Source organism: Paeniglutamicibacter gangotriensis Lz1y (assembly GCF_000348945.1).
Classification (GTDB): Bacteria; Actinomycetota; Actinomycetes; order Actinomycetales; family Micrococcaceae; genus Paeniglutamicibacter; species Paeniglutamicibacter gangotriensis.
Genome location: NZ_AOCK01000004.1, coordinates 1 through 224,242, shown reverse-complemented (window position 1 = coordinate 224,242; position 224,242 = coordinate 1). Strand labels below are relative to the sequence as shown.

The following is a 224,242-nucleotide window of genomic DNA, read 5'->3' as shown; positions in this document are numbered from 1 at the left end:
CGGGCGGCGGGCGCCAAGGGGGTTCCGGCGCTCTGGCGCGGACGGCGCTTGCGGGCCTTGGCCGAGAGTCCCTCGGGGGTCCCATAGCCGATCAGCACGTTGCCCGAGCCTTCGCTGGCCGGTTCCTGAGTACCTGCGCGCTCTTCCTCGCGGTAGCTTTGCGCCACTTCCCGTTCCGGCGCGGCCGGCTGGGGTTCCGCGGCCGGGGCGGCGGAACCTTCCTCGAGCACCGAGAACAGCGGGGTGTCCACCAGCACCATTTCTCCGACAGTGCCGTGCAGCTCGTGCACGGTTCCGGCGTAGGGGCTAGGTACCTCCACCATGGACTTGGCGGTCTCCACCTCGGCGATGGGCTGATCGATGACCACGGTGTCCCCGACTGCGACCAACCACTTGACCAGTTCGGCCTCGGTTAATCCTTCACCGAGGTCCGGCAGCAAAAAGGTTTTCATGCTCATGCCCCTTCCTCCCACTGCAACGCATCGACGGCATCCAGGATGCGGTCAACGGATGGCAAGTAGTACTTCTCGAGTTTCGGTGCCGGGAACGGGGTATCGAACCCTGTCACGCGCAGCACCGGTGCGGCCAGGGAGTGGAAGCACCGCTCCTGGATGCGGGCGACGATCTCGCTGGAGACCGAGGCGAAGCCCGGGGCTTCGGCGATGACCACGGCACGGCCGGTCTTGCGCACCGATTCGCAGATGGTCGCATCATCCAACGGCACGATGGTGCGCACGTCAATGACTTCGAGGCTGCGCCCTTCTAGGGCTGCGGCTTCTGCTGCGGCCATGGCGGTGGAAACCGAGGGGCCGTAGGCAATCAGCGTGGCGTCGGTGCCGGGGCGGGCAATGGCGGCCCGGCCTTCGGTCGGCGGGACCGCTGAGGTCTCGTGTGAAACACGCAGCGCTTCCAGATCGACCTGATCCTTGGACCAGTAGAGCTTCTTGGGTTCCATGAAGACGACCGGGTCAGGGGAGTCGATGGCCTCACGCAGCATCAGGTACGCGTCTCTCACCGTGGCCGGGGTGAAGACCTTCAGGCCCGGGGTGTGCGCGTAGTAGCTTTCGGAGGAGTCGCAGTGGTGCTCCACTCCCCCGACGCCACCGGCGTAAGGAATGCGGATGACCATCGGCAGGGGCATCCTGCCCTTGGTGCGGTTGTGCATCTTGGCCACGTGCGAGGCGATCTGTTCGAACGCGGGGTAAGCAAAGGCATCGAACTGCATCTCGATGACCGGACGCATGTCGTTCATCGCCATGCCGATGGCCATGCCCACGATGCCTGACTCCGCCAGCGGCGTATCAAAGCAGCGGTCGTTGCCAAAGCGCTTGGTCAGACCGTCGGTGATGCGGAAGACGCCGCCCAGGACGCCAACGTCTTCGCCGAAGACCAGTACCGACTCATCCAGGGCCATGGCATCTGCCATCGCGGTGTTCAGTGCCTTAGCGAAGGTCACCGGCTTCAATCCGGTGTCAGCGGTGCGTGCCGCGGCAGCGGCGGTGGCCGCGCTGACGTTGCCGTTGGCCGCCGAGGAAGTGATTACCGTGGTGCTCATTTTGTGTCCTCCTCGCGGGCGAGTTCGTCGGCGAGCAGTGCCGCCTGCTCGGTCATCTGGGTGGTGGGGCTCGAATAGACGTAGGCGAAGATGTCGGCCGGGTCCGGGACCTGTTCCGAGTTCATGCCATCGCGTAGCGTCTTGGCCACTGCCTCGGCGCTGGCGGTGATCCGCTCCACGGTTGCCTCGGGCAGCAAGCCGGCTTCGTCGAGGTAGGTCCGCATGCGCGTGACCGGGTCTTTCGCGATCCAGCTCTGTACTTCGGCGTCTTCACGGTAGCGGGTGGAATCGTCGGCGTTGGTGTGCGCCTGCATGCGATAGGTGTGTGCCTCGATGAGCAGCGGGCCATTGCCTTCACGGGCCAGGCGCACGGCGCGGCCCAACACGGCCAACAGTGCCACTAGGTCGTTTCCGTCCACACGTTCGCCGGCCATGCCGTAACCCACGGCCTTGTGGGCCAGCGACGGCGCCACAGACTGCTGGGAGAGTGGAACGGAGATCGCGTACTGGTTGTTCTGCACGAAGAAGATCACCGGCAGGTTGAATACCGCAGCAAAGTTCAGCGCTTCGTGGAAGTCCCCCTCGGAGGTGGCTCCGTCGCCGCACATGGCGATCACCACAGTATCCTCGCCGCGCAGCTTCGCGGCGTGGGCGACGCCCACGGCGTGCAGCAACTGGGTGGTCAAGGGAGTTGCCTGGGCCGACACCTTGTACTGCTTCGGGTCGTAGCCGCAGTGCCAGTCACCTTGGAATCCGGCCATGACCTCCATCGGTGCGACACCCTTGGCCATCACGGCCACCGAGTCGCGGTACGTGGGGAACATCCAGTCGCCCTCGTCCAGGCACAGTGCTGCAGCAACCTGGCAGGCTTCCTGCCCGTGGCTGGAAGGGTAGACGGCCATGCGCCCCTGGCGCACGAGCGCCGAGTTCTGGTCGTTAACGCGCCGTCCGATGACTAGCTGCTCGTAAGCGTCCACCAGTGCCTTGGGATTCGGCAGCGGGTACTCGTGTCCGGGCTCGACACCCTGCTGACCCGAAGGGTGCAGCTTGCCATTGACGTCGAGCATGTGGATTTCGCTGCGTGCCGGGAGCATGTAGTCCTCGGGAGTGATCCCGAATTTGCTGCTCACATGCTCCATCGCGTCGCGTGCTTCGGTGTTTGTCACGGTTCACGCCTTTCTTGTGGTGCGGGACGTCGATACCGGGCCTCACCCGGCAAACGTCAGTTCTTGTCTTAATTATGTGTATTAGTGATGAAATGTATCCAGTATGTGGAAAAACTCTGGAATAGTGCGCACAAGATCGGTATTATCGAAGACGAAACGATAGTGTGACCGTCGCAACATGACGGTTTTTGGACAAAGCGGAAAGAGGCACCCGATGGAGACTCCCCCGGTACGGCTTGACGACGTGGATCAGCGGATCCTGGAGGAACTCACCCGGGACGGGCGCCAGTCGGTCACCACCGTCGCACAGAAGGTCCATGTTTCGCGCGCCCATGCCTATTCACGGATCAATCGACTCCAGGATGAGGGGGTCATTACGCGCTACACCGCGGTCATCGACCCGCTGCGCGCGGGACTGCGTGCCAGCGCCTACGTGACGCTCAAACTGCGCCAGCATTCCTGGCGCGAGTTGCGTGAGCGACTCACAGCGATTCCCGAGGTTCACCACATCGGCTTGGTCGGGGGAAACTTCGATGTGATCTTGCTGGTGCGGGCACGGGACAACGTTGATCTGCGTCGCGTCGTCTTTGACCAGCTGCAGTCCATGCCCGGGGTGCTGGACACCCAAACGTTCCTGATCTTCGAGGATGTTGACACCCGTTAGTCACCCCACATCCCATAGACTCTTCCCAATGGCTTGAGGCGAGGCAGTCGATCGGGGAAATCATGGACAAGGATGCTGCGGAGGATTCCGAGCTAGCGCCAGCTTCGCCGAAACTGCGTCTGCGCGACCGCCCGGGATTCCCGGCGCTGCTGTTTTCCATTGCGTTTGGTGCCCTGTCGACGGGCATCCTGAATGTCGCCAACGATTTGGTCGCCATCTATGCCCTCGGCGCCAGCGCGACCCAGATCGGAATCCTCAATGCCTCCGAATCGGTGGCGTTCTTGTTCCTGGCGATCCCCGCGGGAATCATGCTCGACCGCGTCAACCGGATCAAGACCATGATGTGGGCGCAGCTGGCGGCGGGTCTGGCCATTTTCTCGGTGCCACTGGCTTGGTCGGTCGGGGCCCTGAGCTACCTGCAGCTGGTGTTAGTTTCGTTCCTGGTGGGAGTGGCAGGAATGTTGTGGAGCATGGGTGGCGGATCTGCGCTGCCGTCGATCGTGGGACGGGATCTGGTTTCCACTGCTTACGCACGCAAAGAAACCGTCGAAACCTCGGTCGGGATCGCCTCCCCGGGGTTGGCCGGCGTCCTGGTCGCCGTCATGTCGGCGCCCTTCACCTTGCTCGTCGCCGGAACCGCCAACCTACTAGCCGCCGCCACGCTGCTGGGGGGATTTCGTAAGAAACCGCTACAAGCGGTGCCATCTGCTGAATCGGCACCGCGAATCGGCTTCCGGGAATCCTTCGGCGAGGGGCTTCGCTTCACGCTCAAGAACCCCGTCATCCGCGCCCTCGTGTCCTCATCGGCGATCACCAACATGGGATTGGCCTTCGGTTCGGCCCTGGAGACGCTGTACTTCGTCAAGGTCCTTGGTTTTACACCTCAGGCCATTGGTTTGGTCATTTCCACCATCGCCGTCGGTGGGCTTCTTGGCTCGCTGGTCGTCCCGTCCCTCGTGAGCAAATGGGGCGAATACCGGATTCTTGCCATATCCATCTTTCTCCTGCCGCTGGCAGTGGCAATGGTCCCCTTGGCCGCTTTCGCCGGCACCGGAGCCGTGTGGGTAATCATCGGGCATTCGGTGCTTTACAACGCGCTGATGGTTTCCTACAACGCCACTGCCTACGGGCTGCTGGCCGGTTCCACCCCGGACGAGATGATGGGGCGCCAACAGGGTTTCCGGTTGGTGTTCACCATGGGGCCGGTCCCGGTCCTGGGGATCGTCGGCGGTCTGGCTGGGGACGCGCTGGGTCTGCAGCACGCCATGTGGATCTGGGTGGGCCTGACAGCCTTCGCGGCCCTGCCTCTGTTGGCTCTGCTTCGTAGCGACGCTCGCAAGGAAGCTTAGTCTCCGTCGCTCAACGCCGCCCCGATTTCGTACCTGAAGACCTCGGTGATCGGGCGGTTCAGTGCGTGGGCGATCCGGAATGCCGATTCTAGCGACGGTGAGTATTTCCCTTGTTCGATGGCAATGATGGTCTGGCGCGTCACCCCGACCAGGGCGCCAAGTTCGGCCTAGGTCATGCCACCTGCGGTAGCCCTCAGCTCACGGATCGAGTTGCCGAGCCGGGCGCGGCTTACCTTGCGGGGACGCCGCGCCGATATCCGGCGGCTCGTAAAAGTATGATTCCCACGTGTCTTGGCGGGGTGCCATTAGCGGCTGGTAACGACCACGCGTCGACGGGCTGCCGCGTGTGCCCGACGACGATACTCAGCCGAGTCGATTGCACCTTGTGCGCGGTCCGTCAGATTCTCCACGTCTTCACGGTTGGGAAGCCACCCCTCGTGCCAAGCAGATGCAAGCGACTGCCAAACGGCATTGCGCTGAATAACACTCAGTTTGGTGAACAGCTCTGGCCATCGCTGCTCAACTTCAAGCTTGTCGGCCATGATGAGCCTTTCCGTTGATCCGCTGTCTATCCAGACTAGCTCGTTCCTGGCCACTGATACTTGGTGGTCCGGTCAGTCAGCTTCTACGGCTTCAGCGCGGCATCCGGCCGTCAGCGCCACACCGAGTCCGGACTCGTTGCCATGAACACGACGATCGACATGGTGCATCAAGTTGTCGTCCACTTGACTGCATCACTGACGGCAGCGGCCGCACGCGACTTTCTCAGCCCTTGAAAACCGGTTTCCGCTTTTGCTGGAAGGCAGCGAATCCCTCGGCGTAGTCCTCGGTGTCGCAGAGGTCGGCCTGGGCCTGATTCTCGTTGGCCATCGACTCCCACAGCCCCAATCGCTGATCGCGGATCTGGGCCACGAGTTCCTTCGACGCGCGGAAGGCTTCGGTGGCACCGACGGCAACTTTGGCCACGATCTCTCGGGTATTTTCCAACAGTTCATCGGCCGGCATGGCCCGTGAGAACAATCCCGAAGCCACGGCGTCGGCTCCGCTGATCAGTTCGGCGGTGTAGATCATGTCCAGGGTTCGGTGCGTACCGAGGCGCTCGGTGAACAACCAGTGTCCTCCGGAATCGAGGGTCGCACCGAGGTTGGCGAAGGGCGAACCGATCTTGGCGTTCTGGGCCACGTAGACGACATCGGTAGCGATGGCCAGGCCCAGTCCAACGCCCAGGCACGCGCCCTGCACAGCAGCGAACGTGGGTGCGGGGAAGGAGGACATCTTGGCCAGCAACGGCTGGACCTTGCCACCGAGGTATCCCATGACATCGTCATCGGCCGGAACGACCCCGGAGATGTCTCGTCCGGCGCAGAAGCCGCGACCCTCGCCGCGCAGCAGCACGGCCCGCACCTCGCCGGTTTCAACGCCCTCGGCGGCCCGATCAAAGGCGGCCTCGAGTTCGGCCAGCGCCGCTTCGTCCAGCGAGTTCATCTTTTCCGGGGCGTTGAGCACAATCTCGGCCACACCGTCGGCAATGTTCAGTTCAATCATGGTGGTCCGCATCCCTTGGGGTATTAGATCCTATGACAGGGATCCACCCGCATACGCGGATGGATCCCTGTCTGGGTTATTTGGTGCTTAGGCGTCGTAGTCGACCAGGACGCGAGCGGTGGTGGGCCGCGACTGACAGGTCAGCACGTAGCCCTTCTCGATCTCGTCCGGTTCCAGGGCGTAGTTCTCGTCCATGTCCACGGTGCCTTCAACAACCTTGGCGCGGCAGGTGCCGCACACCCCGCCAGCGCAGGCGAACGGGACGTCCGGGCGCACGCGCAGGGCGGCGTTCAGGACTGTCTCACGAGCATTGACCGGGCTCTTGACCTCGCCCTGGAGACCGTCGAGCTTGAACTCGATCTGGTAGGTCTCATCTGACTCATCGATCACGACCGGACGGCCGATGTTGCCCTCCGGACGGGTCGGCTCACCGGTGGTGAACAGCTCGTAGCGGACCTTCTCGGGGGCCACTCCCTGAGCGGAGAGGTTGTCACGGACCAGCTGGACCAGTTCGAAGGGACCACAGAGGAACCATTCGTCAACCTGGTCGGTGCGGATGACCGAACCCAGCAGCTTGTTCAGCTTTTCGGCGTCGATGCGGCCCGAGAGCAGCGGGGAGATCCGTTGTTCACGGCTGAGCACATGGTGCAGGGCAAAGCGCGCCGGGTAGCGGTCCTTGAGGTCCGCAAGTTCCTCCAGGAACATCACGTCCATGGCGGCCTTGTTCGCGTAGATCAGATCGAAGTGGACGTTTTTGTTGGCGGCCAGCACCGTGCGGGCGATGGCCATCACCGGGGTGATTCCCGAGCCTGCGGCAACGGCAACAAAGGTGTCTTCGTTTTCGACGTCGATGTCCTCGGGGTCGTTCATCCCGTTCATCTTGTGCTTGGAGATGAAGCCGCCGGTGGGGCTCATGACATCCATGGAGTCCCCGACCACCAGGGACTCGTTGGCCCAGGTGGAGAAGATGCCTCCGATGTCGCGCTTGATGGCCACGTGGATGGCCCCGGCTGTAGGTTCGGCGCAAATCGAGTAGCTGCGGCGCAGCTCGACGAGGTTACCCTCGGCATCCTCCAGCTCCTTGCGCAGGGCCACGTACTGGCCCGGAAGGTAGTCGTATTGTCCGGCCAAGTCGGAGGGCACCGCGAAAGTTACTTCGATGGCGTCGGCGGTGAGCCGGCGGACCTCGGAGACCTCCAGGGTGTGGAAGGTGGTCCGGCGGCGTCCCGGGACCTCGGTGTCAACGGCATCGTTGGCGGGCATGGCGGGCATGGCGGGCGTCGTGTCTGTCATGAGAGCACCTTGAAGTAGTCGAAGGGTTCCAAGCAGTCCTTGCATTGATACATGGACTTGCAGGCGGTGGAACCAAAGCGGGAAAGTTCCTTGGTATTAAGCGAGTGGCATTGCGGGCATTTCACACCCATGCCCAGGGTCACCGGCCCGCGGTGGCCGGTGCCGGTGGGCGGCGCGATCCCGTAGGCCTGGAGCTTGCTCTTACCGGATTCGCTCATCCAGTCGGTGCTCCAGGCCGGGGAAAGCACCAAGTTGACCCGGACATGCTCATATCCGGATTCCTTGAAGACAATGCCGAGGTCCTCGGTGATTGCGTCCATCGCCGGGCAGCCAGAGTACGTGGGGGTGATGGTGACGACGACGGTGTCGCCTTCCAGTTCCACGTCACGCAAGATCCCCAGGTCCGCGATGGTGAGCACCGGGATCTCAGGGTCGGTGACGCGCGAGGCAATCTCGTGAAGCTCGGAGATGGTGGCAATCATGTTTTTATCCTTTACTTACCAGGTGGCGCCGGGGTGCTTGCGCGCCAACACCTGCATTTCGGCGAGAATGAAGCCGAGATATTCCGAGTGTTCGCCACGACGGCCGCGGGCCATCGCGAAGGGAACGGTGGGAACTTCGAGTTCGGCGTCGTGCAGCACGGCGGCGAACTCCTCGTCCCAGGCCGCGCGCAGCGTCGAGGGAGCCACGGCAACATCGCCCAGGGCGCTGTGCAGTTCCTCGTCCTCGAACATCTCGCCAACATAGGGCCAGAGCACCTCCAGCGCGTGGCGCATGCGGGCGGCCGATTCCTCGGTGCCGCTACCCAGGCGCAGGGTCCAGGAGATGGCGTGGTCGCGGTGGTAGTCCACTTCCTTGACCGCCTTGGCGCAGATCGCGGCGATCGTGGGATCGCTGGATTCCAGCAGTTCGGTGTACAGCAGGTGCTGGTAGATGGAGATCATCAGCTGGCGCATGATGGTCACGCCGAAGTCTCCGTTGGGCTGCTCGACGAGGTGCAGCGAGCGGAAGTCTTCCTCTTCGCGCCAGTAGGCCAGGTCGTCCTCGTCCTTGTCCCAGGCCTTGGCGGCGTAGGACAGGAAGGAGCGCGCGTGGCCCAGCTGGTCCAAGGCAATATTGCCCAGCGCGATGTCTTCCTCGATTTCCGGTCCGCGGGAGATCCAGTGCGAAAGCCTCTGGGCCAGGATCAGGGCGTCGTCGCCAAGGCGCAGCGCGTATTCTGCTACCGGCTCGCTGGGCTTGGCCTGTGCGATGGCGATGTCTTCGGGGCGCAGGGCGTTGCCCGGGGTGACGCGGGTGGCCGAAGCGCTCGAATCGCCGAAGCTGTCCAGGGAGTGGTCGGTCTCGTGGGTGCTCACAGGTGCTTCACGCCCTCGGACTTGGTGTAGTACGTGGCGTGGCGGTAGTCCTTGCCCTGCGGCGATTCGAAGTACATGCCCTTGGCATCCGGATCGGAGGCAATGATGTCGGTGCTGGCCACAACCCACAGGGAAATGCCTTCATTGCGGCGGGTGTACAGATCCCGGGCGTTCTTCAGTGCCATCGCGGAATCCGGTGCGTGCAGGGATCCGGCGTGGACGTGTGAAAGCCCGCGGGAAGAACGGACGAATACTTCCCAGAGCGGCCAGGTGCCTTGTGTTTCGGTCATGAGCTATGCAACCTCGGTCTTTCGAGCCATCTTTGCCGCGTAGGCCGCGGCAGCTTCGCGCACCCAGGCGCCTTCGTTGTGTGCATCGCGACGACGCTGCAAGCGCTGGGCGTTGCAGGGTCCGTTACCGGCGATGACGGCCTTAAACTCCACCCAGTCCAGATCCATGTGGACCCAGGTGCCGGTTTCTTCATCGAAACGAAGATCTGGGTCAGGCAGGGTCAGACCCAAGACCTTGACCTGCTCGACGATCATGCCGACAAAGCGCTGGCGCAGTTCGTCGTTGGAGAAACGCTTGATCTTCCACGCCGTGGACTGGCCCGAGTTCGGGGAGTCCGAATCCGGCGGGCCAAACATCATCAGCGAGGGTGCGTAGAAGCGGTTGATGGCATCCTGCGCCATCTTCTTCTGCGCCTCGGTGCCGTTGGCAAGTTCCAGCAGGATCTCAAAACCCTGACGCTGGTGGAAGGACTCTTCCTTACAGATGCGCACCATGGCCCGGCCGTAGGGGCCGTAGGAGGCGCGGCACAACGGGACCTGGTTGGCGATGGCTGCGCCGTCGACCAGCCAGCCGATGGCGCCCATGTCTGCCCAGGACCGTGCCGGGTAGTTGAAGATCGAGGAGTACTTGGCCTTGCCCGTCATCAACTGATCGTTGAGCACATCGCGGGGCGTGCCCAGCGTCTCGGTGCCCGAGTACAAGTAGAGCCCGTGTCCGGCCTCGTCCTGCACCTTGGCCATCAGGATGGCCTTACGCTTCAGCGATGGAGCGCGGGTAATCCAGTTGGCTTCGGGCTGCATTCCGATGATCTCGGAGTGCGCGTGCTGCGACATCTGCCGCGTCAGGGTCTTGCGGTATGCCTCGGGCATCCAATCGCGCGGTTCGATGCGTGAATCGTCGGCAATGATCTGATCAAACCGATCTTGCCCTGCTTGCTCCTCAGGAGAAAGTACCGCGGATAGCGTTCCGCCGCCTTTTTGCTGTGCAGCCATAGTGCTCACCTCACTGTGACAAAGAATTATTTACTGACCGTTCGTTCAGGATATGCGGAGGCGTGCTGTTACGTCAATCGACACGCCACCTTATGACCCTCACGATATGCCGTTCTTGACTGCGAGACTAGCTCGACAGACAATCTAGTTATGCAGGCAAAACAGAAATCCGAGGCAGGAGTTCCCCGCCAAGAGGAACGCGCCGACTGGCCCAGCGACTGGATGCGGGCAACCCTTGGCATGTGCGCGTTGCAGGCCTTGGAATCCGGGCCTTCCTACGGGTACGCGATCATCGCCGAATTGGCCGAGGCGGGGATGGGAACGGTCAGGGGCGGGACGCTTTATCCGCTGCTGACACGATTCGAGGCCGCGGGCTGGGTGGAAACCCAGTGGCGTGCCGGAGACGGCGGACCTGGGCGTAAGTACTTCTCGCTCACTGCCGCCGGACGGGCCTCCCTGGAGGAACAGCGCTTTGCCTGGCTGAGCTTCGCCCGCACCACCAGCGCATACCTCAAGCCGCAAAAGACCGAAACCACGTGAGGACCAAGATGAAAACGATGAACGAGAAAAAGTGGCTCGACACATTCACTCTCGAGCTCAGGTTGCGCGAGGTGCGCGGAGAGGCAATCGGCGACGCCGTTGCTTCAGTGAAGGAACTGCTTGCCGACTCCGGACAGGACCCGCTCATCGCTTTCGGGCCACCACGGGAATACGCCGAGGGTCTCGAGCTGCCACTGGTCAAAGATGCAGGACGCACCTCGATCGGTGCCATTCTTCCGCCTGTTATTTCGCTCCTGGCGCTGCTGGCCATGGTTCCGGCGGTGTGGGCGTATTTCTCCGGCACGGGACTCGGCTACTCACTACCCCAGGTCCTGCTGATGCTGATCCCGATCCTGGCGGTTGCGACGCTTCCCGTGTACATCAACCATGTGGCCCGCCGCCCAGTGATGCTTTTTCTGGTGTGGGGTGTCGTCACGGCAGCGGCGGTGCTGGCATCCTTCCTGGCCCCCGGTGCTGGGACAGAACCATGGATTCGCGCCGACCCGTTGCTGGTCGGCAACGTCTCCCTCGCGGTCTTGATCCTGGCCACCGCTTGGGGTCTCGCCGAGGCCCTTCGCACACCGGATGACCCGATCATCGACCCGTTGAACGAACCGCAACGTCGCTCAAGAATGCCGCACCGCATCGCGGCGGTGGTGCCGTCGTTGCTGACGCCATTCGCAGCAGCAACGACCATCGCAACCGCCTGGCTCACCGCCTGAAAGTCCCCTTCGGTGGCGGTGGCAGCGGTGTTGCCACCGGACGGGTGACTAATACATATCGTGGTTCATCGACCCCTGAGCTCATTTTACGGCTGCCTTGATCCAGGCCAAGGCACCCGGGAAGGAAAAACGATGTACTGCTGGAACCATCAGCCATCGGATATGAAAGCGTGAACCCGCCATGGCGACAGTTAAGATCGAAACCGAACCGTTCGCATGCCCCTCCTGCATCAAGAAGACCGAGGGTGTTGTCGGCAAGCTGCCGGGGGTGGAGAGCACCCAGGGGATGTTCAATTCCAACAAGATCAAGGTCAGCTACGACGATGAATTGGTGAAAGCCGAAGACATTGACAAGACCATTTCCGACCTGGGCTACCCGGTGCTGTCCCCCAAGGTTTCATGATCTTCCACCAGAGCGGACAACCGGGAACGTGACTTTCCGCGCTCCACGCCGCGAGGACGCCGGGCATCGGACTTTCGCCGGTACCCGGCGTCACCAAGCCCCCTGGACACCGGTTTTGCTGGTTAGATAAGTGCCATGCAGCAACTTCCAAACCATCCCCGGGGTGAAAACGCGCTGGCGCAACTCGTGGCGCGCGTCCCGCTCTTCGCCCAGCTCTCGGAATCCGAGCTGAGCGAAGTTGCTCGGAGGGTCACCCACCGCAGCCACCCGCGCAACATCCAGCTCTACGGGGCAGGCGAACACAATGCCAGCCTGATGATCATCCATTCCGGACTGGTGAAGATCTACCGAATCACCGCGGCGGGCCACGAACAAGTCATCCGTATCCTTGGTCCGGGCGACTTCCTGGGCGAATCGACGTTCGTCGACCGCACCGCCGCCGACCACTTTGCGGTGACACTGGAGCCGGCGGATATCTGCGCACTGCACCACGACGACCTACAGTCCTACCTGTTGTCCTTCCCCGGCGTGGCAATGAAGATGTTTGAAACCCTGACTCGGCGATTGGCCGAAACCGAACACCAGCTCAGTTCCGTAGCCGGGGACGACGCAGACCACCGGGTCGCTGCCTACCTGCTGCAGGTTGCTCCCGCGGCCGGAACTGGCATGTTCAGACTCCCGATCTCCAAGAAGGACATCGCTTCCCTGCTCGGTCTGACACCCGAGACGTTCAGCCGAAAACTCGCATACTTTGAGGGGTCGGGGTGGATCCTCCTGCATCCGGGACGGGATCTTGAAATCCGGGACAGGACCGCGCTCTCACACTTGTAGACCACCCTGCCCCGAGGCACCGGCCGGACTTTGCCGGTGTAATGATCCGTACGGAGGGTTGGCTACAAGGCCGATCCAGATCCGGCCCGAGGCCGCTGTTGCCATTGCGGCCCTACGAACCCGCGGAATCAAGGAGATCATGATGCTCACCGGCGATAACCGGCACACCGTCGCTCTGGTGGGCAAGCAACCAGGACTCGACGCGGTGCACGCCGAACTCATGCCGGTGGACAAGGTGAGAATCGTTCAGGAACCCAAGGACGCCGGGCACCGAGTTGCCATGATCGGGGACGGAATCAACGACGCCCCCGCCATTGCCACAGAGGATGTCGGCATGGCCATGGGTGCGGGAACGGACGTGTCGATCCAGACCGCGGATGAGATGAGCAATCGCTTCGACCAGCTAGTGCACTCGCTCGCGCTGGCCAAGGCCACGGTACGAAACATGAAGCAAAACACTGTGATTGCAGTCGGAACCGTGGTCATGCTGCTGACCGGTGTGCTGTTCCAGAAGGTGTTTATGTCAACGGGGATGCTGATTCATGAGATCAGCGTGCTGGTGGTCATTCTCAACGCGGTCCCTCTGGTGAGGTACAGGGACAAGACCGCCTAGGCCATCGGCACCCACCCGCTATTGGCGGTACCCGCGCATCCATCCAGCGATCACGGCCACCAACTGCTGAATTCCAGGAAGTAGCTTTCGGCACTGAATACATATGTACCCGCGGGCACCGGATTCTTCCGGTGGCCGCGGATAGACATCACTTTTGCCCCTCAGTGCTACGCGGCGATGCGGCCCGGGATGAACCGGTCCATGGAGATGCGCCCCGATCCCAGCAGGGCGATGGCTGCGGCTCCTGCACCAAGTGCCAACCCCAGTTCAAAGCCCCCGACCTCAATGAAGACACCGGCCGCGGCGTGGATCATAAACAATGCTCCGAGCATGTTCACTGTCAGTAGGACGGCAAAAATGCGGGTCAGGACACCGAGGACCAGTGCGATGCCGCCCGCAATCTCTAGCGTGGCCACCACCGGGGCAACAATTCCGGCCGCGGGGACACCCATCTGACCGAAGGCCGCGGTGGTGCCGTCCAGTGTCAACTGGAAGTACTTCTGCCATCCGTGGGCGGCGAAAAGGAAGCCAATCACCACGCGCAGCATCGTTTGGGCGGCGGTGGTCAGGGCTGGGCTCTTTGTTACGGTTTCCATCATGTAATCTTTGGGTCGTGTCGGTGTGCCCACTGACGCTTGTGCCATTGGGGTGCGGGGCCGATCCACTCGTCCTCCGCCAAGGAACCACGATTCCACATATTTGGTTGTAGCTTCATGTTCAGCGATACCTCTTTCATATTCTTCCCCGCTCGGTTGGTTCGTACAGGTCTCGTTTCGCTCACATCGTGAGCGAAACGCACCCCACATCAAGGAACTTCGCAGGTTCGCCCGGGAGCATGGTCACCATGTCTTCCCGCTCCGTCGCATGTCGTTTACTCGCTGCCCTGACACTTACCGCCACCCTCGCCAGCTGCGGCGCCCCACTGAGCGAAAAATGGACCGGGTATGCCGGGGGTCCGATAGCAGGCAGCCAAGCACCTTCGAATCCGGAGGCCTCCCCCGTCGAGAAGGCCGAGCCGAAACGGCCCAACTGTGCCAAGGTCAAATGCGTCGCACTGACCTTCGACGACGGCCCCGGAAGCTACACGGAGTCGCTGCTTGACGTGCTCGATGAACACGACGCTAGGGCAACGTTCTTCCTCATTGGCAAGAACGTCTCCAAGAACCCCGGGAGCGCGCGTGACGAATTGGCCCGCGGGCACGAAATCGGCAACCACACCTACTCACACCAGGACCTGACCAAGCTGTCCGTGGCTGCGGGTGAACGCGAGCTGCGCAAAACCGATGAAGCCATCAAGAAAGCCACCGGCGAGTCCTCGACGTTGGTCCGCCCGCCCTACGGCGCCATGCCCAAGAACCTGAAGAAGTCATTGAAGGTTCCGGTGGCACTGTGGAGCGTGGACACGTTGGACTGGCAGACCCGCGACACCAAGAAGACCATCAGGGCCGCCGAAGACATCAAGCCCGGATCCATCGTGTTGATGCATGACATCCATGCCTCCACCATCGAGGCCGTGCCGAAGATCCTTGAAGATCTCGCCGCCAAAGATTACCACTTCGTCACCGTCACCGAGCTGATCGGCAACCCGAAGCCGGGGATCGGATACGGCACCGGTCAGGCCCCCAAAGCCAAGGGCTAGGAGGGCACAAGCAACAGTGCCGCACATGGCTCAAAAGCGATGATTCAGCCGAACTCCGTGGCCACACGGCGATGCTAGAGGGCCAGGATCTTGGTCTTCTCGCCCTGGAATTCCTCTTCGGTCAGGACGCCGGCAACCCGCAGCTCACCGAGCTGCTTGAGCTGGACCAGTTTGTGGTCCGTGGCGTCCATTGAGGAAGGCTGGGATGGTCCGGCCAAGGGTGTCGCCGCGACCACGGGCGGGGCAGCCGCCAACGCATCTTCCGCGGCGAATCGTTGCTGTTGTCTGCGCTGGACGCGGCCTACCACCGAACCAGCCACTGCTGCCCGTCCTGCAGTCCTGAAAAGCCCCAAGTTACTCGCCTCTTTCACACCATGCCCGACGGTTGTTTCCAACAATACTGCTCATTTCGCCGGAAGGCACCGGAGAAAAAGCATTGATTCTAAGCATTGCTCCCAGACCCGGCCCAAAAGCAACGGCGGCACCGTTCCGAGGCTTGCTGCCACGGGACGGTGCCGCCATGATGGAGATGCCGAGTACTAGAGCACCTTGGAGAGGAATTCCTTGGTGCGTTCCTGCTGCGGGTTGCCAAAGAGCTCGGCCGGCGGGCCTGATTCACAGACCACGCCTGCATCCATGAAGATCACGCGGTCCCCGATTTCCTTGGCGAATCCCATCTCGTGGGTCACCAGGACCATGGTCATACCCTCGTCCGCCAAATCGCGGATGACCTGAAGCACCTCGCCGACCATTTCCGGGTCAAGTGCGCTGGTGGCCTCATCGAAGAGCATGATCCCCGGGTTCATGGCCAACGCACGGGCGATGGCCACACGCTGCTTCTGACCTCCAGATAGGGCCGCCGGGCGGGCGTCGGCCTTCTCCTTCAGACCCACCCGCTCCAACAGCTTCAGCGCCTGCTGGCGGGCCTCGGCCTTGGAGGCCTTCTTTAGCTCCACCGGGGCGAGCATGATGTTCTCCACCACCGACATGTGCGGGAAGAGGTTGAAGTGCTGGAACACCATGCCCACGTGACGGCGGACCTCGTTGATGTCGACCTTCGGATCGGTGACATCGAAGCCGTCAACGATGACGTGGCCGGCGGAGATTTCCTCGAGTTTGTTCAAGCAGCGCAGCAGCGTGGACTTGCCCGAGCCCGAGGGCCCGATTACGCAGACGACCTCGCCCTCGGCAACTTCGGCGTCGATGCCCTTGAGCACCTCATTGGTGCCGAAGGACTTGCGCAGTCCCTTGACCGAGATCTTGGCGGGTTTCTGTGTTTCAACTGGTGAGGCACTCACTTGTTGAACCTCCTATCGGCGTAGTTGGCCAGCTTGGTCAGGGCCATGATGGCAATGAAGTAGATGAAGCCGACGATGACCAGGGTCTCGGTGACCCGGAAGTTCGCCGCGTAAATCTGCTGACCCTGGTAGAGCAATTCACCAAAGCCGATGGCCAGCAGCAATGAGGAGTCCTTGAGCATGATGATCAGCTGGTTGATCAACGAAGGAGTCATCATCTTGAAGGCCTGTGGAACCACGACCTTCTGCATCGACTTGCCGTAGCCCAGACCCAGGGAGCGCGATGCCTCGAGTTGGCCCGGGTCCACGGACTGGATGGCCCCGCGCACGATCTCGGCCACATAGGCTGCGGAGTTCAGCGACAGTGTCAGCACGCCGGCAACCCAGATGCTCACGTCCCATCCGGTGAGCTGAGGCAAACCGAAGTAGAACATGAAGGCCCACAGCAGCAGCGGGGTACCGCGGAAGATGTTCACGAAGGTCGTGGAAATGCCCCGCACCACGATGTTCCTCGAGAGTTTCATGAACCCGGCCAACAGGCCCAGTGCCATGGCTACGGCAAAGGAGATGGCCGTAACCAGCAGCGTGTTTTTCAGGCCGCTCATCAGCGCGGGGAACGACTTGGCCAAGAGGTCCACAAAAGTGGTCGGGACCGCTGCTGTCGGATCGGCCAGGTACGAATCCAGGATTTTGTCGTAGCCGCCGTCGGCCTTCAGCGTGGCCAGCCCGTCGTTGAACGCGGCGAGCAGGGCGGTGTTCTTGCCCTTGTTCACGGCAAACCCATAGGAGCCACCGGGCACCTTGTCGGACACGGTCTTCAGCCCGTTGTTCTGGGCCACGCCGTAAGCCAGCACCGGGTAGTCGTCAAAGACCGCCACCGCGGACCCGGCCTTCACCGATTCATACATGGTCGCCGACTGGTCAAGCGCCTTGACGGAGAAACCATATTCCTCGGCGATGGACTTGGCGTAGGTTTCGCCCTCGGAACCGGTCTTGGCGACCACGGTCTTGCCGGCAAGGTCTTCGTAGCCCTTGATGTCGTCGTCGTCCTTGGCGACGGCCATCTGGATCCCGGATTCGAAGTAGGGCTCGGAGAAGTCGTAGACCGCTTTGCGCTCATCGGTGATCGACATGCCGGCAATCACGCCGTCGACCTGGTTAGAGGTCAGTGCCTGCAAGGCGGCGTTGAATCCCAGGGACCGGATTTCGACGTTGAAGCCCTGGTCCTCGGCAATGGCACGGACCAGGTCCATGTCGATGCCGGTCAGCTCCCCGTCCTTACGAAACTCGAAGGGAGCGAAGGTAGTGTCGGTGCCGATGACAAAGGTCTTGCCCTCCACACCGTTGTCGGCCGGCTGCGCCATCGCCGCGCCGGCACCGCCGAAGAGAAGGAACATACCCAAAATGGCGGCAATCACCGCCCGGGGCCAGGTCCGCAGACCTCGAGTCATTCTGGACGTCTGCAAAAGTCGTTCATCTCCTTGGGTACAGGTTCCGCCGTCATGGTGTGAGGACGCTAACACGGCTTATATCTTAGATGCTGGCAGTGGCCCGAAGCACCATCCACGCGGGGAATTCACCGCTTTGGTGCGGCATTGTGATACGTGGCAGGTGATCAGGGGCCGATTGCCTCGTTCATTCGGCGAGCGCGGACCGCCGGGCAGGAAATAACCATCCGTCCAACTTCCCGTTTCCTCGATGCTGTGATCTGGTCCCATGGAACATTCCTCGCCGCTGCCCGACCGTCGTTCACTGCTCAAGGGAGCCGCAGCGTTCTCCGCGCTGGGTTTCACCACGCTGGCCGGGCCAGCCGCCACCGCAGCACCGCGTCCATTCGCGGTACCGCTGGCCGCCAGCCGGTTGACCTTGCCCTCGGGCATCTCCACCGGGGATGTCTCCAGCAACTCCGCGGTCCTGTGGTCCAGGGCCTCCGGGCCGGGCCGCCTGCATGCGATCCTGCGTGCCGCCGACGAGCACGGGACCAAGCTCACCGGCCGATTCGCTCGGACGGTGCGGCTGGCCGGGTCCCGAGCGCACTCCGGCACCGATTTCACCGCGAAGATCAACGCCCGCGGGTTGCCCGCGGGCACGCGTTGTGAGTAGGAGCTGTTCTTCGAGGACGAGTCGGGGCGGCGCAGCCAAAGCGGGGAGGGCTCCTTCAGCACCGCCCCGGCCCGGGGCAAGGGGCGCCACCAGCACGGCGCGGGCCAAAGCTTCCTCTGGACCGCCGATACCGCGGGCCAAGGCTATGGCATCAACCAGGACATCGGTGGGATGCGCGGCTATGCGGCCATGGCGGCAACCACACCGGATTTCTTCCTGCACTCCGGGGACACCATCTACGCCGACGGGCCGATCGAGGCGAGGCTGGCCGAGCCCGATGGCACCAGCTGGCGCAACCTGGTCACCGAGGAGGTCTCCAAGGTCGCCGAGACCCTTAAGGAGTACCGCGGGCGTCACCGCTACAACATGATGGATCAGAACGTGCGTGCCATGTATGCCCACGTCCCGGTGATCGCACCATGGGACGACCATGAGACAGTCAACAACGGGTATCCCGGGGAGGTCCTGGACGATCCGCGCTACACGGTGCGCGATGTGCACACCCTGGCCGTCCGTGGCCGTCGGGCCTGGCAGGAATACATGCCGCCTCTCCGCGCTCGGGCGAACACCAGTACTTCGGCCATGTGGATCTCGCAGGCGACGGCTCGGAGTTCACCCTCAGGCTCATCAACGCCAACGGAGCGGTGCAATAGACCCGGGCGCTGAGCCCGCAGCGCTGATCCGGCGCCTGAGGCACCAAGGTTTTGTCCGCGTTGGGCGAAGCCATGGGTCCATTGGGCCGCTAGTCGGATTGAATGGAACCATGAGCCACGCCGAGCACGCCCCCATTGCACCGCAGACCCCCAAGATCCCCACCGTTCGCTCCTTCCACGGAGATGACTTCGTGGATAACTACGAATGGTTGCGGGCCAAGGACAACCCCGAGGTACGCTCCCACCTGGAGGCGGAGAACGCCTACGCCGATGTCGTGACGGCCGACCAGGGCCCGCTGCGCGAGACGATCTTCAACGAGATCAAGGCACGCACCGTGGAAACCGACCTTTCGGTCCCGGCCCGCAAGCGCGGCTGGTGGTACTTCACGCGCACCGCCGAGGGTTCGCAGTACGCCATCCACTCCCGCGTCGCTGCCACCGACACCGCGGATTTGGCCGCGGACTGGACCCCGCCGGCCATCGAGGCCGGTGTCGCGATCGACGGCGAGCAGATCCTGCTGGACGGCAACCAGGAGGCCGAAGGCAAACCCTTCTTCTCCCTGGGCGGCATGGCCGTGAGCGAAGACGGCAACCTGCTGGCCTATGCCCAGGACAACGCCGGCGATGAACGCTTCACCCTGCGCATCAAGGACCTCAGAACCGGGGAGCTGCTGCCCGACGAAATCGAAAACGTGTTCTACGGGCTGGTGTTTTCCCCCGACGGAACCCGCGTCTTCTACACCGTCGTTGATGACTCCTGGCGCCCCCACCAGATCAAGGCGCACACCCTGGGCACCGACCCGGCCACCGATACGGTGATTTTCCAGGAGGACGATGCCGGCATGTGGCTGGGCTTCGACCTCTCGGCGGACCGCACCGAACTGCTGATCTCCATCGGCAACTCCGAATACTCCGAGACCCTGTCCCTGGACTTGCTCGACGCACAGGGAATCCCCCGCATGCTGGTGGCCCGCGAACACCGCATCCTGCACTCCGTGGACCCCGTCATCCTCGACTCCGGGCGTGCTTACGTCATTACGCACGATCGCGAGGCGCTAAACAACATGGTCTCGCTGCTGCGCGCCGACCAGATCGACCTGCCCTACGCGCAACAGCGCTGGGAGACGGTCATTGAGCACCGCGACACCGTCAAGATCGAGGGCACCGCAGCCACCGCCACCCACCTTCTCATCGCGGTACGCAAGGACACCACCGAACGCATCCAAATCCTCCCGCTGGCAGGGCTGGGCACCGCAGCACAGCAGGAAGCCGTGGAACCGGCCTTCGACGAGGAGCTCTACACCGCCTCGCTGGCCAACGCCGAGCTCGAAGCGCCCATGATCCGGCTGACCTACACCTCGGACTTCACCCCGGCGCGGGTCTATGACTACACGCTGGCCGATGGCACCCTCACGCTGCGCAAGCAGACACCGGTGAACAACTACGACCCGGAGAAGTACCGTGCCACCCGTGAGTGGGCCACCGCCGAAGATGGCACCAAGATCCCGTTGACCATCCTGCGCCGTGCCGATGTCAGCAACGATGCCCCCAACCCCGTGCTGGTCTACGGGTACGGCAGCTACGAGGCCTCCATGGACCCGGGCTTCGGCATCCCGCGGCTCTCGCTGCTGGATCGCGGCGTCGTCTTTGTCATCGCCCACGTGCGCGGCGGCGGTGAAATGGGCCGGGCGTGGTACCTGGATGGGAAAAAGCTGACCAAGAAGAACACCTTCACCGACTTCGTGGACGCCACCAAACACCTGATCGACACCGGTTGGGCCGATCCTGCACGCATCGTGGCGCTGGGCGGGTCCGCCGGCGGACTGCTCATGGGTGCGGTGGCGAACCTCGCCCCGCAGCTCTATGCCGGAATCATCGCCCAGGTCCCCTTTGTCGACGCGCTGACCTCCATCCTGGATCCGGAGCTGCCGCTTTCGGCGCTGGAATGGGAGGAATGGGGCAACCCGATCGAGGATGCTCAGGTGTACGACTACATGAAGTCCTACAGTCCCTATGAGAACGTCGCGGCCCTGCCCTACCCGAAGATCGCCGCGGTCACCTCGCTCAACGACACCCGGGTGCTCTATGTGGAGCCGGCCAAATGGGTCGCGAAGTTGCGTGAGGAAACCACCGGCAGCGCACCGATCGTGATGAAAATCGAGATGGATGGCGGACACGGCGGGGCCTCGGGCCGCTACGAGGGTTGGAAGACCCGCGCCTGGGACTACGCCTTCGCCCTTGACACCCTGGGATTGAACCCGGCGGACGGATGAACACTCCGGTCATCGCCCGGGCACAGGTCCGGAAGCTCGGGGATGACCCGAGCTTCCGGGCCCTGCTCACCGCGGCCTCCGATGCCACCTCAGCGGCGCTCGAAACCCTGATTGCCGGCATCACCGGCATGGGGCTGCTGGTGGTCCATGATGCCGCAGGGAAGACCGGTGCCCTGGCCGTGTACCGGCGCCTTGATGCTTTCGCGGTGGAAATCGAGTACGTGGCCGTCGCCTCGGCGCTGCGACACCAGGGGGTGGCCACCGCGCTGGTGCAGCGCATCCAGGCCGACGAGTCAGCCATGGTCATCGCGCGTACCGACGACGACGCCATCGGGTTCTACGCCGCCGCCGGCTTCCACATCAGCGACTCCCCGCACGATTCCCGCTGGCCCGGACGCGACCGCTACCTGTGCGTGCTTGACCATCTTCCGCTGCTGCGCTCCCCCTTGACCGATGACGGGGAGGTCGAATGGATCCATGGCATCCCGGAACCCGCACCGCTGCGTATTGTCCCCGCTTCTCCACGCTGGGGCAGGGATTTTGAGGTGCTCGCCGGAACCTTGCGTGGCGCGCTCGGGGGCGGCGCGCTTGCCATCGAGCATCTGGGGTCAACCTCCGTGCCGGGATTGAGCGCCAAGGACGTCATCGATGTGGTGCTCACGCTCGAGGACCCAGGCGCCGAGCAGGACTACGTTCCTCAGCTCGAGGCCGCGGGATTCGAATTCAGATTGCGCGAACACCAGTGGTACGGCCACCGTTTGTTTGTGGCCGCACCCGGTTCGGGGCTGCCGGTGGCCAACATCCATGTTTTTGCCCCGGGCTGCCCGGAGACCTCCCGCATGATGAGGTTCCGCGATTGGCTGCGCAGCCACCGGGCGGATCGCGACGCCTATGCGCGCATCAAACGTGCCTCCGCCGCAAGGACCAACGAGCGTGGCAACGGGGCCGGGAGAGTTATAGACTACAACCGAGACAAGGAGCCGTTTATCGCGGAGCTCTACGCCCGGATCCTGCGGGAACCGCGGCTCGAATCACCAGGTGCAGGGTCTACGGTGCAATCCTCAACAGCCTGAAGCCGTCCAGGGATCAACCCGGGCGGTGTGTTCAACCGGGCAACGGGATATTTAGTTCCCGGTGGTTTCGGTCGCGGGACCAGAAGCTGGATCTTGCCCGCGCGGAGCCTGTCTGAACCTTTCCCAGGCCGATTGCCGGGTCATCGCCAGCGCTTCGCCCACCCGGGCCCAGCTAGCACCCTTGTCGCGGGCGATCTCGACCCAAGAGGTCAGCCGCTGCTCGACCTGCGCGGCCACCGCGGAAATGCGCGGGAGGAGTTCTAAGACCTGTTCCTGGGTCATCTCGACCCAGGGCTCTGAAGCGACCCCTCCGGCATGCAGGCAGACGCAGTTTTCGGTGCAGTCGGCGCAGATGGCGACGCCGGGCCCGTAGGCCAGCTTGCCGCAGGCTTCCCTGGATCGCCCGCAAAAGCTGCATTCGCCGGTTTCTGCCATCTTCTCGGCCGGGTTCATCGTCGTCCTCTTTCGCTCACGCCACCACACTACGTGATGCGCATGGTTGTGATGTCAGGCGTAACCTGACATCATGTCAGGAATTACCTGACACACCGAGAGGCGCCACCAGTGAACCCCGCAGAAGCACCAGCCCTGCCCATCCCCCGGAAGACGCCAGCGGCCTTCCGGCGGTTCTTGGCCTCTAACGCCTTTGAATCGATCGCCGACAACTCCGTGCGGACCCTGCTGCCGGTGATCGCCGTTTCAGCCTTGGGCGCGGGAACGGCGGAGATCGGGGTCCTGAACGCTTTGGGGCTCGGCGCCTTCCTCGTGTTCGGGTTACCGATCGGTGGGCTGGTGGACAGGCTGCCGAAGCTGGGAGTGATGCGAGCGGCGGACCTTGTCAGGGCGGTGGCAGTCCTGGCGGTGCCCGGCCTCTTCCTGTTGGATGCCCTGGCCCTGTGGCAGGTGTTGCTGGCAGCGGCATTGCTCGGCATCGCCGATGTCTTTTTCACCTCCGCCACCGGGGCCTGGCTGCCCACAGTGGTGGGCACCGAGGAACTGGGGATCGCCTATGCCAGGCTCCAACGTGTCTCCACCTTGGCCTCGGTCGGCAGCCCCGCGGTCGCGACCACCCTGCTGAAGGTCCTCGCCGCCCCACTGGTCCTGGCCCTAGCCGGGATCGGTTATCTGTTTTCCGCACTGCTGCTGCCGCGCTTCGCTGGAGACGACCCGGCCCCGGATTCGGATCCGAGGCCCCGCTTCTGGTCTTCGATCGCTCAGGGCATATCCCTGGCCGTGCACCATCCGGCGCTGCGTGCGCTATTGCTCTCCAATATACTGCTCAATGCCGCGGTGATGCTCGGCAACTCGGTACTCGCTGTCTACGTGATCTCCTCCTTGGGCTATTCCGTCGCAGCATTCACCATGATCGGAACGCTGTCGGCCCTCGGGGGTCTGCTGGCTTCGATCATCGCGCCTCGCTTGCTGGGTCGCTGGGGCATCGGGCGGCTGAAGATCGCAGCATCGCTGGGCTGCGTTCCCGCCGTAGGGGTCCTCGCCTTGGCCCAGCATCTGCCGGGCCCCGTCCTGGGCTGGGTGGCCGCGCAGTCGTTGATATGGTCCTGCATGTTGGTACTGGCTACCGTGGCCGGTGCCGGGGTGGTTCCGCAGCTCTGCGCCCCGTCGAAGCTGGCCACGGTGATGGCCGCACACCGCTTCTTCACCCTCGGGGTCATGCCCGTAGCCAGCTTGGCGGGAGGATTGGCCGCGGTGCACCTCGGAATCACCCCGATCCTCTGGACCTGGGCAGCGCTGGCTGGGCTTTCGGCCTTGCCCATCCTTTTATCCCCGCTGCGCAGCTGGCATCTTGGTCCCGAGCCTCATGGAACCAACACTTAGGGCCCCAGCCTCCACAGACGCCTGCTGGCGACTGCGGATGACAGGAGGTCAGAATCGGTCACCCTTCCTGGTGATGCAACCGTTCCGAAACATCAATGCTGGGCTTCATAGCCAGGAATGTGGCCACCAAGGCGATGCCCCCACCGATCCATGCGGTCAGGCCCGGCACGTTGGCTCCGGCAAAATAGTCCAGCCACGGCAAAATGATCGCCAAGATGGAAGCCAAGACCTGCCCCACCTCGATCCCGTAGAGGTTGGGCCCCGCCAGATTGACCACGCCGGCCAGAAACAAGAGCGCCCCGGAGGTGATCAACAGCGGCTCCGAACTGCCGATGCTTTCCGACCATAGGGGCGTCAAGGCCATGACCAGCCCGACGATGACCACCGCCCAATCTTCCCAACGCCTGAATCTACGCATTTGCCACTCAACTCCCATGGGTTTTTCCGCTTGTTCCACCTTCAAGTCTTGCCCCACCCACTCCCTGCGGGTAGGGCTTTCGTCCCGTGGACTGGTGACACGCGGCTGCTGCGGCGGCGAACGTCGTTGGACACTCCGCCCGCCGGCGCCGATCATGACTCAATGTCGCCCGAAATCCGGGAACTCCACCCTCTCGTCTTGACTTATCTCACATTTCAGGATTACCTAATGATCGTTCGGTAAATAACTGAGAGGTACTCCATGAGCGAGATTGACGTCGATGCACCGCTGATGCATCCCATCTTGGAAAACGACTTTGCGGCCAAGTGGTTGGGCATCGAGGTGCTGAAGGTCGCCGACGGCCACGCCACAATCTCGATGGAACTGCGCCAAGAAATGCTCAACGGCTTCGGCATCGCCCATGGCGGGATGGTCTTCGCCCTGGCCGACACCGCGTTCGCTATGTCCTGCAACCCGCACACGGGCTCGGCGGACACCATCACCGTGGCAGCCGGAGTCGACATCAACTTCCTCAAGCCAGGCATCCCCGGCCGCACCCTGACCGCGGTGGCCAACCGCCGGCAGCAAACCGGACGCAGCGGCATCTACGACATCCAGGTCCTCCAGTCGGTCCCCGACGCCGAGGACGAGGTGCTGGCCGAGTTCCGTGGCCGCTCACGCACCATCCCCAAACGGCCCTGATCCACCACCACGTTTTCTCCCCAAACCCACTCACGCACGTTAGGCCACCTGATGACGCAGACATCCACCCGGATCGAACTTCCCAACCCGTTGGATCCCGAAGAAACCATGAGCCGCGACGAGATCGAATCGCTCCAGCTCACCCGCTTGCAGGACACGCTGGCCTACGCGTATGACCGGGTTCCCCTGTACAAGGAAAAGTACGACGCGGCCGGAGTGCACCCCAGTGACATGGTCGAGCTGGCAGATCTGGCCAAGTTCCCGTTCACGGAAAAAGAAGACCTGCGCAAGACCTACCCGTTTGGCATGTTTGCCGTCCCGCAGCACGAGGTTGCCCGCATCCACGCTTCATCGGGCACCACCGGACGGGCCACCGTGGTCGGCTACACCCAACAGGACCTGGATGATTGGGCCAAGATGGGCGCGCGTTGCCTGCGCCTGGCGGGAGTCAAGCCCGGTTGGAAGGTCCACAACGCCTACGGCTACGGTCTGTTCACCGGCGGGCTCGGCGCCCACGCCGCTGCCGAACGACTCGGCACCACCGTAATCCCGATGTCCGGAGGCCAGACCGAGAAGCAGATCACCATGATCCAGGACTTCGAGCCAGATGCGATCCTGTGCACCCCCACCTACCTGTTGACCATTGGCGACGCCATGCAGCGGGCAGGCATTGACCCGCGCAAGACCTCGCTGAAGACCGCGGTGCTCGGTGCCGAGCCGTGGACCGAGGAAATGCGCCACGAACTCGAAGTGATGTTCAACATCGATGCGTGCGACATCTACGGCCTGTCGGAAGTCATGGGACCTGGCGTCGCCGGCGAGTCCAACGAGACCAAGGACGGCAGCCACATCTGGGAGGATCACTTCCGCCCGGAGATCATTGATGCCTTCGACGAGACCAAGGTGCTCGGCGACGGGCAACACGGCGAACTGGTGTTCACCTCGCTGACCAAGCAGGCGCTGCCGATCATCCGCTACCGCACCCACGACCTCACCCGTCTGCTGCCGGGCACCGCACGCCCCGGACACCGCCGCATGGGCCGGATCACCGGACGCAGCGACGATATGATCATCCTGCGCGGAGTGAACCTCTTCCCGTCGCAGATCGAGGAAATCGCACTTCGCATCGCCGGGCTCTCCCCGCACTTCCAACTGGAAATCACCCGCCCCGGGCGCATGGACCAGCTGGCGGTGCGCATCGAGCGCCGCGAGGACTGCACCTCGGATCGTGCCGAGGCCGCCGGCAAGGAACTCGCCGCGCAGATCAAGATCCATGTCGGATCCTCCTGCGCCATTGATGTGGTCGACCCCGGCTCACTAGCCCGCTCCTCGGGCAAGCTGCGCCGCATCTACGACATGCGCAACAAAGAGTAGTCCGCGATTGCACAAGCCCGGGGCGGGATTGGCCATCAAGCCGTCCTGCCCCGAGGCAGCATCCGGCCCCGCCGGAAATACGAACCGAACGTTCATGGGAGAATGAGTAACTATGACTGCCAGTGTTACGACCTCTCCGCCGACCAAGCGCGGGCGCCCCGGGTACGACCAGGAATCGGTGCTCTCGATCGCCGTGGAAGTGTTCAACAAGCACGGCTATGACGCCACCTCGATGGGTAAGCTCGCCGAGAATCTCGGCATCAGCAAATCGGCGATCTACCACCACGTCCCCTCCAAGGGAGATCTGCTGCGCTTGGCCCTCGACGAGGCCCTAGTGCCGTTGGAGGCCATCGCCAAGGACGAACAAGCCGCCGTGGGCACCGCCGAGGAACGCCTGAAGTTCTTTCTCCGCTCCACCATTCGCGTGCTGGTCAAGCGCCAGCAATACGTGACGCTGCTGCTGCGGTTGCGTGGCAACACCGAGATCGAACGCGACGCGCTCGAGCGCCGCCGCGCCGTTGACCGAAAAGTCTCCGACCTCGTCATCGAAGCCCAGCAGGAGGGATCGCTGCGCAGCGACATCGACCCGCGTACGACCACCCGACTGCTTTTCGGCACCATCAACTCCTTGGTCGAGTGGTTCCGCGAAGATGGCAATGTCACCGCCGAACAGGTCGAAGACCACGCCATCACGATGATGTTCGATGGCTTACACAAGAGCGACCGATAGCGGGCCTAACCGGATCACCGGCTACGATCGATAGCTGAGGCATCGCACCGCCCCGACCGTTTTCTTTGTGAATAGGCAGCATTTTTCGTGGACGAACTCTTCTTCAATCTCTTCAACCAGGCACCGGGAACTGATTCCGGAACGCAGGTTGCCCTCTTCGCCGTCTCTGCACTGCTCAGCGTCATCGCGATGCTGCTGCTCGCCCGGCGAAACGACCTGGGCTGGTGGGCGCAGATCCTGGCGGTCTTCGCCGGCCCGCTGGTCATCGCCCTGCAGTTCGAAGCATCCCTGCTCTTTTACGCGGTCCCGGCATTGTTGGCCGCGGTATTCGGTCTGTGGCGCTTCTCCCGCTTCACCCTTTCCGGGAAATTTAGCCGACAGGTCACCCAGCGTGGATTCAGCATCAAGTCCTTGCTCCTAGGCCTGCTGCTGGTGCTGGTCCTCACCGCCCTGCGCATGGGACGGATGCTGACCACAGGTTTCATCTTCACCGACGGCACTGCCTCGCTGTGGATCTCCTTCGCCGCGGAGGCCGCGCTGATCGTATCGCTCATCGGCGTTGCCTGCGGCTACCGCTGGGCATGGTTGGCTGGCACTGTCTCGGCCATCGTCTACGTCGGACTGCTCTTCGATACGAACCCGGCCTTGGCGCTTCTGGGCGTCACGGTGTTCCAGGCCCTCGCCGGGATCTACGGCTGGTTCGCCTGGCGCAACCTGCCCACGGAAGCTTCGCTTGAGGCCGCAAACCACACGGACTCGAAGTACCCGCCAAGCCCCTATACCGCATAGGCACCACGGCACTGGCACCGATGGCCCGGAATCCTTGATTCCGGGCCATCGGTCTCCCACACGGCAGATCGTTACGCGAAGGGCTACTCGCAGATCGGCAGCGGGACCGCTGGCGCCGGGCCGTCGCTGCCCAGCCGGGCACAGGTTTCAACATCGAAGCGCACGGGTTTCCCCGCTTCGTTCAGGTAGCGCAATTTCGCACGTTCCACGCCTTCCACCTGGAACCCGGCATTCCGGGCGACGGAGGCCGAGGACGGGTTGTTCACCCGGTAGGCCAGTTCAAGACGGAACAGGCCCAAGGGCCCCAGACAATGATCCGCCAGCGCAGCGGTGGCCCGCGAGGCCAGCCCGGTACCGCGTGCGGCGGATGAGACCCAGTAGGAAACCCACGCGGTGTCATGTCGCCGATCGATGGCACTGGCCATCACATGCCCCACCGCCAGGCCGTCGACGTCGATGGCGAAGGCCACCGCCGTCTCGTTTATCGGATCAAGCCACGGCTCCAGCCAACGCCGGGCCGCAGCGACGGAGTTGATCGGCTCCGCGCACTGCCCGGCCATGTCATCGGCTTCGAATGCCGTCAGGATCGAATCGATGTCTGCTTCGGTGTCCTTCCAGGGACGCAAACAGGCCGGGGGCAGAGCGTGAGCGGGGAGATTCATACACCCACCCTAGGCACTGCCGAGCGCACCGGGGAGCATCGGTCCGTCAGGATGCACCGCTGAAATCCTTGTTTGATGATGGACTTCCCACGAAAAACAAGACATTGTGATCAACAACCCAATGTGACAGAAGCATTTCGTTCCGTACTGCCGGCAAGTGGCGCGCATCATGTACATTTGCTGAAACTTCAGATTTCGTTCGACACGGCTCGGCACAATGTAGTGCCCCGCTGTGCAACTCATGTCCCGTTTGCCACGGAGACAGCAAGGAGCACCTGCCCATGAGCACCCAAGCACTTCAAACACCCCTCAAGATCCAGACCCCGACCAAGAAATCGGCCGGGCACATCATCGTGGACACGCTCGTCGCCCACGGAGTGGAACGCACCTATGTGATCCCCGGGGAAAGCTACCTCGATGTCTTGGACGGTCTGCACCACTCCCCCATCGAAACCGTCGTCTGCCGCCATGAGGGCGGTGCCGCATACATGGCCGAGGCCGATGGCAAGATGCACCAGCGTCCGGGCATCGCCATGGTGACCCGCGGCCCGGGTGCGGCAAACGCGCACGTTGGACTGCACACCGCCTGGCAGGATTCGACCCCGATGGTCTTGTTCGTGGGCTTGATTCCTTTCGCCCACCGCGACCGCGAGGCCTTCCAGGAATTCGACATCAAGGCATGGTTCGACACCGGTGCCAAGCGCGTCATGGTCCTGGACCACGCCGAGCGCGCCTCTGAGATCGTTGCCGAGGCCATGTTCGCCGCCATGAGCGGACGCCCCGGCCCCGTGGTGGTCGGTCTGCCCGAAGACGTCATCCGTGAAATGGTCGACCCGGCCCTGCACCCGGTGATCCCTGTGGCCAGCGGTGGCATGACGGTGACCGACTGGAAAGAACTCAAGAACGCCCTGAAGGAATCCACCAAGCCGCTGTTCGTCCTGGGCGGCAACGACTGGACCCAGGAGGGCACCGATGCACTGGCCGGATGGCTGGAGCAGCACCACTTGGCCGCGGCCGTGGAATGGCGCTGCGAAGGCAACGTCCCCTTCAGCTCCCCCTCCTACGTGGGTCCGATCGGTTACGGCCGGCCGAAGCCCACCTACGACCTGCTCGAGGAAACCGACCTGTTGATCTTCGTCGGCACCGTCCCGGGCGACGTCATCACCGATGGTTTCCTGGTGCGCCAGGATTGGACCAAGAAGAACTTCCTGGTCACCATCGACCCGTCGTTGCGCGGCCGCTCGGGACCGGTCTCGCACCAGATCGTTTCCAAGCCCGATGTCTTCGTGCGCGACCTGGCCATCATGGACCTCGAGGCCAAGCCGGAGTGGAAGTCCTTCACCGAGCGCATGCGCTCCGAACAGGAAAAGTTTGCTGCACTGCCCCCAGCGACCCCGTCCCAGGGTCCCGCCCGTATGGATACCCTGATGGCCAACCTGGTGCCGGGCCTCCCGCACGACGCGATGATCACTCTGGGCGCCGGCGAGCACACCAACTGGGCGCACCGCTACTTCCCCACCGAGCTCTACGCCTCGATGATCTCGGCCCGCAATGGCTCCATGGGCTACTCGGTTCCCTCGGCGATCGCCGCATCACTGAACTTCCCGGGCCGCCGGGTGGTGACCATCGCCGGCGACGGAGAGTTCCTGATGAACGGCCAGGAGCTGGCCACCGCCGCCCAGTACGGTGCCACCCCGCTGGTCATCGTGATGGACAACCAGGAGTACGGCACCATCCGCACCCACCAGGAGCGTCACTACCCCGACCGTGTCTCCGGCACCCAGCTGAAGAACCCCGACTTCGCGTTGATGGCCCAGGCCTTCGGCGGCTTCGGCATCCGCGTCGAAAACGATGCCGACATCCCGGCTGCACTCGAGGCAGCCCTGCAGGCCATCGATGAGAAGGGCCAGTTCGCGCTGGTGCACCTGATCGTCGCACAGCGCGTCAGGGCCTACTAAACCGTTTCCCCGCCCCACCGCATCGGATGCCTGCCCTTCTCCTCACCTCGGGGGAAACGGCGGGCATCTGCCTTGTGGGGGTAGCCTTGCCGATCACCCGGTGCCGTCGCGGTGCTGCTGCAAGGCGTTGAGCAGGAACCCCGCCCAGTGTCCGTAGCCGGCCACCGAGGGATGGAAGCGGTCGGCAGCGAAGAAGGCCTCATCCAACGGCGGTGCCTGGGCAAAGGACACGAAGACCACGCCCAGTTCCGCGCACACTGCCGCCGTCGCCTCGTCCAGGAGGCCCGCCCGTCGATCGAGAAATTCATTCAGCGGTGCCCGAAGCGCCGGGAAATACCTGAACGGTGGGACACCTGCCACCAAGATCTCCCGTCCCCGGCTTTGGTCGACAAAAACGGCCAGCACGGCCCGCAGGTCGTGCTCCCAACGGGTGAGGCTTCGTCCGGCCATGGCGTCGTTGGCACCTGCCACCAGGATGACCATGTCTGGGTCGTGTTCCTGGACTAGCCCCAGTTCCTCGGTCCTGATGTGTTCCATGGTCGCTCCCCTGGCGCCCACCGCCTCCCAGGCCACCGGGACATGCCGATGTGCGGAGATGTCCACGGCGAGCTGGCCGGTGAGCGCCACCTCATGGGTAGGAGCCCCGGTCCCGGCCACGTTCGAATCCCCAAGGACCAACAGCCGGAACACGGCACGGCCGTTCCGATCGACGTCTACCAGTCCCCGGTTCGGTCCACCGGCTTCCTGCAGCCAAGGCATGTGCTTGGCAATCCGGCGCCCTTGGACAAATGCGGGACCAACTTGGACGGCGTTGAGGAAGCCCCCTCGCATGCGTTCGTTTCCGACGAAGGGTTTCATCGCTCTGCATGCTTCCCACCATTGCACATCGGTTGCCGGCCCATCCATGGGCGCGGGACAATCCCGCGCCTTCCCAGTCCTCAGCGTCACTCCTCACCCGCCCGGTGTCAATGGTTGTTGGCTTCGATGGCACAGCCCCAGATTCCCCACTGGCTCCAACAACACCCGTTGCCCGCATGGCGGAGGGCAATCGATGCCGACATGGGACTCTCTCATATGGATCTCATCTGCCTCGGACATAATAGGGGCATGGGCATGGGAAAAATGGGCAGGATCATGGTCGCGGCCGTGGTGCTTTTGCTGCTTGGGGCAGGCGCCTATGTGGTGGCCCTTCAACTCGCGACGTCCCCGGCGGTGGATCTGGGCCCGGCGATCAAGATCGAAGACGGGGTCGCACCTGCAACACCAACGCCGAGCCCAACGCCGAAAAAAACGCCCTCAAGTTCTCCCAAACCCACCGAACCCACCAAATCGTCAACCCGACCCTCACCCAAGAAGTCCGACGTGCTGCCCAGCAAGTCCGCCCCGGTCAAACCCCTGCCGCCGTCCAATGCCGATGATGACGACGATGACGATGATGACGATGATGACTGGGATGATGATGACGACTGGGATGATGATCGGGACGACGATGACTAAGGCCGCAGGGATCGCCCCGCAGCTTGCGCCGGAAGGCACACGCCTGGCCCATCGCGGGTTCTCCGTGCGCACCCGCGTCCTGGCCGGAATGCTCGGCTTGATGACACTCGCCTTCGCCGTCACCGGAACCGTGGTCTACCTCCTCCAGGTTGAGACCATGGATGCGCGCATCGACGACTCGCTCAAGCGCAGTGTCCAGGAGTTCCAGGTACTGTCCACCCGAAGTGCCGACGCGGCAACCGCCGCGGAACCGCTCACGGCCGAGATCCTGCTGTACACGGCCATGCAGCAAACCCTGCCAGCCCCGCACGAGGGGATGCTGAGCCTGATGAACAACGAGGTGCGCTGGACGGCACCCAGTATCGTGGATACCAGGTTGGAAGCCGATCCCGAGTTCGTCGCGTGGGCCGCGCACGAAGCCTCGACCGAGCAGATCAAGCTGCAGACGGTGCACACCAGTCTCTCTACCTACCGTGCGGTGAGCATCCCGTTATCCCTGTCGGCACCACATGCCCCTGCCCAGCTGGTCCTTGCCTACGACTACACCGCCGAAAAGCAGGCGCTGAACCGGGGCTTCGTGATGTACGTTGTGGTCGGATTCGTTGTCCTGTTGGCGTCCGGTACCGTCGGCTGGCTGCTGGTGGGCAGGTTCCTGCGCCCGGTCGCGATGCTGCGCGACACCGCCAAAAACATTTCCGAGTCCGATCTGTCCCAGCGCATCGAGGTGGTCGGGCGCGACGACCTAGCCGAGCTGACGATCACCGTCAACGCCATGCTGGACCGCGTCGAGAACGCCATAGTCTCCCAGCGGCAATTGCTGGACGACGTGGGCCATGAAATGCGCACGCCGGTGACCATCATCCAGGGGCACCTGGAACTCATGGACGGCACCGACCCGGCCGATGTGGACCAGGCCCGGGAAATTGCCCTGTCCGAGCTCGACCGCATGTCGGTGCTGATCAATGACCTGGTCACCCTGGCCACCTCCAACAGCGAGGACTTCGTGAATCCTGTCCCCACCAACGTCGGTGCGTTGCTCGATGACCTGTTGGACACCGCAGGCCCGCTTGGGGACCGCGTCTGGCGGATCGGACATCGTGCCGAGGCCACCACGGACCTCGATCCGCAACGCATCACCCAGGCGATGCTGCAATTGTGCTCCAATGCCGTGAAGTTCTCCGCCGCCGGCTCAACCATCACCCTGGGGACCAACATCGCCACCGACGCCGCCAACGCCACGCTGCTGCGGCTGTGGGTGCGTGACGACGGGGTAGGCATCTCGCCCGAGGACCAGTCCCGGATCTTCGAACGCTTCGGCCGGGGTCGGAATTCGAAGCGCACCGAGGGCTCCGGACTGGGTCTGAACATCGTCTCGGCCATCGCCGAGGCACACCATGGGTCCGTCGGAGTCAGCTCGGATGTGGGCATAGGGTCCACGTTTGTTATCGAGATCCCCACCGTCCTGGAACCAGAAGGAGAAGCCGTTGAGCCAGATACTGATCATTGAGGACGAGGAGCGCATCAGCTCCTTCGTGGCCAAGGGGCTCAAGGCCTCCGGGTTCCAGCCCACCGTCGCCGATACCGGCAAGGAGGGTGCTTATCTGGCCCAGACCGGGGACTTCGAATTGGTCATCTTGGACTTGGGCTTGCCCGACGAGGACGGTTTCTCGGTGCTGGCCAGCATCCGCTCTACCAACCAAGGCACCCCGGTGATCATCCTGACGGCCCGGTCAGGCATCGACGACACCGTCGCCGGGCTCGAGGGTGGGGCCGACGACTACATGTCCAAGCCCTTCAGGTTCGAGGAATTGCTGGCCAGGGTGCGCCTGCGACTGCGTCCCCAGGCGGCCGTTGCCGAGGACCAGGTGATCCGTGTCGGAGAGCTCGAGCTGGATTCCGGCAGCCGCCGCACCCGCCTGCGCGGGCGGGAAATCGACCTCTCGGCCAGGGAATTCGGTTTGGCGGAGGCATTCATGCGCAACCCCGGGCAAGTGTTGAGCCGCGAGCAGCTGCTCTCCCGGGTGTGGGGCTACGACTTCGACCCTGGCTCCAACGTGGTGGACGTGTATGTGCGCTACCTGCGCAACAAACTCGGCGCAGAGTGGTTCACCACGGTCCGCGGCATGGGCTACCGCTTCGAGGAGCCTTCCTAGCCCCGGCGTTCCGTCCGACCGGAGGGGGTGCCGCGTCCGGGCTGCGGCGGCAGTTCCGGGAGAGGAAACGGCCAAGCCAACTCGAAGCGTTCGAAGACGATCGTGTCGGATTCGTTCCAGGTGCGGCTGCGCGCGGCCTCGGTGCGTCGCCAGTACTTGCGGTGTTCGTGCCTCCAGCTCTCTAGGGAGAGGTCGTCCTCGCCCTCGTCACGGGCAAAATCCGCATCAGCGTCTGCGAACGTCCCGAGCCGCAGCTCGATGCTGCGCAGGATCGCCCGGGGCGCGCCCGCCGAGTCGCACGCTATCCAATGCGATCCAACCCGCGGCAGTTCCACCCCCTCGTCAAGGAATTCCCGCGCCAGGGTCGAGGTGGCCCGCTTGGTGCCGTGCAGCACCTCGTGCAACAGGGCGTCGGCGAGGGCGGGCGAGTCCCCGAAGCATTCGACAGTGTAGACGGGGCAAAGTCCGACCGCCTCGGGCCGGGCGGCGGCGTACTGGGCCCACATCGCGGCGGCGGCCAGCAGGTCTAGTTCCCCGAGGTTCGGGACTTGGGCGTTCATGCCACCAGTATGCCACCACCATTTCCCCGGTGGGCCGCCATCACTTGGGATGATGTGGCTTGCGGGCACCGGAAACACGACGGGCCCCGGTCCCTAGTGGGGAACCGGGGCCCGTCGACCAACCGATCGGGGGATTCGATCAGTCAGCGCTGTTCGCCGACGGAGCCGACTTCGGGGACTGCGGTGACATCGGGGAGACAGCCGACTTAGCGGACACCGGGGAAACCGCGGACTTCGCCGACACCGGCGAGACAGCCGACTTAGCCGACACCGGGGACACCGCGGACTTCGCCGACACCGGCGAGACAGCCGACTTCGCCGATACTGCGGAGACCGCGGACTGAGCCGATAGTTCCGTGCTTGCGGTGGCATCGGCGGCAACGCGTTCGACCGAGGACAGGGACTGCTGCGAGCTACTGGGCTGCACCTGCACCGTCTCGGTGAGGGGTACGGCTGGCTGGGCCACCGCGACACCGGCGCCGATCGCTACAACACCCAGTGCGCCAGTGATTGACCAAAACATCGATGACTTTTTCATGGTTTTCAAACCCTCTCGTTCGTTGGTTCTGCTGCTGAACTACTACAAGCATGACCAATGAACGTGAGGCGAAAAGGAGAACCGGATGAGAATGTTCTCATCTTCGATTCCCGGTGCATGTCACGGAGAACACCGGTGGGCGTTATCTTTCCGCGCGGGCCAACAACTCCCCCACCAGCCTCAGCCGGGTCTCGGCGATGGCGCGCCAGCCGGGGTTGGACTCGTCGCGCGCCCCTGCCACCAGCGAGAGCACCACGGCGGCGGTCCTGGCATACAGCCCATCCGCCCCGATGCCCCGGGCGGTAAGCTCCTCGGTGAAGGCCGCGGCGTAGGTTTCGAAGTGCTCGGTGACCTTTGCGTAGCGCGGGTCAAGATCCGGTAGCACGGCCAGATGCCCCAGGAAGCAGGCCAGATCGTCGACCAGATATCCGGGACCTGCCGAGTCGATGTCCAGTACCCCGGTGATTTCCCCCTGCGAGACAAAGAGGTTCGCCTCGTAGAAATCCCCGTGGCTGGGCGCCAGCGGCCCCCGGTGGGCGTTCTCCAAGAGCCGGGCCAGGCACCCGAGCATCGTGCCGATGTCTTCGGCCCGCTCGGGCAGAGCCGTCTGGGCCGCGTGTCCGTACCAGCCCAGGCGGTCGGACCAGGCAGGGCGTGCCGGGACCTGCATCAGGGAGCGGGGCAGCGCATCGAGCAGCCCGATAATCTTCGCCGGCTCCAGTGGCAGGCCCGGTGAATGCATGAGGTCTTCGGCCAGCGGCTGACCGGTGGCACGGCGGAACGCCAGCACTTGGTCCACCGGCTCCCCGGCGGGTACCGGTGCGGGGATCCCTGCGCCCAGCAGCTCCAGGTGTTTGTGGTGCAGCAGGGCGGCGTCTTTGCGCAGCACCTTGAGGAACAGTTCGCTCCCGTCATCGAAGCGTGCCAGCATCACCGCGCGGCGCAGCGGACGGTAGGCCAGGGTGCGCAATTCATCCAGCACCCGGCCGACGCCCCAGGCCTGCTCAACCAGTTCGGGGGTGGTGGCCAATCGGAGCCCGGGCAACAGTGGGTCGGCAGGGTGCAGCCAGATAGTGATGGTCCCTCGAGGGTTCTCCAGGCGCACGCATCCCTCGGGTACCGTCTCCAGCTTCTCCGCAGTGGCGCCCAGGTAGAGCGATGCGGTGCCGTTGCTTGCGGCATAAACACCCGAGACCCCAGCCCCGGGCCGGTGGTGCAGTTCCGCGAGTGTGACGGTAGCCTCGGCCAGGCCCATGGGGGCCACGATGCCGACCAGCAGCTCGGTGAATTCGCTGGAGTCGAAGTATTCCAGCTGCTCGCGCTCGGTCCAGATACCGGTGTTCCGGTGGGTAGGTGTATCCATCGAAGCCTCGTTCCTCTTCTGTGCGCACGGGGAGCCTACGGGCACCCCATGATCGCTACCCTCTCACATTTGCACTTATCCCGGTGCCAAAGCACAGGGCCGGACGCTCGCGTTGCCCCATGCCAGGGGAAGTGCGATCGTCCGGCCCTTGATCCGGAGGCGGAAGGTGCTGCGCGGCCGGGTCTATTTGCCCCAGTTAGCGTAGGTGGTGTTTTCCTTCTCCACGAGGGTCAACACATCGTAGGTGGCCACAATCTCGCCTGCCTGATTGTTGATGACCGCATCCCAGGCGACCTCGCCGTATTCGTCGGTGACGCGCGGGGTGATCTTCTTCGCCGTGAGGGTCACGCGGATCGAGTCGCCGTCGGGTACCGGGGTGATGAAGCGCAGGTTCTCCAGACCGTAGTTGGCCAGCACCGGGCCCGGTGCCGCCTGGACGAAGAGCCCTGCAGCCCAGGACACCAGCAGGTAGCCGTGGGCCACGATGCCGGGGAAGAACGGGTTGGCCGCAGCCGCCGCCGCATCGGTGTGCGCGTAGAAGGTGTCACCGGTTTCGTTGGCGAACGCGGTGATTTCCTCCAGGGTGACTTCGCGCAGCGGAGAAGCAAAGGCATCGCCGATCTTCAGCTCGGACAGCGACTTGCGGAACGGGTGGATTGCTTCTGCGACGCCGCCGAATTCTGCGTCCCCGGCAATCACACGGTCGGCACCGGTGTGCCAGATTCCGGTGACGGCGGTGAGCATGTTGGGTGAACCTTGGATGGCGGTGCGCTGCATGTGGTGCTTGACCGAGCGGATGCCGCCGAGTTCTTCGCCGCCACCGGCGCGGCCCGGGCCGCCGTGGACCAGGTGCGGAACCGGGGAACCGTGACCGGTGGAGGAACGTGCGGTCTCGCGGTTGAGCATGTGCACGCGTCCGTGGTGCGAGGCGATGCCGGTGGTCAGGATGCGTGCGGTGTCCGCGTCGTTGGTGCAGACCGTGGCCACCAGGGAGCCGGAGCCCTTGGCCGCCAGACGGATGGCATCATCCAGGTCGGTATAGCCAATCACCGAGGAGACCGGACCGAAAGCCTCGCGGCTGTGCACCGCGTCGTTCTCCACGTCGTCCCAAGTGAGCAGCAGCGGAGACATGAAGGCCCCGGCGTCGACAGTTGTGTCTTCGCCCGAGGTGGTGCGCACCACCGGTGCGTCCAGGGTGCCGTAGGCGATCTCGCCACCGGCAGCAATCATCTCTTCGACGGCGGCACGCACGTCGCGCAGCTGTTCCAGGGATGCCAGCGCGCCCATGGTGACGCCCTCGGCGCGCGGGTCGCCGATGACCACACGCTGATCGATCCGTGCACCCACGGCCTTGACCACGTCGTCCACGAGTGCAGCGGGGACGATGTTGCGGCGGATCGCGGTGCACTTCTGTCCGGCCTTGGAGGTCATCTCCGTGGTGACGGCCTTGACGAAGGCGTCGAATTCCGGGGTGCCGACTACTGCGTCGGGACCCAGAATAGCGGCATTGAGCGAGTCGGTCTCGGCGGTGAAGCGCACTCCCCCGTCGATCACGTTCTGGTGGGACTTCAGGGCCGAGGCGGTGGAAGCAGACCCCGTGAAGGAAAGCATGTCGCGGTAATCCAGCACATCGAGCAGCGTGCGGGCGGAGCCGGAGATCAGCTGGAGCGAGCCCTCGGGCAGGATCCCGGACTCGACGATCAGGCGCACGGCGGCTTCGGAAACATAGCCGGTGGGTGTGGCTGGCTTCGCGATGGTCGGCACCCCGGCGATGAAGGCGGGAGCAAATTTCTCCAACATGCCCCAGACCGGGAAGTTGAAGGCGTTGATCTGCGCGGCAACACCGGGGATCCGGGTGAAGATGTGTTCGCCGGCGAAGGACCCGTCACGGGAGAGCACTTCCATGGGTCCGTCGAGGATGACGTTGGAGTTGGGAAGTTCGCGCCGTCCCTTGGAGGAAAAGGTGAACAGCACCCCGATGCCGCCGTCGATGTCCACCATTGAGTCGATCTTGGTGGCACCGGTGCGGTAGGAGAACTCGTAGAGTTCCTCCCGGCGCTCGTTGAGGAACTGTGCAAGCTCCTTGAGCTTGAGCGCGCGTTCGTGCAGGGACAGCTTGCCCAACTCGCGCTGGCCCACGGTGCGGCCGTATTCAACGACCTGCGCCAGATCCATCCCGTTGTTGTTAACCGTGGCCAGGGGCTCACCGGTGTTTGCATCCAGCACGGAGGTTCCGCCGGCCGGATCGGACGGGGTCCACCAGGAGTTTTGAATGAAGCTCGGAACAAGGGGAGCCATGGGAATTGTCGTCATCAACGAAAACCTTCCTGAACGATCGGTCAGTATTAGCAACCACAGTACAGTATGAGTAAGAACACCACGAGCCCGAGACCCCACACGGCCGAGAGAATCCAGGAGAACCACCCATCATGAGCGCAGCGCGCCCCACCGCCCCCACCGCGGAAAATTCCATCGACGGCGTCTGGCAGATTGCCTTGGGCGAGCTCGATCTGAAGATGGGCATCAAGATCATCGAGGAATCGGTCGACAAGGTCGTGGCGACCATGCCGGTGGAGGGGAACCGTCAGTCGTTCGGGCTGCTTCACGGAGGCGCCTCCCTGGCCGTGGGAGAAGCCGTCGGTTCCTGGGCCGCGGTGAAACATGCTTCGACCATGGGCAAGTCTGCGGTGGGCGTGGACGTCTCGGCCACTCACCACAAGGGCGCCCGCGAGGGGACCATCACGATCACCGCGACGCCCATCAGTCTGGGCCGGCGCATGGCCAGCCACCAAGTTCTCATCGAGAACGAGGCCGGCGAGCGCCTATGCACCCTGCGGATCACCAACCTGATCATCGATATCAGAAAGTAGTGCCGCTATCCCGGGGCTCGAACGGAGCCTGTCGATGAGCTAGCTGACCGGGGCGTTGCTGAGTAGTTCACCGACTTCACAATCCAGGGCCACACAGATCGCCGACCGGCTGGGCCGCTACTGGGAGCAACTCGTCGAGGCGATGAAGATCTTCGCACGGCTGGGGTTTGCCCACGGCCACCTCTCCGCCTACAACGTGCTTGCCGCCGGGGACCGTCTGGTGATCATCGATTTACCGCAATTTGTCGACCTCGGGGGGGAACGAACGCGCTATCGAGCTGTTGCAACGCGACTGCCAAAACATCTGTGCCTGGTTCCGATCGCGCGGACTCGACATCGACGATGAGGAACTGTTGGCCAAGCTCATCGCCGAGGCTTGGTAGACATCCAGTTTTTCAGCTTCTCCTCTGCACCCTCCCTCGATGAATTGGGGCATCGACTGTGCTGGTAATCGGGCCCGTGTCGGGGCTATCCTGAGCCATCAAAATCACTTGGGTCGCGCATACGATACAAACACATTCACACCTTAGGCATGAGAATGCGGCCACGTGGCCACAGCTGGCCATCATTTTCGGTACCTTGAGCAATTCCTAGAAAGGACATTCAAGTTGCGTACCGCATACAAGGTTGTTGCTCACATCATCGCTGCCGCTGTCGTGATTCAGGCGGCCCTGATCGCTTGGTCGATGTTCGGGTTGATCCCCGGTTTGGAAAACGGAACGGTCCCTGGCGAGCCTCCGATGACCGCCATGTTGCACGGCATGATCGGGATGTACGTCGTTCCGGTCCTCGTGCTGGTGCTGGTGGTCATCGCTTTGCTGGCCCACGCCGGCTTGAAGTGGGCCTTGTGGCTCCTTCTGGCCGTGGCAGTGCAGATCGCGTTCGCCTTCCTCGCCTTCGACGCCGCCTGGGTCGGGGCACTTCACGGGATTAATGCCTTCACCATCATCGCGCTGGCCGAGGTCGGTGCCCGGGCGGTTGCCCATGCTCCGGAGCATGTCGCACATGCCAAGAGCGTCATGCGTCCGGCGATGTAACCCTCCGCTGCATATCCCAGACACGATCCGTGGCCAGCGCGGCGAGGAATTCCTCGTCGTGACTGGCCACCACCATGGCACCGCCAAACGACTCCAGTGCGGAGAGCAACTGCTCAACTGTGGCCATGTCCAGGTTGTTCGTCGGTTCGTCCAGCAGCAGGAGCTGAGGTGCGGGGTCGGCCAACAGGATCATCGCCAAGGCAACCCTGAACCGTTCCCCGCCCGATAACTGTGACACCGGTTCATCAACCCGGCCCCCACGGAAGTGGAACGCTGCCAACTTCTCCCGCAAGTTCCCCGGTTCCAGGCCCGGCGCCGCGAGGCGAAGGTTCTCCAACATACTCATTCCGTCGTGGAGACCCGCCCAGCCTTCCGAGCCCTCGTCATCAAGACGCTGGCGCAGAAATCCCGTCGGCACCTTGGCACCGTCCTCGAGCTGGCCCAACAACGTCGATTTTCCAACCCCGTTGGCCCCGGCCAGCCCAATGCGTTCGGGCCCCCGGATTTCAAGCAGTGCGTCCGCATCCATCGGTTGAGCATCTTCGAACACCACCCCACGGAAGATCTCGGCGACCGGGATCTCCACGATGCTGCGCCCGGCCGGCACCCGGGTGTCCGGCAAGTTGATCGCGATGCGCAGGTCCACCGGCACCGCATCACGCGCGGCAGCCAGTTCCGCGGCGGCATCGTCTTCATGCGATTTCATGATGCCGCGGTTCTTGGCAGCTGACACTTCGGCCTTGTTGCGCAGCGCGTTGGCCAAGATCTTGGGCATCGATTCGGCTGCCTTCTTGCCCTGCTTGGAGCGCCTGGCGATCTTGGTCTCCGCCTCGCGTCGCTGGCGGTTTTCGATGGCCAGTTTGCTCCGGGCATCGCTGAGTCGACGGGCGGCACTCTCGCTCTCGTGTCCCAGGGCCTCGGCCCGGGAATCCCAGTCTCCGAAACGCACCAGGTCAAACTTCTCGGCCTTCAGCGCCCGCACATTCACCGGGCGCAGCTCCGCCAGCGAGTCGAGCAGCCGCAGCAGCGTCTTGTCGTGGGTGGATACCACCATGGTTCCGGCATACCGCTGGACCATGTCGTACAGCCGGTGACGAGCGGATCGGTCCAGGTTGTTCGTCGGCTCGTCCAGCAGCATGATGCCTGCCCTGCGGAGTTCTATGCCGGCCAGGCCCACGGCCATGGTTTCGCCGCCCGAAAGCGTAGCCACGGTGCGAGCCAGGAATTCCGGGGTGACCTGCCCCTGCAGGTATCCGTTCAGCAGTGCAGCAGAACGTTCCTCCAGATCCCAGTCGTCCCCGATGGTTTCCATGTCCCGCTCGAGATCCTCGGTGGTGTTGCCCAAGACGCGGTGTAGCGCCGCCATCGTGGCGGAAATACCCATGAGCTCGGCCACGCTGCGGTGGGTATCACGGACGAGGTCTTGTGCCAGGTAGGCCGGTGGTGAGTCCACGTGGATGGCACCCCGAACAGGTGCCAGCTCGCCGGCGATCAATCGCAAGAGTGTGGATTTGCCCGAGCCATTGGGCCCAATCAGCCCGGTGGTTCCGCGCGTGAACGTGGCGGAGAGACCCTCAAAGACGGTGCCGCCATTGGGCCAAGAAAAGCCAAGGCCGTCAACGATGATGGGATTGAGGTGCTGCATGTTTGTACTCGTTTCGACGGTGGATGCGCCGAAACTTCACCATGGCCTCGTTCTACCCCCGGTCACAGGGGTCAGGGCATGGGGGTTTCCTTGGCGCGGTTAGGCGAAGGCGAGAACTACAAGCACGTCTGGTCCGTTCCTAGACAATGGGACGTTCCAATCCTGCGGCCCGCGTATGCCGCCTGTCAAACACCGACACCAAGGCTCATCCGGCTGGGGCTGGCTCCTCAGCCACCGAGGATCCTTCGTTCTTCCGCCGCGGTGAGTCCGGAACGCAGCGAATCCACCTCGAGGCCCTCCCCGGCACTGACGATGTCTTCAAACATCTGCCGCAGGCTCCGCCGGTGCAACCCCAGAGACAGGGCACGGGCATCCGCACGCCGGGCAAACCCTGCAAATCCGTCCTCCTGCGGCAGCAACAGCGGCAACGAGGTGGGACCTGTCCACGGATTCACCGAGTCCGCCGCCATCCGAGAAACTTCATAGTCAACCATCCGTTGCTCGAGGACTGGATATCCGTCGGAGGCTGCCACAGCCGCGGCCGCTTCCCGGGCCAACTTGAGCACGAGCCCGAAGGCATGCACCTCATCCACGGCATTGACGTAACCGTGCTCCCCGGCAAGTCCCGCCTCGAGAATAAAAGCGGAAAGATCGCGCACATCGATGATTTGCACACGGGCTTCCCCCTCGGACACCTTCGGGACGAGAACCGGATCCCGGTGTTCGGCGAAGCGCAACGGCCAGTAGGTGCTGCGTCCGCTCGGGTCCCCGGGACCACCGATCAGCCCCGGGCGCACCACCAGCACCCTCCCGTTGCGGTACCGCATGCTCTCTTCCTCGCACGCGGACTTCGCCCGGTGAGCAGCAGGAGCTTGGCATCGACGTTGGTACCGGTCCCGCGCACCGAGGCCCGATTCCAGGTCGAGCCGATCTCCACCCTGGGCAGCTCTGCGTCGATATCCATATAGGTGGTCATGCCCAACACCACCGAATCGGCCGTGCGCCGGGTGACAAAGGGCAGCATCGATCCGGATGCCTGCAACCCCAGCCGGCGGTCGATCTCCGCGCCCATCTGATCCGGCGACGGCACCGCCGTATATCAAAGTTTCCAGAGGTCCCCATCGCGCACCGCGGCAACCAGTTCATCGTGGTGGGATTTTTCCAGCGGTTCGAGCGTGACCAGCGAACCGGTCAGCGTCACGGGGAGAATCTGTGTCATGTTTTCAGACTACGATGCACCGACTCTCAGGCCCGGGACATGTTCAGGAGAGCCGGTCTTTGATCTGACCCAGCTCCGCGTCGCTGAGCCCGTGCTCCCGCAGGAAGTCATCGACACGTAGCGTTCGAACAAATTCGCCCAGCGCCTCCAACCGCTCACGCAGCGGACCGAGGAGGTCTTGTTCCTCGATGTAGGACTCATGTGGGTGCTTATAGCTGCTGATCCGGTGCCAGTCGTTGATCCCGCGCAGCGCCGCCTCATAGTGGGGTTCAAGCAAATCCTCGCGGTCCACCAATTCGAGCAGCATCGAGACAATCAGCCCGGTGCGGTCACGTCCCGCCGAGCAATGCAGCACGATTTTTCCTTCGGCCGCGGCGATCCGATGGAACACCTCGGCGATGCGTTCGGGGAAAAACGCGAGGTTCTCCGGGTACATCCGCGGGTGGTTCATATACGGCACGGCCAGTGCCTCGAACTCGGGGTGGCCAGGTTCCTCGGTGGGCGAATTGATGATGCTGATCCCGGCCTTGGCCGCCTCATCAACGCTCGGGTCGGTGTGCCGACGCACCCGTTCGTCGGGATTGCGCAGGTCGATGACCGTGCGCACACCATCGGCGTAGGCCTGCTGCCACCCGGTGGTGGTCAACCATTCGCTGCGGCCCATGCGGTAGATCTTCCCCAGCACCTGGCGCGCATTGACAGCGCCTTCCCAGTTCGGCTGGTGCATCGAATCGTTCACGCGGACCACGCTCCACTCTGCTCCCACAAGCCTGCGGAAAACACCGCGGCAAATTCCTCGGCCGTGCCGAAGGCGGCGCAGTCCGCCTCGGAGGCGAACTCCAGCACCACGGTGTGCCGGGCGTCCTGGCCCTGCGGGTATTCCAGTTCCGCCGAGGCAAGCCCGGGAACATCGGGGAAGATGTTGCACAGGTGCTCGATGAAACGGCCCTCGAAGTCCTGTGCCTGTTCGGCCGGCACCTCCATGCTGCTGGTGAAAACATACATCAGTGGCTCTGTTCTCCCCTCGATGGCAAGACCCGTAACGCGGTCTGCGGGCTTGGCCCCACGCTACCGAAGATCACCGACGGTTTCTTGCAACACCGCCGGCAGCAAACAGCACAGCCGGTGCCCTGGGTCGTGGATCGCACACCACGGGGGCACCGGCTGCAGCCAAACGACGGGCTACTTGGAATCGTTCCAGTCGTAGAAGCCCTTGCCGGTCTTGCGGCCCAAGTGGCCATCGGCCACCAGCTCACGCAGGATCTGCGGCGGGGCAAAACGATCGCCGAGGGTCTCGTGCAGGTACTCGGCAATGCCCAGACGCACATCAAGGCCCACGATGTCAGTGGTCTTCAACGGCCCGGTCGGGTGCTTGTAACCCAGCACCATCGCGTTGTCGATGTCCTCGGCGGAGGCGACGCCTTCCTCGACCATCCGCATGGCTTCCAGCGCGATGGCCACACCCAGACGGGAGGAGGCGAAGCCCGGGGCGTCGTTGACGACCACCGCGGTCTTGCCCAGCGCCTTGACCCAGCCGCGGGCCGCCTCGATGACGGAATCGGAGCTTTGCTTGGCGATGACCACCTCGATGAGCGTGGAGGCCGGCACCGGGTTGAAGAAGTGCAGGCCCAGGAAGTTTTCCGGGCGCTGCAGTTCGGCGGCCAGCCCGCTCATCGACAGTGAGGAAGTGTTCGAGGCCAGGATCGCGCCGGAGGCAAGGTGCTCTTCGACGCTCTTGAGCGAGGAGACCTTCAGGTCCCAGATTTCCGGGACGGCCTCGACGACGAGCTCGCGGTCGGCGAAGGCCGCGTAGTTGACCGAAACATCGAATCTGGTGAGCATCTCACCCAGGTTCCCGTCGACCGAGCCACGCTCGATCGACTTGGCGGCTGCGGACTCGACACGTTCGCGGGCGCCCTGTGCGGAAGCCTCGTCGCGCTCGACGACAACCACGTCGCAGCCATTGATCAAGAAGGCGTGGGCGATGCCGGCGCCCATGCGTCCGCCGCCGAGTACGCCGACCTTGGCCGGGAGCGTGTTGGGAAGTGTAGTCATTGTTATTTCTTCCGATCCAAGAAGGCAGCCATGCGGTCAAACTTGGCTTGGGACTCAAACAACATGCCCTGGGCCAGGGTGTCGATGACGGGGTGTGCTTCGCGCGGGGCGTGGAACACGGACTTGGTGATGCGCACGGCCAGCACGTCCTGCTTGCCGATACGGTCAGCCAGCGCGGAGGCGGCTTCCAGCAGATCCCTGCCCTCGACGAGCTCGGTGATGAGCCCGACACGCAGGCAATCATCGCCCTTGAGCACTTTGCCGGCCAGCAGGATTTCCTTAGCGACAGGTTCGCCCACAAGTTCCTTCAGGCGCCAGGTGGCACCTGCGGCGGCCATGATGCCCAGGCCGGTTTCAGGGTTGCCCATGCGCAGTTCGGGGGTGCCGATGCGGAAGTCCGCCGCGTACGCCAGTTCGGCCCCGCCGCCCAACGCGAACCCGTCAAGGGCAGCGATGACGGGCATCGGCAGCTTGGCGATCCGATCGAAGATGCCCGAGTTGATTCCGGCCAGTGCATCGTCGCGGCGGCGCATCCGCAGCTGGGCGATATCGGCACCGGAGGCGAAGATGCCCTTCGTGCCGGTTTCCGGATCCGCGGGGGTGCCGGAGAGCACCATGACCTTCGGTGTGCGTTCCAGGTAGGCACACACCGCGTGTAGTTCGTCGACCATCAATTGGTCGATGGCGTTCCTGACCTCCGGGCGGTCAAGTTGGACATAGAGCCGGTCATCGAACTCGGTGAGCTTCAGGGTCGTGAAACCGGAAGGCTCCAAGCGCTCCGCCATGCCTAGACTCCCTCGATGAGCAGTGCGGCACCTTGGCCGACGCCCACGCACATGGTGGCCAAACCGAGCTTGGACCCGCCGTCCTTGGCCTCGCGTTCCAGACGGCCCAGCAGGGTGATCACGATGCGCGAGCCGGAGGAGCCCAGCGGGTGGCCCAGCGCGATGGCGCCGCCGTCGCGGTTCACGATTTCCGGGTCCAGTCCGAGCTCGCGCATGGAGGCCAGGGACTGCGAGGAGAAGGCCTCGTTCAGTTCCACCGCCGCCAGGTCCTCAATTTTGCGGCCGGAGCGTTCCATGATCTTGCGGGTTGCCGGAACCGGACCCACTCCCATGATTTCCGGTGCTACGCCGGCGGAGGCACCGTCAATGATGCGCGCGCGGGCGGTGAGTCCGTACTTCTTGATGGCTGCCGCGGAGGCCACGATGATGGCAGAGGCGCCGTCGTTGAGCGTGGAAGCGTTGCCGGCGGTGACCACGGAGCCACCGGCCACCACGGGGCGCAACTTGGCCAACACTTCGGCGGTGGTGCCGGGGCGCGGGCCCTCGTCGGTATCAACGATGGTTTCACCCTTGCGGGTTTTCACCGTCACCGGAACGATTTCGTCCTTAAAGTGCCCTGCCTCGATGGCGGCAATGGCTCGTTCGTGCGAGCGCACGGCGAAGGCGTCGCAGTCCTCACGGCTGGTGCCGTAGACGCGGGCGACTTCTTCGGCTGTCTCCGGCATGGAGAAGGTGGCCTTGCCATCGCGGGAGAACTCACCGGAGAGGAACTCGGGGTTCGGGAAGCGCCAGCCGATGGAGGTGTCGTAGCTGGCACCTGGCTTAGCGAAGGCCTTATCGGGCTTTTCCATGACCCAGGGGGCGCGCGACATGGACTCGACGCCGCCAGCAACCACGATATCGGCGGCTCCCGCCTTGATCATGTGGCTGGCCATCGTGATCGCGCTCATGCCCGAGGCGCATAGACGGTTGACGGTGATGCCCGGGACCGTGTCCTCGAAGCCGGCCAGCAGCCAGGCCATGCGGGCGACGTTGCGGTTTTCCTCGCCCGCGCCGTTGGCGTTGCCGAAGATGACTTCGTCGACGTCGGAGGGGTCGATTCCCGCTCGTTCCACCGCCGCGCGGATCGTCAACGCGGCCAGATCGTCGGGGCGCACGCTGCTCAGCGCGCCGCCGTAGCGTCCTACCGGGGTGCGGGCTCCGCCCACCAAGAAAGCCTCAGTCATTACAACTCCTTTGTCATTCGGCGCAGTGGTCCCGCCGGGAAATTCTCCGTGGCAAGAGCCCCTGGTGCGCCGTGTTTTGGCCACGGTTGACGCTCCCGAATGGGATGCAACATAATTACCGACCAATCGTTCACCTACAGAATCGCACCTCGTTGCAAGCGCGGTCAACCTCAAGCGACACACGGGGCTAGATCTTTGACGCAAGGCCAGCTCCGGAGTAGTGTCTTCCACTTGACCAACTCCGGGCCGCCGCCCGGATCGTGGATCGTTACCGCCCAAAGCAGTCATCATGGGCCAGGGCGGACATTCGGTCGACGCAAAGCTGAATGGCAATCGGAGCAGTAATGCAACCGGATAACAGCCAACCCTCCCCCTCAGATGTAACCTCGCCTGTCGATTTCGGCGAAGACATAGGTCCCGACATGTCCACCACAGCGGGACGCAGCGAGATCCGCAAGGCCACGGCGGCCTCGGCCATGGGAAACCTCACAGAGTGGTTCGACTATGGCGTCTATGCCGTGGCCTTGACCTACATCACCGTCCACTTCTTCCCCACCGAGGGTGGGACGCTGATGGCCTTGGCCACCTTCGCGCTCTCGTTCTTGGTCCGCCCCTTGGGCGGACTGGTGTGGGGTCCGCTGGGCGACAAACTCGGCCGCAAGCACATCCTCGCCCTCACCATCTTGATGATGTCGGCCGCAACCTTCCTGATCGGCGTCTTGCCCACCTTTGACCAGGTAGGCGTGCTGGCTCCGATCCTGCTGGTGTTCCTGCGCATGGTGCAGGGCTTCTCCACCGGCGGTGAATACGGCGGTGCGGCGACCTTCATGGCCGAATACGCGCCGGACAAGCGCCGTGGATTCTTTGGTTCGTTCTTGGAATTCGGCACCTTGGGCGGTTTCGCCCTGGGTACCGGAGTCATGCTTGGCTTCCAGCTGGCCTTGAGCGATGACGCGATGATGTCGTGGGGCTGGCGCGTGCCGTTCATGCTCGCGCTGCCCATGGGCCTGATCGGCCTCTACATGCGAAACAAGCTTGAGGACACCCCAGTGTTCCAGGAACTTGAAGAGCGCGGCGAGGTCCAGGAGAAGAGCTCGTTGCGCGAGCTCATTCGCTCCTACTGGCGCCCCATGCTGGTCATGGGTGGCCTGGTAGTGGCCCTGAATATCGTGAACTACACGTTGCTCAGCTACATGCCGACCTACCTCGAGCAACAGCTCGGGCTCGATTCGAAGGCCTCCTTGGTAGTGATCCTCGTCGGCGAGGTTGCCATGATGGCGGTGATCCCGTTTACAGGTTCGCTCTCGGACAGGGTGGGCCGTAAACCCCTGTGGTACGCCTCGCTGGTGGGCTTGTTCGTGCTGGCCCTGCCGATGTTCTGGCTCATGGGCAAGAGTTTCCCGCTGGCCATCTTGGGCTTCGCGGTCTTGGGCCTGTTGTATATCCCGCAGCTGGCCACCATCACCGCGACGTTCCCGGCGATGTTTCCCTCGCACGTACGGTTCGCCGGCTTCGCCATCACCTACAACGTGGCCACCGCGATCTTTGGCGGCACCGCCGCCATCGTCAACCAAGCAGTGATCGAGAAGACCGATTTCTTGCTCTTCCCCGCGGTCTACATGATGCTCGCTTGCATCATCGGTTTCATTGCCACACGGCATATGCCGGAAACCGCCGGCGCTTCGTTGCGTGGAACGGCAGTGCCCGACGCGCATGAAACCGGCATCCTGGTCGATTCCGTCGAGCAGCACTAACAGTCCTGCGTCGTTCCACTGACAGGTTCCGAGAAGTACCGGTAGGCAGTGGGGGCGTCCTGAGACAACAAACGGCGAGTGGGGGTGACCACGGGAACTTCCCGTAGTCACCCCACCCGCCGTTTTTCTTCCCCCTGCGTGTTTAGGCCGGCTGGCTAGGCGTACAGCTCCGAATTCGGCTTGTTGTGGCGGACCTTGCGCCAGCCAATCCACAAGCCAACAGCAATCACCGGGATACAGGCGATGGTATACAAGCCCAGGTGGAAGACCTCGCCATCCTGGCCGGTCATGGTGTCAAAACCAATCAGCACCGTGATGATGGCAAGAGCCGCCAAACCCGCCCAGCTGGTGTACGGAGAACCAGCCATGGGAAGCGCGGAGATCTTGCCCTTCTTCCTGCGCAACATGATCTGGCAGCCAAAGATTGCCGCCCACGTGAAGAGCACACCAATGGATGCGGTGTTCAGGGCAAGGTCAAACGCGTAGGTTCCACCCAACCAGATGTTCAACATGACACCAACAACGTAGACGGCGGCAATGGCCCAAATGGCAGCGTAGGGAACATGGCGCTTGTTCATCTTGGTCAGCCACGCCGGCGCGTGACCGTTGTTGGCCATGGCGCGGAAAATGCGGCCGATGGAGTACAGACCAGAGTTGCAGGAGCTCAGCGCGGCAGTGATGACCACGAAGTTCATCACCCCGCCGATCCAACCCCACCCCAGCTGGTCAAAGACCGTCACAAACGGGCTTTCCCCGGCCTTGAACTGATTCCACGGAAGGAGCATCGCCAGCAGGGTTACCGAACCCACGTAGAAGACCACGATGCGCACCACCACGGCGCGGATGGCTGCGGGAACTTCCTTGACTGGATCTTCCATTTCACCGGCGGTGATGCCAACAAGCTCAATGCCGTTGTAGGCAAAGATCACCGCGTTCAGCACCAAGATGGAGATCAGGACGCCTCGGGGGAACATGCCACCTTCGCTGGCGAACAAATTACCCACCGCCGCGTGACCGTCACCGACCTGGGCGTTGGTTGCCACCAGGTAAATGCCGATCAGCAAGAAGAGCACGATTGCCGCGACTTTGAGGAAGGAAGCCCAGAACTCAAACTCCGCAAAGGCCTTAGCGCTGAAGAGGTTGACAGCCACCAACAAGCCCAGGGCGCAGAGCGCAGCGGCTTCCACCGGAACACCGGGGAAAAAGTAAGTGAAGTACAGGCCGATGGCGATCAGCTCGGCAATCCCGGTCATAACCCAATTCAGCACGTACATCCAACCAGAGACGTAAGCTCCCTTGGATCCAAAAAGTTCCCCCGCGTAGGAAACGAAGGAACCCGAGGAATGGCGGTACATGATCAGCTCGCCCAGCGCCCGCATCAGGAAGTAGGCAATCACCCCGGCGAGTGCGTAGGAGAAGATCAACGCCGGTCCGGTCGAGGCCAGGCGACCACCTGCGCCCATGAACAGGCCCACGCCGATGGCTCCGCCCATGGCGATCATCTGGACGTGGCGCCGGGTCAGGGTCTTTTTGTAGCCTTCGGCGGTCAGCGTTGCGTCCTGGGCGGGCGCATGTTGCTGGTGATCGGTGACGTTGTGGGGTTCCAACGTGTAACTCCTTTGGTGATACTTTCAACCCCGCATGGGTCAACGCGGGGGAAGACACCCGGCCAGACCCGCTTCAGGATGCCCGGGCACATATCCGGTGGGGTGCAAACGGTAAACGTACCGCACTTTTACTCGCTTCATGAAGTCGGAAGTGGCAGAAATCGCCGGATCAAACCGTGATACACGCCACCACAAGAAACACAAGTGTGCTGGTCGGAATCCACTTTGAGGCAGATCACACTCGTCACCAAAAAGCCAGTATGAATTGTTCAACAGTTTGGGACGTGCCGGGGGCCGAGGATCGGCACCGGATGCCGCACGGCCGCCGTGCCCTGGCGACGGAGACGACGCGCGGAGGGTATTTGGCCCGCGGGGCTCGGCAACCGATAGCATTCATGACTGTGAGCACCGTAGATTCCACTTCCCAGTTGCCAGACAAAGTTTCCGACATCTTCGACCCCATGCGTTGGCGCATGGTCGAGGGCTTCGACCTTGAAGACATGACCTACCACCGGCAGGTCGAACGCGATGACAGCGGGCGAATCCTGCGGGACCTGCCGTGCGTGCGCGTTGCCTTCAACCGCCCCGAGGTCCGCAACGCGTTCCGCCCCGGCACGGTGGACGAGCTCTACCGGGTGTTGGACCACGCCCGCATGAGCTCGGATGTGGCCACGGTGCTGCTCACCGGCAACGGCCCCTCCCCCAAGGACGGCGGACATTCCTTCTGTTCCGGAGGCGACCAGCGCATCCGCGGCCGCGACGGTTACCGGTACGCCGAGGGCGAGACCGCCGATTCCATCGACCCGGCCCGCGCCGGGCGCCTGCACATCCTCGAGGTCCAGCGCCTGATGCGCACCATGCCCAAGGTCGTCATTGCCGTGGTCAACGGCTGGGCAGCCGGCGGTGGGCACTCGCTGCACGTGGTCTCGGATTTGAGCATCGCTTCAAAGCAGCACGGCAAGTTCAAGCAGACCGATGCTACCGTCGGTTCCTTCGACGCCGGCTACGGTTCGGCACTGCTGGCCCGCCAGGTTGGACAAAAAAACGCTCGCTCGATTTTCTTCCTGGCCCGCGAGCACTCGGCCGAGGACATGGTGGCCATGGGCGCAGTCAACGAGGCAGTGGACCACGAGCGACTCGAAGACGTCGCACTGGAGTATGCAGCGGATATTGCCAAGCAATCCCCGCAGGCCATTCGCATGCTCAAGTTCGCTTTCAACATGGCCGACGACGGGTTGGCCGGGCAGCAGGTATTCGCCGGTGAAGCTACCCGCATGGGCTACATGACCGATGAGGCCGTCGAAGGCCGGGATGCCTTCTTGGAAAAGCGCGACCCCGACTGGTCCGCCCACCCGTACTACTTCTAAGACCAAGGACCTCAGCCACCTATGAATCCAGACGCCGCCCTCACGGCCCTGTCCGCAGCCCTCAACCAGGACGGGCCCGCGGCGGAATTTCTTCCCGGAGCCACCGCCAACGACTACCGGCTGAACTCCGTGGATCAGGCGGAGCTGGAGGGTCTGGAAGAGATCGCGGCGGTGGTGCGCACCTCGGGGTCCACCGGCACCCCGAAGCGCACCGCTCTGTCGGTCGAGGCCTTGGCCTCCTCCTCCATGGCCACCGCCGAATACCTGGGTTTTGAGGGCCAGTGGCTGTTGGCCCTGCCCCTGCACTACGTCGCGGGGTTGGCGGTGCTGACGCGCAGCCTGTACGCGGGGACCCGCCCCTGGGCCATGGACCTGGAGGCGGGTTTCGACGCGGCAGGCTTTAATGCAGCGGCCTCGGCCCTGACCGATCGCCGCCGCATCGTCTCGCTGGTGCCTACCCAGCTGCAGCGGCTGCTCACCGATCCGAGCGCGGAGACGCTGGCGAGCCTGAAGCGTTTCGACGCGATCCTGCTCGGCGGGGCACGCGCCTCGCATGCGGTACGTGATCAGGCCGCCGCCCATGACCTAAATCTGCATCTGACCTATGGTTCCAGCGAGACCAGTGGCGGGTGCGTCTACGACGCCCGTGCGCTGCCCGGAGTCCACATCAAAACCGTCGAGGGACGCATCTGGCTCGGCGGGAGCACCATCGCCTCCGGCTACCTGGGAAACCCGGAACTGACCGCCCAGCACTTCAGCACCGACGACGCCGGGGTGCGCTGGTACGCGACCGACGATTTAGGCAGCTACGAAGATTCAGTGCTCTCGGTGAGAGGCCGCGCGGACGATGTGATCAACACCGGAGGGGTGAAGGTCTCGGCAGCCGAGGTCCAGCAGGTGTTGGAATCGGTGCCGGGCGTGAGCGCGGCGGCAGTGGTCCCGGTCCCCGATGCGCAATGGGGCCAGCAGGTCGGCGCCGCCTACGTCGGAACCGTCTCCCCCGAGGCCCTCGCCGCGGCGGTGCGCCAGGCGCTCGGTGCCCCGGCGGTCCCGCGCCGTCTGCGCAACCTGCCGGCACTGCCGATGCTGCCCAACGGGAAGACCGATCGTTTGTCGCTGACCGCGCTGCTTGGCGGCGCCGAAGGCTGATCCACCGGTCTCGGTGCCAACACGTGCCCTGTGCCCGGCCCCGGGCGTTCCCGGTAGGTGCTCACCGATTGACGTAATGTGGTCCGGGTCATGGGGCGGCCAGGTTCATCGGCCGAGAACCCTGCCAGATCTGCACAAAGAGGTGTTGTTCATGAGCAAAACCGCCCCGCCACACGGTGGAACAGCAATTTCCCGGGCCATGCGGCCCATCAACAACCTGGTTGAGCGGTTCATCCCCTCGGCCCTGGTCTTCGCCATCGTCCTGACCTTCATTGTGGCCATCTTGGCACTGCTGGTCACCGGGTCCGGCCCGCTGCTGATCGTGCAAAGCTGGGGCGACGGGCTCTCGGGCCTGTTGGCCTTCATCACCCAAATGGCGTTGGTGCTGATGCTCGGATTCATCCTGGCCAACACCCGCCCGGTGCGCAAACTCCTGCGCTTCCTCGGGCGGATCCCCAAGGCCCCGCTCCAGGGCTACGTGTTTGTGTTCCTGGTGGCGGCCGTGGCCTCGCTGATCACCTGGGGCCTGGGCCTGGTGGTGGGCGGACTCTTGGCCCGAGAGGTCGCGGCCCAGGGACGCGAACGTGGCATCCGCTTCCACTTCCCGATGCTCGTCGCCGCGGGCTTCGCCGGGTTCGTGGTCTGGCACATGGGCTATTCGGGCTCGGGTCCGCTCACGGCGGCCACCCCCGACTCGTTCATCGCCAAGCAGCTCGGTGGGCCGCTGTCGATCTCCGAGACCACCTTCTCCTCGTGGAACATGATTGCCACCGTGGCCACCATCCTCTTGGTCGCGTTGGCACTCTATCTGGTGGCGCCGCGCGGGGACGACAAGATCGTGGAGTTGGCCACCGACTCACGCGAAGACCTCGTGGCCATCGACGATACGGTCACCACACCCGCTGACCGGTTGGATGCCAGTCGACTGCCGACCTTGTTGCTCGGGGCCATGTTGGTGGCCTACCTGGTCATCCATTTCTCCACCGGGGGCACGCTGACCCTGGACATCGTGAACTGGTCTTTCCTGGCCCTGATCCTGCTGGTGGTGCGCAGCCCCTTCGAGCTGATGGCGCTGACCAAGCACGCCGCCTCGAATGTCGGGGAGATCCTGCTGCAATTCCCGCTCTACGCCGGGATCCTGGGCATCATGACCGGGACCGGGCTGATTCAGATCCTCTCCGACGTGTTCGTTTCCATTTCCACGCCGCAGACCTTCGGCATGCTGGCATTCCTCTCGGCCGGGTTGGTGAACTTCTTTGTTCCCTCCGGCGGCGGTCAATTTGCTGTGCAGGCTCCGATCATGCTCACCGCGGCCGCGGAATTGGGTGTGGATCCGGCGATCCCGATCATGGCGGTGGCCTACGGCGACCAGTGGACCAACATGATCCAACCGTTCTGGGCCCTGCCGCTGTTGGCCATCGCCGGGTTGAAGATGCGTGACATCCTCGGGTACACCACCATCGTCTTGATCGCCTCGGGCGTGGTTTTCGCCGCAACCCTGTTCATCGTCTCGCTCTAGGGAAGACTCCGGCTCCCGCACAATTTCTCCCCCGCCCGCGCGCGGGGGAGAATAAGGGCTGCATGTTTTTTCCCAGCAGCGAGAGGACTGATGGTGGCTACAATTGCCCAATGGGTTGCGGGGGCACGCCTGCGTACCCTGCCCATCGTGATTGCACCGGTGGTGATCGGCACCGCTGCCGCCGTGGACATCACCGGGAAGCTGGCCTGGTTCGAGGCCGTCCTGGCCCTGGCCGTCGGCCTGTTGCTGCAGGTCGGGGTGAACTACTCCAATGATTACTCGGACGGCATCCGGGGCACCGACGACGTGCGCGTGGGCCCGCTGCGGCTCACCGGCTCCGGACTGGCTAAACCCACAACCGTTCGCAACGCGGCCTTCGTCTGCTACGGGCTGGCCGGTATCGTCGGGGCCTTCCTGGTGGTGTACACCGCGTCCTGGCCGTTGTTGCTGGTGGGCGTCGCCGCAATCTTGGCTGCGTGGGGCTACACCGGTGGCAAGAACCCCTACGGCTACCGGGGGCTCGGTGAGGTCTTCGTCTTCATCTTCTTCGGCCTCGTGGCGACCCTGGGGACCACTTACACCCAGGCCCAGCAGCTCACGCTGCCCGCCTACCTCGGTGCCGTGGGCACCGGGCTCATGGCCACTGCCCTGCTCATGGCCAACAATATCCGCGATATCCCCACCGACAGTGAGGTCGGCAAGTTGACGCTGGCCGTGCGGCTGGGTGACCCGGTGGCACGGGTTAGCTACGTGATGATGCTGGCGGTGGCCATCTTGCTGCCGTTGGTGCTGGTCTCCACCCACCCGTGGATGTGGCTGATTCTGCTCACCGCGCTGTTGTGCCTGGCCCCGTGCTGGATCGTGTTGCGCAAGCACGATCCCGGAGCCCTGATCCCGGTGCTCAAGCAGACCGGCATCATCAACCTTGTCTACGCCGCATTGTTCACCGTGGCCATCGTGATGGACAAGGCGCTGGCCTAGGTACCGAGGTACCTCGAACGTTCCACCAGCTCAACGATCGATGACCGATACTGGGCCGCGGCGCACGTCGGCGGGAAGCGAGCGGTACTGTTTCCATCCGGCGAGCATCTCTTCCCTGCTGCCGCCCGGATTCTGTTCATGCCAGTCGCGGGTGAAGCGGTTCAACTCGAATTGCTGATCAATGAGCCGCGGTTCGGCACCCCTGGTCGCCGACCAGTGTGCGAGCGCATCGGCACGTGTCGTGGTTCCGTTCGCTACGGCAAAGAACTCCCGCATGGGCGCATCGAAGTGGAACCCGGGACCCAGTTGTTCGGTGAGCCATAGCCTGAGGACCTGGCTGCAGCGCTGTCCCGGCGGCACCACCGTGTGTCATGACAGTGGGGGTGCCAGTTGCTTCCCTGCCCGCTTGCGCACCACGGGGGCAGGGATGGGGGTTCCGTCCAGGAACGCCATGAGCCGTCCGGCGAGTTCGGCTTTGCCCCCGCCAGTGCGAATCCCCTGCTGCCGGGCAAAGGCCACCAGCTCGTTCTTCGTCCAGTACCACCTGGCGAATTCGGTGCCGTCGAGAGCCGGGCTCAGCCACGGACGCTCCGGAATATCAGTGGCGTTCATGGCATGAGGCTATCAACGGATCATTAGGCCCGCGCTTCCTGCGTCAGTGGCCGAAAAGCGTGTCCCACCACGGACGCAGGAAGCGGACAACAGCAGGAGCCCACCGCCGGGCCGCAGCCCACCATCCTAGGGCCGGGTGCTGCGCTCCAGCAGTTCCAGCACGTGCTCATAGGGTTGCCCGGTGGCCCGGGTCATGCCCAGTTCACAGGTCCTGTTGCATGAGGCGTGGGTGGCGGCTGCGAAGTCCCGGACCTCGGCTGCCTGCTCTTCGGTGGCCGAGGCGGTGAGCTCGGGGTGCAGCATCCCGCGGTCCCCGGCAAAACCGCAGCAGCCCCAGTTTTCGGGGATCTCCACACTTTGTGCCACGGCCTCGGCCACCTGGGCCAGCGCGGGGTTCAGGCCCATGCGGGTGGAGGAGCAGGTCGGGTGCAACGCCAGGGACGTGACCTTCTGCCCCTCGGGTAGCAGCGGCAGGATGTGTTCGGCGGTGTAGTCCACCACGTCGATGATGCGCAGGGCCCTGCCGCCGGGGGGAACTGTTTCATTCTCGAGGCAGTGGCGCAAGCCCTCGGTGCAGGAGGAGGCGTCACAGAGGATCGGAAGCTCACCGTTGCCGCTGGCCGTGCGCAGGGCTGCGACGGTGCGCTCGGCCATGGAGGCGCCTCCGGCTTCCATCCCCTTTGAGGACCATGGGGTGCCGCAGCACAACGAGTCGATGCCCTCGGGCACCAGCAGTTCCACGCCCACCCGGCGGGCCAGGGCGCTGAAGCTTTCTTGGATTCCTCCCTGCGCCGGATCCGCCGGGCCGAACATGGTGTTCACGCAGGCCGGGAAGTAGACGGCGGCCGGTTCACCTTCCGGGGCCTCACGTGCGCGAGTGGAGCCTCCGGCGGGCAGTTCGGCGGAGTACAACGGCAGGGTATCGGCACCCAGCACCGCCCGCCCGAGCTGGTTGGCGCCACGCAGCAGCGGCTCCGGGAGCTTCTCGGCAATTCCCAGCATTGTTCCCGCACCGCGGGTCACCGCCGACCAGTGTTTGGCGGCGGCGTCCCACACCGCGCCTTCGAGCTTGTTTGCCTCCTTGGCACGCAGTTTCTTCACCAGGGTTCCGGTATTGATGTCCACAGGGCAGGCGGTCTGGCACATGCCATCGACCGCGCAGGTGTCCACCGATTCGTAGGAGTAGTCCTTTTCCAGGGCCGCGACCAACGCGCTGTCCCCGGCCAGACGCGCGGTTTCGATGGCGCGCAGCGTGACAATGCGTTGGCGCGGGGTCAGCGTCAGGTTCCGCGAGGGGCAGACCGGCTCGCAGTAGCCGCAGGCCACGCAGCGGTCCACCTCGGAGTCCACGGCTGGAGTGAGCTTGATGTGCTTCAGGTGGGCCTGTGGATCCTCATCTAGGATCACCCCGGGGTTCAGCAGGCCGGCCGGGTCCAAGAGCGTCTTGATCTCGCGCATGACCGAGTACAGCTCGTCACCGTACTGGCGTCGAACATAGGGCGCCATGACCCGTCCGGTACCGTGTTCGGCCTTGAGCGACCCACCCTCCCCCAGGATCAGGTCGACCATGTCCTCGGTGAAGGCCGAATATCGATCGATCTGGTCCTTGCTGTGAAAGCCGTCGGTGAGCATGAAGTGGACGTTGCCGTCCTTGGCGTGCCCGAAGATCACCGAATTTTCGTATCCGTAGCGGTCAAAGAGCACCGAGAGTTCTGCGCAGGTACTCGCGAGGGCGGGGACCGGCACCACCACGTCCTCCAGCAAGGCCGTAGTTCCCTGGGCGCGGGCTCCGGCCACCGAGGCGTAGAGTCCCTTGCGAAGTTTCCACAGCTGGGTGCGGGTGGCGAGGTCCGGGCTGAACGTGGCCGGAGCGCTGAGCTTGAGCGAGTTCGCCAACGTCTCGCCCTGAGCTTGGCGTTGGGCAAGGCCTTCGGCATCGGTTGCCGTGTACTCCACCAGCAACGCTGCATGAGATTCCACGTTGAGTCCAGCCACGATGCCAGGGGTCCCGGGCAGGTTCTGGCCCACCTTCAGCGAGAGCGAATCCATCAGTTCGACCGTTGCCGCACCGGATCCCACCAGCGCTTCGAGAGATTCGTTGGCCGTGAACAGGTCCTCGAACACCAACAAGGAGGTGGTGACGTGTTTGTACGACGGGACGGTCCTGAAGGTCGCCTCCGCGACGAAGCCGAGCGTTCCCTCGGAACCCACGATCAGGTGGGCCAGGACCTGGGCCGGGTCCTGATGGTCGAGGAAGGAGTTCAGCCCGTAGCCCATGGTGTTTTTCATGGAGAACTGGTGCTTGATGATGGCCACCGATTCGGCATTGGACCGCACCCGGCGACTCAGTGCCTCTAACCCGTCAAAAAGCGCAGGTTCCAGGGTGCGGAGCTTCTCGTTGGCGTCGGCCGCACCGGTGTCGATGACGGTTCCGCTGGTGAGCACGATGACCAAGGATTCAAGAGTTCGGTAGACGTTATCCACCGTCCCGCAGTGCATTCCCGAGGAATTATTGGCCACCACGCCGCCAATGGTGCAGGCGATCTCGGAGGCCGGATCCGGTCCGAACTTACGCCCATAACGTGCCAACCGTGCATTCAGCGCGCGCACCGTGACCCCCGGCTGGACACGGACTCGTAGTCCCCCGTCCAGGACTTCGATGTCCTTGAAGTTTTTTCGCACATCGACCAGCAACGCGTCGGTGACTCCCTGGCCGGAAAGCGATGTTCCGCCGGAGCGGAAGGTCAACGGCAGCTTGAGCTCGGCGCTGGCCTTGAGCAGTGCCCCGACTTCTCCGGCGTTGCCGGGGATGGCGACTGCCTGTGGGGTGAGCAGGAAGTGCGAGGCATCGTTGGCGTAGGCGTGCAGGTCGATGGCGCGCTCGGTAAGCTGGTCGTCGCTCGACAAGGCGCGTCGCAATGTGGGAATCAAGGCGTGGTGCTTCCGTTCCATCTAGTGACAATACGTCGGATATGCATCCGGGGCTTGAACCCAGACAACCTCCGACCCTAGTATTGTCTAACAAGTGCACTTGTCTATCAAGCTCGCGTTTCGACCAGCTGCCACGTTGCCTTCCCGTTGACTGCCAGCCCAAGGATCCGTAACTATATGAGTCGCCGCGTCATCCCGCTATCCATCATTGATGCCATCGTGGCCGATCTGCGGTTGCGGATTTACGAGGGCGTCCTCGCCCAGGGAACGGCGCTGACCGAGGCCGAGGTAGCAGGCAACTATGACGTAGCCAGGCCCACGGCCAAGGCAGCTATCGAAAGGTTGGTGGCGGACGCCCTGTTGGAGCGCGGCGCGCACAAGACGGCCCGTGTCAAGATGCTGGGCGCCGAAGCGGTTCGCGATATCTACGTCGCTCGGTCCATCGTGGAATCGGAAGTGGTGCGCCGGCTGGCAGCCACAGCTACCGTTCCACCAGCGGCAGTCCTTGCGAACACCGAGATCGTCGCCCGCATCCCCCAACCGGCCACCGCGCTCATCGCCCCGGACATGGAATTCCACACTGCTCTGGTCGACGCAATGGGCAATACTCGCACCAGCGCCATGTACCGCTCACTACTGGGCGAGGTGCGACTGTGCATGACTCGCGTGCAGTCCATGGAACTGCTGGATAACAAGCGTATCGCCGACGAGCATGCGGCAATCCTGGACAGGATCCGGGCCGGGGATCCGGACGGCGCGGCACGGGCACTCGATACGCATCTGGCACATGCCCGTGAGCTCTTAGCGGCGGATCTGCAACATTCTCCGGGGCCTGGATTCTAACTAACCGCAAGAACGTTCAACGTCAGCGGGGCCGGGACCCGGACACCGTAGTGTGCGACTCCCAGCCCTGCTGGCGCGTTACAGCAAAAAACTACTTGTCGTCATCGAGGAACCGGTCTTCGGCTGCCTCGTCTTCCAGGTCATGTTTGGACTTTTTGGGGCCCCGCGAGTCAAACATTTTCTGTACATCGGCGTTTGCCGCCAGACGCATTTTGTTCAGGAAAAGGTAGCTCAGGGCGAAGGCGATCACCAAGGCAATCAAGCCTGCCGTGTAAAGCGGCCATTGGAGCAAAAAGACCAGTGGAAGGAAAATGACGAAGAAAATGGCTAACCGGATCACGGTGTACTTGAAGAACTGCACCCCTCCAGTCTAGACGCAGCCAGTACACAGTTAAATTCATTAGACTGTACCCATGGTTAGGAATTTTATTTTTTTGGCGTTGGTTGCACTCGCAGTAACCATCTACGCCTTGATCGAATGCGTGCGAGCGCGTCCGAGCGACGTTCGTTCGCTGCCTAAGTCTGCTTGGGTGGCTGCGATCATCCTGCTGCCCTTGGTGGGCGCCGGATTGTGGTTCTGGCTCGGCCGTCCGGCCGCCAGCACCTATAATCAGCCGAACCAGGCCCGCAGGCCCACCACCGGTGCGCCCGACGATGACAAGGACTTCCTCCGCAACCTCGAAACCCAGGCCCGTCACAAGGCACGGGAGGACGCGCTGCGCCGCAAGGAGGCCGAGCTCGAGGCCCGCGAACGCAAGGTCAGCGACGAAAGCGACCCCCGCGACGAGGGCGGCAACCCGACCGAAGACACACCCCGGCACACACCGTAGTCATTCGCTAACGTGTCAAAGGCCGAGCAGCCCAGGAAAAATCCCTGGACTGCCCGGCTCCTTTGTTTAATCTCCCTTGACGTTGATGATCTGGCGCAGCTTGTGCCTCACCGCCACCAGCTCGGAGGCATCTTCCATGACCTGGTCAATGGGCTTGTAGGCCCCCGGAATCTCGTCGATGAAGGCCTCGGAGTCGCGGTATTCGATCCCCTTCATCGCTTCACGCAGCTGCTCGACGCTGAAGGTCTTGCGGGCGGCTGAACGGGAGTATTCCCGTCCGGCACCATGCGGTGATGAATCCATCGCCACGGCATTGCCCTTGCCGACCACCACATAGGACGCGGTGCCCATGGAACCCGGGATCAGGCCCGGGTCCCCTTCCCGGGCCCGGATGGCGCCCTTGCGCGAAATCCAGACAAATTTCCCGAAGTGGGTCTCCTTCTCGGTGAAGTTGTGGTGGCAGTTGATCCGTTCGAGCTCCCGCACCTCGCCGCCGACCCATTCGCTGAACTGCCGGATGACTCGGTCCATCATTTCTTCGCGGTTCAGCAGGGCGAACTGCTGTGCCCAGCGCAATTCCCGGATGTAGGTGTCGAATTCTTCGGTACCCTCGACCAAGTAGGCAAGGTCCGGGTCCGGCAGCTCGATCCAGTACTTTTTCGCTACCTGCTGCGCAACCTTGATGTGTTTGGTCGCGATCCGGTTTCCTACTCCCCGGGACCCGGAATGCAGGAACAGCCAGACGTTCTCGTCCTCGTCCAGTGTCACCTCAATGAAGTGGTTCCCCGAACCCAGCGAACCGAGCTGCAGCTCCCAGTTTCCCGCGTAGTCGGCCGGGTCGAAGCCGGCCTTGCGGGCCGTTTCCACCAGTTCTGCGATACGAGGAGCTGCTGTGGCAACGACCTTGCGGTTGTATTTGCCAGCCGAAAGCGGGATCGCCCGTTCGATGTCCTCACGCAATGGTTTACGGTTCTTGGGCAGCTGACGTGAGGTGTACTGGGTCTTGACAGCAATCATGCCGCATCCGATATCGACTCCGACGGCGGCGGGGATGATAGCCCCCAGCGTCGGAATCACGGATCCTACGGTTGCGCCCTTGCCGAGGTGCGCGTCCGGCATCAAAGCTAGATGGGGGAAGATGAATGGCATCCTCGAGGCGGTGATGGCCTGCTCGCGGGTCTTCTCATCCAAGATGGATGCCCAGTTTTTGAGCCGGCTGTTGATGGTCTCCACGGTTTCGCTTTCTGATGTGAGGATCCATGCCCTGTGGATTCAGAGCATGTGAGAAAGGTCCGGGGAATCGATCGGATCCATAAAAGAAGCCCCGAACCATGGTGGTTGCGAGGCTTGTCTTGCTGCTGGCGTGCAGAAGTCTATGAGCTGTGCAACCGGTGGTCTTGTTCTTGCTGAAGCTGGCGCTTATTGGCGCGCTGGAAGTATTCACGTGGCTGGGTCATTTGCAGATTCAGCATGGTGCACTTCCCTTCAGTTCAGAACAGTCCCCTGATACGGGGGGCGATTGCGTCGGCGATGATCATTGGCCGATAACTGCTGAGCCTAGCATCAGGGTCAGAATTCCGGCAAGCAACACCGATCGAATCGGTGGCTTCGTGACCGCGTCCAAACTCCCAGATACTCCGTCGACGTACACGAGTCAGGGTTCAAGGGGACGAACGATGAATGCCCCTGAGGACCGGTCCGGGGCCGAACCCAGTCACGAACGCCATGTTCCCCGTGCCGAGAAGACCCTCGTGGGAACAGGTTCGGTGCGAGCAAGGTTTCTTGCTCCAGGACAGCACCGGGAGATCATATTGATCCCCTCCCCACACCTGACGGAGGACATCCCGATCGTCCATGAGAAAGGGCCCAGGCCCCTGAACCCGGGAAATGCAAGAAGCTCTTGTTCCAAGATCTGGAACAAGAGCTTCTTCTTTGTGGCGGGGGCAAGATTTGAACTTGCGACCTCCGGGTTATGAGCCCGGCGAGCTACCGAACTGCTCCACCCCGCGTCGGTAGATACAACAGTAACAGCGGAATGTCCGGTCGCCTAATCGAGGGCCCTCTTGAGTGATTTTTGCCGAAATTGCCGCAGATCCGGCTAAATCGGGGACCAGTTGCGGCATTTCCGAGTACATCTCGACCAGATATCCAAATTTCCAACAGTGACGTCAATCACGCATACTGTCTTGCGGCGGGCGCCGTTCCTCGTGTCGGGCGAATGCCAACACGCTCTCCTGCGCCACCGATGCGCTCTCGCGGGGGAACCTGCGGGAGGTCCGCCGCAAGAAAACGTTTTGGGCGTAGGGGCACGACAGGAACTCTCCCCCCGCGGACCGCCAGGAGGCCCCAACGCCCCGGGTTAACACCAAAGTGCCCCCGTCTCCGTTCAGCAGGAGGCGGGGGCACTAGATATCGAACCGAGGTCTTAGAGCCCCGCGTACGAGTGAAGGCCGTTGAAATAAATATTCACGATGGTGAAGTTGAAAACGATACAGAGGTATCCGATGATGCTCAGCCATGCCGAGCGAGCACCGGTCCAGCCGCCCGTTGCGCGGGCGTGCAGGTAGCCCGCGTAGACAACCCAGATGACGAAGCTCCAGACTTCCTTGGTGTCCCAGCCCCAGTAGCGACCCCAGGCGGCTTCGGCCCAAATGGCGCCGGCCATGACCGTGAAGGTCCACATCACGAAGGCCACCGCATTGATGCGGTAGGCGAAGTTCTCCAGCGGAGCAGCGCCCGGTACAAGGCGCATGAATGGAAATTTGTCGGGTTTTCCGGCAGCCAGCGAATCCATGCGTGCATGCTGGAGCAGCTGGAGGACGTTCATCGCGAAGGTGATGGTGAACAGGGACGCTGCCAGCACCGCGATGGACACATGGATGATCAGCCAGTAGCTCTGCAGGGCGGGAACCAAGTGTGCAACCGGTGTCGGGAAGCCCATGGTGGCGCCGCACAGCATCACTGTGACAAGGCCAAGGACGAAGGTACCCATGAAGCGCAGGTCCTTCTTCAGCAACACAAGCGAGAACACCAGGGCCACCAGGAAGGAACCTGTAGACAGGAACTCGTACATGTTGCCCCATGGGACACGGGCGGCAGCAACACCGCGGGCGACCACGGCAAATCCCTGCAGCAGCACGCCGAGCCAAGTCAGAGAGACCGCGATCTTGGCGGCCATGCGCTTGGCCGATGCCACGGTGTAATCCATCGAATCGTTAACCAACGCGTTCTCAGTGCTGGCAGCTGGAGGGGCATCGGCGGCGCCCGCCGCCACGAGAACCTTCTTTTCGGTGGCAATCGTCGCAGCGTCAATTTCCTGGATGAGCTTGCTTGATTTCGCCAGGTCCCATGCGAAGGCCACGAAGGCCGACGCATAGACGATTGCGGCAAGCAACATGAACAAGTCGCTGTACTGTCCCAAGGCCACGTTGATCGTGGGAATGTTGTTTTCCATTCGGTCTCCTAGACTCCGGCTCGCTCAACGGCGGGCCACTGCTGCTCAAGAAGCTTACGCAGCTCCTTGGCTTCGGATTCAAGTCCATGGTCTTCACCACGGGCCAACAATCCATATTCAATTATCCGCTCTTCATGGCCAGATCCGTCAACCGACGTTTTGACCTTCACCCAGGCACGGCGGCGTGCGGTGAAGAGCGAGATGGCCAGACCCAGCAGGGCCAGGGCGGCAAAGATCCCGACAGGACGCTTGCTCGGGTCATAAGCGATATCGACACCGATAAAGCGTTTGAGCCCGTCAAAGGAAATACTTCCCTTACCATCGGGTAGTTCGTAGGTCTGTCCGGCGCCCAAGACGATGCCTCCTGCATCGAGGCTGCGGTTATTCAGTTCCTTGAGCTCGTCGGTCTCAAGGACGTACACGTTCTGCGGCTGTCCATCGTCCAGTCCCAGATTTCCGTAGTACGAGTTCAGCTGAAGCTGCGGGTTGATGGCGTTCGGGTCCCCAGAAACGGCGAACCCGGTTTCATCGGTGACTGCCGTGGGAAGGAGGAAACCCTGGAAGCCCAACTGGTCTGGTTTTGCATCCGGGGCCTTGATCACCATGAGCGATGTGTACATTCCATCTTGTGGCACTGCGGTAACCGGTCCGCTGAAGGCTACGTTTCCGTCGCCGTCCTTCACCGTGACCACGGGAGCGTATCCGTTGCCGACCAAGTACATGTCGGCGCCATCGATGCGCAGGGGGTGGTTGACCCGAATGGTTTCCTTTTGCGGCTCTGCATCCGGACTGCGACGGGTTTCGACCTCGGCGGTGAAATCGATGGGCTGGCCGAAGTGTGTGGTGGATTCGCGGTCAAAGGTGATGTTGAACTTGTCCAGCTTCACCGAGTACGGGTCCAGGGAATCTTCCTTGAACATGGTCCCGGGTTTGAAGGAGTCGTAGGACACGAGGGAATTCACGAAGGTCTCCCCCTCAACCAGGACACGCTGGCCGTTGTAGCCGAAAGCCCCGCCGATTCCCACCGAGGCCAAGAGCCCCACCAATGAAATATGGAACAAGAGGTTGCCGATTTCCCTTACGTAGCCGCGCTCGGCACCCACCGACGGGCTGGTGCCCTCGAGGCGGGCTTCGGAGCGGTATCCACGCTTCTTGAGCAGCTTGGCGGCCTGCTCGACGATCTGCCCATCGCTGAGACCCGATTCGGAAGCCGACTGGATCTGGATGGTTCCGTTTTGCGGCAGGCGGTTCAGCCGTGAAGGGGTGCGCGGCGGAGGGGTGCGCAGCGCCTTGGCATGCTTCTTCACCCGCGGAAGGATGCAACCAATCAGCGAGATGAACAGCAGCAGGTAGATGGCGGAGAACCAGACGGAAGAATACACGTCGAAGAGCTGAAAGCGGTCTAGCCATTCACCGGCAGTCGGTTTGTTGGTCAGGTAGGTGGTCACCTGCTCAGGATTGACCGAGCGCTGGGGAAAGAGCGAACCGGGCACCGCTGCCACTGCCAGGAGCAGTAGCAGGAACAGCGCGGTACGCATGCTGGTGAGTTGGGTCCAAGCCCAACGCACCATGCCCAGGAACCCGAGCGCCGGAACAGCAACGTCTTTTTTCATATCTGGCTTTCCCATTAGATAGGCAACTGCACTTCACTAGCGAACCAGTTTTGTAATTGCGAGACCCAGGTACCCCAGAGGCCCGTGGCCATTAGGACGCCCAGGAGGATGAGCAGACCACCGCCAAGCCGCATGACGGCCAGCTGGTGGCGGCGGAAGAACTTCAAGGCACCCATACCGCGGCGAAGTCCGAGGGCAATGAATACAAACGGTAGCCCCAGACCCATGCAGTAAAAGAAGGTCAGTAGTCCGCCCTTGGCCGCGCTCGCGTCTGGTCCCGTGCTCATGGCAAGTACTGCGGCCAACGTGGGTCCTATACACGGGGCCCATCCAAGACCAAAAGTCACGCCCAGGACGGGGGCGCCCCATAGACCTGCCGGGGGCTTGCGGTGGATCTTGGCATCACGCTGCATGAAGGAGAAGCCTCCCATGAACACAATGCCCATGAGGATCACGACGACACCGAGCAGCTGGGTGACCCAGGATCCCTTGTACTGCATCCAGTACGCAACCTGTGAAAATATGCTTCCGGCCAAGACGAACACGGCGGTGAATCCAAGGATGAACAGGCTGATGCCCGTTAACATGCGCCCGCGTTTCTGCTCAGCAAGGTCCGCCCCGGACAACCCGGTAACGTATCCCAGATAACCTGGAACCAACGGCAGGACGCACGGCGAAAGGAAGGAAACGAGCCCGGCGAGAATGGCAACGGGAACGGCGAGCAGCAAGGATCCGTCCATGACGATCTCCGCGAAGGGGTTGCCCTGTGCTACGGCCACTGCGGCGTTTAGCGCGGGGTGGATCACAACGTTTCTGCCAGTGCCGTAGTGATCAAGGCCTTGAGCGTTGCCTTCTCGGCAACACCCAGGATCCGTGCCGAGACCCTTCCTTGTTTGTCGATGACGAGCGTGGTGGGCACCGCCTTGAGCGGTACGTACTTGGTCATGGCAAGCTGGATCGTCCCCTGGGTGTCTTGCACGGAGGGGTACTTGATGCCAAAGGTACGCTCGAATGCCTCGGCGGCTTCCTTTTCGTCGCGCACGTTGATGCCAAGGAACTCAGCTTTGCCGTCGAACTCCTTGCTGAGTTCGACCAGGTGCGGTGCCTCGATGCGGCATGGTGCACAGGCTGCGTACCAGAAGTTCAGGACCGTGACTTGTCCGATCCAGTCTGCTGAATCAATTTTTTGTCCGTCGTAGGCCACTGCCTCGATCTCCACCGGCTCAGTACGAGATTCCGGACCGTATTCCTGCACCGATCCATCCCCGGCGATGTAATTCTTGTTGTTGCCCTCACGTGCCTGCTTGGCCAGAGGGTCTTCTTCGCCCACGCATGCGGCAAGCGGCAGCACTGCAGCTCCAAGCATGGCGGCACGCAAAAAAGTACGTCGTCCCAAGCGCTGGGCTTGGGACGAGATGGGATCGGTCATGATCTCAAGCTCCAGGGATGTTCGCAGCGTTGGCCAGGAGGTCCACGCTAGGTTCTGCATAACGGACTGCGACCAGACTTTCACCTTCAAAGTCCAGGCTAGTCACGGACGTGAGAGTGCACTCGCGTTTCCGCGGGTCGTGCCACAGGGCTTTGCCTTCGGCTGAGCGGCGCGTGACCCAGATTGGCAGCTGGTGGCTGACCAAAATGGCTTCCGCCCCGCGGCCGCCAAGTTCCACCGCACGATCGCGATGTTCCACAATGGCGGTCATCATTCGTTCAACCTGGCCCCGATAGGGCTCCCCCCAGGATGGACGAAATGGGTTGACGACGTAGGACCAGTATTTAGGTTCCTTCAGTCGGTTCTTGATTCTGGAGAGTCCCTCGAAACGGTTCGCCGCTTCGATGATCCGATCATCGGTCACGATGTCCAGACCCAGGGCCTTGCCCGTGGGCTCCGCGGTCTCCTGCGCCCGCACCAGCGGAGAGGAGACCAGATGGGTGATATTCGCCCCAGCGTTTCGCTGCGCGGTAAAAAACTCGGCAGCCCGATCAGCCATTTGATGGCCAAGATCAGACAGGTGGAATTCGGGTAGACGACCGTAGAGCACCCTGTCAGGGTTATACACTTCGCCATGACGAAGAAGGTGAACAGTAGCAGTCGACATGGGTTAAGTGTCTCAAAATTTTGTGCCGTTACCTAAACCAGAATCCTGATTCCGCCCTTGTGCCAGCAGGAATAGGCCACCCCGGCCAAAGTTTTCTACAGCTTGTACAAGAGTCGTTCCTTGTCGCACGGTAACTACTGGCCAATTTGGCTCGTTCGTGGGCAAACTACCCTCGTGAGAAGAAAAGCCATCCTTTTGGAGGGCTTCAAGAGAAACCTGACCCTATATCGTGAAGGGTAAGAAGTATCTTTCAACCTAAGGAGCAGGATATGTCCACCCCTGGCAACGATCCGCAGAACCCCCAGACGCCAAACGGCGAACCGAACGCACCCCAGTACGGGCAGCGCGCACCGCAGGATCCAAATGCAGCCGGACAGCCTCCTTATGGGCAGCCGCCACAGTACGGTTCCCAGGAACCCAACCCTTACGGTCAGCCGCCGCAGGCACCGTCGCCCTATGGCCAGCCGCCTCAGGCACCGTCGCCCTATGGCCAGCCGCCTCAGGCACCGTCCCCTTACGGCCAGCAGCCGCAGGCTGGTGGGTTCCAGGTCCCGCTGCAGGGAAATTTTGCAGCTCCCCAGATGCCCACACATCGTCCAAAAGAACTAGACACCTCCTTCTGGGCCATCTTGGCGGCCGGCGTTGTTGCAGCGGTGGCCATGATCACCTCGATCTTCGGTCTGAACGCCGCATCGCTGCGCGCCGAACTGGCTTCGATGGAGGGGATGGAAGAGCAGCTTGCAAATTCGGGGATGAACCTGGATGACGTCATGGGAATGCTCCCCACCATCCAAACGGTCGTTGTTGTTATCGCCGTGATCTCGTTGGCAATCTACGCATTGATCGCATTCATGATCCGTAAGGGCAGCAACGTGGCCCGGATCTTTGCGACGATCTTTGCGGCACTTTCACTGCTGAGCCTCGGAACCGGATTGCTGATGCTGGTCGCGATCATCCTGGGCGTCGTTGGCGTGGTCTTCGCTTGGCTGCGTCCCTCCAGCCAGTTCATCGCTGCCCGCCGCGCTGCCCGCGCAGCCGGTTACCGCTAGAAAGTGACGAAAAACGGTCCGTGGGACCCAACCGTTCGCGGTCGGGTCGCACGGACCGTTTTTGTTTGCCTGAAAATAGCGCCTGGACAAACCTGGAACCGCTAGGTATCCAGGTTTTGGGCGTGGTAAGCAAGGATTTGCAGTTCGGTCGCCAGATCGACCTTCCTGAGGTTGACTCCGGTAGGAACCTGGAGAACCACCGGCGCAAAGCTCAGGATGCTTCGTACGCCGCGCTCAACCAACTTGTTGCATAGGTCCTGTGCTGCCCCTCCCGGTACCGACAGGACAGCAATGTTCACCTCGGCACTGGCCAGTATCTCGTCCATATCCGCGATGTCTTGGACCTGCAGGTCCCCCACAACCGTGCCAACGACCTCGGGGGCCGAGTCCAGCAATGCCACAATCTCAAAGCCCCGGCTCCTGAATCCGCCATAGCCGGAAAGAGCGCGACCCAGGTTTCCTGCCCCGATGATTGCGACGCGCCACTGACGCAGCAGGCCCATGGCCTTGGAGATATGTTCTGTCAATTCCATGACCACATACCCCACGCCGCGGGTTCCATAGGAGCCCAGGAGCGAGAGGTCCTTGCGCAGGATGGCCGGGTTGACGCCGGCTTCCGCGGCCAAGACTCCTGATGAAGTCTGCTCGTCCCCCCGAGCCTGCATGGCGTTCAACGCTCTCAGGTACTGGGTCAGACGGGCCAGAGTAGCCTCCGGAAGGATACGCCCAAGCGATCCCGTCACTGGCTGTCCCTCGATCATGTCGAGGCCCAGTTCCGGAACGGCTTGGTCAGCGTCTGCTGGATGGTGCTCTGTGGGCATTCTGTTCTGGCTCGATTCCTTGGACATCTTCGTAAAATACCGCCCGCGATGGCTTCGCCGCCCGCAGATCCATGACTCACGGGCTGCATCAGGCGGGGCCCTTTGCGTTAGCTGGTCAGCAGGGTTTCGAGGCGTTCCGGGTCGATGACCCAGAAGTCACGGACCTTTCCGTCGACCAGAAGCACCGGCACCTCGTCCGAGTGCTGGGCCAACAGACCCGGATCATGGTCAATGTCCACGCTCTCCCAAGTAAGTCCCAGCCGATTGGTCACTTCGTCGACCGTTTTCTTCGCCGCGGAGCACAAGTGGCATCCGGGACGAACCAACAACGTGATCTCTTTTGGGCTCTGCACACGGCTCATGCTCCAACGCTACCGCTCCGGTGAAACAAGTGTGCAATACACTGGTCGGATGCCCTCCAACCCTTATGACGCCTCCCGCAACGGGCAAGTGCCGGTGAGCTCCGGCACCACAGCCGCATTTTTTGATGTCGACAACACCATGATGCGTGGGGCCTCTTTGTTCGCCGTTGCCCGAAAAATGTACCAACGCCGGGCTTTTACCCTGCGCGAAGTGGCGTGGTTCGCCGTCCACCAGTTGCGGTTTGTCACCCGCGGGGAAAGCATGGGAGACATCCACGCCATCCGTGACCGGGCCCTTCTGCTAGCTTCCGGGTTCTCCGTGGCCGACATGGTTGCGCTCGGGGATGAAATTTATGACGAATTCATTGAGTCGAAAATCTGGCCGGGGACCCTCGCCATCGCCGACCAACATATGCTCGCCGGTCGCCAGGTCTGGCTGGTCACCGCCACCCCGCTGGAAGTTGCTTCGGTGATGGCCCGGCGATTGGGGCTCAGCGGTGCCCTTGGTACGAATGTGGAGCATGTCGAGGGCGTCTACACCGGCAAGTTAGTTGGCGAAATCCTCCATGGCCAAGCCAAGGCCTCCGCGATCCGCGATCTTGCCACCGAACAAGGCTTGGAGTTGGCCCAATGCTGGGGATACAGCGACTCACACAACGACATCCCCTTGCTCGAACTAGTGGGCCATCCCGTAGCAATCAATCCGGATGGCAAGCTGCGCCGCCATGCAAGCGATCGGAATTGGCCCATCTACGATTTCCGCACCGGTCGCAAGGCCGCAACCTTCGGTTTGAAGGCAGCTGGAATCTCCGGTGCACTTTGGGGACTGTGGCGCAGCATTGGGGCCTTGCGCCGACGTCCGTGACCTCAACGGCTTCTTCGGCCATCCAGCACCTGCCTAGATATAGGAAAAGGTGCGTTTCCCCTTCAAGGGAAACGCACCTTTTCACATGCTAGGTTCCGGGCATGCCCGGAGCCGGCATCTACTTCTTATTACGACGCTGGTGACGGGTCTTACGAAGCTGCTTACGGTGCTTCTTCTTAGACATACGCTTGCGGCGCTTCTTTACAACAGAGCCCATACTGGTTCCTCACAAACTGATTCGATTGCCGACTACTATTTCTTCGGCACCATAGCACCAGAATAGCCAACTGGACGTTAAACGTTCCTTAACAGATTACCTGCTTCCGGAGCAGATTTTGACCACTCCGAAAAAATACGGGGGCGTTAGCCGGTACTGGAGTCCCGTCCGTACCCGGCTGCACGCAGGTATTCCTGCACCGCGGTTTCTGGCACGCGGTAAGAACGACCGAACTGCACTGCGGGTAAATCGCCTGAATGAACGAGGCGGTAAACGGTCATCTTCGACACGCGCATTACCTCAGCAACTTCCGCCACCGTCATGAAACGCGCGCTGGCAAAGTTTTGCGATTCGACCATTCCCAGATTCTCCTGACAAATTTTCACATAGAAGCCACACATCGGCGCCAAACAACGATTGTTCCTTGCCCACACCAACACCCCAAGATACCCTATGCGGTTGGTTCACAGTTTAGGGGCTTACGGGGCCAATGTGAACCATGTGAAGGTTATACCAAGGGGTGGGTGCTTCATCGCCGGAAGCTGGTCAGCGTGCGGCACGCACCGCGCCGGCCAAGATTTCCAGCAGCTCGGCGCTTTTGTCCCAGCCCATGCAGGCATCGGTGACGGACTGCCCGTAGGTCAAGTGCGAAAGTACATCGGATCCTGCTGCCACGAGATCCGGGTCGTGCTTCTGGGCACCTGCAACCAGGAAGCTCTCGGCCATGATGCCGGCGATGGTGTGATCGCCTGCGGCAATACGCTCGGCCAGCGCCTCGATGACTTCGCCCTGGCGCACGTGGGATTTGCCCGAGTTCGCGTGCGACGCATCGACTATCACCCGCGGGTTCATACCAGCACTTTCCATGGCGGCCGACGCCTGTGCCACAGGTTCCTCAGCGAAATTCGGGCCGTCGGCGCCGCCGCGCAGGATCAAGTGGGCATCCTGGTTCCCGGCGGTTTCTACGATCGAGGTGCGTCCTTCCTCGCTGATCCCCATGAACGACTGCGGGGCGCTGGCGGCTTGGCACGCGTCGATCGCCACCTGCACGGACCCGTCGGTGCCGTTTTTGAATCCGACCGGCATCGAGAGGCCGGAGACCAGCTGGCGGTGCGTCTGGCTTTCGGTGGTGCGTGCGCCGATGGCACCCCAGCTGATGACGTCGGAGAGGTATTGGGCGCTGATCGGTTCAAGGAATTCGGTGGCCAGCGGGAGGCCCAAGTCGCTGGCGGCGAGCATGAATTCGCGTGCCGTGCGTAGGCCTGAAGCCATATCGTGGCTGCCATCCAGATGAGGGTCGTTGACCAAGCCTTTCCAGCCAACGGTGGTGCGCGGCTTTTCGAAGTAGCTGCGCATCACCACCAGCAGCTCGCCTTCGTGTTCCTTGGCCGCTGCGGCAAGACTGACGGCGTATTCAAGCCCCGCTGCCGGGTCGTGGATCGAACAGGGGCCAATGATGACCAGTAGGCGCTCATCGAGCCCCGAGAGTACGGCCCGGACTTCCTGACGGGCCCGCATGATCCGGTACCCCTGAGCATCCCCGACGGGAAGCTCGGCCAACAGCTCGGCCGGAGTGGGAAGTTCGGTGATGCCCAGCACGCGTTCATTGGTGTTGATGCGCTGCTCTGTGGCGGTGACGATGCTCATGGTCGGGCCTTTCAATCTCAGCCCTGCACGTGTGTGCCGGGGCCGCTCGGTTTGGGTGCGGCCCTGCTGACACGTCTCCGTATTCCTTCAGGGCCGCTATTTTGAAAATAGCGAAGGGCCAGCAAGCAATAGCTTGCGGCCCTTGTCGGCTCTGAAGGTGGGTATGCGAAATTATCGCGTCTTAGGCCCCTCCAGAGCCGACACAAAATACGCATACCAACGATTAGTCATAGGTGAAAATGTACGCCCACCGCTTCCGAAAGCACAAACACACGGATCGGACTCGACGACACATGGCGACTTATGCCAACAGAAAAGGGCCGAGGGTGGCCATCGGAACGTCGTAGTTCCGATGGCCACCCTCGGCCCTTCACACGCGGCTCTAGGGGTGGACAGGCAGGATTAGATCAGGCCCTGGGCCAGCATCGCGTCGGCGACCTTGACGAAGCCGGCGATGTTGGCACCTGCCACGTAGTTGCCCGGAACGCCGTACTCATCAGCGGTCGAGGCGCAACGATCGTGGATGCCGATCATGATCTCGGTCAGGCGTTCCTCGGTGTGCGCGAAGCTCCACGAGTCACGGCTGGCATTCTGCTGCATTTCCAGCGCCGAGGTGGCCACGCCGCCGGCGTTTGCTGCCTTGCCGGGAGCAAAGAGGACCCCGGAATCCTGGAAGAGCGAGGTCGCCGCGGCCGTGCAGGGCATGTTTGCACCCTCGGACACCGCGACCACGCCCGAAGCGATCAGGCGTTTGGCGTGCTTGGCATCCAGCTCGTTCTGTGTGGCACAGGGAAGCGCTACCGATGAGTCGACATCCCAGACGGTTCCGCCTTCGACGTAGTGCACACGCTTGGATTTGGCACGCTCGGCGTATTCGCTGATGCGCCCGCGCTCCACTTCCTTGATCTGGCGAAGCAGGTCGATGTCGATGCCGCGCTCGTCGACGATGTAGCCGGAGGAATCCGAAGCCGTCAGGACTCGTGCACCGAGCGTCTGAGCCTTCGCGATGGCGTTCAGCGCCACGTTGCCCGAACCTGATACAACAACGCGCTGGCCATCGAAGGACATGCCGCGGGTCTTGAGCATTTCCTGCGTGAAGAGCACCGTACCGAAGCCCGTGGCTTCCGGCCGGACCAAAGATCCACCCCAGCTGATGCCCTTGCCGGTCAGCACCCCAGACTCGTAGCGGTTGGTGATGCGCTTGTACTGTCCGAAGAGGTAGCCGATCTCACGGCCACCGACCCCGACGTCACCGGCGGGTACATCCGTGTACTCTCCGATGTGCCGGTAGAGCTCGGTCATGAACGACTGGCAGAAACGCATCACTTCGGCGTCGGTCTTGCCACGCGGGTCGAAGTCGGACCCGCCCTTGCCGCCGCCAATCGGCATACCGGTCAACGAGTTCTTGAAGATCTGTTCAAAGCCCAGGAACTTCACGATTCCCAGGTACACCGAGGGGTGGAAGCGCAGGCCACCCTTGTACGGGCCCAACGCAGAGTTGAACTCCACCCGGAAGCCGCGGTTGATCTGCACACGGCCTTCAGAATCGGTCCAGGGGACACGGAAAATGATCTGTCGTTCCGGCTCGCACATACGCTGCAGGATGGCTGCTTCGGCATACTCGGGGCGTTTGCGTGATACCGCTTCGAGGCTTTCAAAGACCTCGGTCACTGCCTGGTGGAACTCCGCTTCACCGGGGTTGCGACGGAACACTTCGTCGCGAATGGTCGCAAGTTGCTGGTCCAAGTCTTATCTCCTCATCACTTGGGGCAGGCACGAGGGCACGCTACCGCCATGACTGGCGACGCTGCCCCGCCCTAGAGAATGCCACGGCAGTGCCCGGCGGCACAATCCGGGCCTACTTATGCGGAGCTGACCACGTAACGTTTTTGTCGACCCAGATCCCCCACTTACGCCTGATTATTCGGCGTTGACTAGCGCTTTCGTCCAAATTTCGGTTTTGGAAACCGCTCCAAGAAGTCTTGGGCACGCCCGGTGACCTGTTCGAGTCCACGGCCCACGGTGCGACCCAACTGTGCCGCCGCAACGGTGGCCTGGCTGGAAGTTTCGTGGGGGGTCGCCGGATCTTGGTAGACATCTGGCACCAGGGCCAGAGCGGGCGCCGGGGGAAGATAGCGGTGCAGCCAGAACTGCAGCTCCATGAACGTTTCCAGTTCCAGCGCATAGTAGCGGCGCTGCCCATCGGCGCGCATCGAAACCAAGCCGGCTTCGCGCAACACCTTGAGGTGTTTTGACGCCGTCGGTTGGGAGACGCCCAAGGATTCAACCAGGGAACCGACCGAGCACGAATCCTCGCGCAGGGCCTCGATCAGCCGACGCCGAGTAGGGTCTGCCAGTGCGGAAAAAATATCTTCATGAGCCACCCCATAACCCTATCCGCATATACGGCACTTGGCATCTTGGGGCGGATCAGTCGAACCAGGGATCCAACCCGAAGAACGGGAAGATTTCCTTGCGGGTGGCCATGATGGTGCGGTCCACCGGGTCAGCCGGGTCGTAACCGACCTCCCAGGAGCGCCACCACAATTCCGCGTCATCCCCCATGGTTTCCGGTGGCCAGATCCCGTAGCGCTCATGCACATAGGCACGCCAGGGAGCAGGGACCGGGGTCGCCAGGGGCACCGGTTTGCCCGAGGCCACGGCCACCAGGTGACTCCAGGCCCGCGGCACCACCGAGTGGGTGTTGTAGCCGCCCCCGCCGGTGGAGATCCAACGCCCGTCGCAGTGTGTGCGGGCGAGCTCGGCGATGTCCAGTGCACTCTGCCGCTGCGCATCAACGCTCAGGCGCAGATTGGACAGGTCGTCGTCGCGGTGCCCGTCGCAGCCGTGCTGGGAGACGATCACCTCCGGGGCGAAGGCCGCGGTGAGTTGCGGGACCACCGCGTGGAAGGCGCGCAGCCACGCGGCGTCACTGGTGCGTGGGGGCACAGCGATGTTCACCGCGGTGCCCTCGGCGCCGGGCCCGCCGATCTCGTTGGCAAACCCGGTGCCGGGAAACAACGACATGCCCGTTTCATGGATGGAGATGGTCATGACCCGCGGGTCATTCCAGAAGATTGATTCGGTCCCGTCCCCGTGGTGGGCGTCGACGTCGATGTACAGGACCCGTTTCACGCCGCCGTCCAGTAACCGCTGGATGGCCAGTGCGGCATCGTTGTAGATGCAAAAGCCGCTGGCCTTGCCGGCGGCCGCGTGGTGCATGCCGCCACCGAAGTTCACCACGTGCAGCGACCGTTCCTCCAAGATGGCCTCGGCCGCCACCAGCGAGCCTCCGGCCAGCCGGGCGCTGGCCTCGTGGATCCCGGCATATGCGGGGTTGTCCTCGGTGCCCAGGCCACGGGATTCGTTGGGAATCTCCGGAGTGGCGCTGACCTCGTGAACGGCGGCGATGTAGTCAGGATCATGCACCGCGGCAAGTTGCTCATCGGTGGCCACCGGCGGGGCGACCAGGGTGAGGTTGGCGCGCTCGAAGAGGCCCAGATCGGCACAGAGCCTCGCGGTGAGCTCCAGCCGCAGCGGGTGCATGGGGTGGGTCTCGCTGAAGCGATAGGCCATCATCGCTTCGCTCCAGATCACCTGGGTCGGGGGCACTGGCTCTTTTGCGGCAAACACCTTCTCAGGTTACGCGATCGACACCCGGGCTGTGCGCTAAGACACTCGTGTGACGTGCGTATCCATCCAGGCGCCGCGCCTTGAACGCCCCGGGGCCCGGCGCTGCCGCGAGTCGCCGCCATTGCCCGCGCGCCGGCCCGCGGCATGGTTTATTGTGGGAGCTTGCGGGGCAGCGGCTTCCGCCGAAGTTATCCACGTCCTGGAGTCGAGCCAAACACCATGGGATTCCCTCCCTTTTTTGAACCAGCACGACGGTCCGGCGCCGGTTCAGGCGCATCGGGCAAATGGCGCGCGCGCGTGGCGCAGTGGCGCACGCTGATCGCCGACTTCACGGTCCGCTCCCCCGCACGGCTAGCGCTTTTCGCTTTCACCTTGGTGATCGCGCTCTTTGCCTCGGTACTCTCGCTGCCTGTCGCCTCGGTCACCAACGAGCCAACACCCTTCGTTGATGCGCTGTTCACCGCCGTCTCTGCCGTCTGCGTCACCGGCCTGACAGTGGTCTCCACGGCCACCCATTGGTCCTTCTTCGGGCAGCTGGTGATGATCATCGCGGTGTTTGTTGGTGGCTTGGGAATCCTGACCCTGGCCTCGGTGCTCTCCTTGGCTGTTTCCAAGCGCCTGGGCGTGCGCGGGAAACTGATGGCACAGAACTCCATGAACACCTCCGCGGCCTCCACCCTGGGCGAGGTGGGTTCGCTGCTGCGCATCGTGATTACCACCTCGGTGGCCATCGAGTCGGTGCTCGCCCTGATGCTGATCCCGCGCTTCTTGATCCTGGGTGAACCGCTGTCCGAGGCGATCTGGCACGGGGTGTTCTATTCGATTTCTTCGTTCAACAATGCCGGCTTCACCCCGCACTCCGACGGGCTGGTGCCCTACGAGACCGACTTGTGGATCCTGGTGCCGCTAATGCTCGGGGTCTTTTTGGGTTCCTTGGGCTTCCCGGTGCTGATGGTGTTGCTGGCGCACCGGTACAACGCCAGGAAATGGTCGCTGCACGCGAAGCTCACGCTGCTGGTTACCTCCATCTTGTTGGTGGGCGGTTCGCTGTTCTGGGCCGTGGCGGAGTGGTCCAACCCCGACACCATCGGATCCATGAACCCCGGCGATAAGATCATCCATTCCGTGTTCGCCTCGGTGATGACTCGTTCGGGCGGATTCAACCTGGTGGACCAGTCGCAGATCAACGAGGTGACGATGCTGCTGTCCAACGCGTTGATGTTTGCCGGCGGCGGTTCGGCCTCCACGGCCGGCGGCATCAAGGTCACCACCATTGCGGTGATGTTCTTAGCGATCTTCGCCGAGGCCCGCGGCGACACCGATGTGCGGGCCTTCGGCCGGCGCATCCCCGAGGGCACCATGCGGGTGGCTATTTCCGTCATCGTGCTCGGTGCCACGCTGGTGATGCTGGCCACCGCCGCACTGCTGGCCATCAGCGGAACCTCGCTTTCCCGGGCACTGTTCGAGTCGATCTCGGCCTTCGCCACGGTGGGGTTGAGCACCAACTTGTCGGCCGAACTTCCGCCTGCGGGCAAATACGTGCTCTCCGCGCTGATGTTTGCCGGCCGAATCGGTACGATTACCCTTGCATCAGCGCTGACCTTGCGCCAGCGCAACCAGCTGTACCACTTCCCCGAAGAGAGGCCGATCATTGGCTGAGAAGAAACCCGAGCACAACGCCCCGGTGCTGGTCATCGGGCTGGGTCGCTTCGGCGCCTCGGTGGCCGAGCAACTGGTCAAGCAGGGCCGCGAGGTCCTGGCCATCGAACGGAACCAGGAACTGGTGCAGAAGTGGGCCTCGGTGCTCACCCACGTGGTGGAGGCCGACGCGACCAACATCGATGCGCTGCGCCAGCTCGGCGCCCAGGAATTCACCTCCGCCGTGGTGGGGGTGGGCACCTCCATCGAGTCCTCCGTGCTGATCACCGTGAACCTGGTGGATCTGGGCATCGAGCACCTCTGGGTCAAGGCCATCACGCCCTCGCACGGCAAGATCCTCACCCGCATCGGCGCCAATCACGTGATCTATCCGGAGGCCGATGCCGGAGTGCGCGCCGCGCACCTGGTGGGCGGTCGGATGCTGGACTTCATTGAGTTCGACGACGGCTTTGCGATCGTGAAGATGTACCCGCCGAAGGAAACTCAGGGGTTCACGCTGGCCGAGTCCCAGGTCCGCTCCAAGTACGGGATCACCGTGGTGGGTGTGAAATCCCCCGGCGAAGACTTCACCTATGCCCAGCCGGATACCAAGGTCACCCGGCGCGACATCTTGATTGTCTCCGGGCACGTGGATCTGCTCGAACGCTTCGCCTCACGGCCCTAGGCCCACCGGCCCCCGGGCCAGGCTCAACGTCACAGAAGGGTTCCCCCGCCGCACCTTCATTTCTGGAGGTGCAGCGGGGGAACCCTTTTCTGCTGGCTGCTAGGTAAGTTCTTCGGTGATCTGTGCCGCGCGTGCCGCAGCGGCAGCAGCCCCACGGGCGATGATCCCGCTCATGTCCTCGGCATCAAAGGTGGCCAGGGCCGCCACGGTGGTGCCGTTGGGGCTGGAGACGCCCAGACGCAGCGCCGAGGGGTCGGCCTGCGGGTCGGAGAGCATCTTGCCCGCCCCGGCAACGGTGGCCCGGGCCAGATCCGTGGCCAGAGCCGCGTCCAGTCCCAGCTTGATTCCTGCCGCGGCCATGGCCTCGGCCAGGTAAAACGCGTAGGCCGGCCCCGAGCCGCTGACGGCCGAGACCGCGTCCTGCTGGGATTCGGGAACCACGTGCACCACGCCGGAACCGCTGAGCAGCTTGACGATCTGGGCCAGGGCATCGGCTGTGACGGTTTCGCCCGCGGACAGGGCCACCGCGCCGGCGCCGACCTTCAACGGGGTGTTGGGCATCGACCGGACCACCGGCTGACCCGGGGCCAGATGTCCGGCCATCATCTCGATGGTGATGGCAGCGGCAACGGAGACCACCACGGCGTCGGGCTTGAGCACATCCTTGATCTCGTCACACAGTGTGGTGATGCCCACGGGCTTGACGCCCAAGAACACGATGTCTGCCTCCCGCGCCGCGTGGGAGTTGGCATCGGGCTCATCGGCACCGATCAACACCGTGACACCTGTTTCGCTGCGCAACGCCTCGGCCCGGGTGTCGCTGCGCAGGGTCGCGGTGATGTCCGCGGGGTCGTAACCGGAGGCGATGATGCCGCGCAGCACCGCACCGTTCATGGATCCGGTGCCTAGGAAGGCGAGTTTGGTCCGGGCTGGGGCTGAAGTCGAAGGCACTGAAGTCATGTCCCCCATTCTTCCATGTCCGCTCCCCGGGGGCCCGCCGTCGTGCCAGGTCCTAGATGGAGTGGCTACCGGATTCGGCGCCCGTGCTGACCGGGGCCAGGTGCCGCCGGGCGAACTGAAGGGTTTCGCCCAGCCAGGCCTCGCGCTCACCGGCGCCCTTGGCCTTGCGTGTGGAGACTTCCACGGCGACTACTCCATCCCACGCCGAGTCGCGCAGGTATTCGATGGCTTCGATGACCGGCTGGGTGCCGCGACCCGGGACCAGGTGCTCGTCCTTGCCGTTGTTCAGCCCGTCGCACAGGTGCACGTGGGTCAGTCGCGTCCCCAAATCGCGCATGGCCACCGCCGAGTCCATGTCCGCGATCGCGGAGTGTGAGAAGTCCCAGGTGACAAACTCGTAGGGTTCCGGGACGGGGTTCCAATGCGGCAGGTACATCTTGGCTTCGCGTCCCCGAGCCCGCCACGGGTACATGTTTTCCACCGCGATCTTGATCCCGTATTCCTCCATGATGCGGCGGATGCCGGTGGCGAACTCGGTCGCGTAGGTGCCCTGCCAGCGGAACGGCGGGTGAGCGACCACCACGTCGCAACCGACCTGCACCGCCATGGAGGCAGCGGACTCAATCTTGTTCCAGGCGGTCCCCCAGACCTGCTGGGTCAGCAACAGCGTGGGGGCGTGAATGGCCATCACGGGTTGTTCGTAGCGTTCGGCCAACCGATTCAGTGCCAGGGCGTCCTGCGAGACCTGGTTTCCGGTCACCAGCACCTCAACCCCGTCATAGCCCAGGTCGTGGGACACCGCGAAGGCGTCGTGGACGTTCAGCGGGTAGACCGAAGCGCTGGAGAGCGCCACCGGGATCGGTGCGTTGCCGCCCTTGGATGACTCGACCATGGAACCTGCCCCTTGTCTGTTGCTACAGTATGTTGCTGCCCGGGGCCGCCGACATTACCGAGGACCGGCCCAGGGCGACCTCTCCGACTCCCACGCTACTACTGAGCGGCACGGTGGAGTCAAAAAGGACGTGGTCGAAGCGGCGCAGCATCAATCCCTCGCGCAAGGCCCACGGGCAGATGCGCAGGGATTTAACCTTCAGCGCGTCCATCGCCTCCAGGGCGACGATGGCGCCGGCGAGCAACTGCGGGGCGCGGATGGCCGAGACCCCGGGCAGCTCCGCGCGTTCGGACCAGTTCATCGCGGTGAGCCGGTTGGTCCAGACCTTCAATGATTCGGCGCGCAGCACCCGCTTGACGTAGGGACCCTCCGCGGAGGGGGCGGCCCCGGTGATCCGGGCCAGCGACCTGAAGGTCTTTGAGGTCCCGGTGACCAGCGTCGGCTTGCCGAATTGGCGCATTTCGGCCACCGGATCGGCCAGCACCTCGCGCACGTGGTGGCGCAACGCCTTGACGTCCTTGATGGAGGGCGGGTCCGCTTCCAGCCAGCGCCGGGTCAGCCGCCCGGCCCCCAGCGGCACCGAGTGCGCCACGGTGGGGAATTCGTCCCGGCCCAGGGCCAGTTCGAAGGAACCGCCGCCCATGTCCAGATTCAGCAGCGAATCCGAGCTCCAGCCGAACCAGCGCCGCACCGCGTAGTACGTCATTCCGGCCTCTTGCTCGCCGGTGAGTTCGGTCAACTTCACCCCGGTCTCGGCCATGATGCGGGCCAGGACCTCTTCGCCGTTGGCCGATTCGCGGATCGCCGAGGTGCAGAAGGCCAACAGGTCTTCGGCCTGGTGGTTGATCGCAAATTGCGCCGCCTCGTGCACGAAGTCCAGCAGTTCTCTCTGGCCCTCGGGAGTGATGGCCCCGTGTTCATCCAGGTAGGCCACCAACGACAGCGGACGCTTGTGCGAGGCGAAGGGCACCGGGCGGGCGCCCGGATACGCGTCGACCAGCAACAAATGGACCGTGTTCGATCCGATATCCAGTACGCCCAGCCTCATGCGCTTATCCTCATGTGTGGTCCCTGACCGCGGGTTGCTAGTTGCCGGTCTTCTTGGCGGCCGGCTTTTTAGCCGGTGCCTTCTTCGCGGCAGGCTTCTTGGCAGGAGCCTTCTTCACCGGTGCCTTCTTGGCTGCACTACTCCGCTTGACCGGTCCGCGGGCACGCTTGTCCGCCAGCAGCTCGATGGCCCGCTCGCGGGTCAGCTCCTCCAAGGTGGTGTCACGCGGGATCGTGATGTTGGTGACCCCGTCGGTGATGTATGCACCGAAGCGGCCCTCCTTGACCACGATGTTCTTCTCCGAGACCGGGTCCACACCGAACTCGGCCAGCGGCGGCACCGCGGCTCGAGCACCGCGGACCTTGGGCGTCGAATAGATTTCCAACGCCTCTTCGAGGGTGATGGTGAAGATCTCCTCCTCGGTACCAATGGAACGCGAGTCGGTGCCCTTCTTCAGGTAGGGCCCGAACCGGCCGTTCTGCACCGTGATTTCCACGCCCTCGGCGTCGACGCCGAGCACACGCGGCAGCGAGATCAGCCGCAGCGCCTCCTCGAGCGTGACGGTCTCCACACTCATCGTCTTGAACAGTGACCCGGTGCGCGGCTTGGCCTTGACCGGCTTCTTCGGCGGCTTGGGCTTGCCGTTCTTGTAGTACTCCACGGGCAGCGCGGCCAGTTCCTCGGCGGTGGGCTCCACAATGACCTCGGTGACGTAGGCGCCGTAGCGTCCCTCCTTGGCCACGATGGTGCGCCCGGTCTGATCATCGATACCCAATACGATTTCGCCCGGGCCCTGGTTTTCCATGAGCTCGATGGCCTTCTCGGCGGTGAGCTCATCGGGGGCCAGGTCCTCGGGCACGTTGGCGCGCTCCGGGGTGGTGTCCTCGGGGGCGCCGGCCGGCAGCGGCTTCTCCAGGTACGGGCCGAACTTGCCCACGCGCAGCACGATGCCCGGGGCGATGTCGATGGAGTTGATGGCGCGGGCGTCGATGTCGCCCAGGTTGTTGACCACCGATTCCAGGCCGGCTTCGCCACTTTCGGCGGAGCCGAAGTAGAAGTCCTTCAGCCAGGCCGAACGGCCCTTCTGACCGTGGGCGATCTCGTCCAGGTCATCTTCCAGCCGTGCGGTGAAGTCGTAGTCGACGTACTTGCCGAAGTGCTCCTCCAGCAGGCGCACCACGGAGAACGCGACCCAGCTGGGCACCAGGGCGCCACCGCGCTTGGTCACGTAGCCGCGGTCCATGATGGTGGAGATGGTCGGGGCGAAGGTCGAGGGCCGGCCGATCTCCCGGGCTTCAAGCTCCGCGACGATCGAGGCCTCGGTGTAGCGTGCCGGCGGGGAGGTGGTGTGGCCACTGGCGTCGATGCCGGTGCCTGCCAGCGCATCGGAGACCTTCAGCTGCGGCAGGCGCGCGTCCTCGGCTGCCACTGCGGCCTCGGCCTCGCGGGCGGCGTCGCGGCCCTCCTCGTAGGCGGACATGAAGCCGCGGAAGGTGATCACGGTGCCGGAAGCCGAGAACTCGGCGACCTGCCCGGTGGTGGATTCCCCGGCCAGCTTGATGGTGGCGGTGAAACCCTTGGCATCGGCCATCTGCGAGGCGACGGTGCGCTTCCAGATCAGCTCGTAGAGCTTGAACTCGTCGCCCGAGAGCTGCGCGCGGACCGTTGCCGGTCGGCGGAAGGAGTCACCGGCGGGGCGGATGGCCTCGTGGGCTTCCTGCGCCGCACCTGACTTGGCCTTGTAAAGCCGTGGGGAAGCGGGCACCGATTCGGATCCGTAGAGCTCGGCGGCCTGCTTGCGCGCGGCGTTGACTGCCTCGTTGGACAGGAACACCGAGTCGGTACGCATGTAGGTGATGTAACCGTTTTCATACAGGCGCTGAGCGACCTGCATGGTGGACTTCGAGCTCCAGCGCAGCTTGCGGCTGGCTTCCTGCTGCAGCGTCGAGGTGGTGAAAGGTGCGGCAGGCCGGCGGGTGTAGGGCTTCTCGTCGACCGAGGTGACAGCGAAGTCGGCCTCTTCCAGTCCCTGCGCCAGGGCGGTGGCCTTGGCCTCGTCCAAATGTGCGATGGAACCGGACTTCGGGGTCTTCAATTCGCCACGGTCGGTGAAATCGCGGCCGGTGGCCACCCGGGCCCCGTCGACGGAGGAGAGCTTGGCGCCGAAGGATTCGCCGTTGGACGTGGCGAAGGTGCCGGCCAGGTCCCAGTAGGAGGCGTTGCGGAAGGCCATGCGTTCGCGTTCGCGCTCGACAACCAGCCGGGTCGCTACGGACTGCACGCGTCCGGCGGATAGGCCGCGGGCCACCTTGCGCCAGAGCACCGGGGAAATCTCGTAGCCGTACAGGCGGTCAAGGACGCGGCGGGTTTCCTGGGCGTTGACCAGGTCGGTGTCCAGCTCGCGGATGTTCTCCATCGCACGGTTGATGCCCTCTTGGGTGATCTCCGTGAAGGCCATGCGGTACACCGGAACCTTGGGCTTGAGCACCTCGAGCAGGTGCCACGCGATGGCTTCGCCTTCGCGGTCCGCATCGGTTGCGAGATAGAGCGCGTCGGCACCCTTGAGCTTGGCCTTGAGTTCGGCCACCCGCTTCTTCTTCTCCGGGTACACGACGTAGTAGGGATCGAAGTCGTTGTGGACGTCCACGGCAAACTTTCCGTAGGGGCCCTTCTTCATCTCCGCCGGAAGATCGGCGGGTTGCGCCAAATCGCGGATGTGCCCTACCGAGGCATCGACTTCGAAGCCGTCGCCCAAATACTTGGCGATCGACTTACTTTTCGCCGGGGACTCCACGATCACGAGCTTCATTCCGGTCTTTTCCTTGGCCTTGGCGGGCACAACACTCCTAGTAGCAACCAGTGGTGCGCCAAAGTGGGCGCACGACACATTCCCTGCTCTAGGTTAGCCGCATTCTTGCGGCCGAAAGCAAGCTGGCGCCCCACGGCACATTTTTCGCCCCGCCGCACAGGCCCGCCTAGAGCCCCTTGGTCTCCCGTATTTCCGGGAGGAAGGAGAGCATGTAATAGAGCCGTTCACCGTCTACTCCGCGGGCCTCTGGTTCGGCCAGCTCCTCGTATTCGTAGAGCAGGTCATAGACCCGGGTGATGAACTCCTTGCGTTGGGGCTCGGAGAGGAAGACCACACCGGTGGTCAACACCGGGGCACGGTCGGCCGGCGGTTCCTTGCCGTCTTTGCGTTCCTTGTCGCGTCGGGCGATTTCCGCCGAGAGCCTGTCGCGGAAGGCATTAAGCTGCACATTCAGGTAGGCGTTCTTCGCGCTGGTCGAATCCGTCAATGATCCAAGCACCAGCGAACTGCCTGCTGCCTTCCACCGACGCTCACGCCCATCACCCTCGCTGGCCGCCCTGACGACGTAACCATATTTTTCCAGCGCTCGCAGGTGATAGCTCATGGCACTGGGTGTTAAGGCGCAGCGGGTGGCCAGTTCGGTGGCGGTGCGTGTGGCCTGCGAAGCGAAGAGTTCTTCGAGCACCGTCAGTCGCGCCTCGTGGGCCAAAGCCCGAATAGCCTGGGGGTCGCTAATGGACACCGGTTGGGGTGGCGCCGGCGCCATTCCGGGGCCGTCGGCGACCGGCCTCGGCGAAGTGTTCTGGGTCATACAAAAAAACTTTAGCGGTTGTTTCGCATCTCCAACAGGAAGCCACGCTTAATAAGCCGAACAACCCCTTCACGCAGCCGCGAGGAAAACTCCGGATCTTCTCCCCCGACCAGCGACTCCAACGCTCCGACTAGGGATGACACGTCAAGATCGCCGTCGCAGGCCGAAACAAAACCGGCGAGTGCGGTATCCATGATTTCGGTCCGCCGCAAACCGGCCCCCTGCCGTAACAAGATGACCCCGGGGTGCTCGGCGCCCGGACGCTGGTGACGCTCCTCGGTGACATCCTCGGCCACCACCAAGTGCATCTCATCGATCCGGCCGGCCTCCAACTCGTCGGCCACGGCAATGTCTCGGGCCAAATATGCGCCGATCGGCTGCTCGATGGGGTGGCCGATGGTTTCGAAAAGTTGGCCCATGCCGCGGGCACCCACCAACGGCCGGCGCAACCACACCATGCCGAAGCCGATGGAATCCACGTTGCGCGAGGCGAAGTCATCGAGGTAGGCGCCGTATTGCACCGCGAACTCCCCCGCATCCCGTCCCTGCGAGGCATCGCGCAGCCAGGTCTCGGCATATTGCGTGGGCCCGACGGCCTCGCGCTGAATGAACCAGGCCTCGGTGTCGGACTCGATCCAGGAGCGCGGCCCGACGTCCCATGCCGGCTCCTGCTCCGGGGTTGCCGCCGCGGTGATCTCCCAGTTGGCCAGCATCTGCGCGCTGCCTCCCGGGTTCAGGATCCCGGGGATCGTCCGTACCAGGGTGGCCACCAGGCTGTCTCCGGGCATCCCGCCGTCGCGGTATGTGAAACGCTCCGCCGATTCCCGATCGGCGATGCGCGGGGTGATGACAAACGGCGGGTTGGAGACCACCAGGTCGAAGTGCTCGCCCTCGACCGGCTCCAGCAACGAACCCAAGCGCAGCTCGATGCGATCGCCCAGGTCCTGCGGGTCAAGGCCCAGACCCTCATGGTTGAGCAGCAGGTTGAATCGGGTGAAGCCCAGCGCCCGGGCCGAGATATCGGTGGCGATCACCCGGCGGGCGTGGGAGAGCAGGTGGAACGCCTGGATCCCGCAGCCGGTCCCCAAGTCCAGTGCCGTATCCACCGTCGGGCGGATGGTCGTCTGGGCCAGCGTCAACGAGGCCTGTCCGATACCCAGCACGTGGTCGTGGCGCAGCACGCCCGGGCGTTGGTGTGCGCCGAGGTCGCTGGCCACCCAGATCTCCGCGTCGCTGTCCGAAGCGTGCGGACGAATGTCCACCAAGGAGCGCCACATGCCGCCGCTCTCCTTTGCCTGCTCCAGGATGCCTAGCCGAAGCAGGCCCTGGGTGCCGGTTGCCGGAAAGGCAGCTGCCACGTCTTCTCCGCTGGCTTCGGCGCCGAGCATGAATAGTCCCAGCATCGTTCCCAGGGCGGTGGGGACCTGTTGGGCAGCAATGAGTCGTAGCGCCGGGATCAGCGCGTCGCGCATCAACGCCTCGTGGGCGGAGAAGCCCAGGAACGCGGTGATGGCTTCATGGCCGTAGCCAGCGGCCCGCAGATCCGCGGCGAACCCGTCGATCAAGTGGATGTCGTCACTGCGCGGGGCGTCGGGAACCTGGGCAAAGTCATCGGTGGAAGTCACGCTTAACAGTCTATCGGCGTGGCCAAACGCGGGCACTTTCTTCCCTATGCTAGAACCCATGATCGAGGTCACCACTACACATCTGCAGATGCTCTCGCGCGACGGGCTGAATCCCTCCGAGCGGGGGCTGCCGGCCGGGGCACGCATCGAACGGGTCCAGGCAATCACCCCGGAGTTCAGCAAGTTCCTCTACCGCGGTGTGGGCAGTTCATGGAATTGGACCGACAGGCTTGAGTTGCCGCGTTCACAATGGGACGCGCTGTTGCGCACCCCGGGCACCGAAACCCACGTGCTCTACCTCGAGGGGGCGCCCGGCGGCTACGTCGAATTGGTCGGTCGCCCCGGGGAGGCAGGCACCGAGGTGGAGATCATGTATTTCGGGCTGTTCCCGCACGCCATCGGCCGCGGGCTGGGCGGGGCGCTGCTGACCGAGGCCATCGCCCGGGCTTGGGACTTGGATCATCGTTTCGAGGGGTTCTCGCCGGTGACTCGCGTCTGGGTGCACACCTGTTCACTCGATGGGCCCGCTGCCACCGCCAACTATCAGGCCCGCGGCCTGCACATCTTCCATACCGAGTCGGAGATGCTTTCCCCCGGCGACGGGAGAGTTGGCATGTGGCCGGCGGAGGAACCCACCTCATAAGCAACAAATTATTAGAGTTCTTCCTATACTCGGCCCATCACTAGACAGGCCTTGCTGTCACGCGTCCGGTCCCAATCGTTGCATCAGCGATCATCGACATCGTTGGTTCGCGCACGCTGGCGGACCAAGCGGACATCGAGCGCTCCTCAGGAGATCTCCAACGACGGAGCCATTGGGTCCAAGACGGAATGTCTTATGGGCGGCAGGCTCTTCAGCTGGGACTTAGCCACGTTCGGAATCTCCCTGACAGTCCTTCTCAGATACGCCCGGGTGATGCTGTTCTGTTCGGTTCTGCGGCGCCGGGCAAGCACCCTCCGGCGGCCTGCTGACCCCGGAAATAGTTATCCACAGATTTGGGTTAGTGCCCCCACCGCCACCCCGGACAGCGCATGCTGGAACACATGGACACCACCGAGTTCATCAATCTCACCGCCGGGCCAACCCGCGGCACCCCGGGACACCATCTGTCAACGGACGATGAACTCCGCGCCCTGATCGAAGCCCAAAACCTGGCCCGCGACCTCGCCCGCCGAGTCGCCGCACACACCAACTCACCAGTGCAGGCAGCCCTCTTCGCCCACGCCGCCGAGGACGCGCACCGCACCGCAGCCCACGCCCGGCTCCTGGCCGCAGGCACCGCCCGACGCACCCTGGCCCACGAACTCCCCGAAACCACCTTCGACGCCCTCGCCGCCATCCACCAGAACCCCAGCGACTACCTCACCGGTGTTTCATCCCTGCCCCATGACCCGGCCACCGTCCCCACCGGCCGCCTCGTCTTCAAAGACACCACCGAATTCCTCGCCGGATTCCTACACATCGGCTTCTACGAGGCCCGCGAACGCGTCCGCGCCATCGACCGCCTCCTGCCCGGCACCGACATCCACGGCATCCACACCCCCGCACGGTTCCCCGTCCTGGCCAAAGACCTCGCCGACGGCACCGCGGACCCCGCCGAAATCGGAACAGCAGCCCGCAAACTCGACAAACTCACACCACAGATCAATCAGCACCCCAACCCCACGCTGCTGGCCGGGAAACTCGAAGACCAAGTCGCCGAATCCGTGCGCCGCGAAGACCCCCGCACCACCGCCAAACTCCTCACCGGCATCCAAACCACCCTCGAAGACGGTGCCAAAGACATTCCCGAAGAAATCCTGCGCACCAAGACCGGGATGTTCTACCGCGGCACCACTGGCGGCCTGGGCGAATTCCTGCTCCGCACCCTGCCCCGAGACACCGAAGCCCTGCTGGCCATGTGTGCCAGCACCGACAACCCTCGAACCAAAGCAGGCGACCGCGACGGACTGCTCGCCCAAGCCCGCACCACCACGAACACGGACGGCAACGGTTCCAACGGTTCCAACGGTTCCAACGACCAGTCGACCTCCAGCGAGACCGCGGCACCGAGCACCAGCTTCCCCGACTTCCTCGTGGACCCGGCCACCGGAACCCCGCTCACCGACCCGGAAACCATCAGGAACCTCTCCCTAGACCCCGAGGACCCCGATACCCGGCTCAACAGCAACGGCAACGGCTTGGTCCCGCTCGCCAAGATCGCCACCCCGGACACCATGAACACCACCACCTACGGACCCGACGGACTCACTCCACCGCAGCGTCACCTCCAAGGATTGCTCAACCTCCTCAAAACAGCAGGCCAAGCACGCACCGGCAAGAAGACCATCGGACTGCCCTCCCCCACCACCGTGGTCATCGCAACCCTGAATGAACTACGCGGTCTGGCCGAAACCCACGGCATCACCGGCCGCGGCCAAAAACTGACGCCCGCCGAACTCCGGCAAACCCTATGTAATGGCGGAGCCCTGCCCATCACTCTGAACGGCAAATCCCAGATCCTGGACCTCGGTCGAGAAGAACGCTTCTTTCCCGACTACATGCGCGAAGCGATCTTGGGCATCTACGGCGGCTGTCTTTTCCCCGGATGTACCGTCCCACCGGAACACTGCGAGATCGACCACGACGAGCAATGGGCCACCGGCGGCACCACAAACATCAACCAAGGCCGACCGCTATGCACATCCCACCACCACGCCAGACACACCGGATTACTCACCGTGACTAGAGACCTCGACGGGCTCTTCAGCGTCATCCTGCCCAAGTTTATGGACCCTGAACAACAACCCCGACGCAACGCTTACTGGCGCACACCCACCCAGAACCCACCTTTGTTCTAGGAACCCTTTGCCACGACACCACTGTTCACCCCTGCAGCACGCCATGGGCCAATCGAGATCACTTGGACACAAAAATGGGCGGCCCGTTTCCAGCAAAGTGCTGGAAACGGGCCGCCCATGTGGCGTTGCCTAGAAAAGTACCGACATTCGGCGGTCGCGGAACAGTCTGGTGGTCGGGCTAGGCTTCGAGAGCAGCTTTGGTCTCTGCAACGCAGTCGGGGCACCGGCGCAGCTCATCCTGCGCGGCGCAATCGGTGCAGAATAGTCGGAGGTTGCGACAGGAGAGATTCGAACAATTCTCGAACTTGTTCGTCGGAGCCTCGCAGCCCACGCATGTGCCGATGGTGACCGCATCGTCGCTGAATTCCATGTGCATGCGCTTATCAAAGACATATAGTGACCCTTCCCACAGGCCTTTGTCTCCGTAAGTTTCCCCATAGCGCACAATGCCACCCTGCATTTGGTACACGTCGGTGAAGCCGCGCTTGACCATCAGAGCCGAAAGCACTTCGCAGCGAATACCTCCGGTGCAATAGGTGACGATCGGTTGGTCCTTCATCGCGTCGTATTTTCCCGACTCGATCTCAGTGATGAAATCGTGGGTGGTCTCGACATCCGGCACAATCGCATTCTTGAACTTGCCGATCTGCGCTTCGAAGGCGTTGCGGCCATCGAAGAACAGCACTTCCTTGCCGTCGGCCTTCTTGGTTTCGACCAGCTCATGCAACGCTTCAGGTTTAAGGTGCGTGCCCCCACCGACCACACCGTTTTCGTCGACTTCCAGCTCACCGGGGGCCCCAAAGGAGACCACTTCGTCACGAACCTTAACAGAGATGCGAGGGAAATCGTCGGCCGAACCCTCGGACCATTTGATGTCCATTTTTTTGAAGGGCGGGTACTCCCGAGTGGCTTTGACGTACTTTTTGACGTCCTTGATTCCACCCCCGACGGTTCCGTTGATGCCGTCCTTGGAAATGATGATGCGGCCACGCAGGCCCCAGCGTTCCAGGAGGGCTCGCTGCCAGAGGCGGATGGCGGCTGGATCGGCTAGCGGGACAAAGGCGTAGTACAAGACAATTCGGTTCTGCGACACGCTATTAAGGGTAGAGCCTAAAACCGGAGCGGTGTACGTCATGTGCCAACCATCACCAGGTTAACGCAGTGTTTCAAGGTTGCAACAGTTCCCCTATATGCACCACTTGTAGGCAGTTCACGGGGTAGGGTCTCAACATGGGATCTTCTGCAAGCGATGAACTAATTGGTACCTGGGTATCCGGCTGGGCCGGTGCTCGAGGCTACGAGAGCAGGCACGAGGGCCGCGTCCATGCCGCCCTGCGCCACGACACCTCAGGCGACTGGGAATATGTAATCTATGAGCCATCCAACGAAGAGTTGGTGGCCGTCGCCGAGACATTGCACAAGCACCCCAAGCGTCGTCTGACAGCCTTCGCCAACGAAACATCCTCGCTGATCGAAGCTGCCCAGACCGCCGGGCTCAAGGTGCTCAATTCCGACGAAGTGCTCATGGTTACCGAGATGAGCGGCCACGATGTGGAGGAACCGCGTCCGGCCGACGGATTCGCCTTCCAGATAGAACGCGACCAGTCGCACGCCTATATTTCCGTCCACCCCGTGGACGAGCCAGAGGTCGTGGCCGCGAGCGGCCACGTCTCCGCAGTGAACGGTTATGCCATCTTCGACCGCATCATCACCGCACCCGAATTTCGTCGCCGCGGATTGGGCAGCCTGACCATGCGTGCGCTGGTCTCCCTGGCTTTGGAACATGACGTCGAGGAGGGCCTGCTAATCGCCAGCATCGACGGGCAGCAGCTTTACCAGTCCCTTGGTTGGACCGACTTGGGCAACGTCGTACTTTTTGAAGGAACTCACGAATCCTGATCCTCCGCATCTAAGTGGTGGGTTTCGCATCGACGAAACCCACCACTTTTTTATGCGCCGATGCTCCCGTGGCGTCGGCCTCGGCCCGGTGATGCCACAATGAAGCGGTGAACGTTTACTCGGAACAGATCGCTCTGCTGGGTCACGGGCCCACGCCCCAGGCGCTGCTCCATTCCAGGATCATCGAAGCCCGCGACGCAGTGCCCGGCCCCTGGCCCGACTGGGTGCACCCCGAGGTCCGCAGCGCTTTCGAGCGCACCGGCGTGCAGACCCCATGGCTCCATCAGATCCAGGCCGCCAACCTCGCACACGAAGGCAAACACACCATCGTGGCCACCGGAACTGCCTCGGGCAAGTCACTGGCCTACCAACTGCCTGCCTTGAATGCGATCCACACTTCAGCCGAGGGGCAGAAGGCCAGCTTGATTCCCAACGACGCCACGGTGCTCTATCTTGCGCCGACCAAGGCACTGGCCGCCGACCAGCTCAAGGCCATCGAAGGCTACCGATTGCCAAGTGTGCGGGCCGCCGGCTATGACGGAGACACCGAGGTGTCGGCACGGCGCTGGATCCGTGACCACTCGAACTTCATCCTCTCCAATCCGGACATGCTGCACTATGGCATCTTGCCCAACCACACGTGGTGGGCCCGGGTGCTGCGCCGACTGAAGTTCGTGGTCGTCGACGAGGCCCACTCATACCGCGGGGTCTTTGGCTCCAATATCGCCAACCTGTTGCGCCGTCTGCGTCGAATCTGCGCACACTACGGTGCCGATCCGGTGTTTATTGGTGCCTCGGCCACCAGTGCCGACCCTGCCGCTTCCTTCTCCCGGCTCATCGGAGCCCCGGCCGAAGAAGTCACCAACGATTTCTCCCCCAAGGGCTCGGTGACCATCGGACTGTGGGAACCTCCGCTGACCGAACTGCACGGAGAGAACGGCGCACCCACACGTCGCACTGTCATCGCCGAAACCTCGAACCTGCTGGCGAACCTGGTGTGTTCCCAGGTGCGGACCCTGGCGTTCATCAAATCCCGGCGCGGAGCCGAGACCATCGCCGCGATCACCCGGTCGATGGTTGATTCGGTCCACCCGTCACTGCCCGAGAGGGTGGCCGCCTACCGTTCGGGGTATCTGCCTGCCGAACGCCGCGAACTGGAAAACGCGCTGCGCGACGGACGGCTCCTGGGCGTCGCTTCCACCTCCGCACTGGAGCTGGGCATCGACGTGGCCGGTCTCGACGCGGTGCTGGTGGCCGGCTGGCCCGGGACCCGAGCCTCATTTTTCCAACAGATCGGGCGTGCCGGACGTGCAGGACAGGATTCGCTGGCGGTGCTAGTGGCCAGCGACGACCCGCTGGACACCTACTTGGTCAACCACCCTGAGGCGATCTTCGAGGCCGGGGTGGAGGCCACCGTTTTTGACCCGGAAAACCCCTATGTGCTCTCCGGACACCTGTGTGCAGCAGCCGAGGAACTGCCGTTGCGCACCGAGGACTTGGCCGCATTCGGGCCCAGCGCCCAAGGGCTGCTCGAGTCGTTGGTGAAGCGCGGGTTCCTGCGCCGCCGTCCGGCCGGATGGTTTTGGACCCACCCGGAACATGCAGCATCGATGGTGAACCTGCGCGCCGACGGCGGCGGACCGGTGAGCATTATCGAGTCCGACACCGGGGCACTGCTGGGCACCATGGATTCTCCGCAGACCCATTATCAGGCGCACGACGGTGCCATCTATGTGCACCAGGGTGCCACCTACGTGGTTGATGAGCTGAACGAAACCGACCACTGCGTCATGGTCACCCGAGCCAACCCGGACTTCTACACGCAGGCACGGGACATCACCACGGTCGAGGTTGTCACCGACGACCGCTCGCTGGTGTGGGGGCCGGTCACCGCACACTTCGGGGAAGTCGTCGTGACCACCCAGGTGGTCTCCTTCCAGCGCAAGTCTGTGAGCAGCAACGAGATCCTGTCCGAGGAGCCGCTGGAGTTGGAGGCCAGGGACCTGCACACCAAGTCCGTGTGGTTCACCATCCCCGAAACCCGGATGCAGGCCGCCGGGATCACCGCCGAAGAATTCCCCGGGGCGCTGCATGCGGCCGAGCACGCGGCCATCGGGCTGTTGCCGTTGGTGGCCTCCAGCGACAGGTGGGACATCGGCGGGGTCTCCACCGCGCTGCACATGGACACCGGGATGCCGACGATCTTCGTCTACGACGGGCACCCCGGCGGGGCAGGATTTGCCGAGCGTGGATTCGAAGCGGCTCGTGCCTGGCTCGGGGCAACCCGAGATGCGATCGTGGCTTGCGAATGCGCCGTCGGATGCCCCTCTTGCGTGCAATCGCCCAAATGCGGGAACAAGAATAACCCGTTGGACAAGGCCGGGGCCGTGCGCCTGCTGTCCGCCATCTTGTCCGAAGCGCAGCGGGCCTCCGCAGGGTTGCCTTTGGTGTAGTAGGTCCGGCCGCGGGGATTACTCGCCGCGCCAGGGCTGTGGCGGCGGGCCGGCACGTGCCACCGCATGCGCTTGGAGAAACTCCGGCATCCAGCCCACCGGCGAGACGTGCACTACGACGTGCACCCTGACGATCTCCCCGCCGCGGCCTTCCCGGCGGCAGCCTTGAACTGTTGCCTGGTTGGCCGCCGCCGTGGTGGCCGCGACGGCGCACGGGTCCCCCGGCAACAGCAGTCGGGCAGCGTCCGCGGCAGCCAGGGCCGCAAGATCCGCCGCAGTCGCGGCCTTGGCCCCGGCCTGCGAGGCCGCAGTGAACATCAGCACCGCCACTAGCCCCAAAACCGCCATGCACACCACGGCCAGCATCAGCACCGTTCCGCTGCCGCGTTCGGGGCCGGCACTCTGGGCCAGGCCAGATCCTGGGGCGGCCCGACGGAAGGTTCCCGGGGCAGCGGTCCGGATCATGGTTGCTGCTCCATCCTGGCGTTGGCTTCCGCGTGTAACTCGATGGGGCCCAGCAACGGCAGATCCACTGCCGAGACCACCCGCACATGGCCGTAACCACCCGACGCGGTGGCACTGATGCTGATTTGTTCCCCGGCGAGGCGGTGCGCGGTGCCGATGGCCTCGGCGGCGGAGGTGCCGCGTGCCAGTTCCCTGGCCGCGGCACTGGCCGCCTGTTGAATGCGGACCTGTTGGCCTCCTACGACGCCGGCGCCGGCCACCACGGCCAGCAAGATCGCCACGGCAGGCAGCAGTACGGCCACCTCGGCGGTGCTTGAACCCGTTTGTGATTCCCTGGCCATGGTGTGCCTCCTACGGCGTTCTCAGAACGACAGGGCCTGGCGGATCAGACTCATCAGCATTCCGCGTACGTCTCCGCTGGAGAGGATGCTGACCAGCAGTCCGGCGAAAGCCACGGCGGCCAGGGTGACGATGGCGAATTCGGCGGTGGTGCTGCCTGCTTCGTCGGCCAAGATCCCGGTCGAGGGCACTGCGGGCTCCCCCTCTGGCTGGTCGTCGTCGAGGTGCAGGTCAAGGTGGCCGGGAGTTGAATCGGAGAGATGGTTGTCCATGGTTCTGTCCTTCGTGTTGTTGGGTGGCGGTTGCTCCTGGATCGGCGGAAACGGGTGCCTTCCGCAGCGTCTGCGGGGTGCTGCTTCCAGAATCGAGTCTGCGCGCTGCCGTCCCGCCGTGGGCGGGACCGGAGGCGGGGTGGGGATAAGTGCCGCGGTGCTCAGATGTTCAGAATTGTGGAAGCAGGGAAATCACCACGGGCACCACGCCCAGGGCGATGAATGCCGGCAGGGCGCACAGCCCCAGCGGGATCACCAGTTTGATGCCGAATTCGGCGCCGCGTGCCTCGGCCCGGCGGATCTCGCGTTTGCGGGCAGCCACCGCGCTCGAGCGCAACAGGCCCGCGGCCGGTGCACCGGAAAGCCGTGTCAAGCGCAGGGCTTGTTCGAGCTCGCGGGCCCTGGTGGTGCCTTGGCTCCAGGCCCGATCCCATCCAACATGCAGGTCAAGTGCGCGCGAGATCAGCAGCAGCGACTCGTATCCTGGGACGTTGGTGCCGATGATGCGCAGTACCGAACGGATCGGCAGCCCGGATTCCAGTAGCGTCGCGCACATTTCCAGCACCAGCGGCACGGGTTCCGGAGCGCCGGTGGTATGGCCGGGGGTGTGACTGGCCGGTTGACAGGTGGTGTCGCCGGGGCGCTGACGCATCCCCGGTTTGGTCCATGACCGGAGCCTTGGCCGAGCCCTGAGAGGGACCTTGAGTGCGGATCCTGCGCACATCAGCCACGCCGATGCGCCACCGAGCAAAAGCGCGAGCAGCGCCGGCAGCAGGGATCCCCACGCGTCGGGGCTCATACCGGAACCTTGTTGCCCACGGCCCGCAGCAGTCGCGCGCACCACAGCCGGTTGCCCAACCACAGGCAGATCCCCACGACCAGGGAGATGCGGCCCGCGGGATGCCCGGTGAGCACCAGCACCGGATTGATGCCCAGCAGCTGGCCCAGGCCCAATCCGATGGCCGGCAGGTAGGTCAGCAGCCGGCTGGTGGCGCGCGGTCCGGCGAGCGCGGCCTGCAACGCCCGGTGCATGTCCGCGGAGGTTTCCGCATCCTCGGCCAAGGTGTCAAGCAGATCGGCGAGCGCCGCACCAGATTCTTCGCAGATCGCCAGACACCAGGCCAGCCGCGTCCACAGCCGCTGGTTGCCCCCATCCCTTGTGGAGTCCTCGGCGTGAGCGTAGAAACCCTGCTGCAGGGTGCCGCCGGTATGCAATTGTGTCAGTGCCCGGGTGGTTCCGGCATGCACGTCCGCGGCGACCGGGCCGGTGCCGGTGGCCCAGATCCCGGCCAGCAACCCGAAGGCTGCGCCCGGGCCGGTACCGGCGCGCAGCAGGGCGGCGAGCTGGCGGATGAAGCCGGCGTATTCCTCGGCATCACCGGCCCGATCCGGGTGTCGGCGACGGTGGCCCGAGTCCGTCGCCCGGCCAGCTGTGGCCTGCGGGCTCCCGGGGTTGCGGTGTCGCAGGCCCGCTGCCGTGCGTGAGCTCCGGTGGTAACCGGGCTCCGGGGGCCCGAGCCACCACCAGGTTCCTATCCCCGCCAGCAAGACCGCCAGCAGTGCGCTCACCACGGGCTCACCTGGCCCGCTGCCGCCAGGCGCGAACGGAACCAGGCCAACGCGTCCGGATCCGAACCGCCGGTTCCGGGCTCATCGTTACCGTGAGCACCCTCGAGCCGATGATCGGAGCCCGCGGTGGGGTCCAGATGGATCGTCTGCACACCCAGGGTGCCGGTTGGACCCAGTACGACCTTGCCCAGGGCAACAGGTCTTCTGGCACCGGTGGCGGGGTCGCGTCGCATGTGGATGAGCACATCCAGGGCACTGGCGGCCTGCAGAGCGGTGGCCGGGGCATCCATGGCAGCCAGCGCGCCCATCGCCGTGAGCCTCGCCGGCACCGCCAGGATGCTGTTGGCATGGAGCGTGCCTGCCGCTCCCTCGTGCCCGGTGTTCATCGCGGCAAGGAATTCGCGCACCTCGGCACCCCGGCATTCGCCCACCACCAGCCGGTCGGGGCGCATCCGCAGGGCCTGACGCACCAGCACGTCCATGCCGATCTGCCCGGCACCTTCCACGTTGCCGCCGCGGGCCTGCAGCCCGATCAGGTGCGGGTGGGCGGGGGCAAGCTCGGCGGAGTCCTCCACCACGATGATCCGCTGGTTCCCCGGGACACAGGCCAACATCGCGGCCAACAACGTCGTCTTGCCCGCCCCGGTACCGCCGGAGACCAAGAAGTTCAGCTTCGCCGCAATGATGGCTTCCAACGCTGCGAGCCAGGCAGGGTCAGGGACCAGGGTGTGTAGCGCTTGGCTGCGTGAGGAGATGATGCGGATGGAAAGCAGCGGTCCGCCGGTGGAGATCGGTGGCAGCACCGCGTGGATCCGGTAGTTTCCCAGGCAGACATCGACAAACGGTGCCGCGTCGTCCAACCGCCGGCCCCCTGCCGCGGCCAGACGTACGGCCAGCGCGCGGATCTGCGACGGGTCCCCGAAGGCCAGATCGGAGGTGTGCAGCCCGGTGCTGCCATCGACCCAGACCCGCCCGGCGGCATCCACCAGGATGTCGGTGGTGCCCGGGACCTGGGCGAGACGTTCGAGCACGCCGAGCCCGTGGATGTCGTCATTGAGGCTGCGCAGCATCGCGGTGCTGGAGGCTGCACCCATCACCCGGCCGGAGGCCTGCACGGCCTGGGCCAGATCCAGATCGTTGAGCCCGCCGCTCTGCTCCAGTGCCCGGCGGCGGATCTCCTCCAACACCTGCTCCTCGGCGGCGGCGTTCCCTTCCCCGGGCGCCGGCGCTCCCGGACCCCAGCGACGCCGTCCGCGGGCCGATGGGGCTCGGGGAGACTGCCGAATCGGGTCCCCGGGCAGCTGCGGGCTCATGCCGCTTGCCCCGCGGCACGCTGCGCACCGGAGCCCAGAACGGTGATAGCGGCGCGCAGCCGGCGGCGGGCCAGCACATTCATCAGTGCCCCGTCGGCCGCGGCACGTCCGATGCGACGCGACGGCGCGAAGTAGCCGCCGGGTTCGATCCCTGCACGCCGGGCCAGCTCGCGGGTATCCGTCCCGGAGGCGAGCCTCCCGGAGAGGATCAGCCGCCAGTGCGCGGCCTGCTCCCCCAGCCGTCGCCCGGCCCCGGCGGCGGCCGGACCGCTCGCCGGGAGAACCAGCAACCTGGTGTTGGCCAGCGCCGTCATCGGTCCCGGGATGCCGGCCAGATGCCCGGCGTCGATGACGATATGTTCGTAGATGCGCCGCGAGGCAGCAAGGACCTCGGTGACCAAGGCTTCCGAGGGGACGAAGCAGCCCGGGTCCCGCACCCAGGAGAGCACTGCGGTGCCCGCCGCCAGTGGCAGGATCTCCGCCAATTGGCCCGGGGACAGCTGCCCGCGGGAATTGCGCAAGTCCTCCCAGCCCAGTCCGTCTGGTTCTCTGGCCCGCAACAACGGCCAGATACCCGAAGAATGCGGGTCCGCGTCCAGCAGCAGCGTCCGGTGCCCATCCAATGTCAGGGTCGCGGCCAACAACGCGGCGAAGGTGGTGGTTCCGGTGCCTCCTGCACCGCCGGCAACGATGGCCGTGTGCGCGCGGCCGGCATGCAGGCCCAGCTCGCCGAGGTATTCGCCGAGCCAGGGGGCTGCTTGTGGGAGCACCGCGACGCGCGCCCCGGGGCAGGAGGCCGCGGCACGCCACAGCACGTCCTGGTTTTCTTCCCGCCCGGTGAACACCAGGGCGGCGGTGGCCAGCCGGGCATCGACTTCCGCCACGGCGTCGACCCCCACCAGGATCACCTCCTCGCGGTGCTCGGCCGCCTCGGCGGCGTCCCGGCAGAGCAGCAGTTGCACCCCGGCCCCCACCGCTACTTCTGCCAGCACCTGAGCCAGTTCCATGTCACGGCTGAACAGGATCGCGCGAGCCAGCTCCGCGGGCCTGGCCTGGCTCTGGGCACCTGCACCGGGGTCCGCGGCGGCAACAGCCCGCGGCTGTGTCGGCAGCTGCGGTACCGGAGGCAGCTGAGGCTCCGGAGACTGCGGAGGCATCCCGGTGGACGTCTTGACCTCCGTTCGCGGCGCAGCTCCGCCGCCGGAGCCCACCACCACCGGTTCCATCCGGGCGCGGGCCACCCTCAATGCCGGTAGGTGCAGGTTGCGCCGGTCCGCCGACGTCGGCCGGGCTACAAATCGACTCTGATCTTCCATCCCCTCAGCGTGGTCCCGGCACCGGGTGCGCGTGAAGGCCCCCTGGGCCCAGACACGTAGAACCTTTCTGAGGGCGCTCGATCGTGTGCGGGGAAGGCACTGCCGGCGCGGATTCGTGCTGCCCGGCCGCGCCCGCGAGCCGGCAGCGGGCCACCGTGTGGCCGAATACTGCAAGAATGGAGCGTGCAGCAATTTGCGGTAGTGGCCACCCACTCCATGACCCAGTCAGAAACCGAAGCAGCATCGGCCACCGCCGTCATCTCGCTGATCGATGCCACCGGTGACCCGATTCTTCCGGCGGTGCAGGTCCACGGCGACACTCTGCCCGCGGTCGTCGCGGAGCTTCAGGCCGCGCGGAAGCCGCGCTGGGTCTTCGACTCGGTGCAGCGCTGGTACCCGAAGCTGCTGGCCTCGGGGGTGCGCGTCGAACGGGTCCACGATGTGTCCCTGGTCCGCGCGATCCTGCGCAACGCCCCCTATGCGTCGGAGGGGGACTACCTCGAGAAGATCCGCGCCGCATCCGGGGCAGGATCCGAAACAGCCGCTCCGGTGCACCTCTTGCCTCCGGCACGGGTCGCGGAGAACCAGGGCGAACTGTTTTCTGCACCCAAGGACCACTCCGGCGCGCTGGAGAACGTCACCGCCGAGTTCCTGGCCCAGCGTGCCGCGGTGCCGGACACCGAGCGCGGACGTCGCCTGGGCTTGTTGCTGGCCGCCGAATCGGTCGGGGCGCTCATCGGCGCGGAAATGACCCATGCCGGGGTGCCGTGGGATGTGGGCGAGCACCACCGGTTGCTCCATGAAGCCCTGGGCCCGCCGGTGGCCCCCGGGGTGCGCCCGCCGGCCATGGAGGCGCTGGCCATCGAACTGCGTCAGTTGCTCGATGCCCCGGGGTTGAACCCTGATTCACCGGCCGAGCTGCTCAAGGCCATGAACCGAGCCGGCATCGCGGTGACCAACACCCGCGCCTGGGAGCTGGGCGAGATCAAGCACCCGGTCATCGAACCCTTGCTGGCCTACAAGAAGATCGCCCGGCTGGCCACCGCCAACGGCTATGCGTGGGTGGACCGGTGGGTGAAGGACGGGCGCTTCCGCCCCGAGTACATCGTCGGCGGGGTGATCACCGGGCGTTGGGCCTCCCACGGCGGCGGGGCTCTGCAGATCCCGCACCAGGTGCGTTCGGCGGTGCGCGCCGACGCGGGCAAGGTGCTCATCGTCGCCGATGCCGCGCAGCTGGAACCGCGGGTCCTTGCCGCGCTCTCCCGCGATGACGCGCTGGCTTCGGCGGCCCGAGGCCAAGACCTCTACCAGGGCATTGCCGATGACGGGTTCGGCGGGGACCGGGCGCACGCCAAGATCGCGATGCTTGGGGCCATGTATGGGGCCACCAGCGGGGAATCGGGCCGGCTGATGCCCAAGCTCAAGGCCACCTACCCCCAGGCGGTGTCCCTGGTGGAGTGGGCGGCGGGCCAGGGCGCGGGTGGCAAAGCCGTGGCAACATTCCTGGGCCGGGGCTCCGGTCCCGCGCCCGAGGCCTGGCTCAAGGCCAGGAGCCGGGTCTCCTCGGAGGACGAAGCACGTGCGGTGGAGGCCGAGGGGCGTTCGCGCGGGCGTTTCACCCGCAACTTCATCGTCCAGGGCACCGCCGCCGAATGGGCGCTGTGTTGGATGGGTGAAACACGCAGGCGGCTCGATGCGCTGCGCGCCACCGGCAGCGAGCCGGGGGAATTGGTGTTTTTCCTGCACGACGAAATCATGCTGCACGTCCCGGCCGAGCAGGCCCAGGAGGTGGTGGCCCTGGTCCACGACGCGGCGCGAGCCGCCGCCGAGCTGATCTTCGGGCGGATCCCGGTGGATTTCCCGGTCACCGCGGTGATCGTCGATTCCTACGAGAAGGCGTAGGGGGCTTTCGGAGCCGTCAGCGGGTGCGTCGCCCGCCGAGGTTGATCGACACCTCATTGCCTTGGTCCCAGGGCACCGTCCAGCCCAGGTCGTTGAAGATCCGGTCCATGAGGATCCCGGTGAAGCCCCAGATGAAGCCGCCATCCACGTCAAAGGCCGGTGCGCAGAAGCGCTGCCCGTCGCGTTCGATGACCGAGGAGACCCGGTTGGCCGGATCCAGCAGGTCGGCCACCGGTGCACGGAAGACCGTGGAGGATTCGGCGGTATCCACCACAAACACCTCCGAGGGTGCGTGCCACCAGCCGATCACCGGGGTGACGATGAAGTTGGTGATGGGTAGCTCCGCGTCGGGCAGCACACCCAGAATTTCTACCCCGTCGGGGTCCAACCCGGTTTCCTCGCGGGCCTCGCGCAGCGCCGCGGCAATCGAGTCGACGTCCTCCGCATCAACTTTGCCCCCGGGGAAGGCGACCTGGCCTGCATGTTTGCGCAGCGTGTCCGCGCGGGTCACGAAGAGCACGTCCAAATCCTCGTGCACCGATTTCAGTGTGCTGGCCGCCGGCACGTCATCGAGCCGCCCGAAGAGGATCAGCACCGCGGCGTGCCTGGCCGTGGCCGGATCCAGCGGGTTAAACACCCAGTTCTCGGGCATCTTCGTCGCCTGTTCGACGCCCCGGCCCAAAAGATGCGACTTGGCCGCGATCATGTCCAATAGTTCCGTGCGTACGTTCATGCTTGCAGCCCATATCCTTCGGTGCGCAGCTCGGCCCGGGTGGCCCCGGCGCGCATCTTCTTCAACAATTCCTCGCGCCCCGGCGCCAGCTCGTATTTGAGCAGCTTCGCGGCCTTGGCCGCGTCGGTCTCGCCCTCCCCGTAGGCGGGGCAGAGCGTGGTCAGTGGGCAGGCGCCGCAGGCAGGTTTACGGGCCAGACAGATGCGTCGGCCGTGAAATACCACCCGGTGGCTGAGCATGGTCCAGTCCGACGGTTCAAAGAGTTCCCCCACGGCATGCTCGATCTTCACCGGGTCCGTTTCGTTTGTCCAACCAAAGCGCCTGGCCAGGCGGATGAAATGGGTGTCCACGGTGATTCCCGGGACCCCGAAGGCGTTGCCGAGCACCACGTTGGCGGTCTTGCGTCCCACCCCGGCCAGCGTCACCAGGTCCTCCAGGCGTCCGGGAACTACTCCGTCGTACTCATCGACGATGCGGGTGGATAAGGCCAGCAGCGAGTTCGCCTTGGCACGGAAGAACCCGGTGGAGCGGATCAGTTCCTGCAGGGCCTCGGGCGCGGCCTGGCTCATCGCCAGCGGATCAGGGTAAGCGGCAAACAGCGCGGGCGTGATCGCGTTGACCCGCACATCGGTGGTCTGCGCCGAGAGCACCGTGGCCACCAGCAGCTCGAAGGGGTTTCTGAAGTCCAGCTCTGCCACCGCGTACGGGTAGGTCTCGGCCAGCACCCGGTTGATTTTCCGGGCCCGGCGTTTGCGCCCCAGCGGGGTTTCCTCGGTGCGCACGCCTAGTTTTCCGGGAACTGCAGGTCGTCGAGGTTGCGCAGCACTGCCGGGCGACCGTCGGCCATGTTGATGAGGTACTCGTTGCCGCGGTCCTCCAGGCACAGGATCCAGGCTCCCGGTTGCAGGGAGGCGAGCATGGTGCCGTTGGCCGGGTGGTAGACCGGGCGGGAGTGGTTCAACGCAAACCAGAAGCTGGTCGGAACCGGCTGCGCTGCGGCTTGCTCGGAGCGGGCCCCGAACGATGATTCGGCTTCGGCGTCGGCCTTGGCCTTGGCTTCGGCCTTGGTGCGTTCGGCCGCGGCACGGTGCTCATCGAGCTCCACCCGGGAGAGCGCTGCGGTGGCCTTGATATCTCCGGTGACCCGCGGAACCGCGGAGGTTGCCTGGTTCGCAGGGGTGGAGGAGTTCTCGGGGGCAGCTGCCGCCGGTGCCAGGGAGACTGCTTCCGGGCCCTTGGCCGACGCGGTCTCGGAGCCCGGCTTGGTCTCGGAGCCCGACTTGGTCTCGGCGGCCTTCGGCGCGGATTCTGGGTCAAGGGAACCGGATCCGGGCTTCATGGAGGACACCGAGGAAGCTGCATCGTCCGTGTTTCCGGCGGCCGCAGGCGTCTTTTCCTCCGCGGAAGGCGTGGCATCGGACGTGGCGTCGGCGGTCTCGGGCTTCGGTGTTTGTCCCTGTGCGGCCTGGGCTGCCTCCGACTTGGCGTCTTGGTCCACCGATGCGGACTTCGCACCGCTCACAGGCCGAGCTGCTGGGTTCTTCTTGGCATGGTCACTGGTTGCTCCAGTGGTGTGCGTGCTGGCGCCTTCCGGGGACGAATCCTTGGTTTCGGAAGTTGCCTTGGCCGCTGGGTGCTCCCCTGCATCGGTGGCCGTGGTCGAGGAAGCAGACTTATCCTGAGTGGTTCTATCGCCCGTGGCATCCGCAGCGCTCTTGGTCGCGGAGGCTGAAGCGGGGACGGCAGTGTCCTTCACACCAGGTGTCGGGACTACAGCAGATCCAGCAGCGGCACCGGATGCCGCTGCTGCGGACTTCGCTGGCACGTGCGTCGAGGCCTTGGAGGCTGCGGATGCGTGCGCGACGGAATCCGATGTGGAAGACGCGGAAGTCACCGAGGACTCCGAAGGACCCGAAGAGGAAACATCGTCCGTGGTAGCCACCGGTGCTACGTTTTTGCCGCTGAGCGGGACACCGGGGCGATTGGCAGTGCGACCGGCACCCGGCGATGCGCTGCTGGCACCGAAGCCTTCGTCGTCGGAAGAATCGGTGGGGCCATCGGTGGGCACCGCGGCGTCCTTCGCCTCGGAGGTCTTCCGCTGCGCGCTGGCCGGCAAGGGCGCCACATCCGAGCCCAGCACCGATTCGCCGCCCGCAACAAAGTCGCTGCGGAAGGCACCGAGGTACGAGGTGAGCGTGGTGCCAACAACCATGGCCAGCGCACCGATGAACCCGATCAGGTAGGCCGGGGACATGGAGGCCACATAGGAGTTGAAGAAGTAGGCGGCGGCGAACAACGAGATAACCGAACCGGCCTGATCAAGGCTGAGCGACCCCACCCGTACCCGGGTGCGTCCGGTGAGCCGGCGCCAGGCAAACCCGCCTGCCACCAACAGTGGAAGCAACAGCGCGACGAAGAAGTGGAAGGGCAAGCCGGGGAAGATCCACATGTTGACCGAGACTCTTTCGGTCCACGGGATCGGGACCAACGAACCAACGATGACCGCTACGCCGCCGAGGACCACGATCACATCGCGCAACGTCAGCGGACCTACGAGTGCCTTGGGCACTCCCCCGGGCGTAGATTCCTTTGTCTTGCTGTGAACCTTGTCCATGTGAAGACCCCGCTTCTTATCCGTGTCGATTCCGTGCACCGCATCTCCGCGCGTGGTTCCGTTCCCCCTGGGGTGTGATTGTTGTTCCACGGGGACCGATGCTCAGCGGCGGGACTACCTCCAACCCTATCCGCGCAACGGGCCTTCGGAGGCTATTTGGTGCACGATGAAGGCCACCGCGTTGACCCCGGCACGGTCCTCGAGGCAAACAGCGATCCATCGCTACCGCCGGCCGCGGCCCGCGCGCTGGATAGGGAGCCGCGGCACCCCTCCCGGAGCCCAAACCATTGAACGCGTGAATCCGCCGCTCAACGCACAAACACCACCCTCCACTGTCATACTTGTGACGGGCCACACCCTGCTGCGGCCGAGGGCTGTAACCTGAATCACAAGAACCCTATTTTGCTGTTGGAAGGACCATTATCGTGTCGGACATCCACACTCCTACGCTGGACAACCTCTCGCATGAGACCCGCTCTTTCGCCCCGAGCATCGAATTCGTGGCCAACGCCATCGGTAAGCCCGAACAGTATGAGGCGGCTCAGGCCGATCGCCTGGGCTACTGGGCGGACACGGCCCGCAAGGTCTTGACCTGGGATACCGACTTCACCGAGGTCCTTGACTGGTCCGAGGCACCGGTTGCCAAGTGGTTTGCCGACGGCAAGGTCAACGCCGCATACAACGCGTTGGACCGCCACGTCGAAAACGGGCTCGGCGACCGCGTCGCGATCCACTTCGAGGGCGAACCGGGTGACACCCGTTCCTATACTTATTCCCAGCTCACGACGGCCGTGAAGCAGGCGGCCAACGCGTTTGAGTCGCTCGGCGTCGCCAAGGGCGACCGCGTGGCGGTCTACCTGCCAATGATCCCGGAGGCCGTGATCACCATGCTGGCCTGCGCCCGTATCGGCGCGATCCACTCGGTGGTCTTCGGCGGCTACTCGGCCGACGCCTTGCGCTCCCGCGTCGATGACGCGCAGGCCAAGCTCGTGGTCACCGCCGATGGCACCTGGCGCCGCGCCAAGCCCTCGGCACTGAAGCCAGCCGTCGACGAGGCCCTGGCCGCCCCCGGCCACAGCGTGCAGAACGTTCTCGTGGTCAAGCGCAACGGCCAGGACGTGCAATGGAATGATTCGCTGGATCACTGGTGGTCCGACGTGGTGGATACCGCTTCGACGGAGCACACCGCGGTGGGTCACGAAGCCGAGCACCCGCTCTTCGTGCTCTACACCTCCGGCACCACCGGCAAGCCCAAGGGCATCATCCACACCACCGGCGGCTACCTGACCCAGGCCGCGGCCACACACCGCGACACCTTCGACCTGCACCCCGAATCCGATGTGTTCTGGTGCACCGCCGACATCGGCTGGGTCACCGGCCACACCTACGTCACCTACGCCCCGCTGATCAATGGCGCCACCCAGGTCATGTACGAAGGCACCCCGGACTCCCCGCATCAGGGCCGTTGGTGGGAGATCGTGGCCAAGTACGGGGTGACGATCCTGTACACCGCCCCGACAGCCATCCGCACCTTCATGAAGTGGGGCCGGCAGATCCCTGACTCCTACGATCTGTCCTCGCTGCGCCTGCTCGGCTCGGTGGGCGAACCCATCAACCCCGAGGCGTGGATGTGGTACCGCAATGTCATCGGCTCCAACAACGGGCCGAACGGTGAAAAGAAGGAGCACCCGACCCCGATCGTAGACACCTGGTGGCAGACCGAGACCGGGGCGCACATGATCGCCCCGATGCCCGGAGTCACCTCCACCAAGCCCGGCTCCGCGCAAACACCGGTCCCGGGCATCACCGTGGACGTGGTTGATGAGATGGGCGAGTCCGTGGGCAACGGCGAGGGCGGCTTCCTGGTCATCCGCGATCCATGGCCGGGGATGCTGCGCGGCATCTGGGGCGACATGGACCGGTACAAGGAGACCTACTGGTCCCGCTTCGAGAACATGTACTTCGCCGGGGACGGTGCCAAGAAGGACGAAGACGGGGACATCTGGCTGTTGGGCCGCGTGGATGATGTCATGAACGTCTCCGGGCACCGGCTGTCCACCACCGAGATCGAATCCTCGCTGGTCGCCCACCCGTACGTGGCCGAGGCCGCAGTGGTCGGGGCGAAGGACGAGACCACCGGCGAGGCAGTGGTAGCGTTCGTGATCCTGCAGATCGAGCCGGAGGCCGGCGAGGATGTGGTCGCCACGCTGCGCAACCACGTCGCCAAGGACATCGGCCCGATCGCCAAGCCGCGCCACATCCTGGTGGTCCCGGAACTGCCCAAGACCCGTTCGGGCAAGATCATGCGCCGCCTGCTCAAGGACGTCGCCGAGGGCCGTGAGGTCGGGGACGCCACCACGCTGGCAGATAACACCGTGATGACGCAGATCGCGGACTCCATGCGCAAGTAATTGCTGCGCCAGCGGGTGGGGAAAGGCCAACGGGCCCTTCCCCACCCGCTGTCATTTAACGCGAAACCGGCGCACCGCCGCACCGCAGCACCGCCACGACTGCCTAAGCTGGGAGCATGAGTGAAAACACCCCCGCGCGCATCCTGGTCCTGAACGGACCCAACCTGAACCTCCTGGGCACCCGGGAACCGGAAATCTACGGCCACCAGACCTTAGAAGATGTTGAGGCGCTATGCCGGGCCACCGGTGCGCAGGCAGGCTACGAGGTCGAATTCCTGCAGTCCAACCACGAGGGTGTGCTCATCGACGCGATCCACGCCGCGCGCGGGCAGGTCACCGGCATCGTGATCAACCCGGGGGCCTTCACCCACACCTCGGTCGCGATCGCCGACGCCATTTCCGGGGTGGCGCTGCCGGTTATCGAGGTGCACATCTCCAACGTGCACACCCGCGAAGCCTTCCGCCACCATTCCTACATCTCCCCCGTGGCCGCCGCCATCATTGTGGGAGCTGGCACCAACGGCTATGTTTTGGGCATGCAGCAACTCATCCACCTCGCCGGGAAGTAAACCCACCGACCCCGGCACAGTTCACCCTCGAGGAGGGACGCGGGCATGGGAACCGAAGCCACACCGGATATCGAAATTGCCGCGCTATACCGCCAGTATGCGCAGCGCTGGTTCGCCGGGCACAGCGAGTTGTACCGGCAGTGGGCCGACGGCGTGGCCTCCAGCCGCAGCCTGCTGGCTCTGCTTCAGGGTTTGCCCGAAGCCAAGCGCCAACCCAACCTGATTTTTGCTGCGGCACGCTTCCACGGGTGCCCGGATGTTCCGTTCCGGTCCCTGGAGGAGTACCTGCTGGAGCACTGGACCCAAATCCGCACGATCATCCTGAGCCATGCCACCCAGACCAACGAGGCGGCACGCTGCGCCACACTGCTGCCGGCCTTGGGACTGATCGCCGCCCAGGAGCAGCGCCCGCTGGCGTTGATCGAAGTGGGGTGCTCCGCGGGCCTGTGTCTGCTGCCGGATCTGTACTCGTATTCGTACGACGGCGCCGCTCCGCTGGGCACCGGCTCCCCGCTGCTGGAGTGCGCCACCACCGGGTCCCCGCCGTTGCCGGCGGCACTGCCGCAGATCAGCTGGCGTGCCGGGGTGGACCTGTTTCCGTTGGACGGCACCGACCCCGATACCGTGGCGTGGCTGCGGGCGCTGATCTGGCCGGGGCAAGAGGCCCGGGCCCGGCGCCTGGATCAGGCGTTGGACACCCTGGCAGCGTTGGCGGCAGGGAAGCTGTCCGGCCATGCGGGTCCGCCGCAGGTGCTGGCCGGTGATTTGAATGAAAAGGTCGCCGAGCTAGTTGCCGCAGCCCCGCCGCAGGCCGTCCCGGTGGTCATGCACTCGGCGGTGCTGGCCTATCTGGACCCGGCAGACCGCACCCGCTCTGCCCACACCATCGCCTCGCTTGACTGCCGCTGGCTCTCCAACGAGGCGTTCTTCATGGACTCGGCCAACCTCACGGCCGGGGTATCAGACAGGCAATATTTCACGCTCGCGCTGGACCGGGTTCCGTTGGCCCACACCGGGCAGCATGGCGACCAGCTGCACTGGCTCTGAGTCCGACGAGACGCCCTAATGCGGGGAGCAGGCGCCGGTGGGAACCGCTTCACGGATGCTCTTGGAGTCGGCGATGGCCTGGTTGACCTCATCGAGGGCCAGCGCGTAGCCCACCTCAGCGCCGCCCTTGGCCTTGGCGAAGACCACCCCGACGACCTTGCCGCTGGCGTCGAGCAGCGGCCCACCCGAGTTGCCCTGTTGAACTTCGCCCGCCAGCTGGTAGATGCGCAGCGGACTGGGCTCGGCCCCGTAAATGTTTTGAATAGCGACGGTGCTCAGAGATTCGACAACGGCACCCATTGCTTCGAAGGATCCACCGCCCGGGTAACCCAGGAACGCCGCAGTGTCCCCGCGTTGCAGGTCCTCGCCGCGTTCCAGCGGTTCCAATCCCAGCTCCGGGACTTGGAGAACCGCTAGGTCGGTCACCGAATCGAAGTACACGACGCTGGCCGGGAGCACCCGTCCGTCCTGCGTGGTCACCGAGGGCTCGTTGATTCCTGCCACCACATGGGCATTGGTCATGACTCGGTCCGGCGCGAAGACGAAGCCGGAGCCCGATTGGTTCACGCCGCATGCGTAGGCGGTGCCGATGATCTTCACCACCGAGTCAGCAGCCGCCTCGACACCCGAGCCCAGAGATTCGACCTCGGGAACCTCGGCTTCGATCTGGGGTGCAAAGGGTTCGAAGAGCTCGGGAATGGTTTGACCCATGACCTGGGCGCGGGCCTCGGTCACGAATTTCGTGATGGGCTTCGGGGTCCAGGTCTGGATGGTGGACAGCACCCGTGAATCGGCAATCTGCTGGGACACCCAGGGCACGCCCATCGTGGCCGCGGAAAGCGCGATTGCTGAGATGACAAGGGCAGCCATCACGGTGTTCGCGATGCCGCCCAGTAACCTGTCGAAGGACTTAAGTACCGGGAAGTTCAGCCATAAGCGGATTCTGGCGCCGATAGCCATGCCGATCCCCTGGCCGATGAGGATGAACATCAATCCTGAAGCCACAATCCAGAAAATCCGCCACCCGGGGTTGGTCACCCAGGTGGAAACCAACGGGATTCCGTAAAACGCGGCGATACCCCCCGCGAGGAATCCAATGATGGCCCCGAGCGTGACGAAGAAGCCTTTGCGCAGGCCAGAGGCCAAAAAGCTGATTAAAGAGATGAGGAGGATCCAGTCCAACCACGTCAATCCCAGCATTGAGTTTTGACTCCCGATCCTCTTGCCGCGCCAGCGGGCCTCACACTAAGCCCCGCGCACTGTCCGCTGCACCGAGTCTAGTCGGGACGGAGATACATTTCCCGCGATTCTAACCACATTTGGCCCTATATGGCGTGTGGAAGCTGTCACATGGGCCAACCGTACGGCACAATTAGGTGAGCGCTAACGACAGTTGACAGGAGATTTTATGGACATCGAGGTATTGCGCCGAGCACCACTCTTCGCTTCATTGAGCGACGAGGTGTTCTCTGCATTGACTGAAGAACTAACCGAAGTGGATCTTTCCCGTGGTGCCTCCGTGTTCCGCGAGGGTGACCAGGGCGATCAGCTCTACTTCATCATTTCGGGCAAGATCAAGCTGGGGCGCACCTCCACCGACGGCCGTGAAAACCTCATCGCCGTGCTGGGCCCGGGCGAATTGTTCGGCGAAATGGCACTGTTCGACCCCAGCCCGCGTAACGCCACCGCAACTGCGGTATCCGAAACGCGTCTGGCCGGCCTGCGCCACGAAAACCTGCGCAAGGTCATCTTGACCAGCCCGGAGGTTTCGGTCCAGCTGTTGCAGGCATTGGCTTCGCGCCTGCGCCGTACCAACGAGTCGCTCGCCGACTTGGTCTTCTCGGATGTTCCGGGGCGCGTTGCCAAGGCATTGCTGGATCTTGCCGATCGTTTCGGCCGTCCGGCCACCGACGGCATCCTGGTCGCACACGAGCTGACTCAGGAAGAACTGGCCCAGTTGGTCGGCGCCTCGCGCGAAACCGTGAACAAGGCCCTGGCCGAGTTCGTGCAGCGCGGATGGTTGCGTCTTGAAGCACGCGCCGTCGTGATCCTGGACATCCAGCGTCTGCGCCAGCGTTCACGCTAGAAACGCACCGGTGCACTAACGAGTGTGGCGGGGTCCCCCTTTACGAAGGGGAACCCCGCCACACTTGTTTAAGCCTTCATCCCTCGGCTCGGACGCGAGCAGCTGGATTCCTCGTGGCTCTGGTCCTTAGCGCCCGCGGCCTTTCCCGCCGCCTTCGGCAGCGGTGGTGGTCGTGACATCCAGATAGAACTTTCCACCGACCTGAACGAGCTCGGGGTGGTAACTCTTCAATTCCCGTCGCACCGAGAGGTAAGCCACGGTCCCGCGAGCCGAGGCGATCTTCTCCAAAATGACCTCCACGGCCGGGGTCGTTTCCATACTCAGCGGCAGACCGCGGGTATCCGGTTCATTCACCTCGTCGCCCAGCGCGGTGGTGGCACGCTGTTCGATGACCTCGGAAGCCACCTTCCATCCTGCCCACACACCTTTGCCCCGCAGGAGCGAGGGCTCTTGGCGGACCGGAAGCGCCGCGGCAAAGTATCGGGTATCAAAGCGACGCAACGCAAAATTTGGGGAGATCCAATGCGACAGCGGCCGCAGGAGATCTGTGCGCAGGCGCAGCCCACGCTTGATGAGCACGTCACTGAGTGTCTTGTCTTGTCCGGCCACGGCCTCGCGCACCGCCATCCAGTCCTCGCTGTCGCAGTTTTCCACCACGGAGAGCTCATCGGTGCCGGCCAGCAGCACCCCGCTCTCTTCGAAGAGCTCACGGATCGCGCAGACGATATGTGCCCGGACCAGACGCTGATCGAGGATTCCCAGACGCTTTGACCATTCGGACAGGCTCGGCCCGTACCAAGGGATTTCGGCCTCGTCGTCGTTTTCCAGGCTTCCGCCGGGAAATGCGACACTCCCGAGCGGGGAACCACCCGGACGATATCCAAGGTAGGTTTCGACACCGTTGGGGGTGTCCCGAATCAACACCACGGACGAGGCCCGACGGGCAGCCCGGGGTGTGCGGCTCCCGAAGGAAACCCAGTTTTCCGCAGCATCGTTTTGCCCCGGGGGAAGATCGAAAAGACGGCGCAGCAGCCCCGTGGACGGATTGCGTGGTTTCGTCACGGGCCTCACATCCTCGGGGCCGCCATCATCGTTCTGGTTACGCAAACTCAACGATCAGTTCGACCTCAACTGGCACGTCCAGTGGCAGCGCCGCAACGCCGACGGCGGAGCGTGCGTGCAGGCCCTTGTCACCAAGAACCTCTCCGAGGAATTCGGATGCACCGTTGACGACTGCCGGCTGGCCCGTAAAGGACGGATCGGAAGCGACGAAGCCAACGACCTTGACCACGCGGACAATGCGATCCAGGTCCCCGATGACGCTTTTAACTGCCGCCAGCGCGTTCAGCGCGCAGACCTGGGCCTGGCCCGCTGCGACCTCCGCCGTAACCTCGGCTCCGACTTTTCCCTTCACTGTGAGTTCCCCGTTAATAAATGGCAGCTGGCCGGAGGTGTAAACCAGGTTGCCTGTGATGGTCGCCGGCACGTAGGCGGCCACCGGTACGGCCACCACCGGAAGGGTGTGACCAAGTTCACTGAGGCGTGTTTCGATGGCTGAAGAAGTCTCTTGTTGCATGTGTATATCTCGTTTCTTTACTTAGGCCTTGGGCCGCTTGAGGTAAGCGACAGGAGCATTTCCATTGGGGCCGGGGACGACGGTAACAAGCTCCCAACCGTCCTCTCCCCACTGGTCCAGGATCTGCTTCGTGGCGTGAATAATGAGTGGCAATGTGGCGTACTCCCATGTGGTCATAACCGATACGTTAGCGCGTCCTTGTAAACTAGTGGGCATGGCAGCTAAAAAGTCCCCTTTTTTTGACACGGCTACCACCCTTGGCAAGATCGTTGCCTTCTTTGGGGTGAGCGCACTGTGTGGAGTCCTTGCGGCAGGACTCATGGTCCCCGTCGCATCATTGGCCGGCAGTGGTGCCACGGCCGGAGCAGAGGTGTTCAACGCACTGCCCGCTAGTTTCAAGGGCGAACCGATCGGCCAGCCCTCCAAAATTCAGGCCTCCGATGGCACGACCATCGCCACGTTCTATTCGGAGAACCGCCAGCCGGTCAAGCTGGATGAGATTTCTCCGATCATGCGCAAGGCCATCGTCGCTATCGAAGACGAACGCTTCTACGAGCACAACGGCGTCGATATCCGGGGCATTGCCCGCGCCGCCGTGCACAACTTCACCTCGTCGTCTCAGCAGGGCGCTTCCACGCTCACCCAGCAGTACGTCAACAACCTGCTGATCAATGCCGACTCCGTCAATGGTGTGGATCGTTCCCAGATGACGATTTCGGGTTCCAAGGACATTGCGGACAAGGCCCGCGAGGCCAAGCTGGCGATCTCAATCGAGAAGGAAATGACCAAGGACGAGATCCTCGAGGGTTACCTGAACCTCGTGCTCTTCTCCGGCCGCAACTACGGCATCCAGGCCGCGGCGCAGCGTTTCTACTCGATTGACGCCAAGGACCTGAACCTGCAGCAGTCCGCGATGCTCGCGGGAATGGTGCAGCTTCCCAACGCCTACAACCCGGAGACCAGCCCGGAACGAAGCCTGAAGCGTCGAAACACCGTGTTGGCTGCCATGCTGCGCACCGGTGCCATCGACAAGAAGGCCTACGACAAGGCCGTGAAGTCCAAGCTGGACCCCAAGCCGCACCATGTTAAGTCAGGTTGCATCGCTGCCGATGACGCCGCCTACTTCTGCGACTACGTCACCCAGCTGATTACCACCAACGCGGCGTACGGCAAGACCAAGAAGGACCGCGAAAACCTGCTGTACCGTGGCGGGCTGACCATCAAGACCACCTTGGACACCAAGCTGAACAAGAAGGCAGCCAAGGACGCCCGCAAGGCCATCGACCCGAAGGCCAACGAAGACGTCTTCGCCTCGCTTGTCTCCGTCGAGCCCAAGAACGGCAACATCGTTACGATGGCGCAGAACACCACCTACGCTCCCAAGGCCGAGGGCAAAAACGGCAACACCATGTACAACTTTGCCGTGGAACGTTCGCTGGGCGGTGCCGGCGGTTTCCAGGGCGGTTCCACCATGAAGCCGTACACCACCATGGCGTGGCTGGAGTCCGGGCACCACATGTACGACAAAGTCAATGCCGCCACCGACAAATATCCAGAGTCGTTCAAATGGAAGGCCAGCTGCCTTCCCCGGGGATATGCGGTCGCAACCGGCGGCTGGCCAGTCAACAACGCCTCGGCTGGCTTCAAGCGGACAATGACCGCGGACATCGGCCTGTACTGGTCCATCAACACGGCCACCGTCAAGGAAGCCTCCATGTTGGACCTCTGCGACATCTCGCAGGCCGCATCCCGCTTGGGTGTCGTAGACCAGGACAACTACAAGGATCTGAAGACCGGCGAAAAGACTACGGTCGCGCAGCCCATCAGCCCGAGTGACCCGTCGTTCATCCTGGGTTCTGCCAATATCACCCCGCTGGCCCAGGCCTCGGCGTTCTCCACCTGGGCCAACAGGGGCGAACGTTGCGAGCCACGTGCTCTGACCTCCGTTACCGATGCCACGGGCAACAAATACAAGGTCCCACCTGTCAGTTGCGAGCAAGTCATGAGTTCACAGGTCGCCGCGGACATGAATGGCACGATGAAGAAGATCGCGACCAACCGTGTATCCAAGGGCCGCGTTTCCGGACCGATCGCCGGAAAGACCGGTACCAACAACTACGCTTCTTCGACCTGGTTCGTGGGTTACAGCACCGGCATCTCTACCGCTGCCTGGGTCGGACGACTCGAGGGCAAGGCCGGCGAAAAGAAGAACGAAATGCACGGTGCCACGATTAACGGCAAAAGGGCCCCCTGGATGGTCGACTCCTCCACGTACGCCGCCCCGTTGTGGGTGGACTTCATGGAAGAAGCCGTCACCGAGTTCGAACGCAATTCCTTCGGCCAGGCCAAGTCGGCTCCCAAGCCGCCTCCGAAGCCCAAGTCCGAGTCGAAGGACGACGACAAGGATTCCGAGTCTTCCAAACCGTCGAAGTCCAGCGATTCGAAGTCGAACGATTCGAAGTCGAACGATTCCAAGTCGAACGATTCCAAGAGCGATAAGTCCAAGGACAGCTCGAAGGACAAGTCCAAGGGCAAGTCGGAGAACAACTCCTCCAAGCCGTCGAAGCCGAAGAAGGACGACTAGTTCCATGGTGATGACTCCTTCACTGGCCAAGGTGGCCTCACGCACTGCCCGTGGGGCCGCTTTGGCGGTTGGTGCCGGTGTAGCTTCGGCCGGAGTGCTCTTCGGGTACGGGCTAGGCCAAACCACCAAGTTCATACTCCGGAAAGAAACTCTGGCACTCCTGCCCGAGGGGTCGACTCCGATCCGCATCCTGCATCTGTCCGACATCCACATGGCCCCCCAGCAGGAACTCAAGCGGCGTTGGCTGCACTCCCTGGCGGACCTGCAACCCGATCTGGTCGTTAACACGGGCGACAATTTGGGGCACCAGAACGGACTTGATGCGCTGGTCACCGCGTTGGGGCCACTCATGGCGTTTCCCGGAGCCTTCGTTCCCGGGTCGAATTGCTACTTCGCCCCGCGGCCCAAGAACCCGTTGCGCTACCTGGCCAAGTCTTCGCACGTTCCACGCAACTCCCCCAAGCACCAGTTGCCATGGCGCCAAATGCACAGCGCCTTCGGTGCAGCTGGCTGGGTGAATCTGACCAACAAGAACCACTCCATGGTCGTGAACGGGACCCGACTGGAATTCACCGGCGTCGATGACCCGCATCTGGGGCTAGAGCGTTTTGCCGGGTGGCCCTCGGGTTCTGTCTCCTCCAGCGCCGCACCGCACCTGCGGATCGCGCTCTCGCACGCTCCGTACCAGCGGGTGCTGGACACCTTCACGGATGCCGGAACCGACTTGATCTTGGCCGGGCATACGCACGGCGGACAGGTCTGCATCCCGGGATACGGCGCAGTGGTGACCAATTGTGATTTGCCGACATGGCGCGCCAGCGGCCTGACCTATTGGGAGCATGCAGGAAAGAGCACGCCGCTGAACGTGTCGGCAGGCATCGGCACCTCACGGTTCGCACCGGTGCGCATTGCCTGCCCGCCGGAAGCTATTTTGCTCACCTTGACCGATGGTTCCTGACCCGCCGGCGTCCGATTGAATAATCCCAACCCCACGCTGTAAGGTAATTCTTGTAGCGAATTGGCGCTCTGGGATTGAGGTCGGACACTGGTGGCAGTACAACAAGGACACTCCCCCGCAGCGGGCACGCCGTCTCTGGGTGCAACGTTCGCCCGACTGCTTCCCCTGGTCAAACCCATCCTGCCTCGGTTGTTCTTCGGGTTCCTCTGCGCGCTCGCGGCAGGCATCGTGGCATTGACCATTCCGCAGGTGCTCGCATGGCTGGTGAACAACGTCCTGAACCCCGAGGGGCAGGGCTCCGAAGTCTGGTCGGCGGTGGCCTTGGTCGGCGGGCTCGGCGCGCTTGAAGCCTTGCTGGTGTTCCTGCGCCGACAATTTGTGATCACCCCTGCGGCACGCCTGGAAACCCAGATGCGCGTTCGCTTCTTCGGCCACCTGCAGCAGCTCCCCGTGGCCTTCCACGAGCGCTGGGGCTCGGGCCAGCTGCTCTCCAGGTCCATGTCGGACTTGAGCCTGCTGCGCCGCTGGCTGGCCTTCGGCGCCATGATGTTGGTGGTCTCCACCGTCACGGTGCTCACCGGCTTGACCCTGATGTTCATTTCCAGCCCGGTGCTGGGCGCCATCTACCTGGCCGGGGCCATCCCCATCACCATCAAGGCCTTCCATTTCCGCAACAACTACCGCGCCGCCAGCCGGCTGAGCCAAGACCAGGCCGGCGACCTGGCCACAGCGGTGGAGGAATCGGTCCATGGCATTCGCGTCATCAAGGCCTTTGGCCGCGGACGGCACATGTACGACGGCTTCAACTTCCGGGCCAAGGCGCTGCGCGACACCGAGGTCTCCAAGGCCAAGACCCTGGCCGGCTTCATCCTCTTTGTGGTCGCGATCCCCGAGACCACCTTGGGCCTGGGCTTGGCCGCCGGGCTCTGGCTCGCGGCACAGGACCAGCTGAGCGTCGGCGCGCTGGTCGCCTACTTCGCCACCGCCACGGTGCTGGCCGGCCCGGTGGAGAACATGGGCATGCTCATGGGCATGACCCTGACCACCAAGACGGCGCTGGATCGCCACTTCGAGGTCATGGACACCGAAAACACCATCACCACACCCGAGGAACCGGCATCCCCGTCCACCCAACGCGGTGACCTCGAACTGCGCAACGTCGTCTTCCGCTTCCCCGACACCCCCGGCAGTGCGGCACCCACGCTGCGCGGCATCAACCTGCACGTGCGGCCCGGGGAAACCATGGCGCTGGTCGGGATGACCGGTACCGGCAAGTCCACGCTGCTCCAATTGGTCCCCCGGCTCTACGAGGCCACCGAAGGCCAGGTGCTCATCGACGGAGTCGACGTGCGCGACCGGGATCTTCTGGAACTGCGCCGCGATGTCGCCGTGGCCTTCGAGGACACCATCTTGTTTTCCGCCTCGATCCGGGACAACGTGCTGCTCGGGGCACCGGCGCTGGAGCCCGGCGAGTTGGAGACGCTGCTCGATTCGGCCATCGAAACCGCGCAGGCCGGCTTCGCCCGGCAGCTGCCCCACGGCCTGGACACCGTCATCGGCGAAGAAGGGCTCTCGCTCTCCGGCGGGCAGCGCCAGCGCATCGCCCTGGCCCGCGCCATCGCCGCCAAGCCGCGCGTGCTGGTGCTTGACGACCCGCTCTCCGCCCTGGATGTGCGCACCGAGGAAACGGTGACCGAGCGGTTGCGCGCCACCCTGGCCGGCACCACCACGTTGATCGTGGCGCACCGCCCCTCCACGGTGGCCCTGGCCGACCGGGTCGCGCTGCTGCAGGACGGGTTGATCCACGATGTGGGCACGCACTCGGAACTGCTGGGTCGCAACGCCCACTACCGTTACGTCATCGCCAGTCTCGAGGACGAGGAAACCAACTCCATCCCCCGGCCAGGAGGAATGCAGCCATGAGCCAGTACGCCGGCGTCGCCAACGAGGACTCCATCAACCTGTCCAGGTCCGAACGCAAGCGAGTGCGCACCCGTTCGTGGAAGCTGCTGGCCGCCCTGGCCGGCACCCAAAAGCCGATGTTGGCCCTGACCCTCGTGCTGGTGGTGGTGTCCAACCTCGCCCGCGTCGCCTTCCCGCTGCTCATCGCCTGGGCCATCGACTGGGGCCTGCCACAGGTGCGCAACGGCAACTGGGCTGCCCTGGGCATCACCGGAGGCGCCTACGTGCTGGCGGCCATCACCGCCGGGTCCCTGTTGGGCTGGTACATCCTGTGCACCGCCAGAATCTCCCAGGCGATGCTGCTGGATCTGCGGCTGGACGTCTTTAGGCACACCCAGCGCCTGAGCCTGGAGTTCCACGAGAACTACACCTCGGGCCGGATCATCTCCCGGCAGACCTCGGATTTGGAGACACTGCGCGAACTGCTGGACCAGGGGATCTCCGAACTGGTCTCCGCCGGGGTCTTTGTGGTGTTCACCTTGATCTCCATCTTCGTACTCGACTGGCGCTCCGGGCTGGTGGTGCTGGTGACCGCCCTGCCCATCTGGCTGCTCTTTGGCTGGTACCAGAAGCGCTCCGAGCTGGTCTTCCGTGAATCCCGGGTGGTCTCGGCCCGCGTCATCGGTTCCTTTGTGGAGACCATGACCGGGATCCGCGCGGTGAAGGCCTTCCGCAAGGAAAAGTCCAACGATGCTGCCTACTCGCAGATCGCCGGCGAATACCGGGACAACTCGATCCGCTCCATCAACCTCTTCGGCGTGCTTCAGCCCTCGCTGGTGCTCATCGGCAACCTCGCGGTGGCAGCGGTGCTGGCCTGGGGTGGTTTCCGCATCCTCGACGGAGAACTGGGCGTCGGGGTGCTGGTGGCCCTGCTGCTGGCCACCAATCGGGTGTTCCAACCGGTGGAGAACATTGCCATGTTCTACCAATCGCTGCAGTCGGCAACCGCCGCACTGGAAAAAGTCTCCGGGCTGCTCGAAGAAGCACCCACCGTGGTGGAACCGGCCAAACCGCAGCCGTTGGAACACGCCGCCGGGGCCCTGGAATTCACCGACGCCGTCTTCGGCTACGGGGACGGCCCGGTGATCATGGAGAAGTTCGACCTGGCCATCCCGGCGGGCCAGACCATCGCCGTGGTCGGACAGACGGGTGCCGGCAAGTCCACCCTGGCCAAGCTGATCGCCCGCTTCTACGACCTGCGCTCCGGCACGCTGTCCATCGACGGGGTCCCGATCGAGCAAATCGCCAACAACGACCTGCGTCGGCATGTGGTCATGGTGACCCAGGAGGCGTTCCTGTTCTCCGGGACGGTCGCCGAGAACATTGCGTTGGGCAAGCCCGGTGCCACCATCGAGGAGATCATTCTGGCCGCCCGCGCCGTCGGCGCCCACGAATTCATCACCGCGTTGCCCGAAGGCTACGACACCGATGTGAACAAGCGTGGTGGGCGGGTGTCCTCCGGGCAGCGCCAGCTGATCTCCTTCGCCCGGGCCTTCCTGGCCGACCCTGCGGTGCTGATCCTCGATGAGGCCACCAGCTCGCTGGATATCCCCTCGGAACGTGCCGTGCAGCGTGGACTGCAGACGCTGCTGGGCAACCGGACCGCGCTGATTATCGCGCACCGGCTCTCCACCGTGCAGATCGCCGACCGGGTGCTGGTGGTCCACGACGGCAAGATCGTCGAGGACGGCTCCCCGGCCGAGCTCATCGGTTCCGAGGGGCGCTTCGCCGCCCTGCACAGGGCCTGGCGCGAGTCGCTGGTCTAGGAGTGGGTAACCAGCACGGGCTGCCAGACTTTGTCCGTGCACCCAACCAGGGCCTGGATCCGGAACTCTACGAGATCGAAAACCTGGCGCTGGATCTGGGGGAACCTGGTCTGGGATGCGTTGGATGCTTTGGCTCCGTGGGCCGCCAAGAGCATCGTGGATTTGGGCTGCGGGACCGGGTTCTGGCTCCCCCGCTACGCCAAGAGCGCCCACACGGTCATCGGGGTGGAAACCGGTACCAGCTTGCTGGCCGCGGCCCGGGCACGGACCGGCGCGGCCGTGGTGCTCCATTGTTCGGCCGAACACCTGCCGCTGGCCGTGTTGATGTCATCCACGCCAGGTTCGCGTATTTCTTTCCGTCGGCTACCAACCACTGCACTGCCGGACTGGCCGAGGCCCTGCGGGTGCTTCGGCCCGGCGGGTCACTCATCGTGATCGACAACGACCACCGCCACGGGGAGTTCGCGGCCCTGCTGGCGTGCAGCTCCCGGGCGGGGTCCCAGGGCCACGACGAGTACATCCGGCGGTGGTCGGCCCAGGCCGGCGCCCAACGCCACGAGGTGATGAGCAGCTGGAGCTTTCAGAGTCCCGGGGATCTGGGCCGGGTTTTGCGCATGGAGTTTCCGCCCGAGGCCGTGGAACCATGGCTGCAGCAAAACCCGGGGCGCACCGAATTGTCCTACGGGTACGTGCTGTATCACCTGCGCCGGGGCGCCTAGCCACCGCTGGCCACGAGCCAGAGACCCCACCGAATGAGAAATGCCTCGGGGGGCCCGGTTCATGATGAACTGGGCCCCCCGAGGCGTTGTACAGTCTTGCGAGTTTAGGCGCTGAAGCTGAGCCCCGTCAGGCGCTCATAGGCGTCGATGTAGCGTTCGCGGGTGCGCTCGATGATCTGTGCCGGCAACGCCGGAGGTTCCGCACCCGAGTTCTTATCCCAACCCGAGGCCGCCGAGGTGAGGTAATCCCGGACAAATTGCTTGTCGAAGGAGGACTGTGCCTGCCCCGGCGCGTAGGTGGTGGCGTCCCAGAAGCGCGAGGAATCCGGGGTCAGCACCTCGTCACCCAGGGTGATCTGGCCGTTGGCCGGATCGATGCCGAATTCGACCTTGGTATCGGCCAGGATGATGCCGCGGGTGCGGGCGATAGCCTCGGCTCGCGTGTACAAGGCCAAGGTGGCATCGCGCAGGTCGGCTGCTTGTTGGCCGCCGATGCGGGCAGCGGTTTGCTCAAAGGTGATGTTCTCGTCGTGTTCGCCGACCTCGGCCTTGGCCGAAGGGGTGAAGATCGCCGGTTCCAGCTTCGAACCATCAACCAGGCCCGCCGGCAGCGGCAGCGCACACACGGTCCGACGTTCCTTGTACTCGAGTAGGCCCGACCCGGTCAGGTAGCCGCGGGCGATGCACTCGATCGGGAACATGTCCAGTTTCTTGCACACCATCGCACGCCCGGCCACGGCGTCGGGGACCTCGGTGGAGATCACGTGGTTGGGGATCTCTGCCAGCTGTTCGAACCACCACAGGCTCAGCTGGGTCAAGACCTTGCCCTTGTCGGGGATCTCGGATTCCAGCACGAAGTCGAACGCGCTGATCCTATCGCTGGCAACCACCAGCACCCGATCGGTTTCCGCGAAGGAGGAACCGGCAGGAATGTAGAGGTCCCGGACCTTGCCGGAATAGTGGTGCGTCCAGCCCTCGAGATCCAGGGTTTCGGTTTGCAGGCCTGACATCAGTGGGTTCCTTCCGCGATGTTGATCTGGCCGTTGGCGGCCTTCAACGCGATGTCGGTCCGGTGCTGGGCACCGTCCCAAGAGATGGCTGCGACTCCCGCGTAAGCCTTCGCGCGCGCCGAGTGCAGGTCGGCGCCGAGGCCCACGACCGCCAGCACCCGGCCGCCGTCGACGATGATTTCGCCTTCGGCATTGGTGGTGGTTCCGGCGTGCAGCACCGAGACGTCCTCGAGTGCCGCTGCAGCATCTAGGCCGGTGATGGGCGCACCCTTGATCGGGGATTCGGGGTAGTTTTCGGCGGCCATGACCACGCCGACGGCGGTCTCGGGGCGCCAATGGAGCTGCTCGTCGTCGTCCAGCTCGCCCTTGGCCGCAGCCATGAGCAGTCCGCCGAGCGGGGTCTTGAGCCGTGCGAGCACGGCCTGGGTTTCGGGGTCACCGAAGCGTGCGTTGAATTCGATGACGCGGATGCCGCGGGAGGTGATGGCCAGGCCGCAGTACAGCACCCCGGTAAAGGGTGTGCCACGGGATTCCATATCGCGCAGGGTCGGGTAGGCAACGCGATCCATGACCTCATCCACGAAGCCGGCCGGGAGCCAGGGCAGTGGCGAGTAGGCGCCCATGCCGCCGGTGTTGGGGCCTTCGTCATTATCGAAGATGCGCTTGAAGTCCTGGGCGGGGGCCAGCGGGACGGCGTGGGTGCCATCGCAGATCACGAAGACGGAGACCTCAGGGCCGTCGAGGAATTCCTCGATGACCACCGTGCCGCCTGCTTCGAAGCAGGTCTGCGCGTGAGCCAGAGCCTCGGCGCGGTCGGAGGTGACCACAACGCCCTTGCCCGCGGCCAGTCCGTCGTCCTTCACCACGTAGGGGGCGCCAAAGGAGTCCAATGCCTCGGCAGCTTCCTGCGTGTTGGTGGCGACCATGGCCATCGCGGTGGGAACCCCGGCCTCGGCCATGACGTTCTTGGCGAAGGCCTTGGAGGCCTCCAGCTGGGCTGCAGCCTGGGTGGGTCCGAAAACGGGGATCTGAGCTGCGAGCAGCGCGTCGGCGACACCTGCCGCCAACGGTGCCTCGGGACCAACGATCACCAGTTCCGAGCCCAGTTTCCGAGCCAGTGCCACCACTGCTTCGGTGTCCTGCGCGTCGATTTGGTGGGTGGTGACATCACGCGAGATTCCGGCATTGCCAGGAGCGCAATGCAGATCGGTGACGTAGGGATCCGCAGCCAAAGCGCGGATCAGTGCATGTTCGCGGCCTCCGGGGCCAATAACCAGTACCTTCACGAGGCTTAAGCCTACCGGGTTTGGCCGGGGCCGGCGCCGCGCGAGGTCACGGTCCCGACGCATTGGCATCAGCATGGCTCCGGCAGTGACCCGGGCCGTGCGCCTATGCTCGAAACCATGGAATTCGAAACATTGTGGCAGCGGCAGGCCCGCTTGGATCCGGCACAGGCAAAGAACTACATCGACCGCTTTGCGCAACTACGTACCTCGGGCTCCGATCTGGACGGCGAGGCCCGCTTTGTCGATGCCGTGGCACCGCGCGGGGCCAAGGTATTGGATGCTGGATGCGGCACCGGCCGGGTGGGAGGGGCACTGGCTGCGCGCGGACACCAGGTCACCGGTGTTGACCTGGATGCCGAATTACTTGCCGCCGCCCAAACGGACTTTCCCGGTTCGCGCTGGCTGGTCGGGGACTTGGCCGCGCTAGAGCTCCGCGACGAGGCCGGGGAACACGAAGTATTTGAGGTGATTGTGTCCCCGGGCAATGTCTTGGCCTTCGTGGCTCCTGGCAGCACGGGCGCGGTACTGAAGTCCTTGGCCGCACATTTGTCCCCGACCGGCCGGCTCGTGGTGGGATTCTCCCTACTCAAGGGCTACGCGCTGGAAACCTTTGAGCGGGATGCGGCAGCCGCCGGGCTCAGGTTCGCCGCACGCTTTTCCACCTGGGACATGCGTCCGCTGGAACCCGGCTCAGATTTCATCGTTGCACTGCTCGAAGCCCGGCGGACAGTAAACTAGATCACATGGCCAAAACCTTGATTGCTTCCGATACCGTCGATCTCGTCGTGCTGGAACGCAACGGCTTCATTGAATCCCGCCACCGCGGAACGGCCGTCGTCATCGATGGAACCGGCGAGGTGCTCACGGCGCTGGGAAACCCGGATCTGCGCATCTACCCGCGTTCGGCGCTCAAACCGTTCCAGGCCCTGGCATCCATGCAGTGCGGTGTGCCGTTGCGCGGCGCCCAGGTCGCGATGGCCTGCGCCAGCCACGTGGGCAGCACCGAACACACCGAGGTCGTTGAATCGATGCTGGCCAAGGCCGGTTTGAGTGTGGAAGACCTGTTGTGTCCAGAGGCCTGGCCCGGCGACGAATCGACCCGCGACGAAAAGATTCGCGCCGGAGCCGAGAAATCCCCGCTCTTTTTCAACTGCTCGGGCAAGCATGCAGCATTTCTGTGGGCGTGCACCGAAAACAACTGGGACACCAAGACCTATCTCTCCCCTGAGCACCCGCTGCAGCAGCGCGTCATCGAGGTCATCGAGGAATATGCCGGCGAGTCCGTCTCCCATGTAGGCGTGGACGGATGTGGTGCTCCGGTTCCGGTGATCTCACTGGCCGGACTGGCCCGGGCCACCTCCAAGCTGGCCTTGGCCCCGGGCAACAAACACGCCGATGCGCGGGCCGCGACCATTGCCACGGCCATGCTCGACTACCCATGGGCGGTCCAGGGCCACGGGCTGCCCAACTCCGTGATCATGGAGGACCTGGGCGTCATTGCCAAGCTGGGCGCCGAGGGCGTGCTGGTGCTGGCCGCTCCCTGTGGAACCGCGGTAGCGGTGAAGATGGCCGATGGGTCGGGGCGCGGAAGCGACCTGCTGGGCCTGACCTTGCTGGCCAATGCCGGGGCCATTCCGACGCGTGCGCTGACCGCGATTCTGGCGAAGCTGACCCGTCCGGTGCTTGGTGGCGGGGTCCCGGTGGGATCGGTGCGTCTGGCCTCCGGCGTACTCGATGCGTTGGAAGCCTGATCCCCCATGGCCGTGAAACGACGCATTGACCCGGCCGAGGGTGCGGCTGCTTTCCGCCGCTGGATCCAGAACGACGTGGAAGGGGCTGCCGAGCTGCCCCGTCCGCTCATCGCCATGGCGGTGCGCTACACCCTGGAGGAACTGGCCACCCGGGCCGAGGGCAACTCGGTCGAGGTGCGGGTTCCGCCATTCGGGGTGACCCAGTGCATCCCCGGACCTCGGCATACTCGCGGCACTCCGCCTAATGTCATCGAGCTGCCCGCGCCCCTCTGGTTGGCACTGGCCTCCGGAAGGGTCGGCTGGGCGGCGGCCCTGGCCTCGGGGAAAGTGAACGCTTCCGGGCTGCGTGCGGACCTGTCGGCCGAGCTGCCGCTGGTTTAGTACCCTAGAGGTATGGAATCCAGCCAGCACCCCAACACTCCCGCCCCTGTCCAGAAGGACCCACGGAACGTCGAGGTCTCGGTTTACGCTGCACCCAAGTTCTGGCCGTTCGTGGGCATCGGCGCACTGGTGGGTGTGGTGATCGCCTTTATTTCCGCCTACACCGGCCAGGAATCGGCCGACTTCACCCGTTCCGCGGTGGCCGGATTCCTCTCCGTCGGCTTCGCCTTCATCGGCGTGTTGCTCGCCGGCGTAGTATTTCTGGTTGTGGATCGCATCACACGAAAAAAGGCACGTCGAGCGCTTGCCGTGCCGATGGGTGAGCCCGAGCACCGCTAGAAGCAGCCCCGTGCGGGATCTCACGCCCGTACCTACTCCCGGCTCATGAGAGAATAATTGATATGGCGCGTGGCGACGGAAACCTCAATCATGATCTTTTGCCCAACGAGAAGGGACCGCAGGACGAATGCGGTGTCTTCGGTGTTTGGGCCCCCGGCGAAGAAGTAGCGAAGCTGACCTATTACGGTCTGTATGCGCTGCAGCATCGCGGGCAGGAATCGGCCGGACTGGCCACCAGCGATGGAGAGCGGATCAATGTCTACAAAGACATGGGTCTGGTCTCCCAGGTGTTCGATGAGAACACCCTGAACTCGATGCGTGGGCACCTAGCCATTGGACACTGCCGGTATTCCACCACCGGAGCGAGCCACTGGGCCAATGCTCAGCCGACGCTCGGCCCCACCGCGGCCGGCACCGTGGCCCTGGCTCACAACGGGAACCTGACTAACTCGGCGGAACTGCTTCAGATGGTCAACGCCATCCAGGAGGAATCCGGGGAAAAGGTTCGCGGCGAAATCGCCCAGGGCAACACCACCGACACCGCCTTGGTGACGGCCCTGCTCAACGGTGTCGAGGGCGAAACCCTCGAAGAGGCGGCCATGGCGCTGCTGCCCAAGCTGCGCGGTGCCTTCTGCTTCACCTTCATGGACGAACACACCCTGTACGCGGCACGCGACACCTACGGTGTGCGCCCGCTGGTACTGGGACGTCTGGAGCGCGGCTGGGTCGTGGCCTCCGAACAGGCTGCCCTGGCCACCGTCGGTGCCAGCTTCATCCGTGAGATCGAACCGGGCGAATTCATCGCCATCGACGAAGAAGGTGTCCGCTCCCGACGCTTCGGCGCCGCGACCCCGGCCGCCTGCGTCTTCGAGTACGTGTACTTGGCGCGCCCCGATGCCGCCATCAATGGCCGTTCGGTGTACGAGTCGCGCGTGGAAATGGGCCGCCAGCTGGCCCGCGAGAATGCCGCCGACGCCGACATCGTCATCCCGGTCCCGGAATCCGGGACCCCGGCAGCCATCGGCTACGCCGAGCAGTCAGGCATCCCCTTCGCCCACGGCTTCGTGAAGAACGCCTATGTGGGCCGCACCTTCATCCAGCCGTCGCAAACACTGCGCCAGCTGGGCATCAAGCTCAAACTCAACGCCCTGGAACCGGTGATCAAGGGAAAGCGCGTGGTCGTGGTCGATGATTCGATCGTGCGCGGCAACACCCAACGTGCCGTGGTGCGGATGCTGCGCGAGGCAGGTGCCGCGGAGATCCACGTGAAGATCTCTTCCCCGCCGATCAAATGGCCGTGTTTCTACGGCATCGACTTCGCCACCCGTGCGGAGCTGATCGCCAACGGTGCGGCAGTCGAGGAAATCGGCAAGTCCATCGGCGCCGATTCGCTGGCCTATATTTCCGAAGGCGGCATGATCGGCGCCACCAAGCAGCCGCGCGAGCGACTGTGCACCGCCTGCTTCTCCGGGGAATACCCGATCGCCTTGCCCGATGCCGAACTGCGGGGCAAGAACTTGCTTGAACGTAGCAACCAGGCTGGATGTGAGCCGGGCCCGGATGCGGAATTTGAATCGGCTCTCACCGCCGAAGACAAAACACCGCGCAACTAAGTAAAGGACAGTTTCAGAGATGACAAGCGCCACCCCTGAGAATTCCGGAATCACCTATGCTTCGGCCGGTGTCGATGTTGAGGCCGGTGACCGCGCCGTTGAGTTGATGAAGGGTGCCATCAAGGCCACGCACAACTCGAACGTATTGGGCGGAGTCGGCGGATTCGCCGGTCTCTACGACGCCTCGAAGTTCCTGTCCTACAAGAAGCCGCTGCTGGCCACCTCCACCGACGGTGTGGGTACCAAGGTGGCGATCGCCCAGGCCATGGACATCCACCACACCATCGGCCAGGACCTGGTCGGCATGGTCGTGGATGACATCGTTGTGGTCGGTGCCGAGCCGCTGTTCATGACCGACTACATCGCCTGCGGCAAGGTCGTCCCGGAGCGCATCGCGGACATCGTTCGCGGCATCGCCGAGGGCTGCACCATCGCCGGAACCGCACTGGTTGGCGGGGAAACCGCCGAACACCCGGGACTGCTGGGCGAGCACGAATACGATGTCGCCGGCGCAGCCACCGGCATCGTCGAGGCCGATGGCCTGCTGGGTCCGGAGCGGGTGAAGGACGGCGACGTCGTCATCGGCATGGCCGCCTCCGGTATCCACTCCAACGGTTACTCGCTGGTCCGCAGCGTCGTGGCCCACGCCGGCTGGGCCCTGGACCGCCACGTGCCCGAGTTCGGCCGCACCCTAGGCGAAGAGCTGCTCGAGCCGACCCGTATCTACACCATGGACTGCTTGGATCTGATCCGCGCGTTCAACGTCGACGGCGCCATCAACATTCACGGCTTCAGCCACGTCACCGGCGGCGGCCTGGCAGCCAACCTGGCCCGCGTGCTGCCGCAGGGTCTGATGGCCACCGTGGAGCGCAACAGCTGGGAACTGCCGGCCGTATTCAAGGTCATGGCCGAGCTCGGTTCCGTGCCGCAGCCTGACCTGGAGCGCACACTGAACCTCGGGGTGGGCATGGTTGCCATCGTTGACGCTTCGGTCGCCGACGCGGCGCTGGCCCGCCTCAACGCCCGCGGCATGACCTCATGGGTCATGGGCAAGGTCGGAACCATCACCGATGAGGCCACGACCGCTGGTCTGGATTACGTCCAGGGTGCCAAGGGCGTGGACGGCGGTGCTGTGCTGATGCGCGGCAACTTCGCCGGCTAGCACTGCTCTCACCCGATCACGCGGGGCCCGTACCTCAAGGTACGGGCCCCGTTTGTCGTTATGGTGCCGTCTAGGTGCCAGCAGCGCCATAGTGGCTGCCGTGCTACATCGGGCGGGCTCTGGCTTCTGCTGCCGGGTCCGGGGTCGGTACCGCGTCCAGGCGTTCAAGCGCCTCGGCGATGTTGCTGCGCCACCGGTAGTCGGATTTGGCGTCGCCTCTGGTCGGCCCGCCATTGATCAGCCCGACGGGTTTGCCGGCGGCGCGGGCATCGAGCAGCAGCTTGTAGCCGCTCATCACCGCCAGCGAGGACCCGATCACCAGCAACGAGGCGGAGCGGGCCTGAAGTTCCTTGAGCCGTGCCTTGCGTTCGGCCGGCACGTTCTCGCCGAAGTACACCACATTGGGTTTCAGCGCCGGGGACCCACAGACCAGACAGCCGACCATGTGGAACTCGGCCACGTGGGCTTCATCGAGCGACACGTCGCCGTCCGGGTTCACCAGCGAGGGATCAAGGTCAATGCGTTCGAGGTAGCCGGGGTTAGCCTCGTGCAACCTGGCGTCGAGTTGCACCCTGCCCTCGAGCGCACCGCAGTTCAGGCAGCTGATCTGTTCCAGATCCCCGTGCAGGGCAATGACGTTCATCGAGCCCGCTGCCACATGCAGCCCATCGACGTTTTGCGTCACGATGCCGCTGAGCTTCCCTGTCGCTTCCCAGGTGGCCAAACGCCGGTGGCTGGAGTTGGGCGAGGCCAGGGCCATATGTCGCCAGCCCACGAAGCTACGCGCCCAATACCGGTGTCTGGCGTGGGGATCGTGCAGGAACTCCTGGTAGGTCATGGGTCGGTGGCGCAGCAGCGAACCGTTAGGTCCCCGGTAGTCCGGGATCCCGGAGTCGGTAGAAACCCCGGCACCGGTGAGCACCAGTACCGAACCGGCTTCCAGCATCCTGCGGATCCCGTTGCAGGCCACCTGAGGGTACTGCAAGGGGGCACTCTCCCCCACCACGCGTTCGATGGAACGAATGGCGGCCCGATGGGCCATGCGGATGCCCAGGTCACTCTCGCGACTCATGGTCCGGACCCTGTTCTGTTGCCGACGACAAAGACCGCGGTCACCAACGCATGTTTTGCGTGGTGGCCACGGTTGCCGTTCTTGTGTTCCGGAGAACCCACGACTCCGGATTTCTCCGGGGTCACTTCAGGGAGTCGGCGCATCAGCTGATGCGCCGTTGGTCGTCCTCGTCGTCTTCGTCGGCGTACTTATCTTCGTAGTCCGAATAATCGGGTTCCAAAGGTACATCGACTGGGCTTGAATTCGAGGTGCTGTGACCACGATTCTTTCCAAGCTCGCGTTCCAAGGCGGACAGGTCAGTTGCCGGGGAGTAATACTTCATATCCCGGGCCTGTCGTGTCGCTTTTGCCTTCTGACGGCCGCGCCCCATGGCGTGACCCCCTTTTTTCAGTAGATCTGGAGGTGGTCCAGCCTTAATGGCTGGAGGCCCCAGAATATGTGACTAATTCTTCCGTATTTCAAGGTTAACATGATTCGGCGGCGAGTGCCCGCACGGAACCACCGTTCTGCCGGTAGAGTATTATTTTGTCCACCAAGTCGACTGCCACCTGCAGGGGAGCTTGCTTGCCTGATTTGCCAGAGCCGGAGCCCAAGGCCGCGCTTCCAGCCTTGAGCGCTATGTCAGAAAGGCGCTCGGGGTGGCGCGCCCCTGCCTTGTGGGTGCTGGTTGGAGCCCTGGGCGTCATGCTGATTCTCATCTACGGGGCCAACACGTTCTTCGGTGGACAAGATGCCCAAGCTCCCGCCGCCGAGGTGACAAGAAACGCATCCCCTGGCATCGACGGGGTGATCGCTATCGACGTCCCGGCCGAGCAGTTACAGTCCGGAGATTGTTTGCAGGGCTTTACCGGACCCCTGGAAAATTCCACGGTGGTGACCTGCCCGACAGCACACAACGCCCAGCTGATCGAAACCTTCACCCTCGATGACGGCGAATTCCCCGGGGCCGAAAAAATCCTGAACGAGTCCGAACAGCTGTGCAAGTCCGTGGCCCTGGATCCAGCAAGCCCCCTAGACACCGGGTGGTCCTATCACTTCTCCCGGCCATCGGAAGCAACTTGGCAGGACGGGGACCGGATGGTCGCCTGTTTCTTGGCCCTAAACGAGGGAAGCGTACGGGTCTCGATGCTGAAGGAAGACACCGAAGCCGCCCTGAACACCTAAGTCGGATGCACCGGTGCGGTGCCAGCCGCGTCTGGAGCGACGCGTCCGACACCGCACCGGGCCGTACAGTGCGGCGGCTAGGCGCCACTGCGCGAGGTCAACGCCAGGCCGTCGCCGTCTTGATTGACGGCCACCAGCACGGCGTCGCCGTCCACGATGCGCCCGGAGAGCAATTCACGCGCCAGCCTGTCACCGATCTCACGCTGCACCAGCCGGCGCAGCGGCCTAGCCCCGAAGGCCGGATCGAACCCGGTGAACGCCAGCCAGTCACGCGCGGCCGCGTCAACCTCGAGTGCCAGCCGTCGGCCGGCCAGTCGTCGAGCCAGCTCGTCAACCTGCAGCGAGACGATCGAACCGAGCTCCTCCAGGGATAGCGCGTCGAACATGACCACGTCGTCAAGACGGTTCAGGAACTCTGGTTTGAAGGAGGCATTGACCATGTTCATCACGGACTCGCGCTTGATGTCCTCGTCCAAGGTCTGGTCAACCATGAACTGCGACCCCAGGTTCGAGGTCATGATCAGGATGACATTGCGGAAGTCCACGGTGCGCCCTTGGCCATCGGTCAGACGACCGTCGTCGAGCACCTGCAGCAGGATGTCAAAGACTTCCGGGTGGGCCTTTTCCACCTCGTCCAGGAGCACCACCGAGTACGGCCTGCGACGTACCGCCTCGGTGAGCTGCCCGCCTTCTTCGTAGCCGACGTAGCCCGGAGGGGCACCGACCAGCCGGGAGACGGCATGCTTCTCTGAGTACTCGGACATGTCAATGCGGACCATGGCGCGCTCGTCGTCGAAGAGGAAGTCGGCCAGGGCCTTGGCAAGTTCGGTCTTGCCGACGCCGGTGGGGCCCAGAAAGAGGAAGGATCCGGTGGGGCGATTGGGATCCGAAATCCCGGCCCGGGCCCGGCGCACCGCGTCGGAGACCGTGGCCACGGCCTTCTGTTGGCCGATCAACCGGTGGCCCAGGAAGCCTTCCATGTCCAGCAGCTTCTGGCTTTCGCCCTGCAGCATGCGGCCTGCGGGGATACCGGTCCAGGCGGAGATGACCTCGGCGATATCGTCAGCGGTGACCTCCTCGGCCACCATGAGCTCCTCGGCGTCGCGGCCGGCCTCGTCCTGGGCGGCGTCCGCCAGTTCCTTTTCCAAGGCCGGGATGTCCCCGTAGAGCAGCTTTGAGGCGCTCTCCAGGTTTCCTTCGCGCTGAAGCTTCTCGGCTCTCGAGCGCAGCTCGTCCAGCCGGACCTTCAGATCACCGACCCGGTTCAGGCCCGCCTTTTCCGATTCCCAGCGCGCGTTCAGACCATCAAGCTCTTCCTTCTTGTCGGCCATGTCGGCACGCAGTACTTCGAGTCGCTCGCGTGAGCCCGGGTCGGTTTCACCGGTCAGGGCCAGCTCTTCCATGGTCAGCCGGTCCACCGAGCGGCGCAGTGCATCGATTTCCTCGGGGGCCGAGTCGATCTCCATGCGCAGCCGGCTTGCGGCTTCGTCGACCAGGTCGATCGCCTTGTCCGGAAGCCGACGCCCGGAGATGTAGCGGTCGGAAAGTCCGGCCGCGGCCACCAGGGCAGAGTCGGCGATGGTGACCTTGTGGTGGGCTTCGTAGCGTTGCTTGAGCCCGCGCAGGATCGCAATGGTGTCATCGACGGACGGTTCGCCCACGTAGACCTGAGCGAAACGGCGCTCGAGGGCAGGGTCCTTCTCGATGTTTTTGCGGTATTCCTCTAGCGTCGTGGCACCGATCAGGCGCAGCTCGCCGCGGGCCAACATGGGCTTAAGCATGTTGCCGGCGTCCATCGCTCCTTCGGAAGCACCCGCACCGACCACGGTGTGGATCTCGTCGATGAACGTGACAATTTGTCCATCGGAGCCCTTGATCTCTTCCAACACCGCTTTGAGTCGCTCCTCGAACTCCCCGCGGTATTTCGCCCCGGCTATCATCGATCCCAGATCCAGGGCGATCAGTGTCTTGCCACGCAGGGATTCGGGGACGTCCCCGGCGACCATGCGCTGGGCCAAGCCCTCGACCACTGCGGTCTTACCGACGCCCGGCTCGCCGATGAGCACGGGATTGTTCTTGGTACGGCGGGAGAGCACCTGGACCAATCGGCGAATCTCTGCGTCGCGTCCAATTACCGGGTCAAGCTTGCCCGAACGGGCAATGGCCGTCATATCGGTGCCAAACTTTTCCAGTGCCTGGAAGGTGTTCTCGGGGTCGGGGTTGTTGACTTTGCGATCTCCCCGGATTCCTGGCAATGCGCTGTCCAGTGCCTTCCGAGTGGCACCCGAGTCGCGCAGTGCCCGGCCCGCGGGCCCGGTGTCCTCACTCAATCCGAGCAGGAGGTGTTCGGTGGAGACGTAGGTATCAGCCATGGCTGCGGCCGCCTGCTGGGCGGCACTGATTGTTTGGATGATCCCGCGCGAATACTGGGCTTGGGCCACGCTGTTTCCGGAGGAGGCCGGAAGCGACTTAATCGCGGAGCTGGCTTGTACGGAGACTTGGTCCGGGTCGATTCCAGCTGCCTTGAGCAAGGCCACGGCCACCGATTCACGCTGGTCCATCAGGGCTTTGAGCAGGTGAACGGGCTCCACCTGGGGGTTTCCCGCGGTGGAGGCATTCATTCCCGACGCGGAAAGCGCCTCTTGGCTTTTGGTTGTCAGCTTGGTGTCCATATTCATCCTTTCGTCGTGGGGGATTACTCAAACTTGAGTCTACCTCACTCAACTATGCTTGAAGGAGGAATATTCCCACGAGAAAGTCGAAACGATTGCGTCCCGGTGCGGGTCGCTGTCGCTTCGGCTTGATCTTCAGGCACCGCGCCTGTGTCCAGATATACGAATGGTGGATCCGCCGCCCATGACCGCGCAGATCCCGGAGTTGACGGCCTCTCCCCCTCGAGGCGGTGTCATGACAGTCAACCTGGCCGATGCGTTCGACGCCAGATAGCAGCTTCTGGGCAGGATTACTTTCGCTCCCTGGATTCCCCGGAGGCTGAGAATCTGGCGGAGGGAGTCCCTGACTGCGAATTTACCGTTGGCAGAGGGGAGGAATACCTCGACTTAGCCATCCTGTGTGGAGCGGTCTGTCATCCCCGCACTTATTCACCCTCGGGCGGCAGCCTCCAGGACGCCAATATCCAGCTTCTTCATGGTCATGAAGGCTTCGGTCACCCGACGTGCAATCTCCGGGTCCGGATCGCTGAGCAGCTCAACCATGCGAGTGGGAACCACTTGCCATGAAACCCCGAAGCGGTCCTTAAGCCATCCGCACTGGCTCTCCTGACCCCCTGCGGTGAGCTCACCCCAGTAGTAGTCGACCTCGGCCTGGTTCTCACACATGATCTGAAAGGAAATGGACTCATTGAAGGTGAAGAGCGGTCCCCCATTCAAGGCGACAAAGGGGCGTCCCTTGAGATGGAACTCCACCGTCAGGGGCTCGCTCGCCGGGTGCCCAAGGCTATCCAGATCAAGCTGTGTTGTGATGGCTGAATTCGGAAAAATACCGGTGTAGTACCGGGCCGCTTCAAGTCCTTGGTTATCGAACCACAGACAGTTGATGAGATCTTTCATGGGCTCTTCCCGTCGACTCGGCGTTTGGCTCTCAATCCACCTTCACAGGCTAGAAAGTGCGCACCGAAGTTACAAGAGAAAAAGGCCTCCGGGCCACTGATTTTTTCGTCGCGCAGGAGCGAGTGTCCGGTCAGGGCCTACCGTGCCACAACCTCATGACGCGCGTACGGGAAACCGCCGTTAACGGGTCCCCGGGAAGTAGTGGGTACTGGGCACGATTTCCTTGCCGAGCGGCATGAGCGAAATCGGGATCATTTTCAGGTTCGCGATGCCCAGCGGGATGCCGATAATGCTCACAAACATGGGGATCGCGGTCAATACATGGCCGATGGCGATCCAAATACCGGCAACTAGTACCCAGATGACATTTCCAATAGTCGAGAAAGCACCTACCCTGCCACGGTCTACTACCGTGCGACCGAATGGCCACAGCGCGTATATGGCAATACGGAAGGAGGCAATGCCAAAGGGGATGGTGACAATGAGCAGGCAGCAGATGACACCGGCCAAGAGGTACCCAGCAGCCAGCCAGATCCCACCAAAGACAAGCCAAATGACGTTCAGGAGCACTGAAAGAGTGTTTCGCATGATTCAAGCATCGCGCATGTTCCTGTGCCGCACCATGGGGTATCACCCTGAGCGATCCCCCATTTGTTTGATAACGCTTTCTAACGATTCCGCGGAACGGTTCTGTGAGTTCGATATGCCTCAGAAAAACGGGGAAGATTATCGGATGCCGTTTGCGATTGGTCGAAAATGCTCCCTGTTTGCCATCTGGATTATCATCATGGGTTTGGTCACGGGTTGCGCGCCGCTACCCGGTTCTCCGAAGGGTCCACAAACGCCGACCAACCAGGTATCCAGGTACCCATCCGATGCAGGGCACCAGAAAACCGATGCCTTGTCCCTGCTCCTGGTTCCCGATCTGGAGGCGGTAACCCAGAGCGATGAACACCGCCACATCTTCATTCGGCATTTCGCCGTCACCTCGCTGCCCGAGATCTCCCGGGCGCAATCAGAGTTCGTTACGGCTGCGACCGCCGCGTTCACCGCGGAGAACAAACAGGCTCCGGGACAGGAGGCGATCCCCGGGGTGGAACTGAACATCCGCAGCCATTTGACCGCCGTATCCAGCAAGGTTGTGGGAATTCGGATCAACACTTTTTCGTCGTCGCTTTCCGACAGCGGCACGCAATACAGGACTCAATGGTTCGGCCCACGGGATTCTGCTGTCCGCGGCTCAGAAGATCTGTTCGGGACCGATGATGATTGGACCGAGTTCAAGGAATTTGTCATCCAAGCTGCATCCGCCGATTCGCGCGTGGCGATCGGCAACATCCTTGACCTCGACGATGAGTGGCTCGACTCGGTGAATTTCGACTTCGAGGGAAACGCCCTGATCGAGTTCGATGACAATGTCCTCGGCCCCGGGTCAACAGGGCCCCTGGTCGTCACCGTCAACGCAGCGCGCGTTGCTCCGTTGCTCTCGACGTTCGGTGTCTTGGCCCGCGAAGCCTCAACGACGCCAAGTCCTCGGGTGCAGCTGGACACCTCGCAACAGGCCGACCCGCAGCAGGAGGACGGCGTTCCAACCCCGGATGCCGGGGAAGGATCTCCAGAGCCGCCCGAAGAGCAGAGCTCACCGCCGCGCAACATCAACTGCGCCAAAACCAAGTGTGTGGCGCTGACCTTCGATGACGGACCCGGGCCGGGCACCGGGAAACTACTGGACATGCTGAAAGCAGCACAGGCACCATCAACATTCTTCGTCACCGGTCCCAACGCCAAGCTGCGGCCAAAGTTCCTCAAACGCATGGCTGCAGAAGGCCATGAAATCGGGAACCACACCTGGAGCCATCGCTCCCTGACGGCGCTGCCGGCGCCGACGATCCAACGTGAGATTGACCGCACCAACGCCGTGATCGCCCAGGCCGTGGACCATCCGGCGACGCTCCTGCGCCCACCGTATGGGGCGCGCAACTCGATCACCGACCGTCTGGCCCGGACCCCGGTGATCCTATGGGACGTCGATACCCTGGACTGGAAGCACCGCAACACCGCCAAAGTCATTGATTCCGCGGTTAACCAGAGCAGCCCGGGATCGATCGTGCTGATGCACGACATCCATTCCAGCACCATCGCGGCGGTGCCCAAGGTCTTGGAGGGCCTGCGCGCCAAAGGGTACACCTTTGTCACAGTGAGCGAGCTGCTGGGACCTGTGGGGCTCAAGGCAGGGGAAAGCTACACCCGGGCATTGCGACCCACCACGAGTCCCGGCAACAAGGTAGCTAAGACCCTCCGATGAAGTTCGCTACCCTTAAGCCCATGAGCATTCCCCCCGAACGAAAGTTGCCGGTCACCGGCCGCGCCGTCGAAGACCCCAGCTTCTACCAAAATGAACCCGTGTCGTTTGTCCGACGCGGTAACCGCCTGCAGGGCCGTCGTGCCGACGCCTGGGAACGAACCGCACACAAATACATCATCGAGCCGCCCCGCAAGCGGACGAACACCTCGGTGGCCGATGGCTACGAGTTCGACCAGGCGGCCGTCTACGGCCGCAAGGCACCGTTGATCGTGGAGATCGGCTCGGGCCTAGGCGAGGCCATGTCCCACGCCGCCAGCGGAAACCGGGACACTGATTTCTTGGCGGTGGAGGTCTACCGTCCCGGGCTTGCAGCCCTGATGGTCCGGGTGGAAAACAACGAACTGACCAATGTGCGTGCCGTCCAAGCTAACGCCCCCGAAGTCCTTGACCTGATGCTTCCCGAGGCTTCAGCCGAAGAGATCTGGATCTTTTTCTCCGACCCGTGGCACAAGATCCGCCACCACAAGCGCCGCCTGATCAAGGACACATTTGTCCCGAAGCTCGAGCGCGTCCTGGTTCCCGGAGGCGTGGTCCGACTGGCCACCGACTGGTCCAACTACGCCGAGCAGATGCGTGAGGTTTTCGATGCTTCCGAGGCGTTCACGAACCTTCATCCCGGGGAACGTGCAGGGGAAGCCAGCAATCTCACCAAGGTCCGGCGCTTCGGTCTGGAAAAGGACGAGAAGGACCCGGAGTTCATCGATGAGCGCGGCGGCTGGGCCCCCCGCTTCGAGGGCCGCACGCTGACCGGATTCGAGGGCAAGGCGTTGAGGGCAGGCCGATTGATCTTCGACCTTGCCTACCGCAAGACCGCGTAGCAAACAGAACGATGCGGCGGTGTGGGCCCGTGGGGGCGCACACCGCCGCCGGCGTTTAAGCCAGTGGCGGTGATCCGGTGGTAATCAAGGCAATATTCCGCAGGGACAAGGTCTCAGGATCGCGGTAGCCGCGGGGCGAGTAGGGGTCCCCTGCGAGGAACTGCGAGGTGTTGTGCCCGGAGACGGCATGCAGGCCGAGTCCGGGGTTGGCGCCCACGCTGAATTCCTGGCTCGGAAGCAACCGACGGCCCGAGAGCATCCTGCCCCACCGGGCTAGGTGGTCGCCCGGGGCGATGGCCGCGTAGAGGTGTTGGTGCGGGACGTTGATTCGTCCCGGGGCACCGGCCAGGTGTCGGGGAATGCCGGCTGATCCGATCATGGCCAATGCGTCGGCGCTCACCGAGCACGCGGAATCCGTCGCCAGCGCCTGCGCGGCAAGTGTTGCGGCGTAGGAGTGGGCTTCGATGGCCAGGTGCGGACCATCGGGCCGCACCTGGAGAAAGGTTCCCAAGTCTTCACGCAAGCGCTCCAGACCGCGCCGAGCCGCGTTGTTCAGCAGGGCACTGACGAGGTTTGGGGCCGGATATCCCAGCCACGCGACCACAGCGGGGGCAGCGATGCCGACCCTGCGTTGTTCCAGGTAGAGTTGGCCGGCCTCGCGCACCGAGCCCCACAACGCATTGCGCGCCCGGATGCCGGTCCCGGAGAGCTGGAACGTCACGTGCGTGGCGGTGTCCAGATCCCCGACGGCTATAGCTGCCAACGGCTCGCGCCGGGACAGGTCCAGGTACAGCAGGTGTCGGGCGGGGATGGCCGGGTCCATGGAGCCGGGGCGCAGGGCATGCGCGGTTCCGTCCAGGGCCTGGCGGTGGGTGGAACGCAGGCGTCCGCGGATCGCGCACAGCGCTTCGAAGCGGCGGTGGGCCGCGGCGGAAATCTCGGCATAGCTAGGTGGTGGTGGCATCTGGTGTGAGATCTCCCGGAAGATTCTCGCCGTTACTTGCTGCGTGGTTTCCACACCACGACGGCTTGGCTGCGGCCGCGCGGGCGTTGTCCGCGGGCCAGGGACACCACGTCCCCGGTGGACCCGGCGGCAAAGACTCGGCCGAGCCCGGCCGCCTGATGGGCGCTGCGCAGGGCGAACACCTCTTTACTCAATTCGCCTACGCGTGAGCGCAACCCGGCGACCTGGTTTTCCAGGACCATGATGCGTCTGATGCCTTCAAGCGACACCCCGTCCTTGGACAGCTGTTGGATCTCGCGGAGCAGATCCACGTCGCGTTCGGAGTAGCGGCGCTGTTTGCCGCCCTGCCGGGAGGGGGAAACCAGACCCAGTCGGTCGTATTGGCGCAGCGTTTGGGGGTGCATGTCGGCCAATTCGGCTGCCATCGAAATGACGAAGATCGGCCGTAGTCGGTCATTGTTCATGATCCTTGCCTTTCATCCGGTTCCTTCCACCCCTGCTGGTTAACAGGTGGAGCAAAGCGCCCCGCGCCACCGGTGGCGGCGCGGGGCGTCGAGTTCTCTACAGTGTTGCCCGGGAGGCCAGGGCCTCGCGCGGGTTTTCGTCCTTGGTGGCTTCGGCAAAGGCCTGCACCGCGGCCTTGGCTTCCTTGGAGAGGTTCTGCGGGACCACCACGTCCAGTGTCACCAGCAGGTCGCCGGTGGCCTTGGAGGTCTTGACACCGCGGCCCTTCAGCCGCAGGGTGCGGCCGTTGGCGGAGCCTGCCGGCACCTTCATCTTCACAGATTCGCCGGTCAGGGTCGGGACCTCGATCTGGCCGCCCAGGACGGCCTCGGCGAAGGTGACCGGGACGTGGATGCGGATGTTATTGTCCTCGCGGATGAACACCGCGTGCGGCTTGACGCTGACCTTCACGATCAGGTCACCGGCGCCTGCTCCGCCCGGGGCTCCCTTGCCACGCACGCGCACCGATTGGCCGTCCTTGATGCCCGCGGGAATCCGTACATCGATGACTTCGCCATTGGCCTCACGCAATCCGATGGTGGTGCCCTTCATGGACCCGCCAAAGGAGATCGTGGTGCTGGCCGTTCGATCCGCGCCCTTGCGCGGAGCCTGCTGGCCAAATCCTCCGAAGCCTCCGCCTCCGCCAAAGAGGTCGGCGAATTCCGGCGGAACTTGCCCGCCTCCCCGACGGCTTCCTCCCCCGCCCCCGAAGAGGTTGGAGAAGACGTCCTCGAAGCCGTCGTTGCCCCCTGCCCCGCCGTGACCGCCTGTGCCTCCGGCACTGAAGCGAGCCCCGCCACCCATGGCCCGGATGGCATCGTACTGCTGGCGGTCCTCGGGGTCCGAGAGCACAGAGTTGGCCTCGGTGATGTCCTTGAACTTGCGCTCCGACTCGGCGGTGCCGGAGTTGGTGTCCGGGTGGTACTTGCGCGCCATCTTCCGGTACGCCTTCTTGATGTCTGCGTCGCTGGCGTCCTTGGAGACGCCAAGAATGGCGTAAAAGTCCTTTTCGGCCCAGTCTTGGCTTGCCATCAGGCGCCTCCTCTTGTTGTTTCTTGCAAAATGGTTTGTCCTCCGGAGCGTCGCGGGGACAAGAAATCTGTGGGTGTGCCCCACCAGGCGTGCGGCGGGTCGCCGGTTCCTGATAAGGAACCTGGGGCGAGCCGCCGCACATTGGTGGTGCAAATCGTGCATTACTGCACTTGTTGCCTGTGGCGATTACTCCCCGAGGGAGACAATCACCTGGGCGGCGCGAAGGATGCGATCACCCTTCTTGAACCCGGTGCGCAGAACCTGAGCCACGTGGTCCGCCGGAATCTCGGCGTGTGGCTGCTGGATCAGTGCCTCGTGGACATTCGGATCGAATGCCACGCCGGGCTCGGCGATGCGCTGAAGGCCGAGGCCTTCGAGCACCGTGTCGAGCTTGTTGGAGATCGAGGCAAACGGTCCATCGGTCAAGTCCCCGTGGGCACGAGCCGCGTCGATGTCATCGAGTACCGGCAACAGGTTGGTGAGAACCGACTGCACGGCGTTCTCGCGAGCCACGTCCCGGTCGCGCTCAACGCGCTTGCGGTAGTTGACGTATTCGGCCTGCAGACGCAACAGGTCGTTGCGCAATTCGGCTTCCTTATCCGGAACCGGGGTGTCTTCCCCGGTCTCGGTGCCCGCCTCGTTGAGGATGGCCTCGGCTTGGCTCAACGCGTCACCCGAGTCGTGGGCCTCGTCAACGGGAGTGACTTCCTCGTTGGATGCGCCCTCGTCGTGAGTTTCCTCTGACATGGTTGATGCGCTCCTTACTTCTTTTCGTCTTCGTCGATAACCTCGGCGTCGACGATGTCCTCTTCGGCGTTCGGGGCCGCTTCGTCGGCAGCTGCCGAGTCTTCGGTCTGTGCCTGCGAGTAGATGGCTTCGCCCAGCTTGGTCTGCGAAGCCTGCAGCTTCTCAAACGCGGCCTTGACCTCGTCATCGTTGTCCTGGGATTCCAAGACCGTCTTCAGGGCGTCAACGTCGGCCTGAACCTCGGTCTTGACCTCTTCGGGCAGCTTGTCTTCGTTGTCCTTGATGAGCTTGTCAACCGAGTAGGCTGCCTGCTCGGCGGCGTTGCGGGTCTCGGCTGCCTCGCGGCGCGCCTTGTCCTCGGAGGCGTGCTCCTCGGCTTCCTGAACCATGCGCTCGATGTCTTCCTTCGACAGCGAGGAGCCGCCGGTGATGGTCATCGACTGCTCGACTCCGGTGCCCTTGTCCTTGGCCGAGACGTGCACGATGCCGTTGGCGTCGATGTCGAAGGTGACCTCGACCTGCGGGATACCGCGCGGCGCCGGAGCAATGCCGGTCAGTTCGAAGGTGCCCAGGTTCTTGTTGTCACGGGTGAACTCGCGCTCGCCCTGGAAGACCTGGATGGAAACCGAAGGCTGGTTGTCCTCGGCGGTGGTGAAGGTCTCCGAACGCTTGGTCGGGATGGCCGTGTTGCGCTCGATGAGCTTGGTCATCACGCCGCCCTTGGTTTCGATGCCCAGGGAAAGCGGGGTGACGTCGATGAGCAGCACGTCCTTGCGCTCGCCCTTCAGCACACCTGCCTGCAGAGCTGCACCAACGGCGACAACCTCATCCGGGTTCACACCCTTGTTGGCGTCCTTGCCGGCCAGTTCCTTGACGAGTTCGACAACCGCAGGCATACGGGTCGAGCCGCCGACGAGGATGACGTGGGCGATCTCGGAGACCTTCACGCCGGCTTCGGCGATAACGTCCTTGAACGGCTTGCGGGTGCGCTCGAGCAGATCGTTGGTCAGTTCCTGGAACTTGGCACGGGAAAGGTGCTCATCCAGGTGGACCGGACCGTCGGCGGTGACCGAGAGGTACTGCAAGGAGATGTTGGTGGAGGTGGCCGAGGAGAGTTCCTTCTTGGCCTGCTCCGCTGCTTCCTTCAGACGCTGCAGGGCGATCTTGTCCTTGGACAGGTCCGCGCCCTTCTGCTTGGCCTGGGCCAGCAGCCAGTCAACGACGCGCTGATCCCAGTCGTCGCCGCCGAGGCGGTTGTCACCGGCGGTGGAGCGCACCTGAATGGTGGAGAAGTCGTCTTCATCCTTGCCAACTTCGAGCAGGGAAACATCGAAGGTTCCGCCGCCGAGGTCGAAGACCAGGATGAGCTCGTCTTCCTTGCCCTTTTCCAGACCGTAGGCCAGTGCTGCGGCGGTGGGCTCGTTGACAATACGCAGGACGTTCAGACCCGAGATTTCACCGGCTTCCTTGGTGGCCTGGCGCTCGGCGTCGTTGAAGTAGGCCGGAACGGTGATGACCGCGTCGGTGACCTTTTCGCCCAAGTATGCTTCGGCGTCGGTCTTCAGCTTCATCAGCGTACGGGCGGAGATTTCCTGCGCGGTGTACTTCTTGTCGTCGATATCGACCGACCAGTCGGTGCCCATGTGGCGCTTGACCGAGGCGATGGTGCGATCGATGTTGTTCACGGCCTGGCGCTTGGCGATGTCGCCAACCAGGACCTCCCCGCTCTTGGAGAAGGCGACGACCGACGGGGTCGTGCGGTTGCCTTCTGCGTTGGCGATAACGGTGGGTTCGCCACCTTCGAGGACGGATACAACTGAGTTGGTGGTTCCGAGGTCAATACCTACGGCACGAGACATGAGGATGCTCCTTCTTTACCTGGGGGAAACGTTCCAACGCCAACCCGCATTCACACCGGTTGAGCGTTCTGGACTCAAGTTTACCGCTCAGCAAATCGATGTCAATTCAAAGTTGAGTGCAACCGGCTCAAGTTCGCTCCGGAACGGGTGGAAGCACCCAATAAACCAGAAAAATTCCGCGTAGATCCGGGAAACTTGGAGTTAGCTGTGAGTACCGTTCGCCCAGAGGGAACGGCTCTGAGACGAGAATTCCGCTCACCCCTGAGCCCTTCCCGCGGCCAGAATGGAGCCCGAGACTGGAGCTCTGAACGCCCTGTGCACCCGATCGCGGAGGTTGTAGCGTGGGAATAGGTGGACGGCACTGCCCGATGATCTTCATTCGGCAGAGCCCGCTGGATCATCTGCGGCCCGGCACGGGTCCGCATAACCGTCTACGACATACGAAAAGGCACACAGTGGCGAAAGGTGTTGGCCATGGACTTTAGCTCCTTGCACCACGCAGGACAGCTCTTCGTGCTTCCCAACGCCTGGACCTCGGCTCGGCCAGAGCGCTGCTCCGAGCGGGATTTCCCGCAGTGGGCAGCACCAGCCTAGGAGTCGCAGCCAGCCATGGACTCTTGGATGCGGCTCGCGAAATCGCCGAGAAAACCCTGAAGCTCGCACAAGAGCTTCGCGGACTGCGGTGCTTCGTCTCGATGGATATCGAGGACGGTTTCTTCGATGATCCCGCCGACGTCGCGGCCTATGTCAGGGAACTCAAGGTCCACGGCATCAACCTCGAGGACAGCAGTTCCGGGGCATTGGTCGATCCGGAACTCCACGCCGCCAAGATTTCTGAGGTAAAGCGGGCCTGTCCCGAGGTTTTCGTCAACGCTCGCATCGACACCGTCTGGCTTCACCAGGACATCGACGTCGCCGAAACCCTGCGCCGGGCCCGGATCTACACGGAGGCCGGTGCCGATGGCATCTTTGTCCCCGGCACTCTAGGAACCGAGGCGATCAGCGAACTGGTCCGCGGCATCTCCCTGCCGCTGAATCTGCTCCCGTCGACCGACCATACGGCCGCCGAGCTTGGCGCCCTGGGAGTGCGGCGATTGAGCACCGGATCGCTGCCCTACCGTGCGGCGATGGACGCTGCTGTCCGGGCCGCCCTCGCGGTCAGGGATTCGACCCCGTTGCCCACCGCCACCAGCTATCAACAGGTGATGGACTCGATGGCGGCGGATCCCGGGCACAGCGGCTAGGGAACCAGCGGTTCGCCTGCGGTTTCCGAGCAGGCGGAGAACGGGGTGGGTCAGCGGCCCAGCGCCAGGTCCACTCCGAGGTAGGCCAGCAGGCCAAAGACCGTGCCCCAGAGGATGATGGAAATGATCTGCCAGAAAATAACCTTTTCCTTGGCTGCGCCGAAGGACACCAGGGCAGCGGAGGTGATTTGGCTCGGCAGGATCGTTTGGCCCAACAGGCTCACCCCGGCAATGCCGTACTTATCAAATGCCGCGCGAAGCTTGGCGTACTTCTGCTTCGGCGCCTCCTGGTTCTTGGCCACCTTGCGCCGCACCAGATGCGCGCCGTTGACAAAAAGAAGCATGGAGGCGGCGTTCCCGACGATGGCGGCGAGAATCGCCAGCACCGGATTGATGCCGACGACCACTCCGAGGGCGGCACCGAAGTAGGACTCGATGAACGGTACTGCCGACACCAACATCACCGCGAGCCATTGCAATGCCGCGGGGAAAGTGAATGTGAACTCCTGCAACGACTCAATCACGGCAAATCTCCCATGTTTCAAGGTGGCTGTGACACGTGGCCGGAGAGCCTTCTTCCCCGGTTCCGGTGTGTTCCACCGCGTGCTCTTTCCTCCAGATTAGGCGTTCGATCCTCCGTAGCCGGTGCTCCAAGGGATGATCTCCTAAACGCCTCATTCGCCCAAAAGGATGAAGACCATGGCCCCACACTTGGGTGTTAAACGCCCAGTGGGCCCGGGATTGCAACGAGCGTTGCATTCCCGGACCCACCGAAGGTCTTCAGCCTGTGCGCCTGCGGCGCGAAGGCTTGGAGACTAGAAGTTGCGACCGTTCGAGGCCGGCGAGGTGGCACGGCGCGGACCGCGCGAGCGTCCGCCACGGCCGGCACCGTTTGCGGCTTCGACCTTCTCGGTGCCCAGGGCATCGGCAATGGTGTTGCCGCCGCGAGGGCGGGAGCCTGCGCCGGAACCCTGACGCTGGCCCGAGTTGTTGCGGGCTGCAGCCGATCCGCGGTTAGGCACGGGGCTGCGACGTGCGACGTCGCGGTCGTCCTGGCGCGAGTCGGCACGGCGATCAGCACGGTTGTCCGTGCGGCGTTCGCCACCGCGTGGAGCTGCGGCACCGCGGCTGTCGTTGCGGCGATCCCCACTGCGTCCACCGGCTGCGGCGTAACCACGGCCTTCGCCGCGATTCTCCGAGCGGTTTTCGGTGCGGCGTTCGCCGCCACGACCGGCTGAGGCGTTGCCGCCACGGCTCTCGGTGCGGGCACGCGGGGCCTCGCCGTTGCTGCTCTTGGCGGTCCCACGACCGCCGCGGCGACGGCCACGGCCGCCTGCTGCGTCGGAGTCGTTCAGGGTGTCCTTGCGAACTGAGGTGGTGCTGCGCAGCTGCGGGGCAACATAGGCAACGGGCTCGGCACGCTCTCCCACGACGTCGGAGACGACCTGGGCGTTCGGGGTTACCTTGACGATCGGTACCTTGATGCCTGCAGCCTTCAGCAGCGACTTGACGTCACTTTGCTGGTCCGGGGTGGCGATGGTGACAACGGTTCCGCTCGAACCGGCACGGGCGGTACGGCCCGAGCGGTGCAAGTAGGCCTTGTGCTCTGCCGGCGGGTCAACGTGAACTACGAGCTCGACGCCGTCCACGTGCACGCCACGGGCTGCAACGTCGGTGGCAACCAGTACGCGGGCACTTCCTTCGGAGAAAGCTGCAAGGTTGCGGTCACGGGCGTTCTGGCTCAGGTTGCCGTGCAGGTCAACGGTCGGGATGCCGCACTTGGTCAGCCAAACGGCCATCTTCTTGGCATGGTGCTTGGTGCGCATGAACATGATGCGGCGACCGGAGCCGGAAGCCAGGGTGCGGATCAGTTCCTTCTTGTCATCGTTGTGGACCATGAACACGTGGTGTTCCATGGTGTTCACCGAAGCCGAGGGAGCATCCACCGAGTGCACTGTCGGGTTCTCGAGGTAACGCTGGACCAGCTTGTCCACGCCGTTATCCAAGGTGGCGGAGAAGAGCATGTGCTGGATGCCGCGCGGGGCCTGGTCCAGGATGCGCTTGACGACCGGCAGGAAGCCAAGGTCGGCCATGTGGTCGGCCTCGTCCAGCACGGAGATTTCCACGCGGGACAGGTCGGCAACGCGCTGCTTGAGCAGGTCTTCGAGACGGCCCGGGCAGGCGATGAGGATATCGACCCCGGCGTTGAGGTCCTTTTCCTGGCGGACCTGGGAGACGCCGCCGAAGACGACTGCGGTGCGCAGGTCTACGGCCTTGGCCAGCGGCTCGACGACCTTAGCGATCTGGGTAGCCAGCTCGCGGGTCGGTGCCATGATCAGGGCACGCGGGAAGCGGGCCTTGCGTGGCTTGGGATCGGCCGCGAGGCGGGCGACCACCGGAAGGGAGAAGGCAAGGGTCTTGCCCGAGCCGGTCTGCCCACGTCCCAGGACGTCTCCGCCATTGAGGGTGGTGGGCAGTGTTGCTTCCTGAATGGGGAATGCGGTTTCGATTCCCTGGGCCGCGAGGACCTCAGCGAAGATTGCGGGCACGCCAAGGGAAGTGAATGTAGGACTCACGTGGTACTTTCTCTCAAAGCTTCGCACGACGGTTTCGTCGCGCGTTGTCGCCGAAGAAAGAGAGAGCCAAGATGGCGCGAAGCGCACATTGACCGGCCGCGTTTGCTCCCAGGAAATTCTGGGGCCGGCGGCGGATCGGGAAATCTAATCAGTCGACGCATGGACCATCGGGTTGCGGGCATTGCGCTCGCCCCTTACCGATCCACATGTTCCAATCGTATCAGCCCCCGCCCCGCCACCCAACGAGACATCCGTTACTTCGTACGGCCCAGCTTGCTGGGCCACCACACCTTGGGGCCGATGTCGCGGACCAGCGCGGGAACCAGAAGCGAGCGCACCACAAGGGTATCGAGCAGCACACCGAAGGCCACGATGAACCCTAGTTGGACCAAGAACATGATCGGAATGATGCCCAAGGCCGCGAATGTCGCGGCCAGCACCACACCCGCGGAAGTGATCACCCCGCCGGTGACGGCCAACCCTCGCAGCACCCCGGCCGGCGTTCCGTGCACCAGCGATTCCTCTCGCACCCGGGTCATCAGGAAGATGTTGTAGTCCACTCCCAATGCGACAAGGAACACGAAACCGAAGAGCGGAACGGAGGGGTCGGCCCCCACAAAGTTGAAGATTCCGTTGAAGACCCAAGCAGAGACGCCCATGGCCGTTCCGTAAGACAGCAGCGTGGTGGCCACCAGCAGCACCGGGGCAAGGATCGAGCGCAGCAACAACATCAAAATGACCAGGATCGCGCCGAGGATCAGCGGGATGATCTTCACCAGGTCAGCCTGCGCGGTGGTCGCGGTGTCACTGAGTGTGGCGGTGGTTCCACCAACCAGCGAGTCCGCGTCCTGCTCGTGAAGCAAGTCCCGCAGGTCGATCAGGGTGGACTTGGCGGCGTCCGAGTCGGCTGCGTCGTTCAACGTGATGGAGATCAGGGCGCGGCCTTCAACAACCTGGGGGTCGCGTCCGGCCTGCGCCATCGCCGGTCCCCCGTCCTCGGCCTGAAGGTAGGCAGAGGACACCCCGTTGACGGCCTCAACCTGGGGCAGCAGGTCGGTCGCGGCCGATTCATCAACGATGGCAAATACCGGGCTGCCAGTTCCTGCCGGGAAGTGTTCGCCGAGGGCGATCTGTCCGTCGCGGGAATCGCTCTGGCCCAGGACAAGTTCGCTCTGTGGCACCCCGGCGGCTTTGAGCTGGGTCATGCCCAGCGCACCGGCGGCCAACACCAGTGCCGTGAGCACCCAGATGGGCCGGGGGTGGCGTCCAACGAATCCGGCAATGCGTCCCCACAGTCCGGTGGGCAGTTCCTCGGGCGCTAACGGTTCTTCAAGCTTGGGCATGAAGGGCCAGTAGGCGCGCCTGCCCAGCAGGGCCAACGCCGCCGGCAGGAAGGTCAGTGCGGCGATGATGGAGAAGATGATGCCACTTGCCCCGATTGGTCCCAGCGCCTTGTTGGAGTTCAGGTCGGAGAAGAGCAGGCAGAGCAGGCCGACGGTCACGGTGCCACCGGAGGCCAGAATGGGTTCCACCGAGCGCTTCCACGCGGTGGTGGCCGCTTCCCAGCGGTCTTGTCCGAGGGCGAGCGCTTCCTTGTGTCGTGCCACGAATAGCAACGAGTAGTCGGTGGCAGCGCCGATGACCAAGATCGATAGGATGCCTTGGCTTTGCCCGTCGAGGCGGATCCAGCCTTCCTTGGCCATGAAGTACACGACCAAGATGGCTGCGCACAGTGCCGCGACGGCGGTAAAGAGCACCGTCACCGGCAGCAGTACCGAGCGGTAGACCAGCAGCAGGATCAGGAATACCGCGCCCAATGCCACGCCCAATAGCACCCCGTCAATGCCTCCGAAGGCTTCAACCAGGTCGGCACTGAATCCGGCGGGGCCTGTGACATAGGCACGGGTTCCCTCGGGGATCCGCTCGGAGAGTTCGGCACGCAGGTCTTCAACAGCCGCGTCGGCCTCGGCGCTGGAATCAAGGGGAACCAGAAGTTGTGCCGCACGCCCGTCTTCTGAAGCGAAGGGTCCAGCAATCTCGCCGTCTAGGCCCTTCAGATCTTTGAGCGATTCCGTCACCTGGGCGATCTTCTTCTGGTCAATCTCGGATTCACCGACGATCACCACCACGGCAGGGATGGCGTCCGAGGTTCGGAATTTCTCCTGCCATTCAAGGGCCCGGGTTGCCTCGGCCGTGGCCGGGAGGAATGCTGCTTGGTCGTTGGTTTGCACATCACTGAGCTTGCCGAATGTCGGTCCGCCCGCAGCGGATACGCCCAGCCACAGCGCCACCAACAGGACGGCGATAAGGGCACGGATCACCGCCGCGCCCTTGCCCTGGATGCGTCCGGCGCGATGTCTGCCGTTATGCGCCGTAGTTTCTGCAGCTGGCTTGTTCATGATTTTTCCCTAATGTTTCGCGGACCCTGATCCATTTCAACGACTTGCTCCATAAAAGAGTATTTCCATCATGGAACTATTGCAAATGTAGGCATAGGATGGTCTGCATGGATCCAGCCGCCGCCTTCAAACTCGTCATGCTTCTCCAAGAGTTCGGACAGGCCTCTGACCGATACGTGGATTCCACCGGGGCACGCTACAAAACACACCGCACAGACATGAACGCTTTGGCCGCCATCATTCACTTCGAACGCGCCGGCACCCCACCGACGCCGGGCGACCTGTCCCGGACGCTGCTGCTGAGTTCACCTGCCACCAGCGCGATGCTGGACAGACTTGAACGCAACGGCCACATCGAACGGCTACGCATCGACAAGGACCGGCGGGTGGTCCGCATCAAGACGACAGCCAAGGCACGCACCGACGGCAAAGCCATGTTCGCGCCGTTGGCAGCCAGCATGATGAACGTGATTTCCGGCTACACCGACACCGACGTGGCCGTGATCTCCCGCTTCATGGCCGAGGCCACCGCCGGTGTGGACCAGGCCCGCAACGCCGGGCAAAACAGCTAAACGTCCGGCAGCCGCCGGTGGCACCCGGCCGCCGGCGAGCGCCACGCAGGAAGAGCGGCCTCGCGCGCGGGCGCGCGCGCGAGTCCCATGGCCCAAATCGGCAGGGAGCACTAGGCTCAGAACCACTACCCATGTGACAGGTTCCGCCCCGAGAGTTCAGGACCAGCCCGCCATGACCGATCACCCCCGCTCGAAGAACACCGTGCCACTGGCCGCCGGCTACGACACGAGCACCACCTTGAAGTTTCCGCCGTCGTTCCGCTTCGGATCGGCCACGGCCGCCTTCCAGATTGAGGGCGCGAGCCACCAGGACGGGCGCGAAGACTCGATCTGGGACGCCTTCTGCAAGGTGCCAGGGGCTGTGTTCGAAGGCCACGACGGCTCGGTGGCGGCCGATCATTACCACCGGATGCCGCAGGACGTGGCGCTTATGGCCGAACTCGGGCTGGACACCTACAGGTTCTCCACCTCGTGGGCACGGATCAAACCCGGGGACCGGGAACTGAACCCGAAGGGACTGGACTTCTACTCACGTCTGGTCGACGAATTGCTGGGCCACGGCATCACCCCGTGGCTCACGCTCTACCACTGGGACCTGCCCCAAGCACTGGGCGAAAAGGGCGGCTGGACCAATCGCGACACCGCCTACCGCTTTGCCGACTACGCCCTTGAGGTGTTTGAGCACCTGCGTGACCGGGTCACCGACTGGACCACGTTGAACGAACCATGGTGTTCCTCCTTCCTGTCCCATGCCGGCGGCGAGCACGCGCCGGGGCACACCGACCCGGCCGAAGCCGTGGCGGCCGCGCACCACCTGCTATTGGGCCACGGTCTGGCCACCACGGCCATGCGGGAGGCGGCCAGCAGCGAACATCGGCTGGGAATTACCCTGAACTTCACCGTGGCCGATCCTGCCGACCCCGGCAATGAGGCGGACATCCATGCGGCACGACGCATCGACGGGTCCTTCAACAGAATCTTCCTTGACCCGATCTTCCGTGGCAGCTACCCGGCCGACGTGCTCGAAGACATGAAAGAGGCGGGGCTGGAGCAGCACATCCGCGACAACGACCTGGAAATCATCGCCTCCCCCATCGACGTGCTGGGCGTGAACTACTACAACGGAACCTTGGTGGCGCACCCCGACAAAGCCCCGGGTCCCGAACAAGACCTGGTGTTTGCCTCCGAACGCGGGCTGCCACGGCGCAACCCGGCGGTGGGCAGCGAACTGATCCGCGCGGTGCCCCGCCCGCTACCGCGCACGGCAATGGGCTGGGAGGTCCAGCCCGAGGGACTCGAACGGTTGTTGCTGCGCCTACAGGACGAATACACCGGACCCGCCGGCATCCCCATGGTGATCACGGAGAACGGGGCAGCCTACGACGACGTCCCGGATGCCCAGGGGTATGTCGATGATTCCGAGGATCGGCTGGCCTTCATCGACGCGCACTTACGTGCCGTGCACAGCGCGATGGACGCCGGAGCGGTGGTACACGGGTACCTGGTGTGGTCGCTGCTGGATAACTTCGAATGGGCGTTTGGCTATGACAAACGTTTCGGGATCGTACGCGTCGACTACCAGAGCCAGGAACGCATCCCCAAGGCCTCGGCCCGCTGGTATGCGCGCGTGGCTGCTTCGCGCACACTTCCCGCCCTGCAATAGCCAGGTCCCCCGGCGTCTCGCCTACCGGGATTCGTCGGATTCCCGGTACGGGGACGGGAGGCGATGCACCTAAACTTGTGCGGTGACTCTTTCCCTTTGGCTCTCGCTACTTGGCGCCTCCACGTTGATCAGCTTCACCCCCGGTGCCGGCGCCATCAACACCATGACCAACTCGCTGAATTCCGGCTTCCGCCGTTCCTTGTGGGGCATCATGGGCCAGCAGGCGGCCCTGCTAATCCACGTCATGGTGGTGGCCGCGGGCGTGGGGCTGTTAGTTTCCCGCTCCCCGATGGCCTTCACCCTGATCCGCTATGCCGGCGCCGCGTACCTGGTGTACCTGGGCGTGCGCTTGATCCTGGCCAAGGCCCAGGGTGCCGATGACATTGCCGTGCAGGGCCGCGAATCCGCAGTGGCGATGTTCCGGCGGGGTCTGTGGGTCAACCTGCTCAACCCCAAGGCCATCGTGTTTTTTCTGGCCTTCACCCCGCAATTCATCCGGCTCGATGCCCCGGCGTTGCCGCAGTATCTGATCTTCATCGGCACCATCATTGTGGTGGACATCGTGGTGATGTGGTTGTTCTTTGCCGCCTCTGCCAAGAGCTTCAGCCGCTTCACCGCCACTGAACGCGGGCAGCGGATCCTGAACCTCTGCTTCGGCACATTGTTCATCTTCGTCGCAGCTCTGCTGATCTTCATTCACTGACCCGATGCCCTGGGCGAAGGGCACAATCCGATAACCATCGTGCCTATCCGCGTTTGGGCCTGTCACTAGGGGCGTAAGAGACCTAGACTAAAACCATGTTCCGGATAATGACAGTGAGCACGGGCAATATCTGCCGTTCCCCCATGGCCGAGTTCATGATTCGCACGGCGCTCAAGGATGCCGGGATCACCGACGTCTCGATCGAGTCCACCGGCATCAGCGACGGCGAGGCCGGACAGCCGATCGACCCCCGTGCCGCGGCCATCTTGCAGTCCCACGGCATCAACGCCGAGGACCACGTGGCACGAGCTCTGGAACCGGAGGCCTTGGAAGGCCTGGACCTGCTGCTGGCCATGGATCTTGACCACCATGCGGCGTTGAGCGCCATGCTGCCCACCGATGAGTCGGCACCGCGTCCGGCACTGCGCATGATGCGCTCCTTCGACACCGTCTTGGCCGCCTCGGCACCCGCACCGGCAGACCAAGGCATCTATGATCCGTGGTTCGGCGATTCGGCGGATTTCCGTCTGTGCTGGCAAATGGTCCATGCCGCCATCCCCGGAGTACTTGACTACGTACGTGCCCACACCATGCCTCAACGTGGCAACTAGCCCCGTTCTAGTCCTTGGCATCGATGGAAGATCCGGTGCGGGGAAGAGCACCCTGGCCGCGGAGCTGGCCACCTTACTGCGCCGTCATCGTGAGGTAGCACTTTTCCACCTCGAGGACATCTACCCCGGTTGGGATGGGTTGGCCGCGGGCACCGCCGCCTATGTCACAGAAGTCCTGGAACCCTTGGCCGCCGGCCGCGCCGCATCCTGGGATACCTGGGATTGGGCCGCTGGCACCACCGGGGACCGAACAACGATGGAAACCGCACCGGTGATCATCATCGAGGGCGTCGGAGCCGGCTGCGCCGCAGCACGCGGACTGCTCGATGCACTGATCTGGGTCCAAGTCCCCGACCCGGTGCGCAAGGAACGCGCGCTGGAGCGCGATGGTGAAGTCTTTTCCGCGCATTGGGATCGCTGGGCGGCCCAAGAAGAGACCTATTTGAAGCGGGATGCCGTCCCGCAGCACGCAGATATCACCGTACACAACCGTGCCGATGGCTCGGCACCCGAACATCTGCTCCGTGCGCTGGCCGCGCTCCAGATCTGCCATGGGGTGCTCGCTCCCGAACGTGCCCAGGTGGCCGCGCGGGCACCGGAACACCACGTGTTTCATGCAGCCCCCGATGCCGCGGCACTGTTCAACGCCCTGCACGGGACAGCGGAGCACGCGGTACTGCTCGAATCCAGCAATCTTTCTTTCACCGACCCCCGGCAACGCAACCGCTACTCCCTGATGGCCGCCGCCGATTCCGATGCGTGCGCCACCTATGAGCAGCGCGGCGGAACCGGATTCCTGCGCGAGGGCACCGCCACCGCAAGGATCACCGGAGGCTTCTTCGAATGGCTCTCCCGCGCCTGGGAAGTCCCGAGCCCCTCCAGCACCGATCCCCTACTGCCCTTTGCCCCGGGGTGGCTGGGCTACCTAGGGTACGAGCTCAAACGGGAAACCGGCGGCAGCAACAACGCGGCAGCGGCCCTTGACCCCGGGAGTCTTGCCGACGCGGTATTGATCCGCCCGACCCGGGTGATCATCATCGACCACCACACTTCCACCGTGCACCTACTCGATGCTGGATCCACGGACGGCACCGGATTCCAAGCACGGGTCGGGGCATTACTGGAGGGCACCCTGGGTGCGGATCTTGTGCCGGGCCCCTTGGACCCGGCCCCCGCTTTCACCGTGCGTGACGAAGCGGCTAACTACCTGGCCAAGGTCACCGCCGCACAGGAACAGATCCGCCGGGGCAACAGCTACGAGGCCTGTCTGACCACCGCTTTGTCCTGCGCCTCGGTGGTGTGCGACCCGTGGGAGAACTACCTGCGCCTGCGTGCGGCGAACCCTGCACCGTTTGCCCACTACCTGCGCTTTGGCAACGCGGCAGCGGCCAGCACCTCCCCGGAACGGTTCCTAGCCATCGGTGCCGATGGGTGGATGCGCGCAGAGCCCATCAAGGGCACCCGGCCGCGCGGGCACACCACACAGGCCGATGCCCAGTTGCACCGCGAGCTGGCCTCCTCCCCCAAGGACCGGGCGGAGAACATCATGATCGTGGACCTGCTGCGCAACGACCTCTCGCACTTCGCGGTGCCCGGAAGCCTGTCGGTGCCGCGGCTTTGTGAGATTGAGAGTTACGCCAGCGTGCACCAGATGGTCTCCACCATCGATGCGTTGTTGCGCCCCGGTGCCCCGCGTGCCGAGGCGGTGGCCGCCGCGTTCCCCGCTGGTTCGATGACCGGGGCCCCGAAGGTCTCAACTATGGAAATCCTCGACAACCTCGAGGACGGGGTCCCGCGCGGGATGTACTCCGGGGCCGTGGGGTATTTCTCCGCCACCGGTTCCGCTGACCTTTCGGTGGTGATCCGTACGCTGGTGATGACGCGGGCCGCCGATGCCGGGAGCTGGGACCTGTCCCTGGGGGTGGGCGGGGCGATCACCGCAGATTCGGATCCGCAGGAGGAATGGGACGAGGTCCGCACCAAGGCCTTCGGCGTGCTCTCCGCCCTGGGTAGTACATTCCCGGACAGTTGAGCGCTCTGCACTCTGGGCTGAACAATTTTTCCAAGAACGCCCAAGGATGAAGGACACGATGTCGTCCGCCGGGCGACTCAGAGGGACGGCTTAGCTCCCCGTGCCGGAGAGGTCCAGGATCTCGTCTTCGTTCGGAAGCGTGGCATCCACCGGTTCGTTGTAGTCCCCCACGCTGAATCCATCGGGTTCGGCGCCCTCGTGCACCAGCTTCTGGATGTGGTTATCCGCTCCGCTGGAAACCCACATCCGGGTCTCACCTTGCTCGCCGTCGATGATGAGCTCCAGGGCCGGCACGCCATCGATCTCGGCGGTTTCGCCCTTGGTCACAGCATTTTTGTCCACCGTGCCGATTCCGGCCAGGAGCGATTCCATGGTGCACATGCCGCCGAAGTCATCCCCTGGCTCGGGGGCTCCTGGTAGTGCCGCCATGAAGGATTCCAGGTCGCAAATCCCACCCTTGCCGGCGAGCTCGTTGCCCGGCTGAGGTCCACCGGGCATTCCCACCCATTGGCCGGCAAAGGCCTCCGCCATCTGTTCATCGGCCACCAGTCCGGTTTCGGCCCAGAACCCCTCCCCTGACCAAGAGTCGGTCATCGACGACTAGGACCTCGGAGGTGGCCCCGCCGAGGGAATAGTCGCCCACGTAGTTGTTGTCCGTATCAAGGGACAGATCTAGGGACCGGGTGGTGCCATCGCTCTTCACTTCACCTGACACACGCAACGAACTTACCGCGCTCATGTCCGCTTGGACGCGTTCCAGGATTTCGGGTGCTTCCAGCCCCTCGAGCGTTTCCCCTGTTCCGCCGCAGGCGCTCACGCCCAGCAGCAGGAGGGCACCGGCCAAGGTTGTCGTGATTTGTTTGAGCCCTCGATGGCTGCTTCGCATATGGCGTGCTCCCTTTCGGTTCTCCGCTCACCGAAGCGCTGGTCTTGAGAAGCGGCTGTGATGTGACTGCCTTCACCGTACACCTGTGGGTTTTTCGGGGACGGAGAACGCGCCACGGTGGCTGGCGGAGTACCGAATCCCTCCGAGCGCCCCCTGGCCATGGCTGCCTCGACCCGCGAGCGCCTGCAGCGTTATCGTGGCAACTCCGGGGGCTAGGCACCGTCTGCCCGGGGTGACGGGAATCGAGTGAGACAGATGCGGGCGTTGATCATCGGCGCGGGGATCGCCGGGCTGGCCCCTGCCGGGGCGCTGGCGCGCGACGGCTGGGAGACCACGGTGTTGGAGCAGGCGCCGGGTCCGCGCACTGCCGGGTACATGATCGACTTCTTCGGCCCCGGTTTCACCGCGGCCCAGTCCCTGGGCGCCCTGAGCAACCTGCGGGAATACGGCCAGTTTTATACGCGGGCCCGCTATGTCGATGCGGCCGGGCGAACCCGGGCGCAACTGTCGATGGACTCGTTCCTGAATGCCGCCGGTGGCAAGTTCTTTTCCATCCTGCGTCCCGACATCGAACGCGGCCTGCGTGAATGGGTCGGTCACTCGACGGACATCGTGCAGGGCGCCAAGGTGGTGTCCCTGGACCCCGGCCGCTACCCGGATTCCGGTGCTCCTGCCCGTGTCACACTGCAGGATGGGCGCGAGTTTGGTGCCGAGTTGCTCATCGGTGCCGACGGGATCCATTCGACAGTTCGTTCCTGCCTGCCGGTTTCAGCCGGCGGCCGGCAGGGAACCGGCCCGGACCGATTCCTGCGCCATCTGGGCTTCCACGTCTTTGGCTACGTGTTTTCCGATGCGGCCCTGGCCGCACGGCTCGGAGCCGAGGTGCTGCTCACCGATTCCCTCACCCGGCAGGCAGGGCTCTATGCCCTGCCCGATGGGCGGGTGACCTTCTTCGGCATCGTCGCCTGCGATGATCCCGACCCCGACACGGCCATGCGCGAGGACCTGTTCGCCCGATTCCGCGGCCTTGGCCCGCTCGTCGACCAGGCCCTGGAACGGCGCCCGGCGGATATGTACGAGGATTTCGTGGCCCAATCGGTGGTGGGCCTCTGGCACCACGGGCGCAGCATCCTGCTGGGAGACGCTGCCTATGCTGTTTCTCCGCTGGCCGGCCAGGGCGCCTCGCTCGCAGTGGCAGGGGCCGAGTTGCTCACCCGGACGCTGCGCGAACGAGGTAACGACCTCTCCACGGCCTTCGCCGACTATGAGGCGGCATGGCGCCCGGTCGTCGAGGAGCAGCAAGCCGCAGGTCGGCGGAACGCGCGGTTCTTCGTCCCGCCGAACCGCACCTCGCTGCTGCTGCGGCGCGGGGCGTTGCAGCGGATGAATCTGCGGGGGCTCAATGCGTTCGTGGCCAGGCGTGCCTTCGGTTCGGTGCTGCCGACCAAGGGGCAGCGGGCCCGGTGATGCGGCAGAGGCGGTAGGACTGTCCGCGGTGTTATTGCAGCGTCGCCGAGAGCCGTGCGACGTTGTCGATCCACCGGCTCACCGGGGTGCGGGTGCTCCACTGTTCCAGGGTCAGCTCGGTGGAGTTCGCCCGGTAACCGTCCTGTACCTTCATTAGCTCGTTAACCAGGTCCGAGCCCAACAGCATCAGGGTGATCTCCAGGTTCAGCGAAAACGAGCGCATGTCCATGTTGGAGGAACCCATCACCACCACCTCGTCGTCCACCACCATGCATTTGGAGTGCAGCACCGCCGGCGCCTTGTAGCGGTAGATGCGTACCCCGGCGCGCAGCAGCGCCTCGTAATAGGACTGCTGAGCGTGCTGCACCAGGGCCTGGTCGCCCTTTTCACAGACGAACAGCTCCACGGCCACCCCGCGCTGGGCTGCGGTGGTGATGGCGTAAAGCAACGAATCATCCGGGACGAAATAGGGGCTGGTGATGGAGAGTCGTTCGGTCGCCGAATACATCAGTGTGTTGAACAGCCGCAGGTTGTTTTCCGCTTCGAAGCCGGGCCCGCTGGGCACCACCTGCCCGATATCCTCACCGACATCGGGTGCCTCGTTCATCGCCTCTTCGACCACGGCCAGGTCGTGGAGCAGGTCTCCATCGGATTCCTGGGACCAGTCGGTAGCAAAAACCACGTCCAGGCTGGTGACCAACGGGCCGTGGATCTTGACCATCAGCTCGACCCATTCCCTGCCGATCTTGTGGGCGGAGGCGCGCTTGTATCCGGGTTCAATGAGGTTCTGCGAACCGGTGAACGCCACCTGCCCGTCGACGACCACGATCTTGCGGTGGTTGCGTAGATCCGGGCGCCGCCAGCGACGTTGGAATGGGGCCAGCGGGAGCATCCGCCGCCATTTGATTCCGGCGTCGCTCATCCGCCGCACCAGCCCGAAATATCCTCGCACCCGCAGTGAACCCAGATGGTCAAAGAGCACCCGGACCTTGACCCCGCGCTGGACCGCACGTTCCAGGGCCTCGAGGATCGGGCCGACGTATTCTTCGTCCTCACCAATGATGTAGAACTGCACGTGAACGTAGTGTCGGGCCCTGTCGATTTCCCAGCGCATTTCATCGAGGGACTCGCTGTAGCCGGTGATGAATTCCACCGCGTTGCCGGCCTGCAGCGGCAGGGCGCCTAAGCTCCTGTTCAATTCCACGGCCGAGAGCACCCAATCCGGGGCATCGGGGGCCCATTTCTCCCCGCTGAGGTGCTGGGTGGCTTCAAGGATCGATGCGTTGACATTGCTCTGCCGTTCGATCCTGCGGCGCGATAGCTTGATGTTGGCAAACAGTAGATAGAGCAGCAGGCCCACCACGGGCAGGAAGAAGATCGCCAGCAGCCAAGCCATGGCGGTGGTCGGGCGGCGGTTGCCCGGGACGATCCCCACCATAGTGATGCGGATGGTGAGTTCCATGCCCACGGCAACGGACCACAAGGCGGCACCGATGGTCAGTGCCGTGTTGCCCTCATCCATGGATCCCTCCTTGCCAGAGTCCGTTTGCCTACTCCTTCCCCCAGAGTACCGTCAGGGTGGGAAACACCGGCGAAATGTGATGCTCCGGTAATCTGGTAGCTATGACTGCTCTCGTGTTTCTTGACCCGGATTTTCCCGCCGGCCGCATCTCAGATGCCGCCACAGCACAGCTTTCGGTCCTGGACCAGGGAGTGACCCGCGGTGACGGGATCTTCGAATCCGCGCTGTACACCCGCCAGGTCGTGAGAAAACTCGACGCTCATCTGGCCCGGCTGCGCGTCTCGGCCTCGGTCTGCGATTTGACGGTGCCCCACGAAGAAGCCTGGCGGGCGGCGATTGACACGGCAGTGGCCCAATTCGATGCCGCCGGCGGGGCCGAGGAAGCCGTGGTGAAGCTGGTGGCAACCCGCGGAACTGAGGGAACAAGTATTGGCACCTGCTGGGTCACCGTGTCCCCGGCGCCCGCGCTGGGCCGGGCGCAGCGCGAAACCGGGATCTCGGTGTTGCTGCTGGACCGCGGCTACGACTCGGGCATCGCCGAGCGGGCACCGTGGCTGCTGATGGGAGCCAAGACGCTGTCCTACGCGGTAAACATGGCGGCGTTGCGCCATGCCAAGAAGCAGGGCGCAGATGATGTCATCTTCGTGTCCAGCGACGGAATCGTGTTGGAGGGCCCCACCTCCACGGTGTTGTTGGCCCACCGCGACCGGGACATCAAGCGCCTGATCACCCCGACCTTGGAGACCGGCATCCTGCCTGGCACCACCCAGGGCGCTATTTTCACCGCCGCCAAGGCCGCCGGATGGGAACTGGGCTACGGTCCGCTGACACCCGAACACCTGCTGGACGCCGACGCGCTGTGGCTGGTTTCCAGCGTGCGGCTGCTGACTCCGGTCAATTCGGTTGATGGCACTCAGATCGCCCGCGATGCCCAGCTACACGCCGAGCTGACCGCCATGGTCGACGCGATCGCCTAACAGCAATGACTCAGCCGCTCCTGGGGGCGGCAGGATACCCGTGGTCATAAGGAAGCGAGGCGGCAGCATGCAAGCACTCTTTCAACTGGTACCGGCCGCCTATGTGGTCTTTCGCCGTGAAGGTCAGGTGCTGCTGCAATTGCGGCAGAACACCGGATTCATGGAGGGACATTGGGCCTGCGCCGCCGCCGGGCATGTGGAAGCCGGCGAATCCGTGCTCGCCGCTGCGGTGCGCGAGGCCGCCGAGGAGACCGGGCTCCACCTCGACCCACTGGACCTGCTCCCCCTGACCACCTTGCACCGCACCAATGGTGGGGATCAGGCGAAGTCCCAGCGCGTGGACTTCTTCTTTGCCGCGACCCGCTGGTCGGGCGAAGTCCGGATCATGGAGCCGGACAAGTGCGCGGCGATGCAGTGGTTCGACGTGGATCAGTTGCCCGATCCCATGCCAGAGCATGAGCGCTACGTGTTGCAGCACCTTGCCGGCGGATCCTTGCCGGCCATTGCCACCCTGGGTTTCGGGGACTGACGGGCCACGGCATCCGCGCCCGTTGAGCAAATAATTCCGATCCAACGGTCATGTTTGAACGTAAAAACGTTGTACCGTACTGTGGTCCCATGAGCGGAACCGAGCAACCAAGCGACCTTCACCAGGCCGTCCGGCAACTATCCGAACGGCTCACCGCCCTCGAGGAACGTTTCTCCCCCGGCACTGGCGAACGAATTCAGCAGGATAATCCGCACTCCAGTGACGCGTTTTGGGCCCTGGAGGGGTTGCGCGCACGGCTGGCCACACACCCTGCCACTGCGGACGGCGCCGTCATGCTGGTCGGATCGGTGGCCCTGCCTTCCGGAGCTCCGGTCCAGTGGCAACAGGCCGCAGGTTCAGCAGAGATGTTCGACACCGATTGGTCGGACCGGGCCGCATCCTTAGCCGCGTTGGGCCACCCGATCCGTCTTGAGCTGCTCCGCCACGTGCTGTGCGGAACCCACAGCACCGCCGAACTCGCCGCCCTGGAAACCTTGGGCACCACCGGCCAGTTGCACCACCACCTGCGCCAGCTGCTGTCCGGTGGTTGGCTCAAGCAGGGGGCGCGCGGCAGCTACGAAGTCCCCGCCGCGCGCATCGTTCCGCTGCTGGTCTGCCTGACGGCGGTCGAAACATGAGGGCGATCATCTTGGCGCTGTACCGGCTGCGCGTACCGCTCTTTGCTGTGTCCATCATCGCGATCTTTGCCGGCACTGTGCTGGGTCGGCTCCTATCCGACGGCCAACTGGCCTGGGCAGTGGGCCGCCTCCCGCCGGCGGGGCTGGCAGGCATGGTCGCCGGATACCTGCTGGCGCTTTTCGGCGCACGGTTGCTGGGCCCTCCGCCGGAACCAATCATTGTCGTTTCTCCGGTGGCAGGGCGTTGGCTGGGCATGAACAGCCCGGTGGACAAGGTCCCCAGCCACGGGGTGCGCGTCTACGGCCAAGCGCACGCCATCGATCTGGTCCACGAACCGATTGAGATCCCGCGGCCGGCCTTTGGCGGTGGCCCAGCGATGCGGCGCTGCTCGGATTACCCGGCCTTCGGGCAGCCGTTGCGTTCCATGGTGGCAGGGACCGTGGTGAAGGCCTCGGATTCTCAGCGTGATCACCGGGCACGGTCCAACAAATGGGCCCTGGTGTACCTGATGGCCGAGGGTGCCCTGCGCGAACTGTGCGGGCCGCGCTTCGTGGTGGGAAACCACATCATCGTCCGCACCGAGCAAGGACACTATGCACTGCTCGCCCACCTGAAACAAGGCTCCGCGTTAGTGCGTCGCGGGGACACCGTGGAAGCCGGAGAGGTCCTTGCCGCCTGCGGGAACACCGGCAACAGTTCCGAACCGCATGTGCACGCCCAATTGATGGATGGCCCCTCCCTCTGGACCGCGCAGGGAATCCCGATGGCCTTTGCCGACATATCGATCGGTGCGGAGCAGACCGTGCGCGACGGACTGCCGGGCAACGGAGAACATTTCACAGCTTCTTGATGCTGCGAGATGTTCTCCGCCTGTCCGCTATCCCCAGACCAGGTTCCAAGTGCCCAGGGCAACTGCCGCCCACGTGGCGGCGGTGCCCAAGAGCAGCCCCGCACCAACCACAACAAGATCCCGTCGGCCATAGACCGAGGCCCGCAACCAGGTCCTTTCCGTGGTCCCGAATCCTTTGGCTTCCATGGTCACCGCGAGCCGGGAGGCACGGCGGATCGCCTGAACCAGCAAGCCCAAGATCTGCCCCAGGTTCGCGCGCAGCCGTGCCGCGGCACTTCCGTGACTGCCCACGCCCCGAGCTCGGCGTGCCATCCCCAAGGTGGCCCATTCCTCGATCAGCAGGCCCAAGAGCCGCATGCCGGCCAGCGCTCCGAGCACAAAGCGGTGCGGAAGACGCGCCTTCTGGGCCAGCGCGTTGGCCAGATCGGTGGGATCGGTGGTGAACAGCACCAGCACCGCGGGGATTGCCACAGCGAAGGCTCTCATCCCGGTGGCCGCGCCCGCTGCAACGGAGCCCTGGGTGATAGTGAAGATTCCCAGATCCAACAGCACCGCCCCGGAGTCGATGCCAACCAATGCGGTGCCCCAGGCGCCAAAGAGTGCTGCCAACAGCAACGGCCAGGCCCGGGCCATAAAGCGCGGGATCGTGAGTCCTGCTAGGGGCAACGCCAGCAGGGTCACCAGTACCACCAGGGTGCTGCTGACCCAATCCATCGAGGCCACCAACGGGATCGTGGCCAGCGCCACGGCCGCGAGCTTGGCCAACGGGTTCACCTGCCCCAGAAAACTCGCCCCGCCACGAACATCGGCCTCCAACAATCCGGGGCTGTTTCTGTGCGGCTGCGCTCCGGAATGCGCCGGCGGGGTTTCCATCACAAATTCCTCAGCCCCCAGAGCACGGGCGAAGTCGGTGTCGTGGGTTACGGCGATGATCGCCGTGCCAGCTGCCAGTTCCTCGCGCAGCAGCAGTGCCAGCTCCCGCCAGGTGTTGGCATCTTGGCCAAAGGTGGGTTCGTCCAGGATCAGTATCTGTGGCTCGGCGGCCAGCACCGTCGCCACCGAGAGCCGCCGCTTTTCCCCGCCCGAGAGGGTGAAGGGATTGGCATCGGCCAAATGCCCCAACCGTAGCCGAGACATCAGCATCGCAACCCGTGCGTCGATCTGTTCTTCGGTGAACAGCGGATCCCGGGTGCCGGGGGCGAGTGCGTGCCTCGGCCCATAGGCGAGCTCCTCGGCGACCGTGTTGGTGACGAATTGGTGCTCGGGTTCCTGGAATACCGATCCGATGCGTCCCACCAGCTCGGCGGCACGCCAGCGGTAGGGACGTTTCTCAGACCCGGAGGCCAGGTCGCCCGTCGCGGCCACCGTGCCGGCGACCGGGGGCAGCAGCCCACCCAGGGTCAGGGCAAGCGTGGATTTTCCTGAGCCGTTGGCCCCGCGCACGCACCAGGCCTCGCCGGCGGCGATACGCAGATCCAGGCCGGTTGCCACCGCGGCGCCACCACGTGTGCGGGCCACGGAGAGTCCGTCCGCTTCCAACAATGTGGCCCCTGGGCCCGGTGCCGAGGCAAGGGGTCCGAGGTCCGGGGTGTATCCAGGGACCCAGACACCGGAGGCTATGAGCCGCTCGCGGACCGGTCCGGGAGCAAAGAGCTCCTCGGGGGTTCCCTCGCAGCTAATTCCCCCGCCCGGTTCCAGCACGATGACCCGGTCCACGTGCTCGGCCCAGGCGTCGAGCCGGTGTTCGACGATCAACAGGGTCGCCCCCGTGGCATCGAGTGCGGCAAGCACCGCGTCGCGGACTTCCAGCACCCCGGCGGGATCGAGGTTCGCGGTGGGTTCGTCCAACAGCACCAGTCCCGGGCCCATGGCCAGGATCCCGGCCAACGCCAGGCGTTGTTTCTGTCCGCCGGAGAGTGCCGAGGTTGGATGTTCCAGCGGGATGTGAAGACCCACGGCGTCGAGTGCCGCGATGACGCGTGCGGCGATCTGTTCCGGGGGCACCGAGAGGTTTTCGGCCCCGAAGGCCACATCGTCGCCGACCCTGGCCTGGACGACCTGGGTTTCGGGGTCTTGCTGCATGAGTCCGACCATGCCCCGGCCCCGGGATGCGGGGATGGAATCAAGCAGCAGCTCGCCCGTCGAATAGGTGTCGTCGTCTTCTTCCAGAACGCCGGCCAGCGCGTAGAGCAGCGTGGATTTCCCGGCGCCTGATGGCCCGGCCAGCAGCACTCGCTCCCCGGCCCGGATCTCCAGGTCCAGTCCCCACAATGCCGGGTCGGTGCGGTCCGCGTGCCGCCACCCCCAGTTCTTGGCGCTAACGGCCACGGCCTGGGCATGACGGTGCGGTGTTTCCGGGACACCGGACACCGCACCTAGTTCCTGGGTGGTCGCAGGCATGGTGCTACCTGTGCCCATCATCTGAGGATGGGTTCGGTTGCTGCCCTGCGGCTGGCCAGTGCGCCCAAGGCCCCAGTCTTGGCCAGTGCCCGGGTCCCCAGAAAGGACAGCAGCCCGGCAATGACGAGGCCCGAGATGGTCATGAAAACAACGTAAGCAAGCAGCATGCCCGGGGTGTAGGCGTGGTACCAACGGAAGATGTAGGCGTCGTTGATACCACCGAAGAGGCCGGCGCCGGCGCCGGCCAGCAGTGCCACCGGCAAGTTGAACTTGCGGTAGGCGAAGGCGGCGAAGACCAGTTCGGCGCCAAGTCCCTGGATGAGCCCGGAGGCCAGGACCGTCAACCCGAACTCCGAGCCCATGAGCGAGGAGACCATGGCGGCGACCAGCTCACAGAAAAGTGCTGCACCCGGTTTGCGGATAATCAGGGCGCCGAGCACCGCGGGGAACAGCCACATCCCTGCCAGCAGCGCCGAAGATGGCGGGAAAGCCAGGAACATGATGTCAAACAGGTGGTGGGCGCTGTTCCAGGCCCAGAAGATGACGCCCGAGGACACGGCGATGACTGCCGCAATGACGATGTCGACGATGCGCCAGGATGTTGTTGCCGTTTTGGGTACGGCGGGTTTCTTGGTGATGCTCATGGTGGTGATCCTCCTTGGATTCAAGGAGGGGAGGGAATGCAAGTAATTCGCTGCACCCCTGAGAACTCGACTTCCTTCGCCGGTACTAGCCGGGGCAGGTTCGAGGGTCTGCGGCTATCCGCACTCTCAGCGTCTTGGGACGAATTTCTTCGCCCGACGCTCCCCTGTCGTGATTGTTTCAGTGCTCTGATGCTACCTCACGCTATGCTGGGGCAGGTACAGTTGCCCGCAACATTTGGGAGTCCCCTTTGAACAGCTTGATGAAACTTATCGGCCCAGTTATTTCCATCGCCGCAGGATTCGTGGGTGGAAAGATCGTTGACAAGGCGTGGATCGGTTTCACCGGCCAGCAGCCTCCCAAGCGCGGAAACAAGGAGGCGCAGGCCGAGGCCAGCATGCGCCAGGCCATTGGTTTTGCCGTGCTTTCCGCTGTGACGGCCGCGTTGATCCAGGTGCTCACCGACCGTGGCACCCAGAAAGCGATCGCGAAGTTCTCCAACAAATCCTGACCAACAAAGCATCGTACCGGGGGGCGTGCACAGCCATGACTGTGCACGCCCCCCCGGTACGTTATTTTGGGTGAGTTACTCTTTGGGGCAGCGGCGGTAGGACCGGCTACTTAGTCGATGAAGTCGGTGCGGTGTTGCTTCTTGCCGTGTTCGCGTTCTTCACGTGCCTCGGCTGCGGCGACGACCGCTGCCAATTCGTCGACGATCAGCGTCTCGCGTTTCAGGTGTCGGGTCCGGTAGCCGGCACGGCCCACCATATGTGCCGAAACCGGCGCGGTGAGCAGCTGCAGTCCCCAGGCCATGACCAGGATCGGCACCACGGCCCATGAGCGCAATTCGATGCCCAGCGCCGCCAACAGCAGGAAGAGGCCCAGTACTTGCGGTTTGGTTGCCGCGTGCAGGCGTGAGAGCAGGTCGGGGAAGCGAAGCATGCCGATCCCGGCGGCCAGGGACAACAGCGAACCAATGATCATGAAGGTCCCGGCAACAATGTCCAGGATGGTATCGAGCATCAGGCGTTTCTCCGATCGGTGACAAAGCGGGAAACGGTGACGGATCCGACAAACCCGACCAGACATGCCAGCAACACAAAGATCAGGTTGTCGGTGTGTTTGTTCATGGTCATTTCAATGCACAGCGCCCCGGAGATGATTAGTAGCAGGACGTCCATGGCGATGACACGCTCCAAGATGGAGGGTCCCTTGGCCAGCCGGACGAGCGTCAGGCAACTGGCGATCGATAGCGTGATCCCGCAGATCCACAAGACAATGGTCATGATTGTTTTCCGTGTTCCTTGCTTGAGGCCAACTTTTCTTCCTTGAGAATTGCCATTTCCTCAGTGGTGCCCATCATGCGGATCAGTCGTTCCTCGATCATCATGACCGAGGCCCTGGCCTTTTCCACCTCGGTCTGGTCCTTGACGTTGAGCACATGGAGGTAGAGGGTCGAGGACCTGCGGTCCACTTCTACCACGTAGGAGCCTGGCACCAGGGTCAGCACGTGGCCGACGAAGGTGACCAAGAGATCCGATTCGCTGCGCAGCGAGACGGCGATGATGGCACTTTTGGTCTTGGGTCCACGGAAGATCGCCAGGTAGACGACTTCGACACTGGCCAGCACCACGTCCCGCATGAACGCCGAGCCGAAGACCACGGCCCTCCAGATGTTGAATCTTCCCGAGAGGATGATTGGCGGCAACCTGAAGACCTTGACCAGTACCAAGGCGATCAGCAGGCCAAAGACTAGGTTGCCGATGGTGAAGTCCTGCCACAGGGCTCCCCAGACCACCACCATCCAGCCGAGCAGCGGAAGTTCCTGGCGCAGCGTGGCGCGGTAGGGCTTCCCGCTCTCGTCCTTGGCATCTTTCAGACGTTGTTGCGCGCTCATCGTGTGTGCCCCTCACTCGTGCCCAGGACGGCTTCGATGTAGTTGCTCTGGTCCATGAGCTCGCCGGCGACCTGATCGCTGAATTCGAACAGCGGGCCGGCGAACACCGTCAGTGCCACGCCCACCAGCACCAGGGCCGCGGTCATGGCCAGCATGCCCTTGGGCAGCAGTGCCGTGTTCCCACGGTCGGAATAGCGGCTGGCCGGTTCGTCGGCCACGATGTCGTAGGTTCCTCCGCCGGTTCCGTTGGCGCCGACCAGCAACAGCGGGTCGGGATCCACCGCGTCCTCGGCCTTGCGCCAAAACGCTCTGTTCCAGACACGCGCGACGGTCAGCAGGGTCAACAGCGAGGTTAGCAGGGAGACAGCAACCAGCGTCCAGGCCAACGGCCCACCCATTTCGGCGCCGCCCTGCACGAGTCCCAGCTTGCCCAGGAACCCGGAGAACGGCGGGATGCCGCCCAAGTTCATGGCTGGGATAAAGAAGAGCAGGGACAACAGCGGCGAGAGTTTCGCCAACGATCCCAGTCTGTCGATGTTCGAGGTCCCGGCCCGGCGTTCGATGAGCCCGGCAACCAGGAATAGCGAGGTCTGCACCACGATGTGGTGTGCGACGTAATAGATGGTGGCGCCGAGCCCCAGCTGGTTTCCCACGGCCACGCCGAAAATCAAGAACCCGATGTGGCTGGTAAGGGTGAAGGAAAGCATGCGCTTGATGTCGGTCTGTGCCACGGCACCCAGGATTCCGACCAGCATGGTCAGCCCGGCAAGGACCATCAAGGGGGCGGAAAGTTGATTCCCGGGGAAGAGCAGGGTCTCGGTGCGGATGATCGCGTAGACGCCCACCTTGGTCAGCAACCCGGCGAACACCGCGGTGACGGGGGCTGGGGCCGTGGGGTAGGAGTCCGGAAGCCAGAAGGACAGCGGGAAAACCGCGGCCTTGATCCCGAAGGCGACCAATAGCATCACATGCAGCACCGTTTGGGTGCCCGGGGAAATATCGGGCAGCTTCGCGGCCAGATCGGCCATGTTCACGGTGCCCACTGCCGCATAGATCATGCCGATGGCGATCAGGAACAACAACGAGGACGCCACCGAGACCACCACGTAGGTCGTTCCGGCACGGATCCGTGCGGTGGTGCCGCCCAAGGTGAGCAGCACATAAGAGGCGGTGAGTAGGATTTCGAAGCCCACATAGAGGTTGAAGAGGTCACCGGCCAAGAACGCGTTGGACACCCCCGCCACCAGGATCAGGTAGGCAGGGTGGAAGACGGAGACCGGCCCGTCCTCGTCCCCATCCGCCATGCCCTGACTGGTTGCGTAGAGCAGCACGGCCAGCGAGACGATCGAGGAGACCACCAGCATGAAGGCGGAGAATCCGTCCACGACCATGGAGATGCCAAAGGGCGGTGCCCAACCCCCGAGCGTGACCGAGTAGGTCCCGCCGCCCCAGACCATGGCCAGCATCCAGGCCTCGAGGCACAGGGTGATGATCAGGATGCTGATGGTGACAGTTGCTTGAGTGCGACGCTTGCGGCGCAGGATGAAGGCCAGCGCGGCACCGAAGATCGGCAGCGCCACCGCGAGCGGAGCAAATGAGACGGCAGTCAGTGGTGCATCGATCATGCGCGTGGCCCCTTCCCCTTGGGCTTCTTGACCGGGACCAGATCCAGGTCCACGTCCCCGTCGAATTCGGTGGTATCTTCCGGCACCGGGGAGTCTTCCTCGAAGTCGAAGGTCGATTGTTGCGAAACACGCAGATCCTCGAGGTCATCTGTGACCACGTCGGCCCGGGAGATCACCCAGGAGCGGTAGATCATGGCGAGCATGAAGGCGGTGACGGCGAAGGTAATCACGATGGCCGTCAGAATCAGTGCCTGCGGCAGCGGGTCGGTGTAGTCCTCGGCCGCCAGCGACTCCTCGTAGAGCGGTGCTTGGCCTCGGCGTCCGCCGGCGCTGAGCAGCAGCAGGTTCACTCCGTTGCCCAGTACCACGATGCCCAGCAGGACCCGGGTGAGGGAGCGTTCAAGCAGCAGGTAGAAACCCACGGCAAAGAGCACTCCCATGACAATGAGCAAGGTGATATTTGTACTCATCGTCCAACTCCCGTATCAGCGCCGGTAACCAAGTCATGCATGTCGGTGGGGCTGCGGCCCTCGGAACGTTCATCGATTTCCGATCCCAGGGAACGCAACACGTCGATGACCAGGCCCACGACGACCAGGTAGACCCCGATGTCGAAGACCGTCGAGGTCACGAACTTATGTTCCCCGAAGACCGGGAGCGTGAATTCGATGGCCGCCGAGGCGAACATCTGCGCACCGAAGAGCAGCGGTGCCGCAGCACTCAGAGCGGCCAGCCCCAGCCCGGCGCCCATCAGGGTGCCGGGGCTTACCGGGGTGGCCTCGGCAAGCTCCACCCGGCCACCGGCCAGGTAGCGGATGGTCAGGGCCAGCCCGGCCAGCAGTCCGCCGGCGAACCCGCCGCCGGGGGTATTGTGCCCGGCCAGCAGCAGGTACACGGAAGATAGCAAAATCGTGTGGAATAGCAGCCGGGTGACCACCTCAAAGGTGATCGAGCGGCGTTCCGGGGCCAGCGTATGCCCGGCTACCAACCAGGAATCGCTCTTGGACAGCGCAAAGGTCCGGGCCATGGCCAGGCCGGCGCGGCTCTTGCCGTTGATGCCGATGGCTTCGGACCCGTGGTCAACGGATCCACGCGGCACCTCGGAGGCGCGCAGGCGGGTGTCACCGCGTCCACGCACAAAGATCAGCGAGGCCACACCGGTGGCGGCAGCGGCCAACACGGTGATCTCCCCGAAGGTGTCCCAGGCACGCATGTCCACCAGGGTCACGTTGACGATGTTCTTGCCCGCACCACCAACATAGGCCAGTTCCGGGTAGGCCAGTGAAATCGGTTCCGCCACCCTCGAGGCCATGGCCGTCGCGGCGATCAAGACCATGGCCGCACCGAATCCGATGCCGATCAGGGCGCGGCCCAGGCGGTGCCCGGTGGGGTTCTTGGCCCACAGTTCCACCGGCAGGGCCCGCAGGGCCAGCACGAAGGCCACCAGCACGATCGTTTCGACCAGCAGCTGGGTGACGGCGAGGTCCGGGGCGCCTTGCAGCGCGAAAATCGCGGCCATGCCGTATCCGGTGACCGAGACCATCAAGACGGCCAGGAAGCGTCGATTGGCCTGGACGGCACCGACGGCGCCGAGAATCATGATCAGGCCGATGACCAGCTGGGCCGGGTGGTCGTAGGCGATGAAGTTCCCCGGGATCGGGGTGTCCAGCCACAGCATGGCCACGACGGGCACCACCAGGGCGACAATCATGATGACGATCAGGTAGAAGGAAAGCGAACCACGCTGCGTGCGACCGGTGAGCCAGATCGCCAGGTTGTCGAGTCCGCCGACCATGTGCTTGTAGTCGCGCTCCGCATCGAATACCGCCGGAACCTTGGACTGGAAGACAAAAACCTTTTCACGGGCCAAGAAAATCGCTGCACCCAGGGCCATGGTCAAGATGCTCAGGCCCAGCGCCGGGCTGAGCCCGTGCCAGAGCCCCAAGTGGATCGGTGTCTGCGCCGCGGGCAGGAGCCCGACGAAGGGTGCGATGAGATCCTCAAGCACGTGCGGAATCCAGGCGAACACCACGGTGGCGGCGCTGAGCACCAACAGCGGGGTGAGGAAAAGCAACGGGACCCGGGGGAAGGCCGTCTTTTTCAAACCGGTCTTGTTGGCGAAGCCGCCCCACAGGAACCGTGCCGAGTAGGCGAAGGTCAGCACCGCTCCGGCGACCACGCCGATCAACAGGAACACGCCCACGGCGCCGTTGTCTGCAGCATTTTCCAGGAGCGCTTCGTAGACCGATTCCTTGGCTACGAATCCGAACAGCGGAGGTACCCCGGCCATCGAGGCCACCGCGATGGCTGAGATGACAAAGAGCAGGGGGGCGGATTTGTACAGGCCAGAGAGCTGGTGCAGGTCACGGGTGCCGGATTTGTGGTCAATGATGCCGACCACCAGGAACAGGGTCGCCTTGAAGAATCCGTGAGCCAGCATCATGGCCAGGGCCGCCAAGGTGGCGTTGGGTGTGCCCACGCCCAGAACCAGGATCATGAAGCCCAGTTGCGAGACGGTGCCGTAGGCCAATAGCAGCTTGAGGTCGTGTTGCTTCAGGGCCCGCCAGCCGCCGATCAGCATGGTGGCTAGGCCCAGCCAGAGCAGCATCGGCTGCCAGAATGCGGTTTCGTTGAAACCCGGGGAGAGCCGAGCAATCAGGTAGACGCCGGCCTTCACCATTGCCGCCGCGTGCAGGTAGGCCGAGACCGGGGTCGGTGCCGCCATAGCGCCGGGAAGCCAGAAGTGGAAGGGGACCAGCGCGGACTTGGAGATCGCCCCGATCAGCAGCAGGGCGATGGCTACGTCGATGTAGGTGCCCAGTGCCGAAAGTTCGGGCGCCATGGCCATGATCTCGGAGATCCGGTAGGTGCCAGCGGCGGTGCCCAGCATGATGATGCCGGCCAGCATCGTCAGGCCGCCGAAGGTCGTGACGATCAGGGCTGTCAGGGCCGAGCGCCGCGCGCTCATACGGGTGCGGTTGAACCCGATGAGCAGGAAGGACAAGATGGTGGTGAGCTCCCAGAAAATGAAGAGCAAGATCATGTCGTCGGCGGTGACCAGGCCGAACATGGAGGCGGCGAAGGCCAGAAGCTGGGCGCCGAAGGCACCGGTGTGTGGATCCTCATTTTTGAAGTAACGCGCACAATAAAACAGCACCAGGGCACCGACGCCGAGCACCAGCAGGCACAGCACCGCAGAGAGTGCGTCCATCCGAAAATCGAGATGTACGTTCAGCGGACCGATCCAGCTGTACAGCTCTGACGGAGGCGCATTGGGCCCACCCGCTGATGCCGCTTGGTCGGCCTGGGTGAACGACGAAAAATTAGCCAAGAGCCAGACGAAGGCCAAAGCCGGAACTGCCGACAACACGTAAAACGTTGAACGGCCGAGCAATCGAAAAATGAAAGGCGCAATTCCGGCAACGGCAAAAAGCGCAATCAGGACAAGGAGCACACACATCTCCTATGGTCGAGAGGGCCAGTACTCTGGCAACAAAATCGGTCGGAATGCAACCTTTATACTAACAGCCGTCGCCGCGTGATCCCGCGAATGGCACGGAATTAAGCCGAAGAAATCTACCGGAATAATTTGTGTTTGCCGGTTGTTGATAATGGGTTTAAGTCACAGCAGATCGTCGACGTGCGCCAGACTTTTCCCGCGCTTGCCCCGTAAGTTCGTTCTGGCCAGCTACGATGCACCCATGAGCGAGTATCCAGCGGCACCCGCGGCCTCGGCCGACCGGTCGAAGATCATCACCAAACCCGTATTGTCTTGGGCCTTCTGGGACTGGGGTTCGGCGGCCATCAACGCCGTGATGACAACCTTCGTTTTCACGGTCTACCTGACCAGTGGCCTCTTCGGCGATACCGATGCCAACTCCGTGGTGCTGGGCAACGGGCTGGCCATCGCCGGGTTGGCCATTGCGCTGTTGGCACCGGTTGCGGGCCTGCGCTCGGATGCCGGCGGACGCCGACGCTTCTGGTTGGGCGTGAACACCGTGATTGTGGCCGTGCTGACGGCAGCGTGCTTCTTCGTTTACCCCGAGCCGCGCTTCTTGGTCCTGGGCGTGACCCTGATCGCGCTTGCCTCGGTCTTCTCGGAGTTTGCGACGGTGAACTACAACGCGATGCTGCCGCAGATTTCCACTCCGGCCACCATCGGCAAGGTGTCGGGATTCGGTTGGGGCATGGGTTACCTCGGTGGCATCATGGCCCTGGCCATCGTGCTGTTCACCCTGGTCACCCCGATTTTCCCCTGGGCAGGGGCCTCGGAAACTAACTCGTTGAACCTGCGACTGGTCGCGGTGTTCTCGGCCGTGTGGTTCATGGGCTTCGCTTTGCCGGTGCTCTTCGCGGTGCCGGAAATCCCCGGAGACAAAGGCGGTCCACGCTTCACCCTCCTGCAGTCCTACGCCGAATTGGGGCGCCGGGTCCGCGCGCTGTTCCGCACCGACCGGCACACCGTCTACTTCCTGCTGGCCAGCGCCATCTTCCGCGACGGCCTGGGCGCCGTGTTTACCTTCGGCGGGATCATTGCAGCGGGCACCTTCGGGTTCCCACTGACCAAGGTCATCATCTTCGCCATCGTCGGCAACGTGGTGGCCGCAGCAGGTGCCATGATCGGCGGGTGGCTCGATGATACGATCGGCCCCAAACGGGTCATCGTCTTTTCCCTGATCGGCTTGCTCATCTCGGGCATGGGAGTGTTCTTCTCCCCCGGGGCCGGCGGCTTCTGGGTCTTCGGCTTGATGCTCTGCCTGTTCGTCGGTCCCGCGCAGTCCTCTAGCCGCGCTTACCTGGCCCGGTTGACCCCGGCCGGGCAGGAAGGCGAACTCTTCGGCCTCTACGCCACCACCGGTCGCGCCGTCAATTCCCTGGCTCCCGCTCTCTTTGCCGCCGCCATCGCCCTGGCCACCCCGCATGTGGCCCAAGCCCAGCGCTACGGGATCCTGGGCATCATGGTGGTCCTGTTGCTCGGGCTGCTGCTGTTGCTACCGGTACGGCCCCCACGCAGCGACGGCTAGGTCAGCCGCCGAATCGTGGCTTTTGACCGGCATTGGTGATTGCATGAACCCATGGGCACACAAACACCAGTCACCGTCACAGTCACCGGCGCCGGAGGACAGATCGGCTATGCGTTGTTGTTCCGCATTGCCTCCGGGGCCATGTTCGGGGTGCACCGTCCGGTGCGGCTGAAGCTGCTGGAAATCCCTACCGGGCTCAAATCCGCCGAGGGCGCCGCCATGGAGCTGCAAGACTGTGCCTTTGGCGCACTTCAATCCGTGGAGGTCACCGACGATGCGGCCCAAGGATTCGACGGCACGAACCTCGCACTTTTGGTCGGGGCCAGACCCCGAGGCCCGGGCATGGAACGGGCCGACCTGCTCACCGCCAACGGGGCGATCTTTGGCCCGCAGGGCCAGGCCATCAACGAGGGGGCAGCCGATGATGTGCGGGTGCTGGTGGTGGGAAACCCGGCGAACACCAATGCGCTAATCGCCTCGGCCCATGCTCCGGATGTCCCCGCCGAGCGGTTCACGGCCATGACCCGACTGGACCATAACCGGGCGTTGGCCCAGCTGTCCCTCACCCTGGGGGTACCTGCCGCGGCGATCGATTCCGTCATCATCTGGGGCAACCACTCCGCCTCCCAGGTCCCCGATATTTCCCACGCCATGATCACCGCCGCCGACGGCAGCCGACGCCGGGTCACCGAGGCCCTGGCCGAAGCCCTCGGTGGCAGCGCAAAAATGGAAATTTGGCTCGCCGAGACCTTCATTCCGAAGGTGGCCAAGCGCGGCGCGGAGATCATCGAGGTCAGGGGTTCATCCTCGGCGGCCTCGGCGGCGGCTGCAGCCATCGACCACGTCCACGACTGGTTCTTGGGAACCGGTGTCGGTTGGACTTCCGCCGCGGTGGTGTCCGACGGCTCCTATTCGGTACCCCGGGGCCTGGTTTCCTCTTTCCCGGTTGAGGGCCTGGACGGTTCCTGGGTTATCCGGCAGGGACTGGAGATGGCGCCGGCTATCCGGAGTCGGCTGGAGGCCTCGGTCAAGGAACTCCAGGAGGAACGCGAGATAGTCACCTCCCTCGGCTTGCTCAAGCGGTGAGCACCGAACCCGAGAGCCGAACGCCGGAGCCTTCTGTCCTGATGATGCTCGATGGCAGTGCGGTGGTGGTGCGCCATGCACTGTCTACGGATCTTCCGGCGATGGTGGCCCTGCTGGCGAACGACAGGCTCGGCGCCCTGCGCGAGATGCCCACCCCGGCGGGCATGGGGTCCTATTTGGCCGCCTTCGAGTCCATCGACAAGGACCCGGCGCACCAATTATTGGTGTGCGAACATGCCGGGGAAGTCGTTGCCATGGCCCAGCTGTCCTTCATTCCCGGGCTGTCGCGCGGTGGTTCGTGGCGCGCCCAGATCGAGGCCGTGCGTACCCGAGCGGACTACCGCGGGCGCGGGCTCGGGCGGGAGTTCATCTGGTGGGCCATCGGCCAAGCGCGCACCCGGGGCTGCTCATTGGTGCAGCTGACTACCGACAAGTCTCGTACCGAGGCACACCGCTTCTACGCGCAGTTCGGTTTCACTGCCAGCCACGAGGGCCTGAAGCTGCCGCTCGACTGAGCGTTCCCAGGAACCGGGAGCGTGTGGATATGGGTCGGGGCCCGGTGTCCCGGGCTCCGAGGTACGACTTTTCGCGCCTAATTTTCCAAGGTGGTGCGGTGGAAGTTCAGGTGGCTGCGCGATGCCGTGGGGCCGCGCTGGCCCTGGTATCGGTTGCCGTAGGGTCCGGAGCCGTAGGGGTGCTCGGACGGGGAGGAAAGCTTGAAGAAGCACAGCTGCCCGATCTTGGAGCCGGGCCACAGCTTGATCGGCAAGGTGGCCATGTTGGAAAGCTCCAGGGTCACGTGCCCGGAAAAACCTGGGTCGATGAACCCGGCCGTGGAGTGCGTCAGCAGCCCCAGGCGACCCAAGGAGCTCTTGCCTTCTAAACGGGCGGCGATGTCGGTGGGCAGGGTGACGGTCTCATAGGTAGAGCCCAGTACAAATTCTCCCGGGTGCAGGATGAAAGGCTCGGCAGGATCGACCTCCACCAGGCGGGTCAGCTCCGGCTGGTCCGCGGCCGGGTCGATGTGGGCGTACTTGTGGTTGTCGAAGAGTCGGAAGAACCGGTCAAGCCTCACATCCACGGAAGCCGGTTGGATCATTTCCGGGTCGTAGGGATCGAGCTTAATACGTTCGGAGGCCAGCTCGCGTCGAATATCACCATCAGAAATCAGCACAGTATCCAAAATATCTTATGGGGCCCGTGGTTCGGGCATTGGTGACCAACCAATGCTGCGCGGCGGACCCGCCGGTTGCTGCAGGTGGCGGCAATACCGGGCACCCAGGAGGAGCGATCGGCATCAGAGCGGTTATCCTGAGAGGGCTTCATCCAGCTTCATCACCGAAGGGACATCGTGTCTTTGTTTCGTGCCGGCATTCCTGCACTGCTCCTAGGCGTCAGCCTGGTGCTGGGCACTCCGTATGCCGCCCAGGCCGTCGCGGCGGAACCCGCAGCGGCAACTGTGCGTGCCGAAAAGCAGCCGAAGGGTCCCACCACCAAGGAGCTGACCAAAGACCAGTCTTCCTACCTCGCCTTGGTCAGCCGGGACCATCCGCTGGATCCGGCCGATTACAAGCCCAAGGATCTGCGCGTTGTCGCCGGCAGCGGGCACCAGTTGCGTGCGGACGCAGCAACGGCACTGGAATCGTTGCTGAAAACCGCTGGCACACAATCACATTCCCTGAAGGTGCTCAGCGCCTACCGTTCCTACTCCCGCCAGCTCTCCCTCTTCAAAGGCTACAAGGCTCGTTACGGCACCGATTACGCCATGCGCCTCTCGGCTCCTGCCGGAACCAGCGAACACCAGATCGGATTGGCAGCGGACATTGGCCTGTCCAGTGGTTCCTGCGACCTCAAGGCCTGCTTCGGGGAAACTGCGGGAGGCAAGTGGCTGGCGGCTCATGCGGCCGACTTCGGTTTCATCATCCGCTACCCCGCCGACGGCGAAGAAGTCACAGGCTACAAATACGAGCCCTGGCATCTTCGCTACATCGGCGTGGATCAGGCCAAGGCCATGACCGCCGCGAAGGCGGGGACCTTCGAGGTCTTCCACGCGGCCCTGGTCAAGACCTCAAAGGTCAAACCGCTCACGGAAGCTGAAATCAAGAAGCAACGCGAGTCACTGTTGGTGCTGCGCTTCCTGCCGCCCTACCGCGACTGGTCGATCGGCTACGACTTCGCACGATAGGCAGCACCCCGCTGCTCGGGGCAGGCTCCCGGAGCGTTGCCTCGGGGTACTCAGGGTTCTCGAGGGCCGAGATATTGGGTTCCCCACACGTCACAAACTGTTTTAGACATGCCTAAAACAAGATAGGGTTTAGGCATGGCTAAAAATTCGTCCGACGCCGGTGTTGCCGTCGGGACCACTACGACCTCTGGCATCAACCCGCCTCCCGCCCGCCGCCTGCTGTGGCTGCTCGGCCCGGCACTGGTGGCCGGGGTCGCCTATCTGGATCCGGGCAACGTCGCCGCCAATATGAGCGCGGGCGCGCAATACGGCTACCTGCTGGTGTGGGTCGTTGTCAGCGGCAACATCATGGCCTGGCTGGTGCAGTATCTCTCGGCCAAACTCGGAGTGGTAACCGGCAAATCGCTTCCAGAGATACTGCGCGACCGTTTCGGCAGCAAGGCGGGGCGGATCGCCTACTGGATCCAGGCAGAGGCGGTGGCCATGGCCACCGACGTTGCCGAAGTCATTGGCGGCGCAGTGGCACTCTACCTGCTGTTCGATTTGCCGCTATTGGCCGGTGGATTGATCACCGGCATCATCTCCATGGGACTACTGCTCATCCAGTCTCGCCGCGGGCCCTGGGTGTTTGAACGAATCGTGATCGGCCTGCTGTTGGTCATTGCCGTCGGCTTCTGTGCCGGTGTCGTCATCGCACCTCCCGAGGCCGCAGGTCTGGCAGGCGGTCTGGTGCCTCGCTTCGCGGACACCAACTCGGTGCTGCTGGCAGTCTCCATCCTGGGGGCCACGATCATGCCGCACGCCATTTATGCCCACTCTTCGCTGGCCCGGGATCGCTTCGGTTCGACCCCGCACCGCCAATCCATCCCCCGATTGCTCAAGGCCACCCGCTGGGATGTTTCCCTGGCCATGATCATCGCCGGGTCGGTGAACGTCGCCATGCTGTTGCTGGCCGCGGTCAACTTGGCCGGGGTCGAGGGCACCGAATCTTTGGAAGGGGCGCACGCCGCGCTCGAGTCCGCACTGGGCCCGGTGATCGCCACGCTCTTTGCCGTGGGATTGCTGGCCTCCGGGCTCGCATCCACCGCGGTGGGCGCCTACGCCGGTGCGGAGATCATGGCGGGGCTGCTTCACCGACGTATTTCGCTGCTGGTCCGGCGCCTGCTCACCCTCGCACCAGCCATGGTGCTGCTGGGCTCGGGCGTTGACCCGACCTTCGCGCTGATCATCTCCCAGGTGGCATTGTCCTTCGGCATCCCCTTCGCGCTGATTCCGTTGGTGAACCTCACGGCCCGCAAATCGGTCATGGGCATCCACGCCAACCGCTGGTTCACTACCGGGGCAGGGATCCTGGTCTCGGTCCTGCTCATTGCCCTGAACGTCGTGCTGATCGTGCTCACCCTCCAGGGAGGCTGAGCCGCCGGCCGATGGGCGTTAACGCACCGAGGGGTGCAGATGGCCTCAGCCATCTGCACCCCTCGGTGCGAATCGATCCCGTTGAGGGGATCACCCGAACAACGCTACTTGGCGCGCACCGGGATCCCGGTGAAGGTCGGCTTGGAGGTCTCGGCGAAGAAGTCGTTGCCCTTGTTGTCCACCACGATGAACGCCGGGAAGTCTTCGACCTCGATCTTCCAGATCGCTTCCATGCCCAGCTCTTCGTATTCGAGGACCTCGACCTTCTTGATGCAGTCCAGGGCCAAACGTGCTGCCGGGCCACCGATGGAGCCCAGGTAGAACCCTCCGTGGCTGTTGCAGGCGTCGGTGACGGCCTTGGAGCGGTTGCCCTTGGCCAGCATCACCATGGAGCCACCGGCCGCCTGGAACTGGTCCACATAGGAATCCATGCGTCCGGCGGTGGTCGGGCCGAAGGACCCCGAGGCCATGCCTTCGGGAGTCTTGGCCGGGCCCGCATAGTACACCGGGTGGTCCTTGAGGTACTGCGGCATCTGCTCGCCGGCGTCCAGTCGTTCCTTGATCTTGGAGTGCGCGATGTCGCGGGCCACCACCAGCGGGCCGGACAGTGACAGGCGGGTCTTGACCGGGTGCTTGTCCAGTTCGGCCAGGATCTGCTCCATCGGCTGGTTCAGATCAATCTTGACCACCGAGGAGCCGCCGGTGCCGGTGACCCCGTCGGTGTCGCCATCGTGGGCGGCGATCGCCGGGTGCGACTCGTCGGGCATGAAGCGTGCCGGATCGGTTTCCAGCTGCTCCACAAACACGCCCTCGGCGGTGATCTTGGCCAGCATCTGCCGGTCGGCCGAACAGGAGACGGCGATGGCCACCGGCAACGAGGCGCCGTGGCGTGGCAGGCGCACTACGCGCACGTCGTGGCAGAAGTATTTGCCGCCGAACTGGGCGCCGATGCCGAAGTTGCGGGTCAGCTCAAGGACCTTTTCCTCCAGGTCGATGTCGCGGAAGCCGCGGCCGGTCATGGCGCCGGTGGTGGGCAGGTTATCCAGGTATTTGGCCGAACCGTATTTGGCGGTCTTCAGCGCGAATTCGGCGCTGGTTCCGCCGATGACGATGGAGAGGTGGTACGGCGGGCACGCCGCGGTGCCCAGGGAGCGCAGCTTCTCATCGAGGAAGCGCAGCATCGAGTTCTCGTTCAGGATGGCCTTGGTTTCCTGGTATAGGAACGACTTGTTGGCCGATCCGCCGCCCTTGGCCATGAACAGGAACTTGTACTGGCTCTCGTGCCCTTCTTCGGTGTCGGCGTAGAGCTCGATCTGGGCCGGCAGGTTATTGCCCGTGGATTTTTCTTCCCACGTGGTCAACGGGGCCAGCTGCGAATAACGCAGGTTCAGCGTGGTGTAGGCGTCGTAGATGCCCTTGGACAGGGCCTTCTCGTCCGTGCCGGCGGTCAGCACGTGCTGACCGCGCTTGCCCATGACGATCGCGGTTCCGGTGTCCTGGCACATGGGCAGGATGCCACCGGCGGCGATGTTGGCGTTCTTGAGCAGGTCAAGGGCCACGAACTTATCGTTCGGGCTGGCTTCCTCATCGTCGAGGATATTGCGCAGCTGCTGCAAGTGCGCCGGGCGCAGGTAGTGGGAGATGTCGTGAAGCGCCGTGGTGGCCAGCAATTCGAGGGCCTCGGGGTCCACTTCGAGGAAGGTTCTGCCGCCGGGACCTTCGAGCGTGCGAACACCCTCGGTGGAAATCTGGCGGTAGCTGGTCTCGTCCGCCCCAATGGGCAGCAAGTCTTCGTACTGGAATTCGGGCATGAGGCTTCCTCGCAAAAGATTCAAAAGGTATCCCCCTAGTTTAGGACGCCTGGTCCTCCAACCGGACATCGGGTTGCGCCAGCTACCGCAATATAGACATGCTTGGGTGCATGAGCGAAGACAACGAAGCAGCAAAGACCAGCCAGAGCGCCGACAAGAGCCAGACCGGGGCGGGCCCCGAGCCCATCACCACCAGCAACGAACCCGCCACCCATTTCGAGATGATGATCCGCGCCGCGCAGAACGACCCTGCGCTCAACGGCCAGGTCATCGGCTCCCTGATGAACTCCGAGGTGTACTTCCTCAGCCGCGAGGAGGTCTCCGGGGAAACCACCAACGCCCAGCCGATGTTGTTGCAGAATGCCGCCGGAGAACCGGTGATCGCCTTGTTCACCCACGTGGCCCGGATTCCCGGCGCCTACATCGATGTGGCCCCCTATGGTGTGCAGGTTCTGGGCGGGACAGTGGTCCGTTCCCTGGTTGACACCGGTCTGGTCATCAACCCGGGCCACGAGCTGTGCCTGGAGATCGATGCGGCAGGCGTCCAGCGGATCCGCGATGAATTCAACCTCGACGGTTCCCTGAAAAAACCCACGGAGTAGACCCTCACACCGCCGGGGACCACCCGGTGGCCCAGATCACGTTCCTTTGACTCCCGCGCGGTTTAGAGTGGGAACATGAACTTCGAAGATACCTCGCTGCCCGGGCTCGGGGTCCGCCGCGAGATCACCCTCGCGTCCGGCCGCCGGGTGGGTGTGGTGATCCTTCGTGACGGAACGATGCAGCTGATCATTTCCCAGCGTGAGGACCCCGATGCCTGTGCCGCGGCTATTCCGTTGAGCACCGAGGAGGCGGGTTCCCTCGGTGCCATGCTCGGTGCCCCGCAGCTGGTCACCCAGCTGTCGGACCAGCACCGCGACCTGCCCGGGGTCAACACCCAGCAATTCGTGCTGAGCCATGAAAGCCCTTACGTCGGCCAGACCTTGGGCGACACTCACCTGCGCACCCGCACCGGTGTCTCGGTCGTCGCCATTTCCCGCAGTGGCAGGGTCTTCCCCTCCCCCGCCCCGGGGTTCGAACTCAACGCCGGGGACGTACTGGTCATCGTCGGAACCTCTGCAGGGCTTGAAAACGCAGCGCACCTGATCAACGACGGCTAGGGGCAGCGGACATGGATGGCACCGCGCTGATCCTCGTCGAGCTCGGCGCGGTTTTTCTGGGCCTTGGATTGCTCGGCCGCCTGGCGGCCAGGATCGGCATGTCTCCGGTCCCCCTGTATCTACTCGGCGGCTTGCTCTTTGGCAGCGGCGGCGTCATCAATCTGGCCGGCATCAGCGAATTTGGCGAAATCGCCAGCGAGATCGGTGTGATCCTGCTGCTGTTGATGCTGGGTCTTGAATACACCGCACGCGAGCTGGTCACCGGGCTGAAGAGTTCTTGGTTGGCCGGAGTCGTGGACCTGGTCCTGAATTTCACCCCCGGAGCCGCACTGGCGGTGATCATGGGGTGGGGATTTCCCGGGGCCCTGGTCTTAGGCGGAGTCACCTATGTGTCGTCCTCCGGCATCATCGCCAAGGTGCTCTCGGATCTGGGCCGGCTGGGCAACCGGGAGACCCCGGTAGTGCTCTCCATCCTGGTGCTCGAGGACCTGGCCATGGCCGTGTACCTGCCGGTGCTCACCGCCACCCTGGCCGGGCTCAGTTTCTTGGGCGGGTTGCGGGCGGTGGCGATCGCTCTGGCCACCATCACCCTGGTGCTGCTGGCCGCCTTACGCTACGGCCCGCAGATCTCCCGGCTGATCCATTCCTCGGACCGGGAGAATTTCCTGCTCAAACTCATCGGGGCGGCACTGCTGGTGGCGGGGCTGGCCTCGGCGTTGCAGGTCTCGGCGGCGGTGGGCGCTTTCCTGCTTGGCATCGCGATTTCCGGGTCGACGGCGCATTCGGCGACGAAGGTCCTGGAGCCCCTGCGGGACCTTTTTGCCGCGATGTTCTTTGTGGTCTTTGGGCTGAACACCGATCCGACGATCATTCCCGCGGTGCTGCCAATGGCCATCTTGTTGGCCATCGTCACCTCGTTGACGAAGATCGGCACCGGCGCGTGGGCCGCTAAACGTGCGGGCATCGGGGTCCCGGGCCGGGTCCGTGCCGGGTTGGCGTTGATCGCTCGCGGCGAATTCTCGATTGTCATTGCCGGTCTGGCCGTGGCCTCGGGGGCGATCACCGGCGAATTGGCGGCGCTCTGCACCGCCTATGTGCTGCTGCTCGCGGTGCTGGGGCCGATCGCCGCACGCCTGGCCGAGCCGTTGACGCGGCCGTTTTTGCCCAAGGCCCAGCCGTCCCCGGATACTGCTTTTTGACGCGCCGACTTCGCCGATTAGGTTGTGGGGCCCCACTTTGGGATATGCTGTTTTCTGCCCGGGACGCCATTAGGCTTCTCGGAGCTTTGCGGGCGTAGCTCAATGGTAGAGCGCCAGCTTCCCAAGCTGGACACGCGGGTTCGATTCCCGTCGCCCGCTCGTTAGGAATCGGGACCCGGCCACTGGCCGGGTCCCGATTCGCTTGGCGCAGCATGCGGTGTGTCATTGCCACCGCTCGAAGAGAACCTAGGATACCCATGAGCGGAGTACTCTCAGGTTTTGCCGTTATCTGGACCGTCATCGCCGTGGGTTATTTTGTCGGGCGGACCGGCGTGCTCGGCGAGCATGCGCGCTATGTGCTCAACCGGCTCACGTTCTTCGTGGCGAGCCCCGCACTGTTGTTCACCACGCTGGCGGATTCCGATCCCTCAGCCGTGCTGGGGCCCTTCCTGGGTGTGGCAGCTGCATCCTCCGTGGCAACGGCCGTCGTCTTCATTTTGATCACTCGTTGGTGGTTGCGGCGCGATCTGACCGAATCCACCATTGGTGCGATGAGTGCCTCCACGGTGAACTCCGCCAACCTTGGTCTACCCATAGCGTTGTACGTCTTGGGCGACATGGCCCATGCCGCCCCGGTGATCCTGTGGCAGCTGGCCCTGTATTCGCCGGTGTGCCTGGCCATCCTTGATTCCAGCACCTCGAGGCACCGCACCACCGTGATCTCCATGCTGGTGCAGACCTTGAAGAACCCGATGATCGTCGGCTCTCTTGCGGGATTGGTGTGCGCCCTGTTTGATCTCCACCTCCCCCAGCCATTGGCCGACCCCGTCGAGCTCATTGCCGGGGCTTCGATTCCTGCGATGTTAATCGCCTTCGGGATCTCTTTGGTCGGTTCCAAGCCGTTGGAGGTCGCTGGCGGGCGCCGGGCTGACACGCTGGTGGCCACGGCCATGAAGCTGGTCTTCCAGCCGGTTGTTGCCTGGGTGCTGGCTCTCTGGGTGTTCGGTCTGGAGTCGGACGCGGTGTTTGCCGCGGTGATCATGGCGGCGCTACCCACGGCCCAAAATATCTTTGTCACCGCCTCGCGGTACGAGCGCGGCATCGTCCTGGCCAAGGACACTGTCCTGCTCACCACCATCGTTGCCGTCCCGGCCATGATGGTGGTCCCACTACTGCTCGCCTGATTATCCGAAGAGCACTTGGGAAACGGCTGTTCAGGCCATCAACGCTGCGGAGTTCCGCCAAACCCAGTCCAGTCAGCAGCCCGGTTTCGATGATCGTTCCCGATATTTTCGATCCCCGCTCTAGCGTTTTTGTGTGGTTTTTGTGTAGATTTCACCGTGCCTCACGGGTAGAATGAACTTACGTGAACCACCAAGGGAGGCCAACCATGTCCATCGACGCAGTCGTGGGATCCGCAGCGGTCCGCACCAATGAACTCGGCATCCGGGAAATCGTACGCCGACTCAACGCTGGACTGGGACCGACCCTAGTCGCCGGACTGGCCGGCAGCAAGGACCGCCGAATCTCCCACAAATGGGCCAAGGAAGACGGCCCGGAGCCCAACCAGGCGGCAGTCCGACGCCTCATGGCAGCAATCCGCCTGTGGACCGAGCTGTCCGAGGCACACGGGGAACACGTGGCACGGCTGTGGTTCATCGGCTCCAACCCCTGGCTTGATGAGGACTCCCCCGTGGAGGCCATCATGGAAGATCGGTACAAGGAGACCCGGGCAGCGGCCAACGCCATGCTCACCGGAGGATTCTCGGGTTGAGCACGCGCATCTGCCAAAAGACCGGACTTGCCCTCGTGCAAGGTCCGGTCGCCGGCTACCGGATTGCCAACGCCACCTACGGGGCACTGAACCCCGAGAAACGCCACGACGATGGCCTTCGGGATGACTGGAGTCGCTGGGACACACCGGGACGCACCGTCTACATTGCCGACACCCTCGAAACGGCCTTTCGCGAATGCTTGGCCTGGACGCGCATGGTTCCGAGCCACCAGAAGAAACTGAGCCGACTCGCCGCGCTTTGGGACATGGACCCGGACGATGTCATGCGCGAGGTGGCGGCCGATTTCGAGAAGCTCGGCCACATGCAACCCGGACATCTCCCGTTCTCCTGGAGGGATTCCCGCCTGATTCATGGCGTCCAGGTTCCCGAATCCTCCGGGCCATGGGTCGATATGGAAGACCAAGCCACGCTGGATGCCCTGTCCCTGCGGGCATCGGCCGGAATCAAGGCGATCACCGGGCGCGAAGAAATCGACAGGCACGGCATACTCCAATGATCGCGATGTGACCACGCGCATCGCGCAGTGGCTGCGCGGAGTGGTGCTGGATGACGGCACCGAACTCGCTGGTGTCCGGTTCAGGTCCAGGGTCGGCAACGGCATCTGCTGGGCCTATTGGATGAGGCGGACTGATCTGGGGCTAACGGAAGCTGCACGGGCGGACGCTGGAAGGGAAATCCGCAACCCGGAGCCCGATATGGCCGCAGTTACCAAGGCATGGGGAATCCACTCCTGGTAGGACTCACTCGAAGAGGCGGTCCAGAACATCGTTGTCACCGCCTCGCGGTACGAGCGCGGCATCGTGCTGGCCACGGACACTGTCCTGCTCACCACCATCGTTGCCGTCCCGGCCATGATGGTGGTCCCACTACTGCTCGCCTGAGCCCGCATTACACCCGGGAACCACAATTCCCGGCAACGGCAGGTGGTGGCGTAGCACTTCGCAACAGGGGGCTTCTGTGGTTCCTCGCTCCGTGTTAGCGTCGCATGAAGGTTCAACCTGCCACAGCCATGTCCCGACCGTTTACCGGTGGGCATCGGGTGTTAGATGTGGCGGCTGAACACCAGTGACCGAAAGGACCCCTTTTCCCATGAAGCGTCGACTCCTCGCCCTCGCCACCACGGCGCTCTTCGCCCTGACTGTCACCGCCTGCGGCAGTTCCGCCGAACCCTCCGGGACCAGTGACACGGCATCACCCGCCGCCGGGCTGACGCTCAAGTCCGTCCAAGACGCAGGTGTCCTGAATTTCGGAACCGAGGGCACCTACAAGCCATTTTCCTTCCATGAGGGTGGTGCGGGAGATCTGACCGGATTCGATGTGGAGGTCGCCAAGGCCGTGGCCGGAAAGCTCGGCGTCGAGGCGCACTTCGAGGAAACCCAATGGGATGCGATATTTGCAGCCCTCGAGGCCGGACGCGTTGACGTGATCGCCAACCAGGTCACCATCAACCCGGACCGAGAAGCCAAGTACGAGTTCTCTGCCCCCTACACCGTCAGCCAGGGCGTCGTGGTGACCAATGCGGATGACACCGCGATCTCCTCCTTCGCCGACCTGAAGGGCAAGACCACCGCCCAGTCACTGACCAGCAACTGGTACGACCTGGCCAAAGAATCGGGCGCCACCGTCGAAGCGGTCGAGGGTTGGGCCCAAGCCATCACGCTGCTCAAGCAGGGCCGCGTCGATGCAACCATCAATGACAAGCTCACCTACCTGGACTCGCAGCAGGCCAACCCCGATGACGGAATCAAGATCGCCGCGGAGACCGATGACTCTTCACACAGTGCTCTGGCCTTCCGCCAGGGTAGCGACGACCTGGTGAAGGCCGTCGATGAGGCACTGGAAGAGCTCTCGACGGACGGCACGCTGGCGAAGATCTCGCAGCAGTACTTCGGCGCGGACGTCACCAAGTAGTTCCCGGCACTCCCGCGGGCGGCACCGCGCCGCCCACAGTTGCACCTCGGCGAAGGAGTCGACTCGATGGACATTGATTGGCAGTTGTTTAGCGATTCGCTGTGGCCCATTGTGCGCGGCGGACTGCTGGGGACCATACCGCTGGCCCTGGCCAGCTTTACCATCGGCCTAGCCATCGCCCTGGTGATGGCGTTGATGCGGCTCAGCGCCAACCGGTTCGTTTCCTTCCTGGCCAGGGCGTACATCTCGGTGATCCGCGGAACCCCGCTATTGGTCCAGCTCTTTGTGATCTTCTACGGCCTGCCCACCCTCGGGGTGACCCTGAGCCCATGGCCCAGCGCCATCATCGCGTTCTCACTGAACGTCGGCGGCTACGCGGCCGAGGTCATCAGGGCAGCGATCCTCTCGGTGCCCAAGGGCCAATGGGAGGCCGGGTACACCATCGGCATGTCGCGGCTCACCACCCTGCGCCGGCTGATCCTGCCGCAGGCGGCACGGGTCTCGGTCCCCCCGCTATCCAACACCTTCATCTCGCTGGTCAAGGACACCTCACTGGCCTCGTTGATCCTGGTCACCGAGCTGTTCCGCAAGGCCATGGAAATCACCGCCTACAGCTATGAATTCCTACTCATCTATGTCGAGGCCGCCCTGGTCTACTGGGTGTTCTGCCTGGTCCTCTCCGCAGGTCAGACCCGATTGGAAAGAAGGCTTGACCGTTATGTCGCCCACTGATTCCGCCGGCCAGGGGCCCGCGCTTCTAACCGCAAGCAACCTCCAGAAAAGCTTCGGCGACCACCAAGTCCTCAAATCCATCGACCTGCAGATCGGCAAGGGACAGGTCCTGGCGCTGATCGGCCCCTCCGGCTCCGGCAAGACCACGGTGCTGCGCTGCCTGAACGGCCTGGAAATCCCGGACGGCGGTTCGGTCTGCTTCGATACGGGACCAAGCGTGGAGTTCACCGCGGGCACCACGCAAAAGCAGGCGCAGGTGCTGCGCACCCGCAGCGCCATGGTGTTCCAGAACTACAACCTCTTCCCGCACATGACGGTGCTCGAAAACGTGATCGAGGGTCCCATCCAGGTCCAACGGCGCAAACGTTCCGAGGCGGTCGCCGAGGCCACCGCCCTGCTGGCGCGGGTCGGGCTGGAGCAAAAGCACGACCAGTACCCGCACCAACTCTCGGGTGGCCAACAGCAGCGGGTCGGCATCGTGAGGGCACTGGCACTCAAACCCTCGTTGCTGCTCTTTGACGAGCCGACATCCGCCTTGGACCCGGAACTGGTCGGCGATGTGCTCAAGGTGATCAAGGAACTCGCGGACGAGGGGTGGACCATGATGTTGGTGACCCACGAGCTGGCTTTTGCCCGTGAGGTCGCCGACGAGGTCGTATTCATGGACGAGGGCGTGGTCATCGAGCGCGGGCATCCGGAGGTGGTGCTGCGCAACCCGCAGAACGAGCGCACCAAGCAGTTTGTGCACCGTCTACTCAACCCTTTCTAAAACGCTGCCCGGGTTCCTCTACGGATTCTTCACGAGAGTGTGTTGACGCTTCTGTCTGCCCACGTCCTACCAGCAGCCGTTCCGGGATGGATCAGTTTTTGAACCCCTATGGTCGACGAAGTGAGGTTCCGTCCTGTGTGACCGGGCGGACACAGAATTTAATTGCCCGCCTCACCACCACGGGCTTGTTGCAGACCGTAGGCTATGGATATGGCCAAGATGACTACAGAAGAACACGTCCAGTCCATTCGCGAGGGCTACTCCTTTGACGGTTTGGCGGTGCATCTGGGCGCCGCCTTGGTCGATGGCCAGGTTCATCATGCGCAGGTTCGCCTGCCCCTGCGCATGATGAACCGGCACGGGCTGGTGGCCGGCGCCACCGGAACCGGCAAGACCATCACGCTGCAGTTGATGGCCGAACAGCTCTCCGGGCACGGGGTTCCGGTGTTCTTGGCCGATATCAAGGGCGACCTCACCGGACTTTCTACCCCTGGAACACCCACGGAAAAGCTCTCGGCGCGGACCGCATCCGTGGGCATGGACTGGCAGGCCAAGACCTTTCCGGTGGAGTATTACTCGCTGGGCGGGGACGGCCAAGGCATCCCGATCCGAGCGACAGTATCCTCCTTCGGTCCGCTGCTGCTCTCCCGGATCATGGATCTGAATGAGACGCAGGAATCCTGTCTGCAGCTGATTTTTCACTACGCTGACACCAAGAACCTTGAACTTCACGATCTCAAGGACTTACGCGCTGTCATCCAATATCTGACCAGTGACGAGGGCAAGAGCGAGCTGGAGGGTCTGGGCGGAGTATCCAAGGCCACCGCCGGGGTGATCCTGCGCGAGTTGGTGACCTTGCAAGCCCAAGGTCTGGAGGCGTTTTTTGGCGAACCGGAGTTCGACACCGCCGAGCTGCTGCGTCAGGCACCCGATGGCCGCGGGATCCTCAGCGTGCTGGAGCTTCCCACGCTGATGCAAAAACCGCTGCTCTTTTCCACGTTCATGATCTGGCTGCTGGCTGACCTCTTTTCTGAGCTTCCCGAGGTCGGGGATGCGGAGAAACCCAAGCTGGTGTTCTTCCTCGACGAGGCCCACCTGCTATTCAACGGCGCGTCCAAGGCCTTCCTGTCCTCGATTACGTCCACGGTCCGGTTGATCCGTTCCAAGGGGGTCGGGGTGTTCTTTGTAACCCAGACACCCAAGGACGTTCCCGGTGAGGTGCTCGGGCAACTAGCCAACCGTGTCCAGCACGCGCTGCGTGCCTTCACCCCCGATGACGCCAAGGCCCTGAAGGCAACCATTTCCACGTTCCCCACCAGCAACTACGATCTGGATGCGGCGTTGACGCAGGCCGGCACCGGAGAAGCAGTGGTCACCGTCATGAACGAGAAGGGCGCACCCACCCCGGTGGCGTGGACCCGGATGTGGAGCCCCGAATCAACAATGGGCCCCTCGAAACCGGAAGTAGTTTCAGGGATCATCGGTTCCTCGGCGCTGATGCAGGTCTATGGGACGGCCACCGACCGTGAATCCGCCTATGAGAAGTTGAACGCTGCTGCTGGCACTGCGGTGCCAGACCAGGTTCCCACCGGTGGTTCGGTTGCCGCACGAGTCCCGGGCCCGGGCCAGTCGCAGGCCGACATCGACGCCGCTGCCCGGCAAATCGAGGAGTCCATTCTGGGCCGCCCGTCATCCATCCCCCACTCGGCCCCCGGGCCCGGGGCAAACGACTACGCCATGCCCGAATCGACGGTGGCAACAAAAAAGGCTCCTGGGCGCGCACCCAGTGCCCCGACTTCTGACCCCAAACCCGATAATCCAATGCTTGACATGGCCATGCAGGCAGCCAACATGATCGGAAGCGAATTACTGCGCGGCATGTTCGGCACCAAACGGCGTCGACGTCGGCGTCGTTAGGGCGGGCTTGCACCGGCCAGCTCATTTTCCCGGTAACCTTGGAAACAATGAGTGAACGTCTATTTCCCACAAGGGTCGCTGCCATTTGGGCGGCGGCCCTTGTGGTGCTGGCCGTCATGGCCTTTGCTGCCATCACGCTGGTGAACCATAAGGTCTTTGGCCCTGCGCAACAGGTCAAGGAGCTGCAAGGACACCTCTCGAAAGGCGAGGGGGCCGCGGCTTTGGGCCTGCTGAACGCCAAGGTTCCCAAGGGCAACGCTTTGCTGCTGGATGGCGAGGGGTTGAAAGCGTCCATGGCCGATGTCCAGGACTTCACCCTCGACAAACCCGAAGTAGTCCCCGGCAACGAAGACTTAGCGACCGTCACGGCCCACTACTCCATCCACGGGGTGGAGCAGCACACCGATTACAACTTGCACCGCACCGGCACCCAGTGGCTGTTCTTTGATCAGTGGGAATTTATCCCCACCACGCTTCCCACCGTGGCGATCTTCGCGAACACCACCAATGAAGTGGTCGTGAATTCGCTTCCGGCACCGCTGGTGAAGGGCAAGACGAACGTTCCGGTTTTTGTGCCCGCCGTGATTGACACCAGCTTCGCCACCACGAATTTCAGTGCCGACTCGCGCGGACTGGCCGTCACCGCGTTCACCAAGGATCCCGCTGAGGTGAAGCTGCGTACGCAGCCCACCAAGAAGCTGCTGGACGAAGTCAACAAGGAAATCGCCGCCTACCTGGATTCCTGCACCGAACAGCAGGTCCTGATGCCCTCCGGTTGCCCGATGAGCTACTCGACCACGGCCCGGGTTCGCTCGGACTCCATCCACTGGAGTGTCCTGGACTATCCGTCGCCAAAGATCGTTTCTTTTGACGGTTCCTGGGCCCTGCGCCCGCTGAAGGTCAAGGTCCGGCTCGAGCTCACCGAACAGGACCTGCGCACCGGCAGGTACACCGAGCAGACCGTTGATGAGAGCTTCGGGTTCACCGCCGTATTGAAGGCCAGCACCACCAAGGTCAGCGTCACCCCGGTGTCCAGCGAATAGGTTTTCGCGCCCTTCTGGTGCCCTGCGCCCAGGCTTGCGGCCCTCGGCAAGTAGTACTTTAAGACACCAGTGGCCACTGGTATTTCAGTGCGAATCCGCCCCTATCGGGTTATTTGGCCATGACCGGGGCCAGCGAACGGCTCCCAGCCCCGCGCCTGCCCACTTCACGCGATGATCCCGGCTTCGGGGTACGGCGGCCCTTGCGCAGCACCACGATCACCGCGATCAGACCCGCAACCAGCGAGATCAAGGCACCACTGCCCACCGACCAACGGGCACCGAACTCGGTGCCCAGCCATCCCACCAGCGGGGCACCCAAGGGTGTTCCGCCCTGGACCACCATCACGTACAAACCCAGGACTCGTCCGCGGTAGGCGGGGGCAACCGAAAGCTGGATCATGGTGTTGGCGCTGTTCAGGAAGGTCAGGGAGGCCAGTCCCACGGGGACCATCATCACCGCGTACCAGAAGAAGGTCGGCATGAAGCAGGCGATCAGTGCCGCGACCCCGAATCCGACGGCGCCGCCCAGCAGGTAGCGCATCCGAGGCTTCCCCCGACGGGCAGCCAACAACGCCCCGGCCAGGGTTCCGATGGCCATGATGGTTCCCAAAAGACCGAATTCCCCGGCACCCACGTGGAAGATATCGGTGGCCATCATCGCGTTGGTGAGCTGGAAGTTCAGCCCAAAGGTGGCCACCACGAAGGCCAGGGCAAAGATCAGCAGCAGGTCCGGCCGGTTCAGCACGTAGGCGACACCCTCGCGGATCTGACCTTTCTGCCGGACCACCAGGGTGGTGGGTTGGAATTTCTCGCTACGCATCTTAGCCAGCGAGAGGATCACCGCACCGAAGCTTGCCGCGTTGATGAGGAAGGCAGGTCCGGTCCCGAACCAAGCAATCAGCAGCCCTGCCACACCTGGTCCGGCCAAGCGGGCGAGGTTGAACGAGGCACTGTTCAGTGCCACGGCGTTGGGCAGGTCGCTGGTCGGGACCAGTTCGGCGACAAACGCCTGACGTGCCGGTGCATCGAAGGCACTGGCCACGCCCAGGCCGAAGGCCAAGACGTATACGTGCCACAGCTCGGCGGTGCCGGTGGCCACCAGCACGCCCAAGATCGTGGCGAAGAGGCCCATCGCGCTCTGCGTGATTAGCAGCAGCTTGCGTTTGTTCATGCGGTCCGCGAGCACTCCGGCGAAGGGTCCCAGAAACAGGATGGGCACAAATTGCAGACCGGTGGTGATGCCGGTGGCGGTTCCGGAGTGGTCGGTCAGGATGGTGAGGACCAACCAGTCCTGGGCCACGCGCTGCATCCAGGTGCCAATGTTGGAGACCAGGGCGCCGGCGGTCCACAGCCGATAGTTCTGGTTTTTCAGGGCGCTAAACATCTTGCTCACTTGGCGCTCATTTCCTGCAACAGGGCCGCGGCCCGTGCAAGGGTGGCGCGGTCCTTGGCATCAAGCTTTTCCAGGCCCAAGGCTAGCCACGCGGTGCGTTGACTGCGGGCCTGCTGGTAAGCTTCCAGACCTTCGGGAGTCAGGGCGATCAGCACTTGCCGGGCGTCCGCTTCGCTGATGGTGCGGGTGACAAATTCGGCTTCCAGCAAGGACTTCACGATGCGGGTCATGGACGGTGCGGTGATCTGTTCGCCGGCCGCCAGCTCGCCAATGGTGTGCTGCTTGTTCCGCAGGCCCGCCAGCACGGAATACTGTGCGGCGGTGAGTGTATCGGAACTTGATTCCAGGCGCAGGCGGCGCGAGGTTTTCATCACGGCCACGCGGAGTTCGGCGGCCAGGTCCCCGGTGTTGGTGGCGTTGCAGACGCGCGTCGGGGTTATTCTTACGGGGTTCAGGACTTTGGTTGTTGCATTCATGTGGTCCGGGCGGGCCCGGGATTCTCCTTCAGTGCGCCGGCGCGGCGGCGTCTGGGGTTTCGACCTCAATAATCTCTTAGCATTGCTAACGATACTCTGAACGGTATTTTCTTGCCATGATGCCGCTCACCATCGCTCCCCTTGATACGGGTGAGATGCCTAACGTCGCCTCGCGCGCGTGCGCGCGAGGCCCTTCCCCCGGGCAAAGAACAGGCCCGCTCCCCCGCCATGCGGGGAAACGGGCCTGTGCTCATTCGCTCTGCGGCGTCGCTTAGTTGTCTAGGCCGCGCAGGTCCAGGACCAATTCGGTGTCGCCCTCGGCATCAAGGATGACCGGGATGCCCCAGTCCTGCTGGTACAGGTGGCAGGCCGCATGCATGGGGATCTCGCCGCCGGGCACGCCGTCGCAGGCGGCCGCGCGCGCGGTGATGTGCAGGACACCCTCGGCGACCTCGGGGTTCAGCTCCAGCGTGCGGGTCAGGCCCGTCGAGGTTCCACCACCGGAAAGCAGCAGCTCCTCCGGGGAGGAAGAAATCTTCAACTGGGTCGGATCCCCCCAACGGTCATCGAGTTTCTGCCCCGTGGGTGCGGAGAAACGCACCGTCAGCGCGTGCTCGCCGGCGGCGACAGGGCTCTTGGGTCGCTGGGTCTGGCTCGCTCCCTCGTCAACGATCAGTGCCTCGGCAGGAAGCGGCAGGCGCACCAGCTGGTGGTTATTGGTCTCCACCACCAGCAGCACCGGATCTCCGTCCACGGTGTCATCAAGCTGCACGTCCGAGGGCTCGTTCAGGCCGCGGGCCAGGGTGCTCACGGTGCCGGAGGCCGGATCGTAGCGGCGCACTGCTCCGTTGTAGGTGTCGGCGATCGCGATCGACCCGTCGGGCAGCGCGGCAACGCCCAGCGGGTGCTGCAGGCGGGCCTCGGCGGCCTCGCCGTCGCGGAAACCGAAGTCGAACAGCCCCGCCCCGATCGCGGTCTCGACGGTCTCGACGGATCCGTCGTCGGCGAGTACCAGGCGGCGCAGCGCAGAGGTTTCCGAATCGGCGATCCAGATGTTTCCTTGCTTGTCGGCGGCCAGACCGGAGGACTGGGCAAACCAGCTCTCGGAAGCTGGCCCATCGGTCAGGCCCTCGAGGCCGGTACCGGCAAATACGGCCAGGGCCGAGGTCACCGGGTCCAGGGAGAAGATCTGGTGGGTGCCGGCCATGGCGATGATCAGCGCGTTGGCCTTCTCGCTCCACAGCACGTCCCACGGGGAGGACAGGGAGGTGCCCAGCGGGTTGTTGCCCAGGTCGCTGAGCCAGGTTTCCTCGTCGTTCTCATCCACGGCGGAGCGGGCCTGGTCGGCGTCGAGCAGGCGTTGGATGCCGTTGCCGGCCAGCGTGGTGACATTCCCGCTGTCCAGGTTCAGTCCGCGCAGCCGGTGGTTGACGGTGTCGGCGATGACCGCGTGGAAGCCCAGCGTGGCCGCGAGTGCGGTCGGCAGCAGGGTCAGGCCCTGGGGCTCATTGAATTGTGCGCTGTGTGCCTCGCCGTCGGCAAAGCCCTTCACCCCGGAGCCGAAGGTGCGCACCACGGTGGACAGGTCGTTGCCCAGTTCCACGATCCGGTGGTGGCCCGAGTCACCAATCAGGAAGTTCCCGTTCTCCAAGGCCACGGCCTTGCCCGGGAAGCGCAGGTCCCCTTCGCGGGCCGGCGGTGCCACATAGGGTCCGGTACCCCGGTGCAGCGTGCCCTTGGCCTCGTGCTCGGTGATGAGCTCTTCGACCAGGGATTCGAGCCCTGCGGCGTGGCCCTCCCCGGAGAGATGGGCGACGATGTAGCCCTCGGGGTCCACCACCACCAAGGTCGGCCAGGCGCGGGCGCCATAGGCCTGCCAGGTGATCAGCTCGGGGTCATCGAGCACCGGGTGCTGGATTTCGTAGCGTTCCACGGCTGCGGCAAGCGCCACGGGGTCGGCCTCGTACTCGAACTTCGGGGAGTGCACCCCGACCGTCACCAGGACATCGGAGTACGTGGCTTCCAGCGGGCGCAGCTCGTCCAGGACATGCAGGCAGTTGATGCAGCAAAAAGTCCAAAAGTCGAGGATGGTAATTTTCCCGCGGAAGTCTTCCAGGGCCAGTTGCTTCCCGCCGGTGTTCAGCCAGTTGCGGCCGCGAAGTTCGGAGGCACGGACCTTGTAGGAGGTACGCACGGATTCGGTTCCGGTGCTGGGGGTTGCTGTCATGGCTCTGCTCCTGGGCTTGTCGGCTGACGTGGTGCTGTATTCAATTATCCCGTCATAGTCCCGTCCGGGCCGAGATCATGACAAGATGCGACGAACCCGCACCGGGGGCTACCCTGCCTGGGTCAATGCAGCCTTAAGGATCTGCGCTGCCATCTGGGCGAATTCGGGCTTTTCGAGGCCGTCGGTGGCAATGAACGAAACCATCCCCACGTAGTCCCCCTTGGTTTGGATCAACACCAGGGCCTGCTGGCGCATTCCCTGCCCCTCGCGGCCGCGGGTCCACAGGATGGAAGAGTCGGTCTCGCTCTTCTTCAGCGACGGTTTTTTGCTGACGAAGGGAATGGTCTCGGTGTCTTGGTGCAGGGTCACCGCCTTGCATTCGGTGAGCATTTCAAGCACCGTCGCGTAGTGTGCCTCCAGCGCCGGTTTGTCGGTGATTCGGGCGACCTCCACCGAACCGGTGGCGGGGATGGAGTCGGTGAGGAAATCGGTCCGGGCACCCTCGGAGCCCATCTGCAGCGGGGACCAGTTCAGCGATTCAATAGTGTCTGCGCATTGTCCGGGCAGCACCGTCACCGGGCCCAGGGTGTTTTGGGGCGCCGTGGCCAGCTCCTTGAGCTCGGCCCCGGACACCACCCGGGCCTTGTCAAAGCCCAGGCGTGCGGCCATGGAGATTCCGGAGGCTACCGAAAGTTCGGCGATGCCCGGTTCGGTGGTTTCGGCCGGTGCCGCCGGGCTCCCGGTGGCCTCCTCGGTGCTGATCGGTGCGTGCCCCTCGGGCAGCTCACCGGCCTCGGGGCTGCCAGAGCAACCGACCAGGGCCAAGCCCAGGGAAAGGGTCAGGGCGAGGGTGCGCAGCGCACCGGTCTTGGTCCTAGCGGCCACGGCGGGCAATCTCCTCATCCTGCTTTTTCAATTGGGCAAACATGTCATTGTAGGCGCCGAGTTCCGCCTCGTTGTCCCGGTCGGCCTGCCGGTCCCGACGTTTGGATTCCCGGGTGTCGTCCCGGTTCCAGGAGACCATCACCCCCAGCGCGATCAGTAGCGTCGGAATCTCGCCGAGCCCCCACATCGCGCCCGCGCCCTGGCGTTGATCGGCCAGCGCGTCGCCGCCCCAGGTCCGTCCCATGTTGCCGAACCAGTCGGCCTGGTACAGCGAGGTGGAGCTCATGATCGAGACCCCGTAGAAGGCATGGAAGGCCATGGTGGCCAGCAACAGCACCAGGCGCAGCGGGTACGGCGCCCGCTTCGGGACCGGGTCGGTGCCGATCATCGACAGCGCAAAGAGGTAGCCGGTGATCAAAAAGTGCACGTTCATCAGCTCGTGGCCCATGTGGTTGCGCAGCGCAAACCGAAAATGTCGGTTTCGTAGAAGATCACGATGGACCCGGCGAAGTTAGCTGCGGCAAACAGCGGGTTGGTGACGAGGGCGGAGAACTTGGAGTGCACCAGCACCAGGATCCATTCGCGTGGGCCCCGGGTTCCGTCGGTGCGCGAGCCCAGCGCCTTCAGCGCCAGGGTGACCGGCGAGCCGATGACCAGGAACAGCGGGGCGACCATGGTCAGGGCCATGTGGTCGACCATGTGCACGGAGAAGAGGATCTTGCCGTAGACGGCCAGGGCTCCGGAGGTGAAGTAAAACAGGCACCCTAAGCCCACCATCCAGGAGATGGTCAGCAGGATCGACCATTTGTCGCCGCGGCGGCGCACCGTCACCATCGCCCACAGGTAGGCGATGGCCAGGAAGGCCACGATCGCGATCCACAGCCAGTCCCAACGCCAGACCTCGACATAGCTGGCATTGGTCAGCGGGGGTGGTAGTTCGTAGCCGGTGAGCAGGCGGGCCGGGGTGGGCAGTTCCGGGGCGGTGTCGGGGGTGGGCGGTGCGGTGCGGGCCAGCACCGTGGCCAGGCCCATGGCCGCGGCCATCACGACGGCTTCGGCCCCGACCACCAGCCAGGCGGCGCGGGTGGCGGAAAGTTTCCCTGCCTCCAGGGCGGGAATCACCCGGCGGCGGTGCGCCAGGCCCAGGGCACCGAGCCCGAGGGTGGCCACGGCCTTGGCGATGACCAACCAGCCGTAGGGGGTCATCCACTGGTCCCAACCGGTGATCCGGATGGATGCGTTGACCACACCGGAACCGGCGACCAGCACAATCGCGATGGTGGCCAGGGCGGAGAAGCGGTGCAGCACGGTGCCGGCCAGAATCGGCCGCGCTCCCGGGAAACGACCCGGTGCCTTGGTGGCCAACAGCGGGGCCAGTGCGGCGAGCACCACGATCCCGCCGAACCAGAGGCAGACCCCGACCAGGTGCAGCATGATGGAGTTGACCGCTCCCCAGTGGTCATCTCCCCCGGCGGCGTGCCCGATCAGCGACATCGGCAGGATCCCTGCAAGGGAGAACACGGCGGTGGCGCCCACCCACCCGGGCGAACGTACGCCGAAGGCCAGCGAGGAGGTGATGGCGGCAATCACGATCATCCAGGCCCAGGCCTTGCCCACGGAAATGTTCAGCACGTAGTCGAGCATCGCTGCGGTGTAGCTGGGGTCGGTGCTCATGGGTTGGCCGACCAGATCCCAGAAGGTGAAGATCAGCACGGCCGCCGCCGAGACGGTCCACAGGCTTCCCGCGGCGGCTGCAAGGTTCATGGTGCGTGCGAACGCGGGATGCGTTTGCCCACCGTCGGTGTTGTGTTCACCGGGGGCGGGTCGTTTGGGCCGGGTGGAACGCGGAAGGATGGCGGCAGCGAAGACCAGGGAGGCGATGGTGATGGCCATCGAGGAGTGGTGCAGGGCCTTGGCGGCGGGCAATGCCCAGCGCACTAGTGCTCCGGCGTCTCCCAGTTCGCTGGCCCGTGCGGTGCCGGCAAAGAAGCTGGCGGCAATCAGTACCAGGACGCCGACCCCCAGTGCGGGAAGGGTCAAAAGGGGCCAGAGCCTCCGGTTGCCTGTCGCTGTTTCGCCGGGGGTGGCCGTGGCCACCGTGTTGCGTGAGTTGTTCACAATTTCCTTTCAGCGTCCTCGCCGATCCATTCTCCCACCGATTGCCACTCGTGTTGGTGCCATGGTGGCTCAGGCCACCATGGCACCAACACACGGTGTACGGGCGGGACCTAGTCGGGGAACAATTCCCGGCCCAGGAATGAACCTTCGCGGCAGCCCGGCAGGATCGCGTAGACCGCGGATCCGATCGGGGTGGTCCATTCGTTGAGCAGGTCCGCCTCATCCAGCCGTTGCTGAATGGGGACGAATTGGCGATCCACGTCGGCCTGGTAGGCGGCAAAGATCAACCCGGCACGCGACCCGTCAACGTAGTTGTAGCCACGGCGCAGGATCTTCTCGTGGGCCTCGCGGGCCAGCGAGCGGGAAACATGCGAATCGGCGGAGATCACCGGAAACCCGGAGTCATCGCGGGCGCGCAAGTCCGGTGAATCGAACTCGTGCTGCCCGCTCAGTGGTGCGCCGTCTGATTGGCGCCGGCCCAGGGAAAAGTCCCGGGCCGGACGGTCAACCTCGTCCCAGGTCTCCAGGTCCATCTCGATGCGGCGCAGCACCAGCGAGGTGCCGCCCTCGGCCCACGATTCGAGCCCCGCACCACCGAAGACCGCTTGCTCAAGCATCCCCTCGACGGGGTTCGCCGTCCCGTCCTTTTGCCCAAAGAGGTTGCGCATGGTGGTTCCCTCGGGCATCGACCCGCGGGAATGGCGGAAGCCGTTTTGGATCCACACCGTGGTGGCCAGGGTGCGCAGGTCCTTTTCCAGGGCCCGGCGCCCGTGGTGCAACGTGATCTGGTCATCCGAGCACAATTGCACCAGCACCTCACTTTGCCCCCAGGCCTTCTCCAACTTGTCGATGGAAAAGGCCGGCAGGTCCTTCAACCAGCCCGGGACACGCGCCGGATCGAGGATCTGCACCGCGCTTTGGCCCAGTCCGACGGTGATGGTCAGACGAGCCGGGTTGGTGGCCATTTCCGGTTGGGTGTCGGCCAGCACGCCGCGCCCGGACATCAGCCGGGCGGCGTCGTCGCTGAGGATTTTCAGCACGCGGGCCAGTACGTCGCGCCGTGCCGCCGTGCTCGCCCCCGGTTCCTGGATCAGATCCAGGGCCAGGAACGAGGCGAAGGCCGGGGCCGGAGTGGTGATCCCGGGTTGTCGATGCCCGTGGAAAGCCACGGTGTCAGTCCCGTGCAGCGCTTCGGTCGGCTCGGCGGCGTCGGCGGGCATGGATCCTGCCGCGAAGCCAGCAGCGGCCGTGACCGCTGCTGCAGCGGATCCGAACAGCAGTCCCCGACGCGAGGTGTGGCGGGTTCCGGGGATCTGGGCGGTATCAGTGCCCGGCATGTTCGCTGCCCTCGGTGCCTGTGCCGTGTTCCGTCTCCCCGTCGTGGGGTGCGTAGGATTCCTTGGCTCCCGTGTAGCTCTTGATCTCAAAGGCGACCTCGCGGGTGCTGCCGTCACCGAAGGTGAGGTGCAGCGCCGGGGATTGCCCGGCCTTGAGTTCCTCTTTCAGACCCATCAGCATCACGTGGGTGCCGCCCGGAGCCAGTTCGACGGTGCTATGTGCGGGGATTTCCAGTGCTCCGGGCAGCTTCTTCATGCTCATTGCCGTACCGGTGCCTTCCATGTCGTGCAGTTCCACGTGCTCTGCCAGGTTCGAATCGACCTGCACTAGCGAGGCCGGGTGGTCGGTGGGGTTTTGAATCACGGCGAATCCGCTCGTCATGCCGTCGTCGGCGGCTTTGATCCAGGTCTCGGATATCTGCAGGGCGTCGGCTTCGGTCGCGGGTTGGTCTGCGGTGTCGGCACTTCGCTCAGCTGAACATCCGCTCAACAGTGCGGCGGCCAGGCCGAGGGCAATAAAGGGTGCTGCAATACGACGGGTACGGATTTTGAGGTCCATTGGGATGTCTCCACATTCGGGGTTTGGTGCGCGCCGGCAACCCCCTGGGCTTCTTTGTCTGGGGGTGCACGACTCGCACGGCATGCTGCGGCCTCGCCGGGGGCGGACGCGGCAGCATGCCGAGTCAAAAGGATGTCGGGGTCTACCGGAGGCACAGCTGTTGTGCGCCCGGCTGCCCGTTACTTGGTTTGGCGGCGGGCCTTGAGCAGCACCACGACGATGAGGCCCACCGCGGCGATGCCAGCGATGGTCCAGACAAGTCCGGCGGGCATGCCGCCGAAGGGAGTGTCGGTCTCGGTGGCTTCAGTGCTTGGCTCTGCGGGGCTGGCCACCAGTGCGCTTTCCGTCGGGGCAGTGGTCGCCGCGGAGGCGGAGCTGGAGGCAGCTGCGGAGCTCGAGGCGGCAGCCGGGTCGTTGACTTCGAAGGCGATCTTCTTGTCGATCGGGTGTCCGTCGGAGGAAACAACCCGGGCCACCAGGGTGTATTGGCCATTGCCCAAGGGTACGGATGGGGTGACGGTGACATCCCGGCGGTTGATCTCGAAGCTCGTGTCGATGCCGGTTCCTTCAGCGTCAGAGAGTTCCAGGATCGTACCGATTTTCTTGATGTCGCCGCTGAAGGTGAGCACCATGGACTTCGGTGCGGTGTCCAGCACGTCCCCGCTGGCCGGGGTTGATGAAATCAATTCATCGTGGGCCTGGGCGCTGGAAACTCCGAAGAGGGTCATCAGACACAGCAGGATGGCGGCGAAGAGCATGCCGATACGGGTGGTGGTGCGTGGATTGCGGATTGCGTGCGTCATAGTTTTTTGGTCCTTTGCTCCGTGGCTCTCGAGCCACGGTCAATTGAGGAGGGTGCTTTTACGAGATGGCGAAAGCAGATCCCCGTGGCGGACCACGACGGTGCAGGGTGGGGCGCAGCACGTCCCTCAGGACCAAGCCGCGGTAGGCGATTCCCGGCAGCGGGACCTTGCCTCGGGTGGCAGGTGCTGCGCGGACGAAGCGGATCAGCCGCGGAACCCACAAGAAGATGGCCTCGGCGAAGGCACTGGCAGCCAGTTCGCCACGGCGGATGGCGAGCACGCTCAGCACAGCGGCCGCCAGGTGGGCCAGGGGCATCATCAGCCCGTTGTTTGATTCCATGGAGCTTGCCGTGACGGCGGGGTCCAGGCTCAGCTCCACGAGGTGCCCAGCATGGCCGGTGTGTCCTCCGGTGTCATTCAGGATTCCGGAGACCTGGTGCTGGTGGCCGAACAGGGCGAATGCTCCGTGGTAGCCGCCCTGGCTCAGCATCACCGCAAGGCTGGTGCGAACCAACGAGATCTTGTTCGAGGCAAGAGCCGTGCAGACCACGGCACTGAGGCATAAGAGCAACCCGAGGATGGGCAGTGGCGGTATCCCGCCGTCGGCCACGGTGTGCGAGGCAGCAGCAAGACCGGTGCAAACTAATGCGCCGATCCATCCGCGCAAGATGCGCAGGCCCTGATCCTTCATACCGTTTCCCCACCAAGGTGTTTGAGAGGTGGAGCCTCGTGGCTCCCGCAAAACATTCTACGTTATTCTACGAACCGTAGAAAACTGGTTCGCCATCGGCACCTGTTAACGCCAAAGCCGCCCCTCGCGATGGTCCAGTGGACCGAAGCGGAGGGCGGCTTGAAGCTGTTGCGCAGGCGCAGGCTACTTGAGCGAAACAGCAGCCTTCAGCTTGGAGCCTGCGGTCAGCTTGACCGAGTGGCCGGCCGGAATCTGGATGGCTTCGCCGGTCTGCGGGTTGCGGCCGGTGCGAGCTGCACGGTCGGTGCGCTCAACTGCGAGCCAGCCCGGAATCGAGACCTTCTCGCCCTGGGAAATCTGTGCAACGAAAACCTCGAACACTGCATCCAAAACGCCGTTAACGGCTACCTGGGAGTTGCCGGTCTTCTCGGCGACAGCTGCAACAAGTTCACTACGGTTCATAGCCAAAGTATGTCCTCCTGGATATCTCTTCCCGTCCGGGTTCGGCGCGGGTCGCCTCGCGTTCGCGGGGACTTCTGTGTGAGAACTTACCAAATGTTTCTCCATGAAACGCCCAAACTGGGCTGAATTCCCGGGAATTTTTTGAACTTTGGCCGGATTTTCGCGTTCAGCGGCATCTTTGGCCACCAAAGAGAGACAAATCGCACTCTCCGATGCCGGAACCGCAATATTCCCCTCGGTGTGCCGCGAAGCACCTTTTGAGCTAAAAACGCTCCACCAACGACGAATACATTTTGCGGAAATCTGTCCTGATTCCAGTGCTTTGGAGCTACCCGAGGAAGGAAATTCCGGTGGCAGTCTCCGCAGCATTCCAGATCGTGTTTGCTGCCCATCGGTCGGTGGTGATTGCCGCGGGAGTGGCCCGCCGTGGAACGCCCCGAACCAGTCCCCGTGGACCGTAAAACACAGGTCCCGGATCGTCCACGTCGTCGGTATCCAAGACAGCCCTGACGATCGGCCAGGCACCTTGGCTCTTTCCCTGGCTGAAGGGCCTTTGGAGATTGCCCGCCAGGACCTTGGCCGGGCTCGGATTGTTTACCCCATCGATAATCTGGGTACGGCCCGAGATCGAATAACCGGGATGGGCACACAGCGCTCTGGTGGAGCTTTGTGACAGCCGCAATCTCCGGTCGAGCTCGAAGGCAAAGGACTGCACCATGATCTTGGACTGCGCGTAGGCACGCCAGGGTGAATAATGCTTCACCAATTGCGGATCTTCCAAGCGCGCACGCACCAACGACGTGGAGAGGGAGCCCAAGGTCACCACCCGTGCAGCGGGGGTTTCCTCCAGCACCGGCAACAGCCCGGCAATCAACGCATAATGCCCGAAATAGTTGGTAGCTGCCACCAATTCGAGGCCGTCCACGGACTCCTTGCGTGTGCGCGGGGTATGCACCATTCCGGCATTGGCAATCAGCCCGTCCAGCGGGCCGCGCGTAGAGATCTCGTCCACTGCCTGCGCCACCGAGTTCAGGCTGGCAACATCAAGTGGGACTAAGTGCAGCCGTGCATGGGGCACCCGTGCGCGAATGGCCTGGGCTGCTGTTTCGCCCTTTTCTGGGTTGCGGCACGCCATGATGACCTCGGCCCCGCGTCGTGCCAGCTGGAGAGTAGACCAAAACCCGATCCCACCGTTCGCACCGGTGATCATGATGCGCAACCCTGTGGCATCGCCCCTGCGGCGTGTCAGTGGTGTCTCTTCCGGGCCGGTGGCAGTCAAATGGCTATCGTTTCTGCCGGTCATCGGCGGTTTGGTCGCGGTTGAGAAAGTAGCCGATCCCCGAACAGACCGCTGCGGCGGCGGCCAGCAGTCCCCATAGAGGGTCAATCGTCAGCGCGATGGCGGCGGTGACTAAGAACAGGAGCGTTCCAATTCCGAAGAGTGACTTCAACATGGTCCCCAGCCTATCGATCCTTTCATGCAGCCCAGTTGGGTGCGCAAAAATTCGCAGGCACTCCCCCGTTGCCGAGGCCCCGTGCCCTCGCTACGGTTGAAGTACACATCTTGGAAAGGTGGACCCGCTCATGGCCCGACGAAATCGCGAGGAGAACCGTGATGCCGGGCTGCATGCGGCTCGCTACCGCGTGGCTCGTGATGCCGCCGCGGATTCGGTCCCGGTTGATGAATATGCCCGGGACACCGGCCGCACGCTGGGCGATGGTTCCGATGTTTCCACCGGCGTGCCCGTTTTTCATGCCGAGGACGAGGTGTGGGAGGTAGCCAATAGTGCCCTTGATGCCGCGTTCGCTCGGGGAGACTTCGATAATCTTGCCTATGCGGGCAAACCGATTCCTGGTCTTGGTTCAACCTCGGATCCCGATTGGTGGATCAAGGGGCTCATGGAGCGCGAACACCTCAGCGGCCTCGGCCCTCCCGCATTGTTGCTCCGCAAGGAAGATGCAGAGTTGGAGAGGACCTTGGACAAATTGGCTGACCCCGCCGAAGTGAAGAACCTGCTCGAGGATTTTAATGCCCGGATCGTCGAGGCCCGGCGTCAGCTCCTCGGCGGTCCCCCGGTGATCACCGCACTGCGTGATGTCGAGGCCGAGCTGACGATGTGGCGCCAACGCCGCACGGCTCGTGCGGTTCCCGCGGCCGTTACCACGCTGCCGGAGCCCACCCGGCGTACCGGTTGGATCAGTCGATTGTTTGGCACGTCGTCGCAACGCTGAGGACCCATCACGCGGGACTGACTTTGGGTACAGCCGTTCGTCCTGCTAGCGAAGGGTGGCGGAGCCGCCTATCGGCGGTAAAGTCCCCTACCTTGATCGATGTTGCGGCGGGCTTCTCGCAGGGCACGCGCCGTCTCCGGATCGTTCCGCTGCACCTCGTCTGCACGCTTGTCCAGGCTTCGCCGGAACACGTAAAAGCCTGATGACAGGCAGAGCACGGCAATCCCTGCGATGATCACAACGGATAGTAGGTCCATGCTTCGACAGTAGCCCTCACCGGAGTCCCCCACCAGTGGGCGTCGGGCCGGCCGTTGAAGTCCGCTCGCCGATACATGTTTGGACACAGCAAGGCTCTGTGGGTGCGGGATTGTCGTGATCTGGGCCGAATATGTCCGAACGAGTAGCTTTCACCGCGTGAATTCAACTGCTTTTCGTGCCGCTGGGGGTTGATCTCGTCCCGCCTGCCGATATCTAACATCGAACAAGCACCCGCAGCATCGATGAGGTTTCGTTCTTCGTTGACTTCGCGGCGGCCGGACTGGAACAGTGGAACGCAAAGGATCCGAGCAGCAAAAATTGAAAGAGCAGGGACCAATCTAGATGAGCAAGAGCTTCTTAGCCATATTCGGCGCCATGGTTTTGGCAGGGATAGTGCTCATCCTGTCGTTACCGTATCTTTTTGGTCCGCACGAGCCCTATCAGGAACAGATCACGATGGTGGCCGGTTGGTTCTTCGTGGTATTCGCCGTGGTCATGATTGTTTTCAGGGCGGTGTGGCGCCGCGGGATTCGGGCAAATTCCACCCAGTAGTTTGTGAGCCTGCTGCCGCGGTTTCACCTCTGCGGCTATCCCGTTAAATGGCCGAAGGCCCCAACCACGTAGGTTGGGACCTTCGACTGCTTCTGGAATTTACCAGGAAGACTTGGTGATGCCCGGAAGCTCGCCACGGTGTGCCATGTCGCGGAAGCGAACACGGGAGATACCGAACTTCTGGAGGGTGCCGCGCGGGCGGCCGTCAATGGAATCGCGGTTACGAACGCGTACCGGCGAAGCATTGCGGGGCAGCTTCTGGAGGCCCAAGCGGGCTTCTTCGCGTGCCTCATCGGTTGCAGTCGGATCAACCAGGGTCTTCTTCAGTGCGGCACGCTTTTCGGCGTAGCGCTCTACAATGACCTTGCGCTGCTCGTTCTTAGCAATCATAGACTTCTTGGCCATGTTTAGCGCTCCTCTCGGAATTCAACGTGCTTGCGGACTACCGGGTCGTACTTCTTCAGAACCATGCGGTCTGGGTTGTTACGACGGTTCTTGCGGGTCACGTAAGTGAACCCGGTACCGGCGGTCGACTTGAGCTTAATGATCGGACGTACGTCCTTATCCTTAGCCACTAGAGCTTCACACCCTTCGCAAGCAGGTCTGCTACAACGGCATCAATGCCGCGGACGTCAATGCGCTTGATGCCCTTGGTTGACAGGGTCAACGTGACATTGCGACGCAGGGACGGAACCCAGTAGCGCTTCTTTTGGATATTCGGGTCGAACCGACGCTTGTTGCGGCGGTGCGAGTGGGAGATGCTGTGTCCGAAGTTCGGAACCGCACCAGTCACCTGGCATACAGCTGCCATGATCACTCCTCAGTTGTAGTAAATATTGGCGGTACTCGTTTTACAGATACAGCGGAAAAATGCTGCCTCTGAATCTGCGTATAAGAGTCCCGCCACCAGTTGTGACACCGTTATTACTGCACACCTTGAAGGTAACCAGGCTGGGTGAGAACCAACCGAAGCGCCTTTATTAGCGTGAAAGACGGTGAACCTCATGGCCGGTGAGTATTTTTCCCTACTCGATTGGCCACGATATTCGGTTTTACGGGCAACCGTGCAAACCGTTTAGGCATGCACGACTTAACGCCTAACCATTCTAGGCGATTAACACATCCGCAGCCAAATCGGTAACGGTGCTTTTCCTGCCCCTATCGTGCGATCCGCCTCACATTTGGTCCGGTCCGCACCAAAAAGAGCCGAACGACGCGTCGATACTCTTAGCGGAGAATCCAGTGGTCGGGATCCAACCGCCCCACGAGCTTCTGGCCGATGCGGGCCAGCTCGGCGATATCGGCCTCATCAAGTCCCTGAAAAATAAGTTGCCGTACGGAACCCACGTGCTCCGGCGCCAATGTCTGCACCATCTCCCAGCCCTCGTCGCTGAGCTGGGCGATCGTGACCCGCGCGTCTTCAGGCGAACGGGAACGTTGGACCCATCCGCGTCCTTCAAGCTTCTTGACCACGTGCGAAAGTCTGGACAGCGAGGCACTGGTGCGGGAAGCTAACTCGCTCATGGCAAGGATGCGTTCCGGTGCTTCGGAGAGCATGGCCAGGACGTTGTAGTCGAAGAGCGTGATTTTCGCTTGGACCTGAAGTTCGCTGTCCAAGGCTGCGGGCAGCAACGTCGTGACGGAAACCAGCGCCAGCCAGGCATCTCGTTCCACGGGGCTCAGCCACTTTGGTTCGTTCATGTCAACCATTCTTTCACAGCCCACCTGAACCGGGGCCTGAGCCGCCAGATCCCCGGGCAGTTCGCACCGGCCTTGAGTGGATATCGTTTGCTTCCCCTCGTGCGGCGTTGCATCTAACCGTGAGGAGCTACGACGCAATCGCGCCCCTCCTCGCGCTCGCGGTCGATATTGGATGATGTCGGCGTTTGCCGCACCAGACAACAGTTTTCGTTGGAACTGAATTAGCTAACTTCGAAATTCAACCGAATCAAGCCCCTTCCGCAACTGATTCCATATGGCTATGCTCATTTGCAAGTGGTACGTCGGGCGTCGCGCAGGTAAGCCTCGACGCCGGAATCTTCGAGCAGGAGGTCGATGGGCAGTGACCCAATACGTAGCCAGCAGCACAACCAACGGATTCACCATGGATGACACATCCAAGGCGATCATCGAGCAGTTACAGCAAGACGGGCGCCGTTCCTATGCCGCGATCGGAAAGGCCGTAGGCCTGAGCGAGGCGGCGGTGCGGCAACGGGTCCAAAAACTCGTAGACAGCAAGGTCATGCAGGTTGTCGCGGTCACCGATCCGCTCCAGCTTGGCTTCAAGCGTCAGGCCCTGCTGGGCATTCGGTCCATCGGTGACATCATCGCCACCGCCGATAGGATCGCCGCCCTGCCCGAAGTCGACTATTGCGTTGTCGTGGCCGGGCCCTCGGACATCATTGCGGAAGTCATCTGCGCCAATGACGAGGACCTGCTTCGTATCATCACAGAAATTCGCTCCGTGGAGGGGGTACGCGAAACCGAGACATTCATGTATCTCTCACTACGCAAACAGGAATACAACTGGGGTACCCGATGAGCACTACCAACGCCACACCGCGCGGAACAGATCGACAGGTAGCCGCGCGGGACCATCTCTGGATGCACATGGCCCGACACTCCCCCTTGCAGCAGGGCGCCCGCGTGCCGATCATCACCCGCGGCGAGGGGCACACCCTCTGGGACGATGCAGGCAAGAGCTATATCGACGGACTGGCAGGCCTCTTCGTCGTCAATGCAGGGCACGGGCGCACCGAACTTGCCCAGGCCGCTGCCAAGCAGTCCGAAAAGCTCGCCTTCATGCCGCTGTGGTCCTACGCGCACGAACCTGCGATCGACCTGGCAGAGCGTCTTGCCAACTACGCGCCCGGAGACCTGAACCGCGTCTTCTTCACCAGCGGCGGCGGCGATGCCGTCGAATCCGCCTTCAAGCTGGCCAAACAGTACTTCAAGCTCAAGGACAAGCCGGGCAAACACAAGGTGATTTCTCGGGCGCTCGCCTATCACGGCACCCCGCAAGGTGCCCTAGCCATCACCTCGCTACCGGACATGAAGGCGCCCTTTGAACCGTTGGTTCCAGGTACCTTCCGTGTCCCCAACACCAATTTCTACCGTGCCCCGGAGCAATTCGCCGACAATGAGAAAGACTTCGGCTTTTGGGCCGCCGAACGTATCCGCGAGGCCATCGAGTTCGAGGGCGCCGACTCCATCGCAGCGGTCTTCTTAGAACCGGTGCAGAACTCCGGCGGTTGCTTCCCGCCACCCCCGGGCTATTTCCAGCGGGTGCGTGAGATCTGCGACGAGAACGACGTGCTACTGGTCTCCGACGAGGTCATCTGCGCGTTCGGTCGCATCGGTTCGATGTTCGCCTGCGACGATTTCGGTTATGTCCCGGACATCATCACCTGTGCCAAGGGCATCACCAGCGGCTATTCCCCGCTGGGGGCGATGATCGCCTCGGAAAAGCTCTTCGAGCCGTTTAAGCACGGAGACACCACTTTTTACCACGGCTACACCTTCGGAGGGCACCCGGTGTCCACCGCCGTGGCCATGGCCAACTTGGACATCTTCGAGCGGGAGGGCCTGAACCAGCGGGTCAAGGACAACGCTCGGATCTTCAGGTCCACCCTGGAGAAGCTCAAGGACCTGCCGATCGTGGGAGACGTGCGCGGTGCCGGATACTTCTACGGCATCGAGCTGGTCAAGGACAAGAAGACCAAGGAGACGTTCAACGACGAGGAATCCGAGCGTCTGTTGCGAGGCTTCCTTTCCACCGCGCTCTACGACGCCGGGTTGTATTGCCGGGCCGATGACCGCGGGGATCCGGTCATCCAGCTGGCCCCTCCGCTGACGGTGGGACCTCCGGAATTCGACCAAATCGAATCGATCCTACGTTCGGTGCTCACCGAGGCCGAGAACCACTTTTAGACCACGGGTGATAATCCCGAGGGTGTGTCCAGGCTCCCGGACGGACACACCCTCTGCTTGTGGCGGGGCTCAGTGTCTGCATCCGGGAAACAAACTCACAGGGGCGGTAGGTCTGCCCGGTGCCGGGGCCCGTTGCTAGTTGCTTTCGCGCCGGAGCTGGCCGACTCCCCCATCGATTGTTCGCCGCGATCGCCCGGCAGGTCCGAACCGCTAAAGGCTGGGGTGTCCGGGTCGGTGTCCAGGTCCTCCGGTTCTGGCTCTTTGATCGCCCCACCATCGCGTTCAATGGTGGTGGCAAGGGGCTTTTCGCGCAGGAAGACCAGCACGATTGCGGCAGCAAAGACCAGAGGCACCATGTAGAGGAACACCGGGGTGAGGGCATCGCTGTACGCCCCAACAATGATGCTCCGCACATCATCGGGCAAGGCACGGACCAGATCCGGGGTGAAGGAATTTGCGTCCCCGCCCTGCGCCGCACCGGCGGCCGACATCCGTTCGGACAGCAGGTTGCCCAGGTTCGTGACAAAGAGGCTGCCGACCACGGCCGTGCCGATGGAGGCGCCGATCTGGCGGAAGTAGTTGTTGGCAGCTGTTGCCATGCCCACTTGGGAATTGGGGAAGGTGTTCTGCACGATCAGCACTAGGATCTGCATGCCCAGCCCGAGCCCGATGCCCATCAACGCCAGATACGAGCAGATGATCCACACTTGCAGCTCCGCGTTCATGGTGGAAAGCAAGGCCAGTGCCCCTGACACGATGAGCGTCCCAACCACCGGGAACCACTTGTAGCGACCGGTCTTGCTGACGAAGGCCCCCGAACCGATGGACGTCAGGAGCAGCCCGCCCATCATGGGGATCATCAGCAAACCGGCCTGGGTCGCGTTGGCGCCGGTGACCATTTGCAGGAACGTCGGAAGGTAGGCCAGCGTCCCGAACATGGCCACACCGATCACCAGGCCAGCCACGGTGGTCTTGATGAAGTTCGGTTCCTTGAAAAGTTTCATGGACATGATGGGTGCCTCGGCGCGCGATTCCACCCAGACGAACAAGGCTCCCGCGGTCACCGTCAGGCAAATCAACAACATGATGATCCCGGATCCCCACGCATAGGTGGTCCCTCCCCAGGTGGTGGTGAGCACCAGCGCCGTGGAGGCAACGGCCAGCAACAGCATGCCCGCCACGTCCACGCGGCCCCGCTCCCCCTTCGCCTTCTCGGGAAGGTGTAAGAAGAAAAACGCCGCAGCGAGGGCCGCGATACCCAGCGGGATATTCATCCACAGGCACCACCGCCACGTCACTTCCTCGGTGAACCATCCGCCCAGCAGCGGACCGGCGACCGACGAGAGGGCAAAGACCCCGCCCATGATGCCCATGTATTTTCCACGTTCGCGGGCGGGGACCACATCGGCGATGATGGCCTGCGAAAGCACCATCAGCCCACCGCCACCCAGACCTTGGATGCCTCGCCCGGCGATCAGCCACGTCATGTCCTGGGCAAAGCCGCCCACGACGGATCCGATGATAAACAGGCTGATGGCACCCATGAAGATCCCCTTGCGACCAACCAGGTCGCCCATCTTGCCGTAGATCGGCAGGGTGATCGTGGAGGCAAGAATATATATGGTGATGACCCACAGCATGGCGTCGACGCCATTGAGTTCACCGACGATGGTGGGCAACGCGGTGGAAAAGATGGTCTGGTCCAACGAGGCCAACAGCATGGTCATGACCAGTCCGGCGAAAACCAAGAGGATGTTGCGGCGTTGCTTTTGTTCGTCGGTACGTTGCGTGTGCGCCATTGGCATTGTCATGTGAAAGCATCCCGCTCATAGCAAGGACCGTGTGCCGTCGGGTTCCGCGTCACAGGGACTCGCTGCACTCCGGGAAGATTTGATCACTCAGATCTCCGGCAGAGGACTACGGATCGTGCTGGGGTGCCCGTGTCCTCGCCTTTCGAGCGCCGTTGGTGCATCCGTGGGTGTTGTGCAGCATGCTCCCATGTTGGCATCAGAGCGACGGGGAAACAATGTCTTTCGGCCGCTACACAACATGCCTGCAGCTCGCCGTTATTTGAGTTCGATTTCCACAAATACGAATTCGGTCTCCGCATCATTGATGACATTGTGCTCGCTGCCGGCCACACGGGTATATGAAACCCCTGCAACAAGCTGGTTCCGGCTCGTCCCGTCGGCTGATTCAAGGAGCAGCTCCCCCGTGGACATGGGCACCACGACGTAGTCGGTGGGGTGAACGTGCCATCCGGTCTGAGATCCCGGAGCGAAGCGCCACTCAGTCACCCGGACGCGTTCATTCTCGATTTGAACGGTAGCTATGGCAGTGCGTCGGATCATGGTGTGTGCTTCCTTGTCCGCGGAGGGTCGTGTCGTACGGGATCAGGAATCACCGAACCCCGACCCATCGTTTCATCCACCGGTGCCGCTGGCAATGGATCGTTCGAACAATGACCGTTCATTGACTGCGCCAAGGAAAAACCCATGCCAGACGCAAAAAAGTGGCCGGCCGAGGGAAACAAGATCTCTTCCATCCCCTGGGCCAGCCACCATCTCGCCTCCATCACTGCAGCGGGAAAAGTACTTATCTTTCTCTCGCCAACGCCAAACGGTTCAAGGCGAACGCCGCGACCAGTAGCCCAAAGTCACGAAGGGCGACGTCGAAATAGCCCGGGAGCAGGATCAGGTTAACTATGATTCCCAGCAACCAGAGGCAAACCACCAGAGAACCGATCTTCGGGCGAAGCGCCACAAGGATGCCGGCGATGATTTCTACGACACCGACGGCATACATAAACGCCTGCGGAGTGACCGGGATGATATCTGTGGCCAACGGCGCCAGGTACTGGGTCCAATCGGTGAGCAGATTGGTGAACTTGTCGAGCCCAAAGACAATGGGCGCGACAGTGAAGATGGTGCGCAATACAAAGAACGCCTGGTGGTGAAGCCGGCTGCTTCGCTCCGCCGAGGTGCTTACCGTGTGGGTGGCCATGACGCTAACCCCTCTTTCTAAAGTGATGATAACTTATTTTAGAAACGTGACGAACTCTAAGTCAACAGTTACTACCTTTAGATTTAGACTGGAGCCATGAAGAGTGTTGCGCAGGATGAAAAACTCAACGCCCTGGCCGCTCTGGCGGATCCGGTACGCAAGGCCGTGTACGAATTCGTGCGTACCAGCGGCGCGGCCGTGGGGCGGGACGAATGCGCCTCGGCACTCTCGCTGCCCCGCAATACCGTCGCGTTCCAGCTGGATAAGCTGGCGGACCAAGGTCTCCTCTCGGTGGAGTTCCGGCGGCTCAACGGTAGGGGCGGACCGGGATCGGGCAGACCGGCGAAGCTGTACACCGCCACGCATCTTGAGGTGGCGGCCAGCATTCCCCACCGCGAATACGCGCTGGCCGCGCACCTGATGGCACAGGCCATCGAGCGCTCCGGCGCCGAGAACCGACCCATCACGGAGGTTCTGGCGGAAGTTGCCCGTGAAACCGGACAAACAATCGGTGCCCTGGCCGGTTCCTTGCCCCAGATCTTGACCGAACATGGTTATCGGCCGGAATTCCGCGAGGACGGCTCGGTCGGACTTCTCGACTGCCCGTTCCACCAGCTCTCCGCCAGCCACCGAAATACCGTTTGCACCATGAACCTCGAGTTGCTCACCGCCGTGGTCGAGGGGTCCGAGGCGCCATACCGTGCGTGCTTTGATCCACCCACCAACGAACACCACTGCTGCGTACGCCTGGATCCGGAGCGCGATTAACACCTGAGGGTTCCTGCTCGGTGGCTCCTTCGGGAGCGTTAACGGACACCACACCCCCTATCGACAACTACGCCCCGCAGCTAGGCTGGCCTGAACAGATCAGGGCCCGCGCGTCCGCAGGGCAGGTCCTTGGCTTTCGACAGGGGAATTGCCATGAGCATTGATGAACAGCAAACAGATCAACGCGTCGACGAAAAGGTTGCGCGCCAGGTAGCCGAGGCCGCACGCGAGCAATCGTGGGAGCGGCCCAGCTTTGCCAAGGGCCTGTATATGGGCAGCTTCGACTGGGACCTGATCCACCCGCACCCGCAACCGGAGCCCGAAGCCGAAGCACGAGGTGTCGCTTTCATGGCCAAGCTGCGTGAAGCCATCACGCACATCGACCCCGCGGCCATCGAACGCGAGGCACGGATCCCCGATGAGGCAATCAGGGCGCTGCGTGAGGTTGGCGCCTTCGGCATGAAGATTCCCGTCGAATATGGGGGGCTGGGCCTGAACCTCGCGGACTACGGCAGGGCCTTGATGCTGGTGGGTACCCTGAACCCCAGTCTCGGAGCATTGCTCTCGGCCCACCAATCCATCGGGGTTCCGGAACCCGTGAAGATGTTTGGCACCGAGGAACAAAAACGTGCCTTTCTGCCGCGCTGTGCTGCCGGGGCCATCTCGGCCTTTCTGCTGACCGAGAATGATGTGGGATCCGACCCCGCACGGCTGGGCACCACCGCCACGCTCTCGGCAGACGGCACGAGCTACAGCATCAACGGCGCAAAACTTTGGACCACCAACGGGGTGGTCGCCGAGCTGCTGGTGGTCATGGCCGCGGTGCCAGCCCACGAGCTGCCTGACGGGACCAAGTCCCGCGGCGGCATCAGCGCCTTCGTCGTGGAAGCCGATGCGCCGGGCATCGTGGTGGAGAACCGCAACGCCTTCATGGGCCTGCGCGGCATCGAAAATGGTGTCACTCGTTTCCGCGAGGTACAGGTTCCAGTGGAGAACCGCCTCGGCAAGGAAGGCGCCGGACTCAAAATCGCCCTGAGCACGCTGAACACCGGCAGGCTCTCCATCCCGGCCATGTGCGCAGGTGCCGGCAAATGGTCGCTGAAGATCGCTAGGGAATGGTCCAACGCCCGCATCCAATGGGGCAAGCCGGTGGGGGAACACGAAGCTGTCGGCAAAAAGATCGCCTACATCGCCGCCAGCACCTTCGCCCTCGAAGCGGTCTTCGAGCTCTCCGCCGCGTTGGCCGACGCGGGGATGAAAGATGTCCGCATCGAGGCGGCCTTGGCCAAGCTCTTCTCCTCCGAGGTTTCCTGCACAATCGCCGACGAGCTGCTCCAGATCCGTGGTGGTCGCGGGTACGAGACCGCGGAATCTCAGCGCGCCCGCGGGGAACGCTCGGTCCCCGTCGAGCAGCTGCTGCGGGACTTGCGCATCAACCGCATCTTCGAGGGATCCACCGAAATCATGCACCTGCTCATTGCCCGCGAAGCGGTAGACGCCCACTTGAAGGCCGCCGGGGACCTAGCCAACAAGGACGCGGACCTGCAGGCCAAGGCGAAGGCAGCCATGGTGGCCTCGGGCTTTTACGCCAAATGGTTGCCGACCTTGGCGGTGGGTTCGGGCCTGCTGCCCAATTCCTATGCTCAGATCGGCAGGCTGGCCAAGTACCTGCGCTTCATCGAGCGGGCCTCGCGCCGTCTGGCCCGGCACACCTTCGCGGGCATGGCCACCTGGCAGGCGGGCATGGAAAGCCACCAGGTGTTCCTGGGTCGCGTGGTGGATGTGGGCGCCGAGCTCTTTGCCATGGCAGCGTGCATCTCCCGGGTGGAGCTGATGCGCACCCAAGATCCGCTGAATGCCGACTCGGCCGAGTTGCTGGCGTTGGCCTTCTGCGAACAATCCGAGCACCGGTGCGAGACCCTGTTCAGGGAGTTGTGGGCCAATAGCGATAAAACCGATCGAAAACTCTCGACGAAGGTGCTCGCCGGGGAGTTCGCCTGGCTCGAGTCCGGGATCGTGGATGCCTCCGAGGGGACGGGCGAGTGGATTGCCCCCTGGTCCACCGAGACCACGCGTGATCGGCGCCGCCCGTACGGAAACTAGGCTTTGACAGTTCGTGAAATCGGCTGCTACCGGGTTTTGCCCAGCCGATACCACTGCACCGCCACGTGCAATGAGGTCCGGGATTCGGCGTCATCCAAGCTGACCCCGAGTTTTTCCTCCAGCTTTTCCAGCCTTGCGTAAAGCGCCGGGCGGCTCAGGTAACCGGTCCGGGCCAGAGCCGATTTGTTTCCTCCGTGTTTGAGGTAGAGCTCTAGGAGTTCCAGTGCCGCGGTATCCGGGGGATCAAGGATTCCGGCCAGTTCCGCCTCGGCAAAGGATTTGACGCGGGCGTCGTGCTGCAGCAGCGCCAGCAGTCCGTTCAGGCGCACGTCGGTGAAGCGGTAGAAGGGCCGGGATCTGCTCTCGAAGGTGGCCACGATTTCGGCGACCTGCGCCGCCTCGTCCAGCCCATGCGCCGCGTCCTTGACGGTGCTCTTGCCATGCCCCACACCCACCGACCAATCAACGCCGGCCTGTTCACTGGCCAGCTGCCGGAAGATGCGCTCCAGCAGGGGTTCTTCGAGTTGCTTGGCCCCCACGCCCAGCACCAGACCGACCTGTCCGGATTGCAGGCTTGCTGCCAACCCTGTGGCCCGCGCGGAGTCCAGTACTCGCAGCAGCACGTCGAGCAGCTCGCGTTCGCGCAGCTGCATGCCCGTGGGGCCTTGCCCGCTCCGGTGATCCACGCGTAGGACCACCGGTACATAGTGTGCTGCTTCGTCCAGGCCCAGCGCCATGGCACGCACCAGCACTTCTTCAACGCCGAGGGAATGGGCCTGGCGCAATTCGTGCAGCAGGCCCGCACGCGCCTGGTGCAGTAATTCCAGCTGGTCCCGCCCGGCCAAGCGGGCAATCGTCAGGGTCTGGCCGGCACGTTCTAGCACCATCGAGGCGTCATCGTCATCGACCAAGGCGCCTGGCACCAGCAACCTGCCCCAGCGCTGGCCGCGGACCCCCACGGGAGTCTGCAACCAGTTTTCCTCCCCCACCCCACGGCCCGTGGATTCCAGGTAGCCAACTCGGCGGGAGCGTTCGGTCCAGCGCGTGAGTAGTTCCGCCTGGTTTTCCCCGGTGTCTTCGAAGGCGAGCACCAGGTGTGCCACGTCCTCGAGCACCACCGGCGCCCCGATCAGCTTCGCGGCACGGGCGACGATGTCCTTCTCCCCCGCATCTTCCAGGCTCAGGGCGGTGAACACCTCGTGGATGGTGCGTGAGCGTTCCAGTGCGGACAGTTGGTCGGAAACCAGCATGCGGTGGACGACCTCGGTGATGGCCACGAACTTCACCCTGCGGCGCAGCAACACCACCGGAAACTGACTGCCGGCCGCGGCCCGGCGCAGCGCCGTGATTGCCGCGTCGGCATGCGGGCTGGCCCCCTGCACCAGCTCCACCACCAGGCCTGCCGCACCAGCGTCCCGAACCTCGGCCAGAAACCGTGCGGCATCTTCCCCGCCATCACCAAAGGCCATCCCGGTGGTGAGCACCAGTTCACCACCGGCCAGCAGTTCCGACATCTCGGAGGTCTCGCTGACGTGGACCCATCTCACCGGGGTCATCAGTGCTTCGGCCCCGCCGAGCACCTCCGGGTCCCCATCGCGCACGACATCGAGTTCAAGGATCCGAGCGATGCTCAAGACGGCAGGAACGGCAGGGGCAGCAACGTTAGAAGAAAGGCTCACAACACACAGTGTATTGCTTTGCGCCAAAGCCCTTACACTCTGCTAATGCCGTGTGTGTGGTCCGCACGACACAATGAAACCACGACAGCCCCGAATTGTTAGGAAACACCACATGGAAACCCTCGCCCACTGGTCCAATGGCGCCACCCTCGAAGCCCCCGCCGACTCCCGTCACGCCGAGGTCATGAACCCGGCCACCGGCGAAGTCTCCTCCAAGGTGGCACTAGCCAGCGCCGAGACCACCGCCGAGGTCATTGCCGCGGCCCACGCCGCATTCCCGGCCTGGCGCGACACCTCGCTGACCCGCAGGGCAAACATCCTGTTCAACTACCGCGAGCTGCTGAACAAGCGCAAGGGCGAACTGGCCGCAATCATCACCGCCGAGCACGGCAAGGTCCTTGACGATGCCATGGGCGAAATCTCCCGTGGCCAGGAGGTCGTCGAATATGCCTGCGGCATCCCGCACCTGGTCAAGGGCGGCTACACGGAGAACGCCTCCACCAAGATCGACGTGCACTCGATTCGTCAGCCGCTGGGCGTCTCGGCCATCATCTCCCCCTTCAATTTCCCGGCCATGGTCCCGATGTGGTTCTTCCCCATCGCCATCGCCGCCGGCAACACCGTGGTGCTCAAGCCCAGTGAGAAGGACCCCACCGCGGCGATCTGGATGGCCGAGCTGTGGAAGGAAGCAGGACTCCCGGACGGAGTCTTCAACGTGGTCAACGGTGACAAGGAATCGGTCGACACCCTGCTGAGCGACCCGCGCGTCTCCTCGGTATCCTTCGTCGGTTCCACCCCGATCGCCCAGTACGTCTACGCCACCGGCACCGCCAACGGAAAGCGCGTCCAGGCCCTGGGCGGGGCCAAGAACCACATGCTGGTCTTGCCCGATGCAGACCTCGACTTGGCCGCCGACGCCGCGGTCAACGCCGGCTTCGGCGCAGCCGGCGAGCGCTGCATGGCGATCTCCGCGATCGTGGCCATCGAATCGATCGCCGATGAGTTGGTCGCCAAGATCGCCGAACGCACCCAGACGCTGCGCGTGGGCGACGGAACCCGCGGCTGTGACATGGGCCCGCTGGTCACCGCCGCGCACCGCGACAAGGTCGCCGGGTACATCGATGCCGGCGAGGCAGCGGGAGCCACCATGGTCCTGGATGGCCGCACGGTCACCCCCGATGCCGAGGGCGAAGGCTTCTTCTTGAACCCAACGCTTTTTGACGACGTCACCACAGACATGTCGATCTACACCGATGAGATCTTCGGCCCGGTCCTCGCGGTGGTGCGTGTCGAGTCCTTCGACGAGGGCATCGACACCATCAACGCCAACCCCTATGGCAACGGCACCGCAATCTTCACCAACGACGGTGGGGCTGCACGCCGCTTCGAGAACGAGATCCAGGTCGGCATGGTCGGCATCAACGTGCCGATCCCGGTGCCCATGGCCTACTACTCCTTCGGTGGCTGGAAGAACTCGCTCTTCGGCGACACCCACGCCTACGGCTCCGAGGGCATCAACTTCTTCACCCGCGGCAAGGTCGTCACCTCCCGCTGGCTGGACCCCAGCCACGGCGGCCTGAACCTCGGCTTCCCGCAGAACGCCTAAGCTTCAAGCACAGAATTCAGAAAGGGATTACTCTCATGAGCACTTCCGTGAACACGGAGATCACCGCCGAGCTGATTGCCGCCGGCAAGGTGGCCCACGAGTTGGACCGCGAGCATGTCTTCCACTCCTGGCAGGCCCAGGGACCGTTCGACCCGATGACCATCATCAAGACCGAGGGTTCTTGGGTCTGGGATGGGGAGGGGAACAAGCTACTGGATCTCTCCTCACAACTTGTCAACACCAATATCGGCCACCAGCACCCCAAGGTTGTTGCGGCCATCCAGGCGCAGGCGGCAACTATCTGCACCATTGCCCCGCAACACGTCAATGATGCCCGCTCCGAGGCCGCGAAGCTGATCGCGGAGCTGACCCCTGGGAACCTGAACAAGATCTTTTTCACCAACGGCGGGGCCGACGCCAACGAACACGCCATCCGCATGGCCCGCGTCCACACCGGCAAGCACAAGGTCCTTGCCGCCTACCGCAGCTACCACGGCGGCACGCACCTGGCAGTAAACGTCACCGGGGATCCGCGCCGCGTCGCCTCCGATAACGCCACCGACGGGGTCGTGCACTTCTTCCCCGCCTACTTATACCGCTCCTATTTCAATTCCACCACCGAGGCCGAAGAAACCCAGCGCGCTCTGCGCCACCTCGAGGACACCATCATCCTGGAGGGCCCCAGCTCCATCGGCGCCCTGGTCCTGGAGTCGATCCCGGGCAGCGCAGGGATCTATGTGCCCCCGACAGGGTATATGGAAGGGGTGCGCGAACTGACCAGCAAGTACGGCATCATCCTGATTGCCGACGAGGTCATGGCCGGATTCGGTCGCGCCGGGCAGTGGTTCGCGGTCAATCACTGGAATATCACCCCGGATCTGCTCACCTTCGCCAAGGGTGTGAATTCCGGCTATGTCCCTCTCGGCGGGGTGGCCATTTCCGAGGAAATTTTCGAAACCTTCCTCCAGCGCCCCTATCCGGGCGGGCTGACCTACTCGGGTCACCCGCTGGCCTGCGCCGCGGCCGTTGCCACCATCAAGGCCATGCAGGAAGAGCGGATGGTAGAGAACTCGGCACGCCTGGGCGCGGAGATCATCGGCCCGGCGCTCACCGAGCTGAAGGCCAAGCACCCCTCGGTCGGGGATGTGCGTGGCACCGGCTGCTTCTGGGCCGTGGAACTGGTCACCAACCAGGAGACCCGCGAACCCATGGCACCCTACGGAGGGTCTTCCCCGGCGATGGCGGCCGTGACGGGTGCCTTGAAAAAGGCTGGCATGCTGCCCTTTGTGAACTTCAACCGGATCCATGTGGTGCCGCCGCTGAACATCAGCGACGCTGATCTGCGGACAGGCTTGGCCATGCTCGACGAGGCGTTAAGCGTCGCCGACGGTTTCGTCACCGACTGAGAGTCTTCGTCGAGTCCATGATCGCGGGGGCGGGGTACCGGTTTTCCACCGGGCTCGGCCCCCGCGTCAACATCGTCATCCCTTCGTTGGTATGACGCGCTCTCATAGCTCAGCCTCGTGGCCATTCGGGCTTGAAGCCCAACGCTCCCCTGTAACTCCGTGCGGTTTGGGGCTTTTCGTCGGCCATGGGATTCATCCACACGGCCGCACCCTTTCGGCTCGCGCTGAGGGCGTAGGCGAAAATATCCGCTGATGACCACACCAGATACGCCTCAAGGACGATGTAGCTGAACAATTGCATTGTTAGCATGGTCACATGTATCAGTCCGTAGATTTCGGAACGCCGCTGCTTTACCTTGCCGTGGCCGGAGTCATCGTCGTGTTCGCCATCCCCCTCGGGATCCACGCTCTGCTGCGCTGGCGCGGCTATCGCAAGGATTCGGAAACACGGAGAACCTATGCGCGGCGCAGGGATATCGGCATCGAGACGGGCGTCTCGGGGGCAGGCATCATCGTGGCTTTGGCATTCGTCGCCGTCTGTGCCGTGGGCTGGAACCAGTCCGAGAAGAACCTCGTGGCCAACATCGAATCCCGCTACGAGGTGAGCGACGTCCGGCTGGCTTCCTGGAACGGCTCGTGGGCCACCGTCGAGCTACTCGACGGCAACGGGGTCGTAGCCCCCGGAATCGAGGTTTCCTTCGACGCCGTGGGGGCGCCGGTTCTGCGTGATGTCGCATTTGAGCTGGATCCCAAGCACGCCGTGGAACACTCACTGGAATTACGTCAACAACCCGCAACACCGGTACCTTCGGCTGCTTTCTCGCGCTCTCCTCTCCGCCCGCAGGCCTAGTCCCGTCCGCGCAAGATGAGCCCGTCCTCCGATGCGTTGCGTGCCTCCGGATTCATAAGCTCAGGGTATGACACACTCACAACGACCCCGCCGCGCTTCCGTCCCCGGCACCAAAACCGTATTTCTGCTCTCGCTGGCGGCGTTCTCCTGGCTGGCCATGACAGGATGCAGCGCGTTGGGATTCGAATCGAATTACGACAAGCAAGTCAGCTACGAATTTGATTCAAGGTTCGAGGGAAAGGACCAGATGGTACTGCCCGAATCGCTTCCCAACGAAGCGGTCAACGTCAAGGAAATCGTGCGTAGCACCGGCAACGAACGGATACTGCGCGCAGACCTTGCAGGAGCGCTGCCCCGAGCTGTGCGGCGATGACTGGCAAGCCCTCCCCTGCAGAGCTCTCCGCCGGTCCGGAACGGCAGCAGGAGAGTTCCACCGCCCAGGAGATCAAGGAGCAACTGGACTCCCAATACCAAACGCCGTTGTTGAGTGCCCAGTGGTGGCCAACCAGCCAAGAAAAGCAGACTACGCATCTATGCGGAAAACGGTGGGTTTCCCTGGATGGTGTCGCCCTGTCGGCATTCGTCCCGGAATCGAAGGCCATTGCAGAGAACGTCATCGCCGAGCAGGCCAAGGCTCAGCGGGAGAAATAGGCAACGCGTCCGCGCACCGGTCCGGTACACCGACGCGGATCCATACTGCTCGGGTCCTGCCTGCTGCACTGAAATAAACATCGCGTCATCGAGTGCACGCTCGCCTTCTTAGCGGTGACTGGCAATGCCGCAAGAGTCGCGACTTAGGATAATTCAGGAAACCGGTTCGGACTCGCATGGATCAACCGTGATTCAGAGGGAGGCTCGCCGCTTCTCACCGCCTCCCCCACTCCCACATGCATCACCTGCTGGCGTTGCGCCCCCGGCATCCGCGTGGCTTGCCCGGCTCAAGGGCCGCCTGCCACCGATCTGCTGGCGGAAAGGCTGCAGGTAGTCGAACTTGTGGATCGCGTTTCTTGCTGAGGAAGCAAACTCGACCCGCGATGTCACCCTTGAATCCGGCACGACTATTTCTATCAAATCCATGTGTTGAGTTCCCGCGACCAAAGCCGTTCGACACCAAGTAAGGGTGTCCCGTATAAGGCCCGTTGACCGGGCATTATTGCGGGCAGGGTATACGGAACGCTCAAAATTCGATGATTCCAAAGATACTAGTCATCAAATGATTTGCCCGTTTGAGGACCCTCTTACGGTACGGTCCGAAATGCCAATCCGGACAAACCCCTATCGGGACGATGCGACTGTTCAGATGGTCACGAGGTGCTCTTGGTGGTTCCTTTTGCGGGCTTCCTAGCCCTGTGCAGAGGACTTCGGACGGTGAATTCGCCTTCGAAAATTGGCACACAGCCTTTAGGAGGGCTTCTCAGGATGTCTGTTCACCGCCAGACCCATCGTGCCGAGGCCCGTCATGGGGCGGGAGTCACGACCCGGTCAATGAGGAAAAGCATCGCAGCCTGGACCTCACCTTTGTCGCCTCCACCATCAATATCCAGCGCTGCCCGATCAAATGATGCCGACAACAAGTTCGTTAGCGCAGCGACATCGCGTCCGGGCATTGCGCCTTCGAGCCCTTCACGTAGTGATGCGGCGGCATGGCCCTCATCTATTGCGGCCATCCTGGCCGTACCGAGTACTGCAGGGCCTTCGATAAGCAGCAGGCGAGTCCGCCCCGGAACGTCCATTGCATTGAGGTAGGCGACGCTACCGACTCGTAAGGCATCGACAGGGCTGGCGTTGGCCGGCTCAGCATTCTCTATCTCCTCTGCGACTTGGCGGGCCTCCTCCTCGAGTACTGCATGCAGGACTTCGCTCTTATCCCTGAAGTGGTGATAGAGCGCGCCTCGGGTCAGTCCCGCACGCTCAACCAGCTCTGGTGTGGATGTGGCGGCAAACCCTTTCTCAACGAAAAGCGACCTTGCTGCGACAACCAGCGCCCGTCGGGTCTGGGCGCTGCGCTGGGCGTTTGTTTGGGTTCGAACCTTTTGCATACATACAGTCTGTATGTTAGTTTTCTTGCATGCAAATCATTTCGAGCTCCTATCCCGTAATCATGACCGACAATGTGGCTGCCACCGCTGCCTTCTACCAGCAACATTTCGGCTTCGAACAGCTGTTTTCGAGCGACTGGTATATCCACCTACAGCGTCAGGAACACGCCTTGGCCGTCTTGGATGGCCAGCACGAGACCGTGCCTGAGGCCCACCGAGGAACCGCTTCCGGCATACTGCTCAACTTTGAGGTTGATGACGTCGACGCTACATACGCCAAGTTCGTTGCCGCAGGCCTGCCGATCATTTCGCCTCTACGCGATGAGGACTTTGGTCAGCGGCATTTCATTACCGCAGACCCCAACGGGGTGTTAGTCGATGTAATCACCCCGATCGCGCCGAGCGTAGAGTTCGAAGCACAGTTCACGCAACCGTCCTGACTGTCCACCTCATGTAAGACACTTGTGAACAATGTTGTGGAGATCATTGCGTTAGCAGGGCCTCAGACGGCGGGCCACGTGGGCCAGTCGATGGGAGCCCGCACTGCTCGTCGACGTCGCACCTCCATGTGATGAAAGAGATCCATTCGAGTCACAATGCAGGGAACCTCTGCGAATGTCCCGTAGAAGGTTCCGCTTGCGGGGAATTGAAATCCAAGCGAACCGATCCTTAAAAATCACCGGTTACCAGCGCGCCAGGAAAGCCAGCCGTAGCTCGAGGTCAATCTAGACCGCAGGTTAGTTCTCCGCTGCACGTCATCTGTTCTTCCTCCTTCGCATTCGGTTGGTACATTTCAACTCATGACCAGTGCAAATATCATTGTCCGCCAGCCCGCTGAGGGCGACGCGAGCACGTTGGCTGACATCCAAATCTCGGCATGGAGAGCCGCCTACCGGGGCGTGATGACCGAGGAGTACCTCGACGCCATGGACAGTGAACGTTATGCAGAGGGCTGGGCTAGAAACATAGCCAACCCCAAACCAGGAACATCCCACTTGGTGGCGGAATCAGGAAGCCAGGTCGTTGGGTTTTGCATACTCGGGCCTGCCACCGGAGACTCCGATACTGCACTTGGGCAGCTCTACGCAATTAATGTGCATCCACAGTGGTGGGACAAGGGCGCAGGTTCAGCGTTGTTCGCGGCCGCCGAGGAGAAGCTCGTTGCCCTGGGGTACGACAGAGCTTTTCTATGGGTTGAAGCCAACAACAAAAGAGCCATCGACTTCTACACCAAACGTGGGTGGCTAGACGACGGAGGGACCATGCAGGACACCCGTTTCGATCCGCCCGTGTCAGAACGACGCCACAGCCGTGAAATGAAATAGCCCATTTACTCCCCGGCACCACCAATGCTTGGTTTCATGTCCCGCAAGCCGTTCGGCTTACGGAATCTTAGAACAGGGAGAATTCGTCAGTCGAGCCAGGGGAATCCCTCAGGATTTCTGGCGGCGCGCATGGAAACGGCTTCGAAGTTGTGGAGCAGTGGGGTGATGGGCAAATCTTCGGGTTCGACGGGTATCTCAGCCAAGACGGGAACCGGTTCCGTGCTGACCAACTGGCACTCAGTAATCAGCCCGAGGACGGGGTCGGTGTAGCTGGGCATTCTGGTAAAGCCATTGCGCGAAAGAACGTAGACCACCCCGGCACTGGTAGGCGTCTGACCGTCCTCGGTAGAAGCGAATGAAAGAAAGATGCGCCGCGCAGACCAGTTCCCGGCTATTGCTCCCGGATAGAAGCAGGCGTTCAAAAAACGCCGGCATGCCGAAGAGCGGATGGCATAGGCGATGGCCCACGTGGGGTCCTCGGTGGCATAGACGGCAGTGTGTTTTGAGAAGTCATCACGGCTGAAATCGATGGGAGCACGAGGCTCAATCCACGACAGGCCGGGTGTCCGTGAACCGTGCAGCACGATGTCGTTCGTTGCGGCAAGTTCGGCTAGCCGGGTCCAGGTCTTGTCTCCATTCGTAGGAGCGGGGACGTGCCAGATGGATGTGCCCATGATTCAAAGGCTAGCAGCGAATTTTATCTGTCCAGCAGGAAGGCACTCAGTGCCCGGGATGATCGGACCTGCCCTAGATTGTTCTATTCACTTGCACCCTTGGATGGCACCATAGTGAGCGCATTGAGGATTCCTCTTGTACCGCTGAGCAAAACCCTCTTCCATACGTCGCGTTGGAGGTTCCGCTTACGGAATGGCCAGACGGTGAATTTCATGCGTCCGTCCACTCAGAATCTGGCCACCGGTCATCGACCCCCTTGCGGAACGCTGCTGAACGCTTATCCGGACAACCCCCTTGCGGGACGACGACACTGATTCGCTAGCCAAAAAAACGTTCCGCCCGGTTCTGCTTGCGAACGTGCAAGTGAAGCGCAGGCGACCTTGGATTAGGGACAGCACTGCCCCGGGGTCATCATTTCTTGAGGTCCAAAGCGTTAACAACTAGGCGTTTCAAAAGGGATGAGGAAGAATCAGGCAACAACGCCTTCCAGAAGAGGCCTACACAAATTGAGATTCTTGACAGGGAACCGATGATGACAACTTCACCAATGCTTAATCACCCTCGCAGGGAGACCCAAGCTTCCGTCTCCCGGATCCGAAAAGTGTGGATCACTGGGGCGATCGGAATTCTCGTCGTTCCGTTCATGGCCATGGCCATGGCGACCTACGCCGCTGGCCCAGTACCCGTCGCCACCCCGGTCATGGTTGGAGTTTCGACGGGGGCAAGTTTGCTCGCTTTCATATCAGCCGTGTACGTGGCCTATGCAAGCTTCCGCATCGGGCACAGAGGAAACAAACTTGCCTCAGCCTTTGTCCTCATGGTCACGTTCGTTGTGTGTCAGACCACAGTGGCAGGAGCCATGGCAAGCTTCTCCGTGGCATAGCGTCTGGCCTCACCCGTATCGGTACTGCTTGCTTCCAAAGAAGTCCGGCTTTCGCCCAGTTACGCGTCCACTC

219 protein-coding genes, 2 tRNA genes, 5 pseudogenes and 1 riboswitch (1 of these 227 cut by a window edge) are annotated in these 224,242 nt (G+C 63.5%); of the genes and pseudogenes, 104 read left to right on the top strand and 122 right to left on the bottom strand.

The annotated features are described in order from the left end of the window. The 3 genes in view from ADIAG_RS08460 to ADIAG_RS08450 are tightly spaced (each overlapping or abutting the next) and all read right to left on the bottom strand, a layout consistent with a single transcriptional unit that may run on beyond the window. Positions 1 to 458 carry the 5' portion of a dihydrolipoamide acetyltransferase family protein gene (locus ADIAG_RS08460; RefSeq protein WP_007270932.1) on the bottom strand. The gene continues 958 nt to the left of window position 1, outside the view, so 458 of the gene's 1,416 nt are visible here — the first part of the coding sequence; it begins with the start codon at positions 456 to 458; its stop codon lies off the left edge, out of view. Next, entirely contained in the window at positions 455 to 1,555 is a 1,101-nt protein-coding gene (locus ADIAG_RS08455) for an alpha-ketoacid dehydrogenase subunit beta (RefSeq protein ID WP_007270931.1), read from the bottom strand. The genes ADIAG_RS08460 and ADIAG_RS08455 overlap by 4 nt, the downstream gene beginning before the upstream one ends. Then, positions 1,552 to 2,694: a thiamine pyrophosphate-dependent enzyme gene (locus ADIAG_RS08450; RefSeq protein ID WP_043474275.1), complete on the bottom strand. Its 1,143-nt coding sequence runs from the start codon at positions 2,692 to 2,694 to the stop codon at positions 1,552 to 1,554. The genes ADIAG_RS08455 and ADIAG_RS08450 overlap by 4 nt, the downstream gene beginning before the upstream one ends. Before the next feature lie 241 nt (positions 2,695 to 2,935). Here ADIAG_RS08450 and ADIAG_RS08445 point away from each other — a divergent pair, with 241 nt between their 5' ends. Both ADIAG_RS08445 and ADIAG_RS08440 read left to right on the top strand, forming a co-directional pair. Next, the gene (locus ADIAG_RS08445) at positions 2,936 to 3,385 is read left to right on the top strand and encodes an Lrp/AsnC family transcriptional regulator (protein ID WP_007270929.1); all 450 of its coding nucleotides are present in this window, start codon (positions 2,936 to 2,938) and stop codon (positions 3,383 to 3,385) included. A gap of 62 nt (positions 3,386 to 3,447) precedes the next feature. Beyond that, complete coding sequence (locus tag ADIAG_RS08440; protein WP_007270928.1) at positions 3,448 to 4,734, top strand: MFS transporter; 1,287 nt, start codon at positions 3,448 to 3,450, stop codon at positions 4,732 to 4,734. On the opposite strand, the gene ADIAG_RS08435 is transcribed toward ADIAG_RS08440, so the two are convergent. The 8 genes from ADIAG_RS08435 to paaA form a co-directional block, all read right to left on the bottom strand. Beyond that, a complete protein-coding gene (locus tag ADIAG_RS08435; RefSeq protein WP_321162814.1) occupies positions 4,731 to 4,886 on the bottom strand; it encodes a helix-turn-helix transcriptional regulator in 156 nt (51 codons plus the stop codon). The two genes, ADIAG_RS08440 and ADIAG_RS08435, sit on opposite strands and share 4 nt — an antisense overlap. Positions 4,887 to 5,039: 153 nt before the next feature. Beyond that, on the bottom strand, positions 5,040 to 5,276 hold the full coding sequence (locus ADIAG_RS20875; protein ID WP_007270927.1) for an antitoxin VbhA family protein: 237 nt from the start codon (positions 5,274 to 5,276) through the stop codon (positions 5,040 to 5,042). A 223-nt stretch (positions 5,277 to 5,499) separates the two neighbouring features. Beyond that, complete coding sequence (locus ADIAG_RS08430) at positions 5,500 to 6,279, bottom strand: enoyl-CoA hydratase/isomerase family protein (RefSeq protein ID WP_007270926.1); 780 nt, start codon at positions 6,277 to 6,279, stop codon at positions 5,500 to 5,502. A gap of 87 nt (positions 6,280 to 6,366) precedes the next feature. After that, positions 6,367 to 7,551 carry a 1,2-phenylacetyl-CoA epoxidase subunit PaaE gene (gene paaE / locus ADIAG_RS08425; protein WP_043474273.1) on the bottom strand — a complete coding sequence of 395 codons (1,185 nt, stop codon included), beginning with the start codon at positions 7,549 to 7,551 and terminating at the stop codon, positions 6,367 to 6,369. Between the two features lie 17 nt (positions 7,552 to 7,568). Then, positions 7,569 to 8,054 (bottom strand): 1,2-phenylacetyl-CoA epoxidase subunit PaaD, encoded by a 486-nt coding sequence (gene paaD, locus ADIAG_RS08420; RefSeq protein ID WP_007270924.1) that lies wholly within the window; start codon positions 8,052 to 8,054, stop codon positions 7,569 to 7,571. 15 nt (positions 8,055 to 8,069) lie between these two features. Next, entirely contained in the window at positions 8,070 to 8,930 is an 861-nt protein-coding gene (paaC, locus tag ADIAG_RS08415) for a 1,2-phenylacetyl-CoA epoxidase subunit PaaC (protein WP_007270923.1), read from the bottom strand. Then, positions 8,927 to 9,220 carry a 1,2-phenylacetyl-CoA epoxidase subunit PaaB gene (gene paaB, locus ADIAG_RS08410; protein WP_007270922.1) on the bottom strand — a complete coding sequence of 98 codons (294 nt, stop codon included), beginning with the start codon at positions 9,218 to 9,220 and terminating at the stop codon, positions 8,927 to 8,929. The genes paaC and paaB overlap by 4 nt, the downstream gene beginning before the upstream one ends. A 3-nt stretch (positions 9,221 to 9,223) precedes the next feature. Next, positions 9,224 to 10,213, bottom strand: a complete 990-nt coding sequence (gene paaA, locus ADIAG_RS08405; RefSeq protein WP_007270921.1) for a 1,2-phenylacetyl-CoA epoxidase subunit PaaA — start codon at positions 10,211 to 10,213, stop codon at positions 9,224 to 9,226. A 150-nt stretch (positions 10,214 to 10,363) separates the two neighbouring features. Here paaA and ADIAG_RS08400 point away from each other — a divergent pair, with 150 nt between their 5' ends. From ADIAG_RS08400 to ADIAG_RS08380, 5 genes are all read left to right on the top strand, one after another. Then, positions 10,364 to 10,753, top strand: a complete 390-nt coding sequence (locus tag ADIAG_RS08400; RefSeq protein WP_007270920.1) for a PadR family transcriptional regulator — start codon at positions 10,364 to 10,366, stop codon at positions 10,751 to 10,753. 17 nt (positions 10,754 to 10,770) lie between these two features. Further along, a complete protein-coding gene (locus ADIAG_RS20135; RefSeq protein WP_051059878.1) occupies positions 10,771 to 11,475 on the top strand; it encodes a hypothetical protein in 705 nt (234 codons plus the stop codon). Between the two features lie 181 nt (positions 11,476 to 11,656). Continuing rightward, positions 11,657 to 11,878 (top strand): heavy-metal-associated domain-containing protein, encoded by a 222-nt coding sequence (locus tag ADIAG_RS08390; RefSeq protein ID WP_007270918.1) that lies wholly within the window; start codon positions 11,657 to 11,659, stop codon positions 11,876 to 11,878. Positions 11,879 to 12,013: 135 nt separating this feature from the next. Continuing rightward, positions 12,014 to 12,709, top strand: a complete 696-nt coding sequence (locus ADIAG_RS08385; protein WP_007270917.1) for a Crp/Fnr family transcriptional regulator — start codon at positions 12,014 to 12,016, stop codon at positions 12,707 to 12,709. Positions 12,710 to 12,767: 58 nt separating this feature from the next. Further along, positions 12,768 to 13,322 (top strand): HAD-IC family P-type ATPase, encoded by a 555-nt coding sequence (locus ADIAG_RS08380; RefSeq protein WP_043474115.1) that lies wholly within the window; start codon positions 12,768 to 12,770, stop codon positions 13,320 to 13,322. Between the two features lie 167 nt (positions 13,323 to 13,489). Here ADIAG_RS08380 and ADIAG_RS08375 read toward each other — a convergent pair whose 3' ends face one another. Next, positions 13,490 to 13,921, bottom strand: a complete 432-nt coding sequence (locus ADIAG_RS08375) for a DoxX family protein (protein ID WP_007270915.1) — start codon at positions 13,919 to 13,921, stop codon at positions 13,490 to 13,492. A 245-nt stretch (positions 13,922 to 14,166) separates the two neighbouring features. On the opposite strand from ADIAG_RS08375, the gene ADIAG_RS08370 reads away from it, so the two are divergent. Continuing rightward, positions 14,167 to 14,961, top strand: coding sequence for a polysaccharide deacetylase family protein (locus ADIAG_RS08370; protein WP_007270914.1), 795 nt, complete (start codon positions 14,167 to 14,169; stop codon positions 14,959 to 14,961). Positions 14,962 to 15,035: 74 nt separating this feature from the next. Here ADIAG_RS08370 and ADIAG_RS08365 read toward each other — a convergent pair whose 3' ends face one another. The 3 genes from ADIAG_RS08365 to ADIAG_RS08355 form a co-directional block, all read right to left on the bottom strand. Continuing rightward, positions 15,036 to 15,314 (bottom strand): SHOCT domain-containing protein, encoded by a 279-nt coding sequence (locus ADIAG_RS08365; protein ID WP_043474269.1) that lies wholly within the window; start codon positions 15,312 to 15,314, stop codon positions 15,036 to 15,038. A gap of 186 nt (positions 15,315 to 15,500) precedes the next feature. Beyond that, positions 15,501 to 16,259: an amino acid ABC transporter ATP-binding protein gene (locus ADIAG_RS08360; RefSeq protein WP_007270912.1), complete on the bottom strand. Its 759-nt coding sequence runs from the start codon at positions 16,257 to 16,259 to the stop codon at positions 15,501 to 15,503. Beyond that, positions 16,256 to 17,710 carry an amino acid ABC transporter substrate-binding protein/permease gene (locus ADIAG_RS08355; protein WP_007270911.1) on the bottom strand — a complete coding sequence of 485 codons (1,455 nt, stop codon included), beginning with the start codon at positions 17,708 to 17,710 and terminating at the stop codon, positions 16,256 to 16,258. Before ADIAG_RS08355 ends, ADIAG_RS08360 begins: the two co-directional genes overlap by 4 nt. A gap of 265 nt (positions 17,711 to 17,975) precedes the next feature. On the opposite strand from ADIAG_RS08355, the pseudogene ADIAG_RS20870 reads away from it, so the two are divergent. From ADIAG_RS20870 to ADIAG_RS20120, 3 genes and pseudogenes are all read left to right on the top strand, one after another. Continuing rightward, positions 17,976 to 18,947, top strand: a pseudogene (locus tag ADIAG_RS20870) (alkaline phosphatase D family protein); the annotation flags it as partial. A gap of 178 nt (positions 18,948 to 19,125) precedes the next feature. Beyond that, a complete protein-coding gene (locus tag ADIAG_RS08345) occupies positions 19,126 to 21,288 on the top strand; it encodes a S9 family peptidase (RefSeq protein ID WP_007270908.1) in 2,163 nt (720 codons plus the stop codon). Beyond that, positions 21,285 to 22,361 carry a GNAT family N-acetyltransferase gene (locus ADIAG_RS20120; RefSeq protein WP_007270907.1) on the top strand — a complete coding sequence of 359 codons (1,077 nt, stop codon included), beginning with the start codon at positions 21,285 to 21,287 and terminating at the stop codon, positions 22,359 to 22,361. Before ADIAG_RS08345 ends, ADIAG_RS20120 begins: the two co-directional genes overlap by 4 nt. Positions 22,362 to 22,412: 51 nt before the next feature. Here ADIAG_RS20120 and ADIAG_RS08335 read toward each other — a convergent pair whose 3' ends face one another. Then, entirely contained in the window at positions 22,413 to 22,814 is a 402-nt protein-coding gene (locus ADIAG_RS08335; RefSeq protein ID WP_007270906.1) for a ClpX C4-type zinc finger protein, read from the bottom strand. A 111-nt stretch (positions 22,815 to 22,925) separates the two neighbouring features. Between ADIAG_RS08335 and ADIAG_RS08330 the strand changes: the two genes are divergently transcribed. After that, positions 22,926 to 24,197: an MFS transporter gene (locus ADIAG_RS08330; protein ID WP_007270905.1), complete on the top strand. Its 1,272-nt coding sequence runs from the start codon at positions 22,926 to 22,928 to the stop codon at positions 24,195 to 24,197. A 58-nt stretch (positions 24,198 to 24,255) separates the two neighbouring features. Here the strand turns inward: ADIAG_RS08330 and ADIAG_RS08325 are convergent, their stop codons facing one another. After that, positions 24,256 to 24,615, bottom strand: a complete 360-nt coding sequence (locus ADIAG_RS08325; RefSeq protein ID WP_007270904.1) for a hypothetical protein — start codon at positions 24,613 to 24,615, stop codon at positions 24,256 to 24,258. 261 nt (positions 24,616 to 24,876) lie between these two features. Here ADIAG_RS08325 and paaI point away from each other — a divergent pair, with 261 nt between their 5' ends. The 4 genes from paaI to ADIAG_RS08305 all read left to right on the top strand — a co-directional run bounded on the left by paaI (position 24,877) and on the right by ADIAG_RS08305 (position 28,210). After that, positions 24,877 to 25,317, top strand: a complete 441-nt coding sequence (gene paaI / locus ADIAG_RS08320; protein ID WP_007270903.1) for a hydroxyphenylacetyl-CoA thioesterase PaaI — start codon at positions 24,877 to 24,879, stop codon at positions 25,315 to 25,317. A 51-nt stretch (positions 25,318 to 25,368) separates the two neighbouring features. Then, complete coding sequence (locus ADIAG_RS08315; RefSeq protein WP_007270902.1) at positions 25,369 to 26,691, top strand: phenylacetate--CoA ligase family protein; 1,323 nt, start codon at positions 25,369 to 25,371, stop codon at positions 26,689 to 26,691. A 112-nt stretch (positions 26,692 to 26,803) separates the two neighbouring features. Further along, positions 26,804 to 27,421, top strand: a complete 618-nt coding sequence (locus ADIAG_RS08310; RefSeq protein WP_007270901.1) for a TetR/AcrR family transcriptional regulator — start codon at positions 26,804 to 26,806, stop codon at positions 27,419 to 27,421. An 87-nt stretch (positions 27,422 to 27,508) separates the two neighbouring features. Further along, a complete protein-coding gene (locus ADIAG_RS08305) occupies positions 27,509 to 28,210 on the top strand; it encodes a nicotinamide mononucleotide transporter (RefSeq protein ID WP_007270900.1) in 702 nt (233 codons plus the stop codon). 83 nt (positions 28,211 to 28,293) lie between these two features. Here ADIAG_RS08305 and ADIAG_RS08300 read toward each other — a convergent pair whose 3' ends face one another. Beyond that, positions 28,294 to 28,872 (bottom strand): GNAT family N-acetyltransferase, encoded by a 579-nt coding sequence (locus ADIAG_RS08300; RefSeq protein WP_007270899.1) that lies wholly within the window; start codon positions 28,870 to 28,872, stop codon positions 28,294 to 28,296. 281 nt (positions 28,873 to 29,153) lie between these two features. Here ADIAG_RS08300 and ADIAG_RS08295 point away from each other — a divergent pair, with 281 nt between their 5' ends. Further along, the gene (locus ADIAG_RS08295) at positions 29,154 to 30,830 is read left to right on the top strand and encodes a thiamine pyrophosphate-dependent enzyme (protein ID WP_007270898.1); all 1,677 of its coding nucleotides are present in this window, start codon (positions 29,154 to 29,156) and stop codon (positions 30,828 to 30,830) included. 93 nt (positions 30,831 to 30,923) lie between these two features. Here ADIAG_RS08295 and ADIAG_RS08290 read toward each other — a convergent pair whose 3' ends face one another. Next, the gene (locus ADIAG_RS08290; RefSeq protein ID WP_051059876.1) at positions 30,924 to 31,688 is read right to left on the bottom strand and encodes an SGNH/GDSL hydrolase family protein; all 765 of its coding nucleotides are present in this window, start codon (positions 31,686 to 31,688) and stop codon (positions 30,924 to 30,926) included. 126 nt (positions 31,689 to 31,814) lie between these two features. Here ADIAG_RS08290 and ADIAG_RS21850 point away from each other — a divergent pair, with 126 nt between their 5' ends. The 3 genes from ADIAG_RS21850 to ADIAG_RS08275 are packed head-to-tail and all read left to right on the top strand — an operon-like array spanning position 31,815 to position 34,480. Beyond that, positions 31,815 to 32,327 carry a hypothetical protein gene (locus ADIAG_RS21850; RefSeq protein ID WP_200859380.1) on the top strand — a complete coding sequence of 171 codons (513 nt, stop codon included), beginning with the start codon at positions 31,815 to 31,817 and terminating at the stop codon, positions 32,325 to 32,327. Further along, positions 32,284 to 33,834: a sensor histidine kinase gene (locus ADIAG_RS08280; protein WP_235045867.1), complete on the top strand. Its 1,551-nt coding sequence runs from the start codon at positions 32,284 to 32,286 to the stop codon at positions 33,832 to 33,834. Before ADIAG_RS21850 ends, ADIAG_RS08280 begins: the two co-directional genes overlap by 44 nt. Beyond that, positions 33,812 to 34,480 carry a response regulator transcription factor gene (locus ADIAG_RS08275; protein WP_007270894.1) on the top strand — a complete coding sequence of 223 codons (669 nt, stop codon included), beginning with the start codon at positions 33,812 to 33,814 and terminating at the stop codon, positions 34,478 to 34,480. The genes ADIAG_RS08280 and ADIAG_RS08275 overlap by 23 nt, the downstream gene beginning before the upstream one ends. Here ADIAG_RS08275 and ADIAG_RS08270 read toward each other — a convergent pair. From ADIAG_RS08270 to paaZ, 4 genes are all read right to left on the bottom strand, one after another. Then, positions 34,477 to 35,040, bottom strand: coding sequence for an ASCH domain-containing protein (locus tag ADIAG_RS08270; RefSeq protein WP_007270893.1), 564 nt, complete (start codon positions 35,038 to 35,040; stop codon positions 34,477 to 34,479). The two genes, ADIAG_RS08275 and ADIAG_RS08270, sit on opposite strands and share 4 nt — an antisense overlap. A gap of 139 nt (positions 35,041 to 35,179) precedes the next feature. After that, positions 35,180 to 35,578, bottom strand: coding sequence for a hypothetical protein (locus tag ADIAG_RS21395; RefSeq protein ID WP_007270892.1), 399 nt, complete (start codon positions 35,576 to 35,578; stop codon positions 35,180 to 35,182). Between the two features lie 142 nt (positions 35,579 to 35,720). Next, the gene (locus ADIAG_RS08255) at positions 35,721 to 36,941 is read right to left on the bottom strand and encodes a phosphotransferase (RefSeq protein ID WP_007270891.1); all 1,221 of its coding nucleotides are present in this window, start codon (positions 36,939 to 36,941) and stop codon (positions 35,721 to 35,723) included. A 183-nt stretch (positions 36,942 to 37,124) separates the two neighbouring features. Beyond that, complete coding sequence (gene paaZ, locus ADIAG_RS08250) at positions 37,125 to 39,254, bottom strand: phenylacetic acid degradation bifunctional protein PaaZ (protein ID WP_007270890.1); 2,130 nt, start codon at positions 39,252 to 39,254, stop codon at positions 37,125 to 37,127. 116 nt (positions 39,255 to 39,370) lie between these two features. On the opposite strand from paaZ, the gene ADIAG_RS08245 reads away from it, so the two are divergent. The 4 genes and pseudogenes from ADIAG_RS08245 to ADIAG_RS08235 all read left to right on the top strand — a co-directional run bounded on the left by ADIAG_RS08245 (position 39,371) and on the right by ADIAG_RS08235 (position 40,848). Beyond that, positions 39,371 to 39,811 carry a PaaI family thioesterase gene (locus ADIAG_RS08245; protein WP_007270889.1) on the top strand — a complete coding sequence of 147 codons (441 nt, stop codon included), beginning with the start codon at positions 39,371 to 39,373 and terminating at the stop codon, positions 39,809 to 39,811. A 142-nt stretch (positions 39,812 to 39,953) separates the two neighbouring features. Further along, a pseudogene (locus ADIAG_RS22655) lies at positions 39,954 to 40,007 on the top strand (hypothetical protein); the annotation flags it as partial. Positions 40,008 to 40,053: 46 nt separating this feature from the next. Continuing rightward, positions 40,054 to 40,194, top strand: coding sequence for an RIO1 family regulatory kinase/ATPase (locus tag ADIAG_RS22120; RefSeq protein WP_235045866.1), 141 nt, complete (start codon positions 40,054 to 40,056; stop codon positions 40,192 to 40,194). Positions 40,195 to 40,419: 225 nt separating this feature from the next. Continuing rightward, the gene (locus ADIAG_RS08235; protein ID WP_007270888.1) at positions 40,420 to 40,848 is read left to right on the top strand and encodes a hypothetical protein; all 429 of its coding nucleotides are present in this window, start codon (positions 40,420 to 40,422) and stop codon (positions 40,846 to 40,848) included. Here the strand turns inward: ADIAG_RS08235 and ADIAG_RS08230 are convergent. From ADIAG_RS08230 to ADIAG_RS08195, 8 genes and pseudogenes are all read right to left on the bottom strand, one after another. After that, positions 40,829 to 42,493, bottom strand: coding sequence for an ATP-binding cassette domain-containing protein (locus ADIAG_RS08230; protein ID WP_007270887.1), 1,665 nt, complete (start codon positions 42,491 to 42,493; stop codon positions 40,829 to 40,831). The two genes, ADIAG_RS08235 and ADIAG_RS08230, sit on opposite strands and share 20 nt — an antisense overlap. Before the next feature lie 227 nt (positions 42,494 to 42,720). Continuing rightward, positions 42,721 to 43,320, bottom strand: a complete 600-nt coding sequence (locus ADIAG_RS08225) for a Rossmann-fold NAD(P)-binding domain-containing protein (RefSeq protein WP_007270886.1) — start codon at positions 43,318 to 43,320, stop codon at positions 42,721 to 42,723. Between the two features lie 32 nt (positions 43,321 to 43,352). After that, a pseudogene (locus ADIAG_RS22115) lies at positions 43,353 to 43,712 on the bottom strand (GNAT family N-acetyltransferase); the annotation flags it as partial. Positions 43,713 to 43,755: 43 nt separating this feature from the next. Then, positions 43,756 to 44,451, bottom strand: coding sequence for a tyrosine-protein phosphatase (locus ADIAG_RS08215; RefSeq protein WP_007270883.1), 696 nt, complete (start codon positions 44,449 to 44,451; stop codon positions 43,756 to 43,758). Next, on the bottom strand, positions 44,448 to 44,717 hold the full coding sequence (locus ADIAG_RS08210; RefSeq protein ID WP_007270882.1) for a hypothetical protein: 270 nt from the start codon (positions 44,715 to 44,717) through the stop codon (positions 44,448 to 44,450). The genes ADIAG_RS08215 and ADIAG_RS08210 overlap by 4 nt, the downstream gene beginning before the upstream one ends. 177 nt (positions 44,718 to 44,894) lie before the next feature. Continuing rightward, positions 44,895 to 45,767, bottom strand: coding sequence for a 3-hydroxyacyl-CoA dehydrogenase family protein (locus ADIAG_RS08205; RefSeq protein ID WP_007270881.1), 873 nt, complete (start codon positions 45,765 to 45,767; stop codon positions 44,895 to 44,897). Positions 45,768 to 45,769: 2 nt separating this feature from the next. After that, complete coding sequence (locus ADIAG_RS08200) at positions 45,770 to 46,552, bottom strand: enoyl-CoA hydratase/isomerase family protein (protein WP_007270880.1); 783 nt, start codon at positions 46,550 to 46,552, stop codon at positions 45,770 to 45,772. A gap of 2 nt (positions 46,553 to 46,554) precedes the next feature. Further along, entirely contained in the window at positions 46,555 to 47,778 is a 1,224-nt protein-coding gene (locus ADIAG_RS08195; protein WP_007270879.1) for a thiolase family protein, read from the bottom strand. Between the two features lie 344 nt (positions 47,779 to 48,122). On the opposite strand from ADIAG_RS08195, the gene ADIAG_RS08190 reads away from it, so the two are divergent. Further along, positions 48,123 to 49,532, top strand: a complete 1,410-nt coding sequence (locus ADIAG_RS08190) for an MFS transporter (protein ID WP_007270878.1) — start codon at positions 48,123 to 48,125, stop codon at positions 49,530 to 49,532. Between the two features lie 155 nt (positions 49,533 to 49,687). Here ADIAG_RS08190 and ADIAG_RS08185 read toward each other — a convergent pair whose 3' ends face one another. Beyond that, positions 49,688 to 51,139 (bottom strand): amino acid permease, encoded by a 1,452-nt coding sequence (locus ADIAG_RS08185; RefSeq protein WP_007270877.1) that lies wholly within the window; start codon positions 51,137 to 51,139, stop codon positions 49,688 to 49,690. 401 nt (positions 51,140 to 51,540) lie between these two features. Between ADIAG_RS08185 and ADIAG_RS08180 the strand changes: the two genes are divergently transcribed. From ADIAG_RS08180 to ADIAG_RS08165, 4 genes are all read left to right on the top strand, one after another. Beyond that, complete coding sequence (locus ADIAG_RS08180) at positions 51,541 to 52,506, top strand: 1,4-dihydroxy-2-naphthoyl-CoA synthase (protein WP_268744239.1); 966 nt, start codon at positions 51,541 to 51,543, stop codon at positions 52,504 to 52,506. A 21-nt stretch (positions 52,507 to 52,527) separates the two neighbouring features. Continuing rightward, positions 52,528 to 53,655 carry an AMP-binding protein gene (locus ADIAG_RS08175; protein WP_007270875.1) on the top strand — a complete coding sequence of 376 codons (1,128 nt, stop codon included), beginning with the start codon at positions 52,528 to 52,530 and terminating at the stop codon, positions 53,653 to 53,655. Positions 53,656 to 53,806: 151 nt separating this feature from the next. Further along, entirely contained in the window at positions 53,807 to 55,174 is a 1,368-nt protein-coding gene (locus ADIAG_RS08170; protein WP_007270874.1) for a short-chain fatty acid transporter, read from the top strand. A gap of 93 nt (positions 55,175 to 55,267) precedes the next feature. Next, a complete protein-coding gene (locus tag ADIAG_RS08165; RefSeq protein WP_043474248.1) occupies positions 55,268 to 56,155 on the top strand; it encodes a 1,4-dihydroxy-2-naphthoate polyprenyltransferase in 888 nt (295 codons plus the stop codon). 30 nt (positions 56,156 to 56,185) lie between these two features. On the opposite strand, the gene ADIAG_RS21845 is transcribed toward ADIAG_RS08165, so the two are convergent. The 3 genes from ADIAG_RS21845 to ADIAG_RS08155 form a co-directional block, all read right to left on the bottom strand. After that, positions 56,186 to 56,431, bottom strand: a complete 246-nt coding sequence (locus ADIAG_RS21845) for a hypothetical protein (protein WP_007270872.1) — start codon at positions 56,429 to 56,431, stop codon at positions 56,186 to 56,188. A gap of 93 nt (positions 56,432 to 56,524) precedes the next feature. Beyond that, entirely contained in the window at positions 56,525 to 56,767 is a 243-nt protein-coding gene (locus ADIAG_RS21840; RefSeq protein WP_007270871.1) for an SAP domain-containing protein, read from the bottom strand. Between the two features lie 126 nt (positions 56,768 to 56,893). Then, positions 56,894 to 59,719, bottom strand: coding sequence for an FAD-binding and (Fe-S)-binding domain-containing protein (locus ADIAG_RS08155; protein ID WP_007270870.1), 2,826 nt, complete (start codon positions 59,717 to 59,719; stop codon positions 56,894 to 56,896). 156 nt (positions 59,720 to 59,875) lie between these two features. Between ADIAG_RS08155 and ADIAG_RS08150 the strand changes: the two genes are divergently transcribed. Beyond that, the gene (locus tag ADIAG_RS08150) at positions 59,876 to 60,541 is read left to right on the top strand and encodes a GntR family transcriptional regulator (RefSeq protein ID WP_007270869.1); all 666 of its coding nucleotides are present in this window, start codon (positions 59,876 to 59,878) and stop codon (positions 60,539 to 60,541) included. A gap of 91 nt (positions 60,542 to 60,632) precedes the next feature. Here ADIAG_RS08150 and ADIAG_RS08145 read toward each other — a convergent pair whose 3' ends face one another. After that, positions 60,633 to 60,902 (bottom strand): DUF4229 domain-containing protein, encoded by a 270-nt coding sequence (locus ADIAG_RS08145; protein ID WP_007270868.1) that lies wholly within the window; start codon positions 60,900 to 60,902, stop codon positions 60,633 to 60,635. Positions 60,903 to 60,954: 52 nt separating this feature from the next. On the opposite strand from ADIAG_RS08145, the gene ADIAG_RS08140 reads away from it, so the two are divergent. After that, positions 60,955 to 61,371, top strand: coding sequence for a PLD nuclease N-terminal domain-containing protein (locus ADIAG_RS08140; protein WP_007270867.1), 417 nt, complete (start codon positions 60,955 to 60,957; stop codon positions 61,369 to 61,371). Positions 61,372 to 61,437: 66 nt separating this feature from the next. On the opposite strand, the gene ADIAG_RS08135 is transcribed toward ADIAG_RS08140, so the two are convergent. The 7 genes from ADIAG_RS08135 to ADIAG_RS08105 all read right to left on the bottom strand — a co-directional run bounded on the left by ADIAG_RS08135 (position 61,438) and on the right by ADIAG_RS08105 (position 68,534). Further along, positions 61,438 to 62,604 carry an RtcB family protein gene (locus tag ADIAG_RS08135; RefSeq protein WP_007270866.1) on the bottom strand — a complete coding sequence of 389 codons (1,167 nt, stop codon included), beginning with the start codon at positions 62,602 to 62,604 and terminating at the stop codon, positions 61,438 to 61,440. A 702-nt stretch (positions 62,605 to 63,306) separates the two neighbouring features. After that, positions 63,307 to 63,380: transfer RNA gene (locus ADIAG_RS08130), tRNA-Met, on the bottom strand. A gap of 416 nt (positions 63,381 to 63,796) precedes the next feature. Then, positions 63,797 to 64,825: a c-type cytochrome biogenesis protein CcsB gene (ccsB, locus tag ADIAG_RS08125; protein WP_007270864.1), complete on the bottom strand. Its 1,029-nt coding sequence runs from the start codon at positions 64,823 to 64,825 to the stop codon at positions 63,797 to 63,799. A gap of 8 nt (positions 64,826 to 64,833) precedes the next feature. After that, positions 64,834 to 66,438 carry a cytochrome c biogenesis protein ResB gene (gene resB / locus ADIAG_RS08120; RefSeq protein ID WP_007270863.1) on the bottom strand — a complete coding sequence of 535 codons (1,605 nt, stop codon included), beginning with the start codon at positions 66,436 to 66,438 and terminating at the stop codon, positions 64,834 to 64,836. Between the two features lie 14 nt (positions 66,439 to 66,452). Further along, entirely contained in the window at positions 66,453 to 67,178 is a 726-nt protein-coding gene (locus ADIAG_RS08115) for a cytochrome c biogenesis CcdA family protein (protein ID WP_043474243.1), read from the bottom strand. 62 nt (positions 67,179 to 67,240) lie between these two features. Beyond that, positions 67,241 to 67,867: a TlpA family protein disulfide reductase gene (locus ADIAG_RS08110; protein WP_007270861.1), complete on the bottom strand. Its 627-nt coding sequence runs from the start codon at positions 67,865 to 67,867 to the stop codon at positions 67,241 to 67,243. Between the two features lie 4 nt (positions 67,868 to 67,871). Further along, on the bottom strand, positions 67,872 to 68,534 hold the full coding sequence (locus ADIAG_RS08105; RefSeq protein WP_007270860.1) for a histidine phosphatase family protein: 663 nt from the start codon (positions 68,532 to 68,534) through the stop codon (positions 67,872 to 67,874). Between the two features lie 269 nt (positions 68,535 to 68,803). On the opposite strand from ADIAG_RS08105, the gene ADIAG_RS21390 reads away from it, so the two are divergent. Continuing rightward, positions 68,804 to 69,583: a polyadenylate binding domain-containing protein gene (locus ADIAG_RS21390; RefSeq protein ID WP_007270859.1), complete on the top strand. Its 780-nt coding sequence runs from the start codon at positions 68,804 to 68,806 to the stop codon at positions 69,581 to 69,583. A 101-nt stretch (positions 69,584 to 69,684) separates the two neighbouring features. Here the strand turns inward: ADIAG_RS21390 and ADIAG_RS08095 are convergent, their stop codons facing one another. Next, complete coding sequence (locus tag ADIAG_RS08095; protein WP_007270858.1) at positions 69,685 to 70,404, bottom strand: redox-sensing transcriptional repressor Rex; 720 nt, start codon at positions 70,402 to 70,404, stop codon at positions 69,685 to 69,687. Between the two features lie 107 nt (positions 70,405 to 70,511). Further along, on the bottom strand, positions 70,512 to 70,766 hold the full coding sequence (locus ADIAG_RS08090; protein ID WP_043474101.1) for a glutaredoxin family protein: 255 nt from the start codon (positions 70,764 to 70,766) through the stop codon (positions 70,512 to 70,514). Between the two features lie 49 nt (positions 70,767 to 70,815). On the opposite strand from ADIAG_RS08090, the gene ADIAG_RS08085 reads away from it, so the two are divergent. After that, complete coding sequence (locus ADIAG_RS08085; RefSeq protein WP_051059872.1) at positions 70,816 to 71,631, top strand: HAD family hydrolase; 816 nt, start codon at positions 70,816 to 70,818, stop codon at positions 71,629 to 71,631. Positions 71,632 to 71,749: 118 nt separating this feature from the next. Here the strand turns inward: ADIAG_RS08085 and ADIAG_RS20855 are convergent, their stop codons facing one another. The 6 genes from ADIAG_RS20855 to ADIAG_RS08060 form a co-directional block, all read right to left on the bottom strand. Continuing rightward, positions 71,750 to 71,848, bottom strand: a complete 99-nt coding sequence (locus tag ADIAG_RS20855; protein WP_074712200.1) for a 30S ribosomal protein bS22 — start codon at positions 71,846 to 71,848, stop codon at positions 71,750 to 71,752. Between the two features lie 146 nt (positions 71,849 to 71,994). Continuing rightward, positions 71,995 to 72,207 carry a helix-turn-helix domain-containing protein gene (locus ADIAG_RS08080; RefSeq protein WP_007270855.1) on the bottom strand — a complete coding sequence of 71 codons (213 nt, stop codon included), beginning with the start codon at positions 72,205 to 72,207 and terminating at the stop codon, positions 71,995 to 71,997. A gap of 187 nt (positions 72,208 to 72,394) precedes the next feature. Further along, positions 72,395 to 73,495 (bottom strand): 3-deoxy-7-phosphoheptulonate synthase, encoded by a 1,101-nt coding sequence (locus ADIAG_RS08075; protein WP_007270854.1) that lies wholly within the window; start codon positions 73,493 to 73,495, stop codon positions 72,395 to 72,397. Between the two features lie 402 nt (positions 73,496 to 73,897). After that, positions 73,898 to 75,241, bottom strand: coding sequence for an NADP-specific glutamate dehydrogenase (gene gdhA, locus ADIAG_RS08070; RefSeq protein WP_007270853.1), 1,344 nt, complete (start codon positions 75,239 to 75,241; stop codon positions 73,898 to 73,900). Between the two features lie 188 nt (positions 75,242 to 75,429). Continuing rightward, complete coding sequence (locus ADIAG_RS08065; protein WP_007270852.1) at positions 75,430 to 75,879, bottom strand: ArsR/SmtB family transcription factor; 450 nt, start codon at positions 75,877 to 75,879, stop codon at positions 75,430 to 75,432. A 46-nt stretch (positions 75,880 to 75,925) separates the two neighbouring features. Continuing rightward, the gene (locus ADIAG_RS08060; RefSeq protein WP_007270851.1) at positions 75,926 to 77,074 is read right to left on the bottom strand and encodes an acetoin utilization protein AcuC; all 1,149 of its coding nucleotides are present in this window, start codon (positions 77,072 to 77,074) and stop codon (positions 75,926 to 75,928) included. A 273-nt stretch (positions 77,075 to 77,347) separates the two neighbouring features. Here ADIAG_RS08060 and ADIAG_RS08055 point away from each other — a divergent pair, with 273 nt between their 5' ends. Together ADIAG_RS08055 and ADIAG_RS08050 are read left to right on the top strand one after the other, a co-directional pair. Next, complete coding sequence (locus ADIAG_RS08055) at positions 77,348 to 78,787, top strand: TrkH family potassium uptake protein (protein ID WP_007270850.1); 1,440 nt, start codon at positions 77,348 to 77,350, stop codon at positions 78,785 to 78,787. 25 nt (positions 78,788 to 78,812) lie between these two features. Then, positions 78,813 to 79,451, top strand: coding sequence for a potassium channel family protein (locus ADIAG_RS08050; protein ID WP_043474231.1), 639 nt, complete (start codon positions 78,813 to 78,815; stop codon positions 79,449 to 79,451). Positions 79,452 to 79,550: 99 nt separating this feature from the next. On the opposite strand, the gene proC is transcribed toward ADIAG_RS08050, so the two are convergent. From proC to ADIAG_RS08020, 6 genes are all read right to left on the bottom strand, one after another. Next, positions 79,551 to 80,420, bottom strand: a complete 870-nt coding sequence (gene proC / locus ADIAG_RS08045) for a pyrroline-5-carboxylate reductase (protein WP_007270848.1) — start codon at positions 80,418 to 80,420, stop codon at positions 79,551 to 79,553. Between the two features lie 43 nt (positions 80,421 to 80,463). Further along, positions 80,464 to 81,303: a sugar phosphate isomerase/epimerase family protein gene (locus tag ADIAG_RS08040; RefSeq protein WP_007270847.1), complete on the bottom strand. Its 840-nt coding sequence runs from the start codon at positions 81,301 to 81,303 to the stop codon at positions 80,464 to 80,466. Between the two features lie 22 nt (positions 81,304 to 81,325). Beyond that, complete coding sequence (locus tag ADIAG_RS08035) at positions 81,326 to 82,351, bottom strand: Ppx/GppA phosphatase family protein (RefSeq protein WP_007270846.1); 1,026 nt, start codon at positions 82,349 to 82,351, stop codon at positions 81,326 to 81,328. Between the two features lie 37 nt (positions 82,352 to 82,388). Beyond that, positions 82,389 to 85,190 (bottom strand): type I DNA topoisomerase, encoded by a 2,802-nt coding sequence (gene topA, locus ADIAG_RS08030; RefSeq protein WP_007270845.1) that lies wholly within the window; start codon positions 85,188 to 85,190, stop codon positions 82,389 to 82,391. Positions 85,191 to 85,326: 136 nt separating this feature from the next. Beyond that, positions 85,327 to 85,971: an ArsR/SmtB family transcription factor gene (locus tag ADIAG_RS08025; protein WP_007270844.1), complete on the bottom strand. Its 645-nt coding sequence runs from the start codon at positions 85,969 to 85,971 to the stop codon at positions 85,327 to 85,329. 11 nt (positions 85,972 to 85,982) lie between these two features. Beyond that, positions 85,983 to 87,656 (bottom strand): DUF7059 domain-containing protein, encoded by a 1,674-nt coding sequence (locus tag ADIAG_RS08020; protein WP_152426097.1) that lies wholly within the window; start codon positions 87,654 to 87,656, stop codon positions 85,983 to 85,985. Here ADIAG_RS08020 and ADIAG_RS08015 point away from each other — a divergent pair. Together ADIAG_RS08015 and ADIAG_RS08010 are read left to right on the top strand one after the other, a co-directional pair. Beyond that, positions 87,655 to 88,239, top strand: coding sequence for a GNAT family N-acetyltransferase (locus tag ADIAG_RS08015; RefSeq protein WP_188109332.1), 585 nt, complete (start codon positions 87,655 to 87,657; stop codon positions 88,237 to 88,239). The genes ADIAG_RS08020 and ADIAG_RS08015 overlap by 2 nt on opposite strands. Before the next feature lie 401 nt (positions 88,240 to 88,640). Then, positions 88,641 to 90,437 carry an HNH endonuclease signature motif containing protein gene (locus ADIAG_RS08010; protein ID WP_043474096.1) on the top strand — a complete coding sequence of 599 codons (1,797 nt, stop codon included), beginning with the start codon at positions 88,641 to 88,643 and terminating at the stop codon, positions 90,435 to 90,437. Between the two features lie 178 nt (positions 90,438 to 90,615). Here ADIAG_RS08010 and trhO read toward each other — a convergent pair whose 3' ends face one another. After that, a complete protein-coding gene (trhO, locus tag ADIAG_RS08005) occupies positions 90,616 to 91,530 on the bottom strand; it encodes an oxygen-dependent tRNA uridine(34) hydroxylase TrhO (RefSeq protein WP_043474093.1) in 915 nt (304 codons plus the stop codon). A 137-nt stretch (positions 91,531 to 91,667) separates the two neighbouring features. On the opposite strand from trhO, the gene ADIAG_RS08000 reads away from it, so the two are divergent. Next, the gene (locus tag ADIAG_RS08000) at positions 91,668 to 92,336 is read left to right on the top strand and encodes a GNAT family N-acetyltransferase (RefSeq protein ID WP_007270839.1); all 669 of its coding nucleotides are present in this window, start codon (positions 91,668 to 91,670) and stop codon (positions 92,334 to 92,336) included. A 107-nt stretch (positions 92,337 to 92,443) separates the two neighbouring features. Continuing rightward, the gene (locus ADIAG_RS07995) at positions 92,444 to 94,789 is read left to right on the top strand and encodes a DEAD/DEAH box helicase (protein WP_007270838.1); all 2,346 of its coding nucleotides are present in this window, start codon (positions 92,444 to 92,446) and stop codon (positions 94,787 to 94,789) included. Positions 94,790 to 94,807: 18 nt separating this feature from the next. On the opposite strand, the gene ADIAG_RS07990 is transcribed toward ADIAG_RS07995, so the two are convergent. The 7 genes from ADIAG_RS07990 to ssd form a co-directional block, all read right to left on the bottom strand. Further along, on the bottom strand, positions 94,808 to 95,254 hold the full coding sequence (locus ADIAG_RS07990; protein WP_007270837.1) for an Rv3654c family TadE-like protein: 447 nt from the start codon (positions 95,252 to 95,254) through the stop codon (positions 94,808 to 94,810). Further along, positions 95,251 to 95,595: a TadE family type IV pilus minor pilin gene (locus ADIAG_RS07985; protein WP_007270836.1), complete on the bottom strand. Its 345-nt coding sequence runs from the start codon at positions 95,593 to 95,595 to the stop codon at positions 95,251 to 95,253. The genes ADIAG_RS07990 and ADIAG_RS07985 overlap by 4 nt, the downstream gene beginning before the upstream one ends. 21 nt (positions 95,596 to 95,616) lie before the next feature. Next, entirely contained in the window at positions 95,617 to 95,865 is a 249-nt protein-coding gene (locus ADIAG_RS07980) for a DUF4244 domain-containing protein (RefSeq protein ID WP_007270835.1), read from the bottom strand. Positions 95,866 to 96,034: 169 nt separating this feature from the next. Beyond that, positions 96,035 to 96,664: a type II secretion system F family protein gene (locus tag ADIAG_RS07975; protein WP_007270834.1), complete on the bottom strand. Its 630-nt coding sequence runs from the start codon at positions 96,662 to 96,664 to the stop codon at positions 96,035 to 96,037. Beyond that, entirely contained in the window at positions 96,661 to 97,437 is a 777-nt protein-coding gene (locus tag ADIAG_RS20110; protein ID WP_007270833.1) for a type II secretion system F family protein, read from the bottom strand. The genes ADIAG_RS07975 and ADIAG_RS20110 overlap by 4 nt, the downstream gene beginning before the upstream one ends. After that, the gene (locus ADIAG_RS07965; RefSeq protein ID WP_007270832.1) at positions 97,431 to 98,747 is read right to left on the bottom strand and encodes a TadA family conjugal transfer-associated ATPase; all 1,317 of its coding nucleotides are present in this window, start codon (positions 98,745 to 98,747) and stop codon (positions 97,431 to 97,433) included. The genes ADIAG_RS20110 and ADIAG_RS07965 overlap by 7 nt, the downstream gene beginning before the upstream one ends. Then, positions 98,744 to 100,063 carry a septum site-determining protein Ssd gene (gene ssd / locus ADIAG_RS07960; protein ID WP_083874034.1) on the bottom strand — a complete coding sequence of 440 codons (1,320 nt, stop codon included), beginning with the start codon at positions 100,061 to 100,063 and terminating at the stop codon, positions 98,744 to 98,746. The genes ADIAG_RS07965 and ssd overlap by 4 nt, the downstream gene beginning before the upstream one ends. Positions 100,064 to 100,246: 183 nt before the next feature. Between ssd and ADIAG_RS07955 the strand changes: the two genes are divergently transcribed. Beyond that, the gene (locus ADIAG_RS07955; RefSeq protein WP_235045862.1) at positions 100,247 to 101,965 is read left to right on the top strand and encodes a bifunctional 3'-5' exonuclease/DNA polymerase; all 1,719 of its coding nucleotides are present in this window, start codon (positions 100,247 to 100,249) and stop codon (positions 101,963 to 101,965) included. A 16-nt stretch (positions 101,966 to 101,981) separates the two neighbouring features. Here ADIAG_RS07955 and ADIAG_RS07950 read toward each other — a convergent pair whose 3' ends face one another. The 3 genes from ADIAG_RS07950 to ADIAG_RS20105 are packed head-to-tail and all read right to left on the bottom strand — an operon-like array spanning position 101,982 to position 105,312. Beyond that, positions 101,982 to 102,698 (bottom strand): NUDIX hydrolase, encoded by a 717-nt coding sequence (locus ADIAG_RS07950; protein ID WP_007270829.1) that lies wholly within the window; start codon positions 102,696 to 102,698, stop codon positions 101,982 to 101,984. Next, positions 102,695 to 103,480, bottom strand: coding sequence for an endonuclease III (nth, locus tag ADIAG_RS07945; protein WP_007270828.1), 786 nt, complete (start codon positions 103,478 to 103,480; stop codon positions 102,695 to 102,697). The genes ADIAG_RS07950 and nth overlap by 4 nt, the downstream gene beginning before the upstream one ends. Positions 103,481 to 103,482: 2 nt before the next feature. Continuing rightward, the gene (locus ADIAG_RS20105) at positions 103,483 to 105,312 is read right to left on the bottom strand and encodes a hypothetical protein (protein ID WP_152426096.1); all 1,830 of its coding nucleotides are present in this window, start codon (positions 105,310 to 105,312) and stop codon (positions 103,483 to 103,485) included. 425 nt (positions 105,313 to 105,737) lie between these two features. On the opposite strand from ADIAG_RS20105, the gene acs reads away from it, so the two are divergent. The 3 genes from acs to ADIAG_RS07915 all read left to right on the top strand — a co-directional run bounded on the left by acs (position 105,738) and on the right by ADIAG_RS07915 (position 109,339). Continuing rightward, positions 105,738 to 107,723 carry an acetate--CoA ligase gene (gene acs, locus ADIAG_RS07925; protein WP_007270826.1) on the top strand — a complete coding sequence of 662 codons (1,986 nt, stop codon included), beginning with the start codon at positions 105,738 to 105,740 and terminating at the stop codon, positions 107,721 to 107,723. A gap of 116 nt (positions 107,724 to 107,839) precedes the next feature. Further along, positions 107,840 to 108,292, top strand: coding sequence for a type II 3-dehydroquinate dehydratase (aroQ, locus tag ADIAG_RS07920; RefSeq protein WP_007270825.1), 453 nt, complete (start codon positions 107,840 to 107,842; stop codon positions 108,290 to 108,292). A 45-nt stretch (positions 108,293 to 108,337) separates the two neighbouring features. Further along, positions 108,338 to 109,339, top strand: a complete 1,002-nt coding sequence (locus ADIAG_RS07915) for a DUF2332 domain-containing protein (protein WP_007270824.1) — start codon at positions 108,338 to 108,340, stop codon at positions 109,337 to 109,339. Positions 109,340 to 109,354: 15 nt separating this feature from the next. Here the strand turns inward: ADIAG_RS07915 and ADIAG_RS07910 are convergent, their stop codons facing one another. After that, positions 109,355 to 110,539 carry a MarP family serine protease gene (locus tag ADIAG_RS07910; RefSeq protein WP_007270823.1) on the bottom strand — a complete coding sequence of 395 codons (1,185 nt, stop codon included), beginning with the start codon at positions 110,537 to 110,539 and terminating at the stop codon, positions 109,355 to 109,357. A gap of 208 nt (positions 110,540 to 110,747) precedes the next feature. Here ADIAG_RS07910 and ADIAG_RS07905 point away from each other — a divergent pair, with 208 nt between their 5' ends. Next, a complete protein-coding gene (locus ADIAG_RS07905) occupies positions 110,748 to 111,425 on the top strand; it encodes a Crp/Fnr family transcriptional regulator (protein WP_007270822.1) in 678 nt (225 codons plus the stop codon). Positions 111,426 to 111,551: 126 nt separating this feature from the next. Here ADIAG_RS07905 and ADIAG_RS07900 read toward each other — a convergent pair whose 3' ends face one another. Genes ADIAG_RS07900 through ADIAG_RS21185 form a run of 3 tightly spaced genes read right to left on the bottom strand, consistent with a single transcriptional unit; the run spans position 111,552 to position 113,178 of the window. After that, the gene (locus ADIAG_RS07900; RefSeq protein ID WP_007270821.1) at positions 111,552 to 112,487 is read right to left on the bottom strand and encodes an NUDIX hydrolase; all 936 of its coding nucleotides are present in this window, start codon (positions 112,485 to 112,487) and stop codon (positions 111,552 to 111,554) included. 37 nt (positions 112,488 to 112,524) lie between these two features. Continuing rightward, positions 112,525 to 113,001 (bottom strand): RidA family protein, encoded by a 477-nt coding sequence (locus ADIAG_RS07895; protein ID WP_007270820.1) that lies wholly within the window; start codon positions 112,999 to 113,001, stop codon positions 112,525 to 112,527. A gap of 21 nt (positions 113,002 to 113,022) precedes the next feature. After that, positions 113,023 to 113,178 carry a DUF4177 domain-containing protein gene (locus ADIAG_RS21185; protein WP_085940363.1) on the bottom strand — a complete coding sequence of 52 codons (156 nt, stop codon included), beginning with the start codon at positions 113,176 to 113,178 and terminating at the stop codon, positions 113,023 to 113,025. A 37-nt stretch (positions 113,179 to 113,215) separates the two neighbouring features. Here ADIAG_RS21185 and ADIAG_RS07890 point away from each other — a divergent pair, with 37 nt between their 5' ends. The 6 genes from ADIAG_RS07890 to ADIAG_RS22105 all read left to right on the top strand — a co-directional run bounded on the left by ADIAG_RS07890 (position 113,216) and on the right by ADIAG_RS22105 (position 120,990). Beyond that, positions 113,216 to 115,585 (top strand): transglycosylase domain-containing protein, encoded by a 2,370-nt coding sequence (locus ADIAG_RS07890; protein ID WP_152426095.1) that lies wholly within the window; start codon positions 113,216 to 113,218, stop codon positions 115,583 to 115,585. Positions 115,586 to 115,589: 4 nt separating this feature from the next. Beyond that, positions 115,590 to 116,543 carry a metallophosphoesterase gene (locus ADIAG_RS07885; RefSeq protein ID WP_007270818.1) on the top strand — a complete coding sequence of 318 codons (954 nt, stop codon included), beginning with the start codon at positions 115,590 to 115,592 and terminating at the stop codon, positions 116,541 to 116,543. A 90-nt stretch (positions 116,544 to 116,633) separates the two neighbouring features. Further along, the gene (locus ADIAG_RS07880; RefSeq protein WP_007270817.1) at positions 116,634 to 118,466 is read left to right on the top strand and encodes an ABC transporter ATP-binding protein; all 1,833 of its coding nucleotides are present in this window, start codon (positions 116,634 to 116,636) and stop codon (positions 118,464 to 118,466) included. Next, positions 118,463 to 120,271 carry an ABC transporter ATP-binding protein gene (locus ADIAG_RS07875; RefSeq protein ID WP_007270816.1) on the top strand — a complete coding sequence of 603 codons (1,809 nt, stop codon included), beginning with the start codon at positions 118,463 to 118,465 and terminating at the stop codon, positions 120,269 to 120,271. The genes ADIAG_RS07880 and ADIAG_RS07875 overlap by 4 nt, the downstream gene beginning before the upstream one ends. A gap of 36 nt (positions 120,272 to 120,307) precedes the next feature. Further along, the gene (locus ADIAG_RS22110; protein ID WP_321162812.1) at positions 120,308 to 120,706 is read left to right on the top strand and encodes a methyltransferase domain-containing protein; all 399 of its coding nucleotides are present in this window, start codon (positions 120,308 to 120,310) and stop codon (positions 120,704 to 120,706) included. Next, entirely contained in the window at positions 120,703 to 120,990 is a 288-nt protein-coding gene (locus tag ADIAG_RS22105; RefSeq protein ID WP_235045861.1) for an ammonia monooxygenase, read from the top strand. Before ADIAG_RS22110 ends, ADIAG_RS22105 begins: the two co-directional genes overlap by 4 nt. A 104-nt stretch (positions 120,991 to 121,094) precedes the next feature. On the opposite strand, the gene ADIAG_RS07865 is transcribed toward ADIAG_RS22105, so the two are convergent. Both ADIAG_RS07865 and purD read right to left on the bottom strand, forming a co-directional pair. Next, complete coding sequence (locus ADIAG_RS07865; RefSeq protein WP_007270814.1) at positions 121,095 to 122,000, bottom strand: phosphoribosylaminoimidazolesuccinocarboxamide synthase; 906 nt, start codon at positions 121,998 to 122,000, stop codon at positions 121,095 to 121,097. Beyond that, complete coding sequence (gene purD, locus ADIAG_RS07860) at positions 122,000 to 123,286, bottom strand: phosphoribosylamine--glycine ligase (protein WP_043474084.1); 1,287 nt, start codon at positions 123,284 to 123,286, stop codon at positions 122,000 to 122,002. The genes ADIAG_RS07865 and purD overlap by 1 nt, the downstream gene beginning before the upstream one ends. A 117-nt stretch (positions 123,287 to 123,403) precedes the next feature. On the opposite strand from purD, the gene ADIAG_RS07855 reads away from it, so the two are divergent. The 6 genes from ADIAG_RS07855 (at position 123,404) to purM (ending at position 128,532) form a co-directional block, all read left to right on the top strand. Further along, a complete protein-coding gene (locus tag ADIAG_RS07855; RefSeq protein WP_043474208.1) occupies positions 123,404 to 124,024 on the top strand; it encodes a class I SAM-dependent methyltransferase in 621 nt (206 codons plus the stop codon). Positions 124,025 to 124,029: 5 nt separating this feature from the next. Continuing rightward, complete coding sequence (locus tag ADIAG_RS07850) at positions 124,030 to 125,037, top strand: asparaginase (RefSeq protein WP_007270811.1); 1,008 nt, start codon at positions 124,030 to 124,032, stop codon at positions 125,035 to 125,037. A 6-nt stretch (positions 125,038 to 125,043) separates the two neighbouring features. Further along, a complete protein-coding gene (locus tag ADIAG_RS07845) occupies positions 125,044 to 125,418 on the top strand; it encodes a sterol carrier family protein (protein ID WP_007270810.1) in 375 nt (124 codons plus the stop codon). A 12-nt stretch (positions 125,419 to 125,430) separates the two neighbouring features. Further along, positions 125,431 to 125,757 (top strand): hypothetical protein, encoded by a 327-nt coding sequence (locus tag ADIAG_RS07840; protein WP_007270809.1) that lies wholly within the window; start codon positions 125,431 to 125,433, stop codon positions 125,755 to 125,757. Between the two features lie 62 nt (positions 125,758 to 125,819). After that, positions 125,820 to 127,370 (top strand): amidophosphoribosyltransferase, encoded by a 1,551-nt coding sequence (gene purF, locus ADIAG_RS07835; RefSeq protein ID WP_007270808.1) that lies wholly within the window; start codon positions 125,820 to 125,822, stop codon positions 127,368 to 127,370. A 19-nt stretch (positions 127,371 to 127,389) separates the two neighbouring features. Continuing rightward, positions 127,390 to 128,532 carry a phosphoribosylformylglycinamidine cyclo-ligase gene (gene purM, locus ADIAG_RS07830; protein WP_007270807.1) on the top strand — a complete coding sequence of 381 codons (1,143 nt, stop codon included), beginning with the start codon at positions 127,390 to 127,392 and terminating at the stop codon, positions 128,530 to 128,532. Positions 128,533 to 128,635: 103 nt separating this feature from the next. Here purM and ADIAG_RS07825 read toward each other — a convergent pair whose 3' ends face one another. Beyond that, entirely contained in the window at positions 128,636 to 129,604 is a 969-nt protein-coding gene (locus ADIAG_RS07825) for a Sir2 family NAD-dependent protein deacetylase (RefSeq protein WP_007270806.1), read from the bottom strand. A 142-nt stretch (positions 129,605 to 129,746) separates the two neighbouring features. After that, positions 129,747 to 129,974 (bottom strand): DUF3073 domain-containing protein, encoded by a 228-nt coding sequence (locus ADIAG_RS07820; protein ID WP_007270804.1) that lies wholly within the window; start codon positions 129,972 to 129,974, stop codon positions 129,747 to 129,749. Between the two features lie 314 nt (positions 129,975 to 130,288). Here ADIAG_RS07820 and ADIAG_RS07815 point away from each other — a divergent pair, with 314 nt between their 5' ends. Then, a complete protein-coding gene (locus ADIAG_RS07815) occupies positions 130,289 to 130,768 on the top strand; it encodes a septum formation family protein (RefSeq protein WP_235045860.1) in 480 nt (159 codons plus the stop codon). A gap of 77 nt (positions 130,769 to 130,845) precedes the next feature. On the opposite strand, the gene clpB is transcribed toward ADIAG_RS07815, so the two are convergent. From clpB to ADIAG_RS07800, 3 genes are all read right to left on the bottom strand, one after another. Further along, positions 130,846 to 133,440 (bottom strand): ATP-dependent chaperone ClpB, encoded by a 2,595-nt coding sequence (gene clpB, locus ADIAG_RS07810; protein WP_007270802.1) that lies wholly within the window; start codon positions 133,438 to 133,440, stop codon positions 130,846 to 130,848. A 429-nt stretch (positions 133,441 to 133,869) separates the two neighbouring features. Further along, positions 133,870 to 134,337, bottom strand: coding sequence for a VOC family protein (locus ADIAG_RS07805; protein ID WP_007270800.1), 468 nt, complete (start codon positions 134,335 to 134,337; stop codon positions 133,870 to 133,872). Between the two features lie 180 nt (positions 134,338 to 134,517). Beyond that, positions 134,518 to 134,925 carry a YccF domain-containing protein gene (locus ADIAG_RS07800; protein ID WP_043474081.1) on the bottom strand — a complete coding sequence of 136 codons (408 nt, stop codon included), beginning with the start codon at positions 134,923 to 134,925 and terminating at the stop codon, positions 134,518 to 134,520. 313 nt (positions 134,926 to 135,238) lie between these two features. Between ADIAG_RS07800 and ADIAG_RS20100 the strand changes: the two genes are divergently transcribed. Further along, a complete protein-coding gene (locus ADIAG_RS20100) occupies positions 135,239 to 136,642 on the top strand; it encodes a polysaccharide deacetylase family protein (RefSeq protein ID WP_161623948.1) in 1,404 nt (467 codons plus the stop codon). Beyond that, entirely contained in the window at positions 136,639 to 137,520 is an 882-nt protein-coding gene (gene trmB, locus ADIAG_RS07790) for a tRNA (guanosine(46)-N7)-methyltransferase TrmB (protein WP_007270797.1), read from the top strand. The genes ADIAG_RS20100 and trmB overlap by 4 nt, the downstream gene beginning before the upstream one ends. Positions 137,521 to 137,575: 55 nt before the next feature. Here the strand turns inward: trmB and ADIAG_RS20095 are convergent, their stop codons facing one another. The 5 genes from ADIAG_RS20095 to dnaK all read right to left on the bottom strand — a co-directional run bounded on the left by ADIAG_RS20095 (position 137,576) and on the right by dnaK (position 142,626). Then, entirely contained in the window at positions 137,576 to 138,484 is a 909-nt protein-coding gene (locus tag ADIAG_RS20095; RefSeq protein ID WP_007270796.1) for an alpha/beta hydrolase, read from the bottom strand. Between the two features lie 32 nt (positions 138,485 to 138,516). Then, the gene (locus tag ADIAG_RS07780; protein ID WP_007270795.1) at positions 138,517 to 138,948 is read right to left on the bottom strand and encodes a heat shock protein transcriptional repressor HspR; all 432 of its coding nucleotides are present in this window, start codon (positions 138,946 to 138,948) and stop codon (positions 138,517 to 138,519) included. Between the two features lie 97 nt (positions 138,949 to 139,045). Next, on the bottom strand, positions 139,046 to 140,020 hold the full coding sequence (locus tag ADIAG_RS07775; protein ID WP_007270794.1) for a DnaJ C-terminal domain-containing protein: 975 nt from the start codon (positions 140,018 to 140,020) through the stop codon (positions 139,046 to 139,048). A 186-nt stretch (positions 140,021 to 140,206) separates the two neighbouring features. After that, positions 140,207 to 140,767: a nucleotide exchange factor GrpE gene (locus tag ADIAG_RS07770; RefSeq protein WP_007270793.1), complete on the bottom strand. Its 561-nt coding sequence runs from the start codon at positions 140,765 to 140,767 to the stop codon at positions 140,207 to 140,209. 14 nt (positions 140,768 to 140,781) lie between these two features. Further along, complete coding sequence (gene dnaK, locus ADIAG_RS07765; RefSeq protein WP_007270792.1) at positions 140,782 to 142,626, bottom strand: molecular chaperone DnaK; 1,845 nt, start codon at positions 142,624 to 142,626, stop codon at positions 140,782 to 140,784. Positions 142,627 to 143,100: 474 nt separating this feature from the next. Between dnaK and ADIAG_RS22100 the strand changes: the two genes are divergently transcribed. Both ADIAG_RS22100 and ADIAG_RS07760 read left to right on the top strand, forming a co-directional pair. Then, positions 143,101 to 143,220 carry an isocitrate lyase/phosphoenolpyruvate mutase family protein gene (locus tag ADIAG_RS22100; protein ID WP_235045859.1) on the top strand — a complete coding sequence of 40 codons (120 nt, stop codon included), beginning with the start codon at positions 143,101 to 143,103 and terminating at the stop codon, positions 143,218 to 143,220. Next, entirely contained in the window at positions 143,202 to 143,870 is a 669-nt protein-coding gene (locus ADIAG_RS07760) for an isocitrate lyase/PEP mutase family protein (RefSeq protein WP_007270791.1), read from the top strand. Before ADIAG_RS22100 ends, ADIAG_RS07760 begins: the two co-directional genes overlap by 19 nt. Positions 143,871 to 143,920: 50 nt before the next feature. Here the strand turns inward: ADIAG_RS07760 and ADIAG_RS07755 are convergent, their stop codons facing one another. The 3 genes from ADIAG_RS07755 to ADIAG_RS07745 form a co-directional block, all read right to left on the bottom strand. Beyond that, positions 143,921 to 144,394: a hypothetical protein gene (locus ADIAG_RS07755; RefSeq protein ID WP_007270790.1), complete on the bottom strand. Its 474-nt coding sequence runs from the start codon at positions 144,392 to 144,394 to the stop codon at positions 143,921 to 143,923. Positions 144,395 to 144,685: 291 nt separating this feature from the next. Continuing rightward, a complete protein-coding gene (locus ADIAG_RS07750; RefSeq protein WP_007270789.1) occupies positions 144,686 to 146,446 on the bottom strand; it encodes a DEAD/DEAH box helicase in 1,761 nt (586 codons plus the stop codon). 254 nt (positions 146,447 to 146,700) lie between these two features. Continuing rightward, positions 146,701 to 148,845 (bottom strand): MMPL family transporter, encoded by a 2,145-nt coding sequence (locus tag ADIAG_RS07745; RefSeq protein WP_007270788.1) that lies wholly within the window; start codon positions 148,843 to 148,845, stop codon positions 146,701 to 146,703. A gap of 107 nt (positions 148,846 to 148,952) precedes the next feature. On the opposite strand from ADIAG_RS07745, the gene ADIAG_RS07740 reads away from it, so the two are divergent. The 5 genes from ADIAG_RS07740 (at position 148,953) to ADIAG_RS07720 (ending at position 154,426) form a co-directional block, all read left to right on the top strand. Next, positions 148,953 to 149,417, top strand: a complete 465-nt coding sequence (locus ADIAG_RS07740) for a MarR family winged helix-turn-helix transcriptional regulator (protein WP_007270787.1) — start codon at positions 148,953 to 148,955, stop codon at positions 149,415 to 149,417. Positions 149,418 to 149,589: 172 nt separating this feature from the next. After that, positions 149,590 to 151,080, top strand: a complete 1,491-nt coding sequence (locus tag ADIAG_RS07735; RefSeq protein WP_007270786.1) for a glycoside hydrolase family 1 protein — start codon at positions 149,590 to 149,592, stop codon at positions 151,078 to 151,080. 82 nt (positions 151,081 to 151,162) lie between these two features. Then, positions 151,163 to 151,783: a LysE family transporter gene (locus tag ADIAG_RS07730; protein WP_007270785.1), complete on the top strand. Its 621-nt coding sequence runs from the start codon at positions 151,163 to 151,165 to the stop codon at positions 151,781 to 151,783. 107 nt (positions 151,784 to 151,890) lie between these two features. Then, positions 151,891 to 152,394 carry an arsenate reductase/protein-tyrosine-phosphatase family protein gene (locus ADIAG_RS07725; protein WP_235045858.1) on the top strand — a complete coding sequence of 168 codons (504 nt, stop codon included), beginning with the start codon at positions 151,891 to 151,893 and terminating at the stop codon, positions 152,392 to 152,394. Continuing rightward, positions 152,330 to 154,426: a chorismate-binding protein gene (locus ADIAG_RS07720; protein ID WP_152426092.1), complete on the top strand. Its 2,097-nt coding sequence runs from the start codon at positions 152,330 to 152,332 to the stop codon at positions 154,424 to 154,426. Before ADIAG_RS07725 ends, ADIAG_RS07720 begins: the two co-directional genes overlap by 65 nt. 90 nt (positions 154,427 to 154,516) lie before the next feature. Here ADIAG_RS07720 and ADIAG_RS20090 read toward each other — a convergent pair whose 3' ends face one another. Both ADIAG_RS20090 and ADIAG_RS07710 read right to left on the bottom strand, forming a co-directional pair. After that, entirely contained in the window at positions 154,517 to 155,020 is a 504-nt protein-coding gene (locus ADIAG_RS20090) for a hypothetical protein (protein ID WP_007270782.1), read from the bottom strand. After that, on the bottom strand, positions 154,962 to 155,312 hold the full coding sequence (locus ADIAG_RS07710) for a hypothetical protein (RefSeq protein ID WP_007270781.1): 351 nt from the start codon (positions 155,310 to 155,312) through the stop codon (positions 154,962 to 154,964). The genes ADIAG_RS20090 and ADIAG_RS07710 overlap by 59 nt, the downstream gene beginning before the upstream one ends. Before the next feature lie 255 nt (positions 155,313 to 155,567). Between ADIAG_RS07710 and ADIAG_RS07705 the strand changes: the two genes are divergently transcribed. Beyond that, positions 155,568 to 156,779, top strand: a complete 1,212-nt coding sequence (locus tag ADIAG_RS07705) for an FAD-dependent monooxygenase (protein WP_007270780.1) — start codon at positions 155,568 to 155,570, stop codon at positions 156,777 to 156,779. A 31-nt stretch (positions 156,780 to 156,810) separates the two neighbouring features. Here the strand turns inward: ADIAG_RS07705 and cls are convergent, their stop codons facing one another. Further along, positions 156,811 to 158,301, bottom strand: a complete 1,491-nt coding sequence (gene cls / locus ADIAG_RS07700; protein ID WP_007270779.1) for a cardiolipin synthase — start codon at positions 158,299 to 158,301, stop codon at positions 156,811 to 156,813. Positions 158,302 to 158,402: 101 nt separating this feature from the next. On the opposite strand from cls, the gene ADIAG_RS07695 reads away from it, so the two are divergent. The 4 genes from ADIAG_RS07695 (at position 158,403) to ADIAG_RS07680 (ending at position 161,296) form a co-directional block, all read left to right on the top strand. Further along, positions 158,403 to 159,278, top strand: coding sequence for an aminodeoxychorismate lyase (locus ADIAG_RS07695; RefSeq protein ID WP_007270778.1), 876 nt, complete (start codon positions 158,403 to 158,405; stop codon positions 159,276 to 159,278). A gap of 67 nt (positions 159,279 to 159,345) precedes the next feature. Then, the gene (locus ADIAG_RS07690) at positions 159,346 to 159,807 is read left to right on the top strand and encodes an NUDIX domain-containing protein (protein ID WP_007270777.1); all 462 of its coding nucleotides are present in this window, start codon (positions 159,346 to 159,348) and stop codon (positions 159,805 to 159,807) included. An 89-nt stretch (positions 159,808 to 159,896) separates the two neighbouring features. Then, positions 159,897 to 160,445, top strand: coding sequence for an ArsR/SmtB family transcription factor (locus ADIAG_RS07685; protein WP_043474073.1), 549 nt, complete (start codon positions 159,897 to 159,899; stop codon positions 160,443 to 160,445). After that, positions 160,442 to 161,296 carry a M23 family metallopeptidase gene (locus ADIAG_RS07680; RefSeq protein ID WP_007270775.1) on the top strand — a complete coding sequence of 285 codons (855 nt, stop codon included), beginning with the start codon at positions 160,442 to 160,444 and terminating at the stop codon, positions 161,294 to 161,296. Before ADIAG_RS07685 ends, ADIAG_RS07680 begins: the two co-directional genes overlap by 4 nt. Positions 161,297 to 161,323: 27 nt before the next feature. Here ADIAG_RS07680 and ADIAG_RS22500 read toward each other — a convergent pair whose 3' ends face one another. Beyond that, on the bottom strand, positions 161,324 to 163,696 hold the full coding sequence (locus ADIAG_RS22500; protein WP_007270774.1) for an ATP-binding cassette domain-containing protein: 2,373 nt from the start codon (positions 163,694 to 163,696) through the stop codon (positions 161,324 to 161,326). A gap of 17 nt (positions 163,697 to 163,713) precedes the next feature. Beyond that, the gene (locus ADIAG_RS07670; RefSeq protein ID WP_007270773.1) at positions 163,714 to 164,340 is read right to left on the bottom strand and encodes an ECF transporter S component; all 627 of its coding nucleotides are present in this window, start codon (positions 164,338 to 164,340) and stop codon (positions 163,714 to 163,716) included. Positions 164,341 to 164,394: 54 nt separating this feature from the next. Next, positions 164,395 to 164,516, bottom strand: a riboswitch (TPP riboswitch). Positions 164,517 to 164,600: 84 nt separating this feature from the next. Between ADIAG_RS07670 and ADIAG_RS07665 the strand changes: the two genes are divergently transcribed. Further along, entirely contained in the window at positions 164,601 to 164,849 is a 249-nt protein-coding gene (locus ADIAG_RS07665; protein WP_007270772.1) for a DUF4235 domain-containing protein, read from the top strand. Between the two features lie 110 nt (positions 164,850 to 164,959). On the opposite strand, the gene mnhG is transcribed toward ADIAG_RS07665, so the two are convergent. The 6 genes from mnhG to ADIAG_RS07635 are packed head-to-tail and all read right to left on the bottom strand — an operon-like array spanning position 164,960 to position 171,314. After that, positions 164,960 to 165,361 carry a monovalent cation/H(+) antiporter subunit G gene (mnhG, locus tag ADIAG_RS07660; RefSeq protein ID WP_007270771.1) on the bottom strand — a complete coding sequence of 134 codons (402 nt, stop codon included), beginning with the start codon at positions 165,359 to 165,361 and terminating at the stop codon, positions 164,960 to 164,962. Then, positions 165,361 to 165,624: a monovalent cation/H+ antiporter complex subunit F gene (locus ADIAG_RS07655; RefSeq protein ID WP_007270770.1), complete on the bottom strand. Its 264-nt coding sequence runs from the start codon at positions 165,622 to 165,624 to the stop codon at positions 165,361 to 165,363. The genes mnhG and ADIAG_RS07655 overlap by 1 nt, the downstream gene beginning before the upstream one ends. Further along, positions 165,621 to 166,235: a Na+/H+ antiporter subunit E gene (locus tag ADIAG_RS07650; protein ID WP_007270769.1), complete on the bottom strand. Its 615-nt coding sequence runs from the start codon at positions 166,233 to 166,235 to the stop codon at positions 165,621 to 165,623. The genes ADIAG_RS07655 and ADIAG_RS07650 overlap by 4 nt, the downstream gene beginning before the upstream one ends. After that, positions 166,232 to 167,860, bottom strand: coding sequence for a Na+/H+ antiporter subunit D (locus ADIAG_RS07645; protein ID WP_007270768.1), 1,629 nt, complete (start codon positions 167,858 to 167,860; stop codon positions 166,232 to 166,234). Before ADIAG_RS07645 ends, ADIAG_RS07650 begins: the two co-directional genes overlap by 4 nt. Further along, positions 167,857 to 168,330, bottom strand: a complete 474-nt coding sequence (locus ADIAG_RS07640) for a Na(+)/H(+) antiporter subunit C (RefSeq protein WP_007270767.1) — start codon at positions 168,328 to 168,330, stop codon at positions 167,857 to 167,859. The genes ADIAG_RS07645 and ADIAG_RS07640 overlap by 4 nt, the downstream gene beginning before the upstream one ends. Further along, positions 168,327 to 171,314: a Na+/H+ antiporter subunit A gene (locus ADIAG_RS07635; RefSeq protein ID WP_007270766.1), complete on the bottom strand. Its 2,988-nt coding sequence runs from the start codon at positions 171,312 to 171,314 to the stop codon at positions 168,327 to 168,329. Before ADIAG_RS07635 ends, ADIAG_RS07640 begins: the two co-directional genes overlap by 4 nt. A 247-nt stretch (positions 171,315 to 171,561) precedes the next feature. Between ADIAG_RS07635 and ADIAG_RS07630 the strand changes: the two genes are divergently transcribed. The 3 genes from ADIAG_RS07630 to ADIAG_RS07620 are packed head-to-tail and all read left to right on the top strand — an operon-like array spanning position 171,562 to position 174,485. After that, positions 171,562 to 172,884, top strand: a complete 1,323-nt coding sequence (locus ADIAG_RS07630) for an MFS transporter (RefSeq protein ID WP_043474066.1) — start codon at positions 171,562 to 171,564, stop codon at positions 172,882 to 172,884. A gap of 51 nt (positions 172,885 to 172,935) precedes the next feature. Next, positions 172,936 to 173,970: a malate dehydrogenase gene (locus ADIAG_RS07625; protein ID WP_007270764.1), complete on the top strand. Its 1,035-nt coding sequence runs from the start codon at positions 172,936 to 172,938 to the stop codon at positions 173,968 to 173,970. 41 nt (positions 173,971 to 174,011) lie between these two features. After that, positions 174,012 to 174,485, top strand: a complete 474-nt coding sequence (locus ADIAG_RS07620; RefSeq protein WP_007270763.1) for a GNAT family N-acetyltransferase — start codon at positions 174,012 to 174,014, stop codon at positions 174,483 to 174,485. Between the two features lie 77 nt (positions 174,486 to 174,562). Here ADIAG_RS07620 and dcd read toward each other — a convergent pair whose 3' ends face one another. Continuing rightward, the gene (gene dcd, locus ADIAG_RS07615; RefSeq protein ID WP_007270762.1) at positions 174,563 to 175,144 is read right to left on the bottom strand and encodes a dCTP deaminase; all 582 of its coding nucleotides are present in this window, start codon (positions 175,142 to 175,144) and stop codon (positions 174,563 to 174,565) included. A gap of 177 nt (positions 175,145 to 175,321) precedes the next feature. On the opposite strand from dcd, the gene ADIAG_RS20085 reads away from it, so the two are divergent. Together ADIAG_RS20085 and ADIAG_RS07605 are read left to right on the top strand one after the other, a co-directional pair. After that, positions 175,322 to 176,155, top strand: a complete 834-nt coding sequence (locus tag ADIAG_RS20085) for a M15 family metallopeptidase (protein ID WP_007270761.1) — start codon at positions 175,322 to 175,324, stop codon at positions 176,153 to 176,155. A gap of 135 nt (positions 176,156 to 176,290) precedes the next feature. Further along, the gene (locus tag ADIAG_RS07605) at positions 176,291 to 177,571 is read left to right on the top strand and encodes an Nramp family divalent metal transporter (protein WP_007270760.1); all 1,281 of its coding nucleotides are present in this window, start codon (positions 176,291 to 176,293) and stop codon (positions 177,569 to 177,571) included. Positions 177,572 to 177,675: 104 nt separating this feature from the next. Here ADIAG_RS07605 and ADIAG_RS07600 read toward each other — a convergent pair whose 3' ends face one another. After that, entirely contained in the window at positions 177,676 to 179,382 is a 1,707-nt protein-coding gene (locus ADIAG_RS07600; protein ID WP_007270759.1) for a fumarate hydratase, read from the bottom strand. Between the two features lie 110 nt (positions 179,383 to 179,492). Between ADIAG_RS07600 and ADIAG_RS20080 the strand changes: the two genes are divergently transcribed. The 14 genes and pseudogenes from ADIAG_RS20080 (at position 179,493) to ADIAG_RS07535 (ending at position 189,909) form a co-directional block, all read left to right on the top strand. Continuing rightward, a complete protein-coding gene (locus ADIAG_RS20080; RefSeq protein WP_007270758.1) occupies positions 179,493 to 179,984 on the top strand; it encodes an SseB family protein in 492 nt (163 codons plus the stop codon). Positions 179,985 to 180,059: 75 nt separating this feature from the next. Next, positions 180,060 to 180,542: a cation:proton antiporter regulatory subunit gene (locus ADIAG_RS07590; protein WP_007270757.1), complete on the top strand. Its 483-nt coding sequence runs from the start codon at positions 180,060 to 180,062 to the stop codon at positions 180,540 to 180,542. An 11-nt stretch (positions 180,543 to 180,553) separates the two neighbouring features. Beyond that, positions 180,554 to 181,741, top strand: a complete 1,188-nt coding sequence (locus ADIAG_RS07585; RefSeq protein WP_007270756.1) for a cation:proton antiporter — start codon at positions 180,554 to 180,556, stop codon at positions 181,739 to 181,741. 88 nt (positions 181,742 to 181,829) lie between these two features. Continuing rightward, positions 181,830 to 181,900 (top strand) — tRNA-Gly (locus ADIAG_RS07580). A gap of 98 nt (positions 181,901 to 181,998) precedes the next feature. Continuing rightward, entirely contained in the window at positions 181,999 to 182,925 is a 927-nt protein-coding gene (locus tag ADIAG_RS07575; RefSeq protein WP_007270755.1) for an AEC family transporter, read from the top strand. A gap of 206 nt (positions 182,926 to 183,131) precedes the next feature. Beyond that, positions 183,132 to 183,515 (top strand): hypothetical protein, encoded by a 384-nt coding sequence (locus ADIAG_RS07570; RefSeq protein WP_007270754.1) that lies wholly within the window; start codon positions 183,132 to 183,134, stop codon positions 183,513 to 183,515. Then, on the top strand, positions 183,512 to 184,033 hold the full coding sequence (locus ADIAG_RS07565) for an RES domain-containing protein (protein ID WP_007270753.1): 522 nt from the start codon (positions 183,512 to 183,514) through the stop codon (positions 184,031 to 184,033). The genes ADIAG_RS07570 and ADIAG_RS07565 overlap by 4 nt, the downstream gene beginning before the upstream one ends. A 7-nt stretch (positions 184,034 to 184,040) precedes the next feature. Beyond that, complete coding sequence (locus ADIAG_RS07560; protein WP_043474063.1) at positions 184,041 to 184,274, top strand: hypothetical protein; 234 nt, start codon at positions 184,041 to 184,043, stop codon at positions 184,272 to 184,274. A gap of 21 nt (positions 184,275 to 184,295) precedes the next feature. Then, positions 184,296 to 184,418 (top strand): annotated as a pseudogene (locus ADIAG_RS22085) (AEC family transporter); the annotation flags it as partial. 208 nt (positions 184,419 to 184,626) lie between these two features. Then, positions 184,627 to 185,448, top strand: a complete 822-nt coding sequence (locus tag ADIAG_RS07555; protein WP_007270751.1) for an amino acid ABC transporter substrate-binding protein — start codon at positions 184,627 to 184,629, stop codon at positions 185,446 to 185,448. 66 nt (positions 185,449 to 185,514) lie between these two features. Then, positions 185,515 to 186,180 carry an amino acid ABC transporter permease gene (locus ADIAG_RS07550; protein WP_007270750.1) on the top strand — a complete coding sequence of 222 codons (666 nt, stop codon included), beginning with the start codon at positions 185,515 to 185,517 and terminating at the stop codon, positions 186,178 to 186,180. Continuing rightward, positions 186,167 to 186,949 carry an amino acid ABC transporter ATP-binding protein gene (locus ADIAG_RS07545; RefSeq protein WP_007270749.1) on the top strand — a complete coding sequence of 261 codons (783 nt, stop codon included), beginning with the start codon at positions 186,167 to 186,169 and terminating at the stop codon, positions 186,947 to 186,949. The genes ADIAG_RS07550 and ADIAG_RS07545 overlap by 14 nt, the downstream gene beginning before the upstream one ends. Positions 186,950 to 187,159: 210 nt before the next feature. Continuing rightward, a complete protein-coding gene (locus ADIAG_RS07540; protein ID WP_007270748.1) occupies positions 187,160 to 188,866 on the top strand; it encodes a helicase HerA-like domain-containing protein in 1,707 nt (568 codons plus the stop codon). 47 nt (positions 188,867 to 188,913) lie between these two features. Then, positions 188,914 to 189,909, top strand: coding sequence for a hypothetical protein (locus tag ADIAG_RS07535; RefSeq protein ID WP_007270747.1), 996 nt, complete (start codon positions 188,914 to 188,916; stop codon positions 189,907 to 189,909). A gap of 109 nt (positions 189,910 to 190,018) precedes the next feature. On the opposite strand, the gene ADIAG_RS07530 is transcribed toward ADIAG_RS07535, so the two are convergent. The 12 genes and pseudogenes from ADIAG_RS07530 to ADIAG_RS21610 all read right to left on the bottom strand — a co-directional run bounded on the left by ADIAG_RS07530 (position 190,019) and on the right by ADIAG_RS21610 (position 202,314). Next, positions 190,019 to 191,293, bottom strand: a complete 1,275-nt coding sequence (locus tag ADIAG_RS07530; protein WP_007270746.1) for an MFS transporter — start codon at positions 191,291 to 191,293, stop codon at positions 190,019 to 190,021. A gap of 5 nt (positions 191,294 to 191,298) precedes the next feature. Next, positions 191,299 to 191,778 carry a MarR family winged helix-turn-helix transcriptional regulator gene (locus ADIAG_RS07525; protein WP_007270745.1) on the bottom strand — a complete coding sequence of 160 codons (480 nt, stop codon included), beginning with the start codon at positions 191,776 to 191,778 and terminating at the stop codon, positions 191,299 to 191,301. 271 nt (positions 191,779 to 192,049) lie between these two features. Further along, positions 192,050 to 194,005 carry an NHL domain-containing thioredoxin family protein gene (locus tag ADIAG_RS07520; RefSeq protein WP_007270744.1) on the bottom strand — a complete coding sequence of 652 codons (1,956 nt, stop codon included), beginning with the start codon at positions 194,003 to 194,005 and terminating at the stop codon, positions 192,050 to 192,052. A 108-nt stretch (positions 194,006 to 194,113) separates the two neighbouring features. Beyond that, positions 194,114 to 194,890 carry a hypothetical protein gene (locus ADIAG_RS07515; protein WP_007270743.1) on the bottom strand — a complete coding sequence of 259 codons (777 nt, stop codon included), beginning with the start codon at positions 194,888 to 194,890 and terminating at the stop codon, positions 194,114 to 194,116. Then, positions 194,880 to 196,324: pseudogene (locus ADIAG_RS07510) on the bottom strand (cytochrome c oxidase assembly protein). Before ADIAG_RS07510 ends, ADIAG_RS07515 begins: the two are co-directional and overlap by 11 nt. A 794-nt stretch (positions 196,325 to 197,118) precedes the next feature. After that, entirely contained in the window at positions 197,119 to 198,345 is a 1,227-nt protein-coding gene (locus tag ADIAG_RS07505) for a Dyp-type peroxidase (protein WP_007270740.1), read from the bottom strand. Further along, positions 198,332 to 198,904, bottom strand: a complete 573-nt coding sequence (locus tag ADIAG_RS07500) for a copper chaperone PCu(A)C (RefSeq protein WP_007270739.1) — start codon at positions 198,902 to 198,904, stop codon at positions 198,332 to 198,334. Before ADIAG_RS07500 ends, ADIAG_RS07505 begins: the two co-directional genes overlap by 14 nt. A 179-nt stretch (positions 198,905 to 199,083) precedes the next feature. Continuing rightward, positions 199,084 to 199,707: a copper resistance CopC family protein gene (locus ADIAG_RS20075; RefSeq protein ID WP_007270738.1), complete on the bottom strand. Its 624-nt coding sequence runs from the start codon at positions 199,705 to 199,707 to the stop codon at positions 199,084 to 199,086. 58 nt (positions 199,708 to 199,765) lie between these two features. After that, positions 199,766 to 200,398, bottom strand: coding sequence for a hypothetical protein (locus ADIAG_RS20070; protein WP_007270737.1), 633 nt, complete (start codon positions 200,396 to 200,398; stop codon positions 199,766 to 199,768). Between the two features lie 183 nt (positions 200,399 to 200,581). Beyond that, positions 200,582 to 200,866, bottom strand: a complete 285-nt coding sequence (locus ADIAG_RS07485; protein ID WP_043474058.1) for an HU family DNA-binding protein — start codon at positions 200,864 to 200,866, stop codon at positions 200,582 to 200,584. A gap of 322 nt (positions 200,867 to 201,188) precedes the next feature. Further along, positions 201,189 to 202,139, bottom strand: coding sequence for an SDR family NAD(P)-dependent oxidoreductase (locus ADIAG_RS07480; protein WP_161623947.1), 951 nt, complete (start codon positions 202,137 to 202,139; stop codon positions 201,189 to 201,191). A gap of 4 nt (positions 202,140 to 202,143) precedes the next feature. Further along, positions 202,144 to 202,314, bottom strand: coding sequence for a hypothetical protein (locus ADIAG_RS21610; RefSeq protein WP_007270734.1), 171 nt, complete (start codon positions 202,312 to 202,314; stop codon positions 202,144 to 202,146). Positions 202,315 to 202,444: 130 nt separating this feature from the next. Between ADIAG_RS21610 and ADIAG_RS07475 the strand changes: the two genes are divergently transcribed. Beyond that, the gene (locus tag ADIAG_RS07475; protein ID WP_007270733.1) at positions 202,445 to 203,092 is read left to right on the top strand and encodes a DnaJ family domain-containing protein; all 648 of its coding nucleotides are present in this window, start codon (positions 202,445 to 202,447) and stop codon (positions 203,090 to 203,092) included. Positions 203,093 to 203,692: 600 nt separating this feature from the next. Further along, entirely contained in the window at positions 203,693 to 203,902 is a 210-nt protein-coding gene (locus tag ADIAG_RS07470; RefSeq protein WP_007270732.1) for a hypothetical protein, read from the top strand. 99 nt (positions 203,903 to 204,001) lie between these two features. Here the strand turns inward: ADIAG_RS07470 and rpsN are convergent, their stop codons facing one another. The 4 genes from rpsN to ADIAG_RS07450 all read right to left on the bottom strand — a co-directional run bounded on the left by rpsN (position 204,002) and on the right by ADIAG_RS07450 (position 205,603). Then, entirely contained in the window at positions 204,002 to 204,307 is a 306-nt protein-coding gene (rpsN, locus tag ADIAG_RS07465; protein WP_007270731.1) for a 30S ribosomal protein S14, read from the bottom strand. 2 nt (positions 204,308 to 204,309) lie between these two features. Continuing rightward, the gene (rpmG, locus tag ADIAG_RS07460) at positions 204,310 to 204,477 is read right to left on the bottom strand and encodes a 50S ribosomal protein L33 (protein WP_007270730.1); all 168 of its coding nucleotides are present in this window, start codon (positions 204,475 to 204,477) and stop codon (positions 204,310 to 204,312) included. Beyond that, positions 204,477 to 204,713, bottom strand: a complete 237-nt coding sequence (gene rpmB, locus ADIAG_RS07455) for a 50S ribosomal protein L28 (protein WP_007270729.1) — start codon at positions 204,711 to 204,713, stop codon at positions 204,477 to 204,479. Before rpmB ends, rpmG begins: the two co-directional genes overlap by 1 nt. Before the next feature lie 416 nt (positions 204,714 to 205,129). Next, a complete protein-coding gene (locus ADIAG_RS07450) occupies positions 205,130 to 205,603 on the bottom strand; it encodes a MarR family winged helix-turn-helix transcriptional regulator (RefSeq protein ID WP_043474055.1) in 474 nt (157 codons plus the stop codon). Positions 205,604 to 206,006: 403 nt separating this feature from the next. Here ADIAG_RS07450 and ADIAG_RS07445 point away from each other — a divergent pair, with 403 nt between their 5' ends. Both ADIAG_RS07445 and ADIAG_RS07440 read left to right on the top strand, forming a co-directional pair. Beyond that, the gene (locus ADIAG_RS07445; protein WP_051059886.1) at positions 206,007 to 206,444 is read left to right on the top strand and encodes an Lrp/AsnC family transcriptional regulator; all 438 of its coding nucleotides are present in this window, start codon (positions 206,007 to 206,009) and stop codon (positions 206,442 to 206,444) included. Further along, positions 206,441 to 207,832, top strand: a complete 1,392-nt coding sequence (locus ADIAG_RS07440; RefSeq protein WP_007270726.1) for an aspartate aminotransferase family protein — start codon at positions 206,441 to 206,443, stop codon at positions 207,830 to 207,832. The genes ADIAG_RS07445 and ADIAG_RS07440 overlap by 4 nt, the downstream gene beginning before the upstream one ends. A gap of 95 nt (positions 207,833 to 207,927) precedes the next feature. Here the strand turns inward: ADIAG_RS07440 and ADIAG_RS07435 are convergent, their stop codons facing one another. The 3 genes from ADIAG_RS07435 to ADIAG_RS07425 form a co-directional block, all read right to left on the bottom strand. Continuing rightward, on the bottom strand, positions 207,928 to 209,643 hold the full coding sequence (locus ADIAG_RS07435; protein WP_007270725.1) for an MDR family MFS transporter: 1,716 nt from the start codon (positions 209,641 to 209,643) through the stop codon (positions 207,928 to 207,930). A gap of 255 nt (positions 209,644 to 209,898) precedes the next feature. After that, positions 209,899 to 210,183, bottom strand: coding sequence for a cupin domain-containing protein (locus ADIAG_RS07430; RefSeq protein WP_007270724.1), 285 nt, complete (start codon positions 210,181 to 210,183; stop codon positions 209,899 to 209,901). Between the two features lie 244 nt (positions 210,184 to 210,427). Beyond that, positions 210,428 to 210,835 carry a DoxX family membrane protein gene (locus ADIAG_RS07425; protein ID WP_007270723.1) on the bottom strand — a complete coding sequence of 136 codons (408 nt, stop codon included), beginning with the start codon at positions 210,833 to 210,835 and terminating at the stop codon, positions 210,428 to 210,430. A 96-nt stretch (positions 210,836 to 210,931) separates the two neighbouring features. Here ADIAG_RS07425 and ADIAG_RS07420 point away from each other — a divergent pair, with 96 nt between their 5' ends. Both ADIAG_RS07420 and ADIAG_RS07415 read left to right on the top strand, forming a co-directional pair. Further along, complete coding sequence (locus tag ADIAG_RS07420) at positions 210,932 to 211,603, top strand: helix-turn-helix transcriptional regulator (RefSeq protein WP_007270722.1); 672 nt, start codon at positions 210,932 to 210,934, stop codon at positions 211,601 to 211,603. Between the two features lie 153 nt (positions 211,604 to 211,756). After that, the gene (locus ADIAG_RS07415; protein WP_007270721.1) at positions 211,757 to 213,706 is read left to right on the top strand and encodes an acyl-CoA dehydrogenase family protein; all 1,950 of its coding nucleotides are present in this window, start codon (positions 211,757 to 211,759) and stop codon (positions 213,704 to 213,706) included. A gap of 26 nt (positions 213,707 to 213,732) precedes the next feature. Here ADIAG_RS07415 and ADIAG_RS07410 read toward each other — a convergent pair whose 3' ends face one another. Further along, positions 213,733 to 215,385, bottom strand: coding sequence for a PucR family transcriptional regulator (locus ADIAG_RS07410; protein ID WP_007270720.1), 1,653 nt, complete (start codon positions 215,383 to 215,385; stop codon positions 213,733 to 213,735). Positions 215,386 to 215,497: 112 nt separating this feature from the next. Between ADIAG_RS07410 and ADIAG_RS07405 the strand changes: the two genes are divergently transcribed. The 5 genes from ADIAG_RS07405 to ADIAG_RS07380 all read left to right on the top strand — a co-directional run bounded on the left by ADIAG_RS07405 (position 215,498) and on the right by ADIAG_RS07380 (position 219,898). After that, complete coding sequence (locus ADIAG_RS07405; protein ID WP_007270719.1) at positions 215,498 to 216,991, top strand: CoA-acylating methylmalonate-semialdehyde dehydrogenase; 1,494 nt, start codon at positions 215,498 to 215,500, stop codon at positions 216,989 to 216,991. A gap of 35 nt (positions 216,992 to 217,026) precedes the next feature. Beyond that, entirely contained in the window at positions 217,027 to 218,397 is a 1,371-nt protein-coding gene (locus ADIAG_RS07400; protein WP_007270718.1) for an aspartate aminotransferase family protein, read from the top strand. Positions 218,398 to 218,713: 316 nt separating this feature from the next. Further along, on the top strand, positions 218,714 to 219,247 hold the full coding sequence (locus ADIAG_RS07390) for a hypothetical protein (protein WP_007270717.1): 534 nt from the start codon (positions 218,714 to 218,716) through the stop codon (positions 219,245 to 219,247). 67 nt (positions 219,248 to 219,314) lie between these two features. Continuing rightward, positions 219,315 to 219,620 carry a hypothetical protein gene (locus ADIAG_RS07385; protein WP_007270716.1) on the top strand — a complete coding sequence of 102 codons (306 nt, stop codon included), beginning with the start codon at positions 219,315 to 219,317 and terminating at the stop codon, positions 219,618 to 219,620. After that, complete coding sequence (locus ADIAG_RS07380; RefSeq protein WP_007270715.1) at positions 219,617 to 219,898, top strand: hypothetical protein; 282 nt, start codon at positions 219,617 to 219,619, stop codon at positions 219,896 to 219,898. The genes ADIAG_RS07385 and ADIAG_RS07380 overlap by 4 nt, the downstream gene beginning before the upstream one ends. An 806-nt stretch (positions 219,899 to 220,704) precedes the next feature. Here ADIAG_RS07380 and ADIAG_RS07375 read toward each other — a convergent pair. Further along, the gene (locus ADIAG_RS07375; protein WP_007270714.1) at positions 220,705 to 221,286 is read right to left on the bottom strand and encodes a TetR/AcrR family transcriptional regulator; all 582 of its coding nucleotides are present in this window, start codon (positions 221,284 to 221,286) and stop codon (positions 220,705 to 220,707) included. A gap of 29 nt (positions 221,287 to 221,315) precedes the next feature. On the opposite strand from ADIAG_RS07375, the gene ADIAG_RS07370 reads away from it, so the two are divergent. Further along, on the top strand, positions 221,316 to 221,726 hold the full coding sequence (locus ADIAG_RS07370; RefSeq protein WP_007270713.1) for a VOC family protein: 411 nt from the start codon (positions 221,316 to 221,318) through the stop codon (positions 221,724 to 221,726). Between the two features lie 360 nt (positions 221,727 to 222,086). Then, entirely contained in the window at positions 222,087 to 222,611 is a 525-nt protein-coding gene (locus ADIAG_RS07365) for a GNAT family N-acetyltransferase (protein ID WP_007270712.1), read from the top strand. Between the two features lie 86 nt (positions 222,612 to 222,697). Here the strand turns inward: ADIAG_RS07365 and ADIAG_RS20065 are convergent, their stop codons facing one another. Beyond that, complete coding sequence (locus ADIAG_RS20065) at positions 222,698 to 223,285, bottom strand: hypothetical protein (protein ID WP_007270711.1); 588 nt, start codon at positions 223,283 to 223,285, stop codon at positions 222,698 to 222,700. Positions 223,286 to 224,242 lie beyond the last annotated feature (957 nt).

Excerpts from the sequence above, each read along its gene's own strand:
- ADIAG_RS08455 (WP_007270931.1), bottom strand. The coding sequence starts at position 1,555 with ATGAGCACCACGGTAATCACTTCCTCGGCGGCCAACGGCAACGTCAGC.
- ADIAG_RS08450 (WP_043474275.1), bottom strand. The coding sequence starts at position 2,694 with ATGGAGCATGTGAGCAGCAAATTCGGGATCACTCCCGAGGACTACATG.
- ADIAG_RS08445 (WP_007270929.1), top strand. The coding sequence starts at position 2,936 with ATGGAGACTCCCCCGGTACGGCTTGACGACGTGGATCAGCGGATCCTG.
- ADIAG_RS08440 (WP_007270928.1), top strand. The coding sequence starts at position 3,448 with ATGGACAAGGATGCTGCGGAGGATTCCGAGCTAGCGCCAGCTTCGCCG.
- ADIAG_RS20875 (WP_007270927.1), bottom strand. The coding sequence starts at position 5,276 with ATGGCCGACAAGCTTGAAGTTGAGCAGCGATGGCCAGAGCTGTTCACC.
- ADIAG_RS08430 (WP_007270926.1), bottom strand. The coding sequence starts at position 6,279 with ATGATTGAACTGAACATTGCCGACGGTGTGGCCGAGATTGTGCTCAAC.
- paaE (WP_043474273.1), bottom strand. The coding sequence starts at position 7,551 with ATGCCCGCCATGCCCGCCAACGATGCCGTTGACACCGAGGTCCCGGGA.
- paaD (WP_007270924.1), bottom strand. The coding sequence starts at position 8,054 with ATGATTGCCACCATCTCCGAGCTTCACGAGATTGCCTCGCGCGTCACC.
- paaB (WP_007270922.1), bottom strand. The coding sequence starts at position 9,220 with ATGACCGAAACACAAGGCACCTGGCCGCTCTGGGAAGTATTCGTCCGT.
- paaA (WP_007270921.1), bottom strand. The coding sequence starts at position 10,213 with ATGGCTGCACAGCAAAAAGGCGGCGGAACGCTATCCGCGGTACTTTCT.
- ADIAG_RS08400 (WP_007270920.1), top strand. The coding sequence starts at position 10,364 with ATGCAGGCAAAACAGAAATCCGAGGCAGGAGTTCCCCGCCAAGAGGAA.
- ADIAG_RS20135 (WP_051059878.1), top strand. The coding sequence starts at position 10,771 with ATGAACGAGAAAAAGTGGCTCGACACATTCACTCTCGAGCTCAGGTTG.
- ADIAG_RS08390 (WP_007270918.1), top strand. The coding sequence starts at position 11,657 with ATGGCGACAGTTAAGATCGAAACCGAACCGTTCGCATGCCCCTCCTGC.
- ADIAG_RS08385 (WP_007270917.1), top strand. The coding sequence starts at position 12,014 with ATGCAGCAACTTCCAAACCATCCCCGGGGTGAAAACGCGCTGGCGCAA.
- ADIAG_RS08375 (WP_007270915.1), bottom strand. The coding sequence starts at position 13,921 with ATGATGGAAACCGTAACAAAGAGCCCAGCCCTGACCACCGCCGCCCAA.
- ADIAG_RS08370 (WP_007270914.1), top strand. The coding sequence starts at position 14,167 with ATGTCTTCCCGCTCCGTCGCATGTCGTTTACTCGCTGCCCTGACACTT.
- ADIAG_RS08355 (WP_007270911.1), bottom strand. The coding sequence starts at position 17,710 with ATGACTCGAGGTCTGCGGACCTGGCCCCGGGCGGTGATTGCCGCCATT.
- ADIAG_RS08345 (WP_007270908.1), top strand. The coding sequence starts at position 19,126 with ATGAGCCACGCCGAGCACGCCCCCATTGCACCGCAGACCCCCAAGATC.
- ADIAG_RS20120 (WP_007270907.1), top strand. The coding sequence starts at position 21,285 with ATGAACACTCCGGTCATCGCCCGGGCACAGGTCCGGAAGCTCGGGGAT.
- ADIAG_RS08335 (WP_007270906.1), bottom strand. The coding sequence starts at position 22,814 with ATGAACCCGGCCGAGAAGATGGCAGAAACCGGCGAATGCAGCTTTTGC.
- ADIAG_RS08325 (WP_007270904.1), bottom strand. The coding sequence starts at position 24,615 with ATGCGTAGATTCAGGCGTTGGGAAGATTGGGCGGTGGTCATCGTCGGG.
- paaI (WP_007270903.1), top strand. The coding sequence starts at position 24,877 with ATGAGCGAGATTGACGTCGATGCACCGCTGATGCATCCCATCTTGGAA.
- ADIAG_RS08315 (WP_007270902.1), top strand. The coding sequence starts at position 25,369 with ATGACGCAGACATCCACCCGGATCGAACTTCCCAACCCGTTGGATCCC.
- ADIAG_RS08310 (WP_007270901.1), top strand. The coding sequence starts at position 26,804 with ATGACTGCCAGTGTTACGACCTCTCCGCCGACCAAGCGCGGGCGCCCC.
- ADIAG_RS08300 (WP_007270899.1), bottom strand. The coding sequence starts at position 28,872 with ATGAATCTCCCCGCTCACGCTCTGCCCCCGGCCTGTTTGCGTCCCTGG.
- ADIAG_RS08295 (WP_007270898.1), top strand. The coding sequence starts at position 29,154 with ATGAGCACCCAAGCACTTCAAACACCCCTCAAGATCCAGACCCCGACC.
- ADIAG_RS08290 (WP_051059876.1), bottom strand. The coding sequence starts at position 31,688 with ATGAAACCCTTCGTCGGAAACGAACGCATGCGAGGGGGCTTCCTCAAC.
- ADIAG_RS21850 (WP_200859380.1), top strand. The coding sequence starts at position 31,815 with ATGGCACAGCCCCAGATTCCCCACTGGCTCCAACAACACCCGTTGCCC.
- ADIAG_RS08280 (WP_235045867.1), top strand. The coding sequence starts at position 32,284 with ATGATGATGACGACTGGGATGATGATCGGGACGACGATGACTAAGGCC.
- ADIAG_RS08270 (WP_007270893.1), bottom strand. The coding sequence starts at position 35,040 with ATGAACGCCCAAGTCCCGAACCTCGGGGAACTAGACCTGCTGGCCGCC.
- ADIAG_RS21395 (WP_007270892.1), bottom strand. The coding sequence starts at position 35,578 with ATGAAAAAGTCATCGATGTTTTGGTCAATCACTGGCGCACTGGGTGTT.
- ADIAG_RS08255 (WP_007270891.1), bottom strand. The coding sequence starts at position 36,941 with ATGGATACACCTACCCACCGGAACACCGGTATCTGGACCGAGCGCGAG.
- paaZ (WP_007270890.1), bottom strand. The coding sequence starts at position 39,254 with ATGACGACAATTCCCATGGCTCCCCTTGTTCCGAGCTTCATTCAAAAC.
- ADIAG_RS08245 (WP_007270889.1), top strand. The coding sequence starts at position 39,371 with ATGAGCGCAGCGCGCCCCACCGCCCCCACCGCGGAAAATTCCATCGAC.
- ADIAG_RS08230 (WP_007270887.1), bottom strand. The coding sequence starts at position 42,493 with ATGCAGCACCTCAATCCCATCATCGTTGACGGCCTTGGCTTTTCTTGG.
- ADIAG_RS08225 (WP_007270886.1), bottom strand. The coding sequence starts at position 43,320 with ATGCGGTACCGCAACGGGAGGGTGCTGGTGGTGCGCCCGGGGCTGATC.
- ADIAG_RS08210 (WP_007270882.1), bottom strand. The coding sequence starts at position 44,717 with ATGTATGTTTTCACCAGCAGCATGGAGGTGCCGGCCGAACAGGCACAG.
- ADIAG_RS08205 (WP_007270881.1), bottom strand. The coding sequence starts at position 45,767 with ATGACTACACTTCCCAACACGCTCCCGGCCAAGGTCGGCGTACTCGGC.
- ADIAG_RS08200 (WP_007270880.1), bottom strand. The coding sequence starts at position 46,552 with ATGGCGGAGCGCTTGGAGCCTTCCGGTTTCACGACCCTGAAGCTCACC.
- ADIAG_RS08195 (WP_007270879.1), bottom strand. The coding sequence starts at position 47,778 with ATGACTGAGGCTTTCTTGGTGGGCGGAGCCCGCACCCCGGTAGGACGC.
- ADIAG_RS08190 (WP_007270878.1), top strand. The coding sequence starts at position 48,123 with ATGCAACCGGATAACAGCCAACCCTCCCCCTCAGATGTAACCTCGCCT.
- ADIAG_RS08175 (WP_007270875.1), top strand. The coding sequence starts at position 52,528 with ATGAATCCAGACGCCGCCCTCACGGCCCTGTCCGCAGCCCTCAACCAG.
- ADIAG_RS08170 (WP_007270874.1), top strand. The coding sequence starts at position 53,807 with ATGAGCAAAACCGCCCCGCCACACGGTGGAACAGCAATTTCCCGGGCC.
- ADIAG_RS21845 (WP_007270872.1), bottom strand. The coding sequence starts at position 56,431 with ATGCGGGAGTTCTTTGCCGTAGCGAACGGAACCACGACACGTGCCGAT.
- ADIAG_RS21840 (WP_007270871.1), bottom strand. The coding sequence starts at position 56,767 with ATGAACGCCACTGATATTCCGGAGCGTCCGTGGCTGAGCCCGGCTCTC.
- ADIAG_RS08155 (WP_007270870.1), bottom strand. The coding sequence starts at position 59,719 with ATGGAACGGAAGCACCACGCCTTGATTCCCACATTGCGACGCGCCTTG.
- ADIAG_RS08150 (WP_007270869.1), top strand. The coding sequence starts at position 59,876 with ATGAGTCGCCGCGTCATCCCGCTATCCATCATTGATGCCATCGTGGCC.
- ADIAG_RS08140 (WP_007270867.1), top strand. The coding sequence starts at position 60,955 with ATGGTTAGGAATTTTATTTTTTTGGCGTTGGTTGCACTCGCAGTAACC.
- ccsB (WP_007270864.1), bottom strand. The coding sequence starts at position 64,825 with ATGGAAAACAACATTCCCACGATCAACGTGGCCTTGGGACAGTACAGC.
- resB (WP_007270863.1), bottom strand. The coding sequence starts at position 66,438 with ATGAAAAAAGACGTTGCTGTTCCGGCGCTCGGGTTCCTGGGCATGGTG.
- ADIAG_RS08115 (WP_043474243.1), bottom strand. The coding sequence starts at position 67,178 with ATGGACGGATCCTTGCTGCTCGCCGTTCCCGTTGCCATTCTCGCCGGG.
- ADIAG_RS08110 (WP_007270861.1), bottom strand. The coding sequence starts at position 67,867 with ATGACCGATCCCATCTCGTCCCAAGCCCAGCGCTTGGGACGACGTACT.
- ADIAG_RS08105 (WP_007270860.1), bottom strand. The coding sequence starts at position 68,534 with ATGTCGACTGCTACTGTTCACCTTCTTCGTCATGGCGAAGTGTATAAC.
- ADIAG_RS21390 (WP_007270859.1), top strand. The coding sequence starts at position 68,804 with ATGTCCACCCCTGGCAACGATCCGCAGAACCCCCAGACGCCAAACGGC.
- ADIAG_RS08095 (WP_007270858.1), bottom strand. The coding sequence starts at position 70,404 with ATGCCCACAGAGCACCATCCAGCAGACGCTGACCAAGCCGTTCCGGAA.
- ADIAG_RS08090 (WP_043474101.1), bottom strand. The coding sequence starts at position 70,766 with ATGAGCCGTGTGCAGAGCCCAAAAGAGATCACGTTGTTGGTTCGTCCC.
- ADIAG_RS08085 (WP_051059872.1), top strand. The coding sequence starts at position 70,816 with ATGCCCTCCAACCCTTATGACGCCTCCCGCAACGGGCAAGTGCCGGTG.
- ADIAG_RS20855 (WP_074712200.1), bottom strand. The coding sequence starts at position 71,848 with ATGGGCTCTGTTGTAAAGAAGCGCCGCAAGCGTATGTCTAAGAAGAAG.
- ADIAG_RS08080 (WP_007270855.1), bottom strand. The coding sequence starts at position 72,207 with ATGGTCGAATCGCAAAACTTTGCCAGCGCGCGTTTCATGACGGTGGCG.
- ADIAG_RS08075 (WP_007270854.1), bottom strand. The coding sequence starts at position 73,495 with ATGAGCATCGTCACCGCCACAGAGCAGCGCATCAACACCAATGAACGC.
- ADIAG_RS08060 (WP_007270851.1), bottom strand. The coding sequence starts at position 77,074 with ATGATGGCCTATCGCTTCAGCGAGACCCACCCCATGCACCCGCTGCGG.
- ADIAG_RS08055 (WP_007270850.1), top strand. The coding sequence starts at position 77,348 with ATGGGATTCCCTCCCTTTTTTGAACCAGCACGACGGTCCGGCGCCGGT.
- proC (WP_007270848.1), bottom strand. The coding sequence starts at position 80,420 with ATGGGGGACATGACTTCAGTGCCTTCGACTTCAGCCCCAGCCCGGACC.
- ADIAG_RS08040 (WP_007270847.1), bottom strand. The coding sequence starts at position 81,303 with ATGGTCGAGTCATCCAAGGGCGGCAACGCACCGATCCCGGTGGCGCTC.
- ADIAG_RS08035 (WP_007270846.1), bottom strand. The coding sequence starts at position 82,351 with ATGAGGCTGGGCGTACTGGATATCGGATCGAACACGGTCCATTTGTTG.
- ADIAG_RS08025 (WP_007270844.1), bottom strand. The coding sequence starts at position 85,971 with ATGACCCAGAACACTTCGCCGAGGCCGGTCGCCGACGGCCCCGGAATG.
- ADIAG_RS08015 (WP_188109332.1), top strand. The coding sequence starts at position 87,655 with ATGATCGAGGTCACCACTACACATCTGCAGATGCTCTCGCGCGACGGG.
- ADIAG_RS08020 (WP_152426097.1), bottom strand. The coding sequence starts at position 87,656 with ATGGGTTCTAGCATAGGGAAGAAAGTGCCCGCGTTTGGCCACGCCGAT.
- ADIAG_RS08010 (WP_043474096.1), top strand. The coding sequence starts at position 88,641 with ATGGACACCACCGAGTTCATCAATCTCACCGCCGGGCCAACCCGCGGC.
- ADIAG_RS08000 (WP_007270839.1), top strand. The coding sequence starts at position 91,668 with ATGGGATCTTCTGCAAGCGATGAACTAATTGGTACCTGGGTATCCGGC.
- ADIAG_RS07990 (WP_007270837.1), bottom strand. The coding sequence starts at position 95,254 with ATGATCCGGACCGCTGCCCCGGGAACCTTCCGTCGGGCCGCCCCAGGA.
- ADIAG_RS07985 (WP_007270836.1), bottom strand. The coding sequence starts at position 95,595 with ATGGCCAGGGAATCACAAACGGGTTCAAGCACCGCCGAGGTGGCCGTA.
- ADIAG_RS07980 (WP_007270835.1), bottom strand. The coding sequence starts at position 95,865 with ATGGACAACCATCTCTCCGATTCAACTCCCGGCCACCTTGACCTGCAC.
- ADIAG_RS07975 (WP_007270834.1), bottom strand. The coding sequence starts at position 96,664 with ATGAGCCCCGACGCGTGGGGATCCCTGCTGCCGGCGCTGCTCGCGCTT.
- ADIAG_RS07965 (WP_007270832.1), bottom strand. The coding sequence starts at position 98,747 with ATGAGCCCGCAGCTGCCCGGGGACCCGATTCGGCAGTCTCCCCGAGCC.
- ssd (WP_083874034.1), bottom strand. The coding sequence starts at position 100,063 with ATGGAAGATCAGAGTCGATTTGTAGCCCGGCCGACGTCGGCGGACCGG.
- ADIAG_RS07950 (WP_007270829.1), bottom strand. The coding sequence starts at position 102,698 with ATGAACGTACGCACGGAACTATTGGACATGATCGCGGCCAAGTCGCAT.
- ADIAG_RS20105 (WP_152426096.1), bottom strand. The coding sequence starts at position 105,312 with ATGGACAAGGTTCACAGCAAGACAAAGGAATCTACGCCCGGGGGAGTG.
- aroQ (WP_007270825.1), top strand. The coding sequence starts at position 107,840 with ATGAGTGAAAACACCCCCGCGCGCATCCTGGTCCTGAACGGACCCAAC.
- ADIAG_RS07915 (WP_007270824.1), top strand. The coding sequence starts at position 108,338 with ATGGGAACCGAAGCCACACCGGATATCGAAATTGCCGCGCTATACCGC.
- ADIAG_RS07910 (WP_007270823.1), bottom strand. The coding sequence starts at position 110,539 with ATGCTGGGATTGACGTGGTTGGACTGGATCCTCCTCATCTCTTTAATC.
- ADIAG_RS07905 (WP_007270822.1), top strand. The coding sequence starts at position 110,748 with ATGGACATCGAGGTATTGCGCCGAGCACCACTCTTCGCTTCATTGAGC.
- ADIAG_RS07895 (WP_007270820.1), bottom strand. The coding sequence starts at position 113,001 with ATGCAACAAGAGACTTCTTCAGCCATCGAAACACGCCTCAGTGAACTT.
- ADIAG_RS21185 (WP_085940363.1), bottom strand. The coding sequence starts at position 113,178 with ATGACCACATGGGAGTACGCCACATTGCCACTCATTATTCACGCCACG.
- ADIAG_RS07890 (WP_152426095.1), top strand. The coding sequence starts at position 113,216 with ATGGCAGCTAAAAAGTCCCCTTTTTTTGACACGGCTACCACCCTTGGC.
- ADIAG_RS07885 (WP_007270818.1), top strand. The coding sequence starts at position 115,590 with ATGGTGATGACTCCTTCACTGGCCAAGGTGGCCTCACGCACTGCCCGT.
- ADIAG_RS07875 (WP_007270816.1), top strand. The coding sequence starts at position 118,463 with ATGAGCCAGTACGCCGGCGTCGCCAACGAGGACTCCATCAACCTGTCC.
- ADIAG_RS07865 (WP_007270814.1), bottom strand. The coding sequence starts at position 122,000 with ATGTCAGGCCTGCAAACCGAAACCCTGGATCTCGAGGGCTGGACGCAC.
- ADIAG_RS07855 (WP_043474208.1), top strand. The coding sequence starts at position 123,404 with ATGGAATTCGAAACATTGTGGCAGCGGCAGGCCCGCTTGGATCCGGCA.
- ADIAG_RS07850 (WP_007270811.1), top strand. The coding sequence starts at position 124,030 with ATGGCCAAAACCTTGATTGCTTCCGATACCGTCGATCTCGTCGTGCTG.
- ADIAG_RS07845 (WP_007270810.1), top strand. The coding sequence starts at position 125,044 with ATGGCCGTGAAACGACGCATTGACCCGGCCGAGGGTGCGGCTGCTTTC.
- ADIAG_RS07840 (WP_007270809.1), top strand. The coding sequence starts at position 125,431 with ATGGAATCCAGCCAGCACCCCAACACTCCCGCCCCTGTCCAGAAGGAC.
- purF (WP_007270808.1), top strand. The coding sequence starts at position 125,820 with ATGGCGCGTGGCGACGGAAACCTCAATCATGATCTTTTGCCCAACGAG.
- purM (WP_007270807.1), top strand. The coding sequence starts at position 127,390 with ATGACAAGCGCCACCCCTGAGAATTCCGGAATCACCTATGCTTCGGCC.
- ADIAG_RS07825 (WP_007270806.1), bottom strand. The coding sequence starts at position 129,604 with ATGAGTCGCGAGAGTGACCTGGGCATCCGCATGGCCCATCGGGCCGCC.
- ADIAG_RS07820 (WP_007270804.1), bottom strand. The coding sequence starts at position 129,974 with ATGGGGCGCGGCCGTCAGAAGGCAAAAGCGACACGACAGGCCCGGGAT.
- ADIAG_RS07815 (WP_235045860.1), top strand. The coding sequence starts at position 130,289 with ATGCTGATTCTCATCTACGGGGCCAACACGTTCTTCGGTGGACAAGAT.
- clpB (WP_007270802.1), bottom strand. The coding sequence starts at position 133,440 with ATGGACACCAAGCTGACAACCAAAAGCCAAGAGGCGCTTTCCGCGTCG.
- ADIAG_RS07805 (WP_007270800.1), bottom strand. The coding sequence starts at position 134,337 with ATGAAAGATCTCATCAACTGTCTGTGGTTCGATAACCAAGGACTTGAA.
- ADIAG_RS07800 (WP_043474081.1), bottom strand. The coding sequence starts at position 134,925 with ATGCGAAACACTCTTTCAGTGCTCCTGAACGTCATTTGGCTTGTCTTT.
- trmB (WP_007270797.1), top strand. The coding sequence starts at position 136,639 with ATGAAGTTCGCTACCCTTAAGCCCATGAGCATTCCCCCCGAACGAAAG.
- ADIAG_RS20095 (WP_007270796.1), bottom strand. The coding sequence starts at position 138,484 with ATGCCACCACCACCTAGCTATGCCGAGATTTCCGCCGCGGCCCACCGC.
- ADIAG_RS07780 (WP_007270795.1), bottom strand. The coding sequence starts at position 138,948 with ATGAACAATGACCGACTACGGCCGATCTTCGTCATTTCGATGGCAGCC.
- ADIAG_RS07775 (WP_007270794.1), bottom strand. The coding sequence starts at position 140,020 with ATGGCAAGCCAAGACTGGGCCGAAAAGGACTTTTACGCCATTCTTGGC.
- ADIAG_RS07770 (WP_007270793.1), bottom strand. The coding sequence starts at position 140,767 with ATGTCAGAGGAAACTCACGACGAGGGCGCATCCAACGAGGAAGTCACT.
- dnaK (WP_007270792.1), bottom strand. The coding sequence starts at position 142,626 with ATGTCTCGTGCCGTAGGTATTGACCTCGGAACCACCAACTCAGTTGTA.
- ADIAG_RS22100 (WP_235045859.1), top strand. The coding sequence starts at position 143,101 with ATGGACTTTAGCTCCTTGCACCACGCAGGACAGCTCTTCGTGCTTCCC.
- ADIAG_RS07745 (WP_007270788.1), bottom strand. The coding sequence starts at position 148,845 with ATGAACAAGCCAGCTGCAGAAACTACGGCGCATAACGGCAGACATCGC.
- ADIAG_RS07740 (WP_007270787.1), top strand. The coding sequence starts at position 148,953 with ATGGATCCAGCCGCCGCCTTCAAACTCGTCATGCTTCTCCAAGAGTTC.
- ADIAG_RS07735 (WP_007270786.1), top strand. The coding sequence starts at position 149,590 with ATGACCGATCACCCCCGCTCGAAGAACACCGTGCCACTGGCCGCCGGC.
- ADIAG_RS07725 (WP_235045858.1), top strand. The coding sequence starts at position 151,891 with ATGACAGTGAGCACGGGCAATATCTGCCGTTCCCCCATGGCCGAGTTC.
- ADIAG_RS07720 (WP_152426092.1), top strand. The coding sequence starts at position 152,330 with ATGCCGCCATCCCCGGAGTACTTGACTACGTACGTGCCCACACCATGC.
- ADIAG_RS20090 (WP_007270782.1), bottom strand. The coding sequence starts at position 155,020 with ATGACCGACTCTTGGTCAGGGGAGGGGTTCTGGGCCGAAACCGGACTG.
- ADIAG_RS07710 (WP_007270781.1), bottom strand. The coding sequence starts at position 155,312 with ATGCGAAGCAGCCATCGAGGGCTCAAACAAATCACGACAACCTTGGCC.
- ADIAG_RS07705 (WP_007270780.1), top strand. The coding sequence starts at position 155,568 with ATGCGGGCGTTGATCATCGGCGCGGGGATCGCCGGGCTGGCCCCTGCC.
- cls (WP_007270779.1), bottom strand. The coding sequence starts at position 158,301 with ATGGATGAGGGCAACACGGCACTGACCATCGGTGCCGCCTTGTGGTCC.
- ADIAG_RS07695 (WP_007270778.1), top strand. The coding sequence starts at position 158,403 with ATGACTGCTCTCGTGTTTCTTGACCCGGATTTTCCCGCCGGCCGCATC.
- ADIAG_RS07690 (WP_007270777.1), top strand. The coding sequence starts at position 159,346 with ATGCAAGCACTCTTTCAACTGGTACCGGCCGCCTATGTGGTCTTTCGC.
- ADIAG_RS07685 (WP_043474073.1), top strand. The coding sequence starts at position 159,897 with ATGAGCGGAACCGAGCAACCAAGCGACCTTCACCAGGCCGTCCGGCAA.
- ADIAG_RS07680 (WP_007270775.1), top strand. The coding sequence starts at position 160,442 with ATGAGGGCGATCATCTTGGCGCTGTACCGGCTGCGCGTACCGCTCTTT.
- ADIAG_RS22500 (WP_007270774.1), bottom strand. The coding sequence starts at position 163,696 with ATGCCTGCGACCACCCAGGAACTAGGTGCGGTGTCCGGTGTCCCGGAA.
- ADIAG_RS07670 (WP_007270773.1), bottom strand. The coding sequence starts at position 164,340 with ATGAGCATCACCAAGAAACCCGCCGTACCCAAAACGGCAACAACATCC.
- ADIAG_RS07665 (WP_007270772.1), top strand. The coding sequence starts at position 164,601 with ATGAAACTTATCGGCCCAGTTATTTCCATCGCCGCAGGATTCGTGGGT.
- mnhG (WP_007270771.1), bottom strand. The coding sequence starts at position 165,361 with ATGCTCGATACCATCCTGGACATTGTTGCCGGGACCTTCATGATCATT.
- ADIAG_RS07655 (WP_007270770.1), bottom strand. The coding sequence starts at position 165,624 with ATGACCATTGTCTTGTGGATCTGCGGGATCACGCTATCGATCGCCAGT.
- ADIAG_RS07650 (WP_007270769.1), bottom strand. The coding sequence starts at position 166,235 with ATGAGCGCGCAACAACGTCTGAAAGATGCCAAGGACGAGAGCGGGAAG.
- ADIAG_RS07645 (WP_007270768.1), bottom strand. The coding sequence starts at position 167,860 with ATGATCGATGCACCACTGACTGCCGTCTCATTTGCTCCGCTCGCGGTG.
- ADIAG_RS07640 (WP_007270767.1), bottom strand. The coding sequence starts at position 168,330 with ATGAGTACAAATATCACCTTGCTCATTGTCATGGGAGTGCTCTTTGCC.
- ADIAG_RS07630 (WP_043474066.1), top strand. The coding sequence starts at position 171,562 with ATGAGCGAGTATCCAGCGGCACCCGCGGCCTCGGCCGACCGGTCGAAG.
- ADIAG_RS07625 (WP_007270764.1), top strand. The coding sequence starts at position 172,936 with ATGGGCACACAAACACCAGTCACCGTCACAGTCACCGGCGCCGGAGGA.
- ADIAG_RS07620 (WP_007270763.1), top strand. The coding sequence starts at position 174,012 with ATGATGCTCGATGGCAGTGCGGTGGTGGTGCGCCATGCACTGTCTACG.
- ADIAG_RS07605 (WP_007270760.1), top strand. The coding sequence starts at position 176,291 with ATGGCTAAAAATTCGTCCGACGCCGGTGTTGCCGTCGGGACCACTACG.
- ADIAG_RS07600 (WP_007270759.1), bottom strand. The coding sequence starts at position 179,382 with ATGCCCGAATTCCAGTACGAAGACTTGCTGCCCATTGGGGCGGACGAG.
- ADIAG_RS20080 (WP_007270758.1), top strand. The coding sequence starts at position 179,493 with ATGAGCGAAGACAACGAAGCAGCAAAGACCAGCCAGAGCGCCGACAAG.
- ADIAG_RS07590 (WP_007270757.1), top strand. The coding sequence starts at position 180,060 with ATGAACTTCGAAGATACCTCGCTGCCCGGGCTCGGGGTCCGCCGCGAG.
- ADIAG_RS07585 (WP_007270756.1), top strand. The coding sequence starts at position 180,554 with ATGGATGGCACCGCGCTGATCCTCGTCGAGCTCGGCGCGGTTTTTCTG.
- ADIAG_RS07575 (WP_007270755.1), top strand. The coding sequence starts at position 181,999 with ATGAGCGGAGTACTCTCAGGTTTTGCCGTTATCTGGACCGTCATCGCC.
- ADIAG_RS07570 (WP_007270754.1), top strand. The coding sequence starts at position 183,132 with ATGTCCATCGACGCAGTCGTGGGATCCGCAGCGGTCCGCACCAATGAA.
- ADIAG_RS07555 (WP_007270751.1), top strand. The coding sequence starts at position 184,627 with ATGAAGCGTCGACTCCTCGCCCTCGCCACCACGGCGCTCTTCGCCCTG.
- ADIAG_RS07550 (WP_007270750.1), top strand. The coding sequence starts at position 185,515 with ATGGACATTGATTGGCAGTTGTTTAGCGATTCGCTGTGGCCCATTGTG.
- ADIAG_RS07545 (WP_007270749.1), top strand. The coding sequence starts at position 186,167 with ATGTCGCCCACTGATTCCGCCGGCCAGGGGCCCGCGCTTCTAACCGCA.
- ADIAG_RS07540 (WP_007270748.1), top strand. The coding sequence starts at position 187,160 with ATGGCCAAGATGACTACAGAAGAACACGTCCAGTCCATTCGCGAGGGC.
- ADIAG_RS07535 (WP_007270747.1), top strand. The coding sequence starts at position 188,914 with ATGAGTGAACGTCTATTTCCCACAAGGGTCGCTGCCATTTGGGCGGCG.
- ADIAG_RS07530 (WP_007270746.1), bottom strand. The coding sequence starts at position 191,293 with ATGTTTAGCGCCCTGAAAAACCAGAACTATCGGCTGTGGACCGCCGGC.
- ADIAG_RS07525 (WP_007270745.1), bottom strand. The coding sequence starts at position 191,778 with ATGAATGCAACAACCAAAGTCCTGAACCCCGTAAGAATAACCCCGACG.
- ADIAG_RS07520 (WP_007270744.1), bottom strand. The coding sequence starts at position 194,005 with ATGACAGCAACCCCCAGCACCGGAACCGAATCCGTGCGTACCTCCTAC.
- ADIAG_RS07505 (WP_007270740.1), bottom strand. The coding sequence starts at position 198,345 with ATGCCGGGCACTGATACCGCCCAGATCCCCGGAACCCGCCACACCTCG.
- ADIAG_RS07500 (WP_007270739.1), bottom strand. The coding sequence starts at position 198,904 with ATGGACCTCAAAATCCGTACCCGTCGTATTGCAGCACCCTTTATTGCC.
- ADIAG_RS20075 (WP_007270738.1), bottom strand. The coding sequence starts at position 199,707 with ATGACGCACGCAATCCGCAATCCACGCACCACCACCCGTATCGGCATG.
- ADIAG_RS20070 (WP_007270737.1), bottom strand. The coding sequence starts at position 200,398 with ATGAAGGATCAGGGCCTGCGCATCTTGCGCGGATGGATCGGCGCATTA.
- ADIAG_RS21610 (WP_007270734.1), bottom strand. The coding sequence starts at position 202,314 with ATGTTGAAGTCACTCTTCGGAATTGGAACGCTCCTGTTCTTAGTCACC.
- ADIAG_RS07475 (WP_007270733.1), top strand. The coding sequence starts at position 202,445 with ATGGCCCGACGAAATCGCGAGGAGAACCGTGATGCCGGGCTGCATGCG.
- ADIAG_RS07470 (WP_007270732.1), top strand. The coding sequence starts at position 203,693 with ATGAGCAAGAGCTTCTTAGCCATATTCGGCGCCATGGTTTTGGCAGGG.
- rpsN (WP_007270731.1), bottom strand. The coding sequence starts at position 204,307 with ATGGCCAAGAAGTCTATGATTGCTAAGAACGAGCAGCGCAAGGTCATT.
- rpmB (WP_007270729.1), bottom strand. The coding sequence starts at position 204,713 with ATGGCAGCTGTATGCCAGGTGACTGGTGCGGTTCCGAACTTCGGACAC.
- ADIAG_RS07450 (WP_043474055.1), bottom strand. The coding sequence starts at position 205,603 with ATGAACGAACCAAAGTGGCTGAGCCCCGTGGAACGAGATGCCTGGCTG.
- ADIAG_RS07445 (WP_051059886.1), top strand. The coding sequence starts at position 206,007 with ATGGATGACACATCCAAGGCGATCATCGAGCAGTTACAGCAAGACGGG.
- ADIAG_RS07440 (WP_007270726.1), top strand. The coding sequence starts at position 206,441 with ATGAGCACTACCAACGCCACACCGCGCGGAACAGATCGACAGGTAGCC.
- ADIAG_RS07435 (WP_007270725.1), bottom strand. The coding sequence starts at position 209,643 with ATGACAATGCCAATGGCGCACACGCAACGTACCGACGAACAAAAGCAA.
- ADIAG_RS07430 (WP_007270724.1), bottom strand. The coding sequence starts at position 210,183 with ATGATCCGACGCACTGCCATAGCTACCGTTCAAATCGAGAATGAACGC.
- ADIAG_RS07425 (WP_007270723.1), bottom strand. The coding sequence starts at position 210,835 with ATGGCCACCCACACGGTAAGCACCTCGGCGGAGCGAAGCAGCCGGCTT.
- ADIAG_RS07420 (WP_007270722.1), top strand. The coding sequence starts at position 210,932 with ATGAAGAGTGTTGCGCAGGATGAAAAACTCAACGCCCTGGCCGCTCTG.
- ADIAG_RS07415 (WP_007270721.1), top strand. The coding sequence starts at position 211,757 with ATGAGCATTGATGAACAGCAAACAGATCAACGCGTCGACGAAAAGGTT.
- ADIAG_RS07405 (WP_007270719.1), top strand. The coding sequence starts at position 215,498 with ATGGAAACCCTCGCCCACTGGTCCAATGGCGCCACCCTCGAAGCCCCC.
- ADIAG_RS07400 (WP_007270718.1), top strand. The coding sequence starts at position 217,027 with ATGAGCACTTCCGTGAACACGGAGATCACCGCCGAGCTGATTGCCGCC.
- ADIAG_RS07390 (WP_007270717.1), top strand. The coding sequence starts at position 218,714 with ATGTATCAGTCCGTAGATTTCGGAACGCCGCTGCTTTACCTTGCCGTG.
- ADIAG_RS07385 (WP_007270716.1), top strand. The coding sequence starts at position 219,315 with ATGACACACTCACAACGACCCCGCCGCGCTTCCGTCCCCGGCACCAAA.
- ADIAG_RS07380 (WP_007270715.1), top strand. The coding sequence starts at position 219,617 with ATGACTGGCAAGCCCTCCCCTGCAGAGCTCTCCGCCGGTCCGGAACGG.
- ADIAG_RS07375 (WP_007270714.1), bottom strand. The coding sequence starts at position 221,286 with ATGCAAAAGGTTCGAACCCAAACAAACGCCCAGCGCAGCGCCCAGACC.
- ADIAG_RS07370 (WP_007270713.1), top strand. The coding sequence starts at position 221,316 with ATGCAAATCATTTCGAGCTCCTATCCCGTAATCATGACCGACAATGTG.
- ADIAG_RS07365 (WP_007270712.1), top strand. The coding sequence starts at position 222,087 with ATGACCAGTGCAAATATCATTGTCCGCCAGCCCGCTGAGGGCGACGCG.
- ADIAG_RS20065 (WP_007270711.1), bottom strand. The coding sequence starts at position 223,285 with ATGGGCACATCCATCTGGCACGTCCCCGCTCCTACGAATGGAGACAAG.